The organism is Mesorhizobium sp. CA13, from assembly GCF_020165235.1.
Classification (GTDB): Bacteria; Pseudomonadota; Alphaproteobacteria; order Rhizobiales; family Rhizobiaceae; genus Mesorhizobium.
The window spans coordinates 55,489-279,445 of sequence record NZ_JAIUHS010000002.1 but is presented as its reverse complement, the minus strand read 5'-3'; the positions used below and the strand labels follow the sequence as shown (position 1 = coordinate 279,445).

General features: G+C 63.1%; 224 protein-coding genes, 1 tRNA gene and 4 pseudogenes (1 of these 229 cut by a window edge). 103 read left to right on the top strand and 126 right to left on the bottom strand.

Annotated features, from left to right (window positions below; all coding sequences use genetic code 11):
• Both LB566_RS06920 and LB566_RS06915 read left to right on the top strand, forming a co-directional pair.
• Positions 1–688: pseudogene (locus LB566_RS06920) on the top strand (branched-chain amino acid ABC transporter permease); its annotated part reaches 167 nt to the left of the window's first position; the annotation flags it as partial.
• A complete protein-coding gene (locus LB566_RS06915; RefSeq protein WP_318012830.1) occupies positions 689–1,711 on the top strand; it encodes a branched-chain amino acid ABC transporter permease in 1,023 nt (340 codons plus the stop codon). It abuts the pseudogene before it with no gap.
• Positions 1,712–1,850: 139 nt separating this feature from the next.
• On the opposite strand, the gene LB566_RS06910 is transcribed toward LB566_RS06915, so the two are convergent.
• From LB566_RS06910 to LB566_RS06870, 9 genes are all read right to left on the bottom strand, one after another.
• Positions 1,851–2,669, bottom strand: a complete 819-nt coding sequence (locus LB566_RS06910) for a 3-keto-5-aminohexanoate cleavage protein (protein WP_224623841.1) — start codon at positions 2,667–2,669, stop codon at positions 1,851–1,853.
• Positions 2,670–2,734: 65 nt separating this feature from the next.
• Positions 2,735–4,255 carry a tripartite tricarboxylate transporter permease gene (locus LB566_RS06905; protein ID WP_224623840.1) on the bottom strand — a complete coding sequence of 507 codons (1,521 nt, stop codon included), beginning with the start codon at positions 4,253–4,255 and terminating at the stop codon, positions 2,735–2,737.
• Between the two features lie 4 nt (positions 4,256–4,259).
• Positions 4,260–4,697 (bottom strand): tripartite tricarboxylate transporter TctB family protein, encoded by a 438-nt coding sequence (locus tag LB566_RS06900; protein WP_140666745.1) that lies wholly within the window; start codon positions 4,695–4,697, stop codon positions 4,260–4,262.
• Between the two features lie 48 nt (positions 4,698–4,745).
• Positions 4,746–5,732: a Bug family tripartite tricarboxylate transporter substrate binding protein gene (locus LB566_RS06895; protein WP_224623839.1), complete on the bottom strand. Its 987-nt coding sequence runs from the start codon at positions 5,730–5,732 to the stop codon at positions 4,746–4,748.
• A gap of 161 nt (positions 5,733–5,893) precedes the next feature.
• On the bottom strand, positions 5,894–7,537 hold the full coding sequence (locus LB566_RS06890) for a thiamine pyrophosphate-binding protein (RefSeq protein WP_224623838.1): 1,644 nt from the start codon (positions 7,535–7,537) through the stop codon (positions 5,894–5,896).
• 46 nt (positions 7,538–7,583) lie between these two features.
• On the bottom strand, positions 7,584–8,783 hold the full coding sequence (locus LB566_RS06885; RefSeq protein ID WP_224623837.1) for a CoA transferase: 1,200 nt from the start codon (positions 8,781–8,783) through the stop codon (positions 7,584–7,586).
• 357 nt (positions 8,784–9,140) lie between these two features.
• On the bottom strand, positions 9,141–10,394 hold the full coding sequence (locus LB566_RS06880; RefSeq protein ID WP_224623836.1) for a sialidase family protein: 1,254 nt from the start codon (positions 10,392–10,394) through the stop codon (positions 9,141–9,143).
• A gap of 229 nt (positions 10,395–10,623) precedes the next feature.
• The gene (locus tag LB566_RS06875; protein ID WP_224623835.1) at positions 10,624–11,481 is read right to left on the bottom strand and encodes a helix-turn-helix domain-containing protein; all 858 of its coding nucleotides are present in this window, start codon (positions 11,479–11,481) and stop codon (positions 10,624–10,626) included.
• Positions 11,466–12,554 (bottom strand): mandelate racemase/muconate lactonizing enzyme family protein, encoded by a 1,089-nt coding sequence (locus LB566_RS06870; RefSeq protein WP_224623834.1) that lies wholly within the window; start codon positions 12,552–12,554, stop codon positions 11,466–11,468. Before LB566_RS06870 ends, LB566_RS06875 begins: the two co-directional genes overlap by 16 nt.
• On the opposite strand from LB566_RS06870, the gene LB566_RS06865 reads away from it, so the two are divergent.
• The 12 genes from LB566_RS06865 to LB566_RS06810 all read left to right on the top strand — a co-directional run bounded on the left by LB566_RS06865 (position 12,526) and on the right by LB566_RS06810 (position 24,776).
• Positions 12,526–13,779, top strand: coding sequence for a fumarylacetoacetate hydrolase family protein (locus tag LB566_RS06865; protein WP_224623833.1), 1,254 nt, complete (start codon positions 12,526–12,528; stop codon positions 13,777–13,779). The two genes, LB566_RS06870 and LB566_RS06865, sit on opposite strands and share 29 nt — an antisense overlap.
• 10 nt (positions 13,780–13,789) lie before the next feature.
• Complete coding sequence (locus LB566_RS06860; protein WP_224623832.1) at positions 13,790–14,260, top strand: nuclear transport factor 2 family protein; 471 nt, start codon at positions 13,790–13,792, stop codon at positions 14,258–14,260.
• Positions 14,260–16,032: a GMC family oxidoreductase gene (locus LB566_RS06855; protein WP_224623831.1), complete on the top strand. Its 1,773-nt coding sequence runs from the start codon at positions 14,260–14,262 to the stop codon at positions 16,030–16,032. The genes LB566_RS06860 and LB566_RS06855 overlap by 1 nt, the downstream gene beginning before the upstream one ends.
• Positions 16,033–16,047: 15 nt before the next feature.
• On the top strand, positions 16,048–16,590 hold the full coding sequence (locus tag LB566_RS06850; RefSeq protein ID WP_224623830.1) for an isochorismatase family protein: 543 nt from the start codon (positions 16,048–16,050) through the stop codon (positions 16,588–16,590).
• A 42-nt stretch (positions 16,591–16,632) separates the two neighbouring features.
• Entirely contained in the window at positions 16,633–18,069 is a 1,437-nt protein-coding gene (locus LB566_RS06845) for an NAD-dependent succinate-semialdehyde dehydrogenase (RefSeq protein ID WP_140549783.1), read from the top strand.
• Positions 18,070–18,076: 7 nt separating this feature from the next.
• Positions 18,077–19,168: a mandelate racemase/muconate lactonizing enzyme family protein gene (locus tag LB566_RS06840; RefSeq protein WP_224623829.1), complete on the top strand. Its 1,092-nt coding sequence runs from the start codon at positions 18,077–18,079 to the stop codon at positions 19,166–19,168.
• A gap of 63 nt (positions 19,169–19,231) precedes the next feature.
• Positions 19,232–20,116 (top strand): SDR family NAD(P)-dependent oxidoreductase, encoded by an 885-nt coding sequence (locus LB566_RS06835; RefSeq protein WP_224623828.1) that lies wholly within the window; start codon positions 19,232–19,234, stop codon positions 20,114–20,116.
• Entirely contained in the window at positions 20,103–20,537 is a 435-nt protein-coding gene (locus tag LB566_RS06830; protein ID WP_140518043.1) for a nuclear transport factor 2 family protein, read from the top strand. Before LB566_RS06835 ends, LB566_RS06830 begins: the two co-directional genes overlap by 14 nt.
• 471 nt (positions 20,538–21,008) lie before the next feature.
• Positions 21,009–22,049: an ABC transporter substrate-binding protein gene (locus LB566_RS06825; RefSeq protein ID WP_224623827.1), complete on the top strand. Its 1,041-nt coding sequence runs from the start codon at positions 21,009–21,011 to the stop codon at positions 22,047–22,049.
• A gap of 48 nt (positions 22,050–22,097) precedes the next feature.
• The gene (locus LB566_RS06820; protein ID WP_224623826.1) at positions 22,098–22,907 is read left to right on the top strand and encodes an ABC transporter permease; all 810 of its coding nucleotides are present in this window, start codon (positions 22,098–22,100) and stop codon (positions 22,905–22,907) included.
• Positions 22,900–23,712, top strand: coding sequence for an ABC transporter permease (locus LB566_RS06815; RefSeq protein WP_224623825.1), 813 nt, complete (start codon positions 22,900–22,902; stop codon positions 23,710–23,712). The genes LB566_RS06820 and LB566_RS06815 overlap by 8 nt, the downstream gene beginning before the upstream one ends.
• The gene (locus tag LB566_RS06810) at positions 23,709–24,776 is read left to right on the top strand and encodes an ABC transporter ATP-binding protein (RefSeq protein ID WP_224623824.1); all 1,068 of its coding nucleotides are present in this window, start codon (positions 23,709–23,711) and stop codon (positions 24,774–24,776) included. Before LB566_RS06815 ends, LB566_RS06810 begins: the two co-directional genes overlap by 4 nt.
• Positions 24,777–24,922: 146 nt before the next feature.
• On the opposite strand, the gene LB566_RS06805 is transcribed toward LB566_RS06810, so the two are convergent.
• The 4 genes from LB566_RS06805 to LB566_RS06790 are packed head-to-tail and all read right to left on the bottom strand — an operon-like array spanning position 24,923 to position 28,385.
• Positions 24,923–25,549 carry an EthD family reductase gene (locus LB566_RS06805; protein WP_224623823.1) on the bottom strand — a complete coding sequence of 209 codons (627 nt, stop codon included), beginning with the start codon at positions 25,547–25,549 and terminating at the stop codon, positions 24,923–24,925.
• Between the two features lie 22 nt (positions 25,550–25,571).
• A complete protein-coding gene (locus LB566_RS06800) occupies positions 25,572–26,231 on the bottom strand; it encodes a glutathione S-transferase family protein (protein WP_224623822.1) in 660 nt (219 codons plus the stop codon).
• Positions 26,232–26,251: 20 nt separating this feature from the next.
• Positions 26,252–27,055, bottom strand: a complete 804-nt coding sequence (locus LB566_RS06795) for an alpha/beta fold hydrolase (protein WP_224623821.1) — start codon at positions 27,053–27,055, stop codon at positions 26,252–26,254.
• A gap of 34 nt (positions 27,056–27,089) precedes the next feature.
• Positions 27,090–28,385 carry an MFS transporter gene (locus LB566_RS06790; protein WP_224623820.1) on the bottom strand — a complete coding sequence of 432 codons (1,296 nt, stop codon included), beginning with the start codon at positions 28,383–28,385 and terminating at the stop codon, positions 27,090–27,092.
• Positions 28,386–28,739: 354 nt separating this feature from the next.
• Between LB566_RS06790 and LB566_RS06785 the strand changes: the two are divergent.
• A pseudogene (locus LB566_RS06785) lies at positions 28,740–28,926 on the top strand (IS6 family transposase); the annotation flags it as partial.
• A 253-nt stretch (positions 28,927–29,179) separates the two neighbouring features.
• On the opposite strand, the gene LB566_RS06780 reads toward LB566_RS06785, so the two are convergent.
• A tRNA-Met gene (locus LB566_RS06780) sits at positions 29,180–29,256 on the bottom strand.
• A 240-nt stretch (positions 29,257–29,496) separates the two neighbouring features.
• Here LB566_RS06780 and LB566_RS06775 point away from each other — a divergent pair.
• Positions 29,497–30,462, top strand: coding sequence for a Gfo/Idh/MocA family protein (locus tag LB566_RS06775; RefSeq protein WP_224623819.1), 966 nt, complete (start codon positions 29,497–29,499; stop codon positions 30,460–30,462).
• A gap of 37 nt (positions 30,463–30,499) precedes the next feature.
• Here the strand turns inward: LB566_RS06775 and mnmA are convergent, their stop codons facing one another.
• Positions 30,500–31,690 carry a tRNA 2-thiouridine(34) synthase MnmA gene (gene mnmA, locus LB566_RS06770; protein ID WP_140549795.1) on the bottom strand — a complete coding sequence of 397 codons (1,191 nt, stop codon included), beginning with the start codon at positions 31,688–31,690 and terminating at the stop codon, positions 30,500–30,502.
• Positions 31,691–31,978: 288 nt separating this feature from the next.
• Here mnmA and LB566_RS06765 point away from each other — a divergent pair, with 288 nt between their 5' ends.
• Positions 31,979–32,254, top strand: a complete 276-nt coding sequence (locus LB566_RS06765; RefSeq protein ID WP_006203587.1) for a DUF1153 domain-containing protein — start codon at positions 31,979–31,981, stop codon at positions 32,252–32,254.
• 69 nt (positions 32,255–32,323) lie between these two features.
• Here the strand turns inward: LB566_RS06765 and LB566_RS06760 are convergent, their stop codons facing one another.
• Positions 32,324–33,250, bottom strand: a complete 927-nt coding sequence (locus LB566_RS06760; protein WP_224623818.1) for an NADP-dependent oxidoreductase — start codon at positions 33,248–33,250, stop codon at positions 32,324–32,326.
• 89 nt (positions 33,251–33,339) lie between these two features.
• Between LB566_RS06760 and LB566_RS06755 the strand changes: the two genes are divergently transcribed.
• Positions 33,340–33,738, top strand: coding sequence for a winged helix-turn-helix transcriptional regulator (locus LB566_RS06755; protein WP_224623817.1), 399 nt, complete (start codon positions 33,340–33,342; stop codon positions 33,736–33,738).
• Positions 33,739–33,799: 61 nt separating this feature from the next.
• Here LB566_RS06755 and LB566_RS06750 read toward each other — a convergent pair whose 3' ends face one another.
• On the bottom strand, positions 33,800–34,177 hold the full coding sequence (locus tag LB566_RS06750) for a flagellar export protein FliJ (RefSeq protein ID WP_140496101.1): 378 nt from the start codon (positions 34,175–34,177) through the stop codon (positions 33,800–33,802).
• Between the two features lie 451 nt (positions 34,178–34,628).
• Here LB566_RS06750 and ctrA point away from each other — a divergent pair, with 451 nt between their 5' ends.
• Positions 34,629–35,324, top strand: a complete 696-nt coding sequence (gene ctrA / locus LB566_RS06745; protein WP_006203583.1) for a response regulator transcription factor CtrA — start codon at positions 34,629–34,631, stop codon at positions 35,322–35,324.
• 86 nt (positions 35,325–35,410) lie between these two features.
• On the opposite strand, the gene LB566_RS06740 is transcribed toward ctrA, so the two are convergent.
• Entirely contained in the window at positions 35,411–35,779 is a 369-nt protein-coding gene (locus LB566_RS06740; RefSeq protein ID WP_140496100.1) for a PleD family two-component system response regulator, read from the bottom strand.
• A gap of 240 nt (positions 35,780–36,019) precedes the next feature.
• Positions 36,020–36,649 (bottom strand): histidine phosphotransferase ChpT, encoded by a 630-nt coding sequence (gene chpT, locus LB566_RS06735; protein WP_140549798.1) that lies wholly within the window; start codon positions 36,647–36,649, stop codon positions 36,020–36,022.
• A gap of 383 nt (positions 36,650–37,032) precedes the next feature.
• Between chpT and LB566_RS06730 the strand changes: the two genes are divergently transcribed.
• On the top strand, positions 37,033–37,569 hold the full coding sequence (locus LB566_RS06730) for a DUF1134 domain-containing protein (protein ID WP_224518884.1): 537 nt from the start codon (positions 37,033–37,035) through the stop codon (positions 37,567–37,569).
• A gap of 188 nt (positions 37,570–37,757) precedes the next feature.
• Positions 37,758–38,906, top strand: a complete 1,149-nt coding sequence (locus LB566_RS06725) for a hypothetical protein (protein ID WP_224623816.1) — start codon at positions 37,758–37,760, stop codon at positions 38,904–38,906.
• Between the two features lie 2 nt (positions 38,907–38,908).
• On the opposite strand, the gene LB566_RS06720 is transcribed toward LB566_RS06725, so the two are convergent.
• From LB566_RS06720 to LB566_RS06700, 5 genes are all read right to left on the bottom strand, one after another.
• Positions 38,909–39,712, bottom strand: a complete 804-nt coding sequence (locus tag LB566_RS06720; RefSeq protein ID WP_224623815.1) for a TrmH family RNA methyltransferase — start codon at positions 39,710–39,712, stop codon at positions 38,909–38,911.
• 139 nt (positions 39,713–39,851) lie between these two features.
• Complete coding sequence (locus LB566_RS06715) at positions 39,852–40,196, bottom strand: ArsR/SmtB family transcription factor (protein WP_140496438.1); 345 nt, start codon at positions 40,194–40,196, stop codon at positions 39,852–39,854.
• Between the two features lie 155 nt (positions 40,197–40,351).
• Positions 40,352–41,131 (bottom strand): HugZ family protein, encoded by a 780-nt coding sequence (locus LB566_RS06710; RefSeq protein ID WP_224623814.1) that lies wholly within the window; start codon positions 41,129–41,131, stop codon positions 40,352–40,354.
• Between the two features lie 65 nt (positions 41,132–41,196).
• Positions 41,197–41,958, bottom strand: coding sequence for a 3-hydroxyacyl-CoA dehydrogenase (locus LB566_RS06705; protein ID WP_224623813.1), 762 nt, complete (start codon positions 41,956–41,958; stop codon positions 41,197–41,199).
• A gap of 59 nt (positions 41,959–42,017) precedes the next feature.
• On the bottom strand, positions 42,018–42,554 hold the full coding sequence (locus tag LB566_RS06700) for a GNAT family N-acetyltransferase (RefSeq protein WP_140549804.1): 537 nt from the start codon (positions 42,552–42,554) through the stop codon (positions 42,018–42,020).
• A 285-nt stretch (positions 42,555–42,839) separates the two neighbouring features.
• Here LB566_RS06700 and LB566_RS06695 point away from each other — a divergent pair, with 285 nt between their 5' ends.
• Complete coding sequence (locus LB566_RS06695; protein WP_224623812.1) at positions 42,840–43,832, top strand: glutathione S-transferase family protein; 993 nt, start codon at positions 42,840–42,842, stop codon at positions 43,830–43,832.
• Position 43,833: 1 nt separating this feature from the next.
• On the opposite strand, the gene LB566_RS06690 is transcribed toward LB566_RS06695, so the two are convergent.
• On the bottom strand, positions 43,834–44,331 hold the full coding sequence (locus LB566_RS06690) for an NUDIX domain-containing protein (RefSeq protein WP_224623811.1): 498 nt from the start codon (positions 44,329–44,331) through the stop codon (positions 43,834–43,836).
• Positions 44,332–44,384: 53 nt separating this feature from the next.
• On the opposite strand from LB566_RS06690, the gene LB566_RS06685 reads away from it, so the two are divergent.
• A complete protein-coding gene (locus tag LB566_RS06685; RefSeq protein ID WP_224624113.1) occupies positions 44,385–45,308 on the top strand; it encodes a metallophosphoesterase family protein in 924 nt (307 codons plus the stop codon).
• On the opposite strand, the gene LB566_RS06680 is transcribed toward LB566_RS06685, so the two are convergent.
• The 4 genes from LB566_RS06680 to leuA form a co-directional block, all read right to left on the bottom strand.
• Complete coding sequence (locus tag LB566_RS06680) at positions 45,292–45,909, bottom strand: hypothetical protein (RefSeq protein ID WP_224623810.1); 618 nt, start codon at positions 45,907–45,909, stop codon at positions 45,292–45,294. The genes LB566_RS06685 and LB566_RS06680 overlap by 17 nt on opposite strands.
• Before the next feature lie 113 nt (positions 45,910–46,022).
• Complete coding sequence (locus LB566_RS06675; RefSeq protein WP_224623809.1) at positions 46,023–46,826, bottom strand: alpha/beta fold hydrolase; 804 nt, start codon at positions 46,824–46,826, stop codon at positions 46,023–46,025.
• A gap of 326 nt (positions 46,827–47,152) precedes the next feature.
• Positions 47,153–48,928, bottom strand: a complete 1,776-nt coding sequence (locus LB566_RS06670; protein ID WP_224623808.1) for a tetratricopeptide repeat protein — start codon at positions 48,926–48,928, stop codon at positions 47,153–47,155.
• Between the two features lie 182 nt (positions 48,929–49,110).
• Positions 49,111–50,847 (bottom strand): 2-isopropylmalate synthase, encoded by a 1,737-nt coding sequence (gene leuA / locus LB566_RS06665; RefSeq protein ID WP_140549810.1) that lies wholly within the window; start codon positions 50,845–50,847, stop codon positions 49,111–49,113.
• 541 nt (positions 50,848–51,388) lie between these two features.
• Here leuA and LB566_RS06660 point away from each other — a divergent pair.
• Positions 51,389–52,465: a siderophore-interacting protein gene (locus tag LB566_RS06660; RefSeq protein ID WP_224623807.1), complete on the top strand. Its 1,077-nt coding sequence runs from the start codon at positions 51,389–51,391 to the stop codon at positions 52,463–52,465.
• 40 nt (positions 52,466–52,505) lie between these two features.
• Here the strand turns inward: LB566_RS06660 and LB566_RS06655 are convergent, their stop codons facing one another.
• From LB566_RS06655 to LB566_RS06640, 4 genes are all read right to left on the bottom strand, one after another.
• The gene (locus tag LB566_RS06655; protein ID WP_224623806.1) at positions 52,506–53,609 is read right to left on the bottom strand and encodes an AbrB family transcriptional regulator; all 1,104 of its coding nucleotides are present in this window, start codon (positions 53,607–53,609) and stop codon (positions 52,506–52,508) included.
• Positions 53,610–53,848: 239 nt separating this feature from the next.
• Positions 53,849–54,157, bottom strand: a complete 309-nt coding sequence (locus LB566_RS06650; RefSeq protein ID WP_140549813.1) for a putative quinol monooxygenase — start codon at positions 54,155–54,157, stop codon at positions 53,849–53,851.
• Between the two features lie 63 nt (positions 54,158–54,220).
• Positions 54,221–55,012 (bottom strand): SDR family NAD(P)-dependent oxidoreductase, encoded by a 792-nt coding sequence (locus LB566_RS06645; RefSeq protein ID WP_224623805.1) that lies wholly within the window; start codon positions 55,010–55,012, stop codon positions 54,221–54,223.
• Between the two features lie 58 nt (positions 55,013–55,070).
• Positions 55,071–55,508, bottom strand: a complete 438-nt coding sequence (locus tag LB566_RS06640; RefSeq protein ID WP_224623804.1) for a DsrE family protein — start codon at positions 55,506–55,508, stop codon at positions 55,071–55,073.
• Between the two features lie 99 nt (positions 55,509–55,607).
• Between LB566_RS06640 and LB566_RS06635 the strand changes: the two genes are divergently transcribed.
• Both LB566_RS06635 and LB566_RS06630 read left to right on the top strand, forming a co-directional pair.
• Positions 55,608–56,237, top strand: a complete 630-nt coding sequence (locus tag LB566_RS06635) for a hypothetical protein (protein ID WP_224623803.1) — start codon at positions 55,608–55,610, stop codon at positions 56,235–56,237.
• A 68-nt stretch (positions 56,238–56,305) separates the two neighbouring features.
• A complete protein-coding gene (locus tag LB566_RS06630) occupies positions 56,306–56,698 on the top strand; it encodes a hypothetical protein (RefSeq protein WP_224623802.1) in 393 nt (130 codons plus the stop codon).
• A gap of 58 nt (positions 56,699–56,756) precedes the next feature.
• On the opposite strand, the gene LB566_RS06625 is transcribed toward LB566_RS06630, so the two are convergent.
• The 6 genes from LB566_RS06625 to LB566_RS06600 all read right to left on the bottom strand — a co-directional run bounded on the left by LB566_RS06625 (position 56,757) and on the right by LB566_RS06600 (position 64,477).
• Positions 56,757–57,683: a cation diffusion facilitator family transporter gene (locus tag LB566_RS06625; protein WP_411910461.1), complete on the bottom strand. Its 927-nt coding sequence runs from the start codon at positions 57,681–57,683 to the stop codon at positions 56,757–56,759.
• Between the two features lie 26 nt (positions 57,684–57,709).
• A complete protein-coding gene (locus LB566_RS06620) occupies positions 57,710–59,899 on the bottom strand; it encodes an anthranilate synthase (RefSeq protein ID WP_224623800.1) in 2,190 nt (729 codons plus the stop codon).
• Positions 59,900–60,122: 223 nt separating this feature from the next.
• Entirely contained in the window at positions 60,123–61,178 is a 1,056-nt protein-coding gene (locus LB566_RS06615; protein ID WP_224623799.1) for a succinylglutamate desuccinylase/aspartoacylase family protein, read from the bottom strand.
• A 92-nt stretch (positions 61,179–61,270) separates the two neighbouring features.
• Positions 61,271–62,449 (bottom strand): MFS transporter, encoded by a 1,179-nt coding sequence (locus tag LB566_RS06610; protein WP_224623798.1) that lies wholly within the window; start codon positions 62,447–62,449, stop codon positions 61,271–61,273.
• Positions 62,450–62,642: 193 nt separating this feature from the next.
• Positions 62,643–64,019 carry an FAD-containing oxidoreductase gene (locus LB566_RS06605; protein ID WP_224623797.1) on the bottom strand — a complete coding sequence of 459 codons (1,377 nt, stop codon included), beginning with the start codon at positions 64,017–64,019 and terminating at the stop codon, positions 62,643–62,645.
• On the bottom strand, positions 64,016–64,477 hold the full coding sequence (locus LB566_RS06600; protein WP_224624112.1) for a DUF4126 domain-containing protein: 462 nt from the start codon (positions 64,475–64,477) through the stop codon (positions 64,016–64,018). Before LB566_RS06600 ends, LB566_RS06605 begins: the two co-directional genes overlap by 4 nt.
• A gap of 133 nt (positions 64,478–64,610) precedes the next feature.
• Here LB566_RS06600 and LB566_RS06595 point away from each other — a divergent pair, with 133 nt between their 5' ends.
• The gene (locus LB566_RS06595; protein WP_224623796.1) at positions 64,611–65,168 is read left to right on the top strand and encodes a sugar O-acetyltransferase; all 558 of its coding nucleotides are present in this window, start codon (positions 64,611–64,613) and stop codon (positions 65,166–65,168) included.
• Between the two features lie 14 nt (positions 65,169–65,182).
• Here the strand turns inward: LB566_RS06595 and LB566_RS06590 are convergent, their stop codons facing one another.
• The gene (locus LB566_RS06590) at positions 65,183–66,178 is read right to left on the bottom strand and encodes a helix-turn-helix domain-containing protein (RefSeq protein ID WP_224623795.1); all 996 of its coding nucleotides are present in this window, start codon (positions 66,176–66,178) and stop codon (positions 65,183–65,185) included.
• A 136-nt stretch (positions 66,179–66,314) separates the two neighbouring features.
• Between LB566_RS06590 and LB566_RS06585 the strand changes: the two genes are divergently transcribed.
• Positions 66,315–66,959, top strand: a complete 645-nt coding sequence (locus LB566_RS06585) for a cysteine hydrolase family protein (protein WP_224623794.1) — start codon at positions 66,315–66,317, stop codon at positions 66,957–66,959.
• A gap of 68 nt (positions 66,960–67,027) precedes the next feature.
• On the opposite strand, the gene LB566_RS06580 is transcribed toward LB566_RS06585, so the two are convergent.
• The 8 genes from LB566_RS06580 to LB566_RS06545 all read right to left on the bottom strand — a co-directional run bounded on the left by LB566_RS06580 (position 67,028) and on the right by LB566_RS06545 (position 77,443).
• Positions 67,028–68,707, bottom strand: a complete 1,680-nt coding sequence (locus tag LB566_RS06580; protein ID WP_140549826.1) for a formate--tetrahydrofolate ligase — start codon at positions 68,705–68,707, stop codon at positions 67,028–67,030.
• 392 nt (positions 68,708–69,099) lie between these two features.
• Positions 69,100–70,224, bottom strand: coding sequence for a DUF2333 family protein (locus tag LB566_RS06575; protein WP_140516950.1), 1,125 nt, complete (start codon positions 70,222–70,224; stop codon positions 69,100–69,102).
• Between the two features lie 104 nt (positions 70,225–70,328).
• Positions 70,329–71,627, bottom strand: a complete 1,299-nt coding sequence (locus LB566_RS06570) for a DUF6638 family protein (RefSeq protein ID WP_140549827.1) — start codon at positions 71,625–71,627, stop codon at positions 70,329–70,331.
• 222 nt (positions 71,628–71,849) lie between these two features.
• On the bottom strand, positions 71,850–73,760 hold the full coding sequence (locus tag LB566_RS06565) for an AAA family ATPase (protein ID WP_140549828.1): 1,911 nt from the start codon (positions 73,758–73,760) through the stop codon (positions 71,850–71,852).
• A 24-nt stretch (positions 73,761–73,784) separates the two neighbouring features.
• Positions 73,785–74,930: a hypothetical protein gene (locus LB566_RS06560; protein WP_224623793.1), complete on the bottom strand. Its 1,146-nt coding sequence runs from the start codon at positions 74,928–74,930 to the stop codon at positions 73,785–73,787.
• Between the two features lie 41 nt (positions 74,931–74,971).
• A complete protein-coding gene (locus LB566_RS06555) occupies positions 74,972–76,060 on the bottom strand; it encodes a hypothetical protein (protein ID WP_224623792.1) in 1,089 nt (362 codons plus the stop codon).
• A 241-nt stretch (positions 76,061–76,301) separates the two neighbouring features.
• Entirely contained in the window at positions 76,302–76,691 is a 390-nt protein-coding gene (locus tag LB566_RS06550; RefSeq protein ID WP_224623791.1) for a c-type cytochrome, read from the bottom strand.
• A gap of 140 nt (positions 76,692–76,831) precedes the next feature.
• Entirely contained in the window at positions 76,832–77,443 is a 612-nt protein-coding gene (locus LB566_RS06545; protein WP_224623790.1) for a thymidine kinase, read from the bottom strand.
• A gap of 42 nt (positions 77,444–77,485) precedes the next feature.
• On the opposite strand from LB566_RS06545, the gene LB566_RS06540 reads away from it, so the two are divergent.
• The 4 genes from LB566_RS06540 to choV all read left to right on the top strand — a co-directional run bounded on the left by LB566_RS06540 (position 77,486) and on the right by choV (position 80,788).
• The gene (locus tag LB566_RS06540) at positions 77,486–77,644 is read left to right on the top strand and encodes a hypothetical protein (protein WP_224623789.1); all 159 of its coding nucleotides are present in this window, start codon (positions 77,486–77,488) and stop codon (positions 77,642–77,644) included.
• A gap of 37 nt (positions 77,645–77,681) precedes the next feature.
• Entirely contained in the window at positions 77,682–78,617 is a 936-nt protein-coding gene (locus tag LB566_RS06535; RefSeq protein WP_224623788.1) for a choline ABC transporter substrate-binding protein, read from the top strand.
• Between the two features lie 138 nt (positions 78,618–78,755).
• Entirely contained in the window at positions 78,756–79,610 is an 855-nt protein-coding gene (choW, locus tag LB566_RS06530) for a choline ABC transporter permease subunit (protein WP_224623787.1), read from the top strand.
• The gene (choV, locus tag LB566_RS06525; RefSeq protein WP_224623786.1) at positions 79,607–80,788 is read left to right on the top strand and encodes a choline ABC transporter ATP-binding protein; all 1,182 of its coding nucleotides are present in this window, start codon (positions 79,607–79,609) and stop codon (positions 80,786–80,788) included. The genes choW and choV overlap by 4 nt, the downstream gene beginning before the upstream one ends.
• Before the next feature lie 15 nt (positions 80,789–80,803).
• Here the strand turns inward: choV and LB566_RS06520 are convergent, their stop codons facing one another.
• Together LB566_RS06520 and LB566_RS06515 are read right to left on the bottom strand one after the other, a co-directional pair.
• Complete coding sequence (locus tag LB566_RS06520; protein WP_224623785.1) at positions 80,804–82,213, bottom strand: ATP-binding protein; 1,410 nt, start codon at positions 82,211–82,213, stop codon at positions 80,804–80,806.
• Positions 82,210–82,926 carry a response regulator gene (locus LB566_RS06515; RefSeq protein WP_140556209.1) on the bottom strand — a complete coding sequence of 239 codons (717 nt, stop codon included), beginning with the start codon at positions 82,924–82,926 and terminating at the stop codon, positions 82,210–82,212. The genes LB566_RS06520 and LB566_RS06515 overlap by 4 nt, the downstream gene beginning before the upstream one ends.
• 278 nt (positions 82,927–83,204) lie before the next feature.
• On the opposite strand from LB566_RS06515, the gene LB566_RS06510 reads away from it, so the two are divergent.
• The 4 genes from LB566_RS06510 to clpS all read left to right on the top strand — a co-directional run bounded on the left by LB566_RS06510 (position 83,205) and on the right by clpS (position 84,721).
• The gene (locus LB566_RS06510; protein ID WP_140549836.1) at positions 83,205–83,507 is read left to right on the top strand and encodes a hypothetical protein; all 303 of its coding nucleotides are present in this window, start codon (positions 83,205–83,207) and stop codon (positions 83,505–83,507) included.
• Positions 83,508–83,546: 39 nt separating this feature from the next.
• Entirely contained in the window at positions 83,547–83,777 is a 231-nt protein-coding gene (locus LB566_RS06505; RefSeq protein ID WP_140549837.1) for a hypothetical protein, read from the top strand.
• Between the two features lie 214 nt (positions 83,778–83,991).
• A complete protein-coding gene (locus LB566_RS06500; protein WP_140549838.1) occupies positions 83,992–84,315 on the top strand; it encodes a hypothetical protein in 324 nt (107 codons plus the stop codon).
• 100 nt (positions 84,316–84,415) lie between these two features.
• Positions 84,416–84,721, top strand: a complete 306-nt coding sequence (gene clpS, locus LB566_RS06495; protein WP_140496053.1) for an ATP-dependent Clp protease adapter ClpS — start codon at positions 84,416–84,418, stop codon at positions 84,719–84,721.
• A 44-nt stretch (positions 84,722–84,765) separates the two neighbouring features.
• Here the strand turns inward: clpS and LB566_RS06490 are convergent, their stop codons facing one another.
• From LB566_RS06490 to LB566_RS06475, 4 genes are all read right to left on the bottom strand, one after another.
• Complete coding sequence (locus LB566_RS06490) at positions 84,766–86,844, bottom strand: hypothetical protein (RefSeq protein ID WP_224623784.1); 2,079 nt, start codon at positions 86,842–86,844, stop codon at positions 84,766–84,768.
• Positions 86,845–86,907: 63 nt separating this feature from the next.
• Positions 86,908–89,730, bottom strand: coding sequence for a DUF4159 domain-containing protein (locus LB566_RS06485; RefSeq protein WP_224623783.1), 2,823 nt, complete (start codon positions 89,728–89,730; stop codon positions 86,908–86,910).
• A complete protein-coding gene (locus LB566_RS06480; protein ID WP_224623782.1) occupies positions 89,727–90,662 on the bottom strand; it encodes a DUF58 domain-containing protein in 936 nt (311 codons plus the stop codon). The genes LB566_RS06485 and LB566_RS06480 overlap by 4 nt, the downstream gene beginning before the upstream one ends.
• Positions 90,662–91,666 carry an AAA family ATPase gene (locus tag LB566_RS06475; protein ID WP_224623781.1) on the bottom strand — a complete coding sequence of 335 codons (1,005 nt, stop codon included), beginning with the start codon at positions 91,664–91,666 and terminating at the stop codon, positions 90,662–90,664. The genes LB566_RS06480 and LB566_RS06475 overlap by 1 nt, the downstream gene beginning before the upstream one ends.
• Before the next feature lie 135 nt (positions 91,667–91,801).
• Between LB566_RS06475 and LB566_RS06470 the strand changes: the two genes are divergently transcribed.
• From LB566_RS06470 to LB566_RS06460, 3 genes are read left to right on the top strand one after another with little or no spacing between them, the layout of a single operon-like run.
• Positions 91,802–92,431, top strand: coding sequence for a DUF1285 domain-containing protein (locus LB566_RS06470; RefSeq protein ID WP_140550008.1), 630 nt, complete (start codon positions 91,802–91,804; stop codon positions 92,429–92,431).
• A gap of 13 nt (positions 92,432–92,444) precedes the next feature.
• Positions 92,445–93,077: a CoA pyrophosphatase gene (locus LB566_RS06465; RefSeq protein ID WP_140896680.1), complete on the top strand. Its 633-nt coding sequence runs from the start codon at positions 92,445–92,447 to the stop codon at positions 93,075–93,077.
• The gene (locus LB566_RS06460; RefSeq protein WP_224623780.1) at positions 93,074–94,339 is read left to right on the top strand and encodes a CCA tRNA nucleotidyltransferase; all 1,266 of its coding nucleotides are present in this window, start codon (positions 93,074–93,076) and stop codon (positions 94,337–94,339) included. Before LB566_RS06465 ends, LB566_RS06460 begins: the two co-directional genes overlap by 4 nt.
• Positions 94,340–94,398: 59 nt before the next feature.
• Here LB566_RS06460 and LB566_RS06455 read toward each other — a convergent pair whose 3' ends face one another.
• From LB566_RS06455 to hemF, 3 genes are all read right to left on the bottom strand, one after another.
• Positions 94,399–94,584 (bottom strand): DUF1059 domain-containing protein, encoded by a 186-nt coding sequence (locus LB566_RS06455; protein ID WP_140496047.1) that lies wholly within the window; start codon positions 94,582–94,584, stop codon positions 94,399–94,401.
• A gap of 215 nt (positions 94,585–94,799) precedes the next feature.
• Positions 94,800–95,060 carry a DUF1344 domain-containing protein gene (locus tag LB566_RS06450; RefSeq protein ID WP_140516926.1) on the bottom strand — a complete coding sequence of 87 codons (261 nt, stop codon included), beginning with the start codon at positions 95,058–95,060 and terminating at the stop codon, positions 94,800–94,802.
• A 311-nt stretch (positions 95,061–95,371) separates the two neighbouring features.
• Positions 95,372–96,286 carry an oxygen-dependent coproporphyrinogen oxidase gene (gene hemF, locus LB566_RS06445; protein WP_224623779.1) on the bottom strand — a complete coding sequence of 305 codons (915 nt, stop codon included), beginning with the start codon at positions 96,284–96,286 and terminating at the stop codon, positions 95,372–95,374.
• A 119-nt stretch (positions 96,287–96,405) separates the two neighbouring features.
• Between hemF and LB566_RS06440 the strand changes: the two genes are divergently transcribed.
• A complete protein-coding gene (locus LB566_RS06440) occupies positions 96,406–96,663 on the top strand; it encodes a hypothetical protein (RefSeq protein ID WP_023770299.1) in 258 nt (85 codons plus the stop codon).
• A gap of 67 nt (positions 96,664–96,730) precedes the next feature.
• Here LB566_RS06440 and soxR read toward each other — a convergent pair whose 3' ends face one another.
• Both soxR and LB566_RS06430 read right to left on the bottom strand, forming a co-directional pair.
• The gene (soxR, locus tag LB566_RS06435) at positions 96,731–97,201 is read right to left on the bottom strand and encodes a redox-sensitive transcriptional activator SoxR (protein ID WP_140549845.1); all 471 of its coding nucleotides are present in this window, start codon (positions 97,199–97,201) and stop codon (positions 96,731–96,733) included.
• Positions 97,202–97,351: 150 nt separating this feature from the next.
• Complete coding sequence (locus LB566_RS06430) at positions 97,352–97,825, bottom strand: tRNA (cytidine(34)-2'-O)-methyltransferase (RefSeq protein WP_224623778.1); 474 nt, start codon at positions 97,823–97,825, stop codon at positions 97,352–97,354.
• Between the two features lie 283 nt (positions 97,826–98,108).
• On the opposite strand from LB566_RS06430, the gene LB566_RS06425 reads away from it, so the two are divergent.
• The 5 genes from LB566_RS06425 to LB566_RS06405 are packed head-to-tail and all read left to right on the top strand — an operon-like array spanning position 98,109 to position 103,242.
• Positions 98,109–98,630, top strand: coding sequence for a hypothetical protein (locus LB566_RS06425; protein ID WP_181172394.1), 522 nt, complete (start codon positions 98,109–98,111; stop codon positions 98,628–98,630).
• Positions 98,631–98,658: 28 nt separating this feature from the next.
• The gene (locus LB566_RS06420; protein WP_224623777.1) at positions 98,659–100,560 is read left to right on the top strand and encodes an ABC transporter ATP-binding protein; all 1,902 of its coding nucleotides are present in this window, start codon (positions 98,659–98,661) and stop codon (positions 100,558–100,560) included.
• 13 nt (positions 100,561–100,573) lie between these two features.
• On the top strand, positions 100,574–102,457 hold the full coding sequence (locus LB566_RS06415) for an ABC transporter ATP-binding protein (RefSeq protein ID WP_224623776.1): 1,884 nt from the start codon (positions 100,574–100,576) through the stop codon (positions 102,455–102,457).
• Between the two features lie 4 nt (positions 102,458–102,461).
• The gene (locus LB566_RS06410; protein WP_140549848.1) at positions 102,462–102,929 is read left to right on the top strand and encodes a GNAT family N-acetyltransferase; all 468 of its coding nucleotides are present in this window, start codon (positions 102,462–102,464) and stop codon (positions 102,927–102,929) included.
• 1 nt (position 102,930) lies between these two features.
• Positions 102,931–103,242, top strand: coding sequence for a DUF6665 family protein (locus tag LB566_RS06405; RefSeq protein WP_224623775.1), 312 nt, complete (start codon positions 102,931–102,933; stop codon positions 103,240–103,242).
• Here the strand turns inward: LB566_RS06405 and LB566_RS06400 are convergent.
• Both LB566_RS06400 and LB566_RS06395 read right to left on the bottom strand, forming a co-directional pair.
• Positions 103,223–104,107, bottom strand: a complete 885-nt coding sequence (locus tag LB566_RS06400; protein ID WP_224623774.1) for an alpha/beta fold hydrolase — start codon at positions 104,105–104,107, stop codon at positions 103,223–103,225. The genes LB566_RS06405 and LB566_RS06400 overlap by 20 nt on opposite strands.
• A gap of 146 nt (positions 104,108–104,253) precedes the next feature.
• Positions 104,254–104,598, bottom strand: a complete 345-nt coding sequence (locus LB566_RS06395) for a cupin domain-containing protein (RefSeq protein ID WP_224623773.1) — start codon at positions 104,596–104,598, stop codon at positions 104,254–104,256.
• A 312-nt stretch (positions 104,599–104,910) separates the two neighbouring features.
• On the opposite strand from LB566_RS06395, the gene petA reads away from it, so the two are divergent.
• The 5 genes from petA to LB566_RS06370 all read left to right on the top strand — a co-directional run bounded on the left by petA (position 104,911) and on the right by LB566_RS06370 (position 109,757).
• A complete protein-coding gene (gene petA, locus LB566_RS06390) occupies positions 104,911–105,471 on the top strand; it encodes a ubiquinol-cytochrome c reductase iron-sulfur subunit (protein WP_140496036.1) in 561 nt (186 codons plus the stop codon).
• 16 nt (positions 105,472–105,487) lie between these two features.
• On the top strand, positions 105,488–106,789 hold the full coding sequence (locus LB566_RS06385; RefSeq protein ID WP_140496035.1) for a cytochrome b: 1,302 nt from the start codon (positions 105,488–105,490) through the stop codon (positions 106,787–106,789).
• A gap of 27 nt (positions 106,790–106,816) precedes the next feature.
• Positions 106,817–107,689 (top strand): cytochrome c1, encoded by an 873-nt coding sequence (locus LB566_RS06380; protein WP_224623772.1) that lies wholly within the window; start codon positions 106,817–106,819, stop codon positions 107,687–107,689.
• A gap of 186 nt (positions 107,690–107,875) precedes the next feature.
• Entirely contained in the window at positions 107,876–109,021 is a 1,146-nt protein-coding gene (locus LB566_RS06375; RefSeq protein WP_224624111.1) for an alpha-hydroxy acid oxidase, read from the top strand.
• A gap of 190 nt (positions 109,022–109,211) precedes the next feature.
• Positions 109,212–109,757, top strand: coding sequence for an adenine phosphoribosyltransferase (locus LB566_RS06370; RefSeq protein WP_140496033.1), 546 nt, complete (start codon positions 109,212–109,214; stop codon positions 109,755–109,757).
• 100 nt (positions 109,758–109,857) lie between these two features.
• Here the strand turns inward: LB566_RS06370 and LB566_RS06365 are convergent, their stop codons facing one another.
• The 4 genes from LB566_RS06365 to LB566_RS06350 form a co-directional block, all read right to left on the bottom strand.
• Positions 109,858–110,319, bottom strand: coding sequence for a MaoC family dehydratase (locus LB566_RS06365; protein WP_224623771.1), 462 nt, complete (start codon positions 110,317–110,319; stop codon positions 109,858–109,860).
• Positions 110,316–110,786 carry a MaoC family dehydratase gene (locus LB566_RS06360; RefSeq protein ID WP_224623770.1) on the bottom strand — a complete coding sequence of 157 codons (471 nt, stop codon included), beginning with the start codon at positions 110,784–110,786 and terminating at the stop codon, positions 110,316–110,318. The genes LB566_RS06365 and LB566_RS06360 overlap by 4 nt, the downstream gene beginning before the upstream one ends.
• A 124-nt stretch (positions 110,787–110,910) precedes the next feature.
• The gene (corA, locus tag LB566_RS06355; RefSeq protein WP_224623769.1) at positions 110,911–111,885 is read right to left on the bottom strand and encodes a magnesium/cobalt transporter CorA; all 975 of its coding nucleotides are present in this window, start codon (positions 111,883–111,885) and stop codon (positions 110,911–110,913) included.
• Positions 111,886–112,154: 269 nt separating this feature from the next.
• Positions 112,155–113,489, bottom strand: coding sequence for a uracil-xanthine permease family protein (locus LB566_RS06350; RefSeq protein ID WP_224623768.1), 1,335 nt, complete (start codon positions 113,487–113,489; stop codon positions 112,155–112,157).
• Positions 113,490–113,624: 135 nt separating this feature from the next.
• Between LB566_RS06350 and guaD the strand changes: the two genes are divergently transcribed.
• Positions 113,625–114,989 carry a guanine deaminase gene (gene guaD / locus LB566_RS06345; protein ID WP_224623767.1) on the top strand — a complete coding sequence of 455 codons (1,365 nt, stop codon included), beginning with the start codon at positions 113,625–113,627 and terminating at the stop codon, positions 114,987–114,989.
• A gap of 20 nt (positions 114,990–115,009) precedes the next feature.
• Here the strand turns inward: guaD and LB566_RS06340 are convergent, their stop codons facing one another.
• From LB566_RS06340 to LB566_RS06320, 5 genes are all read right to left on the bottom strand, one after another.
• Positions 115,010–115,915, bottom strand: a complete 906-nt coding sequence (locus LB566_RS06340) for a DMT family transporter (protein ID WP_224623766.1) — start codon at positions 115,913–115,915, stop codon at positions 115,010–115,012.
• A gap of 100 nt (positions 115,916–116,015) precedes the next feature.
• The gene (gene ychF, locus LB566_RS06335) at positions 116,016–117,119 is read right to left on the bottom strand and encodes a redox-regulated ATPase YchF (protein WP_140524909.1); all 1,104 of its coding nucleotides are present in this window, start codon (positions 117,117–117,119) and stop codon (positions 116,016–116,018) included.
• A gap of 96 nt (positions 117,120–117,215) precedes the next feature.
• Positions 117,216–117,944, bottom strand: a complete 729-nt coding sequence (gene pth / locus LB566_RS06330) for an aminoacyl-tRNA hydrolase (protein WP_224623765.1) — start codon at positions 117,942–117,944, stop codon at positions 117,216–117,218.
• A 23-nt stretch (positions 117,945–117,967) separates the two neighbouring features.
• Entirely contained in the window at positions 117,968–118,606 is a 639-nt protein-coding gene (locus tag LB566_RS06325; RefSeq protein WP_140496025.1) for a 50S ribosomal protein L25/general stress protein Ctc, read from the bottom strand.
• Positions 118,607–118,991: 385 nt separating this feature from the next.
• A complete protein-coding gene (locus tag LB566_RS06320) occupies positions 118,992–120,026 on the bottom strand; it encodes a class I SAM-dependent methyltransferase (RefSeq protein ID WP_224623764.1) in 1,035 nt (344 codons plus the stop codon).
• Between the two features lie 321 nt (positions 120,027–120,347).
• On the opposite strand from LB566_RS06320, the gene LB566_RS06315 reads away from it, so the two are divergent.
• From LB566_RS06315 to LB566_RS06290, 6 genes are all read left to right on the top strand, one after another.
• On the top strand, positions 120,348–122,318 hold the full coding sequence (locus LB566_RS06315) for a putative bifunctional diguanylate cyclase/phosphodiesterase (RefSeq protein WP_224624110.1): 1,971 nt from the start codon (positions 120,348–120,350) through the stop codon (positions 122,316–122,318).
• Positions 122,319–122,616: 298 nt separating this feature from the next.
• Complete coding sequence (gene msuE / locus LB566_RS06310; RefSeq protein WP_224623763.1) at positions 122,617–123,174, top strand: FMN reductase; 558 nt, start codon at positions 122,617–122,619, stop codon at positions 123,172–123,174.
• A gap of 33 nt (positions 123,175–123,207) precedes the next feature.
• Complete coding sequence (locus LB566_RS06305) at positions 123,208–124,566, top strand: LLM class flavin-dependent oxidoreductase (RefSeq protein WP_224623762.1); 1,359 nt, start codon at positions 123,208–123,210, stop codon at positions 124,564–124,566.
• A gap of 24 nt (positions 124,567–124,590) precedes the next feature.
• Positions 124,591–125,439 (top strand): ABC transporter permease, encoded by an 849-nt coding sequence (locus LB566_RS06300; protein ID WP_224624109.1) that lies wholly within the window; start codon positions 124,591–124,593, stop codon positions 125,437–125,439.
• A 47-nt stretch (positions 125,440–125,486) separates the two neighbouring features.
• On the top strand, positions 125,487–126,488 hold the full coding sequence (locus LB566_RS06295; RefSeq protein WP_224623761.1) for an ABC transporter substrate-binding protein: 1,002 nt from the start codon (positions 125,487–125,489) through the stop codon (positions 126,486–126,488).
• 17 nt (positions 126,489–126,505) lie between these two features.
• Positions 126,506–127,264, top strand: a complete 759-nt coding sequence (locus LB566_RS06290; RefSeq protein WP_224623760.1) for an ABC transporter ATP-binding protein — start codon at positions 126,506–126,508, stop codon at positions 127,262–127,264.
• 40 nt (positions 127,265–127,304) lie between these two features.
• Here the strand turns inward: LB566_RS06290 and LB566_RS06285 are convergent, their stop codons facing one another.
• Positions 127,305–128,528 (bottom strand): MFS transporter, encoded by a 1,224-nt coding sequence (locus LB566_RS06285; protein ID WP_140666080.1) that lies wholly within the window; start codon positions 128,526–128,528, stop codon positions 127,305–127,307.
• A 150-nt stretch (positions 128,529–128,678) separates the two neighbouring features.
• Here LB566_RS06285 and LB566_RS06280 point away from each other — a divergent pair, with 150 nt between their 5' ends.
• Positions 128,679–129,548 carry an AraC family transcriptional regulator gene (locus LB566_RS06280; RefSeq protein ID WP_224623759.1) on the top strand — a complete coding sequence of 290 codons (870 nt, stop codon included), beginning with the start codon at positions 128,679–128,681 and terminating at the stop codon, positions 129,546–129,548.
• A 118-nt stretch (positions 129,549–129,666) separates the two neighbouring features.
• Here LB566_RS06280 and LB566_RS06275 read toward each other — a convergent pair whose 3' ends face one another.
• From LB566_RS06275 to LB566_RS06245, 7 genes are all read right to left on the bottom strand, one after another.
• Positions 129,667–130,602: a ribose-phosphate pyrophosphokinase gene (locus LB566_RS06275; protein ID WP_019860650.1), complete on the bottom strand. Its 936-nt coding sequence runs from the start codon at positions 130,600–130,602 to the stop codon at positions 129,667–129,669.
• 209 nt (positions 130,603–130,811) lie between these two features.
• Positions 130,812–131,435, bottom strand: a complete 624-nt coding sequence (locus LB566_RS06270) for a hypothetical protein (RefSeq protein WP_224623758.1) — start codon at positions 131,433–131,435, stop codon at positions 130,812–130,814.
• Positions 131,436–131,479: 44 nt separating this feature from the next.
• Positions 131,480–132,631, bottom strand: a complete 1,152-nt coding sequence (locus tag LB566_RS06265; protein WP_140549867.1) for a M24 family metallopeptidase — start codon at positions 132,629–132,631, stop codon at positions 131,480–131,482.
• A complete protein-coding gene (gene pgeF / locus LB566_RS06260; RefSeq protein ID WP_224623757.1) occupies positions 132,631–133,425 on the bottom strand; it encodes a peptidoglycan editing factor PgeF in 795 nt (264 codons plus the stop codon). Before pgeF ends, LB566_RS06265 begins: the two co-directional genes overlap by 1 nt.
• A 357-nt stretch (positions 133,426–133,782) precedes the next feature.
• A complete protein-coding gene (locus tag LB566_RS06255) occupies positions 133,783–134,880 on the bottom strand; it encodes a class I SAM-dependent methyltransferase (RefSeq protein ID WP_224623756.1) in 1,098 nt (365 codons plus the stop codon).
• Positions 134,877–135,737: a prolipoprotein diacylglyceryl transferase gene (lgt, locus tag LB566_RS06250; RefSeq protein WP_224623755.1), complete on the bottom strand. Its 861-nt coding sequence runs from the start codon at positions 135,735–135,737 to the stop codon at positions 134,877–134,879. The genes LB566_RS06255 and lgt overlap by 4 nt, the downstream gene beginning before the upstream one ends.
• Before the next feature lie 131 nt (positions 135,738–135,868).
• The gene (locus LB566_RS06245) at positions 135,869–136,108 is read right to left on the bottom strand and encodes a BrnA antitoxin family protein (RefSeq protein ID WP_140549871.1); all 240 of its coding nucleotides are present in this window, start codon (positions 136,106–136,108) and stop codon (positions 135,869–135,871) included.
• A 215-nt stretch (positions 136,109–136,323) separates the two neighbouring features.
• Between LB566_RS06245 and LB566_RS06240 the strand changes: the two genes are divergently transcribed.
• The 3 genes from LB566_RS06240 (at position 136,324) to LB566_RS06230 (ending at position 137,819) form a co-directional block, all read left to right on the top strand.
• Complete coding sequence (locus tag LB566_RS06240) at positions 136,324–136,626, top strand: accessory factor UbiK family protein (protein WP_140516880.1); 303 nt, start codon at positions 136,324–136,326, stop codon at positions 136,624–136,626.
• Positions 136,627–136,942: 316 nt separating this feature from the next.
• Positions 136,943–137,443 (top strand): YbjN domain-containing protein, encoded by a 501-nt coding sequence (locus tag LB566_RS06235; protein ID WP_127855850.1) that lies wholly within the window; start codon positions 136,943–136,945, stop codon positions 137,441–137,443.
• A 16-nt stretch (positions 137,444–137,459) separates the two neighbouring features.
• Entirely contained in the window at positions 137,460–137,819 is a 360-nt protein-coding gene (locus LB566_RS06230) for a tRNA-binding protein (protein WP_140549872.1), read from the top strand.
• 13 nt (positions 137,820–137,832) lie between these two features.
• Here LB566_RS06230 and LB566_RS06225 read toward each other — a convergent pair whose 3' ends face one another.
• The 4 genes from LB566_RS06225 to LB566_RS06210 all read right to left on the bottom strand — a co-directional run bounded on the left by LB566_RS06225 (position 137,833) and on the right by LB566_RS06210 (position 141,805).
• Positions 137,833–138,855 (bottom strand): glycosyltransferase family 4 protein, encoded by a 1,023-nt coding sequence (locus LB566_RS06225; protein WP_224623754.1) that lies wholly within the window; start codon positions 138,853–138,855, stop codon positions 137,833–137,835.
• Between the two features lie 250 nt (positions 138,856–139,105).
• Positions 139,106–140,521, bottom strand: coding sequence for an ATP-binding protein (locus LB566_RS06220; RefSeq protein WP_140549874.1), 1,416 nt, complete (start codon positions 140,519–140,521; stop codon positions 139,106–139,108).
• 44 nt (positions 140,522–140,565) lie between these two features.
• Positions 140,566–141,285, bottom strand: coding sequence for a response regulator (locus LB566_RS06215; protein ID WP_140549875.1), 720 nt, complete (start codon positions 141,283–141,285; stop codon positions 140,566–140,568).
• Positions 141,272–141,805, bottom strand: coding sequence for a MarR family winged helix-turn-helix transcriptional regulator (locus tag LB566_RS06210; protein WP_181172411.1), 534 nt, complete (start codon positions 141,803–141,805; stop codon positions 141,272–141,274). The genes LB566_RS06215 and LB566_RS06210 overlap by 14 nt, the downstream gene beginning before the upstream one ends.
• A 259-nt stretch (positions 141,806–142,064) precedes the next feature.
• Here LB566_RS06210 and LB566_RS06205 point away from each other — a divergent pair, with 259 nt between their 5' ends.
• The 3 genes from LB566_RS06205 (at position 142,065) to LB566_RS06195 (ending at position 144,239) form a co-directional block, all read left to right on the top strand.
• The gene (locus tag LB566_RS06205) at positions 142,065–142,958 is read left to right on the top strand and encodes a branched-chain amino acid aminotransferase (RefSeq protein ID WP_224623753.1); all 894 of its coding nucleotides are present in this window, start codon (positions 142,065–142,067) and stop codon (positions 142,956–142,958) included.
• A 146-nt stretch (positions 142,959–143,104) separates the two neighbouring features.
• Positions 143,105–143,419 carry a hypothetical protein gene (locus LB566_RS06200; protein WP_140549877.1) on the top strand — a complete coding sequence of 105 codons (315 nt, stop codon included), beginning with the start codon at positions 143,105–143,107 and terminating at the stop codon, positions 143,417–143,419.
• Between the two features lie 181 nt (positions 143,420–143,600).
• A complete protein-coding gene (locus LB566_RS06195) occupies positions 143,601–144,239 on the top strand; it encodes an MBL fold metallo-hydrolase (RefSeq protein ID WP_140549878.1) in 639 nt (212 codons plus the stop codon).
• Between the two features lie 88 nt (positions 144,240–144,327).
• On the opposite strand, the gene LB566_RS06190 is transcribed toward LB566_RS06195, so the two are convergent.
• The 3 genes from LB566_RS06190 to LB566_RS06180 form a co-directional block, all read right to left on the bottom strand.
• Positions 144,328–144,750 carry a BA14K family protein gene (locus LB566_RS06190; RefSeq protein WP_140549879.1) on the bottom strand — a complete coding sequence of 141 codons (423 nt, stop codon included), beginning with the start codon at positions 144,748–144,750 and terminating at the stop codon, positions 144,328–144,330.
• 191 nt (positions 144,751–144,941) lie between these two features.
• Positions 144,942–145,154 (bottom strand): cold-shock protein, encoded by a 213-nt coding sequence (locus LB566_RS06185; protein ID WP_006202521.1) that lies wholly within the window; start codon positions 145,152–145,154, stop codon positions 144,942–144,944.
• Between the two features lie 323 nt (positions 145,155–145,477).
• Positions 145,478–145,690 carry a cold-shock protein gene (locus tag LB566_RS06180; protein ID WP_006202520.1) on the bottom strand — a complete coding sequence of 71 codons (213 nt, stop codon included), beginning with the start codon at positions 145,688–145,690 and terminating at the stop codon, positions 145,478–145,480.
• Positions 145,691–146,270: 580 nt separating this feature from the next.
• Between LB566_RS06180 and LB566_RS06175 the strand changes: the two genes are divergently transcribed.
• Positions 146,271–146,678, top strand: a complete 408-nt coding sequence (locus tag LB566_RS06175) for a Kazal-type serine protease inhibitor family protein (RefSeq protein ID WP_224623752.1) — start codon at positions 146,271–146,273, stop codon at positions 146,676–146,678.
• Between the two features lie 320 nt (positions 146,679–146,998).
• Here the strand turns inward: LB566_RS06175 and LB566_RS06170 are convergent, their stop codons facing one another.
• Positions 146,999–147,256 (bottom strand): hypothetical protein, encoded by a 258-nt coding sequence (locus tag LB566_RS06170; protein ID WP_224623751.1) that lies wholly within the window; start codon positions 147,254–147,256, stop codon positions 146,999–147,001.
• A gap of 200 nt (positions 147,257–147,456) precedes the next feature.
• Between LB566_RS06170 and LB566_RS06165 the strand changes: the two genes are divergently transcribed.
• Positions 147,457–149,091, top strand: coding sequence for a tetratricopeptide repeat-containing sulfotransferase family protein (locus tag LB566_RS06165; protein WP_224623750.1), 1,635 nt, complete (start codon positions 147,457–147,459; stop codon positions 149,089–149,091).
• Positions 149,092–149,144: 53 nt separating this feature from the next.
• On the opposite strand, the gene LB566_RS06160 is transcribed toward LB566_RS06165, so the two are convergent.
• From LB566_RS06160 to LB566_RS06125, 8 genes are all read right to left on the bottom strand, one after another.
• Positions 149,145–149,498 carry a DUF1428 domain-containing protein gene (locus tag LB566_RS06160; protein ID WP_224623749.1) on the bottom strand — a complete coding sequence of 118 codons (354 nt, stop codon included), beginning with the start codon at positions 149,496–149,498 and terminating at the stop codon, positions 149,145–149,147.
• A 268-nt stretch (positions 149,499–149,766) separates the two neighbouring features.
• Positions 149,767–150,189 (bottom strand): VOC family protein, encoded by a 423-nt coding sequence (locus LB566_RS06155; RefSeq protein ID WP_140549884.1) that lies wholly within the window; start codon positions 150,187–150,189, stop codon positions 149,767–149,769.
• Between the two features lie 154 nt (positions 150,190–150,343).
• Positions 150,344–150,526, bottom strand: a complete 183-nt coding sequence (locus LB566_RS06150) for a hypothetical protein (RefSeq protein ID WP_224623748.1) — start codon at positions 150,524–150,526, stop codon at positions 150,344–150,346.
• A gap of 139 nt (positions 150,527–150,665) precedes the next feature.
• Positions 150,666–150,965 carry a HigA family addiction module antitoxin gene (locus tag LB566_RS06145; protein WP_224623747.1) on the bottom strand — a complete coding sequence of 100 codons (300 nt, stop codon included), beginning with the start codon at positions 150,963–150,965 and terminating at the stop codon, positions 150,666–150,668.
• Positions 150,966–150,979: 14 nt separating this feature from the next.
• Positions 150,980–151,261, bottom strand: a complete 282-nt coding sequence (locus tag LB566_RS06140) for a type II toxin-antitoxin system RelE/ParE family toxin (RefSeq protein ID WP_224623746.1) — start codon at positions 151,259–151,261, stop codon at positions 150,980–150,982.
• Between the two features lie 131 nt (positions 151,262–151,392).
• Complete coding sequence (locus LB566_RS06135) at positions 151,393–152,916, bottom strand: ABC-F family ATP-binding cassette domain-containing protein (RefSeq protein ID WP_224623745.1); 1,524 nt, start codon at positions 152,914–152,916, stop codon at positions 151,393–151,395.
• 400 nt (positions 152,917–153,316) lie between these two features.
• Positions 153,317–156,478 (bottom strand): excinuclease ABC subunit UvrB, encoded by a 3,162-nt coding sequence (gene uvrB, locus LB566_RS06130; RefSeq protein ID WP_224623744.1) that lies wholly within the window; start codon positions 156,476–156,478, stop codon positions 153,317–153,319.
• 127 nt (positions 156,479–156,605) lie between these two features.
• Positions 156,606–158,078 (bottom strand): DUF2778 domain-containing protein, encoded by a 1,473-nt coding sequence (locus LB566_RS06125; protein WP_224623743.1) that lies wholly within the window; start codon positions 158,076–158,078, stop codon positions 156,606–156,608.
• Between the two features lie 730 nt (positions 158,079–158,808).
• Here LB566_RS06125 and LB566_RS06120 point away from each other — a divergent pair.
• The gene (locus LB566_RS06120) at positions 158,809–159,135 is read left to right on the top strand and encodes a TauD/TfdA family dioxygenase (RefSeq protein WP_224624108.1); all 327 of its coding nucleotides are present in this window, start codon (positions 158,809–158,811) and stop codon (positions 159,133–159,135) included.
• Between the two features lie 4 nt (positions 159,136–159,139).
• On the opposite strand, the gene LB566_RS06115 is transcribed toward LB566_RS06120, so the two are convergent.
• Positions 159,140–160,396 (bottom strand): hypothetical protein, encoded by a 1,257-nt coding sequence (locus tag LB566_RS06115; RefSeq protein ID WP_224623742.1) that lies wholly within the window; start codon positions 160,394–160,396, stop codon positions 159,140–159,142.
• Positions 160,397–160,538: 142 nt separating this feature from the next.
• Between LB566_RS06115 and LB566_RS06110 the strand changes: the two genes are divergently transcribed.
• The gene (locus LB566_RS06110; RefSeq protein ID WP_224623741.1) at positions 160,539–161,567 is read left to right on the top strand and encodes a CapA family protein; all 1,029 of its coding nucleotides are present in this window, start codon (positions 160,539–160,541) and stop codon (positions 161,565–161,567) included.
• Between the two features lie 181 nt (positions 161,568–161,748).
• A complete protein-coding gene (locus LB566_RS06105; protein WP_224623740.1) occupies positions 161,749–162,699 on the top strand; it encodes a hypothetical protein in 951 nt (316 codons plus the stop codon).
• Positions 162,700–162,715: 16 nt separating this feature from the next.
• Here the strand turns inward: LB566_RS06105 and LB566_RS06100 are convergent, their stop codons facing one another.
• The 3 genes from LB566_RS06100 to LB566_RS06090 form a co-directional block, all read right to left on the bottom strand.
• Positions 162,716–163,210 (bottom strand): YegJ family protein, encoded by a 495-nt coding sequence (locus LB566_RS06100; RefSeq protein WP_224623739.1) that lies wholly within the window; start codon positions 163,208–163,210, stop codon positions 162,716–162,718.
• 149 nt (positions 163,211–163,359) lie between these two features.
• Positions 163,360–163,881: a hypothetical protein gene (locus LB566_RS06095; RefSeq protein WP_224623738.1), complete on the bottom strand. Its 522-nt coding sequence runs from the start codon at positions 163,879–163,881 to the stop codon at positions 163,360–163,362.
• Between the two features lie 198 nt (positions 163,882–164,079).
• Positions 164,080–165,210, bottom strand: coding sequence for a hypothetical protein (locus tag LB566_RS06090; protein WP_224623737.1), 1,131 nt, complete (start codon positions 165,208–165,210; stop codon positions 164,080–164,082).
• 793 nt (positions 165,211–166,003) lie between these two features.
• Between LB566_RS06090 and LB566_RS06085 the strand changes: the two genes are divergently transcribed.
• Positions 166,004–166,942: a diacylglycerol/lipid kinase family protein gene (locus tag LB566_RS06085; protein ID WP_224623736.1), complete on the top strand. Its 939-nt coding sequence runs from the start codon at positions 166,004–166,006 to the stop codon at positions 166,940–166,942.
• Between the two features lie 127 nt (positions 166,943–167,069).
• Positions 167,070–167,492, top strand: a complete 423-nt coding sequence (locus LB566_RS06080) for a GNAT family acetyltransferase (protein ID WP_224623735.1) — start codon at positions 167,070–167,072, stop codon at positions 167,490–167,492.
• A 101-nt stretch (positions 167,493–167,593) separates the two neighbouring features.
• On the opposite strand, the gene LB566_RS06075 is transcribed toward LB566_RS06080, so the two are convergent.
• Complete coding sequence (locus LB566_RS06075) at positions 167,594–168,808, bottom strand: mandelate racemase/muconate lactonizing enzyme family protein (protein WP_224623734.1); 1,215 nt, start codon at positions 168,806–168,808, stop codon at positions 167,594–167,596.
• Positions 168,805–170,421: a GMC family oxidoreductase gene (locus LB566_RS06070; protein ID WP_224623733.1), complete on the bottom strand. Its 1,617-nt coding sequence runs from the start codon at positions 170,419–170,421 to the stop codon at positions 168,805–168,807. Before LB566_RS06070 ends, LB566_RS06075 begins: the two co-directional genes overlap by 4 nt.
• Before the next feature lie 206 nt (positions 170,422–170,627).
• On the opposite strand from LB566_RS06070, the gene LB566_RS06065 reads away from it, so the two are divergent.
• A complete protein-coding gene (locus LB566_RS06065) occupies positions 170,628–171,569 on the top strand; it encodes a phosphoribosylaminoimidazolesuccinocarboxamide synthase (RefSeq protein WP_224623732.1) in 942 nt (313 codons plus the stop codon).
• Between the two features lie 139 nt (positions 171,570–171,708).
• Positions 171,709–172,104 carry an acyl-CoA thioesterase gene (locus LB566_RS06060; RefSeq protein ID WP_140549903.1) on the top strand — a complete coding sequence of 132 codons (396 nt, stop codon included), beginning with the start codon at positions 171,709–171,711 and terminating at the stop codon, positions 172,102–172,104.
• 94 nt (positions 172,105–172,198) lie between these two features.
• Here the strand turns inward: LB566_RS06060 and LB566_RS06055 are convergent, their stop codons facing one another.
• Positions 172,199–172,567, bottom strand: a complete 369-nt coding sequence (locus LB566_RS06055; protein ID WP_181165214.1) for a winged helix-turn-helix transcriptional regulator — start codon at positions 172,565–172,567, stop codon at positions 172,199–172,201.
• A gap of 103 nt (positions 172,568–172,670) precedes the next feature.
• On the opposite strand from LB566_RS06055, the gene LB566_RS06050 reads away from it, so the two are divergent.
• A complete protein-coding gene (locus tag LB566_RS06050; RefSeq protein ID WP_140549905.1) occupies positions 172,671–173,276 on the top strand; it encodes an NADPH-dependent FMN reductase in 606 nt (201 codons plus the stop codon).
• A gap of 176 nt (positions 173,277–173,452) precedes the next feature.
• On the opposite strand, the gene LB566_RS06045 is transcribed toward LB566_RS06050, so the two are convergent.
• Both LB566_RS06045 and LB566_RS06040 read right to left on the bottom strand, forming a co-directional pair.
• Positions 173,453–173,974: a hypothetical protein gene (locus LB566_RS06045; protein ID WP_181172398.1), complete on the bottom strand. Its 522-nt coding sequence runs from the start codon at positions 173,972–173,974 to the stop codon at positions 173,453–173,455.
• Between the two features lie 157 nt (positions 173,975–174,131).
• Positions 174,132–174,524 (bottom strand): gamma-glutamylcyclotransferase family protein, encoded by a 393-nt coding sequence (locus LB566_RS06040; RefSeq protein ID WP_318012827.1) that lies wholly within the window; start codon positions 174,522–174,524, stop codon positions 174,132–174,134.
• Positions 174,525–174,819: 295 nt separating this feature from the next.
• Between LB566_RS06040 and LB566_RS06035 the strand changes: the two genes are divergently transcribed.
• Positions 174,820–175,698, top strand: a complete 879-nt coding sequence (locus tag LB566_RS06035; protein ID WP_224624106.1) for a DMT family transporter — start codon at positions 174,820–174,822, stop codon at positions 175,696–175,698.
• 108 nt (positions 175,699–175,806) lie between these two features.
• On the opposite strand, the gene LB566_RS06030 is transcribed toward LB566_RS06035, so the two are convergent.
• Positions 175,807–176,037 (bottom strand): hypothetical protein, encoded by a 231-nt coding sequence (locus tag LB566_RS06030; protein ID WP_224623731.1) that lies wholly within the window; start codon positions 176,035–176,037, stop codon positions 175,807–175,809.
• A 68-nt stretch (positions 176,038–176,105) separates the two neighbouring features.
• Here LB566_RS06030 and LB566_RS06025 point away from each other — a divergent pair, with 68 nt between their 5' ends.
• Genes LB566_RS06025 through LB566_RS06015 form a run of 3 tightly spaced genes read left to right on the top strand, consistent with a single transcriptional unit; the run spans position 176,106 to position 180,609 of the window.
• Positions 176,106–177,530 carry a family 16 glycosylhydrolase gene (locus LB566_RS06025; protein ID WP_318012826.1) on the top strand — a complete coding sequence of 475 codons (1,425 nt, stop codon included), beginning with the start codon at positions 176,106–176,108 and terminating at the stop codon, positions 177,528–177,530.
• A 13-nt stretch (positions 177,531–177,543) separates the two neighbouring features.
• A complete protein-coding gene (locus tag LB566_RS06020) occupies positions 177,544–179,289 on the top strand; it encodes a type I secretion system permease/ATPase (RefSeq protein ID WP_224623730.1) in 1,746 nt (581 codons plus the stop codon).
• A 3-nt stretch (positions 179,290–179,292) separates the two neighbouring features.
• A complete protein-coding gene (locus LB566_RS06015) occupies positions 179,293–180,609 on the top strand; it encodes an HlyD family type I secretion periplasmic adaptor subunit (RefSeq protein ID WP_224623729.1) in 1,317 nt (438 codons plus the stop codon).
• Positions 180,610–180,659: 50 nt separating this feature from the next.
• Here the strand turns inward: LB566_RS06015 and LB566_RS06010 are convergent, their stop codons facing one another.
• Positions 180,660–181,970, bottom strand: coding sequence for a hemolysin family protein (locus LB566_RS06010; RefSeq protein ID WP_224623728.1), 1,311 nt, complete (start codon positions 181,968–181,970; stop codon positions 180,660–180,662).
• Between the two features lie 111 nt (positions 181,971–182,081).
• Between LB566_RS06010 and LB566_RS06005 the strand changes: the two genes are divergently transcribed.
• On the top strand, positions 182,082–182,282 hold the full coding sequence (locus LB566_RS06005; RefSeq protein ID WP_224623727.1) for a zinc-binding dehydrogenase: 201 nt from the start codon (positions 182,082–182,084) through the stop codon (positions 182,280–182,282).
• A gap of 9 nt (positions 182,283–182,291) precedes the next feature.
• Here LB566_RS06005 and LB566_RS06000 read toward each other — a convergent pair whose 3' ends face one another.
• The 4 genes from LB566_RS06000 to LB566_RS05985 form a co-directional block, all read right to left on the bottom strand.
• A complete protein-coding gene (locus LB566_RS06000; RefSeq protein ID WP_224623726.1) occupies positions 182,292–182,999 on the bottom strand; it encodes an LssY C-terminal domain-containing protein in 708 nt (235 codons plus the stop codon).
• A gap of 61 nt (positions 183,000–183,060) precedes the next feature.
• Positions 183,061–183,873: an extensin family protein gene (locus LB566_RS05995; protein ID WP_224623725.1), complete on the bottom strand. Its 813-nt coding sequence runs from the start codon at positions 183,871–183,873 to the stop codon at positions 183,061–183,063.
• Between the two features lie 110 nt (positions 183,874–183,983).
• Positions 183,984–185,147, bottom strand: a complete 1,164-nt coding sequence (locus LB566_RS05990; RefSeq protein ID WP_411910460.1) for an extensin family protein — start codon at positions 185,145–185,147, stop codon at positions 183,984–183,986.
• Positions 185,148–185,164: 17 nt separating this feature from the next.
• Positions 185,165–185,590 (bottom strand): DUF3775 domain-containing protein, encoded by a 426-nt coding sequence (locus tag LB566_RS05985; protein ID WP_224623724.1) that lies wholly within the window; start codon positions 185,588–185,590, stop codon positions 185,165–185,167.
• A 149-nt stretch (positions 185,591–185,739) separates the two neighbouring features.
• On the opposite strand from LB566_RS05985, the gene LB566_RS05980 reads away from it, so the two are divergent.
• Positions 185,740–186,273, top strand: coding sequence for a tetratricopeptide repeat protein (locus LB566_RS05980; RefSeq protein WP_224623723.1), 534 nt, complete (start codon positions 185,740–185,742; stop codon positions 186,271–186,273).
• Positions 186,274–186,538: 265 nt separating this feature from the next.
• Positions 186,539–187,012: a transcription elongation factor GreA gene (gene greA, locus LB566_RS05975; protein ID WP_008877613.1), complete on the top strand. Its 474-nt coding sequence runs from the start codon at positions 186,539–186,541 to the stop codon at positions 187,010–187,012.
• 70 nt (positions 187,013–187,082) lie between these two features.
• Here greA and waaC read toward each other — a convergent pair whose 3' ends face one another.
• From waaC to rfaD, 3 genes are read right to left on the bottom strand one after another with little or no spacing between them, the layout of a single operon-like run.
• Positions 187,083–188,066: a lipopolysaccharide heptosyltransferase I gene (gene waaC, locus LB566_RS05970; protein ID WP_224623722.1), complete on the bottom strand. Its 984-nt coding sequence runs from the start codon at positions 188,064–188,066 to the stop codon at positions 187,083–187,085.
• Entirely contained in the window at positions 188,063–189,070 is a 1,008-nt protein-coding gene (gene waaF, locus LB566_RS05965) for a lipopolysaccharide heptosyltransferase II (protein WP_224623721.1), read from the bottom strand. The genes waaC and waaF overlap by 4 nt, the downstream gene beginning before the upstream one ends.
• Positions 189,043–189,993: an ADP-glyceromanno-heptose 6-epimerase gene (gene rfaD, locus LB566_RS05960; RefSeq protein WP_224623720.1), complete on the bottom strand. Its 951-nt coding sequence runs from the start codon at positions 189,991–189,993 to the stop codon at positions 189,043–189,045. Before rfaD ends, waaF begins: the two co-directional genes overlap by 28 nt.
• A gap of 214 nt (positions 189,994–190,207) precedes the next feature.
• On the opposite strand from rfaD, the gene LB566_RS05955 reads away from it, so the two are divergent.
• The 4 genes from LB566_RS05955 (at position 190,208) to LB566_RS05940 (ending at position 193,682) form a co-directional block, all read left to right on the top strand.
• Positions 190,208–190,840: a LysE family translocator gene (locus LB566_RS05955; protein WP_224623719.1), complete on the top strand. Its 633-nt coding sequence runs from the start codon at positions 190,208–190,210 to the stop codon at positions 190,838–190,840.
• A 125-nt stretch (positions 190,841–190,965) separates the two neighbouring features.
• A complete protein-coding gene (rfaE1, locus tag LB566_RS05950; RefSeq protein WP_224623718.1) occupies positions 190,966–192,459 on the top strand; it encodes a D-glycero-beta-D-manno-heptose-7-phosphate kinase in 1,494 nt (497 codons plus the stop codon).
• A gap of 7 nt (positions 192,460–192,466) precedes the next feature.
• On the top strand, positions 192,467–193,039 hold the full coding sequence (locus LB566_RS05945) for an SIS domain-containing protein (RefSeq protein ID WP_224623717.1): 573 nt from the start codon (positions 192,467–192,469) through the stop codon (positions 193,037–193,039).
• On the top strand, positions 193,032–193,682 hold the full coding sequence (locus LB566_RS05940; RefSeq protein WP_224623716.1) for an HAD-IIIA family hydrolase: 651 nt from the start codon (positions 193,032–193,034) through the stop codon (positions 193,680–193,682). Before LB566_RS05945 ends, LB566_RS05940 begins: the two co-directional genes overlap by 8 nt.
• Before the next feature lie 15 nt (positions 193,683–193,697).
• On the opposite strand, the gene LB566_RS05935 is transcribed toward LB566_RS05940, so the two are convergent.
• Both LB566_RS05935 and LB566_RS05930 read right to left on the bottom strand, forming a co-directional pair.
• Positions 193,698–194,492, bottom strand: coding sequence for a glycosyltransferase family 2 protein (locus tag LB566_RS05935; RefSeq protein WP_140549922.1), 795 nt, complete (start codon positions 194,490–194,492; stop codon positions 193,698–193,700).
• Between the two features lie 163 nt (positions 194,493–194,655).
• The gene (locus tag LB566_RS05930) at positions 194,656–195,135 is read right to left on the bottom strand and encodes an Lrp/AsnC family transcriptional regulator (RefSeq protein WP_224623715.1); all 480 of its coding nucleotides are present in this window, start codon (positions 195,133–195,135) and stop codon (positions 194,656–194,658) included.
• Between the two features lie 252 nt (positions 195,136–195,387).
• Between LB566_RS05930 and trxB the strand changes: the two genes are divergently transcribed.
• Positions 195,388–196,362: a thioredoxin-disulfide reductase gene (trxB, locus tag LB566_RS05925; RefSeq protein WP_140495955.1), complete on the top strand. Its 975-nt coding sequence runs from the start codon at positions 195,388–195,390 to the stop codon at positions 196,360–196,362.
• 89 nt (positions 196,363–196,451) lie between these two features.
• Complete coding sequence (locus LB566_RS05920; RefSeq protein WP_140495954.1) at positions 196,452–197,348, top strand: LysR family transcriptional regulator; 897 nt, start codon at positions 196,452–196,454, stop codon at positions 197,346–197,348.
• A gap of 13 nt (positions 197,349–197,361) precedes the next feature.
• Here the strand turns inward: LB566_RS05920 and LB566_RS05915 are convergent, their stop codons facing one another.
• Together LB566_RS05915 and LB566_RS05910 are read right to left on the bottom strand one after the other, a co-directional pair.
• Positions 197,362–197,859, bottom strand: a complete 498-nt coding sequence (locus LB566_RS05915) for a methyltransferase family protein (protein ID WP_224623714.1) — start codon at positions 197,857–197,859, stop codon at positions 197,362–197,364.
• Positions 197,860–198,718: 859 nt separating this feature from the next.
• Positions 198,719–200,770 carry an elongation factor G gene (locus LB566_RS05910; RefSeq protein ID WP_140549927.1) on the bottom strand — a complete coding sequence of 684 codons (2,052 nt, stop codon included), beginning with the start codon at positions 200,768–200,770 and terminating at the stop codon, positions 198,719–198,721.
• 327 nt (positions 200,771–201,097) lie between these two features.
• Here LB566_RS05910 and LB566_RS05905 point away from each other — a divergent pair, with 327 nt between their 5' ends.
• The gene (locus tag LB566_RS05905; RefSeq protein WP_140495951.1) at positions 201,098–201,493 is read left to right on the top strand and encodes a cupin domain-containing protein; all 396 of its coding nucleotides are present in this window, start codon (positions 201,098–201,100) and stop codon (positions 201,491–201,493) included.
• Between the two features lie 56 nt (positions 201,494–201,549).
• Here LB566_RS05905 and LB566_RS05900 read toward each other — a convergent pair whose 3' ends face one another.
• Positions 201,550–202,752, bottom strand: coding sequence for a pyridoxal phosphate-dependent aminotransferase (locus tag LB566_RS05900; protein WP_224623713.1), 1,203 nt, complete (start codon positions 202,750–202,752; stop codon positions 201,550–201,552).
• A 215-nt stretch (positions 202,753–202,967) separates the two neighbouring features.
• Here LB566_RS05900 and LB566_RS05895 point away from each other — a divergent pair, with 215 nt between their 5' ends.
• The 3 genes from LB566_RS05895 (at position 202,968) to LB566_RS05885 (ending at position 205,425) form a co-directional block, all read left to right on the top strand.
• Complete coding sequence (locus LB566_RS05895) at positions 202,968–203,858, top strand: EAL domain-containing protein (RefSeq protein WP_224623712.1); 891 nt, start codon at positions 202,968–202,970, stop codon at positions 203,856–203,858.
• On the top strand, positions 203,855–204,703 hold the full coding sequence (locus LB566_RS05890; RefSeq protein ID WP_224623711.1) for an EAL domain-containing protein: 849 nt from the start codon (positions 203,855–203,857) through the stop codon (positions 204,701–204,703). Before LB566_RS05895 ends, LB566_RS05890 begins: the two co-directional genes overlap by 4 nt.
• Before the next feature lie 113 nt (positions 204,704–204,816).
• Complete coding sequence (locus LB566_RS05885) at positions 204,817–205,425, top strand: glutathione S-transferase family protein (RefSeq protein ID WP_224623710.1); 609 nt, start codon at positions 204,817–204,819, stop codon at positions 205,423–205,425.
• Positions 205,426–205,527: 102 nt separating this feature from the next.
• On the opposite strand, the pseudogene LB566_RS05880 reads toward LB566_RS05885, so the two are convergent.
• From LB566_RS05880 to LB566_RS05870, 3 genes and pseudogenes are all read right to left on the bottom strand, one after another.
• Positions 205,528–205,783, bottom strand: a pseudogene (locus LB566_RS05880) (hypothetical protein).
• Positions 205,780–205,980, bottom strand: coding sequence for a hypothetical protein (locus tag LB566_RS05875; RefSeq protein ID WP_224623709.1), 201 nt, complete (start codon positions 205,978–205,980; stop codon positions 205,780–205,782). Before LB566_RS05875 ends, LB566_RS05880 begins: the two are co-directional and overlap by 4 nt.
• Before the next feature lie 274 nt (positions 205,981–206,254).
• A complete protein-coding gene (locus LB566_RS05870; RefSeq protein WP_010910991.1) occupies positions 206,255–206,467 on the bottom strand; it encodes a cold-shock protein in 213 nt (70 codons plus the stop codon).
• A 275-nt stretch (positions 206,468–206,742) separates the two neighbouring features.
• Here LB566_RS05870 and LB566_RS05865 point away from each other — a divergent pair, with 275 nt between their 5' ends.
• A complete protein-coding gene (locus LB566_RS05865; RefSeq protein ID WP_224623708.1) occupies positions 206,743–207,072 on the top strand; it encodes a hypothetical protein in 330 nt (109 codons plus the stop codon).
• 28 nt (positions 207,073–207,100) lie between these two features.
• Here the strand turns inward: LB566_RS05865 and LB566_RS05860 are convergent, their stop codons facing one another.
• On the bottom strand, positions 207,101–207,670 hold the full coding sequence (locus LB566_RS05860; protein WP_224623707.1) for a methylated-DNA--[protein]-cysteine S-methyltransferase: 570 nt from the start codon (positions 207,668–207,670) through the stop codon (positions 207,101–207,103).
• A 180-nt stretch (positions 207,671–207,850) separates the two neighbouring features.
• On the opposite strand from LB566_RS05860, the gene LB566_RS05855 reads away from it, so the two are divergent.
• The 11 genes from LB566_RS05855 (at position 207,851) to LB566_RS05805 (ending at position 216,279) form a co-directional block, all read left to right on the top strand.
• A complete protein-coding gene (locus LB566_RS05855; protein WP_224623706.1) occupies positions 207,851–208,762 on the top strand; it encodes a lytic transglycosylase domain-containing protein in 912 nt (303 codons plus the stop codon).
• 5 nt (positions 208,763–208,767) lie between these two features.
• Positions 208,768–209,256 (top strand): GNAT family N-acetyltransferase, encoded by a 489-nt coding sequence (locus LB566_RS05850; RefSeq protein WP_224623705.1) that lies wholly within the window; start codon positions 208,768–208,770, stop codon positions 209,254–209,256.
• Between the two features lie 150 nt (positions 209,257–209,406).
• Positions 209,407–210,675 carry an ABC transporter substrate-binding protein gene (locus LB566_RS05845; protein WP_224623704.1) on the top strand — a complete coding sequence of 423 codons (1,269 nt, stop codon included), beginning with the start codon at positions 209,407–209,409 and terminating at the stop codon, positions 210,673–210,675.
• 56 nt (positions 210,676–210,731) lie between these two features.
• Positions 210,732–211,688, top strand: coding sequence for a carbohydrate ABC transporter permease (locus LB566_RS05840; RefSeq protein ID WP_224623703.1), 957 nt, complete (start codon positions 210,732–210,734; stop codon positions 211,686–211,688).
• A 1-nt stretch (position 211,689) separates the two neighbouring features.
• Positions 211,690–212,514: a carbohydrate ABC transporter permease gene (locus LB566_RS05835; protein WP_224623702.1), complete on the top strand. Its 825-nt coding sequence runs from the start codon at positions 211,690–211,692 to the stop codon at positions 212,512–212,514.
• A gap of 92 nt (positions 212,515–212,606) precedes the next feature.
• The gene (locus tag LB566_RS05830) at positions 212,607–213,350 is read left to right on the top strand and encodes a DUF899 family protein (protein ID WP_224623701.1); all 744 of its coding nucleotides are present in this window, start codon (positions 212,607–212,609) and stop codon (positions 213,348–213,350) included.
• A gap of 78 nt (positions 213,351–213,428) precedes the next feature.
• Entirely contained in the window at positions 213,429–213,980 is a 552-nt protein-coding gene (locus tag LB566_RS05825; RefSeq protein ID WP_224623700.1) for a DUF4142 domain-containing protein, read from the top strand.
• Between the two features lie 255 nt (positions 213,981–214,235).
• Positions 214,236–214,700 carry a cupin domain-containing protein gene (locus LB566_RS05820; protein ID WP_224623699.1) on the top strand — a complete coding sequence of 155 codons (465 nt, stop codon included), beginning with the start codon at positions 214,236–214,238 and terminating at the stop codon, positions 214,698–214,700.
• A gap of 263 nt (positions 214,701–214,963) precedes the next feature.
• Positions 214,964–215,353, top strand: a complete 390-nt coding sequence (locus LB566_RS05815; RefSeq protein ID WP_224623698.1) for a DUF6152 family protein — start codon at positions 214,964–214,966, stop codon at positions 215,351–215,353.
• Complete coding sequence (locus tag LB566_RS05810; protein ID WP_224623697.1) at positions 215,354–215,821, top strand: DUF6644 family protein; 468 nt, start codon at positions 215,354–215,356, stop codon at positions 215,819–215,821.
• Between the two features lie 65 nt (positions 215,822–215,886).
• Complete coding sequence (locus LB566_RS05805) at positions 215,887–216,279, top strand: Rid family hydrolase (RefSeq protein ID WP_224623696.1); 393 nt, start codon at positions 215,887–215,889, stop codon at positions 216,277–216,279.
• A 231-nt stretch (positions 216,280–216,510) separates the two neighbouring features.
• On the opposite strand, the gene LB566_RS05800 is transcribed toward LB566_RS05805, so the two are convergent.
• The 5 genes and pseudogenes from LB566_RS05800 to LB566_RS05780 form a co-directional block, all read right to left on the bottom strand.
• Positions 216,511–217,986, bottom strand: coding sequence for a TIR domain-containing protein (locus LB566_RS05800; RefSeq protein ID WP_224623695.1), 1,476 nt, complete (start codon positions 217,984–217,986; stop codon positions 216,511–216,513).
• Between the two features lie 165 nt (positions 217,987–218,151).
• The gene (carB, locus tag LB566_RS05795) at positions 218,152–221,643 is read right to left on the bottom strand and encodes a carbamoyl-phosphate synthase large subunit (RefSeq protein ID WP_224623694.1); all 3,492 of its coding nucleotides are present in this window, start codon (positions 221,641–221,643) and stop codon (positions 218,152–218,154) included.
• Positions 221,644–221,887: 244 nt separating this feature from the next.
• Positions 221,888–222,727, bottom strand: coding sequence for an SH3 domain-containing protein (locus LB566_RS05790; protein ID WP_224623693.1), 840 nt, complete (start codon positions 222,725–222,727; stop codon positions 221,888–221,890).
• A gap of 278 nt (positions 222,728–223,005) precedes the next feature.
• Positions 223,006–223,368 (bottom strand): annotated as a pseudogene (locus LB566_RS05785) (metallophosphoesterase); the annotation flags it as partial.
• Between the two features lie 161 nt (positions 223,369–223,529).
• Complete coding sequence (locus tag LB566_RS05780; RefSeq protein ID WP_140549950.1) at positions 223,530–223,886, bottom strand: ArsR/SmtB family transcription factor; 357 nt, start codon at positions 223,884–223,886, stop codon at positions 223,530–223,532.
• Between the last annotated feature and the right edge of the window lie 71 nt (positions 223,887–223,957).

Genomic DNA, 223,957 nt, shown 5'->3' with positions numbered 1-223,957 from the left:
TCTTGGGCTCGGTTACTGGTGGTCGCTGCTTCTTGCGCCGCTGCTGGCCGGTGCCTTCGGCATCGCGCTTGAAAGGATGCTTATCCGACACCTCTACGACAAGGCCCATCTCTACGGGCTTTTGCTGACCTTCGGCCTGGCGTTCATCATTCAGGGCCTGGCCCGCGTTTATTTTGGCAGCGCCGGCCTTCGGTACGAAATCCCCGCGGAATTTTCCGGTATCTGGGATTTCGGTTTCATGATTCTGCCCATCTATCGCGGCTGGGTCATCGCGTTTTCTCTGGCGGTCTGCTTTCTGGTGTGGCTTGCGATCGAGAAAACCAAGCTCGGTTCCTATTTGCGAGCGGCGACAGAAAATCCGGTTCTTGTTGGCACGTTCGGTGTGAATGTGCCGCTGCTGATCACACTGACATATGGCGGAGGAGTGGCGCTTGCGGCACTTGCAGGCGTTTTGGCAGCGCCCATTTTCTCGGTTAGCCCGAATATGGGCGTTGAGATCATCTTGGTCGTGTTTGCCGTCGTAGTCATCGGCGGCATGGGCTCGATCGGCGGCGCGGCGATAACCGGCCTGTCGCTTGGTCTCATCGAGGGACTTACCAAGTACCTCTACCCGCAGGCGGCATATGTCGTCATTTTCGTCGTGATGATTGTGGTGCTGGTGGCGCGTCCGGAAGGACTGTTCGGCAAGATGGGGGGCATGAAGATCGATGCGCATCTGGAGCGCCCAGATGGCGAGCGCTGGTGGCGCGAACTTTCAGCCTCGACCAAGAGATTGTTCTGGTATGGTCTTGCCATAATCGCCGTGATTGCTCCATTCTTTGTCTATCCCATATTCGCGATGAAGATTCTTTGCTTCGCGCTATTTGCGTGCGCCTATAACCTGCTGCTCGGTTATGGAGGACTTCTTTCATTTGGTCATGCGGCCTATTTCGGGGCTGCGGCCTATGTTGCCGGTTACCTTCTGAAAGAATGGGGGCTTACGCCCGAACTGGCAGTTCTGGCGGCGACTGCATCCGCGGCGCTGCTTGGGCTTGCGTTCGGAGCCTTGGCAGTCCGGCGTCTCGGCGTCTATTTTGCAATGATCACGCTGGCATTGTCCGAGCTTGTGTATTTCATCTGCAACCAGCTTAAAGCTACAGGTGGCGAAGACGGCTTGCAGGGCCTGCCGCGCAACAAGCTATTCGGTTTGGTCCCGCTTGAGAACGACCTTCTTCTCTACTTTATCGTCCTGGCCGTTGTCACGACGGCCATTTTCGCCACCTACCGGATCGTGCATTCGCCGTTCGGTCAAGTAGTCAAGGCAATACGAGAGAACGAGGATCGCGCGGTGTCGCTCGGCTATCGCGTCAATCATTACAAGATCCTTCTCTTTACCCTGTCGGCCGCGCTTTCGGGCTTGGCGGGCAGTCTCAAATCGGTGGTCTTTCAGGTGGTGTCCCTGGTCGATGTTGTGGGCACCACCTCGGCCGAAGTTGTCATGATGACGCTGGTCGGCGGCATCGGAACAATGTTCGGTCCGATCATCGGTGCGACGGTCGTGACGACCATGGAATACTACCTCGCCCCGTTCGGCGCCTGGGTGACGATCATCCAAGGGATGATCTTCGTGGTCTGTGTCATGAGCTTCCGCGAAGGCATCATCGGTATTATCGGTTCATTGACGACTGCGTTTCGCCGGTCCCGGCCGCTGTGGCGCGATCGTGAATCATGAGGCAAGGCTTATTCCCTTTTTCGCCGGGTTATCGGTCTCGGACGGTCGACACGTTGTTACGACAACTCTAGGGTGCGCCTGATGACGCCGTCGAATATGCAAGACGGTCATACGGCCGGTGCAACGCTATATGCGGTCTTTATCCGAGAACCGACGGCGCCAGGTGTTCATCGGCCAAAGGCCGGCCGGCGGTTGCGGCCATTTCCGCTACTTTCGCGACACGCTCCGCATTGCTGACAGCCAGCTTGCCATGGGCGTCGATTATCGCATTCTCGAATCCCACACGGACATGCCCTCCCAGTTCGATCACGGCTTCCAGGCAAGCCATTTCCCCGCGACCGAAAGCACAAGCCATCCATTTGCCCTGGCCTGCGAGACCTTCCGCGCTCAAAACGCGGTAGAGGTCGTCGACCATATCCACGGTGGCGTCGTCGATGACACCGTACCGACCGGCGACAAGCAAGGTACTGGGCTGCCGATCGTCATCGAAGAGCCGCCCGCGCAGGCCGGAGAGGGTGCGAATGTCTTCGGCCGAATAGAGAATGTACTGGATGGAGATTTCGGAAGCGATGGCGCGCTGGACGATTTCGATCGCCCTTTCTTCACCGTCACGCAAGATCTCCGCTATCGAAACCGATGCATAATGCGGTTTGAGCTCCGAAAGGACCCGCTCTTGATCGCACACCGTGCAAATGGACGCCGCTTCTGTCGTGACCTGTACCGTAAGGCGGGGGACCGCCGTCGAAACCACGCGCACGGCCTCGGCGTATCCGGAGACGTCGAGACTATGCCTGCCGAACGGGTCTCGTATATGAAGGTGCATGGCTGCGGCGCCTGCCGCACGGCATTCGACGGCAGTGCTTGCCAGTTCATTGGCTGAAATCGGGAGCGCGGGGTGGTCGGCCTTGGTCCGGCGCGCACCGTTCGGCGCCACCATTACGAACAACGGCTTTACCAATATCTGACTCCCGACAATCGCTCGTCTTCTGCCTTTCGATCCAGTAGGCGTCGCAAAAGGTGCGACTACTCATCGATGATCCGGGCATTGCGCCTCTTCAGGATCAGCGCCGATGCGCCGCCGCGCAGCGACAGGGCAACGATCATAAGGCCCAGAACGATGAACGTGCCGCTGATCGGCTCCTGCAGGAAGACGAAATAATCTCCATCCGAAATCAGCAGGGCGCGTCGGAAATGCTCCTCCAGGATGGGGGACAATATGACCCCCAGTATGAGAAGCGCCGGCGAATACCCGAAGGAAGAGCATATGTAGCCCAGGATTCCGAATATCATCATCGTGTAGATGTCGAAGACGTTGTTGTTGACGCTGTAGACACCGATACACATCACCAGCAGAACGATTGGGCTCAGGATGTGCGAAGGCACCGAAAGCAGTCTGACCCATATGCCGATGAGCGGAATGTTCAGAACCAGCAGCATCACGTTTCCAACCCACATGCTCGCGACCACCCCCCAGAAAATATCCGCATGCTGCACCATCATCAGCGGTCCGGGCTGGATTCCATGAATCATCATCGCGCCCATCAGCACCGCCATGACCGCGCCGCTGGGGATTCCGATGCCGAGCATGGGGATGAACGAGGCCTGGACCGTCGCATTGTTGCAGGCCTCGGGCGAAGCGATCCCTTCGATCGCGCCGGTGCCGAATTTAGACGGATCGCGGGAAATGCGCTTCTCGATCGAGTAGGCGATGAAGGTTCCCAAAGTGGCGCCCATGCCAGGCAGCAGTCCGATCACGGAACCCAGAACCGAACCCCGCAGGGTCGGCATCGTCGCCTCCCGTACCTCCTGGCGTGTCGGGATGAGTGAGCGGAGCGTTACCCGCTCGGGCTTTGAAGCGCCGTCCTCGTGCAGGTAGGTAGAAATGATCTCCGACACCCCGAACAGCCCCATCATCATTGCTACGAGATCGACACCGTCGATCAAGGATGGGACGCCCAGCGTGAAGCGTGCCTGCCCTGTGGTGACATCCGTCCCGATCATGCCGAGCAGCAGTCCCACAGCTACCATGGAGAAGCCTTTCACCGGCGACCCAAGCCCGAGCATCGAGGCCCCAATCAGGCAGAAGAGAATGAGCGCAAAGTAGTCGGCCGAGGAAAAGCGCAGCGCGATGCTCGCCAGAAACGGCGTGAAGCAAACCAGCAGGACGAGCGCAAGCGTCCCACCCACGAAAGAAGCGCCAGCCGTAATGAACAGGGCGGCTCCCGCTCGACCTTTCTTGGCCATCGGATGCGCATCAAGGCAAGTGATCGCGGTTGACGGCTCACCGGGGAGGTTGAGCAGGATCGCCGTGATCGATCCGCCATACTGGGTTCCATAGAAAATGCCGGACAACATGATCAGCGCAAGCAGCGGATCGACATAATACGTCAACGGCAGACTCAGCGAAATTGCGGCTAGCGCGCCGATGCCGGGCAGAACGCCCACAAGCGTGCCGATCGTTACACCGATCAGGCAGAATAGAAGAGCCTCAGGCGTCAGGGCGTGCCCGAAGCCATGCATGAGATTTACAAGGGAATTCGTCATCGCGTCACCAGGCAATAGCGCGCAGGGGAAGCTCGAACCCCTCGATGAAAATCACCACGGAGGCAGCCGAGGCGATGAGCGCGGTGAGGATCATGGCTCGCATCCTGACCTTGTTGCGCCCTAGCGACCCGAGAATCACGAGCAGCATTGAACTTGGAAACAGCCCGATGTGCTCGACCAGGAGAGCCCAGATCAGGAGCGCCGAGAAAACACAGATGAAGGCCCGCCAGGGAATTTCGGGCGCTGGAGTGTCCGAGTGCCGGACCTCAAGCAAGACCGCGATGCCGGCAGCCGCAGTGGTAATGCCAAGGAGGACCGGGAAATACCCGGCCCCCATATTTTCAAGAGAGCCAACGCCATAGAAACTCCCGAAACAAGCCATGGCGATACCAAAAATAACAATGGAGGCAGCTACGGCGCATTCCGGTTTATTTAGTTTCATTTTCGAAACTCTCTGGAATCATCGACGATGTAATGCGATCTTTGGATGTCAGAATATCTTCTTGTAAACTTCTTCCTGCTTCGCGAGATACGCTGTCAGATCGGGGGAGTTCATATATTCGACGTTGGCACCGATCTTTTTCATTGAATCAAGGAAGTTTTCGCTTTTCACGGCGCTTGCAACCGCGTCGGAGACCTTGGAAACAATTTCGGCAGGCGTGTCCTTCGGCATTCCCACACCTCGCCAGGTGGCGATATCGAGCGGATAGCCCAGTTCGGCCGACGTCGCCACTTCGGGCAGCTCAGGGTATCGCTTCGTTCCCGCCACGGCGAGCATGCGTAGCTGTCCCGACTGGATATAGGGCAACGTCTCGGTGACACCGTTGACGGTGCTGTCGATATGTCCGCCAAGCAACTGAACGATGGCCGCCGGTCCTCCATCGAACGGCACGTGCTTGAACTTCACGCCCGCGGCTTCCTCCAGATTGCGGGCAAGCATATGGAAGCTGCCGCCCTGGCTGCCGTTGCCAACCGTTATCGAACCTGGATCGGCCTTTGCGGCGTCCAGAAACTCGGGCAGCGTCTTCCACTTGGAATTGGCCTGGACGCTCAGGCCGGCATAGTCAATCGTCAGCATCGCCACGGGCGCGAAGTCCTTGTAGGACGTTTTCATCACGCCACGCAGGTTCGCCGTGATCAACTGCGCCGTGAGAATGCCGAGCGTATAGCCATCGGGTTTTGCCGCCTTGATGTCCTCGAAGCCGACAACGCCGCCACCGCCCGCGCGATTGACGACTTGCACGGGCACGTCAAACTGCTTTGAAAGTTCATCCGCCAGCGCCCGCGCCAGAAGATCGGTGCCGCCTCCCGGCGCAAACGGAACGATCAGTTCGATCGGCCGGGACGGCCATTGCTCGGCAAGCGCGCCTGCCGAGGAAAAGAGCGCCAGTGCCGCCGCCGATCCAAGTATCACGCTACGCCGGGTTGGCCGGCTGCGGTTGATCGCGTCGATTTCAGTCTTGTCGTTCGTGCCCATAGTCTCCTCCACTTTTGAACGTTTTCTGCTTCCGAGCTGGACAGCCCCTCCCACGTTTCTGCACTTTACTTCCGTGGTCGATGTGTCGGTGATGGCGACGGCGCGCCATTTCGCTGTGGTCCGACGAGCAGCGCGGGCGCGCCTGGTCCACCTGAACCCCCTCAGGTTCGATAAGCGGTGAAACTCGCGGTGGTGGACTGCGCACGCCAGTCAGTCACGACGTTGATGACGGCGGTTTGCCCCTTCGAGACTGCCGCGGCGCCACGTTCGAGAGCCGGCCTGATGTCTTCTGGGCGCTCCACATATTCGCCATAGCAACCAAGGGATTCGGCCATCTTGTCGAAACGCGTGTAACCGAGATCCCGGCCAGGCTTGACCTTTGTAGGATCGGCTGTCCACCCTCCGTTCAGGCTGATGACGACGAGGAGCGGCAGGCCATGCCGGGCCGCTGTGTCGAGTTCCATCGCATTGAGGCCAAACGAGCCGTCGCCATGCAGCACCACGACTTGAGCGTCGGGTCGAGCGGCCTTGGCGCCCACGCCGAAGGGCATGCCCACGCCCATGGTGCCGAACGGCCCCGAGTTCAGCCTGTGGCCTGGCCGGTAGGTTGGAATTGTCTGACGGCCGAAATTGAGAATCTCCTGGCCGTCCACAACCAGTATGGCGTCCCGGTCGATGAAATCGCGAACCTCCTTGCAAAGCCGGAGGGGATGAACAGGCATCTGGTCGGTAGCGATGGCGTCCTCGTGCTTTGGCGCCCGCTTGCGCTCCACCGTGGCAAGTTGCTCCCGCCATTCTGCGAACCCGTCCGGCGTGAGCGATGACTTCACGGCGTCGCGGAGTTGTTCCAGCACCGCGGCGGCATCCGCCACGATGCCGATATCGACCCGGTCGCTTGCTCCGACGGCATCGGCGTCCGTGTCGATCTGAACGATCGTCGCGGTTTCCGAGAAACGTGGCGGGCGGGCGTGAGAAATGACGTAGTTGAGGCGAGTACCGACAATCAGCACGAGGTCGGCTTCTTTGAAGGCCGTGGAACGCGCATGAGCGTAGAAATAAGGATGGTCTTCAGGAATCACGCCGCGGCCCTGAGGCGTGGTGTAGAATGGAATGCCGGTCGCATCGACGAAGGCGCCAAGCTGCTCGGAAGCCTGCGACCACAGGATGCCGCTGCCTGTCACGATGACAGGGCGTTTTGCCTTTGCAAGCGCGTCGGCGACCTTGGACAACGTAGCCGCGTCGGCAGCCGGTCTGCTGCGTGCCGCACTTGCCGGCGTCTTGGGCCATACGACTTCGGCCTCGTCCACTTCGGCATAAAGCACGTCTCCGGGTAGATCGATATAAACCGGGCCTGGCTTGCCGGCCATGGCCCGCCGGAGGGCAATGTTGACGTACTCCGGAATACGTCGAGCGTCATAGACACGTTCGGCCCATTTCGTGACCGGCCGCATGATTGCCAACTGATCTACCTCCTGAAACGAGCCCTGCAGATACTGCCCAACTGGGCTTGCTCCTCCGAAGGCGACGACGGGCGCACAGTCGACCAGTGCATTGGCGAGGCCCAGGGTAAGATTGATCGTCCCCGGCCCGGATGCGCCCATGCATAAGCCAGGCTTGCATTTTACTCGCGCGTAGGCCTGCGCGGCCATTGCAGCCGCCTGCTCGTGCCGGGTATCCACCATGCGCACACCGCCGCTGATGGCAGCCTTGACCGCATCGTTTATCGGTCCTCCCATGATGTAGAAGCCAGTTTCCACACCCTCTCTCGCGAGAGCTTCGCCAAACAACGTATATCCACGGACCATTTTCGTCTTCTTCTGTTCAGGGGCAGGGAGTGGCTAGATCAAGCTGCTAGATCGCGCCAGCTTCCTGCAGGCGCGCGATTTCATCTTCGGGAACCCCAAGCAGATCCCGGTAGATCTCGATATTGTCGGCGCCGAGCAAAGGTGCGGGTTTCACCGGCACGTGGCTGGCCGATAGCTTGATCATGGCTCCGGGGAGAACAAATTCGCCACGCACTGGATGATCGACAGTAACGAACGTGCCTCGCTCGCGCAGGTCTGGATCCTGCGAAAGCTCGACGGTGTCGAAGGTGGCGCTGACCGGGATTCCGGCGTCGCCGATAAGCTGCATGACGGTGTGTTTGTCATGCTGGACGGTCCAGGCCGATATGACCTCGTCCACGCTGCGGAAATTGGCCGCACGGGATTTGGCGTCGATGAAACGCGGATCGTCCAGGAGATCATTGCGGTCCACGACTTCCAGCAGGCGATGCCAATGGGCATTGCTGGCGCGAGTCGTGTAGACATAGCAGTAATCGTTGGGCCCGCCGCCCTTGCAGGGATAAACCTCGCTCGGCGACGTACCGGCGATGATGCTCTGGTTGCCGCAGCGTGGCGCGGGGGCGCCGAACATATATTGCGCCGCATAGGCGATGCGGCCGAAATTGATGACGGCGTCCTGCATCGTGACTTCGATGCGCTGGCCCTTATTGGTTGTATGACGTTGATGCAGCGCGGCCAGAATGCCGATCGCGCAGTGAAGCCCCGCTCCGGTATCACCGATGTTCGGCCCTGGCTTCAAAGGGCGGCCGCCGTCTTCACCCGTGATCGACAATGCCCCACCGGCGGCCTGGGCTATCGGATCGAATGCGAGGAAGTTCCTGAACCGACCCGTCGGTGCAAACCCCTTGATCTGCGCATAGATGATACGCGGGTTTATCGAGCGCACGTGTCCATAGTCGAAGCCAAGCCGCTCGATCGCGCCGGGCGCGAAATTCTCGATGAAGATGTCGGCCTGCGCGATCAGCTTCTCAATCAGCTTACGGCCTTCTTCCGTCTTCAAATTGCATGTCACGCTGCGCTTGTTTGCATTGAGCAGAAGGAAATAGGGGGAGTCGGAGCCGAGCTTGTCGGTGGTCGCGCCGCGACCCTGTTCTCCGCGCTTCGGCGGCTCCACCTTGATGACGTCCGCGCCAAGCCAGGCCAGGGTTTCGGTGCAAGACGTTCCCGCCTCAAATTGCGTCAGATCCACGATCCTGATGCCGGCCAACGCCGGTTTGCCGGTGCCTGCTTCTTCCGGGTTGGACGCATTGTTGCTCGAACTCATTACCCCTCCCAAGGCATTAGAATATTAAGGAATGACGAGTCTCAGCCGAACGAACTCGAGGCAGATCAGCCGCTTGAGGCTGGGTTCCAGTAGCCCGCCTGTCCGCGTACCCGGCCGCTGCTTGCAGGGTCGAATACTTCCTCGCAGGGCCGGATAGCAATGCGGACTGTCTATAATTTCATCAAGTGAAATTATACCGGCGATCGGTGGCGACGATTTTGGCGGCCAAGCCGCAGTGGCCTCGTCATGGTTGTTGATCGTCAATGGCTGCCGAAAGTGCGGCGGGCCGACCTTTCACGATCAATCCACCGAGAAGATGCTGCGGGCTATGTAGCGCACGCCGCCCGCACCCCAAAGAGTGTCGGCCGGCTTTACCTGGATGGGATCGTTAATATCGTTGTAGTGGTAAACCGTTCCAACCCTGCCCGGCTCAACCTCCCAAGCGCGCGGATAGCCGATATCCCAACTGCCGCCATCGCCACGGATGATGATTTCCGGACCCCATGTCTCTCCCTCGTCCTCGCTGACAATGGCGCGCATGCCATAGGGCGGCAGCCGATAGGTGTAGACGACCACCAGGCGCCCGTCGTTCAGCAGCACAGGGGAGCCTGGCGCCCCGAAATCGTTGACTCGCGAAAGGAACTGCCAGGTCTGCCCGCCATCGTCGCTCTTGAAAGCTTCGGTCCACATGTCGCCTGACCAGTTCCGATCGACACGCAACGTGCAGAAGATTCTGCCGCTCGGCAACATGATGCCGCGCGGATACATTCGCTGCATTCCGCTGAAATCGGGATCGTCTCGCGGGGTTATGAAGGAGAGAAAGTGGAATTCGGTGCCATCTTCAGTGCTGCGGTAGACAAGTGGCCGGTTGGGCGCGCCGTGTTCGGGCCCGGCAGGGAACCGGTTGTGCTGTCCTTCGCTGGTCTCGCCGCCCGTCAGGAAGAGCAGACATCGTCCATCGGGTCGGACCAATGAGGATTCCACGGCGCTTAGCGAATAGAGGCCGTCGAGCGGCAGCATCGCCGAGCGCGACCAGGTCTGGCCAGCGTCTTTTGAAATGCGGAAAAAGACTTGGTTGTCCGGGGGGCCGAAAGCGGTGGTCAGGGTCGGCACGAAATCCCCGATTTGTGGATCTTCCTGTGTGTACTGGTAATAAAAATTCGAGACGAGGACATCCCTGTCGGTGAAGTCGATCGGCCCGATTTCCGCCAAGCCGCCGGGCTTTCCGTCTATCCCCGGCTGCGGGCCTCTAACGTCCATCCCGGGGCGGTTCCTGTCCTCGTTCCAAATATGCCATGTCCGGCCCCGATCCTTCGATCGAATCGTGACGCCACGCCTGCCGCCCGGATTCTTGATCAGATTGTGGTGGGCGAGGCCGCGGGGGTCTCCGGAATAATCGGCGGCGGCAACCGAAAAATTGCAGATGAGATGGCCCGCCGCGGTTTCCCAGAAGCCGCGGGAAAAGGGGTGGCTCGCGAACTCGTTTTCACGCCGGTATACGACGGCGTGCTCGGTATCCGTGGCGAAGCGTGGAGGAAGCAATTTCTTGATCATCGGTGTTTCCGGAAGACGCGTGGCTCGGCGCTTGAATCGAACAAGGCGTTCGAGCCAGACGGAAAATATCGATGGAGGCAATAAGCACTATCGTCACTTTCAGCGAATGAAACTGGAGCATCCGAGGCTCCGGACATCCACCGGAGCACCGGCCGCGTTGAGCATTCGGCGGTTCGGCCCCAGCGTGCAGGTAAGACACGCGATGCGTTCGATCGGTCTTTCGGAAAGGCTACATTCTGCGCCTTATCGCGTCGGCGGCGGATGAAGCTTCCGCACGAAGCGCATCAGCGATGACCGTGATCTGCGAACGTTTAACGACCCTTCGAAAGTAGGTTACACCGATAGTGGCAACGACGTGCCCGGGCTCGACCACGATTGGCACCGCCAATGAATTCGTGAAAGGATCGGCCCTCGAAAGTCGACTTGCATATCCTGCCTTGCGCGTCATTCGCAGCGCTTTGCGCCACTGATAGTTGGTGCTGACGATCTTGTCTTCGTCGAAGTCGCGCTCCAGTGCGAGCCTCAGGAGCAGGGTTCTTTCGCGGCTGCTGCAGAATGCCATGTAAGCGAGCCCGTGAGCCCGACTGATCAGGGAGGCGCGCTTGTGCAGTGTGCTTCGCACATGTGCCAGGGGGCTAAGCGGAATCGAGGAGTATTGGACAACCATCGCATTGTGCTCGAGCGTCGCCGCGGCAAAGGGCCAGAGATATTCCTTCGTCAGGGCGTCCACGGCAGGCTTCACGATCTCGACGATCAGTGATTTGCTGTGATAGCCCGCGCTGAGCGCCTTGACCTTGGAGGTGAGCGAATATCCGCCCCGCCGCGAAACATGTTCAAAATAACCTTCCGCGCAAAGCGTTTCGAGGATGCGTACGACGCTGCTGGGCGGGATCGCGCATTCGTCGCTGATCCGTTGCACCGTGATCAATTCAAGGCGGTTGGCGCATTCCAGCACCGCAAGCGTTCGCTGCACCAGGCTCACATCCGCGTAGCTGCGCCGCTTCGAAGAGCTCGGAGACTCTTCGTCGGTTTCCTGTGGCTGAGGGGTTACCAGTGGCATGGGAAAACAGCTTATGTGGCCTGCCATTTTTCAACAATCCTCATATCCGGGTCACAACCCAGTCCTGGGCCGGCGGGAACAACCGTATGTCCGTTAGCGACCATGGGCATCGTGGGGAAGGGAGATTCTTCCAGCTCGATATAGAGGCGTTCCACCGGAATTTCCGGCTGTAGCGATGCGACGATGTGCAGGTTGGCGAGATAACCGGAACCCATGTATCCGCAATGGGGGATCGCTTCGACGCCATACTTATCCGCCCTCGTCAGTATTTTGAGCATTTCGGTGATGCCGCCAACCTTGCAGACGCTGGGTTGCAGGACATCCACCGCCTTGGCGGCGAGGAGCCGTTCAAAATCGTCGACGGATGCCGTGTTCTCTCCGGCGGAAATCGGCGTCCCGGCCCCGCGCAGGCGCGCAAGCCCGGCATAGTCGTCCGGCGGCCATACGGGTTCCTCTATCCATCGCAGGTTCAGGTCGCGGACCGCCGCAAGCACTTCCTTCGACTGTTCGACGCTCCACGGGCAGTTCGTATCGACCGCCAACGCGGTCGGTTCGCCGAGGCTGCGCCGAGCCAGCCGTATCCGTTCAAGGGTGATCTCATGCAGCTTGACGGTTCCATAGCCTTCGCCCAGCGCGCTGGAACAGGTTTTCTCCAAGGCCTCGTCCGACGAACACCGCAGGAAACTTGCATAGACCGGCAATTCGTGCCGCCTCTTCCCGAGAAGGTCGGACACTGATTTGCCCTCTCGTTTACCGCGGAGGTCCCACAGGGCGATGTCGATGCCGGAAATCGCGTAGACTACCGGTCCGCTGAGCCCAAACAAATGGATCTTGCGGCGGACGCTCTCCATCAGTGTGCCGATGTCGCGCGCGTCTTCGCCCACCAGCAGCGGCGCCACCAAACTGTCGATCATGGATTTTGTCGCGACCGCGCCGGCGTGGCCAAAGGCTTCGCCCCATCCCGTCAACCCATCCGTGGTCCTGATTCGGACCAGCAGCATCGCAAGCGCATTCGACGGCCGGCCGGCAATATAATGAAAACCTCCGCTCGTCCGATACGGCAGGGAAAGCATGAAACTGTCGACGGTTTCGATCTTCAAGTCGTCCTCCTCATGGTTCCGCTTCCTTCTATCACGGGCGTGCGCGGCGGATCGGATTGCCGATTTGAGTTTCAGTGGTCGAAATTGGAGCGCAAGTCGTTTGCGTCTGGAGGGTCTCTTTGCTGAATTCGGGCATCAACAAGCTCCAAGCGGGCGTTTGCCTGGCAAATCATTGGCGGCATCAGGCAGATTCAACGCGGCCAATATTCGTGCCGCGCCGTTAATAGCGAGAAAGGTGCGGGATTTGAAAATCGCAAGTGTGAAAGCAGCCGGAGCCGATATCCTGGTTACCGAGGGCCCTGACGGTCGGATTGCAAGTCTCGGGGACGCCCTGAAGGCTTTCACGGGCGCTTCGCCGGCTTGGGGCGGCGACATGATTTCGTTGATCGAGGCAGGCCCGGCTGCTCTGCAAGACCTGGCACAGGTCCACGACGCCTTCTCGGCCAATCCCGATGCGATACCGGCGATAGCTCCGGAGGCCATTCAGTGGCACCCGCCAGTCCGCAGGCCGTCAAAAATCTGTTGCCTCGCGCTCAACAACAGCGCCAATTCGGATCGGATCCTCTCGGGGCCGAACCATCCGGCGATCTTCGTGAAAGGCGCGAACGCTTTGGTAGGGCACGGCGAATCGATTCTGGTCAAGGAGCATTACGGACGTGTCCACCCCGAGCCGGAACTGGCGCTGGTTATCGGCAAGACGGCAAAGGACATTCGCGCCGCCGAGGCAATGGATTACGTCTTCGGCTATACAATCCACAACGACATCACATCTCCCACCATGCGGGCCGAGGATACTTTTCACTATCGTGCGATCCATCCGCGCAAGGACGACGATACGGTGATCGAATTTGTCGACACCTTCGTATCCTATTCGGGACGTTACAAATGCAGCGACACGTTCTCCCCCATGGGGCCTTGGATCGTCTTGCGAACCCAGGTGCCTGATCCGCACGCGCTTTCGGTTAGATGCGACCATAAGGGCGAGCTCGTCACGGAAGACAGCACCCGCAACCTTACCCACAAAATCCCCGAAGTCCTGGAGTTCATCTCCGGCTACATGACGATGGTGCCGGGTGACATCGTCTCAATGGGAACCGCGCTCCAGCGCGCGAACGGAACCGGTAGGGCTGTGCAGAATGTCAATCTGCGCACACTGGGGGGGCCGGTTTCCGTCTCCATCGAAAAAATCGGGACTCTCTCTAACACCGTAATAGCGATCGGCTAGAATGACTGCCATGGACTTTCGCAACCTGCTCTTGCTGCGGCTCGAAATCGAAGCCCTGAACTCGGAGTTCGCCTACCTGATCGACCACGATCAGTCCGAAAGGGTCGCGGACCTGTTTACCGTCGATGGCGTCTATGGCCGTTCGACGGGAGGCCGCAGCGTCGGCAGAGAGGCAATCCGCAACAGCTACAGTCTCCGCAAGGACAATGGCCCGCGCACGGCGAGACACATCTTTAGCAATCTGCGCTTGACGCCTCTCGATGATGGCCGCGTGGGTGGATCATGCGTCCTGACACTCTTTGCCAAAGACGGCCTGCCGCCGCATCCCGCCGACCCGATGGTCGTGGCCGACTACGACGACATTTACGAGTGCGGGGAGGACGGGCGCTGGCGTTTCAAGGAGCGCATCATAACCTGGATTTTCGTGCGCGAGGGCGCGTCGTCTCCACTCGCCTTGGGTGCCGGGCAGGAGAAGCGCTGATGTCCCCTCGCAGCCATCCCGCCGCGCCCGGCGAAACTTGTGACTACCTGATCATCGGTGGCGGTTCTGCCGGTTGTACCTTGGCTTCCCGGCTCTCCGAGGATCCGAACGTCTCGGTCGTGCTGGTGGAGGCCGGCAAGAATGTGACCCGTGAGACCGCGTCCGACGACGTGCTTTCCAACTATCCGGGCAAAGCATATTTCAATCCGGACTACACATGGCCCGGATTGAAGGCGCGCCTGGGCGGCGGCCGGCGAAACGATCCCGAAGCCGGGCGCATCGCCCGCTACGAGCAGTCGCGGCTTTTGGGTGGCGGCTCGACGATCAACGGTCTCTGCGCCAACAGGGGCGCGCCATCCGACTATGATGAATGGGAGCGCCTCGGGGCGGGCGGATGGGATTGGGAGTCCGTTCTGCCCTATTTCCGCAAGCTCGAACGCGACCTGAATTTCCACGACGACCTGCACGGTGCCGATGGACCGGTGGCGATCAGCCGCTTTCCCACGGATGACTGGACAGGCTTCGTCCGGGCGGTGACGGGCGAACTCGACCGGCAAGGCTACGGGCTGGTCGACGACCAGAACGGCGCCTGGCGCGACGGCTACATGCCGGTGGCGACTTCAGTCGATGAAAACGGGCAGCGCGTTTCCTGCGCCTATGCGTATCTGACGCCGAGCGTGCGTGCGCGATCCAATTTGTCGGTGCTGACGGAGACGATGGTCGAACGGATCATGTTCGACGGCAAGGAAGCCACGGGCGCCGTCCTGCGGGACGGCCAAGGCCGGCATCACACCGTTGCCGCGCGCGAAACCGTGTTGAGTTGCGGAACCATACACAGTCCCGCAATGCTTTTGCGTAGCGGCATCGGGCCGGCGAGCGAAGTTGCCGCGCTGGGTTTGAAGGGCATCGCCGATCGTCGTGGCGTCGGGCGCAACCTGATTGAGCACCCGGTCATCTCGGTGTCGTGCCTGCTCGACCGCTCCGCCCGCATGCACAATCCCTTTCGCCATCATACCCAAGCCCATCTCAGATATTCGTCCGGGCTGGAGGATTGTCCCGACGGCGATATGAGCCTCGCGATAATTGCGCGCTCCGGCTGGCACGCGATGGGATATCGGATCGGCACGCTCTATGTGTGGGTCAACAAATCCTATTCCCAGGGAAGCGTGCGATTGGCCAGCGGCAGCGTCGAGGCTGAGCCGATCGTTGATTTCAGGATGCTTTCTGACGATCGCGACATGCAAAGGTTGAGAGAGGCATTCCGCTTCGTGGCGGCGCTGGCACAATCCGAAACCGTCTCGGGCATTTCCAGCATAGCCTTCCCCGCCAATTATTCCGACCGGGTCCGGCATTTCTCCGTGCCGGGTATGCGCAACCAGGCGGTGATGCAGATCTTTGCCTCGATGCTTGACGCCCTTCCGGCCATGCGGCCGTGGCTTGTCAGGAAATTCGTGACCGAGGGGGCAACGCTTGCGGAAATCCTTTCCGACGACACGGTCCTCGACAACTATCTGACCGAGTGCGTGACGGGGGTCTGGCATCCAGTGGGTACCTGCCGGATGGGCAGGCAGGACGATCCGCTGGCGGTGACGGACAACAGTGGCCGTGTCTACGGCGTTGGAAGGCTCCGCGTATGCGATGCATCTGTGATGCCGTCCATTCCCCGCGCCAACACGAATATACCGACGATCATGGTCGCCGAACGCATGGCGGATCTGATCAAGAAGGAACGCGCGTCCAATACGGTTCCTAGCGAAGCTTCGGCCGCGTGATATGGGAAAATGATGATGCTTGTGGAAGCCACGACCGCATTCCTGCTGGTCATCGACGTCCAGGAGCGGCTGCTTCCGGCGGTCGCAAACAATGTCGCGGTGGAACGCAACTGCGCCGTGCTCTTGAAGGCGGCAAGCGAAATGGAGGTTCCCGCGGTCGTTTCGGAGCAGTATCCCAGAGGGCTTGGAAAGACGGTTCCGGCTCTCGCGGAGCTTGTTGGCGACGATGCCATCTTTGCCAAGGTGGAATTCTCCTGTGCCCGCGACCTGGGCCTCATGGCGCATATCGAGGGTTTGGGGCGGAAGCAGGCGATCCTGTGCGGCCTGGAAGCTCACATCTGCGTTCTCCAGACCGCGCTGGAACTCAAACATCGAGGCTTCGAGGTGTTCGTTGCGGTGGACGCCATCGGCTCGCGGGCCGATTCCAGCAAGGAGATCGCCAGCGACAGGATGAATGCTGCAGGTATAGCGATTGTCACGGCCGAAATGGTCGTGTTCGAGATGATGAAGACGGCCGCCGCGCCGCAATTCAAGCTCCTCAGCAAACTGATCCAGTAATGCTGGGGAAGCGCTGCGCCGCAAACCAAGGACTGACAGATTATGGGTGAAACGGTTCAACTTTATATCGACGGCATGTGGCGCGACGGCGCGACGCGCGAGACTACCGATTTCTGGGATCCGGCAACCGGCGCCACGGCGGGAGCGGTGGCCGTGGCGACCTCCAAGGATCTCGAAGAAGCTTGCAGCGCCGCCGACAAAGGCTTCCGGCTGTGGCGGGCGAAATCGGCCGTCGAACGCAGCGCCCTTCTTCGAAAGGCATCGGCGCTGATCCGTGAGCGAAGCGCCGTCATAGCGCCTCTTCTGACCCGAGAGCAGGGCAAGCCCCTCGCACAGGCAAGGCAGGAGGTGGAATCTTCCGCCGACATCTTCGAATGGTTCGCAGAGGAGGGGCGCAGGGTCTATGGCAGGATCATTCCGTCTCGGGCTCCGGATGTAAGGCTGTCCGTCACGCGCGAGCCGGTCGGTCCGGTGGCATCGTTCAGCCCGTGGAACTTTCCTCTCGCACAGGCTGCCCGCAAGATCGGCGCAGCGCTTGCCAGCGGCTGTTCCGTGATCCTGAAGGGACCGGAAGAAGCCCCCGAAGCGCTTGCCCGGATCGTCGGCGCCCTGCATGACGCGGGTATTCCCGCCGGCGTCCTCAATCTGGTCTATGGCGTGCCGAGCGAAATATCGTCGTTTCTCATCCCCCATCCAGCCATCCGTAAGATTTCCTTCACGGGATCGACCGTCGTCGGCAAGCAACTCGCCGCCATGGCCGGTGCGCACATGAAACGCGCCACGATGGAACTGGGCGGACATTCGCCCACGCTCGTGTTCGAGGACGCCAATCTCGAGCGTGCCGCCGACCTGCTCACGGCGTTCAAGTTCCGGAATGCCGGCCAGGTCTGCACCTCGCCCGCGCGCATCCTGATCCAGGACAAGGTTTACGGTGAGTTCAAGTCCAAGCTCGTCGAGCGCGCGGCCCGGCTGAAGACCGGCAATGGCTCCGACCCCGGCACGGACATGGGGCCTTTGGCCAACCCCCGGCGCGTGCAGGCGATGGAGGCTTTCGTGCAGGACGCTACGGACCGTAATGCTTCCGTCGCTACAGGCGGCCGCCGAATCGGCAACCAGGGAAATTTCTTCGAGCCGACGATCCTGGAAGACGTTCCGCAGCCGGCAAGGATCATGAACGAGGAGCCCTTTGGTCCGATTATGACGCTGCAGCGCTTCGCCGATTTCGACAGCATGGTCGAAGAGGCGAACAGGCTTCCCTATGGGCTGGCCGCCTATGCCTACACGCGTTCCGCACGCACGGCAGCCATGGTGAGCGATGCGATGGAGAGCGGGATGGTTTCGATCAACCATCATGGCCTCGGTCTCCCGGAGACGCCGTTCGGCGGCGTGAAGGACAGCGGCTACGGCTCCGAGGGCGGCTCGGAAGCGATGGAGCCGTATCTGGTTTCCAAATTCGTTACCCACTCCTTGGCGGACTGACCACCCGATGGTGATCACAGGCTTCGAGGTTCTGCTGCTCGGCCTGCCGGTCAATGAGCCTCTCGCGGGCGGACCATCCAGGCCGAACGCGAGCAGGCCCACGGTATTGCTTCTGCTGCGTACCGACGAAGGCGTGGAGGGTATCGGTTTCACCTTCCTTGGCGCGGGCCTTTCTCGCGCATTGAAAGTGGCCGTGGAGGACATGGCGGAAATGTGCCTCGGGCATGACCCGCTTGATCCTGCGCCACTATTCGAAAAGATCAGCGCACTCGCGGGTGGCTCTGGCCCAGCGGGTATTTTCACGCTTGCTCAGGCGGCTCTCGATATCGCTTTGTGGGATATCAAGGGCAAGGTGGCGGGACAGCCGCTATGGCGATTGCTTGGGGCGAAGGGCACACCGGTGCCGGCCTATGCCAGCGGAGCCATGATGCGGGATTTCGATCTCGACATAGTCCTGCGGGCATGCCGTCGCCTGACCGACGACGGCTACCGGCAGGTCAAGATGCAGCTTGCCCTGCCTGGCGCTTACGATCGGCACAGGGAGGTGGATCGAATTCGTCGGGTTCGAGAGGCGCTCGGCGAGGATGTCGAACTGATGTGCGACGTCAACCAGCGCTGGACTGTCCAGCAGGCGATCGAAATGGGCCATGCGATGGCTGAATTCAACCTTTGCTGGCTCGAGGATCCGATCGCCCATGACGACCTGCGCGGGCAGGCGGCGGTGAACGGCGGGCAGCCCGTCCCGGTCGCGACCGGCGAATTCATCTATCGGCTCAACGGCTTCGACCAACTCTTGAATGCCGCGCCGCCGGACTACGTGATGATCGATCCGTTTCGCGCAGGGGGAATAACGCCGTGGCTCGCCATCGCGGAACTGGCGCAGGTTCACGGCAAGCCGGTCGTGAGCCACCTCGCGCCCGAGGTGCAACTTCATCTCGTCGCCGCGATTCCAAACGGCCGGACGGTGGAATACATGCCATGGTCCATCGCCATGTTCCGGGAAGTCCCCTGGCCGCGAGATGGATATCTGCACCTGGGAGAAGCGCCCGGGCTCGGTCTGGACATCGATGTCACCGCTGTCAAACGATATCGTTTGTAAGGTCGCGACGGATATGTGCGTGAGCTTGTTCTTTCCCCTCGGGTTCGAATATGCGGAGGAAACATGCGTATTTGGCTCGTAACGGGGGCCAGCAAGGGGCTTGGCTCAGCCATTGCCCGTGCCGCGCTCGCTCGTGGAGACCGGGTGGCGCTGACGGGACGCAAAATGTCCCCGGCAGACCCGGTATTTGCTGAATTTCCAGACACGGCATTGGCTGTGGCGCTTGATGTCAGCAACTCCGAAAGCATTCGTGCAGCCGTTCGCAAGGTGGAACAATGGGCGGGCCGCATCGACATATTGGTGAACAATGCGGGGCAGGGAATTCACGGCGCGATCGAGGAGACGTCCGACACGAGCCTGCGCGCCCTGTTCGACGTCAATTTCTTCGGAGTCGCTACGCTGATACGCGAAGTGCTGCCTTCGATGCGCGAGCGCGGCAGTGGGTTCATCATCAACATTGGCTCTGTGGCCGGATTTGTCTCAAATCCCGGAACTGGCGCGTACTGCGCCACCAAGTTTGCGCTGGAAGGCTTAACCGAAGCACTCCGCAAGGAGGTCGCCGGCATGGGCATCAGGGTGTCTATGGTCGCGCCGGGCGGAATGCGCACCGGTTTCAACGGTCCTTCGATCTGGCAGGCGGATGTCCGGATGGAGGCCTATCAGGCGACCGCCGGCGCACGCACGGACGAACTTGGGCGCAATGCCGCCCGCAGGGGCAGCGACGTACGCGCCGTGGCAGCGGCCGTATGGCACCTGGCGAGCAAGACGGATCCACCCTTGCACCTTATCCTCGGCGCGGATGCCATCGAGCGGATCGACGAGAAGCTGTCGCTCCTGCGATCGCAACTGGCGAAGGCCAACCCCCTGACGGAAGATTTCAGTGACAACAGCAGCGACGCGTCCTCTTGTGGCACGGTCGATCCCGGAGTTGAAAATGAGCACACTTGACGTCCTGTTGGCAAAGGATGCCATCCGCGAAGCGATGGCGAAATACTGCCATAACCTCGATGCCTGCAATTTTGCTGGAGTCGCCTCCCTGTTCGCCGAGGATGGCTTATGGGAAACCGATTATGGCGCCGCGACGGGGCGAGGCGAGATCGAAGCCTTCCTGGCGACGGTCGTTCCAACGAAGGGAAACGGCCCCCAGCGCAAGCACTACATCTGCAACACCGCGATCGAGGTGGCGGGCAAGGAGGCATCCGCCGTTTCCGATTACCTCATCGTCAGGGAATCGGAAGCCGGACTGATCCCGGTGATGGGCGGCACCTACAAAGACAGCTTCAAGGAAGTCGGCGGCCAATGGCTGTTCAGCAGGAAATTCCTCATCCACGACATTGCAGGCGACATGGGGCTGCTGAACAAGCGCTGACCTCAATTGGGTCGGTCGCCCGGGCGCAGAAGTCGCGAGGCCATTTGAGCCGTGCCTGTCTTGCGCCTGCCGTCGGCGCGTAGGCATGGAGCAATGGCGAGCACGTTTGTGCCCGAAGATGCGCTGGAGCGCATCGGCGCCGTGCAAATCGCGCCAGATCCGAAACTCCCTCACTCGGTCCTAGACATCTGGCCGGCCCCAGGCGATGGCCGAATTCATATCCGAGCAAAGTGAGCGGCGCGGTCTTTTCAGAACCGGGACAAGGAACGCCGCGCCGGTGCCGGTGGGCTATTTCCAAATCTGGTTGAATGCAGGCCAATTTCATTGTCCGGAATTCGGCGAATTCAAGCGCGCGGGCAAAGGCCGCTGCTTGATATGATTTTCACATCAGACTGAAGAGCGCCTTGGCGCACTTTCACCATCGGGAGGGGTGGAATGTCGATAATATCCAAGAATTCGATCCACAAAACCGTGACGCGCCGACAGTTTTTGAGAAACTCGGCAGCGGTGGGCATCGGTTTGGCCGCGCCAAGTCTACTGACGACCCGCTCTCGGGCCGCTGAATCTCTTGTCTATATCGGATATGGCGGTTCGACACAGGACGTAATCAACAAGGTATTCATCGAATCGTTCACCAAGGAAACCGGCATCGAGATCATCTCCAATCCCGGCGCAGACCTGGCCAAGTTGAAGGCGCAGGTGCAGACCGGAAATATCGAATGGGACCTAGTCAATCTTATCGGGCCGCAGGCGTCGGCAGCCGGCAATGACGGGCTGCTGGAGGAGATCGATTATGCGGTTGTCCACAAGAACGGGCCGCTTGAGCGGGGTCAGTCCAAATTCTTCAACACCTATTATTTTTCCCGGGGCGGCATAGGCTTCAATCCCGAGAAATTCCCCGCCGGCAAGCATCCGACCGGTTGGGCGGAATTCTGGGACATTGAACGTTTTCCCGGCAGGCGGGGACTGCGCTCGCGGCCCGAAGACAATTTGGAGATGGCCTTGATAGCGGATGGCGTCGCTCCGCGTGATGTCTATCCCATCGATGTCGATCGCGCGTTCGCGTCGCTCGACAAGATCAAGCAGAGCGTTGCGCATTGGATCGCGGAAACGCCCCAGACCGTGTCACTCCTGCAGAACAACGAGGTGGATTTCGTATTCACCTACAGTTCACGCATCGAGGCCGCGCAGAAGCAGGGGTCTTCGGTCGATTTTGCGTACGGGCCGAACTTCCTGACGCCGGGAACGCACGTAATCCCCAAGGGAACAAAGAAGCGCGACATCGCCATGCAGCTTATGGGGCATTTCCTGCGGCCCGACCTGCAAGCCGAATTCTGCAATCAGACCGGCTCCACTCCTATAAATCCGGGCGCGGTTCCGCTCATGAAGGCGGAGGTTCAAGCCAATCAGCCGAAATTCGACGATCCAGAAGTCATGTTCGTGGATGTCGACTGGTGGGCCCAGAATTACGTCGAGACAAGCCGTCGCTTTCTCGAGTGGCGCTTGACGTGACGTTCACATCCACCCGGTCGGTGACGGCGTTCGCGTGAGTGCGGCCGAATGATCATATTTGTCCTTCCCATCGCGGCATTCTTTGTCGTTTTCTTCCTGCTGCCGCTCGGGATGGTCGTTCTGGCCAGTCTGTTCGATCCGGTCCTGACCGGGTCGAACTACCAGGAACTGTTCACATCGCTGCTCTATGTGCGAGTTCTGCGTTCGACCCTTGAGATCAGCGGCCTGTCGACGATCATGACGCTTCTGATCGCCTACCCGGTGGCCTATCATCTCTACAAGCAGCCGCCGCGGCGACGTACAATGCTGATGACGTTGGTTCTGCTGCCGTTCTGGACCAGCATTCTCGTCAAGAGCTTCGCCTTCACCGTGCTGCTAGGGCAGGACGGCGTCATAAATACCATTGCCCGCGCCCTGTTCGGCCCCGAGACTGGATTGAAGCTGCTCTTCAACCGACCGGGGGTCATCATAGGTATGGCGCACTACCTGCTGCCCTTCATGATCTTCGCCATACTGACCAGCCTGATGGCCCAGAATCCGGACTTACGAAGAGCGGCCGAAGTGATGGGAGCGGGCCGGCTGAAGATATTTCGCAGCATCACGCTGCCGCTCAGCCTGCCGGGCGTCGGCGCCGGCTGTCTCATCTGTGTCGTCCTGTCGCTGGGGATGTTCGTGACGCCGGCGCTGCTTGGCGGGCCAAAAGACATGATGCTGGCCAATCTGGTGGAGATGCATATCCGGCAGACGCTGGACTGGGGCCTGGCTGCCGCCCTTACCGTGATGCTGATCGTCATGACGGCGGCATTGAGCGCTCTCATTTCGCGTATCAGGGGCGGGGGGCTGGGAACTCATGGCTGATCGACCTCCCGGCGCCGCATCACTCGCGGAACGCCTCCTTCCATGTATTGGAATCGCGGCGGCCATTTTCGGCTACGTGTTTCTCGTCCTGCCGAGCCTGATCGTCATTCCGATGTCGTTCGGCACAGGAAGCGAACTCGTATTCCCGCCCCGTTCGTATTCGCTCGAACTCTTCCGGCAGTATTTCCAGGAATCGACCTGGATGGCTGTCACCGCGCAAAGCGTGAAGGTCGGCCTGGCGACCATGGCAGCGTCGCTAGTATTGGGATTTTCCGCCGCGTACGGGATCACCAGGGCCGATTTCACAGGCAAGGGGCCGCTGACGATCCTACTGCTCAGCCCGATGTTCATGCCGCACATCGCCGTTGCGCTCGCGATGTATCTCTACCTGTCACAGCTCGGCTTGGTCGGCACCACTTTCGGACTTGTCGCGGCCCATACCGTGGTTACGGTTCCCTTCGTCATAGTCACCGCCTTCACCGGCCTTCGCTACGTGGACCGCAACCTTGAACTGGCCGCGCAAACGATGGGAGCGGGCAGACTGCGCATCATCTGGAAAGTCGTGCTGCCGCTGGTCGTGCCCTCGCTTGTCGTGGCAGGCCTGTTCGCCTTCCTTCTATCGTTCGATGAGGTCGTTATTTCCTACTTCATCTCGAGCGTTCAATCGGAAACGCTGCCGGTGAAGATGTACAGCAGCATCCATTGGGAGATTTCTCCGGTTCTCGCAGCGATTTCGAGTCTGCTGACTGTCCTGTCGTTCGGCGCGTGCGTCGCGATGTCCTTGCTGCAAAGGAATGACCGATGACGGAAGCGATGGTCCGGCTGGACGCCGTCGGGAAAGACTATGGAGCCGTGCGGGCGCTGTCTCCCACGTCCCTGGAGATTGCCAAGGGTGAATTCCTGACGCTGCTCGGACCGAGCGGTTCCGGCAAGACCACAATCCTCAACCTGATATCGGGATCGATCGCCGCTTCAGCGGGGACGATCTGGATAGGAGGGCGCAACGTCACCGGATTGCGGCCCAACCAGCGCGAACTTGGCATGGTGTTCCAGAACTATGCGCTGATGCCGCATATGACCGTGTTCGAGAATATCGCCTTTCCTCTCCGGGTGAGGAAATGCTCCGAGACGGAAATAAGGAAAAAGGTGGACGAAGTTCTCGATGTGATTGGGTTGGGCGGCTACGGGGCGCGCAAGCCGAAGGAACTGTCCGGCGGTCAGCAGCAGCGCATCGCCATTGCCAGGTGCCTCGTCTACAATCCGGATCTGATCCTGATGGACGAGCCGCTCGGCGCGCTCGACAAGAAGCTTCGCGATCAGTTGCAGCTCGAAATCAAGCGCATCCACCGGACACTGGGCGTCACTCTGCTCTATGTCACGCATGACCAGAGCGAGGCGTTGGTCCTGTCCGACCGCATCTGTCTGATGAACGGGGGCGAGGTGGAGCAGATCGGGACCCCTGAGGATCTGTATTTCAGGCCGCGGACCGTCTTCGCCGCCGATTTCCTCGGAGAATCCAACATTCTCGACGTATCTGTCGTCTCCAGTGGAACAGAGGCGAAGCTGTTTACCCGGAGCGGCTTCCAGATAGCGGGCGTTGCGACGTCCTTGTCCGCGCCCACGGCCAAGATCATGATCCGCCCGGAATCCTTCGCCGTCGCAACGGATGGCGAACAGGGGCCGAATACCGTTACCGGCGCGGTGGAAGATGTTACCCTTACGGGTGGTGTCGTCGATATCCAGGTTCGCCTGGGCGGTGCCGAGACGGTCAATGTGCGGCGACTGACGACCAGGGATTTCCGAGCGATGGAGCGTGGCCAGCCCATCACGCTCAGCGTCAAGTCAAGCGACGTGATGGTGCTGGAGTGATCGACCGGGATCTCCGGCACGTATTGTGCGACGAGCAATGCCCGTCGCACAATTTTTCGGCAAGGTAAGACTAGCTATGGACAGTTCGCGACGAGCGCGGCTGCTACCCGCCCTGATGTTTCCGCCCCACGAAACCGGTACCGTATTCAGAAGAACCTGTGCACCTGAACGGCGAAGGTCGCGACTTCGGGAGCTTCCCGTTCGAGCCGGGCCGCATTCGCGACGACTGACCTATCGTCGCGAACCCATAGCTCCGCCAGGGCGCTCACCCCGAAACCGATGAATGGGACGGCACTGCTGGGGGCTGCTCCCTGCTCGAGGATAGTATGCGAGATCGAGCCAAGGACGCCATCGAGCTCGGCAATGACGTCCGGCAGGGCGAAGACTCCCCTGTCCCCAGGGACCAAAAGAAGCTGCTTGATCGCGGTTTCGGATCCAGCCGGCGCCTGCGCCCCACCATCGTCGCTGATCACCCGCGCGACGGCACCGATGAAAAAAAGGGAATCCTTATTGCAAGCCGCCATTTCGGGCGAGCCATGCGACAAGCGACGGCTTTCCGGGCTGTCGAAGGCAAGCACGGGAAATCCATCGACGCGGAGCCGGCGCGCCGCTTCATTCGTTCCCGGCGTGTCGGCAACTACATGGTTCTGGTCGTATTTGCGCGCGCCGGGCAATTTCGCCGTCAATGGCCCATGAGGATCGAGCCAATGGCTTTTAAATGCGGCGGGCGAAATGTCCTCCCGGCGGCGGATTAAGCTGGTGGATACAATCATTTCCAGGCTTTCGGAAGATTTCTCAACGGCTTGCGGTGGATTTCAGTTCCCTGGCAGCCGCCGCCGCCAGATCGTCGAAGAACGGGTCCGCAGCCACCGCCGGTATTTTCAGGAAGTCATCATGCCATTCGGCCAGCGCCTGACGCCCCGTGCGCCAGTCGAGCGTGCCAAAACGAAAATCCGAGTAGGACAGGGCCGTGCCGATGGCTGCGTGGCCGATCGAAAACGGCGTCGCAATCAGGTCGGGCACCTCTTCGTTCATCCGGTCCAGGACGTTTTGATGTTTGGTCTCCAGCGCGGCGACGAATTCAGGTGATTTCAAGGCGCCCGGCCGGTTCCTCTCCGTGAACCAGGCCAGAAGCAGGTCGATCGTGCCGTGGCCCAGCGCCAAGCGGCGCAAGGCCTCCACGCGCGCCTTTCCTCGCTCGGGAAAGAGACGCGGCCCTTGATGGCAGCCGTCCAGATATTCGCAGATGACACGTGAATCATAGATCGCGCTGGCATCGTCGAGAACCAGTGTCGGAATCTTTACCAGTGGGTTGTCCCGCATCAGATCCGGCAACGGTCGGTAGATGTCGACGACCGTGTTCATCAACTCGATGCGCTTAGCCAGACCAGCCCAATGGATCGCAACCATGACAAGACGTACATATGGAGAGCGGTGGGAATAATAGAGTTTCATCGGTCGCATCCTTGATCGGGCTAGGCTTGGCTCAACACGCGACGCTTTAAGAAGCCGTCGATCGCTTCGGCGATTTCCTCAGGGGTCTCGACCGTCTGGTGATGGCTCGTCTCGATGGTGACGAACTCGACGTCCGGGATGGAACGCATGACGTTGCGCACATATTCGGGGGAGCGGAACACATCTAGCGTGCCGCCGATACCAAGTGCCGGGCATCGCACGGCCTCGACGTAGTGCGCGATGTCCATGTCGATCAACAATTCGTAGTGAGCGACGAAGCTGTGAGGGTCGTTGCCGAGCCAGCGCGCCCGGAAGGCGCGGAATCGTTCGGGATCGCGCTCGCGCAACACTGGCGGATATCCGCTTGCCATCGCACCGTCGACGATAGATTGCATCCCGTCACGCAATACGTTCTGGAGCATGGCACGCCGGCTGGGCCGATCTTCCGGCTTCATGTCGATCGCCGGACTCATCACGACGACTGCCGACGTCCGTTCCGGAAAACGCGCGGCGAACGCGAAGGCCGTCGCCGCGCCCAGGGCGCATGCCGCGAGCGCCACCGGCTCCCTCAAGCCGAGCGCATCGAGGAGCGCCAGGAGGTCGTCGCTCAGCAATTCGACCGACAGTTCGCCGCCTACCTTCGCCGACAGGCCGCAGCCACGCGCATCGTAGCGGAGAACCCTGAACCTCTGCGCAAACCGTGGCGCGACCAGATCCCAGTTTTCGATCATGCCTCCCATCTCATGGATCATCACCAGGATGGGGCCGCTCGCGCCATGCAGGTCGTAGCGCAGCGATGTGCCGTTGACCTCGATATAGTCCATTTCCGTCCTCCCAGGCTGTGAAGCCCCATAATCACTATTCCGCGGGATGCGGCTTTGTCCGTGCGAGCGGCGCGGTACGCTCGATCGGAAGGCAGAGCAGGATGACGATCGCGACGCAGCCGAGCCCGGCCAAAGCCAGCAGCCCGCCTTCGAAACTCCCGGTCAGCGTCTTGACGTAGCCGACGATGTAAGGCCCGGTGAACCCGGCCACGTTTGCGATGGAATTGATGGCCGCTATGCCCGCGGCCAGGGCCGGTCCGCGCAGGAAGGTGTTCGGTATGGCCCAGAACGGGCCGAGATAGGCAAACATGCCGAAGCCGGCGATCGATATGGCGATGATCTTTAGAACGGGGTCCGACAGCATAGTGGAAACGATCAGGCTGATGACGGCCACCGCGATGGCGATCGCAGTGTGTATCTTACGCTCGCCGCGAGTATCCGAACGCCGTCCCCACCAGATCATACCAACGGCGCCCACGACATAGGGCAGGGCTGCGACGAAGCCGGTCGCAAGGGCGGACAGGCCGAAGCCGGATATGATCTGCGGCAGAAAAAAGCTGACGCCGTAATTCGTGACGACTGCTCCGAAGCACACGAGACCGAGGGCCAGGACCCTGGGGCTTTTGAGAGCCGCGGCGATGCTGTGGTGGCCGCCGGCGTCCTCCTTGTTCTCGGCGTCCATGCGAGCCTCCAGCCAGTTGCGCTGGTCCGGCTCAAGCCATGCCGCTTCCGCGGGCCTGTCGGTCAGATACCGGAAGACAATCACCGACAGCACGATCGCGGGCACCGCTTCGATGATGAACAGCCATTGCCAGCCGCTAAATCCGAGCATGCCGTCCATTCCAAGAATTATCCCAGAGAGAGGAGCTCCAATCACTGTCGAGAGCGGAATGGCCACCATGAAATAGCTGGAGATGCGCCCACGATACCCGGCAGGGAACCAGAGAGACAGATAGAAGACGACCCCCGGGAAAAAGCCGGCTTCGGCAATGCCGAGCAAAGCCCGCAGGATGTAGAAACTGGTCTCGCCGGTCACGAATGCCATGGCGCCCGAGACCAGGCCCCAGGTCAGCATGATCCGCGCGATCCAGCGCCTCGCGCCCACCTTTTCCAGTATGATGTTAGAAGGCACCTCGAACAGGGTGTAGGTGATGAAGAATATCCCGGCGCCGAAACCATAGGCGGCTGCCGAGAGGCCGAGGTCAGCGTTCATTCTTATCGCGGCGAAACTGACATTGACGCGATCGAGATATGCGATGAGATACGCTGCGATCAGCAGCGGAACCAGGCGCCACGTCACACGCGCCATCGTGGCTTGTTCCTGTTCCATGCTTTCCTCCCGGTGTCGCACCGTTCATCCCGCCGGCTACGTGATCTTCGCGGAGTCAAGCCATGCCACCGCCAAGATCGCAGCGTTGGGCTTCTGCCCTGAAGCACGGCCAGCTTGTTTGAAGTGCTAGGGCGAATGCTTGCACGGCTATCTTGAGCGGACAATAAATCTTGCCGGTAATTTCAATGGATGAAAGGGCGCGAGCACAAGCGATCCCTGTCGCCACAAACGGCAAGCGCGGTTTGCTTTAATCCACATCCCTCAATCGCCGAACAGTTCGAAATCTGGTTCTGTTGCAACGTTTTGAATACCGGCACTGTGGCAAGGAGAGCCTCTGACATTTTCGGGGATTGAATGTTCAAGAGCCGCCAGTTTGACCAATCGGTGATCCCGCTTTGCGTGCGCTGATACCTAGCCTACAGTCTGAGCCCTGCGTGATTTGGAAGAGATGACGGCCGAGCGGGGTATTGCTATCAATCACACGACCATTCACCGCTGGACCGTCCGTTACGCACAGCTATTGTTGGAGCGTTTCAACCGCGTTATCAACTTAACTCGGGTTCAGGGATTTGCGGCTTAGACCGATGGCATGAACACCGCGCCATCAGCTACAAGCGCCATCGTGTCCCGCCGCAGATCATGATTCCGAAGCTGCAGAGGCGATGCGAGACTTGATCGACACCGTTACCGTTTCTCGAGGCTCGGTGGAATTCAGGTGGAAATCGCAGGACGCCTCACCAAACTCCTCGGTGAGGCCGCTTTTCCCAACGGCGTCAAAGGAGTGTGGTGAAAGGTGGTAGCGGGAGAGGGACTTGAACCCCCGACCCCAGGATTATGATTCCCGTGCTCTAACCAACTGAGCTACCCCGCCAGGGCGGCGAAAGGCCCGAAATCCGCCTTAAATCGCAAGGCATTTCGAGGCGTTCGCCAAGGTCGCGCGGATATAAGGTTGGGAGGGTGAGCCTGTCAAGCTTCGAACCGCTCGGCCAGGGCGCTTATTCTCTCGGCTGAAAAGCTTTGCCGCGCCGACAATTGGTTGCAGCCGCCGGGGTTGAGTTCGAAGAGGCACGTCGCTATGTCTCGGCCACGAGTTTTTAGAGTTTGAGAACAGATGAAGCCGCGCATTGCAGTCCTCGGTTGCGGATACTGGGGCTCCAACCACATCCGCACCCTCAAGGCGCTCGGCGCGCTGCACGCGGTCTCCGATGCCAACCGTGCCCGCGCCGAAGGCTTTGCCAGCGAACAGGACTGCCTCGCGATCGAACCGGACCAGTTGTTCGTCCGCAATGATATCGATGCCATTGTCATGGCGCTGCCGCCGCAATTTCATGCCGAGATGGCGGTGCGCGCCACCGAAAGCGGCAAGGACGTGCTGGTGGAGAAGCCGATCGCGTTGACGGTTGCCGATGCCGAGCGCTCGGTGCAGGCGGCGAAGGACAAGGGCCGCGTCTTCATGGTTGGCCACGTCTTGCGCTTCCATCCCGCGTTCGAGACGCTGAAGGGGCTGATCGACAAGGGCGAGCTCGGCGAGGTCCGCTACATCCATTCGCATCGGCTCGGCCTCGGCAAATTCCACACCGAGAACGATGCGCTATGGGATCTGGCGCCGCATGACCTGTCGATGATCCTGGCCATCACCGGCACCGAGCCGATCGAGGTACGCGGCGAAGGAGCGGCGCTGCTCGACAATCTCAGCGACTTCGCCCATCTGCACATGCGCTTTCCCAACGGCTTGCGCAGCCATCTCTTCGCCTCGCGGCTAAACCCTTACCGCGAGCGGCGGCTGACCGTGGTCGGCACCAAGGCGATGGCTGTCTTCGACGATGTCGAACCATGGGAGCGCAAGCTCGCCGTCTATCGCCACGCGGTCTGGCAGGACAGCGGCCAATGGGCATTCACCACCAATGAGCCCACCTATGTCGCGGTTGGCCAAGGCATGCCGCTGACACGCGAACTCGAGCACTTCATCCATTGCATCGAAACGCGGGCCGAACCGCGCACCAGCGGCGAGGAGGCAATCCGGGTGCTGCGCATCCTGACCGCGGGTACGATCACGCACACCAAATCCAATCCCTGAAGAAGGCCGGGCCGTGTCGCGGCGGAGAGATCGTTGCCTACTCGGCGGGAACCTGCGCCGGTGACGCGGCAAGCCGGCTCAACATCGCCTCGGCCTCGGCGCCGCGCTCGGAGCGTTCGATGAAGCCGCCGCCGAACACGCGGGCCTCGTTGCCGTCGTCGGAATAGAGTACGCAAGCCTGTCCAGGCGCGATACCGGACTCGCCATCGGCCAATTCGACCGATGTGACGCCCGCCTCGTGACGCAGCATCGCTGGGCGTGGCGGCCTTGTCGAGCGGACCTTGGCGAACAGTTCCAGCCCGCCGGCGGGCATGTCGGCCAGCGCGCCGTCACCAAGCCAGTTCATGTTGCGCAGGTAGATTTTGTGCGTCTCCAGCGCCTCGCGCGGCCCGACCACGACACGGGCGCGCTCGGCATCGAGATGGACGACATAGAGCGGCTCGCCGGAGGCCACGCCGATGCCGCGGCGCTGGCCGATCGTGTAGCGCAGAATGCCTTCATGGCGGCCGAGCACCCGGCCGTCGATATGAACGATGTCACCCGGATTCGCGGCCGTCGGCTTCAGCTTGGCAATGATATCGGAATATTTGCCCTGCGGCACGAAGCAGATGTCCTGGCTGTCCTGCTTGGCGGCAACCGTCAGGCCCATCTCCTCGGCAATGGCGCGAACCTGCGGCTTCGACAGGCCGCCGAGCGGAAAGCGCAGATAGTCGATCTGCGCCTGCGTGGTGGCGAAGAGGAAATAGCTCTGGTCGCGATCGGCGTCGACCGGCCTGTAGAGCGCGCGATGGGCGCCATTGGCGCCGGAGCGGATGTAGTGGCCTGTGGCCAGCGCATCGGCGCCGAGATCCTTGGCGGTCGCCAGCAGGTCGGCGAACTTCACCGTCTGGTTGCAGGAAACGCAAGGGATCGGCGTCTCGCCGGCGACATAGCTCTCGGCGAAGGGATCGATGACCGCCTTGCGGAAGCGCTCTTCGTAGTCGAGCACATAATGCGGAATGCCGAGCGTCTCGGAAACGCGGCGGGCGTCGTCGATATCCTGTCCGGCACAGCAGGAGCCGGCCCGGTGCGTCGCGGCGCCATGATCGTAAAGCTGCAAGGTGACGCCGACGACATCATAGCCTTCGCGCTTCAAGAGACCCGCCACGACGGACGAATCGACGCCGCCCGACATGGCGACGACGATACGGGTGTTTTCGGGACGTCCGGGGAGATCGAGGCTGTTCATGGTTCTTTCGTTCTGCGCGGCGCTTGCATGCCAATGACGCGAATATAGGTCAAGCTTGGCGGCTGCGCCAGCTTGGGGCACCGATCGGCGGGCGGCTGCCGGCCCGGTGCACATGCAGATTTTTCGACCGAATCCGGGGCTTCCCGGCAGATATTTCAAATGCTTGCGAAAAGGCTAACGCGGCGTTCATGATCATTACCTAGCTGTTAGGGTCTGCTTAGGCAATTTTTAAAGCTGTGGCGGTAACGTGGCGGGGATTGGGTCTTTGAGTTTTTTGTAGAGAGTACGATGACCGATCTGGTTAGACCGCGAGTCAAATATGTTATCGGGCCTGACGGCAGCCCTCTCACAATTGCCGATCTGCCGCCGACGAATACACGTCGCTGGGTTATCCGGCGCAAGGCGGAAGTGGTTGCGGCGGTGCGCGGCGGGCTCTTGAGCCTCGAGGAGGCATGCCAGCGCTACAAGCTGACCACCGAGGAGTTCCTGTCCTGGCAGGCCTCGATCGACGAATACGGCCTCGCCGGGCTGCGCACGACGCGCATCCAGCAATACCGGCACTGACGGTCGAGGATCTGCAAAAAGGCGCGAAGTTCGCGCCCTTTTGGTTTTTTAACAGCATCTGCATCCGTTTCAGACCGTCAGCACCACCTTGCCGACCGGCTTGCTGGCGAGGAAAGCGTGAGCGGCGCCGGCCTGTTCGAGCGGGAAGGTCTTTGCCACGTGCACGGTAAGCTTTCCCGCATCGACGAGCCTGCCAAGTTCCAGAAGGCCTTCGCGGTCGGGAACAACGGACATGCGTTCGACGCGGATGCTTCGCGCCTTGGCGTCCGCCCTAGTCTTGTCGCTGACGTCGAGCAGTGACACCAGCACGCCGCCGTCCCTGAGCACCTTCAACGATTGATGGGCGTGCTCGCCGCCCACCGTCTCGAGCACCAGGTCGATGCCCTTCGCCTTGTCGGTAAAATCATCCTTGGTGTAGTCGATGACTTCGTCGGCGCCGAGCTTGCGGACGAAATCCAACTTTTCCGTGCTGGCGGTGGCGGCAACCCAGGCGCCGCCCGCCTTGGCGACCTGCACCGCCAGATGGCCGACGCCGCCGGCCCCGGCATGGACCAGCACGCGTTGGCCGGCTTTCAGCGCGCCGTGACGCACGAGGCCTTGCCAGGCGGTGAGGCCAGCCAGCGGCAATGCGCCTGCCTGGATGTAATCGGCGTGCGCGGGCTTGCGCGCGATTTCATCGGCGGGCACGGCGGCCAGTTCAGCATAAGCTGCCGCCTGCTTTGGGAAACGCGGCATGCCGAACACCGCGTCACCTGGATTGAGGCCGCTGACACCAGGCCCCAGCGCCTCGACGGTTCCCGAAAGGTCCCAGCCGAGGATGAAGGGTGGTTCGCCGAGCAGCGGGTAATAGCCGGCGCGCACGGCGCCATCGACCGGATTGATGCCGGCCGCCTTGATGCGGACCAGCACTTCGCCGGCGTTGGGCGAGGGCGCCGGGCGCTCGGCGATGACGAGGACATCGGGTCCGCCGACGGAATTCTGGATAATGGCACGCATAAGATTTCTCCTGATTGACCGGTCCCACTATCATTTGGAGAGTAATAATCCCTTGTCCAGTATGTACCTTTTTGATATATACTCTCTGTATGGATAGCGATCTCGACTCCCCCTTCGGCTATGATGCGTTCCGGCGGACCTGTCCCTCGCACACGGTGCTGGAGACGCTGGCCAGCAAGTGGGTCTACCTAGTTGTCTGTGCGCTGCGCAAAGGCCGGCAGCGCAATGGCGAGCTTGCCCGCAAGCTCGAAGGCATCACGCCGAAGATGCTGACGCAGACGTTGCGCGTGCTCGAGCGCGACGGCCTGGTGCGGCGCGAGGTGTTTGCGGTCGTCCCGCCTCGGGTGGAATATGAGTTGACCGAACTTGGCCAGAGTCTGGCGGGATTGCTCAACCAGATCAGATCCTGGTCGGAACAACACGTTCCCGACATCAAGGAGGCCCGGGCGCGGGCTGCGGCCATGAATGAAGGGGAGTGGGTCGCTTAGCGCTCGTTCAATGCGTTGCGCGCCCGCTTGGACGTGCTCAAAGACGCGTATATCGGGCGATTCAGCCGATCATCGCGCTGCGACCGCCTGTTTCGGCCTCGCGAATCTTGGTGTCGCGCGATTCGAGCATCTCCGCCTTGGAAAGCTCCGCTTCAGCTTCGCCGAGTAATGATTCGGCGGCGCTTCGCTGCTGGGCGAGGTCGCCTTGCGAATTTCTGAGGTTGTCGCGGCGCAAACGGGCCGCCTTGGCGAAGGTCGGATAGGCGAAATGATTGATGTCGGTGATACCGGCCTTCTTTTCCTCGGCGCTGATCTGAAGCTCCAACTCGGCGGCCATGCGTTCGAATTCGGCGATCATCATGTCGAGCTGCAGCAGTTGCCGCCGCTTCTCATTCACCTGAAACTGTTTCAGCCGAACGAGGTTTTCACGTGACTTCATGATTCGGTACTCCCGGAAACGCACACCTGCACATATCGTCCAAACCACTTGGAAAGGCCCAAGCGCTGCCCGTGTCCACCGGCTTTCCCCGCCCTATGGGAAACAAAACCCTAAAGTTTTTTGCCGGCGGTAACCATTCGTTTACGGGCATTGTTAATCATACGGGTCAGGACTTAAGGCCGGGTAAAAATCCGGCGGGCGACATGGAAGCGATGTCGATGAGTCCCTGGAGTCACTTAGTCCAGGTTTTTAATGTGTTGCATTAGCCGTTTGGTCCTGTGATTCATTATTAAATTCAAGAGGGTGTAGAAAGTGGTTAAAAAATCTGGTACCGTCATCGACGCGGAATTAGGTTTTGTTAACCATTCCATGGCAGCCTCTGCACCAGGCAATCACTGCTCCGGTCCCGGACGGGTCGCAAGATGGTCCGGCAGCAGAAAAGGGGAATGAAATGCGTGTTCTGCTGATAGAAGATGACAGTGCAACCGCACAAAGCATCGAGCTGATGCTGAAATCGGAAAGCTTCAATGTCTATACGACCGACCTCGGCGAAGAGGGTGTCGATCTGGGCAAGCTCTACGACTACGACATCATCCTTCTCGACCTCAACCTGCCCGATATGTCCGGCTACGAGGTCTTGAGAACGCTTCGTCTTTCCAAGGTCAAGACGCCGATCCTCATCCTTTCCGGCATGGCCGGCATCGAGGACAAGGTGCGCGGCCTCGGCTTCGGCGCAGACGATTACATGACCAAGCCCTTCCACAAGGACGAGCTGGTGGCGCGCATCCATGCCATCGTGCGCCGTTCGAAGGGACATGCCCAATCGGTCATCACCACCGGCGACCTGGTGGTCAATCTCGATGCCAAGACCGTCGAAGTCGGCGGCCAGCGCGTGCACCTTACCGGCAAGGAATACCAGATGCTGGAGCTGCTCTCGCTGCGCAAGGGCACCACGCTCACCAAGGAAATGTTCCTTAACCACCTCTATGGCGGCATGGACGAGCCGGAACTGAAGATCATCGACGTCTTCATCTGCAAGCTGCGCAAGAAGCTCGATGCTGCGTCCGGCGGCCAGAATTATATCGAGACGGTCTGGGGCCGCGGCTATGTGCTGCGCGAACCGGAAGACATCCGCGTCAGCGCCTGAGCGACGGCCGATCGAAATTCCAGACAAAAACCCGGCGACAGCCGGGTTTTTGCGTCATAGGCCGGTGGTAACCGTAATCCAATGGATCAGGCAGCGATCTTCAGGGTGCGAAAGCGCTCGAGTAGCTGCGGGCGGTTGAACGGCTTCAACAGATACCCTTGGGCGCCGGCGCGCTTGGCTCGCATGATCGAGGCGATGTCCAGTTCGACCAGCGAGATCAGGATCTGCGGCTTGGTCGGGCTTTCCATGGCGCGCACGCGCCGGATCAGGTCGACCGCCTGTACATCCGGCAGTGCACCGTCGACGACGATGATATCAGGCATATCGGCGGCGCACATTTCCAGTGCGTCAAGCCCGCTGGCGGCTTCGATGACCATCATGTCGGAGCCGCCCAGGATGCGCTTCGCAACTTTCCTGATGACGCTGGAATCGTCGACGAACATGCAGCGTTTCATTTCCGGGTCCTCTTTGCCTTGTGGCAATCCGGTCGCGTCGGGTATCTGCGGCACAGCATAGGCCGATCTGGTAAAGAAGCTGAAAAGCCATTAGGTAAAATTTTTGCAAAGATGCCGGTTTGCAAGCTTTTTCTTGCAGATGCTTTGGCCCGCGCCGTCAGGCGAAGTTCATCTTTCGCCGCTGGTCCATTCAATCAATATTACAGCGCTGAAATACTTTGCTGCTGGTTTGCGTGAATCTCAGGCCGCCGAAAGCACAATCTCTTCCGCGGTCGCATGGATCGATATGGTCATATTGGCCTCCCGCGCCAGAAGCAGCGTATAGTAAGGCTGCACCGAATGCGCGTCGATCGGTTCGTCCGGCTTGTGGCCGGAATGCAGTTCGAGGAATTTCGGTGGCACCCGCAACATGGGGCCGCTCGCCGAAAGCGCGAAGCGAGGCTCGGTCTCGAGATTCTCCAGCGTCACCGAAAGCTTGCCGCCGCGTGGAATGGCGGCGTTGGCGACCAGGATCAGGTTAAGCAGCAGCTTGACCTTGTTCTTGGGCAACAGTGCACGGGTTCCATTCCAGGTGAGTTCCGGCTTCTCGTTCTTGAGGAAGGCGATAGCGACGGCTTCGGCATCGCCGGTGTCGATCAGCATGCCGGCGGAACCAGCCGCGCCGAAGGCGATGCGGGCGAACTGCAGGCGCGCCGAGGCGTTGCGGGCGCTCTGGCGGATCAGCTTCATGGCGTCCTCGTCGGCTCCGCCTTCATCGAGCAGTTCAAGCCCGTTGTTGATCGCGCCGACAGGCGAGATGATGTCGTGGCAGACCCGGCTGCACAAAAGTGCCGCCAGATCGGGTGCGGAAAGGGTGAAAAGATCGGACATCGGCGAAAATCCCTGCAAAATCCCATAATCATGGCCGCGATCGATCGTCGCCTGCCCACACGAATCACGCTCTCTTCCCAGGCTTTCTGAATACACAGCGCCCGTGCGTGCAGCAACAAACCCAAAATCGCCGTTGGGGCCTATGGCGCGTTCACGCAGGCTGCTTGCCTGTATGAGCGACCCCAACAGCCTTCGAACCGCCATCTTCATGTGCGAGTTTAATGGTTGAAAAAGGATTACGGCATAGTTTGCCCCTAACAGCCATCCTTAACGGCCGCCTAAAGAGCCGTACGGGTGCGAGGCGTCGGCGAAAGTGCTCCCTGACGGAGATTGGAAGCATGTTTTCCCGATTCTACGGCCGGAGTTTTCTCCGTGTCCTCTCAATGGCGATCACGCTCATGGGCGTTCTCGTCTTCTCGACATCGGCCCTGCGGGCCCAGGAGTACACCGCTCAGGAGATTGTCGATTCCGGTCACAAGTTCTTCGGCGCGACATCGGGCGGCCTTGCCACAGTCGTGGAGAAGATTTTTGCTTCCTATGGTTTGCCCAATGGCTATCTGCTTGGCGAGGAGGGATCCGGCGCGCTCATCGGCGGCCTGACCTATGGCGAAGGCACGCTCTACACCAAGAATGCCGGCGACCATAAAGTGTTCTGGCAAGGCCCGTCGCTCGGCTGGGATTTCGGCGGCGAGGGGTCGCGGGTGATGATGCTCGTCTATAATCTCGATGACGTCGGCAATCTCTACAACCGTTATGGCGGCGTCGCCGGCTCGGCCTATGTGGTGGCGGGCGTCGGATTCAACGTGCTGAAGAACAACAATGTGCTGCTGGTGCCGATCCGCACCGGCGTCGGCGCCCGGCTTGGCGTCAATCTCGGCTACCTGAAGCTTACCGAACGGGCGACGTGGAATCCGTTCTGACCCGCGGTCACGACCCGAATGTGTATACGCTTTCGATGAGAATCCAGATCCGATGACCCACATGCGCCGCGGCGAGCCCTTGCCGCAGCGCCGGATTTCCGTCATGCCAACAGAGTAAGGGTCAAAGGTCGCGACCGGCTTTTGATCCTCGCATTGTTGCATGTCGGCGCGCGATAACGGATAGTCACTTGGTTCAGTCGGTCCTGTTCTTTGCTCTCGGCTTTCTCTGCGCCGGCTTTCTGGCGCTGATGGTGGTTCCGGCCATCTGGCGGCGGGCGGTCGCCCTGACGCGCAAACGCATCGAAGCCTCGATCCCGCTGACGCAAGCCGAAATCGGGGCCGACAAGGACCGCATCCGGGCGGAGTTCGCCATGGCGACGCGCCGCCTCGAGATGAACGTCAAGGCGTTGCGCGAGAAGTCGACCGAGCAGCTCATCGAGATCAATCGCGGCCGCGAGGCCCTGAAGGGGCTGGCAGTGGAGCGCATGGACAAGAACCAGGTGCTCGATGAACTGGCCGCCAAGAACGCGGCGCTGCACCAGCGCGAGGATGAACTGCACCGGCTGTCCGAGCGGCTCAAGGAGACCGAACGCCAACTGGAGAAACGCGCGCTTGAGCTTGAGAAGCTGGAACGCATGTATGACGACGCCAGCTTCTCCTCCAGCAGCCGCCAGATCGAACTCGTGGCGCGCGAATCCGAGTTGCAGAAGCTCGCCAGCGATATCGCGCTGCTGCGCGGCCAGCGCAAGGAGGCGGACAGGCGCAACCAGGAGATCGCGGCCGAAAGCAAGGCCGCGCGTGAGGCGCTGAAGGCCGAGAGGAAAAAAACCGCCGAACTGGACAAGAAAGTCGAGCGGCTGCTCGCCACGCTTGCAGACCGAGAGGAGAAGCTCGAACGCCGCGAGAAAGATCTGGCGCGGCAGCGCGAAAAAGCGAAGGCCGAGGACGGCGCGTCGGCCTTGCGGTTGATCGGCGGGCAGGTACAGGCGGACAGGCGCGACGACGTCGAAAAGGCGATCGCCAGGCTCGACGCCGACCGTGAGCGGCTGGAGGCCAGACTTACGGCACTGGCACGCGAGAACAAGCGGCTGAAGGCGGATCTGTCCGCCGCCGAGGCCGCCAGCCCGCAGGGCGATACACGCCACGCAAGTTCCATGTTGCGCGAACAGATGAATGACCTGGCGGCGGAGGTCGTCAACTTGACAGCCAAGCTCGAAGGGCCGGGGTCGCCGATCGCCAAGGCGCTAGAGGCGCCGCAGGATGCGCGTCCGAACAGCGGCGGCCGCAGCCTTGCCGATCGCGTGCGGGCGTTACAGAAGGCGGCTGCGGCAGATTGAATTCAGGCACCGCCGGCGCAGAAATGATGCAGGGCGATGGCGGACGCCGCCGCTACGTTCAGGCTGTCGAAGCCTTCCGACATCTTGATCCGAACAGTATTGAGACGGGCGAGCAGGCTTTCGGGCAGACCTTGGCCCTCAGTCCCGAGGTAGAGTGCCAGGCGTTCGGCCGGCTTTGCATCGCGTATGTCTGATGTCCCGCGTGGCGACAGCGCAAATTGGGTAAAGCCACGCCGGTCGAGCGTCGCGGCGAACCGCGCGGTGTCGCTGAACGAGGCGAACGGAACCTTCAAGGCCGCGCCGACCGAAACGCGGATCGCCTTGCGATAGAGCGGATCGCAGCAGGTCGCATCCAAAAGAATCGCGTTGGCGCCGAACGCGGCGGCGTTGCGGAAAATCGAGCCCATGTTGTCATGGTTGGCGATGCCCACGAGCACCACGATCAATGCTTGGGCAGGCAAGCCGTCCAGCAGGGCCTCGGCCGGCTGGGGCGCCTCCTTGCGACCAATGGCAAGAATGCCGCGATGCATGTGAAACCCGGCAATGGCATCCATCACAGCTCCGGCGGCGACATAGACCGGCAGGTCAGGAGATGCCTTGTGCAGGATTTCTTCGAGGCCGGCCAACCGGTTCTCCAGAACCAGCACCGATTCGGCGCGGAAGCGCGCGGCCGACAGCAGCATGTCGAGCACGACCTTGCCCTCGGCAATGAAGCGGCCCTGTCGACCGGCGAGGTCACGCTCGCGGATGTCGAGATAGGCGGCGACGCGCGGGTCCCGCGGATCGTCGATGTGGACAAGGATCATCTGAGCCTCGGCTGACAATCGGAATCGGTTGCCAAGAACACGATGCGCGGATGCAGTGTCAAAGTGTATTTTGCGCGCCCAGGATGGACGCACATTGCCGAAGGCAGCTGGTGGCGTAAACGTTTACGCGACCAGCCGTTCAAGTTCCGGCGCGGCGCAGCCTTTGTGCCATCTGGGACAGATCATCCTTGCCGCTGCCGAAAATGCCGTCGAGCGTGGCAAGCAGTTCGCGCACAGCGTCGGATTTGCAGGAGTAGTAGATCATCTGGCGGTCGCGTCGGGTGTCCACGAGGTCCAGCGCCCGCAACTTTGCCAAATGCTGCGACAGGGCGGACTGGCTGAGCATCACCTTCTCGGCGATGGCTCCGACCGACATTTCACCGTCGATCAGATAACTCATGATCAAAAGCCGTTTTTCGTTGCCCATCAGCATCAGAAATTCGGCCGCCGATCCGGCGTTGGCGATTAGCTTTGTCGAGATCATCGATCCCCCATGCTCTTTGCTCATCGAGGCACCATGGGGGCAATGGTGCCTGAATCCATAAATTCAGTTGTGAATGGTCGCCACGAGTCAGCGCCACGGCCAAAGGGTAGAACATTTCGTTCAAATCTCAAGCGTTGCTTTTGATCAAACGTAATTTAAGTGCGGCTATTTGCCGACGTTGCCGCCCGGCCGCTCTTGGCCATGTCGACCAAGACGTGCCTCAACTCGTGCGCCGTCACCAAGGGCTGCGGAAAGAAGACCCTGCTGGCATCGTCGCCGGACGCCAGATCCATGCCGTCGGCGTCGAATCCGGCGATGATCCAGCCGTCACCGGATGCCCTGGCAAAATGACGCGCGTAGAGGGCGACGGCATCGAGATGGTCCGCATTCATGTGGTCGATCGCGGATTGCTCGCTGGATGCCAGTTCCTCGACGATTGGCCCGTCGGTGATGAGATCGGTGCGATCGAGCAGGTAGGCCTTGCCGAAGCCGCCGTTCAGGCTGGCGCGCTGCGGTTCGAGACGAAAGATCGAGAAGTCGCCGAGGCCGGCATAGAGGCTGGCCTTCGGGTTGTGGTTGAGATAGCGGCGTTCGGCGCGTGCATGCGCGTCCGATCCGCGCTCGATCCGCGCTGCCCGGCAGATCAGCGTCAACCGGGGATGCGCGAGCGGGTCGCCCTTGCCCGGCTCGCCGAGCAGCAGCGAACAGCGCGGGTCCGCAAGGATGGCGGGCGTATGGGCCGAAAGCTCCGACACCAGGATCAGCGGCGTGCCGTCGATGTCGGTGGCGACCCCGACCCGGCTGGCCAGCGGCGAACCCGTTTGCGGCTCCAGCACCGCTAGGGCGCCGAAGCGGGCACAGCGCATAAGCGTCTTGGCCAGCCGGATCGCCTCGGCGTCGGTCTCGCGGATCACGTCCTTCGTTCGATCGGCCAAATGCTCGCCCTGCTAAGTTGATTTATCCATCCACTTATCAGACGATGGCGTCAGGCTGGCAAGTGCTACCTCGGAGCCATGCGAATGGCGCCATCGAGACGAATGGTCTCGCCGTTGAGCATCTGGTTCTCGATGATGTGCAAGGCAAGGGCCGCATATTCCGACGGCTCGCCGAGGCGCGAGGGGAAGGGCACCGCGGCACCCAGCGAATCCTGCACCTCCTGCGGCATGCCGGCCATCATCGGCGTCCTGAATATGCCGGGTGCGATGGTGCAGACCCGGATGCCGGAACGGGCAAGATCGCGCGCCACCGGCAGCGTCATGCCGACGACCCCGCCCTTGGATGCCGAATAGGCGGCCTGGCCGATCTGGCCGTCATAGGCGGCGACGGATGCGGTGTTGACGACTACGCCGCGCTCGCCGCCCTGCAGCGGCTCGAGCTTTGCGGCGCGGTCGGCGACGAGGCGGATCATATTGAAAGTGCCGATCAGATTGACTTCGATCACCTTGCGGTACTGATCGAGCGGATGGGGACCATCCTTGCCGATCGTCTTCACCCCGATGGCAATGCCGGCGCAATTGACCAGGATGCGCGGTTCGCCAAGCCTGGCCGTGACCTCGGCAAGCGCGGCAACACCGCTGTCGGCGCTGCCGACATCGCATTGGACAGCGATGCCGCCGATCTCCGCCGCCACCTTGGCCGCCCGATCGAAACCGACATCCAAGATGGCGACGCGGGCGCCCCTGGCGGCCAGCGCGCGCGCCGTCGCCTCGCCAAGGCCGGAGCCGCCGCCGGTAACAACCGCGACCTCGCCGTTCGGATTCATGGCGTCATCCTTTCACATGAGAGTCAGGCGTGGATCAGGCGCGCAATCGGCGCGAATGGTCAAGCCATCGCGGCGAAGTGCTCGGCGACCCTGGCCTGGTCGGCATGGCAGACCTCGCCCGTGAGCCTTGCAACCGCGCCCGGCATGATCTCGTGCGACAGCAGCCTGTCAAGATCGACGGGACGTGGCATCGATATCTGGCCGCGCGGGATCCGCTTGAAGCCGAGCGGTCCATAATAAGGCTCGTCGCCGACCAGCATGACGGCGGGCGCCCGGGCCTTGGCGGCAGCTTCCAGCGCGATCGCCACCAGCCGGCGGCCGATGCCGAGATTCTTGAAGGCCGGCCGCACCGCGAGCGGCCCGAGCATCAGCGCGCGTCCGGCGCCTGCGGCGATGCGGGTCATGCGAACCGATGCTACCACGAGATCGCCATCCACGGCCACGAAGGACAGCGCGCGTTCATGCCCGCCGGCCTCGCGGATCTTGTAGGCGGCCAGCACAAAACGGCCGGGCCCGAAGGCTTCGTCGTTGATGGCTTCGATCTGAGGGTCATGCGCCGGAGTTTCCGGCAGGTATTCTACGTCGGCAAGGCTCATGGTCTTTGCATCCGGTACAGGAGGAAAGGTTTGCTGCAAACGGCAGCATTCGCCAATCAGCGCTTTATCAAGCGTGGGCGCCCTTTCGTCGTCGGTCGAACCGGATCAAAGCAAAATCGAACATGCGGAGTGTCCGCTAGCATCAATTTCCCGCCGCTGCAATCGGCGGTTTGCAAGTAGAGAGCAACGGGCGCCGCGACGTGCTTGACGATCTGTTCAGCGCCCGGTGATTCCACGCAACGGCCTGAAGCCCTACATCATGTCTCAGACAGGAAAGGACAAGCGATGGGATTGCTGGTCGAAGGTAAATGGCAGGACCGCTGGTACGACACCAAAGGCAGCGGCGGCAAATTCGTGCGGGCGCAGTCGCAATGGCGCGACTGGATCACTCGTGACGGGGCGCCTGCCGAAGGCCGCGGCCGCGGCTTCAAGGCGGAGCCCGGTCGCTATCACCTCTATGTCTCGCTTGCCTGCCCCTGGGCGCACCGAACGCTGATCTTCCGAGCGCTGAAGAAGCTTGAAGGCATCATCTCCGTGTCAGTCGTCCATCATTTCATGGGCGCCGATGGCTGGACGTTCCTGGCGCAGGACGGAGCCACAGGTGACACGCTCTACAGCCTGGATTTCCTGCACCAGATCTACACCAGAGCCGACCCCAACTATTCCGGCCGGGTTACAGTACCGGTGCTGTGGGATAAAAAGGAGGAGACCATCGTCTCCAACGAATCCTCTGAAATCATCCGGATGCTGAATTCAGCTTTCGACGCTTGGGGTGACCCCAATCTCGACTTCTATCCGCAGGCGCTACGCGGCGAGATCGACGCGGTCAATGCGCTGGTTTATCCCGCCATCAACAACGGTGTCTATCGCGCTGGCTTCGCCACCACGCAGGCCGCCTACGAGCAAGCGTTCGGGGAGTTGTTCGCCGCGCTCGACACGCTGGAGCATCGGCTGTCGAACCAGCGCTATCTAGTCGGCGGGCGGATCACCGAAGCCGACTGGCGGCTGTTCACCACGCTGGTGCGCTTCGACCCGGTCTATGTCGGCCATTTCAAATGCAATCGGCGCCGCATCGCCGACTATCCGAACCTATCGAACTATCTGCGCGATCTTTACCAGGTGCCGGGCGTAGCCGGCACGGTGAACCTCAATCATATCAAGTCGCACTATTACGGCAGCCACGAAATGATCAACCCGACGCGTATCGTGCCTGTGGGACCGGAACTTGATTACGGCGCGCGGCACGACAGGGCACGGTTCGCCAAGGCGGCTGCCTGAACTACCAGTAGGGTGACGGCGGCTTCCCGCCAAAAACCTCGGCGATGCGCCGGAGCGTTGCCGGCGTCGTGCCCTGGGGCAAACGGTCGAGGGGAAAGAAACCGGCCTCGGCGATCTCGCGGTCCGGCAGTTTCGGGGCCGTCTGGCTGAATTTTTCGATCAGGTAGAGGCCGACATGGTCGCGGCGGCTGGCGCGGCGATTGAAATGCATCGAGCGCAGCACCGGCGGAGCGGTCAGCGTTATATTGCCCTCTTCCGCCAGTTCGCGCGTCAGCGCTTCGGCCATCGTCTCGCCGATCTCGACTCCGCCACCGGGAAGCTGCCAGCCCGGCACATAGGTGTGGCGGATGAGGAAGAGGGAGTTGGATGCCGTTTCGTGGATGAGGCCGCGCACGCCAAGCGTCATTGGCCGCCGCAGCACGAAATAGAGATGGAACAGCCTGGCTCGCAGCCCCGGCCAGCCGGTCTGGCGCAAAGTGCTCTCGGGATCGGTCGTCATCAGTCGCGAAACCGTGGGTGGAAAGCCGCGTGCGCGTCGCCTATGAAGGAGAGATGTTCAGGCTCGCGCATATTTCCGATATCCATTTGGGGCCACTCCCTGAAGTAACCTATCGCGATCTCGCCTCCAAGCGGGTGCTGGGCTACGTCAACTGGCAGCGCAACCGCCGCCGGCACATGCACGATGCCGTCATCGACACCATCGTGGCCGATATCAAGGCCAGCGCGCCCGATCACCTCGCGGTCACCGGGGACCTCGTCAACCTGGCACTCGACGGCGAGATCGAGATGGCCAAGCACTGGCTGGAGACGCTCGGCTCGCCGCATGACGTGTCGGTGGTCCCGGGAAATCATGACGCCTATGTGCCTGGCGCCTTCGACAAGGTGTGCCGGTCTTGGGCGGCATGGATGACGGGCGACGGCGTCAACAGTCCGGTCGATCGCAATTCGTTTCCCTATCTGCGCGTGCGCGGCAATGTCGCGTTGATCGGCATCACCACGGCGCGTGCCACGGCACCCTTTATGGCCAACGGCTTCTTCATGGAAGGCCAGGCCGAGCGGCTGCGCAAAATGCTTGATGCGACGGCGAAGCAAGGATTGTTCCGTGCGATCATGATCCATCATCCGCCGGTGCGGGGCGCCGTCCCGCAGCACAAGCGGCTGTTCGGCATCGCCCGCTTCCATAAAATCATTCGCCGGCACGGTGCCGAGCTCGTCCTGCATGGCCATTCACATCTGCCGTCGCTGTTTCAGATCGGCCCGCGCGACGCCAAGGTCCCGGTGGTCGGCGTCGCCGCGGCCGGCCAGGCCCCCGGCGGCAAGGCTCCGGCGGCGCAGTACAATCTGTTCGACATAGACGGTGAAAAAGGCGATTGGCGCATCCGCCTGACGCGGCGCGGCTTGACCGGGCCGGCGATACCGCCTTCGGATCTGCAGACGCTGGAGCTCGGGGCGCAACCGGCTATGGCCGCAACCTGAGCCCCAGCGCCACGATACGGTCCCAGAACAGCACGGTCGAAACCGCCAGTCCCACCAGCGCGCCTGCGGCGATCAGGCCAAGACCGGACAGGACGGCCGACCAGCCCTTGTTGCGCGGCGGCGATCGCAAAGGAGGCTCGGCTTCCGGCACCACGTGCCGCTTCATGCCGGGAACGGCAGCCTCGACGCCACCTTCCATCATTCTCTGGCGTTCGACGATCCGCTCGGCGACATAGCGCGTCACGGAATCGGCAACCGGCTTCATGTCGCTCGATTCAGCCAGCACCACGCGACCGATGCGGGTGTCCTTCAGAAACCTGTAGGTGCGGCGGTCGCGCCCCATGGCGACATGGCTGACGGCGTCGATCCACAGGCGCGGCTGCAGGCCGGACGAGACGACGAAGTCGAAACTGTCCATGTCGGCGGGAACGTCGGCAAAAACGGGCGCGAGTTCTGCGGCAAGAAGGTCGAGCCGCATGCGATGTGCCTCGCGCATGTCGACGACGACGTCGTCGCGATCGGCAAAGGCATTCTTTACATCGCGAATGGCATCGGACAATTTTCTCGATGGGTCGATGATCTTTTCGCCTGCATCCTTCATGGGCGTGGCCTCGCGGGTTTGGTTAACATGGAGTTAACACAGCCGCCGGCAAAATGCACTGGCGAGATCAAGGCATCCGGGCACCGGCGCAGGCGGCGCATACCGCGAAGAAGTCAGCTGGCCGCGGCGGACAGTTTCACCCGATGCGGCCCCATGCGGCGATCGCTGTTGCGGCGAATGATTTCGGCGATCAGGTCGGGCGCTTCCTCGGCCAGCATATGGCCGGCCTCCAGCACATGGTGCACATGGAAGCGCTCCGGCGGGTCATCCACCTGGGTAAAGGGTAGAACGGCGTCATCCGATCCCCACGCCACCATCACCGGCATGTTCAGCGCATCGAGCCGCTCGCGTGGGATGGCGCCCTGTCGATCGCCCCTGGTCATGGCGGCCGCGATCTCGACGAGCTTTTCCGTTTGTCCGGGGCGGTCGCGCATTTCGCACAGCAATTCGGCCATCAGACGCGAGGGCGCGGCTCGAGGGCCCGACATTGCGGCGAGGCAGGCCTGGACTTCGGCCAGGTCCTGTGCGCGGGCAAAGCGGCGCAACAAGGGCCCATTGATTTCGGGGCCAAAACCGCCCGGCGCCAGAAGCGTCAGCGAGGCGACTTTTGCCGGCTCCGCCAACGCCATCAGCGCTGCAACCGCGCCGCCCATCGAATGGCCGACGAGATGGACGCGCTTGATCGCGCGTGCGGAGAGGTTGGCAAGGATGGCGTTTGCCGCGACCTTGGCCGGTCCGGCCGACGGAAAGTCGAGCGACAGGCCGTGTCCCGGCAGATCATAGGCCAATGTGCGTACGGAAGGCGGCAGCAAGGAGATCACCTCGCGCCAGACATCGTGGCTGCCGCCAAAACCATGCAGCAGGACGATGGTCTTCGAACCCACACCCCGTTCGTCGGCATAAAGTGATGAAGTCATGAAAGGTTGAGGCTTTATTCAAGAAGGCGCGATGGAAATGTGGTTGAATTGCTCCTAGTCCAGAGCATTCGCCAGTAAAATTTTCGCGATTAGGCGATTGGCCGAACAGCGAGCCGGCTGCTGGTGGATGCCGCTCCCCAAAAGCGACCTCGATTGGGGCGAACGACACGCGAGACAAAAGACCTAAGGCGTGTCGCATGGATCCGTTTCGACGCGAAACGCTTTTAGGGGTCTTTCAGGATTCCATGGAATCGCCGTCTGCTTGAAGTCTTTGCCTTTTACGCGACCCCGGAAGGGAAACCGGCACTAGCTGCCCTGGAATGGCTCTAGCTCGCGTTGAAGAGCCCGGCGGCACGCAAGGCGTCGACGAGCCGCTCGGTCAGATCGGCGGGATATTTTCTGTCGATGAAGGTTGCGCGCGGATTGGCGGCGAATTTCGGAAACTCGGTTATCAGCTCATCAAGCAGCCTGCGTGCCTGTTTGTCCCGACCGCTGATCTTGGCGCCGATCAGACGGGCGGCGAGATAGTGCGATTTCGCCGCAGTGGTTCTCAGAGCGCTGCTGGCTATCGCTGCCTTGCTGGTATCGCCCAGCATTAATTCTCCGGCGAAAAGCCCAAAGTCCCACCAGGTCGGGTGGCCGCTCGAGGCATCCACGGCATGCGCCAGAAGAGGTGTTCCTTCGGCGTACCGGCCAGCGAAAACCAGCCCGTAGCCATAGGCCGCGGCCATGGCGAGATCGTAGGGGTTGAGATCATGGGCCTTGCGCATCCATCGCAGGGCCTCGTCGGCGTTGCCGAGGCGCGAATTGATGTAGCCGTAGGAGCGATGTGCGTACGGGCTGGTCGGCCCCATCTGCACGGCGCGATGGGCAAACGTCATCGCCTTCTCGATCGTTGCGTCCGGTGGGTAGGCATAGTGGTCGGTCACGGCCTCCAAATGCAATGAGGCGAGTTCCGAATAAACCAGCGACGATTTCGCGCCACTGTTGGCAAGGGCTTCGAGGCAACGATAGGCCGTCTCGTGAGTCCTGGCGTTCTGGTCGAGATAGTATTTGTCGTTAAGCAGCAGGCACTGCGTCAGGCCGGTCTCCGCGCCGGACTGCTCAATGTAATTGTAGATGGTGCCAGAAGCGGGAAGTGCCGCGCTGAGAATGCCGGATATGCGATCCTCGACCACGGTTGGCGCGCTGTCGGCGGCGGTCAGGTTGCGCGACAACAGCACCCGTCCGGACGCCAAGCTTTGCAGTTCGATTGTAACGTCGCCCGCGTCTGGTCCAGGCAGGATATCGAAAATGAAACTCGTCGCATCGGCGACCGGATCGGCCTTGTTGACGGTGTTGCGACCGATGAAGTCGATCGTATCAAAGCCGCTCAGGCCGGCACGCAGCGATGCGGCGACGCGACTGGCGTTGGGAGTATTGGACTTGAGGGCGATGTAGACGAGCGGCAGCGCTTCGACCACGGGCGACGGCGTGATGCTGCCGGTTTCGCCGGCGGTCTCCAACGTTGCTGGGATGTCGCCTCCCGCCAGCAAGGCACCGCCGCCCTGGCGCAGGATCAGAACGCCCAACATGGCGATAACCACGGCGATCGCCATCCAGAAGAACCTGAGATGGCGTGTCACAGAGAGGCTTGCCGCAGGAACCTGGCCGAGCAAGGCCGCCATGGGTGCGGCGTCACCGGCGGCACCGGACTGTTCGGGCAGGGTGGCTGTCGGCTCTGCCTGACTGACGGTTTCCGCTGCTTGCGGCAAGCGGATCGCATTGAGTTCGTAGGCCGGGACGTAGCCGCCGCGCGGAATGGCTATGCGGACCGGCTCGGCAATGCCTTCATTGGCGAAATAATGTTGCAGCAACTCACGCAGCCGGCCCGCCTGCACCCGCACGACGGCATCGGTGGACGGATCGAAATCGCCGTCCTTGCCGAAAACATCCATGGCGATGGAAAAGCCCTTGAGTCTGTCGGCTTCCCCGGCCTGCTCGCGCTCGACGAGATAGCGAAGCAGTTTGCGCGCGCGCTCGGATCTTCCGAACGTTTCGCTGGCAAGCAGTCGCTCCAGTGTATCGCGCACTGCGGGGGCGGCAGGCGTGGCATGCTGCAAGTGTCGATCCTCTCGAAGTCGGCACAGGTTGAGGCGCGATCATATCGTTACCGCACCACCGTACAAGCATACACATATTATGCGATCGCGTACCACACCGGATAATTTCCCGGTGGTTAATGACACAGAGGTCGGGACCAATCGCCAAATGACGATGGTCCCGATGTCGTTCCGGGCCTGTATCAACCGGCTCTTTTGCCGATAATCCGGTTGGCGGCGGACACCACGGCCTCCAGCGAGGCAGCGACGATATTGGTGTTGATGCCGGCGCCGAAGAGCTTGCCGTCGGGATATTCCATCTCGACGTAGGAAATTGCCGAGGCGTTCGAACCGCGCTGCATCGAGTGCTCGGAATAGTCGAGCACCGACATATCGACGCCGACATGGCGCGACAGCGCATCGACGAAGCCGTCGATCGGGCCTGTGCCTGTGCCTGATATCGTCATCTCCTTGCCGTTGTCGAGAATGACCGCCTCGACAACGCGTCGGCCCTTTACCTCGGTGTCCGGATAGGTGTGGTGATCGAGGAATTTCAGCCTGGCGCCCGGCTGGTCGACATAGGTATCGAGGAAGCGCTCATAGATGCGCCTGGCCGGCACTTCCTTGCCTTCGGCATCGGTGATCGCCTGGATTGCCTGGCTGAACTCGATCTGCAGGTTGCGCGGCAGGTTGAGCCCGTAATCCGCCTGCAGCACATAGGCGATGCCGCCTTTGCCGGACTGCGAGTTGATGCGGATGATGGCTTCGTAGCTGCGGCCGACATCGGCCGGGTCGATCGGCAGATAGGGAACCTCCCACACTGGCGTGTTGGCCTTCTTCAGCGCCTTCATACCCTTGTTGATGGCATCCTGGTGCGAGCCGGAAAAGGCGGTGTAGACGAGTTCGCCCACATAGGGATGGCGCTCGGGAATCTTCAGCTGGTTCGAATATTCGTAGACATCCTTCATCCGGTTGATATCGGAGCAGTCCAGCTCCGGATCGACGCCTTGCGTGTACATGTTGAGCGCCAGCGTGACGATGTCGACATTGCCGGTGCGCTCGCCATTGCCGAACAGCGTGCCTTCGACGCGATCGGCTCCGGCCATCAGGCCGAGCTCGGTGGTGGCGATGCCGGTGCCACGGTCATTATGCGGGTGCAGCGAAATGATCAGGTTCTCGCGTCTGTCGAGATTGCGGCACATCCACTCGATGCGGTCCGCATAGATATTGGGCGTCGACATCTCGACGGTCGACGGCAGGTTGATGATGAGCTTGTTGTCAGGCGTCGGCTTCACGATCTCGGTGACCGCGTTGCAGATCTCCAGCGCCACTTCGAGCTCGGTGCCGGTGAAGCTTTCGGGCGAGTATTCGAAACGGTAGCCGCCGCCGGCATTGGCTGCCATGTCGGTGATCATCTTGGCGGCATCGGTGGCGATCCGCTTGATGCCGGCGACGTCCTTCTCGAAGACGACGCGGCGCTGCAGCTCGCTGGTCGAATTGTAGAAATGCACGATCGGGTTGGTGGCGCCTCTGAGCGCTTCGAAGGTGCGGGTGATCAGTTCGGGCCGGCACTGCACCAGAACCTGAAGCGAAACGTCGGCCGGTACGCTGCCCTCTTCGATACACCAGCGGGCGAAGTCGAAATCGGTCTGCGAGGCCGAAGGGAAGCCGATCTCGATCTCCTTGAAACCCATGTCGAGCAGCAGCGCGAACATGCGCGCCTTACGTTCGTGGCCCATCGGGTCGATCAGCGCCTGGTTGCCGTCACGCAGGTCGACCGAGCACCAGATGGGCGCCTTGTCGATCACTTTCGAGGGCCAGGTCCGGTCGGTGAGGCCGACGATTGGGTAGGGTTGGTACTTGCGGGCGGCATCCGGCATGCCGCCGTTCTGCTGGCCCGCCGGGGCCTCGCTTACGCGGATTTCTTCTCGTGCGTTCATCGTCGTTTCTCCCAGCGACCCTCGAATCCGCCTTCAGGCGGATGGGTGGCGAGTGGCGCCTTTTACCAGTTTTTCGTTCGCTTGATGTGACTGCCAAGGAGCATGCGCTTGCGCGGCGGCTCGACCGCCGGGCGCTCCTTCAGCGAACCCGGCGATCGCCGATAAGGCCGAGAAGAAGCAGCGTCGAGGCAAGCGCGCGCACGGTCTCGCCGGCAAAGCCGGTCTGACGGGAAGCGGTGGTGGCGCGCGTGTTCATGGCGGTTTCATACAGGAGCGGCCAGCCGGAGGCAAGCAGTACCGAGAGCCATGCCGACAGCCGGGAGCGTGCCGGACCATGTCCCGCCTGACGTCGTCGCCGACGTGCGTGACCCTCCAACAGCCGAAGGCCGGACCTGGCCGCCAACGAGGTGTAGCGGTTCAGTATATAATATGACTTAAGTATTCAAGTTTCTGTGGAAACTTCGGAACGTCTATGGCATGCCGCTGCCGGCGCGGCCGTCTTGCGGCCTATTGCTTCAAACCGTTTCGAAGGACGCGAACGATGGACCAACTGCGAGCGCAAACCCGGATCAATGATGCGGCGATCAGGTCGGTGATGGACCGGCTGCGCACCGAGCACAGCGAATTCGAGGTCGAGACCGGTGTTGCCGATCGATGGGAACTTCGCCTGTACTACGGTTCGCTGAGCGCGGCACTCGAGGGCGACTCCATGCTGATCCGCGTCTCGGCTATAGACGAAACCTGCCTCTCCTACATGAAGATGACGGTCGCCGGCCACGTCGCGCAGCATCTCGGAACGACGAGCGGACTGCGCTGGCAAGGCGATGGCCGCGACACCGGCACGCCGATCTTCTTCCGCGAAATCACGGTGGTCTCCTCAACGCGGATTTCTCCGCACATGCAGCGCCTGCGCTTTGCAGGCGATGATCTTGGCCGGTTTACCCATGGCGGCCTGCACATCCGGCTGCTGCTGCCGCCGCGGGGCAGGCCGCCCGTTTGGCCCTCGATGGGCGCCGACGGCCTGCTTGTGTGGCCTGCCGGTGAGGATGCGCTCACCGTGCGCATCTACACGATCCGGGCGGTGGATCCGACAAGCGGTTGGCTCGATGTCGACTTCGTGCTGCACCCCGGCCATGACACGCCCGCCGCCACATTCGCGCAGAACGCGGTGGCGGGAGACGTCATCGGCATGGTCGGGCCAAGCGGCGGCGAGACGCCGACGGCGCAAACCCTGCTGCTGGTCGGCGACGACACCGCGCTGCCGGCAATTGGCCGGATTCTGGAGGAACTGCGGCCGTCAACCCGCGTCGAGGCGCTCATCGAGGTCGACGGCCCGGACGACCGCATCGCGCTGGCGCAAGGCGACAACATCGACATCACCTGGCTTTACCGGCACGACCGCCCGGCCGGCACCGCCGGCCTGCTGACGGCCGCCCTGCGCGAGCGCAGCCACATGACGCTTGCCGATAGCCTCTACGTCTGGGCCGGATGCGAGTTCACCGACTTCCGGGAGATCCGCAAGATCGTGCGCAAGGAGTGGGGCCTGGGCCGCGATCGGCACCTGGTAACGGCCTATTGGCGTCGCGACGCGCGGGCCGAGGGCGACGACGAAGATTAGGAACAATCCATAAGTGTGCCGGCAGCCGGAGCGGAGCAGCCTATTCCTTCACCGTGCGCGCCACCAGCCGCGCGATGCTCGGGCCGACAAGCAGCACGATCAGGAAACGCGCCGACTGGAGCGCCATGATGAAGGAGATGTCGACGTTCTGGGCGGCGGCGGCGATGATGGCGACGCTGTCCATGCCGCCGGGGCTGGTGGCGAGATAGGCGGTCAGCGGATCGATGCCGAGCAGATAGCTGATCATGAAGCCGAGGCCGCCGCAAAAGGCGATCAGAGCCACGATCGAAGCGACGATCTGCGGCAGGGCCCGTGTCGCATGGCGCAGGATCGGCCTGGTGAAGTTCAGCCCGATCGACCATCCGACCATGGCGTAACTGACAGCCAGCAGCCATGGCGGCAATTGCATCGGTACGCCGAGGCCAAGGTGGATGACAGCGCCGAAGATGAAGGTGCCCAGAAAGAAGGGCGAAGGCAGCCGGCAAAGCTTTCCCGCCAGCCCGCCGACCAGCGCGATGCCGATGGTTGCGGCGAAGGCCTGGGCGTCGAGCGGCGGAAACCAGACGATGGGCGGCACCTCGATGCCCGACGTGTCAACCCACATCTTGGCCACGAGCGCCGCCGTCATCGAGACGAAGATGACGCGCAGATACTGCATGAAGGCGACGAGCCGCTGGTCGGCGCCGAAAGCGCCGGCCATCAGCACCATTGCGGTGGCCGCGCCTGGGGAGGATCCCCAGACGGCGGTCGTGCCGGGCAGGATGCGCCAGCGGCTGATCAGCCAGCCGAGCAGGCTGGACGCCGCGACAGTGGCTGTCACGGCACCGAGGAACAGCGGCCATTCGGCGTAGAAGACGCGAAAAATGTCGGCCGAGATCGAAGCGGCGATGAGGCAGCCGACGATTGCCTGGGCGGAGCCGAACAGAAGCCGCGGCACGCGCACCGTGGCGCCGTTGGTGCCGGCGACGATGGCCGCCAGCATCGGCCCGATCAGCAGCGCCGCCGGCAAGGCGGCCAGTTCGAGCGCACCGACAAACAGCACGGAAATGACGAGGAGGGCCAGCCATTGCCAAGGCTTGGGCATGCGCGCCATGCGCTCGACGGCGGCTTGGCCCGGAGATGGCTGCTTGGGCGAGGAATCCATGTTCTGGTCTTAGACTCGAAGCGGCACGATGCAACCCTGCGACGCCAAAAGCTGTGACACTCGTGGCTGGTTTTACTGGGGGGTCCCAGTCAAAGCCTTCGAACAGGACCTGGACAGCTGGCGACAAGATCGTCCATCGTCAGAGGTAATGCCGTCCACCATTGCCTGGGCGATCAGGATTCGATCAAAGGAATCTTTGGGCCATGGCTCCGATTGTCGTTATCGGGTCGCCCATCCGGTCAGCCGGTTGTGGTGTCGGCCAATCCGAAGCCGCCGACGGGATTGGTTTCCACCTGGAACTCGAAGCCGGCGATGAAAGGCCGCGCCTTGGCGATGGCCGCCTGGACTTCGGGAAGCTGCAGTGAGGCTTTGTGGCTTGCCTGGTCAGTCCACACTTCTGTGACCCAGATGGCATCGGCATCGGCCGGGTCGGTGGCAACGATATAGCTCAGGCAGCCGGGCAGGGCGCCGGTGCTGGCGCGCAGGACGTCCATGACAGCGTCGCGCTGGCCGCGGGCCGCTCGCATCTTGCCGATCAGACCGTACATCCCTTCGTCTCCCTTCAGCGTTTTCGACAAGAGTATGCCGTTCGCCAGTATGCAGGTCGCGGCTCAAGGCATCAACTGGCCACCATTCACCTCGATCACCTGGCCGGTAATGTAGCCGCTCAACAAATCGGAAGAGAGGAACAGATAAGCACCGACGCAATCTTCAGCCGTGCCGGCGCGTCCTTGCGGAATGGTGGCAACCATACCCCTGATCTGCTCTTCGGTCGAATAGCGGTCGTGGAACGGGGTGAGGATGGTGCCGGGCGCCACCGCGTTGACGCGAATGCCGAAGCCGATCAGTTCCTTGGCCATGCCGCGCGTGACGTTGGAGACGAAGGCCTTGGCCGAGCCGTAGAGCCCGGCGCCGCCGCCGGCGCCGTTGCGCGCTGCGATCGAGGAGGTGTTGACGATGAAGCCGCCCTGTCTCTTCAGCCACGGCATCGCCTTGCGTGAGGCGGTCAGCACCGAACGCGCGTTGAGATCCATCACCGCGTCGTAATGCGCCTCTGTCTGTTCGGCGTAGGGCACGCGGCCGAGCATGCCGCCGGCATTGTTGACCAAGCCGTCGAGACGGCCGAAATGCTGCGCGCTCTCCTCGACGACACGCTCGACGTCGGCGGCCAGTGAAAAATCGCCCTGCACGAGAAACACCTCGCCGCCATTGTCGCGGATGGCCTTGCCGAGTTTCTCGGCGGCGTCACGGCTGGAATTGTAGTGCAGTGCGACGAGACATTTCTGCGCCGCATAGGCCAAGGCGAGTGCCGCACCGATGCCGGTCGAGGCACCGGTGACCAGCACCGCCTTGTCGGCGAGATCGGGAATGACAAGCCCAAGGGGAATGGTCGTCGCTGGCACTGTCGTTCCTCCGGGTTTTCGTGGGTCTTGCCACCCTTGCATTCAAGTCCATGCAGCTTCAAGGCCTGAGATAGGCATAGCCCCGGCTTTGCAGTTCGGCGAGCTTGACGACACCGCCACTGTCAGCCGCATGAAACCCGTCGAGCAGGTCGGCGAGGGAAATATCCATGCCCTGCATGGTGTTGGCGCAGGCATGCGGATCGAGCCCTTGCTGGACGAGACCGGTGAAACGACCGGAGATCGCCGCCGATACCCCCGTCGACTTGAAACCGGCAAGAGCCGGGCCATGGACGACCAGCGCGATATCGACATTGCCGCCAGTGCCTTCGTAGTGGTTCTTGATGTTGCCGAGGACAAAATTGACCTTGTCGAGGTCGCTGAGATGGTAGGCGACCTTCAATCTCGTAGGCCCGGTGGTCGCGGCTTGCGCGGTCCGGAGCCCAATCAGCGTACCGGCTCCGGCGAGAATCGCGCGGAACATGTCGCGTCGGCGCATGACAATGGTCCCCCGTTGACTGATGGCCGCGAATTGCGTGGCCGCGGCGCCGAGTGTAGCATAAATTGATGTCGCGTCCTGCCGATGCGGAGGGGTCACATGGCGTTCGAACAGAGACTGGCAAGCGTCCTGTCCGGAGCGGCTTTGTTGACTCTGCTGGGCGCGACGGCTTTCGCTGACGAGGCCGCCAAGCTCACCGAACTCAGTCCCAACGGTCAGGACGCCTGTTTCGGCCGCATTTACGATGCCAAGCACCTCAAGGCGCATCCGGAGCAGAAGGTGGCCCGGATCTTCTTCTACTATGGCCATGATCCGGTCAGCAGGCCGAACGAGGAACCGGCCGCGAATGCCGACACGTCCTACAATGGCTTCGTCACCACCACGGTGCGTGGCGCCCAGGCTCCGGAATGGGCAGGCGGCTGGTGCAATCACCAATCCGAGGAGGGCACGCCAGGCCCGATCCACTGCGGCATGGAATGCGACCGCACGTTGGCGTCGCTGAAGGTCGACGACGAAGGCCGGCTGATCCTGTCGGACCTGCAGCCCGATATCTATCTCGATGCCGGTTCGGAAGAGGAACTCGGCACCACTGAATACAACAGGCAGGCGCTGGGCTCGCAGGACGACAAGTTCCGCCTCGACCCCATGCCGGCCGCGACCTGCAAGGCGGAATTCGCCCGCATCGACCCGATCGATCCGGCGCTCGGGCCCCGCTGCGCGAGCGGCTGAAGCCGGACCAGGCTTTCTGCTACGGCCGCGACTACGATGCCGCGCATTTCGGCTCGCATCCCGACCAGGTGACGCAGTCGATCCGCGTGTTCCGTGGGCCGGTCGAACTGGCTTCCTTCGCGGCGGGCGGCGACCTTCCCAATTGGCCTGACGGCGCCGACATCGCCGTTTCGGTCACGACGCGACAAAAGTTGGGCAAGGTCACGCAGGCCTATTCCTGCCAGGGCGAGGCCGACCAGTGGCGCTGCGCGGCGAGCTCGAAGGTGAGCGATTTTGCCTGCGACATCGCGCAGAAGGAAATCTTCCTCAAGCGCGGCGCCAACGGCACGATGATGCTGGCCAATCCCAACAACAGCCTGCCCATCCTTGACCTGTGTTCGACCGCGGCCAACGGCAAGACGACGTCCGACGACAAGGTCTACCGGCTGCAGCCGATGCCGCAATCAGCCTGCGCGCCGTAAGCGCCCGCGAAGTCGAGAAGCTTCGGCTAATTTTCCAAGGTCGTGGCGGGAAACCACCTCACGCGAACGGCACCGCCGTCGTGCCCTTGGGCAGCTTGGCTTCATCATCGGGCTCGACATGGATGGTGACGCGCACGGAAGGGATTTCCGCCTGCAGCGCATCCTCGATGCGGTCGCAGATGACATGGCTGGCGCCGACCGACATGTCGGCATCGACGACCAGATGGAATTCGATGAAGGTGGCGCGGCCGGCGATGCGTGTCTTGAGGTCGTGCACTTCGAGCGCGCCTTTGCAATTGGCCGAAATGATGTCGCGGATGCGCATGTGCTCCTGGGTATCGACAGCGCGGTCCATCAGCCCGTTCATCGACGAGCCGATAACATGCCAGCCCTGCCAAAGAATGTTCAGCGCGACGATCACGGCCAGCGCCGGATCGAGGATCTGCCATCCGGTCAGCACCGCGCCGACCAGGCCGGCGAAGACGCCGACCGAGGTCACGACGTCGGTCATGATGTGCTGGCCGTCGGCGACCAGTGCCGGCGATCTTGCGTTGCGCCCTGTATGAATCAGCGCCCAGGCCCAGAAGGCGTTTATGACCGTCGCCACACCGTTGACGGCAAGGCCTTTCCACGGCTGCTCGAGCGGGACGGGATTGAGCCAGGATTGCCAGACCTCGTTCAGGATCAGGAGTGCCGCCACCACGATCAGCACACCCTCCAGAACGGCCGAGAAATACTCGGCCTTGTGGTGGCCGAACGGATGGTCCTGGTCGGCTGGCTTGTAGCTCACCTGGATCGCCCAGAACGCGGCGGCCGAGGCGATGACGTTGACGATCGATTCCAGCGCGTCCGAATAGAGTGCGACGGAACCGGTGATGTACCAGGCGGCAAGCTTGAGTGCGAGCACCACACAAGCGACGACGATCGACCAGAAGGCAAGTTTTGCGACCTTGCGCTTGGTCGCGGCCTTCGCCGCGACCGCCATCGTGTCCCGCGTTTCGACCATCGTCTCTAGGCGGCCTTGTCCTTGGCCTTGCGCGGCAGGTGGGCGACGATGTTCTCGATGATGCGCATGCCGGCATTGTGGCCGAGCGTCATGATCGATTCCGGATGAAATTGCACCGCGGCGATCGGCTCCTTGCGGTGCTCGAAGGCCATGATGACGCCGTCTTCGGTCTCGGCGGTGACCACGAAATCGTCGGGTAGCCGCACCGGATCGGCGAAGATCGAATGGTAACGGCCGACGGTGACTTCCTTGGGCAGGCCGGAGAAGATGATGCCGGGCTTGGAGACGCGAATGCGCGACGGCTTGCCGTGCATGGGAATGTGCAATTGGCGCAATTCGCCGCCATAAGCCTCGGCCAGCGCCTGCAGGCCGAGGCAGACGCCGAAGATCGGCAGCTCGTGGGCGCGCGCTCGTGCGATGGTGGCGGCGCAGTCGAAATCCTTCGGCGTGCCGGGACCGGGCGACAGCACGACGAGATCCGGCTTCAGCCGGTCGAAAACTTCTTCCGGCACCGGGGTGCGCACGGTCGAGACATTGGCGCCGGTCTGGCGGAAGTAATTGGCCAGCGTGTGGACGAAGCTGTCTTCATGGTCGACGAGCAGGATGTTGACGCCGTCGCCGACGCGCGCGGTGGTGCGCTCGGTGCTGGCGGCATTGCCCGTCTTGGCGTCGCGGATGGCGGAGAGCATGGCGGATGCCTTCAGTTCGGTTTCGGCTTCTTCTTCCTCGGGAATGCTGTCGAACAATAATGTGGCGCCGGCACGCACCTCGGCAATGCCGTCCTTGATGCGGATGGTGCGCAGTGTCAGGCCGGTGTTCATGTCGCCGTTGAAGTTGACCATGCCGATGGCGCCGCCATACCAGGCGCGCGGGCTCTTCTCGTTCTGCTCGATGAAGCGCATGGCCCATAGTTTCGGCGCGCCGGTAACGGTCACCGCCCAGGCGTGCGAGAGAAACGCGTCGAAGGCGTCCATGCCTTCGCGCAGCCTGCCCTCGATATGGTCAACCGTGTGGATAAGCCGCGAATACATCTCGATCTGGCGGCGGCCAATGACGCGCACCGAACCCGGTTCGCAGACGCGCGACTTGTCGTTGCGATCGACATCCGAGCACATGGTCAGCTCGGATTCGTCCTTCTTGGAATTGAGCAGTTTCAGGATCTGCTCGCTATCCGAAATGGCGTCGTCGCCACGCTTGATCGTGCCCGAGATCGGGCAGGTCTCGACACGACGGCCGTTGACGCGCACGAACATTTCGGGCGAAGCGCCGATCAGGTATTCGCCTTCGCCCAGATTGATGAAGAAGGAATAGGGCGAGGGGTTGATCGACTTCAGCTTGCGCGAAATTTCGGAGGGTTGGGTCTCGCAGCGTTCGTAGAACATCTGCCCGGGTACGACCTCGAACAGGTCACCGCGCTTGAAGCTGTCCATCGCGCGGCGCACAAGATTGGCGTATTCGCCGGGTTCATGGTCGCCGCGCGGCGGGATGCGGTCGGCGGTCTTGAACGGCTCGGCGATCTCGTCGCGCGGCAGGCCTTCGGTCGAAAAACCCTTGCCGGCGTAGTCATATCGATCGGTCCAGGCCTTGGCCGAATAATGATCGACGACCAGGATCTCGTCGGGCAGGAACAGCACGAGATCGCGCTGGCTTTGCTTGCGTTCGAGCTTGTAGTCGACTGGGTCGAACTGGAAGGCGAGATCGTAGCCGAAGGCGCCGTAAAGGCCGAGATTGGCGTCTTCGGCGGTCTTGAACAAGGCGGTGATGGCGCGCAGCACCGTGAAAACGGAAGGAACGCGGCTGCGCTCTTCCTCGGTGAAGACACGGCCCGGCTTGGCGACGTCGAGGCGGATCAGCTTTTTCGACGCCTCGGCGATCGCGATCTCGGCGATATCGCCGAGCGTCTTGACGATGACCGGCAGAAGCACCTCGCCTCGCCGGTTCAGCGCCTCGATGCGCATGGACCGTCCACGCGCCGAGATCACCAGGGGCGGGTCGATGATAGCGGTGTCCCAACGCGTATAGCGGCCGGGATATTCATAGTTCGAAGAGAACACCGCGCCCCGGCGCGCATTCAGCCCGTCGACATAGGCGTCGATGGCGCCTTCATAAGGCCGGTCGTGGCGCTCGCGGGTGATGGTGATGCCACCCCCGGTCACAAAACTCTCTGCGCCGTTGTCCAGAACCTTCATCGTCATTGCCGTCTCCATCAGCTTCTTGGGCAACGGACCCGGGAATGGCTTTGGAAAAAACAAATGGCCGCCCGGACATTCCGCTGCGGCCACCCTCTCTTTTCACGCGCACGCGTTCGAACAGGCCGCTGTCAGCAGGCCCACCACCAAACGGTCTTGATCGAACGCATGTTCATGGCGATTCCCATAGCGGCGATTGAGCGACCACGCAACTGGATTCGATGGAGGCTCAATCTTCCAGGGTGCCGGACCTTGCGTCGGCGCTCTTCCTGTCGCCCACCAGTTTCAACAGATCCTCGCCGGCGCGGATGATGCGGCGCGAGCGCCGGGTCAGGACGATGCCGGCCTGCGGCGCGAACACCTCGGTGCGGCCATCAGCTTCGCCCGGTGCGTGGACGATGACGGCAAGCCGCGTGTCCTTGGCCACGCGGTCGCCGGGCTCCACGTCGTAAAGCACGGCACCCGCCCGGGGCGCCGGCATCATGTCGATGTTTTCGAGCGGTGCGACAACCCCGGTGAAGGCACCGGGTGAGGGCAGGGCCGGGTCGGCGACCACGCCGCGCGTCGCCAGCAGCCGGTAGAGCCCCGCGGCGTCGGACGCCGCGAACGCGCCATCGACATCGAGGATGCCGCGATATTCGACCGTGGTGACGACGCGCCGGTCGAGCTTCGCCACATCGGCGGGAACGTTCTGGTAGGGCATGATCGAGGCGCCCTCGAAAGTGCCGTCCGTGTCTTCACTCCACAGCACCACCGCCTCGACGCCCATGGCGGCGGCGCAATCGGCCATTGCCGGCCACAGGCTGGTGTGGATGTAGAGATAGGCAAGGCCTTCGTCGTCGCAGTGCAGGTCGAGCACGATGTCGTGGCCGAGCGAAAGCTGCACCAGTCTCGTCTTCAGCCTTTGGTCGGGCGTGCCATGCGCGGTGTCGGGCAAGAGTGCCGCGTCGGGCGCGGCGAGCAGCGGAAAACCGCGGTTGAAGTTGGTGCGCGTGCCCAGATGAAAACGGCCTTGATGTTCGCCGAAATGATACTGGGCGCGTCCGATAGGGTTGGCCCAAGGCACGATGGTGATGTCGCCCTTGATGCGCCCCTCCGCCTCGGCCCTGGCCAGCATCGGCATCAGCGCGTCAATGGCGACGACTCCAGGCAGTTCGCCGGCATGGAGTGCCGCCTGCAGATAGGCCGAGGGTGCGGATTCGTCCGTTCCAGCGAAACGAAACAGCGGGAATTCGTAGGAAACGCCTTCGCTGTCGCCGGCTATGCGTTCGATCGATTTCTGCATGGGTCTTTCTCCGTCGAGAGGCGAGAAGGACATGCCTCTTCGACGGTGCGCTTGTCGATTGGTCCAGACTGTCGCGCTATGGGCGCAAGCAGCTACTGCGCAGCAGGCTGAAAAGCGACGGTCGGAGCACGCCGGTCCAGTGCCCGCGAGGCTATGGCCACGGCAACCGCCAGCAGAGCGAGTGCCGCGCCCACCAGCGGCAGGTTGGCATAGGAAACGCCCCAGGAGAGCGCCACGCCGCCGATCCAGGCGCCGCTGGCGTTGCCGACGTTGAAGGCGCCCTGGTTCAACGTGGCGGCAAGGTTCGGTCCCTCGGAAGCGGCTTCCACGACGCGGATCTGCAGCGGCGGCACGACGACGAAGACGAGCATGCCCCAGAGGAAGACGATGCCGACGGCGACACTGGCGATGGCGCCGAACTGCATGAAGCCGACAAACAGGACCGCCAGCAGCAGCATCGTGCCGATGACCGTCGGCATCAGCTTCCAGTCGGCCAGCCGGCCGCCGATGATGTTGCCGATGGTCATGCCGGCGCCGAACAGCAAGAGCACCCAGGTCACCGCTGAAGTCGAGAGGCCGGACACGTCGGTGAGATAGGGCTTGATGTAGGTGAAGACGGCAAACAGGCTGGCTGAGGCGAGCGCCGCGATCAGCATGGCCAGCCACACCTGCAGCTTGCCCAGCACGCGCAATTCGCCGCGCAGGCCGCCGCCGCTTGGCTCGGTGACATCCGACGGCACCAGCCACGCGATGGAAGCAACCGAGATCAGCCCGATGCCGACCACCGCCAGGAAGGTGGCGCGCCAGCCGAAGGCTTCGCCAAGCGCCGTTCCGGCGGGAACGCCGAGGATGTTGGCCAGCGTCAGGCCGGCAAACATCAGCGCGATTGCGCTGGCGCGCTTGTTGCGGGGTACCAGGCTGGCGGCGACGACCGAGCCGATGCCGAAAAAGGCGCCGTGGCCAAAGGCGGTGAAGACGCGCGCGCCCATCAGCATCCAGTAGTTGGGCGCGATGGCGCAGAGCAGGTTGCCGACGACGAACAGCGCGGCCAGTCCGACCAGCACCGGCTTGCGCGGCAGATGCGCGGTGGCAATCGCCACGATTGGCGCGCCGAAGACCACGCCCAGCGCATAGCCCGTGACCAGCAGCCCGGCAGCGGGAATGGTCACGCCGAGGTCGGCGGCGACCTCAGGCAGCAGGCCCATGATGACGAATTCGGTGGTGCCGATGCAGAAGGACGCAATGGCAAGCGCAAGGATCGGCAAAGGCATGGGAGGTCCAGGCTGAATCGGTTCAAATGGAAACTGCGCGAGCGCTCCATGGCGCACAAGCGCCATTGCCGCAATGCAGCAATGCAGAAAGCGGAGAGCAAAGAGGCACTGGCAGCGGTGCTTGTGCCGTGCCGCCTAAACGACCCTGACCGAACCCAGCCAAGCGGCCGAACCGACCGGCTGAAGCCGAAGTTCAGACCAGCGGCGTCAACTCCTGGGCGATGGTGGGCAGCAGTTCCGAGACATTGGGGTGGATGTGCATGGCGCGCGCCAGCGTGTCCACAGGCGCCTTGGCGTACATCAGGTCAAGCACGCAATGCACGGCTTCATCGCCGCCGGGGCCAAGCACGCAGCAGCCGAGGATTTCCTTTGTGTCGGCGTCTACGAGGATCTTCATGAAGCCTTGCGTTTCGCCTTTCTCGACGGCGCGGCCGACACGGGTCATCGGCCGCTGGCCGACCAGCGCGCGGCGTCCCGATCTCTTCACCGCCGCCTCGGTCATGCCGCAGCGACCGAGCGGCGGATCGATGTAGAGCGCATAGGCCTCGATGCGGTCGCTGACCTTGCGCGGATCATTGTCGAGCAAATTGGCCGCGACGATCTCGTAATCGTTGTAGGACGTGTGGGTGAAGGCGCCCTTGCCATTGCAGTCGCCCATCGCCCAGATGCCGGGCACGCTGGTGCGCAACTGGTCGTCGACGGTGATGAAGCCGCGTTTGTCGACCTCGATGCCGGCCTTGTCGAGACCGAGATCGTCGGTATTGGGCGTTCGCCCCAGCGCCAAGAGCACATGTGAGCCGACGGCCGGCGGCTTGCCGGCGGAGAAGGCCACGGCAATATCCTCGCCCTGCCTGGCGAAGCTTATGGCGTCGGCGCCGAGATGGACCATGATGCCTTCGTTTTCCAGGATCGACAGGATGGCGTCGGACACATCCTCGTCCTCGCGGCCGATCAGGCGCGAGCCCTTTTCGACAATCGTGACCTCCGCGCCGAAGCGCCGGAACATCTGCGCGAATTCGAGCGAGATGTAGCTGCCGCCGACCACCACGAGGTGGCGCGGCAGCACGTCGAGCTCCATCATCGAGGAGTTGGTGAGATAGTCGATGTCGTGGATGCCGGGCAGGTCCGGCACCGAGGCGCGGCCGCCGGTGTTGAGGAAGATCTTGCCGGCGGTCAGGAGCTCATCGCCGACGCGCACCGTGTTGGCAGATTCGAAACGCGCATGGCCGCGATAGAGCGTGCATTTGTCCATGCCGGCGATCCAGGTCTCCAGATTGCCGCGGGCGTCGTTCGACACCTTGTCCTTGCGCGCCTTGACCCTGGCATAGTCGACGCCGACCGGGCCGGAAAGGGTCACGCCATAGTCTGTGGCGCGCCGCGCCAGATGCGCGGCATAGGCACTGGCGACCATGGCCTTGGTCGGCATGCAGCCGGTGTTGACGCAGGTGCCGCCGACCAGCTTGCGCTCGATCAGCGCCACGCTCATGCCGGCCGAGGTCAGCCGGCCGGCCAGCGAAGGGCCGGCCTGGCCACCGCCGATGACGATGGCGTCGAAGGTCTTCGCCGTCATGCCACAGCCGCCACGATCAAGAGGCCGCCGACGATCGCGACCGCGTCCTCGATGAAGGCCGCTGGCTGGTCCTTGCCGAAAGCGGCCGCCAGCCGGCCCCGTGCTTCAGCGCCACCTAGCGTGCCGAGAACGGCACCAATGGCGCCGGCGATCAAGCAGACGACCGTGGCGCCGCTGGTCGCACCGATGACCGCGCCGCTGAAGGCGCCGAGCAGGATGCGGGCGCCGAATTGCTGCGGCACCTTGCGGCTCGGCGTCGACGGCAACTGGTCGGTGACCAGCTCGACGATGGCCAGGATCGTGAAAATGCCGACAGCGGCCCAATGGCTCATGAAGCTGGCCCAGGTGCCGGCAACCGGCAGCCACCCGAGCCAGGCGCCCCAGGCGACGGCGGCCGGCGCCGTCATGGCGCGCAGGCCGGCAATGATGCCGATCAGAAGTGCGAGAATGTAAAGCATGTCGATCCCCCTCGATCCCGGGCCGGGACAGCCCTGAAACGGCAGGCTACCATAGGTCCGGTATTTGGCCAGCACTTGCATCGGCGTTTTCATGCGCCGCAACCGTGCGTGGCAATGATGACGGAGGCACCGCATGGCTGAGAGCGAACGCGCAAAAATGGCGGCGGGCGAGTGGTATACGTGCATGGATGACGAACTGGAGGCGCTGCGCGGCGTGGCAGCGGGCGCCGTATTCGAGCACAATTCGCTTGCGCCCCGTCAGCGCGGCAACATCGGGCCGGCCTTGCGGGATCTGCTCGGTGGCGCGGGCGAGGGCGCCCGCATCGAGGCGCCGTTCCACTGTGCCTATGGCTTCAACATCTTTCTGGGCGGCGGCGTCTTTCTCAATGCCGGCTGCATCATTCTCGACACGGCAAGCGTGCGCATCGGCGAGGGAACGCTGCTCGGCCCCAATGTGCAGATCTATTGCGCCGAGCATCACAGGGAGGTCGCCGGGCGGCAAGCCGGACTGGAAGTCGCGCGGCCGGTCGAGATCGGTGCCAATGCCTGGATCGGCGGCAGTGCGGTCATCCTCGGTGGCGTCAGCATCGGCGAGGGCGCCATCGTCGGCGCCGGCGCGGTGGTGACGCGCGACGTGGCCGCGAACATGACGGTGGTCGGCAATCCGGCGCGGGCGGTCAAGCGCGATTGAATGCCCGCCGACGCTCAGTGCGAAAGGGCCTGCGCCATCCTTTCACCCTGGTCGGCTCGCCCGGAAAATTCACGCCGGTATTGCGCCGGTGAGGTCCTGAGACGGGCCGAAAAATGCTGGCGTAGCGAGGCGGCGCTGCCGAAGCCGGCCTCGAAGGCCACGACATCCATCGATTTTTCCGTCGCCTCGAGCAGGCGCTGCGCCAGTTCGAGCCGTTGCTCGATCAGCCAGTCGCCGAAACTGGTGCCGATCGATTTCTGGAAGCGGCGGGTGAAGGTGCGCCGTGTCATGCCGGCGGCTTCGGCGACGCGGTCCAGGCTGTGCGCTTCGCAGAGCGTCGCACGCACGGCATCCAGTGCTAGTGTGAACCTGTCGGTATCGGCGCTCCTCGCCAGCGGACGCTCGATGAACTGCGCCTGTCCGCCTTGCCGGTGCGGGGAGAGCACGATCTGCCGCGCGAGCCGCAGTGCTGCCTCGGCGCCGTAGCGGGCGCGGATGATGTGGAGACAGCAGTCGAGCCCGGCCGCGACGCCGGCCGACGTCACCACGTCGCCATTGTCGACATAGAGCACCTCGGCATCCACGACGATGTCGGGATGAAGCTTCTGAAGCCGCTCGGCATAGGCCCAATGCGTGGCCGCACGCCGACCGCCAAGCAGTCCGGCAGCAGCGACTGCGAATGTTCCCAGGCAAAGGCCGACGATCAGGGCACCATTGCGGTGGGCCCGCCGCAGTGCCTGCGTCAGCGGTTCCGGCAGCGGGTCTTCGAGATCCCGCCAGCTCGGCACGGTGACGATGTCGGCGCCATCGAGGCCCTCAAGCCCATGCGGCGCGGCGACGCTCAGCCCGGCCTCGGTGTGGACCGGACCGGCCTCGATCGCGCAGATGCGGAAGTCGAAGCGCGGCAGGCCGAACGATGTGCGATCTTCGCCGAACACCAGGCAAGGCACGGAGAGATGGAACGGGCTGATGCCGTCGAAGGCGAGGACGGCGACGATCGGGTGGGTCATGTCTGTGCCAGGGATTTCTGCGCGAGGTTATGCCGGATTGTCCCAATTCTTTCGAATGATGTCAATCGGGCCACTTTCGTCCGATGGTGGCGGACCTATGCTCGGGGCATCACATCAAGCCTGAAAGGAATGCATCATGTCCGAACCAGCCAGCAAGACGCCGCGCCGCGCGCTCGTCGTCGTGGACGTCCAGAATGACTATGACGGCGGCAATCTCGCCATCCAGCATCCGCCGTTCCGCGACAGCGTCGTCAACGTGGCGCGCGCCATGGACGCGGCAGCCGCGGTCGGCATCAAGGTGGTGGTCGTAAAGCAGATGGCGCCGGAGACGTCACCAATCTTCGCCAAGGGCAGCCAAGGCGCGGAGTTGCATCCCGAGATATCGAGGCGGCCACGCGACTACTATGTCGAGAAGACGCTGCCTTCCGCCTTCACCGGCACCGATCTCGAAGAGTGGCTGCGCGCCAACGCTGTCGATACGATCGTGGTGGTCGGCTACATGACGCATAATTGCGACCTGTCGACCATCATCCACGCCGTGCATATGGGCTTTGCCGTCGAGTTCCTGTCCGACGCGACCGGGTCGGTGCCTTACGCCAACAGCGCCGGCTATGCCTCGGCCGAGGAGATTCACCGCGTGGTGACAATCATCCTGCAGTCGCGCTTCGCCGCCGTGCTCAAGACCGCCGAATGGATCGAGTGCCTGAAGACCGGCACCTTGCCGGAACGCGACACGATCTTCGGCTCCAACCAGCGGGCGCTGTCGCGCAACGCTGCGTAGGATTTCCGGAAACAGAAAGGGCGCCGCCTCGCTGCGGCGCCCTTCGCACTTTTTGGAATTGAGGATTTCTAGAACAGGCCTTCGATCTGGCCGGCTTCGTTGAGGAAAATCTTTTCCGACGACGGCGCCCTGGGCAGGCCGGGCATGGTCATGACCTCGCCGCAGATAATGACGACGAAGCCGGCACCCGCCGAAAGCCTGACCTCGCGCACTGGTACGGTGTGGCCGGTCGGCGCGCCGCGCAGGTTCGGGTCGGTCGAGAAGGAATACTGCGTCTTGGCCATGCAGACCGGCAAGTGGCCGTAGCCGGCCTGCTCCCAGGCGTGCAACTGGTCGCGCACCGACTTGTCGGCGATCGCTTCCGAGCCGCGATAGATGCGCTGGACGATGGTGTTGACCTTCTCGAACAGCGGCATGGCGTCGGGATAGAGCGGCGCGAACTGCGAGGCACCGGATTCGGCCAGCGCCACCACTTTCTTGGCGAGATCCTCGATGCCGGCCGAGCCGTTGGCCCAGTGCTTGCACAGGATCGCCTCTTCGCCCATCGAGGCGACATAATCCTTCATCGCCTGGATTTCGCCATCTGTGTCGGAGTAGAAGTGGTTGATGGCAACTACCGCCGGCACGCCGAACTGCCTGATGTTCTCGATGTGGCGGCCGAGGTTGGCGCAGCCCTTCTTCACCGCCTCGATGTTTTCCTTCCCGAGGTCTTCCTTCTTGACGCCACCATTCATTTTCATGGCGCGTACGGTGGCGACGATGACCGCCGCCGCCGGTTTCAGCCCGGCCTTGCGGCACTTGATGTCGAAGAATTTTTCCGCGCCGAGGTCGGCGCCGAAGCCGGCTTCCGTGACGACGTAGTCAGCAAGCTTGAGCGCCGTCGTGGTGGCGACCACCGAGTTGCAGCCATGCGCGATGTTGGCGAACGGGCCGCCATGCACGAAGGCCGGATTGTTCTCCAGCGTCTGCACCAGGTTCGGCTGCATGGCGTCCTTGAGCAGCACGGCCATGGCGCCGTCGGCCTTGAGGTCGCGGGCATAGACCGGCGACTTGTCGCGGCGATAGGCGACGATGATGTCGCCCAGACGCTTCTCCAGGTCCTTCAGGTCGGTGGCGAGGCACAGGATGGCCATGACCTCCGACGCGACGGTGATGTCGAACCCGGCCTCGCGCGGATAGCCGTTGGCGACGCCGCCGAGCGAGCAGATGATCTCGCGCAGCGCCCGGTCGTTCATGTCCATGACGCGGCGCCAGGCAACGCGGCGGGTGTCGATGCCGAGCTCATTGCCCCAGTAGATGTGATTGTCGATCAACGCCGACAGGAGGTTGTGCGCCGTCGTGATGGCATGGAAGTCACCGGTGAAATGGAGGTTCATGTCCTCCATCGGCACCACCTGCGCATAACCGCCGCCGGCGGCCCCGCCCTTGACGCCGAAATTCGGACCGAGCGAGGCTTCGCGGATGCAGATGATCGCTTTCTTGCCGATGCGGTTCAGGCCGTCGCCGAGGCCGACGGTGGTGGTCGTCTTGCCTTCGCCTGCCGGGGTCGGGTTGATGGCGGTGACGAGGATCAACTTGCCGTCCTTGTTGCCCTTCACCGATTTGATGAATTCGGCGGAGACCTTCGCCTTGTCATGGCCATAGGGCAAAAGGTGTTCGGTCGGGATGCCGATCTTGGCGCCGATCTCCTGGATCTGTTTTTTCTTCGCACCGCGGGCGATCTCGATGTCGGACTTCACTTCTGCCATGACGGCTTTCCTCTGGATTGGACGGTGGAGGGGACGGGTTGATCACTGGTGCATGTTCGATACGCCGCGCGGGCAAGGGCATGTTCTAGCCCTCTCGCTGCCGTGGCGTCAACTTTCATGCAACTATGTTTCCTATGAAGAAAATTCCTCTGCGGCGGACCGACCTGCCTCCGGTTCTTTCTGGCTCCGCTTGCCGCGCCGTATAGAAGCCAGAGCGGGGACGCGTCCGCCGTCTCAAAACAGCCGCGCAATGCACGGAATGCGACAGACAAGGCGGCGCGAATCCGCCATCGTCGGCCTAAAGCGCATCGCGCTTCAGGCATTTGTTTCCATACATGCCGTTCTCCCCAGGCCGGGCCACTTTTGGGCCACATGCATTGGGCCGACCAGCCTTACTGCGTCAGCACGTTGCTGATTTCGACCATGTTGGAACGCACCCTGAGCACATAGAAACCCATGGTCGTCAGATGCGTGGGCAGGAGCCAGCCGTCCTCGCGGCCATTGGCGATGATGAAGGGCTGGATGCGCAGCGCCGAGACGAACTGCGCGTCCATCGTATCCCACAGGCTCTGCAGGTGTTTTTCCTTGATGACGTCCTCGAAGTCGGCCTGCGCGCCCTTCATCAGTCCGTAATAGGCGTAGAGCTGGCCATAGGCGAACCAGTAGCGGTCGTCGGCGCGGAAATCGAACCAGCCATTGTTATGGTTTTCGGCACGTTCCTTGAGGATGGCCGAGGTCGAGCCGATATCGCTGGCGATACGGTCGATATATTGCTTCAGATTGTCGGCGCGGGCATCGAAGGTGGCCTGGCAGGTGGCGAGGCGGGCGTTGAAGGAGCGCAGCTTGCGCACGGCGTCTCGATAATAGCTCGGGGTCGGCGTCTTCGGGCCGAACGGGCTTACACCGAAATACCAGGTGTACTCGTCGAATTGCAGATTGCCGCGCGCATCCTGCAGGTCGGCATCGATCTGCGATGTCGTGCGCACACGGCCGAGATTGTCGGCGAGCTCGGTCGCGGTGCGGCGCACCGCCTGGTTGATGCCGCGCTGGAATGAGGCCTTGTTGTCCATCCACGGCGTGTTGTCCCAGCTGATGCCGAACAGGCCGAGCTTGTAGAGGATCATCGACGAGATCCAGGCATTCTGGTTGACGTTGAAGTCGGTCAGGTCGGCGGCAATCTGGGCGATGCCGGAGTTGCCACAGGTCCTGGCAGTGTCGGCACCGGCACCAGCGGCTACCTGTTCGCCCGCCGAGATGTTGCGCTTCTCGAACGTGTAGGTGTCGGGATAGCTCGGGTTGAAATTGTTCCACCACTGGGTGGCGTAGAAGAAATTGGCGTAGAGGCCGAGCAGCACCAACAGGGCGAGGCCGAGCACGGCCTTGAGGATCCAACCGCGCTGCGCATACCAGCGGCCGGCCCACATGAACGGCCACAAGATGACGCCGATCAGGAGGCCGATGCCGCGGCCGATCCATTGGAAAATCCTGACGAAGAAGTTCACGATCGGATCGAGCATGGCTGTGTCACCCCTCAAAGCATAATGTCAAAAAGTTGCGGACTTTTTGGATAACATCATGCGCCAAAACAACAAGTTAGAACGAAATGACGGCCGGTTTCGTTCTAGTCAGTCAGGCCGTAGAGGCGCGTGCGGAACGCCACCTTGTCCTTCAGATATGTGGTTTTCAGAACGTCCACAACATGCGATCGCCAGGCGTCGCTGAAGCCCTCATAATCCTTGTAGAAGCCCTGCTTGTTGAAGACGTAGCGCGAGACGAAGTCCGACGGCACGAAATCCGAGATCAGCCGATTGGTCAGCCAGGCGTCGGGATGGTCGGGCTTGGCGCGGACCACCAGGAAGCGTTGCTGCGGGAACACATCCTCGATCTTGAGATGACCGAGCTGGGCAATCTCGCGCTTGGCGGCGTTGAGGAAGGGAAAATTGCCCTCCTTGGCGATCAGGTCGGCATGGCCCTGGATCCAGGTCTGCAGCCAGACCTTGTCGACGTCGGTCAGATTGCGATCCGGCTCGGCGTCGCGGATCAGCGCGCGCACCACCATCTCGGCGCGGTGCTCGAGATAGCCCGAGGCCTCGACCCAGGAGGCGCGCGGCAGTTCGATGCGGCCGGTGGCGGCGAGGAACTTGAACACCTTGTCGGCGTCCTTGATCGAAAGATAGCTTACCTGCCACGGCCGCGAGCGGCGGAAACCGGGGGCCGCTGGATCGCTGATGACGGTCGTCATGTCGGGGTCGACGAACACGTAGAGCCCGCCGAAATGACTGGTCCAGTAGGCGTTGTGGCGGAAGATCACCTGGTCGGGCACCAGCGCGTTCTCGCGGATGTCGCCGCAGATCTTGGCCAGTTCCACCATGCGGCTGAGCATGGCGTTGTCGCGCCAGGCGTCGGGCTCCTGTTTCAGGCGGTCGACGAGCTTGCCGAGCTCGGCGGCCTTGCCCAGCACATCCTCGGCCGACAGCACCTTGAATTCGACCTGATTGATCGACAGCAGATCCTCGATGTCGTTGACCTTGGGGATGGAATCCTCGATCTCGCCGTAGATGACGTCCTTGATGGTCAGCGCGTCGATGGCGCGCTGGTTCCTGGACATGAACTCGAACATCAGCTGCGAGGTGTTGGAGAAGGCGGTGTGCACCACCGGCAGATCGATCTGCGACGGTGTCAGGATGATGAAGCGGCGATTGACCTCATTGGGATCGAGATAGCCGTAGTCGCCGCATTCCTCCGCCACTTCGGGCGAAAAGCCGGTGCGGTCGATCTGGAAGCTGTTCAGCTTGGTGGGCTTGAGGCCGAAGGCGGCAAGCGCCTTGTTGTAACGCTGGATGAGGTGCGGCTCGTCGACGATGAGCAGCCGGCCGTAGATGAGTTCGTTGTCGCGCAGAAGGTCGGGTTTGCGGGCCATTATTCCTTCTCCCCGTTTATGGGGAGAAGGTGCCCGAAGGGCCGATGAGGGGCACGACCTTTCCTTCTCCCCTTGCGGGAGAAGGTGGATCGGCGCGCTAGCGCCGAGACGGATGAGGGGTGTTCCAGCGGAGTGAGACCTTGGCGTTCCCTGGAACGCCCCTCATCCGTCGCCTTCGGCGACACCTTCTCCCACAAGGGGAGAAGGAAAGGCCGGAGCGCATCACGCATTCCACAGCCCCTTCTTCTTCATCTCCTCCATCTCACGCGCCGCCCGTTCGCGCAGCCGCGCGTCACGCAGCAGCTTTTCCACGGCGGAGTCGTCGGACTTGTCGGCGTAGCGGAATTCGGAATCGGCGTAGCGGTTGATCTCCTGCATGACCATGTCCATCGAGAACGGGCCGCGCAGTTCCTCGATCATCGCTTTCTTCTCGTCATAGCTCTTGTGCATGAAGGCTTCCGGCTTCTCGAACCAGTCGTCGGGAAGCTCGATGTCCATGGCGCGCATCTTGATGGCGTCGGTGACGTTCTTGATGGCGCGGCCGGTGAAGCGCGGCTCGGCCTGCTTGATCAGGTGCAGATAGGTGCCGATGTCGGCCATGGTCTTGGGCGCGCCATTTTCCTTCATGTAGCGCTCATGGACCCGCATCAGCCCGTCCTCCTGCGGCTTCTCGTGCTCCTCATAGGCTTCGGCCACGGCGCGCTGGATCTCCTGCGCCGCATAGAGCTTGTGGTCCCCGAGCGGGATCTTGTGGTTCTTGCCGGCGAGCAGCACGAAGATGTCGATGTAATCGTCACGGGTCTGCGGCCCGTCGACCAGCCAGCGGGCGCCGGCGCGCTGGCGCAGCGCGTCGTCGACATTCTCGGGATAGTTGGAGAACATGCCGAACGAGCAGTTGCCGCGCACCACGGTGGCGGCACCGGCGAAGGCATCCATCAGGACGCCGGTGATCTCCTGCTGGCCGGCCGAGGCGCGGTCGTCGGAGCGCCGCGCCGCAACCTGGTCGATGTCGTCGATGGTGCCGAAGCCGATGACGCGCGGGTTCAACACATTGTTGATGAACTGGCGGCAGTTCTGGCCGGACTTGCCCTGATAGGACGAGATCTGGTCGACGCCGAAATTCTCATAGGCGAAGGGATAGCCGGCGACCTGGCAGTAGCCGTTGACGAGACCGGCGATCATCTGGATCAGCGTCGTCTTGCCGGTGCCGGGCGCGCCGTCGCCGATGAAGGTGAACAGGAAGCCGCCGAGCTCGACGAACGGGTTCAGCTCGCGTTCGAAATCATAGGCCATCAGCATCTTGGCAAGCTTGACCGACTGATATTTGGCGATGTGGTTGCCGACGACCTCTTCCGGTTTCTTGAAGGTCATCACCAGCGGCTTGGAACGTTTGCCCGGCGCGACGTCGAAGCCGTCGAGCGTGAAATCGTCGGCATCGATGCGGATATGGGCGTTCTCGAACGGGCCGATGCCGTCGAAGCGGCCTTTTCGTGCCAGGAGGCCGTCGATGGCGACGCGGGCGAAGGCGCGCGCCCTGGTCATCAGGTCGGCATCGTCGGATGCGCCCGAAATCGCCTTGTCGAGCCCGGCCAGGATCGACTTCACCGCGTCCTGCGGCGTGTCGAAGAGGAAATCCGGCTCGGGAATGTCGTTGGGCGCCTCGCCGTCGCTGTCGATGAGCTGGAACAGATAGGAGGACAGGCTGAAGGCGGCAATGTAAGCCGAGGCCGACAGAAGCTTCTTGAACGTGGCGGCCTCCTCGCCTTCGAGAGGAGCGCGGGTGTTCCTGGCCTGCAGGCTTTCAAGATCCGACCCTTCGGCGAAAACATCCGATATGGCGAGCGCGAGCGCCGTGCCGCGCCGGGCGCGAAACAAAAGTGTGTGCTGCGGGATGGTCAGCAACTGGTCGTCGGGGTGAACGGCGCCGACGGTCTTCGCCAGCTCGACCTCGCGTGTGCGGCGCACCGAACCGACCGAGACGGTGGAGACGAAGCGGCGGTTGGTGCCGGCAAGCGCGGTGCCTGAGGAACTGGACGGGTCTTCCAGCACGACGATGCGGGTGATGAAGCTCTGCGCGATGGCGCGGTGCTTCTCGATCGCCGCTTCCGGGATGGTGGTCAGGCCGGTATCCATGAAGGTTGCTCCGTGGTGTGACGGTCAGACGTCCGAGATGACCTGTCCGTTGGACAGGATGTGGACCTTGTATCGGGAAAAGATCTTCTGCGCTTCGCCCGCGGCATAGAGCGCCTGGTATGCCTCGTGCGGGATCAACGCGTGGTTCTCGTAGCTCGACACGCCCTGGCGCGCGGCCTCGAGGTCGTCGGTGTTGATGAAGAACTCCTGCGTCGTCTTCTCGCTCGAAAACAGCCCCCTGCGGCCGGGTTTTTCGCCCTTGGAGTAGACCTCCTGGATGGTCCAGGTCAGCAGCCAGGCGTTCTCCGGCTTGCGCACCTTGGCCAGAACCTCGGTCACCGTAGAATTGTTGTCGGTGATCCCGGCCGAATAGAAGGGGCCGAGCACGACGCGCCGAAGCTGCTTGGGGTGCAGCGGCTCGAAGTCCTTGTCGAGATTGACGGCGATCGTTGCCGGCGACAGCGTATAGGCCGAGTTCTTTTCGGTGAAATCGTCGAAGCGATGGGCAAGCTCGGGATTGAGCAGGCCATCGACCGGCAATGGAATGTCGATCTGGTCGTTAAGCTTGCCATTGCGGTCGACGAGCTGGCCGATCATGTCTTCGGAGGAATCTTCCACCGTCACCATATAGACCAGCGGCAGGTTGGCGCTGCCGTCGAAGGTCGCCCAATGGACGAGGTAGTAGGGCCGCGCCGTCTTCGGATTGACGGAAACCTTGGCCGTCTGCGCCAGGGTGAAGGGGCCGAAGGTCTGCTCGCTCTTGACGTCCTCGAGATAAAGCCTCTCGGCCATCGACTTCTGCAGCGCTTGGGGGAATTCCTTGTGGCGCAGGATGAAGTCAGCCATCTCCTCGCGCAATTCGTCGGCCAGCGGGATGTTGGCGAGCCGCGTGTCAGCCTGGCGGCGGTCGTTTTCGAGCTCGAGCAGGTTCTGGAACACCGGGAATCCGCTTTCGGCGCGCGAAATGCGGAACGTGTCCATGAAGCCCAGCCGGTTGCGCCAGCAGGAGAACGACTTTTCGAGCCGGGCGATGTATTCGGCGACGATCTTAGCGACGATGCCGTGCCGGTAGAGCGGCGAGCGATCGTCGCGCATGAACACTTCCAGCCCGCCGAGTGCTGCCGTGATTGCCGAGAAATACCGCGCCGCCGCGTCGTTTTCGGAGGTCATGCTATTGGGCCTTGGCATTGTCGCACCGGTGCGGGCGGCAATTACGACTGCACGTAATTGGCCGAATTGTGCTTCTTCAGCACCTCGTCGAAACGGCGGGCGAAGGCGTCGTCGGCCAGCTTCTTGCGGCGCTGGATGTCGGCGGTGGCAACCATGTTCTTCTCGTGCATCTCGAGCAGGTCGCCAATGTGCTTCTGCGAGGCGGCGCCGATGCCGGCCATGGTCTCCTCGGCGGTGTTGTCGACCTGGCTGCCCAGCGTGTTGATCTTGTGGGCCACATCCTGCTGGGCGGCGGTCTTCAGCGAATCCTCCAGTGCCTTGTAGAGGACGATGCGCTGCTCGGTGTCGATGGTCAGCTTGTTGATCAGGGTCGACTGCGCGGCGATCTGGTTGTTGAGCGAATCGACGAAGGTCTGGAACATCGAGGTGTAGCGCTCCAGCGTCTGGCTCTCGGCCAGCAATTCCTGTTCCTTGGCCTGCTTCTCATTGTATTCCGTGGCGAGCTTGGAACGTTCGCCCTCGAGTTGCGTGCGTTCCTTCTGGCTGGTGGAGGCGGCGATCTTGTTTTCGATGTCGAGCAGCATCGGATTGAGCTCCTCGATGCGCTTCTGCACGGTTTCCAGGTTGGACATGGTGGCCTTGCGGCGCTCGATGACCTGCGACTGGCTGGTCTCGGAGGTCTTGTAGCGCTGGTCGAGGACTTCTTTCTGCGCCTTCAATATGCCGACGATGGTGTCGGACTTGACCAGCAGTTCCTGCAGGTTGCCGGCCAGTGACATGTTGCGAACGCGGTCGGTGCGCAGACGCTGCTTGCGTTGGCTGGAGAAGATGCCGATGAAGTTTTCCCAGCCGGTGTAGTTCTTCATGCTCTCGAACTCGGCGCCGAAAACGTTGGTGGCGTCCTCCAGCCCGATGATCAGGTCGGCGATGTTGCCTTCCATCACCTTCTGCTGCTTCAGCACGTCTTCGATGCGGGCGTTCTCGATATCGAAATTGGCATCGCCGATCTTCTTGTCGGCGGTGGCAAGTTTTTCGAGCACGGTGCCGGACTGGTCTATCTTGGTGCGCATGTCCTGGACGACCTGCTTGGTCCTGGCAATTTCGGCATCGAAATTCTGCAATGTCGCCATAAGGGCCTCCCGCTCCGGCATCAGGTCGCTGATTGCGAACAGCGGCGAATATATGTGGGGCTTCAGGGGATTGAAAGACGTGAAGACAGGCGCGCTTCGAAAACAAAAACCTTGCCCACGCCCTTGAAACGCAATCGATCCGCGATCATGGCGAAAGGATCGTTTGGAATACGCGTGGTTCAACTGTCATTGAACTTCAACGTCGGCAAGGTAACGGCCGGCATTCAATCCCCGCTTCCACTCAGGGCTTGGGTTCGGCCTTCAGATAGGCGATGACATTGGCGATATCGTCGTCGTTGCTCAGGCCGGCAAAGGCCATCTTGTTGCCGGGCACTTTTTGGCGCGGCGCCTTCAGATACTCGGCGAGGTTGGCCTCGTCCCAGACGAGACCGGCGGCGCCTGCACTCTTCATCGCTTCGGAGTAATGGCCGAGGAAGCTCTCGGCACTGCCGGCGGCGCGGCCGACGACACCCATCAGATGCGGGCCGACCTTGTCGCGGTCGCTCGCTGCTTCATGGCAGGCCATGCATCGGTTGAAGACCCTCTTGCCCAGTGCCGGATCGCCGCCGGCATGGGCGGCAAGGACGCCGGCAAGCAGAAAGGCTGCGGCAGACGAAGCGGCTCGAAACATGGCTGACCCCGACGAGTTCTGGCTGGACCGAGAGGACGCAAGATAGGGCCGAGGCCTTAACAAACGCTGCATCGCGGCGGATCGCGGAAGACTGCACCGCCCATGGCAGCAAGAGCAGCGGCCGTGATGCCACAGCCCGGTCAAGGCGCGACAAAGCCGATGAAATCCTCGGGGGCGGCGCGACCCATTTCTTCTTCCCAATGGCGACGGCAGAGAGAGACATAGACGTCCTTGCCGATCGCCACCTGTTCGCCCTGCCGGGCGACCTTGCCGTCGGGGCCGAGGCGCACCACCATCGTCGCCTTGCGGCCACAGCGGCAGATGGTGCGCACTTCGCGCAGCTCATCGGCTATGGCCAGCAACGCGCGCGAGCCGGAAAACAGCTTGCCCTGGAAATCCGTGCGCAGGCCATAGCACATGACCGGGATGTCGAGCCGGTCGGCGATCCGGGCGAGCTGCCAGACCTGCTCCTCCTCGAGAAACTGCGCCTCGTCGACGAAGACGCAATGCACGGCACCGTGCTGATGATGTTCGGCGACGCGGGCGAACAGGTCGTCGCCGTCACGAAACATCTCGGCTTCCGTTTCCAGCCCGATGCGTGACGAAATCAGGCCGGTGTCGCCCTTGCGGTAGTGGCCGGCGACGAACAGCATCGTCGTCATGCCGCGCTCGCGGTAATTGTACGATGCCTGCAACAGCATCGTCGTCTTGCCCGCATTCATCGTCGCGTAGTGGAAATACAGTTTGGCCATGGCGCCCTTTTAAGCTCACTTGGCCGGGCGCGGGGAGGGGCCATGGCAGGCCTTCCACCAAAAAAGCCGGCTTGCATGGAAAAAGCGGCAGACGTGTCGCTGATCGGCCAGCCGGCGCCGTTGATCGTGATTGCCTTAGTGCTTGAAACCGCACGAGAATGGTGTTTGGCTGACGAAACAAGGCGGGCACAAGAGCCGTAACTTCGCTTCGCCACAGAATCGAAATGGGAGAAAGTTCATGTCGCGTATGAATTCCTTCGTCGCAGGCCTCGGCCTTGCGGCTTTCTTGTCGACGGGCGCCGCCTTCGCCGGGGATCCGGCAAGCTGCAAGACGGTACGCCTTTCCGATGTCGGCTGGACCGATATCCAGGCGACGACCGGCATCGCCTCGGTGCTGCTCACGGCGCTCGGCTACGAGCCGCAGGTAATCCAGCTGTCCGTGCCGGTGACGATGGCGTCGCTGAAGAATAAGGACCTCGATGTCTTTCTGGGCAACTGGATGCCGTCGATGACCAACGACATCAAGGACTACACGGCCGACGGTTCGGTGGAGACCATCAGCACGAACCTGACCGGCGCCGGCTACGGCATCGTCGTGCCGACCTATGTGGCGGATGCCGGCGTCAAGACACTCACCGACCTCGGCAAGTTCAAGGACAAGTTCGACGGCAAGATCTACGGCATCGAGGCCGGCAATGACGGCAACCGCATCATCCTCGACATGATCAAGAACCCGAAGGACAATCTCGAAGGCTTCGAACTGGTCGAATCCTCGGAGGCCGGCATGCTGACGCAGGCCGAGCAGTCGATGAAGAACAATGAGTGGATCGCCTTCCTCGGCTGGACGCCGCACCCGGTGATGGGCGCCATGAAGATCACCTATCTCGACGGCATGGGCGACAGCGGCTTCGGTGCCGCCACCGTCCACACCAATGTGCGCAAGGGCTACACCACCGAGTGCCCGAACGCTGGCAAGCTCATTGCCAACCTCAAGTTCAACCTGGACATGGAAGGCCAGTTGATGGACGCCATCCTCAAGGGCGGCGACGCCCAGACCGTCGCCACCGACTGGCTTAAGAAAAATCCGGATGCCGTGACACCCTGGATCGCCGGCGTGACAACCTTCGACGGCGGCGATGCGGCAGCGGCCATCAAGACCGCACTGGGAAGCTGAGCCGACCGACTTCGGCATGCGCGCGTGAGAACAAAGGGCAGCCACTGGAAAAGGCTGCCCTTTTTCATATGCTGTGAGAAGATGATTTGACGACAGCGGACACCGTGGCAGGGCGATGCCGGTAGGAGAGGGGGCAAGATGGATCCGATTTCCAAATTCCTGGTCAGCTACAAGATTCCCATCGGCCCATGGGGCAAGGCGTTCTTCGGGTTCCTCACCGACAATTTCGACACCGTCTTCAGGGCCTTTTCCAACGGCCTGAACTTCATCCTCGACGGCCTGGTCGACCTCCTGCTGGTGGTGCCGCCGGTGCTGCTGGCGCTCATCATCGCCATCATCGCCTGGCTGCTGCAGCGTTCGCGCCCGCTCGCCATCGGCGTCTTCCTCGGCCTCATCTTCATCATCAACCAGAACCTGTGGAAGCAGACGGTGCAGACGCTGGTGCTGGTCGTGGCCGCCGCCGCCATGGCGATGGCCATCGGGGTGCCGCTCGGCATCTGGGCGGCGCACAAGCCGAAGATCTACCGCTTCATGCTGCCAGTACTCGACCTGATGCAGACGCTGCCGACCTTCGTCTACCTGATCCCGGTGCTGACCCTGTTCGGCCTCGGCAATGCGCCCGGCCTCATCGTCACCATCATCTTCGTCATTCCGACCGCGGTCCGGCTCACGCATCTCGGCGTCGTCTCGGTGCCCAAGTCGATCATCGAGGCCGGCGAGGCCTTCGGCGCCACTAGGAGACAGCTGTTGTGGAAGGTCGAACTGCCCTCGGCGCTGCCCACCATCATGGCGGGCCTGACCCAGTCGATCATGCTGTCGCTGTCGATGGTGGTGTTCGCGGCGCTGATCGGCGCCGGCGGGCTCGGCACCGAGATCAACCGCGCGCTCGGTTCGCGCCGCATCGATCTCGGCCTCGAGGCCGGGCTCGCCATCGTCGTGCTCGCCATCGTGCTCGACCGCATGACCCGCATTGGCGTTGGAGGCAAGAAATGACCGTCGCCGTCGATTTCAGGAATGTCGATATCGTCTTCGGCGCCGACCAGGCGGGTTCGCTGGCGCTCATCGACAAGGGCGCGACGCGTGCCGAGATCCTCGAGCAGACTGGCAATGTGCTCGGCTGCGCCGGCGCCAGCCTCACCGTGCATGAGGGCGAGATTTCCGTCCTCATGGGTCTGTCCGGCTCGGGCAAGTCGACACTGCTGAGAGCGGTCAATCGCCTGAACGTCGTCTCGCGCGGCCAGGTTCTGGTCAAGGATGGCGACCGCACCGTCGATGTCGTGACCTGCGACGAGTCGACCTTGCGGCGCCTGCGGCAGAAGCAGGTTGCCATGGTGTTCCAGCAGTTCGGACTGCTGCCGTGGCGGACGGTGGAAGAAAATGTCGGCCTTGGCCTCGAACTTGCCGGCGTCCCGGACGCCGAGCGCAAGGAGCGCGTGCACAGGCAACTCAAGCTGGTCAATCTCGAGCAGTGGTCGAAGAAATACGCGCATGAGCTTTCGGGTGGCATGCAGCAGCGCGTCGGGCTGGCGCGCGCCTTCGCCACCGAGGCGCCGATCCTTTTGATGGACGAGCCGTTCTCCGCGCTCGATCCGCTGATCCGCACCAAGCTGCAAGACGAATTGCTTCAGCTGCAGGCCGAACTGAAGAAGACCATCATCTTCGTTAGCCACGACCTCGAGGAAGCGCTGAAGATCGGCAGCCACATCACAATCATGGAGGGCGGACGCATCGTGCAGACTGGCGCGGCGGAGGACATCGTGCTCAAGCCCGCCAACGATTATGTCCGCGACTTTATCGCCAATGTGAATCCGCTGTCGGTGCTCACCGCCTGGAACGTAATGCGCGACCGCCGCGACCTCGAACAAGGCAAGGACGGCTGGGTGTGGCTCGACCGGCGCAAGACGACGCGCTTCAAGATAGACGATCATGGCCTCGTGGCGGCGGCCGAGCGTGACGGCAAGCCGGCGGTATGGGTGTCGTGCGCCGATGTCGAAGGCCAGTCCGAGGAAGCGGCACAGGTGTTCTGGGCCAACCCGGGCACGTCGCTGAAGACGGTGATGCTGGCCATGCACCGGTCGCAGACCGCACCCGTGGCGCTGTTCGACGACCAGTCGCGCTTCGTCGGCGCGATCGGCATCAGGGACGTGCTGAGCGCGGTGCTGCGACGGTAATCCCTCAGTCGCGTCTCAAGCCGCCAGCGGCAGGCGCAGCTCCGTCAGCAGGCCGCCGTCCGGATGGTTGGACAGGCGGATCTCGCCGCCGGCGGCACGCGCGATGTTGCGGGCGATGGTGAGGCCGAGGCCGAGGCCGCCGGTCTGGCGGTTGCGGGACTGCTCCAGGCGCACGAAAGATCCGAACACGGCATCGATCTGGGCTTGGGGAATGCCCGGCCCTTCGTCACGTATAGCCAGCGTGATCGTGTCGCCCGACCGGTACAGGCTGAGATGCGCCTTCTTGCCGTAGGTGACGGCGTTCTGCACCAGATTGGTGACGCAGCGCTTGAGCGCCACCGGTCGTGCCATGCAAATCAATCCCCGCGAGCGTGTGTCGTCATTGTCGAACGACACGTCCGGATAGGCGTCGGCGATCGATTCCACCAGCGACCAGAAATCGATGCGTTCGCTCTTTTCCTCGGTCACCTCGAAGGTGGCGAAGTCGATCACCGAGCTGGCGATGCTCTCGACATCGGCGAGATCGTGCGCCAGCGCCTCGCGAACCGCGGATTTGCGCAACAGCTCCAGGCGCAGCCGCATTCTGGTCATCGGCGTGCGCAGGTCGTGCGCCAGCGCCGCGGCCAGGTGCTCACGGTCCTCGACATATTCGCGCAGCCTTGCCTGCATGGCGTTGATCGCCTTGGCGGCGGCGCGCACCTCGCGGCTGCCGCTTTCGGCGATCGGCGGGCTCTTGAGGTCATTGCCGATCCGGTTCACGGCGGTTTCCATCATCCGGTAGGGCGCGGTCAGCCGGCGCAGCGACCAGATCGACATGATCACCACCAGCCCCGCGATCAGCGAATAAAGCGGCAGGCTGTCGAAGCTCAGGATCGGGCCGACAGGCGTGATCGGCTCGGTGAAGTTCAGCCACTGGCCGTCGGCGAAGCGCAGCGACGCTGTCAGTTTGTCGCTCTGGGCGAAGTTCGCCGCCAGCATCAGAAGGTCGCGCTCCACCTGGCCGACGTCCCTGTTCATGACCTCGCCGCCGGGGGTGTCGGATTCCTGCGTCGCCGGATCGCGCCGGACGCGCGCGTCGGTGACGCCGAACTTCGACAGCCGTCCGACGAGAATGTCTTCCAATTCGGCGAGTTCATCGTCGCCGGCGATCGACGAGGTGACCGCGGGGGTATCTGAAACGGTGAGAGCATAGGTGGCGTTGAAAAGGCCGGATGCGGTCGCCTTGCGTTCCTCGGGTGTGGCGGCATGCATCAACTGCACCAGCGAATAGGCCCGGTCGTTGAGGCGGTAGAGATCGACCACGTCATTGGCGGCGGCGCGGTCGCGCGACACGATGTAGAGCGTCGCGACCTGGCTGATCAGCAGGCCGGCAATGACGATCAGCAGTACCCACACAGGCAGGGTCTGCGGCAGGAAACGTCTCATTCGGAGGTCGTTTCGGGAAGGAACTGATAGCCGCCGCTGCGCACCGTCAGGATCAGCTTGGGCGTCTTGGGGTCGTCTTCCATCTTGCGCCGCAGCCGGCTGACCAGGATGTCGATGCTGCGGTCGAAGGAATAATCGCTATCGCCGCCGGAGAGTTCGATGAGCTGATCGCGGGTCAGCACGCGCTGGGCGCTCTTGACGAAGGTCTGCAACAGGTTGAACTCCGCCATGGTCAGTTCGACCCTGACATCGTCGGGCGCGGTCAGCCGGCGCCGCGAACAATCCATCGTCCAGCCGGCGAAGCGGTAGATCTGCTTCGATGTGGCGCGCTTGGGCTCGGGGGCGCCGTTGCGCCGCAGCACGGCGCGTATGCGGGCTAGCAATTCGCGCGGATCGAAAGGTTTGGGCACATAATCGTCGGCGCCCATTTCGAGGCCAACCACGCGGTCCGTCGTCTCGGTGACGGCGGTCAGCATGATGATAGGCGTCGAATACTGGGCCCGGATGTCACGGCACAGTTCCAGCCCGCTCCTGCCAGGCAGCATGACGTCGAGCACGATGAGATCGACCTGCGCGCGGCGCAGGATCGTCTCCATCTCGGTGCCGTCCGCGGCAACCGAGGTATGCAGGCCGCGCTTCTGGAAGAACTCCTGCAGCAGGTCGCGAATGCCCTTGTCGTCGTCGACGATCAGTATGTGTGCGTCGGATTTCACGGGAATCCTGTCTTTGTTGACTTGCCAAGCCGGCAGGCGGCCACCCACACGATAGAATTCGGGCCATATGTTGGCCAGTGCCTTGGATTTCAAGGCAAGGCAAATCCAGCATTCTCAACACCGAATGCTGGCGGCCTTGCGCCGGGGTGGCCAGACACAATCCAGAAACAAAATTCTATAATCGGGAAAAACTCCTGAAAAACTAGGCCGGCATAACGGTGCCGTGGCGGTCAGGTCATTTGGCCGCGACGCAAGTCTCCGGGTTCACGGATTAACCGATGCCGAGGTTGTCGATCAGTTTGTTGGGTGCGTTGATGGGCATTTCGCTCGTCACAGCCGCTGCTGGACAATCGGATGCAAAAGTGACGCTCACCACCCGGACCGAGCGGTGTGCCAATCTCAGCCACCAATTCGACGAAGCCCTCGAAACCCATGCCACGGCAACGCAGGTCACCGCGGCAAAGGCACTTCAGAGAAAGGGCAACCGGTACTGCGCCGCCAAGAAACAGGCACAGGGCATCCGGATGCTCGCCAACGCTTTGAAGTTGCTGGGGGTGACACCGAACGACCCGGTTCAGTGACACTCGAAACCCGACCCGCATGAAAAGGGAAATGAAGTCATGAAAAAGTCCATCCTCTCCGCCACCGGTCTCGCCGTTGCTCTCGCCTTCGCCATGCCAGCTCTCGGCAACGCCGCTGCCACCACGACGGCTCCGGCTGCTTCCTCGACGACCACCGCTCCGGCGACCACGACCGCCAAGCCTCCGGTGAAGAAGGTCGTTGCCAAGAAGCACAAGAAGGCGAAGAAGATCGTCAAGAAGACCGACAAGAAGGTCGCTCCGAAGGCTTGATCCAGGTCGGGCACAACTGCCTGCCTTATGACAAGGCCGCTCCAGTCGCGTTTTGCTGGAGCGGCCTTCTTCCTGTCCGAAAAAGCCGAAGGCCGTGTATCGGCAATGAAGCGAACGGACAGGTCCGAAAGATGTGGCCGAAGCCGGTGCCGGCGGCTTCCGCCCCGATCGGCCCTTAACCCGATTGCAAGGCCGGCGCCGTAGGACAATCCGCATGAAGAGGCGGCTTTCGTCCATTCTGCGCTCGATCGTGTTCGGTGGCCTGGTCGCCACCGGCGCCGCCCGGCTGCTGATCCTGTTTACCGCCAGTCCCGTGCCGGATCCGGCCAGCGGCCGCACCGAGCCGTCACTGTTCGCGCCTGTGATTTCCACCGACTGGGATTACATCACGCCCGCGCAGGCCTGGCTGCTCATCGCACTTGCCAGCGTGACGCTGATCTGCGTCGCCGCCTGGCCGGTCGCGTCCTGGATGGAACGCCGGTCGGATGCGGCCGGAAATTTGCCCTCCCGGCGCGGCTTCGGCCGCCAGGGCCGTTGAACCGCGGGCCACACTTCCCACATAGCTCTGTGATTGGACGCTCGCTTTCGCCCGTGCGAAAATAGGGGCGTAGCCGAGGCTCGCGCAATTGCCGGTTCCCATGCCTGAAATCACGACAAAGCCCCGTACGCAGACCCTACCCAAGACCGAGCGGCCGAAGCTCTACAAGGTCATCCTGCTCAATGACGATTTCACGCCGCGTGAATTCGTGGTGACGGTGCTGAAGGGCGAGTTCAAGCTCAGCGAAGACCAGGCGCATCGGGTGATGATCACGGCGCATCGGCGCGGCGTCTGCGTCGTCGCGGTCTTCACCAAAGACGTCGCCGAGACAAAGGCGACACGGGCCACCGACGCCGGCAAGGCCAAGGGCTATCCGCTGATGTTCACGACGGAGCCGGAGGAGTAGAGCAGAGCTTTCCCTTCTCCCAGAGGGGAGGAGGGAAAATGCCCCTATCGTCCCTCGCGGTACCACATCGAACCCATCGCCAGCAGCAGCAGGCCGAGACCGAGGAAGCCGCCGAACAGCGGCACGCGCGAGACCGCCTTGAGTACGCTGTCGTCGGTGGTGCGCAGGCCGATCCAGTCGGCGCCGGATGCTTCGCCCGAGGATCGTACGGGCACGATCGAGGGCAAGGTCACGTCGCCGCCTCCAAGGGTCGATCCCGCAAGCCTGCGAACGCTGCCGCCGGTAGCTTCGGCGGGAGCCTTCAGCCGGTCCTGCGTGGAAACGACCTCGGCGAATTCGGGTGCGTTGACCGGCCCGACATGGGCGAGCGCGGTAAGGTCGCCATTGCCGACCTGATAAAGGCCGATCTCGGAAGTCTGGGCGCTGCCCAGGAAGACCCCGGGTTCGGATTTCTCGAGCTTGACGGTGATGGTCTTGCCGGAGGGCGTGATGATCTGGGCCGGGCCGGGGTCGTCAGCCATGGTCTGGCGGCGGATTTCCAGCATCATGCCGCGCCCGTCGGCGGTCAGCCGCTCCTCCTCGAGCTCTGGTTCCTTCATCAGCCAGTGGGCGATGCGGCGGTAGAGCTGGACATGCGGGCCGCCGCCTTCGAAGCCGCGCGCCCACAGCCAGCCCTGATCGGACAGAAGCATGCCGACGCGGCCTTCTCCTTTGCGGTCGAGCAGGAGCAGCGGCCGGTTGTCGGCTCCCTTCATCACCACCTCGCCTTCGGGATTCTGCACGCCGATGGTGCGGAACCAGCGGCTCCAGTGCGGCGGCTCGCTGGCAGAACCGTCGAGACCGCGCGTCACCGGATGGCGCTGGCCGATGTCGGTGAGGCGTGGGTAGAACGCCTTGTCGACGACCTCGCCGGTCGGCATCGCCGGCAGCGCCGACATCAGCGGCGTACGCGCGATCGAGCTTTCGCCGGCATACTCGGGTCCGGCCGCGATCAGCAGCGCGCCGCCCTTTTCGACATATTCGGAGATGTAGTCGTAGTAGAGGATCGGCAGCACGTCGCGGTGCTGGTAGCGGTCGAAGATGATCAGGTCGAAATCCTTGATCTTCTCGACGAACAGTTCCCGCGTCGGGAAGGCGATCAGCGACAATTCGTTGATCGGCGTTCCGTCCTGCTTTTCCGGGGGCCGCAGGATGGTGAAATGGACGAGATCGACCGAGGCGTCGGATTTCAACAGATTGCGCCAGGTACGCTCGCCCGCGTGCGGCTCGCCGGAAACGAGCAGCACGCGCAGGTTCTCGCGAATGCCGTCTACCAGCGCGATGGCGCGGTTGTTGGTGTCGGTGAGCTCGCCCGGCTCACGATCGATGGCGAGTTCGATGATGTTGCGTCCGGCGCTGGGGATGGTCACCTGCAGCGGCATGGCCTGGCCGACGGTGGCATGCTCGACCGCGACCTGCTCGCCATTGACCGAAACGCGCACATCGACCGGCCCGGTCTCGTTGCTGGTTGAAATGACGCGATAGGTCATGTCGAGCGGCTTGCCGACGAGGGCGAAACGCGGCGCGTTCTCGAAACGTATGCGGCGATCCTTCTCGTGGTCGTTGCCGGTGACCAAGGCGTGCAGCGGGGCATTGAAATCGGGCGCGCCGGCGGGCGCGTCATGCACTTCGCCATCGGTGATCATGACGGCGCCGCCGATACGCGAGGGCGGCACATCGCGAAAGGCGTTTTCGAGCGCGCCGAACAGCCGCGTTTCCGTGCGTTCCTCGGCGGCCTCGGACTTGCCGGCCTCGACAACGCGGACATCGAACTGCTTGAAGCGGCTCAGACGCTGCTGCAGCCCGGCCAGCGCCTCGTCAGTCTGTTTGGTCCGCTCACCGATGTCCTGGCTCTGGCTGCGGTCGACGATCAGGGCGACCACGCTTTGCTGCGGCTCGCGCTCCTCGTTGAGGAACACCGGATTGAAGAGAGCGGCGGCGAGCGCCAGCAAGGCGACGAGGCGCAGGACCGCGCCGCGCTGGCGAAACCAAAGGCCGACGGCCGCTAGCAGGGCCAGCGGCACCAGCACCAGGGCCAAAAGCGGCCAGGAGATCAGCGGTTCGAAGGAGATCGACCAGTTCATGTCTTACCCTCCCCCTTGCAGGGAGGGCCTATCCGGGGGGCGGGCGCAAGGACGAGCGTCATCTTACTGCCCCAACCGTTCAAGCAATATGGGCACGTGCACCTGGTCGGATTTGTAGTTGCCGGTCAGCATGTACATCATGATGTTGACCCCGGCGCGCAGCGCATAGATGCGCTGCATCGGATCGTTGGGCACGGTCGGCAGCAGCGGGTCGCCATTCTCGTCGACGGCCCAGGCGCCGGCGAAATCATTGGCGGTGATCATGATCGGCGAGACGCCGTCACCAGTACGCACCGGCCGGTTTTCGGCATTGCTGGCGTCGAGCGATGCCTCGACCCAGAGCGGGCTGCCGGCGAAGCGGCCAGGGAATTCGGGCAGGATGAAGAAGGATTTGGTCAGCACATGATCCGACGGCACCGGCTCCAGCGGCGGCACGTTGAGGTTGCCGAGGATGTCGCGCAGCCGCTCGGTGGCTGGGCTGGTCGAGTCGGCGCCGATGCCGTTGGCGAACTGGTCGCGCGTGTCGAACAGCACCGTGCCACCTTGCTGCATATAGGCATCGATACGGGCAATCGCGGCCTGGCTGGGCATGGCTGCGGCCGGATCGATCGGCCAATAGATGAGGGGGAAGAACGACAGCTCGTCCTTGGAGATGTCGACGCCGGCCGGCGCGCCCGGCTCGAGCGCGGTCTTTTCGATCAGGAAGCGGGTCAGGCCCTCGAGCCCGGCGCGGCTGATCGAATCGTCGCCGGGCACGCCGGTCAGCACATAGGCGATGCGGGTCTTGGAGATGTCCTCTATGGCGGCGGTGTCGCCAGGCTTGGCATCGTCGGCGCGCGCGGGGCCGACATGGCCGAACAACGCGCCGAGCGCGATCAGAATGGCCGCCATGGCGGTTACGGCGGCGGCGCGGCGAGGCCTGCGCGACAACAGGCCGCCCATCCAGAACACCGCCAGCGTGTCGAGCAGCATCAGCGCCAGCGCGGCGGCCACCAGCGCACCCTTCAGATTGCGCGATTCGTCAAAGGCGTACTGGATCGTGGTGACCGGGACAGTGATTTGCGGGCGCGCCAGCGGCGCAAGCGTGCTTGTCGCATCGAGCAGATTGTGAGCGAAGACGCCGGCCTCCGAGCCATAGAGGCCGGGCGGGTTCTCGAACGTCACCGGCAGAGCGCCGGCGCCCGGCACCAGCGGGCGCGCATCCGGCGTCGGCGGCACCAGCATTCCGTCGGCCGCTATCATGCGGTAGGGCGCCAGCGAGGTGGCGGCGGCTTCGGCATTGGCAACCGCGGCGCCCTGGTTGCGCGACAGCTGCACGATGCGGCGCAGCATCTCGACGAAGCTTCCCGAGATCGGCAGGTTCGACCAGGTTGCTTCGGGCGTGACATGGAACAGCACGAGCGTGCCCTTGCCCTTCTTCAGCCCGGTGACCAGCGGCGTACCGTCGGCAAGCGCTGCCCAGGTGCGCTCGACGATATCGGGCGTCGGTTCGGCCAGCACCTGCCTGGAAACTGTCACCTCGGTCGGCGGCGCCAGGTCGGCGAAGGGGCCAGCCTTGGGGAATTCGGTGACCGGCTGCGGCGTGGTCCATGACAGTGCGCCGCCGAGCGAGCGTTCGCCGGTGCGCAGACGCACCGGCAGAAGGTCGTCGTCATTGCCGGCGGCGGCCAGCCGCGACCCGGCGAAACGCACCAGCGTGCCGCCCTTTTCAACCCAGTCGACCAGCCTTGGCCTGATCTGTGCGGGAATGGTGCCGATATCGGCCATGACGATCATCGCCGGCTTCTGGTCGAGGATCTGCGGAATGGCGTCGGCCAGGTCGGCGCTGGAAGGTTCGACCAGGTCGGCGAAGGGCTGCAGCGCGCGCCTGATGTAGTAGAGCGGCGACAGCAGCGGCTGCGCCTGGTCGGCCTCGGCCTGCGACAGGAGTCCGACGCGGCGGCGCTTGGAGCTTTCGTCCAGCACGCGCACGGCGCCCGCCTGACGCTCGCCATCGAGCGCGATCGAAGCGAAATCGTTGCGCAGTTCGAACGGCACCGCCATGGTGCCGGTGGCGGTGGATTGGCCGGGTGCGAAAGTCAGCGTCGCATCGGCGATGCGGCGGCCCTTGTCGTCGAAGGCGCCAGCGGTGACTTGCGCCGGGGCCGCATCGCCGGGCGGCCGGATGGCGGTGAGGGCAAAACCGTCGACCTCGTTCTCGGCGCCCGTCAGGCCGGTCAGCGACATCCGGTCGGCAACGGCCCACACGACGCGGGCGGCGTTTTTGGATAGAAGCGTGTTGAAGGCGGCCTCGTCGCCCTTCGCCGCCAGGCCGTCGGCGAGCACGGCGACGCTGGCGCCCGGCAGGCGCTCCAGGGCGGCGGCGACGCGGGCGTAGAGCGCCGGCCGGTCGGTCGGGATCGGCCGCGGCTTTGCCGCGCGCAGGCGGTCGAGCGCCGCGGCCGCATCGAACGGGCCGATCTCGGCATTGGGTTTTTCGGCGGTGAAGGCGATGATGATCGGCACGCCGTTCGAACCGGCGTCGGCGATCAGCCGCTCGGCGGTTGCGATGCGCTTGTTCCAGTCGGCGGCGCTTGCCCAGCCATTGTCGACGACCAGCGCCAGGGCCGCGCCCTCGGCCGGCAATTTCTCGCGCGGATTGAAGACCGGTTCGGCAAGGGCGGCGACGATGAGCGCCGCCATCAGCAGCCTGAGCAGTGTCAGCCACCAGGGGCTCTGCTGCGGGGTTTCCTCGCGCTTCAGAACACGCGCCAGAATCTTCAGCGGCGGAAACACCTCGGTCTGCGGCCTGGGCGGGGTCAGCCTGAGCAGCCACCAGATCACCGGCAGTGCCAAAAGACCCCACAGCAGCATGGGCGCGCCAAAGGAAAGCGGCAGCCAGCTCATGCGGAGGCCTTTCCGGCGCGGCCAACAGCGGTCAGCCCGGGCTGACCGCCATCGGTCATCGCCATGTGCAGGCGTACCAGGGCGTCGGAAGCCAGCCGATCGGTGTGGTTGACGGTGAAGCTCCAGCCGAGCCGCTTGCACCAACTGGCCAGTTCCTGGCGTCGGGCGCCATAGAGCAGGCGATATTCATCGGCCAGCACCTCGGCGCGTCCGGCGGTCAGCTTGTCGCCGCTCTCCGGGTCGGTGAATTCGGTGCGGCCGGCATAGGGGAATGTCTCCTCGGCCGGATCGGCGACCTCGATCAGATGCGCGCGCACGCCGTGGCGGGCGAGCACGTCGAGCCAGGCCATGGTCTCCTCCACCGGGTCGAGGAAATCACTGGCGATGACGATGTCGCAGAAGCGGCGGATGCCGGAGAGATCGGGCTTGGCCGGCAACTCGCCGGCATGCATGAGCTGGGCGGCGATGCGCTCCGCGCCATTGCGGGCGGTGAACGGATCGGTAAGGCCGGGCCAGGCGATGCGCTCGCCGCTGCGCGACAACAGCTCGGCCATGGCCAGCGCCAGCACCAGGCCGCGCGATTGCTTGGAAACGGCGGCACCGGACGACTTATAGAGCATGGACGGGGAGGGGTCGGCCCACAGCCACACCGTATGGGCCGCTTCCCATTCGCGGTCGCGCACATAGGTGTGGTCGTCGCGGGCCGAGCGGCGCCAGTCGATGCGCGAGGAATCGCCTTCGACATAGGGCCGGAACTGCCAGAAATTCTCGCCGATGCCGCGCTTGCGGCGGCCATGCCAGCCGGCGATCACGGTGTTGACGATGCGGCGCGCCTCGACCAGCAGGTCGGGCACGAGCGAAGCCCGCAACCGGCCGCGGGCGAGCGCGTCGCGCGTCGCTGCCGGAGCCTGGAGCTCGCCGATGCGCGCCATCAAATCCCTTTCACGAGCTTGGCCACCACGTCGCGCACGCTGGTGCCTTCGGCGCGGGCGGCGAAGGTCAGCGCCATGCGGTGCTGCAGCACCGGCTCGGCCAGAGCACGCACATCGTCGACCGACGGCGCCAGCCGCCCATCATAGAGCGCGCGCGCCCTCGTGCACAGCATCAGTGCCTGGCTGGCGCGGGGACCCGGGCCCCAGGCGACATGCCTGTCGGTTTCGGCGTTTCCCTGGCCGGGGCGCGCCGAGCGCACCAGGGCCAGGATCGCCTCGACCACGCTTTCAGGCACCGGCATGCGGCGGATCAGCGTCTGGATATCCCTCAGCCGCGCCGGCTGCAGCACATTCTGCGCCTTCGCGTCCTCGACGCCGGTGGTTTCCAAAAGGATGCGGCGCTCGGCCTCGAGTTCGGGATAGAGGATGTCGACCTGCATCAGGAAACGGTCGAGCTGTGCCTCGGGCAGCGGATAAGTGCCTTCCTGCTCCAGCGGGTTCTGCGTCGCGAGCACATGGAAAGGCGAGGGCAGGTCGTGGCGGGCACCGGCGATGGTGACGTGATACTCCTGCATGGCCTGCAGCAGCGCCGACTGGGTGCGCGGCGAGGCGCGGTTGATCTCGTCGGCCATCAGCAACTGCGCGAAGATCGGCCCCGGAATGAAGCGGAAGGAGCGCTTGCCGAATTCGTCCTGCTCCATCACCTCGGAGCCGAGAATGTCCGAGGGCATCAGGTCGGGGGTGAACTGGATGCGACGCGAATCGAGGCCGAGCACGATGCCCAGCGTCTCGACCAGCTTGGTCTTGGCGAGGCCGGGCACGCCGACCAGCAGCGCGTGGCCGCCGGCCAGAAGCGCCACCAAAGCGCGTTCGACGACACTTTCCTGGCCGAAGATGATGCGACCGACCCCGTCGCGGACCCTGGAAATGTCGGCCAGCGCCTTCTCGGCCTCGGCGACCATGTCTTTTTCGCTGATCGGGCTTTCCTTGACCATCACGCTCATGCAGCATCGATCCTTGTGGTTGGAAATACCAGCTTGACGCAGAATGCCGCGATTCGGCTCCGTCTGGCGCCTGCCGTCAAATTTAAATCACAGAGTTAGGCTGACAAGCGCAACAACAGTGACTATTTCGTGACGATGGCAGAGGGCTCCGAACAAAGACAGCAAAGCCTGGCGGCCGCGACCGAGGCGCGCGGCCTCGAGGCGCTGATCTCGCGCGCGGCCCGCGCCGGCAAGGGGCCCGCCCCGGTGGAGCGCTGGAATCCCGATTTCTGCGGCGATTTGGATATGGAAATCAAAGCCGACGGCACCTGGTTCTATCTCGGCACGCCGATCGGCCGCATGCCGCTGGTGCAGCTTTTTTCCTCGGTGCTGCGCAAGGACGCGGATGGCAGGACCTATCTGGTGACGCCGGTGGAAAAGGTGGGCATCCGCGTCGTCGACGCACCCTTCATCGCCGTCGAGTTGGATGTCTCGGGCAGTGGCGAGAGCCAGATCATCACGTTTCGCACCAATGTCGGCGACGTCGTCGAGGCCGGGCCGGAGCGGCCGCTGCGCTTCGTCGACGAGCACGAGACCGGCGGGCTGAAGCCTTATGTGCTGGTGCGCGGGCGGCTGGAGGCGCTGGTGGCGCGGCCGGTGATGTACGAACTGGTCGAGCATGGCGAGGAAATCGAGATCGACGGCAGGTTGATGTTTGCCGTTCGCTCCAAAGGCCAGGCCTATCCGATCATGCCGGCCGACAGGCTGAGGCAGCTGAGCGCGTGACGGACAGTTCATGATGGACCAGGTGACGCCGACGCCGTTTTCCATTGCCGATCTGCGCGCCCGCTTTGCCGCGCAGCCGCAGGCGCATGCCGGCGACGACTATGGCGATCATCGCTTCAATCCAGGCCATCCGCGCCTCCACCGGGCAAAACCGCTGCGCGATGCCGCGGTGCTGATCCCGATCGTCGATCACCAGGGCGATGCCACGGTTCTTTTGACCAAGCGGGCCGAGACGCTGCGCAACCACTCCGGGCAGGTGGCCTTTCCCGGCGGAACGATCGATGCGACCGACGCCAGTCCGGAAGCAGCGGCGCTGCGCGAGACCTTCGAGGAGATCGGCCTTGGCCGGGACCATATCGAGGTCATCGGCCGCATGCCCGATTACGTCGCGGGCAGCGGTTACAGGATCGCGCCGGTGCTGGGCATCGTGCGGCCGCCTTTCCAGCTGACGCTCAATGCCGAGGAGGTAGACCTGGCCTTCGAAGTGCCGCTGCGCTTCCTCATGGATCCGGCCAACCACATCAGGGACAGCCGCATTTGGAACGATCTCGAATGGTTCTTCTACGACATGCCCTATGGCGACCGGCGCATCTGGGGCGTCACCGCCGGCATCATCCGCACGCTCTATGAAAGGCTCTATGCGTGAAGGTCTCGATCGCTGACAGGGCCGACTGGCTCGGCGACAAGCATCTGCAGCGCCTGCTTGCCATTCTGGCGAGCGGCGGCGAGACAGCGCGGGTCGCCGGCGGCGCAGTGCGCAACACGCTGATCGGCCAGCCTGTCGCCGACATCGACATCGCCACCACCTGCCTGCCGCAGGAGACAATCCGCCGCGCCGAGGCGGCGAGGTTCAAGACCGTTCCCACCGGCATCGAGCACGGCACGATCACCGTGATTGCCGGCGGCAAGCCTTATGAAATCACCACGCTGCGCGCGGATATCGAGACCGACGGCCGCCGCGCCAAAGTGTCCTTCGGGCGGGATTGGAAGCTTGATGCCGAGCGGCGCGACTTCACCATCAACGCGCTCTACGCGGAAGCCGACGGCACGGTCGTCGATCTGGTCGGCGGCGTCGCCGACATCGAGGCGCGCCGGCTGCGCTTCATCGGCGATCCGGAAGCGCGTATCCGCGAGGACTATCTGCGTATCCTGCGCTTTTTCCGCTTCTTCGCCTGGTATGGCGAAGGTCGGCCGGACGCCGAGGGGCTGAAGGCTTGCGCCCGGCTGAAGGGAGGGCTCGTGCAGCTCTCGGCCGAGCGTGTCTGGTCCGAACTCAAAAAGCTGTTGTCGGCGGCCGATCCGTCCCGCGCGCTGTTGTGGATGCGGCAGGCGAGCGTTTTGACCAGTGTGCTGCCGGAAAGCGAGAAATGGGGCATCGATGCGATCCACGGCCTGGCCAGAGCCGAGAAGGATCTGGGCTGGACCGCGGAGCCGATGCTCAGGCTGGAGGCGATCGTGCCGCCGGACGCGGCGCGCATGAAGACGCTGGCCGAGCGGCTGAGACTGTCGACGGCGGAAGCAAACCGTTTGCGCCACTGGGCGCTTACGCCGGGAATCGAGCCGAAAACGACCGAAGGCGAACTGGCCAAGACGCTCTACCGCGGCGACCGGCAGGGGGTCGTCGACCGGCTTCGCCTGTCACTCGCAGCGGCACGGGTGCGCGCGGTGGACCAGACCGATGCGCTCATCGAGGCCGGCGGCTTTTCCCGACTTCTCGCCTTCGCGCTGAGATGGGAAAGGCCCGTGTTTCCACTCAAGGGCGCCGATCTGACGGCGATCGGGGGGATACCCGGGCCAAAACTCGGCGCGATCCTCAGGAATCTCGAAGTGGAATGGGTCGATGCCGGGTTTGGGCCCGATCGCGACGCGCTGCTCAAGCGCGCCGCGCAGGCCCTGAAGGCCGGATAAAGCATCCGTCAACGCAATCCGGGCGGAAATCGCTGCGATTTCCCGGAACTTGCTCCAAATCAGGCGGCGTCGCGGACCTTCTCGATGCGCGAGCGGATCGCTTCGATCATCGTTTCGCGGATGATCGTCTCGCCATGCGTCTCACGCATATGTTCGACGGCACGGCGCATGACCTCGGCTTCCTCCTCGGCGCGCGTGTGCCATTCACAACCCGGAACGAGCGAGCCGCAGTGGAATTCCTTCATGGGATTTCTCCTTTTCCTCCATGGAGTCCGGTCGACCGTCCTGCAAAAGGCGGCAGGGACTCCACATCTTCTTGGCGCGTTGTCCGACCTTGAAACCGGTTGGACCGCGAGCGGGTGAAACCATAACACAGATGGGGTGGCATTGATTACCGTCAACGGCAAAAAGGCGGAGCAGCGCTGCTCCGCCCTCTTACGCCAGCCCTGTGGGCAGGTCATCACTTCATGATCTTGACTGCCTCGGCAACCTTATCCTTGCCGCTCATGTCCCATGAAACTCTGACCTTCTCGCCGACCTTCAGGCCAGGATCCTTGAAGGTCCGGGGAAGCGTAAAAGACGATCCATTGTCGAGAACCAGGCTCTTGGCCGCCGTATCAAAGGTCTTGATCGTGCCGGTGGTGTGCTTGACGGCGGCGAATGCCACCGAACCGGAAGCGAGAAGGGCAGCCGCTGCGGCCGAAACAATGATCTTGCGCATTGCGAAGTACTCCTGGAAAGCGCGGGCACCCCTTTTTGGCGAAGGTGTCCCGCATCGTCCTGGGCCGTCCGGTTGCGTCGAGTCGCGATCCGCTTCGTTCTGACGCAATTCCGGACGGAGAACCGCTCTGCGCTCCTGGAATTGCGCAGGCGAACCGCCGGCGCTTCCCGACCCGTCCTGACAAATAGCCCAGTCTTTTCCGAAGCCTATTAGACGAAAAAGAAACTTTGCGAGGGCTCCCGCGCCACATTCGATGCCCATTTCGAGGCGAATGGGACATCAATGCGGCTCACGGCGCGCTCACCATCTTTTTACGGCCAGCGCGCCTCCGGCGGCAGGCTGGAGAGGATCGAGGCGACGTTGCCGCCGGTTTTCAGGCCGAAAATGGTGCCGCGATCATGAAGCAGATTGAACTCGACATAACGGCCGCGGCGGATGAGCTGTTCGTCACGGTCGCCATCGGTCCAGTTCTCGTTGAAATTGCCCCGCACGAGATGGCCATAGACGACGAGAAAAGCGCGCCCGACATCCTGGACGAAGTTGAAATCGGCATTCCAGCCGCCTTTGTCCTGCCCCGAATGCAGCCAGTCGAAAAAGATGCCGCCGGTGCCGCGCGGCTCGTTGCGATGCGGAAGGAAGAAGTACTCGTCGCACCAGGCCTTGAATTTCGCATGGTCGGCGACACCGGCATTCTTCTCGCAGGCGAACTGCATGGCGCGGTGGAAGGCCATTGTGTCGGGGTCGTCCTGCGCGCGGCGCCGGTCGAGCACCGGGGTAAGGTCGGCGCCGCCGCCGAACCAATGGCGCGAGGTGACGACCATGCGCGTATTCATGTGCACGGCCGGAACGTTGGGGTTCCAAGGGTGCGCGATCAGCGAAATGCCGGATGCCCAGAAGCGCGGGTCCTCCTCGGCGCCGGGCATCTGCTTCCTGAATTCGGGCGAGAACTCGCCATAAACCGTCGAGGTGTGGACGCCAACCTTCTCGAAGACTCGGCCGTGCATCATCGACATGGTTCCGCCACCGCCCTTGCCGGAGTCACGCTCCCACGGCGTCCTTTCGAACCGACCCGGCGACCATGAAGCGAGCGGGCCCTGGAGATCCTGCTCGATCAGCTCGAAAGCACCGCAGATGCGTTCGCGCAATGCCTCGAACCACAGGCGTGCCTTCATCTTCTTTTCTTCGATGTCGGCGGGCAGGCCAGCCGGTATTTCAGGTCGTTCCAAGTGCTGTCTCCGGTTTCGGGGCGGCCGGCCCCTACAAATGACTCGTCTTTTGCCGGCGCGATCCCTAATCTCTTAGGGGAAAGGGTCAAGTCTGATCTGATCGGAGCAAGGAGACCTTCGTGCGCACCCCGGCAAGACCGCCGCTGGATGGCCTGAAGAAAAGGCTCGATCAAAGCCGGGCTGAACGCGCGCGCATGCCGCGCGACGGATTTTTGCGCGAAACCTTCGTCCTGCCGCGTTCGGACGCTCGCTTGAAGGCAAAGGAATGGTTCGAGCGCTTCCCCAAGCAGGCTTACTGGACCGAGATCGAAAGCTGGTTCGAACGGCCGGGCGATTTGATCGAGTTCACCATAAGGCGCCTGCCGGCGGCGGATTAGGATTTCCTCGCCCTGTTTACGGGGACAACCAATACAGGCGCCGCCCTTGTATCCGCCTTCACTACGCTCAGGTACCTTCTCTCCGTGAACCAAGAGAAGGAAGAACCAGCCTTCTCGCCCCTGTTCCTTGCCTGGCCAGCCGGTCATCCTTGTTGCGGAGCGGACATTTGTCGATCGACATGCAGCCGCAGCCGATGCAGTCGGTCAGCCCGTCGCGCAATTTCTTCAATTGACCGATCTTGCGGTCGAGCCCGTCGCGCCAGGCGGTCGACAGCAGGCTCCAGTCGTCGCGCGTCGGGGTGCGGCCCTCAGGCAGGGATTGAAGCGCCGTCGCTATCTCGGCCAGCGAAATGCCGACCTCCTGCGCGATCTTGATGATGGCCACGCGCCTCAGCACGTCGCGGCCGTAGCGGCGCTGGTTGCCTGACGTGCGGTGGCTGCGGATCAGGCCGCGAGCTTCGTAGAAATGCAGCGCCGACACCGCGACACCGCTGCGCGCGGCCACTTGGCCAACCGTTAATTCCGCTGCTGGCGCCATCTCGCACTTTTCCGCTTGACCTCAAGTTAAGTTGAGCTTGTAGCGAAGAAGCCATCGACATGCAAATGACAGGAGATGGCGATGTGCGCCTGGGTGAGAATGACGGGCGAGGGCCGTGTCGCCGCCGCCGGCGGTACCGTGGCCGCCGCTTCAGCAGATGGCATTCTGGCCCAATTGCCGTATGGCTTCGCCGGCCACCATGGCGACGGAGAGCGCGACATTGATGCTGCGCGCGCCGGCCTGCATCGGAATCGTCAGCCGCGCGTCCGCCGCCTGATGGACCGGATCCGGCACGCCTGCGGATTCGCGGCCGAACAAAAGGATGTCGCCAGTGGCGAAGTTGAAGCTGGTGTATGGAGTCGCGGCCTTGGTCGACAGCAGGACCAGCCGGTGCGCGCGGGCCTTGCGCCACTCCTCGAAGGCGTGCCAGTCGACATGCCGGGTCAGGGCAGCCATTTCGAGGTAATCCATGCCGGCGCGCCTGAGCGTTTTATCGGAAAGCGGAAAGCCGGCCGGTTCGATGATGTCGACGCCGATCCCGAGGCAGGCAGCGAAGCGCAGGATTGTGCCGGTATTGCCGGCGATGTCAGGCTGGTAGAGGGCGATGCGGAGACGGTCGTTCATTTCCGCATCCTTCTGTTAAGTGGCAAATCGGCCACAGCGGCTTCGCGGTTTTGGAAATTGCTGGACCTGCGGGTGGCCATTTTCTGCGAAGTCGGGTATACAGCGTACATTGTCAACCCGAACCGAAGGAGGGGTAATTCATGATGACCATGCACATCCAGCACCCTCTCCGTGGGCTTACATGCCCCCTGGCGGTTTCGGTACGACGGTTCTCCTGATCTCTTAGACGCTTCCGCACCGATTTCCGCCGAAACCATTCACTGGTCTTCGAAGGAATCCTGCGATGTTTTTCAAGCTGCCGAAGGGGCCGATGGCCCCACCCCAACGCGTCTCGACTGATCAGCCGCCGATCCCGCGGCAGGACGTCGAACACCCTTTTTATCTCTATTTCCACACGGAGGACGGACCGATGTTCGATCCCTACAGAATCCCTGGCTCGAGGAGCCTGCATATCCACCGGCTGCCGACCTGGGCGCTGTTGATCGGCGAAACCTATTCGTCGGCGGTCCACGCCGAGGTTCGCCGGCGTCCGCATCGCGGCATGTTGCCCGATGTCGATTTCTCGCGAGCGGTTCCCGACCCGAGCCGGCCCTCGTTGGTGCGCCGCATCATCCGGGCGATCCGGCCGGGCGCGAAGATCCGACTTGTCGACACCGCACCGTCAGGATCGGCAAAAGAGCCTGTCGGCGAAAAGCCCGCGAGCCCCTATATAGCGCGAAGCAGGGCCGACGGTCCGGATGATTCCGGACCGTCGGCCCTCGGCGCCATGCGGTCCGAGGACTTCGTACGTTCACGCGCCGCGTGAGCGGAAACAGATTTCATGAGCATGACCTATGTTGTTGTTTAGCTGGTTTGAAAAAAGGCTCGATCCGTTCCCGGCCGCGGAGCCGGTCGAGCCGCCCAAGACCCTGGTTGCCTTCTGCCTGCATTACACGCGCGGCGCATGGCCCTATATCCTTGTCGATGCGGTGCTGGTGGCGGCAATCGCCATCGCGGAAGTATGGATGTTCGGCTTCCTCGGCCGCATCGTCGACTGGCTTTCGGGGCAGAACCGAGAAACCTTCCTGCAGACGGAGGGCTGGAAGCTCGCCAGCATGGCCTTCATCGTGCTGTTCGCGCTGCCTGGCACGGTATGGCTGCATTCGCTGCTCAACCAGCAGACGCTGATGGGCAACTATCCCATGCGTATCCGCTGGCAGGTGCATCGCTATCTGCTCAAGCAGTCGATGAGCTTCTACCAGGACGAATTCGCCGGTCGCATCGCCACCAAGCTAATGCAGACGGCACTCGCCGTGCGCGAATGCGTGATCAAGGTGATCGACGTCCTGAATTACGTCATCGTCTACTTCCTCGGCATGCTGCTCATCGTCGGCTCGGCCGACTGGCGGCTGGCCGCGCCGCTCGGCGTCTGGGTGGTCGGCTACATCCTTCTGCTGCGCTATTTCATTCCTCGGCTGGGCAAGGTCGGCGAGGAACAGGCCAATGCGCGCTCGGTCATGACCGGCCGCGTTGTCGACAGCTACTCCAACATCCAGACGGTCAAGCTGTTCAGCCATGCCCGCCGCGAGGCCTCCTTCGCCAAGGAGGGCATGATGGGCTTCCTCGACACGGTCTACCGGTCGATGCGGCTGGTGACGGTGCTGTTCGGCTCGCTCTACATCCTGAATGCGCTTCTCCTGTTCTCGGTTACCGCCATCTCGCTGTGGCTGTGGCTGGGCCAGGCGGTGACGATCGGCGCGGTCGCCGTGGTCATCGGCCTGGTTCTGAGGATGTGGGGCATGTCGCAGTGGATCATGTGGGAGATGTCGGGCCTGTTCGAGAATATCGGCACGGTGCAGGACGGCATCGCCTCGATCTCGCTGCCGCGCCTTGTCGAGGACAGGCCCGGTGCGAAGGAGATCACGGTCGCCAAAGGCGAGATCCGCTTCGAAGACATCCGCTTCCATTATGGCAAGCAGAAGGGCATCATCGAGAACCTGTCGCTGGCGGTGAAGCCGGGCGAGAAGGTCGGCATTGTCGGCCGCTCCGGCGCCGGCAAGTCGACGCTGGTCAATCTTCTGCTGCGGTTCTACGACCTCGAAGCCGGCCGTATCCTGATCGACGGCCAGGAGATCGCAGCGGTGAAACAGGATTCGCTGCGCGCCCAGATCGGGATGGTCACGCAGGACACCTCGTTGCTGCATCGTTCGGTGCGCGAAAACATCCTCTATGGCCGGCCCGACGCCAGCGACGACATGCTTGTCGAGGCTGCGCGGCGCGCCGAGGCGCTGGACTTCATCGGCGGCCTTTCGGACCATAGCGGCCGCAAGGGATTCGACGCCTATGTCGGCGACCGCGGCGTCAAACTGTCCGGCGGCCAGCGGCAACGCATCGCCATTGCTCGCGTTATGTTGAAGGACGCGCCCATACTTATCCTTGACGAGGCGACGTCGGCGCTGGATTCCGAGGCGGAAGCGGCCATCCAGGAGAACCTCTATAAGCTCATGCAAGGCAAGACCGTCATCGCCATCGCCCACCGGCTGTCGACCATCGCGGCGATGGACAGGCTTGTGGTGATGGACCAGGGCCGCGTCATCGAGGAAGGTTCGCACGAGGAACTGGTGGCCAAGGGCGGGCTCTACGCGCAGCTCTGGCAGCGCCAGTCGGGCGGTTTCCTGCTCGATGACGGCCCGATCGGTGCCGCAAACGACGTTGTTGCCAATGACGTTGGCGCAAAGGGACAAGCCGCAGAATGATGGCCGCCGCCGCATGATGACAGCCGTCTATCGCTGGTTCGAGAACTGGGTCTATCCGTTCAGGGAGCCCGCGAATCTTCGGCCGCCGTCCGGCGTCGCCGGTTTTCTCTGGCACTATGTCGGCCAGGCCAAGTTCGCCTTCTTCGCCATGCTGGTCATCGGCGGCATCGCGCCGCTGGTCGAGGCCGGGCTGTTCTACTTTGTCGGGCGGCTGGTCGACATCCTCGACCAGCTTCCCGGCGAACGCAGCTGGCATGCGCTTTGGACGGCCGCCGGGCCGGAGCTTGTGTTCATGGTCGTCGTCGTGCTGGTCGTCCGTACCATCGTCGTCGGCCTGTCGGCGCTGGTCGACGAGCAGACAATCACGCCCGGCTTCTACAATCTGGTGCGCTGGCAGGCGCACCGGCACGTGTCGCGCCAGTCCTATTCCTTCTTCCAGAACGATTTCGCCGGCCGCATCGCGACAAAAGTCTGGCAGGCCGGGCAAGCGACCGGCGACCTGATGGAAAGCTTCATCGAGGTCGTCTGGTTCATGATCGTCTATACGGTGACGACGCTGGCGCTGGTCGCGGGACTGGATCTGAGGCTCGCTGTGCTGGTGGTGATCTGGATCACAGCCTTCGGCTTTCTGGCCAGGCTCTATCTGCCGGCGATCCGCAAACATGCCGAGGCCACCGCGGAGGCGGGGTCGATGATCACCGGCCGCATCGTCGATTCCTACTCCAACGTGCAGACGCTGAAACTGTTCTCCGCCGATGGCGACGACCGCTACATCAGAAGCGGCTTCGACATCTATCTCGACGCGTTGCGCCCGTTCACGCGCCGGCTGACCGGCGTGCGCATGGCGCTGACGACGCTGTCGGGCATCATGATCACGGCGATCGGCTGCTTTGCCGTCTATCTCTGGGTCGAGGGCTCGATCACCGTCGGCGCGGTCGCCTTCACGCTGTCGCTGGTGCTGCGGCTCAACATGCTGCTTGGCCGGCTTATGATGCAGCTCAACAGCATCCTGCGCAATCTCGGCGTGCTGGAGAATTCCAAGGCGCTGATCTCGCAGCCGCTCGGCCTAGTCGATGCACCCAACGCCGGGGAACTGGTCGTGGCCGGCGGGCGCATCGAGGTGAAGAATGTCGAGTTCCACTACGGCAAGGGGTTCGGCGTGCTCAACGGCATCGATCTCGTGGTGCGGCCGGGCGAGAAGGTCGGCCTGGTCGGGCCGTCCGGCGCCGGCAAGACCACGCTCGCCAACCTTATCCTGCGGTTGTACGAACTCGAAGGCGGAAAGATCGCCATCGACGGCCAGGACGTCTCCCGGGTGACGCAAAATTCGCTGCGCGCCAATATCGGCGTCGTCAGTCAGGACACGGCGCTTTTCCACCGTTCGCTGCGCGACAATATCAAACTCGGCATGCCCGACGCCACCGACGCGCAGGTGATCGCGGCGGCCAGGAAAGCCGAGGCGCATGATTTCATCCTGACCTTGCGCGACAATCGCGACCGCCAGGGCTACGAAGCCTATGTCGGCGAGCGCGGCGTCAAACTATCGGGCGGCCAGCGCCAGCGCGTGGCGATCGCCCGTGTCTTCCTCAAGGATGCACCGATCCTGATCCTGGACGAGGCGACCTCGGCACTCGATTCCGACATCGAGGCGGCGATCCAGGAAAACCTGACGCGGCTGATGGAAGGCAAGACGGTCATAGCCATCGCTCACCGGCTGTCGACCATCGCCGCGCTTGACCGTCTGGTCGTGCTCGACGGCGGCCGCATTGTTGAACAAGGCACGCATGACGAGCTGGTGGCGCTCGACGGGCTCTACGCGCGGCTGTGGAAGCGTCAGTCCGGCGGCTTCCTCTATCACGAGGAAGCCGTGCTGGAAGAGACGCGGCCGGCGGAGTAGCGGCATGGGCGCGACGCAGGAGACCGGCTATCTGCTGAAACGGCTGCGGCCGACGACGCCGGCCTTCGATGCGCTGATGGAAGAGAGCCGACGGGAAGGCTACTGGATGCTGGTGCGGCTTCGCGACGGCTGGACAAGCGGCCGCAACAAGTTCCTGAAACAGGGCGAGGCGCTGTTCGGAGCATGGCACGGCGCCGAACTCGCCGGCGTGTGCGGGCTGAACATCGATCCCTATTTCGAGGGAAGGGACCACGGCCGGGTCCGGCATCTGTTCGTCGGCGCGCGCCATCGGCGCACGGGCCTTGGCCGCATGCTGGTCGAGACCGTTGTCGACAGGGCGCGCCACTATTTCGCCGTGCTCAACACCCGTGCGCCTCAGGAAGCCTTCGGCTTTTATGAGCGGCTTGGCTTCGCGCCGGTGGCGGGCGAAGAATTCGTCACGCACCGGATGATTTTCGAGAAAGGAGGTTGAAATGTCCTTGCGCCCGCCGTCCCGTCTGACCGGCGCCTCGGCCGCTGAGGCCGCCTTCGACGCGCTCGGCCATGAAGTCCTTGCCGAGAAGGCGGCGGCGCTCGGCCGCGCCGGACAGCGCGTCGAAGAAACGCTGGCCCGGCTGCGCAACAATGACGACGAGCAGTTGCGTCCCCGGCTGCTCAAGGAGGCGGCGGTGGCGGTGCACGGCTACTTCATCCAGCGCGAGCTCTGCGGCCTTCGAAAGCACGATGCCGTCATCCGCGAATACGACATCCCGAAGGCGGTGCTGGTCAGGCTCGGCGCCATGTAGGGTCGGCGTTTGCCGCGCCGATCTCCCTGTGGAATCTCGCAAGGCGGATGGCGAGCGCTTCGGGATTCTCGTCGGCGACGAAGTGCCCGCTGTCGGCGATAATGTCGCCTTCGACATTGGAAAGCCCGGCGGCCCTAAGGCCTTCGACATAGTCGCCGATGTCGCCGGACTCGGCCGAACCCCTGAGATACAACACCGGAATCGCGATCGGCGTCGCGGGCTGCGCGGCATTGGCTTTGGCATCTTCGGGGAAGGCGCGATACCAATCGAAACCGGCCTGGAGGCTTTCAGGCCGGGAATAGGCTCTCGCATAGATTTCCCTGGCCTGCGCGGGGATCGACGCCCGATCCTTCGAAAGCACATTGAAGAAGAAGTCGAAATAGGTGCTTTGGTGGCCGCTCACCAGCGTTTCCGGCAGCGCCGGGACGGCATGGAAGGCAAAGTGCCAGATCCGCGGATTGCGAATGACCTCTTCCCATGGCGCGACACCTGGAACGGCGACATCCATGATCGCCGCGCCGGAAAGGATCTCAGGATGGTCGCGCAGCAGGGCGAACACGATCTGGCCGCCGACATCATGACCGGCCGCCACGAGGTGCCGCAGCCCGCAAGCCTCGGCAACGCCTCTCATCAGCCTCGCCAGGGTTCTCTTGTCGCCGGCCTCAGGCATGCCTTGCGAGCCGCCGATGCAGGGCAAGTCAGGTGCGACGACCCGGTAGTCGGCAGCCAGCCGGCCGATTACCCCTTCGAACGCATAGGAGCTTTGCGGCCAGCCATGCAGCAGCAGGAATGCAGGCGCTTCAGCCGGGCCTGCCTCGCGGATCGCTATGCTCAGCCCTTCGATTTCGATTTCAGAGGTTTGCATGTCCTGGCCCTGCCGGCTGCCTATGCCATAGATCTAGGCGGCGATCGGAAAACCGACAGGGCTGGATTATTTTGATGCCGTTGCGGACGGAAAGCGTTTCACACTTTTCCAGGAATTGCGCTTTCCAGGAATCACTTGGGCCGGGATCACTCCAGCCACTGGGTGATGAAAGTGCCGTTCTCGTGGATGTCGGTCGTTTCCAGCGGGCCGGGGCCGAGATTGGTGAATTTGTGCGGCGTGCCGGGCGGCACGATGACGATCTGGCCGGCGGAGGCCTCGATCTCCTCATCGCCGACCGTGAACAGGCCGGTGCCCTGGCGGATGATGAAGATCTCGGCGTAGGGATGGGAATGCAGGCGCGGTCCGCCGCCGGTCTCCGGCAGATAGTTGAAGATCAGGCAGGAATTGGAGCCGTAGGGGGCGCATTGCAACTCGCCCTTCCAGCGGTCGGGGCGAACAGCCCATTCCTCGCGGTCTATGACATGCGCCATGGTGCAGGATAGACCATCCCGGGGCCAGGTGTCGAGGCGAAGCTGGACGCCGGATTAGCCGTTGTTTCCCGGTTGTTTGGCGGTGTTTCACAGCCATTCGTCGTCTTGTCGGGCGGTGGCGGATTCTGCCCCCGCGACAATCTGCCCTTGTGCCTTCACCCGTCTGGACAAAAACGGACTTCACGCATAAACCGAAGCCCAAATGCCGGAGGAATTCGCTAGCCTGTTTGCCATGCGCTGTCGGGTTGGCGTGAATGGGCGGGGAACAAGGCTCGGCCACCGGCACGGAAGAGGCGAAAGGATCAGGCACCCGTGAGCGCAACCGACACCCAGGATCCCAACCGTCGAGATTTTCTCTACGTCGCCACCGGCATGGCCGCCGTGGTCGGCGCGGGCGCCGTCGCCTGGCCGTTCATCGACCAGATGCGCCCCGATGCCTCGACGCTGGCGCTCGCGTCGGTCGAGGTCGACGTCTCCTCGCTGACGCCGGGCATGTCGCTGATCGTCAAGTGGCGCGGCAAGCCGGTCGTGGTGCGCAACCGCACCGAGAAGGAGATGAAGGACGGCGAGGCCGTCAATCTCGCCGATCTCAAGGATCCGATCGCCCGCAACGCCAACCTGCCGGCCGACGCGCCGGCGACCGACGCCAACCGCACCACGCCCGGCAAGGAAGCCTGGATGGTGATGGTTCAGGTCTGCACGCATCTGGGCTGCATTCCGCTCGGCCAGGAAGGCGATTTCGGCGGCTGGTTCTGCCCGTGCCACGGTTCGCAATACGACACCGCCGGCCGCATCCGCAAAGGCCCGGCGCCCGAGAACATGGCTGTGCCGGTATTCAAGTTCATTTCCGATACCAAGATCCTTATCGGTTGAGGCAGGGGATAATTCGATGAGCGAGGGACACTCGACCTATACGCCCAAGACCGGTATCGAGCGCTGGTTTGATGCGCGCATGCCTCTGCCGCGGCTGATCTATGACAGCTTCGTGGCCTATCCGGTGCCGCGCAACCTCAACTATGCCTGGACCTTCGGTGGCATCCTGTCGATCATGCTGGTGGCGCAGATCCTGACCGGCATCGTGCTCGCCATGCACTACACGTCCGACACCAATCTGGCCTTCGATTCGGTCGAAAAGATCATGCGCGACGTGAATTCCGGCTGGCTGCTGCGCTACATGCATGCCAACGGCGCGTCGTTCTTCTTCGTCGCGGTCTACATCCATATCTTCCGCGGCCTCTATTACGGTTCCTACAAGGCGCCGCGCGAGCTGCTGTGGATCCTCGGCTGCATCATCTATCTCCTGATGATGGCGACCGGCTTCATGGGCTACGTGCTGCCGTGGGGCCAGATGAGCTTCTGGGGCGCCACCGTCATCACCGGCTTCTTCAGCGCCATTCCACTGGTCGGCGATTGGATCCAGCAGCTTTTGCTGGGTGGTTTCGCGGTCGACAATCCGACCCTCAATCGCTTCTTCGCGCTGCATTACCTGCTGCCGTTCATGATCGCCGGCGTCGTCGTGCTGCATATCTGGGCGCTGCATGTCGTGGGCCAGTCGAACCCGACCGGCATCGAGGTCAAGTCGAAGACCGACACCGTCGCCTTCACTCCTTACGCGACCATCAAGGACGCGTTCGGCATGATCGTGTTCCTGTTCTTCTTCGCCTATTTCGTCTTCTATCTGCCGAACTATCTCGGCCACCCCGACAACTACACGGTCGCCAACCCGCTGAAGACACCAGCCCATATCGTTCCGGAATGGTACTTCCTGCCGTTCTACGCGATCCTGCGCGCCATCACCTTCAACATAGGGCCGATCAACTCCAAGCTCGGCGGCGTGCTGTGCATGTTCGGTGCCATCGCCATGCTGTTCCTGGTGCCGTGGCTCGACACCTCCAAGGTGCGCTCGGCGGTCTACCGGCCCTGGTACAAGCTGTTCTTCTGGCTGTTCGTGGCCGATGCCATCCTGCTTGGCTGGCTGGGCTCGCAGCCGGCGGAAGGCAGCTATGTGTTCATGGCGCAGATGGCGACGCTGTTCTACTTCGCCTTCTTCCTGATCATCATGCCGGTGCTCGGCCTGATCGAGACGCCACGCAGACTGCCGAACTCGATCACCGAGGCGGTGCTCGAAAAGAACAAGGGCGGCAGCGGGCATCCGGCGGGCGCCACGGCGGCACCTGAGACCAAGGGCTGAGCGGTAGAGAATCTAAGGGGATTTGGCATGAAAAAGATTCTCACCTCGCTTGCGCTGGTCGGCCTTGTGGCCGCCGGCATTGGGGCCGCGGGCACTTGGGCGATCGCGGCCGAAGAGGCGCATAACGCGGCGGCGCCGACGCATTTCCCGATCAACGAACCGAAGGAAATGGACTGGAGCTTCACCGGCCCGTTCGGCACCTATGACAAGGCGCAGCTGCAGCGCGGCCTCAAAGTCTACAAGGAAGTCTGCTCCGCCTGCCATTCGATGAATTTGGTGGCGTTCCGCACGCTTTCGGACCTCGGCTATTCCGACGCGCAGATCAAGACGCTGGCGGCCGAATACACCATCCATGACGGCCCCAACGATGCCGGCGACATGTTCGACCGTCCCGGCAAGCCGTCCGACCATTTCCCGGCGCCGTTCGCCAACCAGGAAGCCGCTGCCGCCTCCAACGGTGGCGCGGCTCCCCCCGACATGTCGCTGCTGGCCAAGGCGCGCGGCGTCGAGCGCGGCTTTCCGCAGTTCGTCTTCGACATCTTCACCCAGTATGATGCAGGCGGCCCGGACTACATCCACTCGCTGCTGACCGGCTACGACCAGACGCCCCCGGCTGGAATGGTCATCCCGGAGGGCACGCACTACAATCCGTACTTCATGTCCGGTGTGTCGCTGAAGATGCCCAAGCCGCTTTCCGACGGCCAGGTGACCTATGACGACGGCGCGCCGCAGACCGTCGACCAGTACTCCCGCGACGTGTCGGCGTTCCTGGCGTGGGCGGCCGAGCCGCACATGGAAGCCCGCAAGAAGACCGGCTTCCGGGTCTTGGTGTTCCTGCTCCTGTTCGGCGCACTGGTGTACATGACCAAGCGCAAGGTTTGGGAAGGCGTCGCGCACTAAGCCGCGCGGCCGCAGATCGAGAAAAGGGCGCCCGCGAGGCGCCCTTTTTGCTTGCCGAAGGGGCTGGCGCATGAGGTGGTCGCTTTCTTGTCCAACAAGCCGGTTGGCAGCGCGGCAGGCGATTGCTATTCGACGCCCCGACGGCAGCGAAAGGTTTGCCGCCTATAGGGCGTTTGGGGTTCCATGATGCGGCTCAACGACTGTCACAATTTTTCGGATTTCCGCCGCATGGCGCAGCGGCGGCTGCCGGGGCCGATCTTCAACTATATCGACGGCGCGGCGGACGACGAGGTCACCTACCGCCGCAACACCGAGAGCTTCGAGACCTGCGACCTCGTTCCCAACGTGCTGCGCGGGGTGAGCGAGGTCGACATGTCGGTGACCGTCATGGGCCAGAAGCTGGCGATGCCGTTCTACTGTTCGCCGACCGCTCTCCAGCGGCTGTTCCACCATCAGGGCGAACGGGCGGTCGCCAGGGCCGCTGCAAAGTACGGCACCATGTTCGGCGTCTCCTCGCTCGGCACCGTCAGCCTCGAGGAAGTGCGAAAAATCAGCAGTGGACCCCAGGTCTATCAGTTTTACTTCCATCGTGATCGGGGCCTCAACCGGGCGATGATGCAGCGGGCACGGGAGATCGGCGTCGAAGTGATGATGCTGACCGTCGACAGCATCACCGGGGGAAACCGCGAGCGCGACAAGCACACCGGTTTTGCGATCCCCTTCAAGCTCAACCTGGCGGGAATGACCCAGTTCGCGCTGAAGCCTGCCTGGGCGATCAACTATTTCACGCATGAGGCGTTCAAGCTGCCGCAGCTGGACGAGCATGTCGACATGGGCGGCGGCACGATGTCGATCAGCCGCTACTTCACCGAAATGCTCGATCCGTCGATGACGTGGGACGACGTCGCCGAGATGGTGAGGCTCTGGCCGGGACCATTCTGCCTCAAGGGCGTCATGTCGGTGGAGGATGCCAGGCGCGCCGTCGAGATCGGCTGCAAGGGCATCGTGCTGTCGAACCATGGCGGCCGGCAGCTGGACGGTTCGCGGGCGGCTTTCGACCAGCTCGCCGAAATCGTCGACGCGGTCGGCGACAAGATCGACGTCATCATGGATGGCGGCGTGCAGCGCGGCACACATGTGCTCAAGGCGCTGTCGCTCGGCGCCAAGGCCGTCGGCGTCGGACGCTACTATCTGTTTCCGCTGGCGGCGGCGGGCCAGCCTGGCGTCGAACGGGCACTCGAGCAGATGCGCATCGAGATCGAACGCGGCATGAAGCTGATGGGGTGCAGCTCGATCGAACAGTTGACCCGCGAGAATTTGCGTTATCGGTGATGGCCATCGCTTCGATGCGAAAGATCGCGGCGCCGGCAGAGGCAAGCCTTTGGACGTATGTGATCCTTTCGCCGGATGCGCTTGTCTCGGCCGCCACATAGCGCTAGCCGTCGTGGGTCGCGCCGGGTTAGATTTGGCGCAGCGCCATTTCACGCCTTTCCGCCGAAACTGGACCATCCGGAGCCGCCTCATGAAACCTTCGCTGGAAGACACGCTGCTGGCGGCGATCCGCACCATCCCGGACTATCCCAAGCCCGGCATATTGTTCCGCGACATCACCACGCTGCTCGGCAATGCGCGCGCCTTCCGCCGCGCAATCGATGAGTTGGTGCATCCCTACGCCGGCGAGAAGATCGACAAGATCGCCGGCATCGAAGCGCGCGGCTTCATCCTCGGCGGCGCCGTTGCCCATCAGCTCTCCGCCGGCTTCGTGCCGATCCGCAAGAAGGGCAAGCTGCCTTACGAGACGGTGCGAGTCGCCTACAGCCTGGAATACGGGCTGGACGAGATGGAGATGCACAAGGACGGCGTGTCGCCGGGCGAGAAAGTGATCCTGGTCGACGACCTGATCGCCACCGGCGGCACGGCGGAGGCGGCGGTGAATCTCCTGCGCCAGATCGGCGCCGATATCCTTGCCGCCTGCTTCGTCATCGACCTGCCGGATCTCGGCGGCCGCGCCAAGCTGGAAGCGCTCGGCGTGCCGGTGCGGACGCTGATCGGGTTCGAGGGACACTAGGGGCACTAGTGAGTAGTGAGTAGTGAGTAGTGAGTAGTGAAAAGAGAAATGATGCTCGGAAATGTTTCCGCGCTATTTCCTACTCACTACTCACTACTCACTACTCCACCTTAACCAGCACGGCGCTCTCGAATTCCAGTACCTTGTCGCCGGTCGAGTCGAAGGCTTCCGAGCGCAAGGTCAGTATCCGCCAGCCCGGACGTGAGGCGATCGGGCGGTGGGAAAGGACGGTACGGGTGAAGGTCACGGTCTGCCCGGCGTAGACCGGCTTCAGCCATTTCAGGTTCTTGAAGCCGGGCGAGGGGCCGAATTCGGGCGTCGGGCCAGGGCCGGTCCACTCGGCGTCCATGCGGGTTTCGAGGTTGAGCTTCATCCAGGTGGCGGCGGTATGCCAGCCGGATGCACACAGCCCGCCCAGCACGCTCTTCTTCGCGGCGTCCTCATCGACGTGGAAGACCTGGGGGTCGTATTTGCGGGCGAAGGCCTTGATCGCCTCGGCTTCGAACGTATGCGAGCCCAGCGTGACGGTGGTGCCGACGCGGAAGAATTCGTCCAGCGTCATGCGAGGCTCCCCGCGGCATTGCGCGTGAGGAACATGACGGAATTCTCGAGCTCGAAGACGCTTTCGCCGCGCTGGTTGACCAGCTCGCTGCGCATGGTCACGAAGCCGAGCTGGGGCTTCGATTTCGAAGGACGCTTGGCGATGACGACGAGGCTGCCCTTGAGCGTGTCGCCGGCCAGCACCGGCTTCTTCCATTTGACCTGATCGACGCCGGGCGCGCCCTGGCAGGTCGAGTCCAGCAGGAAGGCGTCGCACAGCATGCGCATGAACATGGCGCAGGTATGCCAGCCCGAGGCCGAGAGGCCGCCCAGGATGCTTGCCTTGCCGGCCTCCTCGTCGAGATGCATCGGCTGGGCATCGAATTCGCTGGCGAACTCGATGATCTCGGCCGCGCTCACCTGTTTGGTGCCGAGGTCGAACGAGGCTCCTTCGACGAAGTCCTCATAGGCCCATGTCTTTCCAGTCATGGCGTGGAATCCGGTTGCAGAACGCGCGATCCACATGGATCGGCAAACCCGGATGCAGGCCGGACGGCGTTTGGTCAAGCCCTTTCTGGTGAGCCAGCCGCGGGCGATCGGCCGGCCGTTGTGATCATAACCAGCCGCGGCGGCGGAAATACCAGAAGGGCAGGATCGCCGACAGAACCATCATGGCGATCGCGAACGGATAACCGAGCTCCCATTTGAGCTCGGGGATGATGTCGAAATTCATGCCGTAGATCGAGGCGACCAGCGTCGGCGGCAGGAAGATGACGGCGGCGACCGAGAAGATCTTGATGATGGCGTTCTGCTCGATCGAGATCATGCCGAGCGTGGCGTCGAGCAGGAAGGAGATCTTCTGCGACAGGAAGGTGGCGTGGTCGGCAAGAGAAAGCACGTCGCGCGACAAGGTCTTGATGCGGGCGCGGATGTCCTTGCTCATCTTGGCCTGGGTCGCGACATGGGCGAGGAAGCCGGCTAGCCGCTGCAAGGAGATCAGGCTGTCGCGCACGGAGGAGGCGAGGTCCTCCTTGCGGCCGATGCCCTTCAAGAGTTCCTGGAAGTCACGATTGCGCTTCGACACCTTGGTCGACCGCGCCTCGAAAATGTCGCGAGAGATCGCTTCGACGTCACGGCCGGCGCGCTCGAGGATGTCGGCGAGCCGGTCGACGATCGCTTCCAGCAGGCCGATCAGGATGGTGTCGCCGCTGGTGCAGCCGGTCGCCACCTTCTCGGCGCGCAAGGGGAAGGTCTTGAAGGCCTTCGGTTCGTGATAGCGCACGGTGACCAGCCTGTTGCCGGCGAGCGCGAAGGTGACCGGCGAGATCAGGGGATCGTCGACCTCGGTCTGTGCGGGCAAGGTGGCGGTCATGAAGTAGGCGCCGTCCTCGATATAGAGGCGGCTGGAAATCTCGATCTCCTCCATCTCCTCGCGGGTCGGGATGGCGATGCCGAGCCAGCTTTCGATGGTGGCTTCTTCGTCCTTGGTCGGATTGGCGAGATCGACCCAGACGACCTTGTCGCCATTGGCCAGGAGATCGTCGGTGAGACGCAGGCGATCATTGTCCACGACGAAAGCCTTGATCATCGCCAGATCTCCCTGCCGGAAAGCGCGTTCGGATTGCTGCGTCGTATCGGATCGCACTATCCTTCGTGCGCCGAGCCTGTGCCCGCCGCTTAGACTTGCGGCATGACAAAATCAAGACAAGCCGGACTTGGGGCCGACACCAGGGGCGCTCAGAAAAATTCGTCGAGCAGCCGGCAGTATGAGAGCTTCGACAGGTCGGTCATCGACCGCGCTTCGGGCTTATCGTGGAGAGCAGGCCGGACCCGCCGGGGGGCGGCCTGCGAATGTCCCTATCGGGCGCTCGGCAGGATCTGGTGCAGCACGATAGCCCAGACGGCGCCGAAGGCGATGGACGAGCCCAGAATGTACTGCACGATATCGGGAAGCGTCTTGACGAAATCCGGCGGCGCAAGCGTCGCAAACAGGGCCATCAGGATCGGCAGGCCGACGACCAGCATGTTCCTTTCCGTCAGCGGCGTGCCGCGCACGACGCGGAACCCGTTCATGGCGATGATGACGCAGAGCACGCCGAACACGCCGCCGATGACCGGGCCCGGGATCGAGGCGATGACCGCCGACAGTTTGCCGATCAGTCCGAACAGGACCAGGAAGATGCCTGCCGCGGCGAAGGCGGCGCGGCTGGCGATGCCGGTGATGGCGATGATGCCGGCATTCGACGAATAGCCGGTGACCGGGGTGCTGCAAAGCAGTGCGCTGACCAGGCAGCCGAGGCCTTCGCCGGTGGCGCCCCTGTCGAGCTGTTCGTTCGACAGGGGCTTGTCGATGACGGCGCCGACGGCGAACCAGGTGCCGGTGGTTTCGGCGAGGACCACGATATAGACGATGAGCATCGTGAGCGTCGCCGAGAGCGAGAACGTCACGTCGAGGTTGAGGAATGCGACGCGCGGCATCGAAAACCAGGTCGCCTCGGAGACCGCTCCCATGTTGAGTTGGCTCATGGAGGCGGCGGCCACGCAGCCGGCCACAAGTGCGATGATCACGGAGAGCAGGCGCAGCCAGGCGCCCTTTGCGCCGAGCGCCATGCCGGTCAGCATGCAGCCGACGAGCACCGCCGCCGCAACAAAGGCAAGGATGATATTGCCGCCGACGGTGGCAGTGCCGTGGACCGCGAACACGCTTTCGCGGAGTGCGACCGGCATCAGCGCGATGCCGACGACGATGATGATGGCGCCGCCGACGATGGGCGGGACAAAGCGGTCCACCAGGCGATGGAAGAGCCCCGTCGGCGAACCGAGCAGCATGACCAGTATGGCGCCGGGAATGAGCGCTCCGATCACGGCGGAAAGACCGGCAATGCCGCCGCCGGCGCCGAAGGCTATGGCCAGCACCGCGCCGATCGGCACAAAGGACGGTCCCTGCACCACCGGCAGGCGCATGAGGAGCTGCGACTGGATCAGGGTCGCGATGCCCGCCGCGACGAAGGCCGACTGGATGAAGGCCCCGGCATCGCCCGCGCTGAAGGCCAGGACCGATGCGATGATGAACGGCACGATGTAAACATCCATCGCCAGCACGTGCTGGAGGCCGAGCAGGGCGGCCTTGCCCAGTGGCAGCGGATCGTCCGGCTGAGCGATCAAGGTGATTTCCGGTGCAGTGCGTTCCATGATGTCCCCTCTGGAATTTCCCGGCCGATCATGGGATCAGTCGGCGCCAAAGGACAGCGGCGCAAAGGTTTGCCAACTGTTTTCTTGCGCGCCATGCAATAACGGCCACACGCGCCAGCGCAACCGGAGCGATCCATGACAAGAGAGGCCTTCACGCTGCTTGGCACCGCCTTCCACACGCCCGAGCGCGGCCAGCTGGAGGTGCTGAAGGACCATCTGTTCAGCATCGATGCACGGGGACGGATCGCGGAGATTCTCGCACCCGGCCATCCCGAATATGCGGCGAGGAAGAGCGATGCCCGCCGGGCGGGCAGGCTGGTGGAGCTCGGCGAGGGCCAGTTCCTGCTGCCCGGCCTGATCGACCTGCACATCCATGCGCCGCAATGGCCGCAAATGGGCAAGGCGCTGGACGTGCCGCTCGAGGTCTGGCTGCAAAAATACACGTTTCCGCTCGAGGCGCGCTATGCCGACGTCGGCTACGCCCGCGAAGTCTATGCCGACCTGGTCGATAACCTTCTCGCCAACGGCACCACCACGGCGCTCTATTTCGCCACCGTCCATGTCGAGGCCAGCCTGGCGCTTGCCGAGATATGCCTCGAAAAGGGCCAGCGCGCTTTGGTCGGCAAGGTGGCGATGGACGATCCCGAGCAGTGCCCGCCTTTCTATCGCGATGCCGACGCGGCAAGCGCGGTGTCGGACACCAGGCGGTTCATCGAGGCGGTGAGGGCGATGGCTTCGGGCGAAAGGCCACTGGTCCAGCCGGTGATAACCCCGCGTTTCATCCCAAGCTGCACGGATGCGGCGCTGCAAGGCCTGGGCGAACTCGCTTCCGAGTTCGGCTGCCACGTGCAGACACATTGCTCGGAGAGCGATTGGGCGAAAGAATTCGTCGAGACGCGCCTCGGCCGCACCGACGCGGCAAGCCTGGACGATTTCGGCCTGCTGACGCGCCGCACCATCCTGGCGCATTCGAATTTCATCGACGGGCGGGATATGGACCTCATCAAGGAGAAGAGGGCTGGCGTCGCGCATTGCCCGCTGTCCAACTTCTATTTCGCCAATGCGGTGTTTCCGCTGCGCGACGCGCTGGACCGGCACATGCATGTCGGGCTCGGGACGGACATTTCCGGCGGCTACAGCCCGTCGCTCTTCGACGGCTGCCGGCATGCGCTGTCAGCCTCGAGGACGCTGCAGAGCGGTGTCCATGCCGGCATGGACGCAGCGCAGCGCGGCGCGCCCGGCGCGCCGATCACGCATCAGGAGGCGCTCTGGCTGGCCACCGCCGGGGGTGCCGAAGCGCTCGACCTGCCGACGGGCAGCTTTCGCGTCGGCCATGAATTCGACGCGCTGCTGATCGACACGATGGCGAAGGCCTCGAACATCCATATCAGCATGGCGGACGATACGCTCGATGATGTCTTCCAGAAGATCGTGCTCAACGCGGCACGCGCCAACATTGCCAAGGTGTGGGTGAGCGGAAGGACGGTGGCCGGGGAATAGCCACGTCCAGTCGCAGGGCCCTATGCGCGCGCTGTTTCCTCCGCGGAGGGCTCTTTTCGCGGCTTGAACACCATGTCCTTGGCGGCGATCAGCGCACCGACCGTGATCAGCACGCAAGCGAGCGCCACGGACCAGTGGAACACGCCAAATCCGGCCAGCAGCAGAACGATCACCGAGAACAGCGGCGCGGCATAGGAAAGCGCGCCCAGGATCATGATGTCCCCGTGCTTGCATCCATAGTCCCACGCGTAGAAGCCGGCGCCGAGCGGTATCACGCCCAGAATGACGATAGCGTTCCATTGCGTCATGGTCTGGGGCCAGACCGTGGTCTCGAGCGTGAGATGGAGGGTGAGGGCGACGACCGCGGTAATGAGGCAGTACACCGCCACCACGTCGGTCGGCACCTGGCCGAAACGGCGCGACAGGACGGAATAGCCGGACCAGACGAACGCGCAGAACAGGGCAATGACGTGGCCCGGCTTCACGCCGTCGGCAAGGCCCACGCTGCCGCCCTTGGTGATGACGACGATCGCACCCGCCAGGCCGAGGATCACACCCGTTATGTGGTGAGGCCTCAGCCGCTCTCCCGGCAGGAAGGCGGCGAAGAAGACGATCAGCAATGGCCAGAGATAAGCGATCAGGCTCACCTCGACCGGCGGGGCCGACTGGATCGCGAAAAAGTAGGCGCAGTGATAGATGCACAGCCCTGCCGTGCCGATCGCCCAGACCTGCCATGGCTGCCGCAGCGATCTGACTGCCGAAGGCCGGACGATCCAGCTGGCTGCTCCGACGGAGCCTCCGAGCAGAAACGTCATTGCCGCCAGCTGAAAGGGCGGGATCGGCCCCGCGGCGGTCGAAAGCAGCGCGAGGAACGACCACGTCAGGATGGCCGAGAAGCCGACCAGGGTCGGGATTGTCCTTTTCATGCGCGCCCTTCCGCTTTCACTGGGGAATGGCAAAAAAGCCGGACCGGCGGCGGCTGCATACGGCCTCACCCTGTCGGGAATGCGACGCCGCTTGGCCTGTTCAAGTGTTGAACTTGAACAGCATGATGTCGCCGTCCTGCACGACATACTCCTTGCCTTCGTCGCGCGCCTTGCCGGCTTCCTTGGCCGCTACTTCGCCGCCCAGCGTGACGAAATCATTGTAGGCGATGGTCTGGGCGCGGATGAAGCCGCGCTCGAAATCGGTGTGGATGACGCCGGCCGCCTGCGGCGCCTTGGCGCCCTTGTGCACGGTCCAGGCGCGCGTCTCCTTCGGCCCGACGGTGAAATAGGTGATGAGCTGCAACAATTCGTAGCCGGCGCGGATCACCTTGTTCAGGCCGGGCTCGTCAAGGCCGAGCGAGGACAGGAATTCCATCTCTTCCTCGTCCGAGAGCTGCGCAACCTCGGCTTCGATCGCGGCCGAAATGACGACGGTGCGGGCGCCCTGCGCCGCGGCCATCTGCTCCACGGCCCTGGTGTGCTCGTTGCCGGTGGCCGCGTCCGCCTCGGCGACGTTGCAGACGTAGAGCACGGGATGCGAGGTCAGAAGGTTCAAGCCCTGCAAAATGCGCAGGTCTTCCGCCGAGATGCCGTCGAGCAGGATGCGGGTCGGCTTGCCTGCCTGCAGAAGCTCAAGCGCTGCCTCCATCATCGGCAGCACGGTCAAGGCTTCCTTGTCCTTGCCGGACGCGCGCTTGCGGAATTGCGCGATACGACGTTCGAGGCTCTCGAGGTCGGCGAGCATCAGCTCGGTCTCGACCGTCTCGGCGTCGGCGACCGGGTCGATGCGGCCCTCGACATGGGTGATGTCGTCATCCTCGAAGCAACGCAGCACATGCACGATGGCATCGACCTCGCGGATGTTGGCGAGGAATTGGTTGCCCAGGCCTTCGCCCTTCGAGGCGCCGCGCACCAGGCCGGCGATGTCGACAAAGGAGATGCGGGTCGGGATGATCTCCTTCGACTTGCCGATCGCCGCGATCTTCTGCAGCCGCGGATCGGGCACCGCCACCTCGCCGGTGTTCGGTTCGATGGTGCAGAACGGGTAGTTGGCGGCCTGCGCGGCGGCCGTCCTCGTCAGCGCGTTGAAAAGCGTCGACTTGCCGACATTGGGCAAGCCAACGATGCCGCATTTGAAACCCATTTTTGTCCGGTCCTATCGGGAATTCGAGATTTGGTGTGGGCTATGGGCGATAGGGGTGATCAACGTCAAGCCCTGTAACGCCCCATGGACCCAAGCTCAGTCCTTGTTGCCGAACAGTTTCTTCAGCATGGCGGCCATCGGCCCGCTCTCCGGCAGCTTGGCGGGCGCCTGTTGCGGCCGTGCCTGGCGGACGTGGCTTTGCTGTTTCGGCGCCTTGGGCGGCGGGCGATCGTCGTCGCCCGTCGGCACGAGCTTGTCGCGCAGCGCCAGCGTGATGCGGTTCATGAAGGAATTGTCGTCGCCCTTGGCGAGCAAGCCGGCGTCGTCGGCGATCGCGTCGAGCAACACGTCCAGCCATTCACGGTCGGCCTTGGCGAAATCGCCGAGCACATGGCCGTGCACCATCTCCTTGACGCCGGGATGGCCGACCCCGATCCGTACCCGGCGATAGGCATTGCCGACATGCTGGTCGAGCGAGCGGATTCCGTTATGGCCGCCGGAGCCGCCACCCACCTTGACCCGAACTTTGCCCGCCGCAAGGTCGATCTCGTCGTAGAAGACGGTCAGTGCCTCGGGACCAAGCTTGTAAAAGCGCAGCGCTTCGCCGACCGACTGGCCGGACAGGTTCATGAAGGTCTGCGGCTTGATCAGGATGATCTTTTCGCCGCCGAGCGTGCCCTCGGCGATCAAGCCCTGGAATTTCTTAGACCAGGGCGAAAAGGGGTGGCGGCGGGCGATCGCGTCCACCGCCATGAAGCCGACATTGTGCCGGTTGGCGGCATATTTCGCGCCCGGATTGCCGAGGCCTGCAAAGACAAGCGGCATCGTCAGCTCCGGGCGTGAAAAAGTTACTTCTCTTCGGCGGCGGGAGCCGCCTCAGGTGCAGCCTCGACCGTCTCTTCCGTCTCCGGCTTCATCGCCGACGAACCGGCGACGGTCGCGATGGTGAAGTCGCGGTCGGAGATGACGGGCTTGACGCCAGCCGGCAGCTTAACCGACGAGATGTGGATCGAATCGCCAATGTCGGCGCCGGTGAGATCGACGGTGATGAATTCCGGGATCGCATTGGCCGGGCAGTGGAACTCGACCTCGTGACGCACGATGTTGAGCACGCCGCCGCGCTTGATGCCGGGCGACTTGTCCTCATTGATGAAGTGGACAGGCACGTCGACATTGACCTCGGTGTCCTTGCCGATGCGCAGGAAGTCGACATGGACAGGGAAATCCTTGACCGGGTCGAGCTGGAAGTCCTTCGGCAGGACCTGGATCTTCTTGCCGTCGACATCGATCGTGGCGATCGTGGTCAGGAACCCGCCGCCGTGGATCTTGTAGTAGATGTCCTTGTAGGTGAGAGCGATCGCCAGGGGAGGCTGCTTGTCACCGTAAATTACTGCAGGCACTTTACCGTTGCGGCGAACTGCACGGGCGGACCCCTTACCGACCTGTTCGCGCGCTTCGGCCTTGAGCTCGTAAGTATCGTGGCTCATGGCACTTCCTTTCGCGTTGTTCTGGAGCGTTTGCGGTTGGCAATGGGCCTGGACCGTAAACGTCGAAAGCCGCCGGGTGAGGCGGCCTTCCGCCGCGTTGCCTCCAAGGGTGTCTACGCGGGTGGCGGCTCTATAGCGGAAGGCGGCCGGAGGTGCAAGCCAAAGGCAACCATCCAAAGGCAATGGCTCCCCGGGGCGGGACGACTCGCCCGGCCGAAAGCGCTCGAGGCTTCACGCCGGCGCCCAGTCCACGATTGTCGCCGGAGCGGGTCAGTGTTCGATAAAACCGCCGACCCGCTCCAGTTCTTTGTCGTTACGCAATTGCCGGGGGAAAGCGCTACGTGTTTTTCCCGGGGAAGCCGTTGCGCACTTTTCCTGGAATTGCCTATCCGCGCTTTTCGACGACGCCATACAGCACGTTGCGGTTCTCGCCAAAGAACACCTGCGCCTCGACGGTGTTGCGGTCGACGCTGGCATTGATGATGTTCCACATGTCGGCCTCGGAGCGCAGCAGCAGCACCCAGTCCATGAACGTTTCCCGATAGCCGGCGTCGGGATTGCCCTCGGCGTAGTTGGCAAACAGGAACCTGCCGTTCGGTTTCAGCATCTGCAGGCAAGTCTTCGTGAGTTTCACGGCGACGTTGTGCTGGAGGTAGTCGTAAAGGCCGGAGGCGTAGATGAGGTCGAACTTGCCCAGCTTGTGGCTCCTGGTGAGCACGGTCCGCACCGAACCGTCGACGGCCTCGACCGCGGTGCCCTGGAAGTCGCGCGCGATCAATCCAACGCTCTGAGGATCCTGATCGAGCGCAACCCAACGCTTGAGGCGGCCCTCGGCCAAGGCGGTCGAACGATTGGCCTCGCGCAAATGACCGGCGGCGATCGCCAGCACCTCGGCTTGCGGTCCGCTCTTGTTCGCCGTCTCGTCGACATATCGGGTCAAGAGATCGCGCCGCTCCCGCGCCGCCACGCAGGACGGTACGTCCTTGGTATGGCTGTAGAGTGCTTTCCCGGTGTCCGAGGCGCCCGCCACGCTTTCGGCCACGTGCGGATCACAATAGATGTAGTCGAGCAACTGCGCGTCGCCGGAATAGCCCCTGGGCTTGGTGAATGACCACCGGGTGAGCGGGTCCTGGAGAAAGTAGTCCAGGATCGGATGGTTCTGCGCCACCGGGATCAACGCTTGCCAAACGTCGGGATGAACCTTGGACCGCAGGGCGTTGAGGTATGACAGCAGGCGACGAACGATCTCGGCAGGGTCTTTGCCTTCCTCGACCTGCTGGTGTGTGGCGTGGAGAATGAGCGCTAGCTCGGCACGGGCGGTTTCGAACGCCTCGCCGTGATTCTCGGGCTTTTTTCGAGGAAAACTGCCGGCGATCATCTCGGCAGTAATTAGGCTTTGGCCATCAAAGACACCTTGCACACCCGCACTCCATAGTTAACAGTCAGTTAACTTATTGCGTAGAATGCTGGATTTGCCAATGTCGTCCCGAACGCATTTTAACGGTATGCTTAATTTCCCGCCAACCATGTTCGCGCGTTAAAACCTGCCGCATTGGATTCCCGGCCCGAATTAACTGAAATTTGTTTCGCGCCGTTGCATTGTCGTGCGAGGTGCGCAGTCGCCGTCGCGTCCAAGGAGTTGGCCCGCGTGGGGGCAGAAGCCAAAAAAGAACTTGGAACGCAAAATCCCCTTCAACCAGGATTTGTCGAGAGCGAACGCGTGTCATCCAGACTGGCCGACATGGCGCATGTAGAGCCGTACGAAGTCCGCTACGAACCGGGCTCCGACGAGCTCCGCGTCCTTTACCGAAGGGAAGCCCAGGCGAAGCGAAGACTGGAAGCCCGGCCTGGGCTTTGGATCGCCGTGGCCATCTATCTCCTGTTTTCGGCAACGGATCTGCTGCTGATCCCGGACGTGGCGGCCTATACGATCATGGCGCGCTTCGCCGTCGGCGTGACCGCGCTGTCGATCCTGGAGGCGCAACTTCGCCGGGGAGTGGCCACGGAATGGCTCGACGTGACTTGCGCCGGGGCCATCATTTTCGGCTATATCGGCTGGTTGTTCCCGGCCTTTATGAGCGCGGACAAGGAAAGCGTCGCCTACTATATGGTATTCGGCACCATCTTCATGATGAGTGCAAATCTATTCTTTACATTCAGTTTCAACTTGTCGATCGTGACATCAACCATCATCATGTGTGTCTTGTATGTCGTGAACTATTTTGTGCCTGCCACGGCAACATACAAAATGGTATTCGGCGCCTTCTATGTTTCGTGCTTCACTTTCACGTCCTATGTGAACTGGAAGCTGAACGAGGAACGCTACAACGTCTTCCTGAACGCGCTGGAAGCCAAAATCCAGCACAAGGAAGCCACCGAACGCGGCAAGGCCCTGCTGCGGCTGTCGCGGACCGATCCGCTTACGGGTCTGGAGAATCGACGGGCGATCGACGAAAAGCTGCGGGATTACTGGGGGGAGTGGCAAAGGGTCGGCACCAGTTTCGTGGCGATGCTCATCGACGTGGACTTCTTCAAGAAGTTCAATGACTGCTACGGCCACCAGGAGGGCGACCGTTGCCTTATCCACGTCGCCAATGCCCTGCGGGATATGATCAGGGAATACGATGGCTCGATCGGTCGCTACGGCGGCGAAGAGTTCATCGTCCTGGCCCGCATGGAGAACAAGGATCAGATCATAGATATCGCGGAAGCCATTTGCCGCACCGTCGAGAACCTGGCGCTTACCCACGAACTGCGGCGCGACGGCATCTCGGTCGTGACGGTGAGCGTTGGCGCTGCATTCACCAGGACGCAGACCGGTGCCAAGCTGGAGAAGATCATCCACGAGGCCGATCGCGCACTCTATCTGGCAAAGGCAGGCGGTCGAAACTGTGCCCGGCTGTTCGACCCAACCGATCCCCAGAGCAGCGACGAGAGCGAGAACATTGCGGCTTTGCTGAAGATCGCGATCGGCCAGGATCTCGTTTCACTGGTCTATCAACCGATCCAGGATGTCGCGACGGACCGGGTGGAAGCGGTGGAGGCCTTGATGCGCCTCAAAATGCTGGACGGCACATCGGTTCCGCCGAGCCTGTTCATCCCCGTAGCGGAGCGAACCGGCGCCATCCTGGAACTCGGGCGCTGGGCTATCAGGACTGTGTGCGCCGAGCTCCTGGCGCACGATCATGTGCGCGTCGTCAGCGTCAACGTCTCTCCGATCCAGCTCAAGACGCCCGGCTTCGCGGCGTCGGTCGCGACCATCCTGGGCGAGACCGGCGTAACCGGCAACAGGCTGGCCTTCGAGATCACCGAGGGGCTGGAGATGGAGATGCACTCGGACATTCTTCGCTGCATCAGCGACCTGAAGCTGCTGGGGATCAAGATCTGGCTCGATGATTTCGGCACCGGCTTCGCGGGCCTCTCGTGGCTTCGTCTGATCGATTTCGATACGGTGAAGATCGACCGCTCCTTCCTTCACGACTGCGCCACCCCGAACGGCAAGGCAATGCTCCAGGACATTGTCACCCTGGTCCGAAACCGCGGCCACAAGATCCTGGTCGAAGGGGTGGAAACGGACGAGCAGATGGCTCTCATGCGCGAATTCGGCATTGACAAGGTCCAGGGCTTTCACGTCGGCCGTCCCGCTCCGGCCGGGAGTTTCCAGGCAAAGCGGACCGTCAAGCGCCCATTCACCGTGCTGAAATCCGCCTGATCCGGGCTGGGGCAGGTCCCGCCGACCAGGTGGCGGGTCCTGACGATCGCTGGTCAACGCGTGGCGCAGTGCCATGTTGGGCAAGAACACCGTCAACCGTTCCGAGGAAGGCCCAACGGGGACCGTCGGTGTCCGAGAGCGGCGAGACCCCATCGGCGAAAGTCCGCATCTGCCGAACCACTGAAAGGCGCTGCGGCGCAAACTCAATCTCCCTATCCCGCCAGTTTTAAAATCTTCTCGCTCATTTAATTCTACCAAATCGGTAGTCTTAATGAATAAGGACCGCGAGGAGAGCCCGATGACGAACAAGCTGGTGGTGGGAATATCCGGCAACCTGACCCGCCCATCGAAGACCAAGGCCTTTATCAGCCATATCGCCGGCGAGACGGCGAACCGCATCGGGGCGACCTCGGCTATATACGATATTGAAAATCTCGGTCCGTCGCTGCCGGCGGCACGGCGCCTCGGCGATCTCGATCCCGCGGCCCGCGCCATCGTCGAACAACTGGTCGGCGCCGATGTGCTGGTCGCGGGGTCGCCGACCTTCAAGGGCAGCTATACCGGGCTCTTCAAGCATTTGTTCGATCTGCTCGATCCGTCGTCGTTGCGCGGGAAACCGGTCATCCTTGCCGCGACGGGCGGCGGCGAACGCCACTCGCTGATCGTCGAACATCAGCTGCGGCCGCTGTTCGGTTTTTTCGAGGCGCTGACCGTGCCGACCGCGATTTACGCATCGGACAGGGATTTCGCCGACGGCGTCCTGGTGTCGGAGGCCATCCATGCCCGCGCCCGGCAGGCGGTTGCCGAGGTTTCCCGCGTCGTCGGGACGGCACACAGCGTCGGCCTCGCCGCCTGAACTCCAATGGTTTTCGAACAGAGGGACCCAGCCATGACCATCAAATCGAGACAGATCAAGCTCGGCGCCTTTCTACCCGGTGGCGGCCAGCATGTCGCCGCCTGGCGCCATCCCGACGCTCCGGCCGACGGCGCGACCAATTTCGAGTTTCACAAGCAGCTCGCGCTGACCGCCGAACGGGGCCTGTTCGATGCCTATTTCCTCGCCGACAACCTGACGGTCGGGCTTGGCGCCCGCGAAGGCGGCAACGCCAAGATCGCGGGCTTCGAACCGGTGACGTTGTTTGCGGCGCTGGCGCCGCTGACGACGCATCTCGGATTCATCGCCACGGCCTCGACCACCTATGAGGAACCCTACACGCTTGCCCGTAAATTCGCCTCGCTCGACCTCTTGTCGAATGGCCGGGCCGGCTGGAACGTCGTCACCTCGGCCGGCGACGACACGGCGCGCAACTTCAACCGCGACATCCAGCCCAACCATGCCGAGCGCTACGCGCGAGCGCATGAGCATGTCGAGACGGTCAAGGCGCTGTGGGACAGCTGGGAGGACGACGCCTTTATCCGCGACAAGAAAACGGGCCGCTTCTACGACAAGGACAAGCTCCACGACATCGACCACAAGGGCGAGCATTTCAGCGTCAAAGGGCCGCTCAACGTGCCGCGCCCGGTGCAGGGCCACCCCGTGGTCGTGCAGGCGGGCCAGTCCGAGGATGGGCGCAAGCTTGCCGCGGTCTCGGCTGAAGTCATTTTCACCGCGCATCAGAACCTTGCCTCCGCGCAGGAATTCTATCGCGACATCAAGGCCCGCGTGGCGGCGGCCGGCCGCGATCCCGAACAGGTGCTGATCATGCCGGGCGTGGCGCCCTTTGTCGGCCGCACCGAAGAAGAGGCACAAGCCAAGTATCAGCAATTGAACGACCTGATCCTGCCCGAGGACGGCGTCGCGCTGCTCAACGGGCTTGCCGGTCAAACGCTCGATCTCAGGGGCTATCCGCTCGACGGACCGCTGCCCCCGAGCCGCGAAACCGAAGGCATGAAAAGCCGCCAGGCGCTGATCCGCCAGATCGCCGATGAGCACAACTTCTCCATCCGCCAGCTCTATCAATGGGTCGCGACCGCACGAGGCCACTACACCGTTATCGGCAGCGCCACCCAGGTCGCCGATCAGTTGGAGGAATGGTTCAGCAACGAAGCCGCCGACGGGTTCAACATCCTGCCGCCATGGCTGCCCGGCGCGCTAGACGATTTCGTCGACCTGGTGGTCCCCGAATTACAGCGGCGCGGCCTGTTTCGTACCGCTTACGAGGGCAGGACGCTGCGCGAGAATCTTGGCCTCAAGCGGCCGCAGAACCCCTGGACGGTCGCCCGTTCGACCGTGCTTGCCGCCGAATGATGCGTTGAAGCGAAAGGCATGACGATGACTTTGCAGCACATTGAACGGCCGACCGGCATCGGCGCGCATGAAAACGGCAACGGGCTCGGTGCCGATATTCAGAGCCTGGCTGGCCGAACCCTGGCGCGTCTGTTGTCGCACTATGGCGTGCTTCTGGGTTTCCTGGCGCTCTGGCAGGCGGCGGCGAGTGGCGGCTGGGTCAATGCCGCGGTGTTGCCGCCGATCGACATGATCGTCGTAGCGCTCTGGAAGGGCCTCGCCGGGGGCAGTCTGCTCGGCGACATCGCCATCAGCCTGCAGCGCGCCGGCCTTGCCTTCGCCGCGGCGGCTACGGTCGCCATCCCGCTCGGCCTCGTCATGGGTCAGGTCCGCAGCGTCGAGACGGCGCTCGATCCGATCCTGCAACTGTTCCGGCAGACCTCGGCGCTGGCGCTCTATCCCGTCTTCATCCTGCTTCTGGGTCTGGGTGAGGCCTCCAAAGTGTTCGTCATCTTCTGGGCGACGCTATTTCCGCTGCTGCTCAACACGATCAGCGGCGTCAAGGAGGTCGATCCGAAGCTGCTCGAAATGGCGCGCGTCTACGGCGCCCGGCGGCTGACCATATTCCGGCGCGTCGTGCTGCCGGGTGCCGTGCCTTCGATCTTCGTCGGGTTGAGGCTCGGCGCGACCACCGCGCTGCTGCTGCTGATCGCCTCGGAAATGATCGGCGCCAACAAAGGCATCGGCTTCCAGGTGATGAACGCGCAGTACAATTTCCAGATCCCGCTGATGTTCGCGTCGATCGTGATCCTGGCCGCGCTCGGCCTGATCGCGAACCAGGTGCTGGTCAGCCTGCAGCGGCGGCTTTGCCGCTGGAGCAGTTCCGCCGGTTGAATAGCCGCCCCCATCATCGTCATTTCTTGAAAGTGAAAGGCCGGATCATGACTATCATCACACGCCGCTCGCTGCTTCTGCGCGCGCCCCTTGCCGCCGGCATCATCGCCGTCGGGTTACCGTCGATCGCGCGGTCGCAGGCCGCTTCCGTCAAGATACGCTATCTCGCCAGCCGCGGGAGCATCTCTCCGCATGAACTCGCCGACCAACTCGGCTATTTCAAAGGCCTCGGCATCGAGCTCGAGAATGTCGGCTATGCCGGCGGCGGCCCGGAATCGTTGTTCGCGCTCGCCTCCGGCAGCGTCGACCTGGGTTCGGCCGCCACGCCGGCGGTGATCAACTCGATCGCCGGCGGCAACGACTTCGTCGCTGCCTATCCGAGCAACGGCATCAACAGCCAGGTCAAAAGCGTCTTCTATGTGCTGGAGGACAGCCCGATCAGGTCGATCGCGGACATCGCCGGCAAGACGATCTCGGTCAACACGCTTGGCGCCCATCTCGACTACGCGGTGCGTGAGGCGCTGCACAGCGTCGGTCTGCCGCCGGATGCCGCCAAGCTCGTCGTCGTGCCCGGGCCGCAACTCGAGCAGACCTTGCGCTCGCATCAGGTCGATGTCGCCGGACTCGGCTACTGGCAGGCGACTTTCGCCGGCGCCCTGGTGGCCAATGGCGGTGTGCGCGGCGTGTTCAACGACGCCGACGTGCTGGGCGAGATCGCGGGCGGCTTCGTCGTGCTGCGGCGGGATTTCATCGTCGCCAATCGCGACGCCGCCAAGAACTTCGTAGAGCAGTCCGCGCGTGCGGCCGACTGGTCGCGGCAGAACCCCGACGAGGCACGCAAGGTGCTGGCCGAAATCCTCGACAAACGCGGCGAGAACGGCGAACTGGCGCGCTACTGGACGGGCTTCGGCCTGCGCGAGAAGGCCGTGGCCACCGACCGCGACATCGACTTCTGGGTGGCTGTGCTCGAGCGCGACGGCCGCTTGCCGAAAGGCAAGCTCAAGGCTGCCGACATCCTCTACCGGCCAGGCGAAAGCAAGACCAATTGAGCAAGGAGGCACCCAGCATGGCCACAGCACGCGGCGAGGTCACGATCCGCGACCTGTCGAAGTCCTTTGCGCTCGGCGGGCGCTCGCTCGCCGTGCTGCGTTCGCTCAATCTCGACATCCGCCCCGGCGAGTGCCTGGTCATTGTCGGCGCCAGCGGATCGGGCAAGACGACATTGCTGCGCATCCTTGCCGGGTTGGAGACCCCCGACGAAGGCGCCGTTGCGATCGACGGCAAGCAAATCCAGGGCGTCGGCGCGGAGCGGGCGGTGATCTTCCAGGAACCGCGCCTGCTGCCCTGGCTGAGCGTGCTCGGCAATGTCGCCTTCGGCCTCGAAGTTCGCGGCGTGCCCAAGGCGCAGGCCGAGCAGCGGGCGCGCTTCTACATAGCGCTGGTCGGTCTTGCCGAGTTCAGCGATGCCTACCCGCGGCAGCTTTCGGGCGGCATGGCGCAACGCGTCGGCATCGCCCGGGCGCTGACGGTGCAGCCCGAGATCCTGCTGCTCGACGAGCCGCTCGGCGCCCTCGACGCCATGACCAAGATCTCCATGCAGGAGGAACTGTCACGCATCTGGAGCGAGGAGAACGTCACCATGGTCATGGTCACCCACGATCTGGAGGAGGCGATCTATCTCGCCGACAGGGTGCTGATCCTGCCCAAGGAGAAAGGCGGCGCAGCGCGGCTGATCAGCGTCGACCTGCCGCGCCCGCGCGACCGCAGCGAAAGCCGCTTCGTGCGCCACCGTGAAGAGTTGCTGCGCGAATTCGGCCTGCACTGAGGCTTCGACGCATTCGCGCATGCCGAGGCGTCTTTCCCGGCTAAGCCTTCCGCGCTTCCTTCATGTTGGGTAGGAACACCGTCAACAGGCCCAGGAACGGCAAATACGAGCAGATCTGGAAGACGAAGTCGATGCCCTTCATGTCGGCGACGATGCCGAGCACGGCTGCCGCTATACCGCCGACGCCGAAGGCGAAGCCGAAGAAGATGCCGGCGATCATGCCGACGCGGCCCGGCACCAGTTCCTGCGCGAAAACGACGATGTTGGAGAAGGCCGACGACAGGATCAGGCCGATCAGCACCGTCAGCACCATCGTCCATTCCATGTTGGCGTAGGGCAGCGCCAGCGTGAAGGGCAGCACGCCGACGATGGAGAACCAGATCATCGCCTTCTGTCCGTAGCGGTCGCCGAACGGACCGCCGAGCAGGATGCCCAGCGCCGAGGCGCCGAGGAACAGGAACAGCATGACCTGCGACATCTGCACCGAGACGCCGAACTTATGGATGGCGTAGAAGGTGTAGTAGCTGGAGAGGCTGGCGATATAGGCGTTTTTGGTCAGCACCAGCAGCGTCAGCACCGCCAGCGCGCCCATCACCTTGCGGCGAGGGAAGGGCGAGACGAAACTGGACGTCTTGCGGTTCGCCTGCGTGGCGCGCAAGCGGCTGTACCAGCCGCCGACCTGCCACAACACGACGATGCCGATCAGCGAGCCGACGGCGAACCATGAAATGCTGGTCTGGCCGAAAGGCACGACGATGAACGCCGCCAGCAGCGGTCCCATGGACTGGCCGAAATTGCCGCCGACCTGGAACAGCGACTGCGCCAGGCCGAAACGGCCGCCGGAGGCGAAGCGGGCGATGCGCGAGGATTCCGGATGGAAGATCGCCGAGCCGATGCCGATCAGCGAAGCGCCGATCAGGAGCAGCGTGTAGTGGCCGGCATAGGCAAGCACGATCAGGCCGATCAGCGAAGAGGCCATGCCGTAGGGCAGGGAATAGGGCATCGGCCGCTTGTCGGTGATCATGCCGATCACCGGCTGCAGCAGCGACGCGGTCACCTGGAAGGTAAAGGTCAGGAGGCCGATCTGCCAGAAATCGAGGCCGTAATTCTCCTTCAACAGGGGATAGATGGCCGATAGCAGCGACTGCATGATGTCGTTGATGCAATGGCAAAAACTCACCGCCAGGATGACGGTGAAGGCCGTCGCCTGGGCTGAAGCATGGCTGGCGGTCGCGGGAGGGGCGACGGCTGTCGTATCGGTCAAGGCAGGCTCCGTAGTCTTTTTGGCGGGTATGCCACAGGCAAGCTGGCGGACGCTCCTGCGGCCGCCTCGGGAACGGATGGCTTATAGGCTGCTTGCGGGACGACTTCTTTCGTGGTTTGGTCCAATAGTTTCGCAAGTGGGCCATAGCTTATGCCGCATAGCAGGGAAATTTTTCACGCTGGTAGTACCGACCTCGAGCAGTTGCACGAGCGTCGCTGGCTATGGCTGGAGCAAGTGGCCGGGCCGGCGGTGGCGTTGCCGACCGAATATCCCGACGGCTACCATGTGCCGCGGCACCGCCACAGCCGCAGCCAGTTGCTGCATGCGCTGGTCGGTGTCGTGCTGGTGACGACGCGGCACGGGCGCTGGATGGTGCCGCCCGATCACGCCATGTGGATTCCGGCGGGAACCGAGCATTCCGTCGAGATGCTGGGCGATGTCTCGATGCGCTCGGTCTATGTCATGCCGGGAGCGATCCCCGGACTGCCGGAAGGCTTGCGCGTCGTCGGCGTCACCGACCTGATGCACAGCCTGATCGTGGAATCGGAGAAACTGCCGCAAGGCGGCGTGCTGGAAGGGCGCGGCGGGCTGATCATGAATCTCCTGCTGCACGAAATTCCGACTTTGCCGGAGCGCCCGCTTGGCTTGCCCTTCCCGTCCGATCCCCGGCTGGCGGCGCTGTGCCGGCGTTTCGTGGCGGCACCGTCGCCGCGCGCGACAATCGACGAGTGGGCGGACGCCGCCGGCATGAGCCGACGCTCCTTCACCCGCGCCTTTCATCGCCAGACCGGACTGTCGCTATCGACATGGCGCCAGCAAGCATGCCTGTTCGCGGCGCTGCCGAGGCTCGCCGATGGCGAGCCGATAACCCGGGTGGCGCTCGATCTCGGCTATGACAGCGTGCCGGCCTTCATCACCATGTTCAAGCGCATGCTGGGTGCCTCGCCGCGCGGCTATATGCGCGGCGCGCGAGATGCCGGCGAAAACCCGCGGCGCATAGGCGGTCCGATCGCCGCTTGAGGCAGCGCCGATAGCATCAAGCTGATGCGCCAACCCTCGGTATAAGGTCTATTTGCAGGAGCACTGATTGCACGTTGTAATCGGTTTTGCTGCGCTACGCGCCCGCCGGGATCGACAATCAGTCGAACAGGCTCGACACCGATTCCTCGGTTGCCGTGCGCGAGATGGCCTCGCCCATCAGGTCGGCGATCGAGATGACGCGGATATTGGGAGCGTCGAGCACGCCCTGGGTCGGCTGGATGGAGTCGGTGATCACCAGTTCCTGCAGCTTGGAGCCGCTGATGCGGGCGACCGCGCCACCCGACAGCACGCCATGAGTGATATAGGCGGTGACGCTGGTGGCGCCGTTGGCCAGCAGCGCATCGGCGGCGTTGCACAGCGTGCCGCCGGAATCGACGATGTCGTCGATCAGCAGGCAGTCCTTGCCGGCGACCGCGCCGATGATGTTCATGACCTCCGATTCGCCGGGACGCTCGCGGCGTTTGTCGACGATGGCGAGCTGTGCGTCGAAGCGCTTGGCCAGCGCGCGTGCACGCACCACGCCACCGATGTCGGGCGACACGACGACGACGTTGCCAAGCTGCTTGTATTTCGCCTTCACGTCGCGGGCCATGACCGGCACCGAGAAGAGATTGTCGGTCGGAATATCGAAGAAGCCCTGGATCTGGCCGGCGTGGAGGTCGAGCGTGAGCACGCGGTCGACGCCGGCGCGGGTGATCATGTTGGCGACCAGCTTGGCCGAGATCGGCGTGCGGCCGGAGGCGCGGCGGTCCTGCCTGGCATAGCCGAAATAGGGGATCACCGCCGTAATGCGCTTGGCCGAGGAGCGCATGAAGGCGTCGATCATGATGAGCAGTTCCATCAGGTGATCGTTGGTCGGAAAGGAAGTCGACTGCAGGATGAAGACATCCTCGCCGCGCACGTTCTCCTGGATCTCGACGAAGATTTCCTGGTCGGCGAAGCGCCTGACACTGGCTTTGCCCAGCGGGATGTTGAGATAGCGGGCGACCGCTTCGGCCAGCACCCTGTTGGAATTGCCCGCGAAGAGTTTCATGCACCGTTCCTGGTGGAGGCTTTCACCGGGCTTTTAGCGGCCCGCGCGGCTATTGCAAGCACCGTGATTGGAAATCCGCCGGCTAATCCTGGGAAATGTTCGCGCCATCGCGTATGGGCAACACCGGGCAGCGGACCCGGCGCCGCTGCTCCTCCCTCTTGTTCGAGCATCGGATTTCCCCGCGGCCGTTTCCATTCGGGTCCGATGGTCTAGCCCGCCTTGCCGCCGAGCCATGCCGCGAACTGGTCGATGGTCTGGTCGGCGATCGCCTGCATGGTGGCTGGCGCCACCGCTTTCCAGCTGTCGCCGCCGCCGTTGGCGCCGGAATTGGCCGAAGCCGCCTTCTGCTGGCCGTTGATGCGGTGCAGGCGGTTGCCCGAGGGGTCGTAGACGTCCCACACATAGATGACGGTGGTGTCCTTGCCTTCGGAGATCACCGAGAAATAACCTTTGAGCACATGGGTCGCGGTCTGGTCGGCGCTGCCGGCCAGCGTAATGCCGCGCTGCCTGGCGCGCGTCTGCAACTCCGCCGTCAGCGGCGTGGCCGCTTCCACCGAAGCGCCGACGATCGGCGCGATCTGCAGGCGCGTCCTGGCAAGGATTGCCGCGGTCTGGGCCGGCGTGGCTGACGCCGTGGTCGTTGCAGGAGCGCCCGCCGTGGTCGTGGCAGGGCCAGCCGGGGCCGGGGTGGCGGTGCCGCCGCCCTGGGTTGTCGGCGCCGTGGCCGTGGGCGGGGTGATGGCGGAGGGTTCGAGGACGTCTTTTGCGTTGGTGCAGGCGGCGAGCGCCAGGACCACGAGCAATGACACGGTCGTCACCTGCGATCGTCTCATTTGCCTTCTAACTCCTTGGCGAAGAACGCCTCCCACCCGTGGATTCACTGTACGATCAAGTCGAGATCATGGCGGGAAAGCGGCTTCGGCTGTGATTCGGTGGTGAGATAGGTGCGGCCAAGCGTCATCGCCGTCTCGGTTTCGGAATCCATGATGATCATGTGGGCGAACAGCGTCATGTTCGGCGCGATCGGCTCGGGATTGCCCTGGTAGAACATCGGCATGTCCATCCAGGACGGGGTGAAGCGGGCGCCGACCGAATAGCCGCAGGCATTCAGCCGATGCTTGGTCAGTCCACGTGCCTCCATGACGCGGGCATGCGCGTCGAACACGTCGCCGAAACTGTTGCCCGGGGTCATTGCCTTCTCGACCGCCAGCAGCGCGGCACGGGCCGCGTCGAACAAGTCCTGATGGCGCTTCGAGGCCTTGCCGGTCAGCACCGTGCGCATCATCGGCGCATGATAGTGATGAAACACTCCCGCCCATTCGAGCGTCAACTGATCGTTCTTGGTGAGCTTGCGGCGGCCGGCCTTGTAGCGGCACAGCAGTGCGTCGACGCCGGAGCCGATGATGAATTCGTTGGCCGGATAGTCGCCGCCGCCGGCAAAGATCGCGCCTTGCATGGCGGCAAGGATCAGCGCCTCGTCACCGCCCTGCTTGATCAGCGGCAAGGCCGCATCCAGCGCGTCGTCGGCCAGGTTCGCCGCCTTCTCGGCCTTGGCGATCTCGGCCGGGCTCTTGAACAGGCGCAGCCGGCTGACGATGCCGGACGCATCGGCGATCTGGCCGAAGGTCTGCAGCTGCTCGTCGAGGCGGCGGCCATTATAGGCGGTCAGCCCATGGGTGTCGTATTCGACGCCGATGCGGGCGCCGAGCAGGTCGAGCTCGTTCAGCAGATTGCGCAGGTCGACCGCCGGATTGGCGCCATCGCGATCGGTCCACAGCACGATGTTGTCGATGATCGAGGTGTGGCGCGCCTGGCGCAAGTCGGCCGAGCGGGTCAGCAACACCATGGACCCGTCGGCTTTCACCACCAGGCACTGGAAGAAGCAGAAACCGAAAGTGTCGTAGCCGGTCAGCCAATACATGCTTTCCTGCGCGAAGAGCAGGATGGCGTCGAGCTTCTTCTCGGCCATCTCGATCACCAGCCGGTCGCGGCGCGCGTCGAATTCGGATCGTTCAAAATGCAGCGCCATCATTCACTCTCCAAGACGATTGCCGACACCTGCCGGCCGTAATCGGGCTCCTTGCGGTGCGTCGTGCGCCGGTAGGAGTAAAACAGATCTTCCTCGGCATAGGTGCAGCGGCCGAGACCTTGCGCGGTCACACCCGCCCTGTCGAGCCGGTCCACCGTGTAGCGGTTGAGGTCGAACATCGAATGACCGGGATTCGCCGAAGGTGCGAAATACCTGTCATTTTCGCCATCGGCCTCGACGAAGCGGGCGACGAATTCAGGTCCGACCTCATAGTTTTCGGGGCCGATCGAGGGGCCGAGCACCGCGACGATGTTTTCACGGCTGGCGCCGAGACTTTCCATGGCGGCAATGGTGTTCTCGAGCACCCCCGTGAACGCGCCTTTCCAGCCGGCATGCGCCGCGCCGATGATGCGCGCCCCCGCATCCGCGAACAGCACAGGGCCGCAATCGGCGGTCGAGGCGCCGATGGCGATGCCCGGCCGGTCGGTGACGATGGCGTCGGCCTTGGGGCGTTCACCGGCAAAGGGTTCCCTGGCGATGACGACATCAGGCGAATGGATTTGCCAGACGGTCAGGAGATGGTCCGCCGGCACGCCCATCCAGGCGGCGACACGGCGGCGGTTCTCGGCGACCAGCGCCTGCTCGTCATCCGAGCCGGTGCCGATGTTGAGGCCCTGATAGATGCCGGTCGAGACCCCGCCGACGCGGGTGAAATAACCGTGGCGGATGCCTTGTGCCTGCGCCTGGTCCAGCAGCGGCGACCGCACGGGATCCAGTTTGGTCTGATTCAGCATGTGGGCGTTGTTGTCCGTGTGGGCGGTTTCGTCAAGAAAAAGTCGGAAAGCGAGACGGCCGGCGTTCAGCCGCTCTTTCGCCGGACGGGAGATTGGGAGGGGTGACGGTGAAAAGTCAATCCGCCGTGGCGAAGGGGCAATGCAACGAATCCGTGGAAACGGTTCCTTCGCCGCTGCGCTGTTGAGAGAGCCTTGAACGGAAAAACCCGCCTGTGCGGCGGGTCCCTGGCGCAACTCAGCACCATAACCAAATATCTACCATAGTTGCCTTCACCCTGTCAAGAAAAAATTCCTATCGTGAGTTGCCGGCCATGAAAATGTACCGGCACAACCGGACGGACCGCCGTCAGGCGCTCGTCAATCGGAGCCCGGAGCCTGGGCAAGGGGGCGAACGGCAACGCCGCGCGGCACTATGGCAAGCACCTTGAACAGGTCGCCCATGGCCTGCGGCCCGGCGAGGCGTTCGACATCGCCAGCGATCTTGTCGCGTGCCGCCTGGCTGGCATCGGCGCCAAGCCGGCCGGCGCGCTCGAGAATGCCCAGGCCGAGCAGGAAATCGCCCTGCGTCGACAGATGGGCGTCGAGACCATGCGCGCCCGCCACCGCGGCAAGGGCGGCGAAATCGACATGGGAGGTGAGGTCGGCTTGCCCGGGATTGGCCAGCACATCTTCGTGATCATGACGGCGCAAAGCCTGCAATGTGTCGCCGACACCCGGCCGCAGATGGCCATAGTCGACAAACAGGCCGGAGCCGCCATGAGCGGCTATGCGCTCGGCTATGGCCGCCATCAGGGCGGTGCGGGCAGGAGCTATCTCGACGATCGCGCCTTGCGGCGCTTCGCCGGCATCGGCGGGCAGCAGCGTCGGGTCGATGGAGCCGGCGCCGGCGAAGAAGGAAAGATTGTTCGTGGCGTCGAGGCCGACCACGCGCTCGCGCCAGCCGGTGCCGGCGCGGACGAACTGGCGGATGGGGATGGCGTCGAACAATTCGTTGCCGACGATGAAGAGCGGCTGCGGCGGCAGCGTATCGATGGTCTCGTGCCAGCGAATGGAGAAGGGTGTGGCGCCGAGCGTCTGTTTCTGCACCTCTCTCAGGCGCGGGCTGGTCTCGATCATGGCGAAGACAGCGTCGTTGGCCAGTGCCGGTTCGAGCCGCGACAGGGTGCGAAGCATGTCCTTCATCAGCGTGCCGCGGCCGGGGCCGATCTCGCCGATGGTGACCGGCGTCGGCCGGCCGACCGCCAGCCAGGCCTGGTAGAGCCAGACGGCGACGAGCTCGCCGAACATCTGGCTGATCTCCGGCGCGGTGATGAAATCGCCGGCGGCGCCGAACGGTTCGCGCGTGGTGTAGTAGCCCGCCTCGGGATCGAAGAGGCACAATGCCATGTATTCGTTGACGGGGATCGGCCCCGTCGCCTCGATCAGATCGACGATGCGTGTCTTCAGCCGCGTCATGTCGCCTGCGGCCGTGACTGCGGCACCGGCTTGGCTGTCGTCATCGCCCAAATGCCGGCCAGCACCATCGGCGAGGACAGGATCATGCCCATGGTGAGCCAGTTGGTGCCAAGGAGATAGCCGAGCTGCTGGTCGGGTTCGCGGAAGAATTCGACTGCTATGCGCGACAGGCCATAGCCGCAGATGAAGGCACCGCCGACGAAGCGCGGCGTCTTCAGCTTGAGGCGCGAATGGGTGAGGAAGCGCAGCACGAGAAAGAGCACCAGGCCTTCAAGCAGGGCCTCGTAAAGCTGGCTCGGATGGCGGGTAAACGGGCCGCCATTGGGAAACTCGATCGCCCACGGCACGTCGGTTGGCCGGCCCCAGAGCTCGGAGTTGATGAAGTTGGCGACGCGCACGAGGCCAAGACCGACCGGCACGCCGGCGGCCACGACGTCGAACAGTGACCAGGTGCGGATGCCGCGCTTGATCGAAAACAGCGTCATGGCGAGGATGACGCCGAGCAGGCCGCCATGGAACGACATGCCGCCCTGCCAGACGGCGAAGATGTCGAGCGGATGCGCGATATAGCGCGGCAGGTCGTAGAACAGCACGTAGCCGGTGCGCCCGCCCAGCACGACGCCGATGGCCGCCCAGATGATGAAATCATCCAGGTCCTCCGGCTTCATCGGCAGGATGCCGTCGGGCCAGAGTTTCGGATTGGCGGCGAGCCGCTTGGCGTACCACCAGGCGAACAGGATGCCGACGATGTAGCCGACGCCGTACCAGTGCACCGCCAGCGGTCCGATCCGAATCAGCACCGGGTCGATGTTGGGAAAGGGCAACGAGGCCAGCGGCAGCAGGAAATATTCGTTCAACGGGGAGCTCTCGGTTGCGTTTGGCGCGGACCATGCGGCAGGGTTTTGGCGGGGTCAAGGCAAGGCGGTCGGCGTCAAGGATCGGATCGGATCACCGCTTGCAGGCCCATCGCGCCGTGCGGGCGGTGAGCTCAATCCTTTGGCTTGGCGGCCACCAACTGCCGCAACGCGTCGTTGATCCTGTCCTGCCAGCCGGGGCCATCTTCCTGGAAATGATCGAGCACGGCCCGGTCGATCCGGATCGAAACAAGCTCGCGGACGTTCGGCGCGGCCGAAGCTTCGCGAATTGGCGGTGCCGGCTTCTTCACCGGTTTGAAGGCAGCTTCGGCGGCTGCCATCGGATTTGTCGGTCGGCGCGGAGGGGTTGCCATTGGTGACCCTGACTGAAGTGTGCTTGAGGAAATACGAGACGAGAACACAATAGGCGAGCTGGCGCCCTCTAGTACAGCTCTGGCGCCGTCCGAGAGCTTCTTACAGGAATGCCACCGCCATGCGCCACAGCAACGCAGATCGCGCGGCAACCCTCAACGTTCTTGCATTCGGCGCGCCACACCACTAACTCAACTTCAGCAACCGAGGATTTGCCATGTCGACCGGACCGAACCGCATTCTCGACGAATTCGCCAAGCTGATGACCGATGCCGCGGGTGCCGCGCAGGGCGTGCGGCGTGAGGTGGAGACCGCCTTCAAGGGACAGGCCGAACGCATCCTGAATTCGATGGACGTGGTGCAGCGCGAGGAGTTCGAGGCCGCGCGCGAAATGGCCGCCAAGGCCAGGGAAGAGAATGCTCGCCTTGTCGACCGCATCGAGGCGCTCGAGGCCAGGCTTGCCGAACTGACCGGGCAGGCCACACCTGCGGCTTCCGCAAAGCCCAGACCTAAAAAATAATTCGTTAAACTTTTCCACAAAGCACCAGCCTGAAAAGCGCTTTGCCGTGAATCGCTTACCGGCATTGCGTGACTCTGTGTGACAGCGCCTTTCCACATGCGAATGACGCAGCGCGAAAAATTGGGCTGTTCACGCGACTCCCGATCAATAGACTGAATTTGTTGCATGATTCGGAGCAGGGTCATGCGCCGGGCGGTGGGGTCCGGTCTGGGGTCTTTGCGTCGAGAAGTCCTGGCCGTCCGAGTTCTAGATCAGATTGTTCGTCGTGTGTGCCCCGCGGAGCGTGTGGCGCTCCCCTGAACACAGGAAGCATTCCATGGAACTTCTCGAACTCGAATTCTCCCGCGAAATCCATCCGGTGGATGTCATTGAGCAGGTGGCCCACAACAATGACTGGTCCTTCGAACGGGCCGGCGACGACGAAATCTCGATCTCGGTCGCCGGAAGCTGGACCGACTATCACGTCTCCTTCTCGTGGATGGAGGATTTCGAGGCGCTGCATCTGGCCTGCGCCTTTGACATCAAGGTGCCGGAGGCGCGCGCGCTGGAAGTGATGCGGCTCTTGTCGCTGATCAACGAACAGATGCTGTTCGGCCATTTCGACCTGTGGGAGCAGGAAGGCGCGATCATGTTCCGCCAGTCGCTGCTTCTGGCCGGCGGGGTCGAGCCGTCGAGCCAGCAGGTCGAGGTGCTGCTGTCGTCGGCGCTGGAGGCCTGCGAATGTTACTTCCAGGCGTTCCAGTTCGTCGTCTGGTCCGGCACATCGGCCAAGGACGCTCTGGCCGGGGTGCTGTTCGAGACGTTCGGCAACGCCTGACCAAGATGCCTTCGACATGAGTTCAAGTAGCGAGCGCAAGCCCGAGATCAGTTTCGCCGATTTCGATCGTGTCGACATCCGCGCCGGCACGATCGTCGAGGCCGAACCGTTTCCGCAGGCGCGCAAGCCGGCGTTCAAGCTCAAGATCGATTTTGGCCCCGAGATCGGGGTGAAGAAATCGTCGGCGCAGATCACCAAATATTATACGCCCGAGACGCTGATCGGCCGGCAGGTGTTCGCGGTGGTCAATTTTCCGCCGCGCCAGATCGGGCCATTCATGTCGGAAGTGCTGACGCTCGGCTTTCCCGACGAGGAGGGCGCCGTGGTGCTCGGCGCCATCGAGCGCAAGGTGCCGGACGGCGGGCGGCTGTTTTAGCCGAGAGGGAGCGTCAGGCCGCCAGTTTCCGCGTCGTGCCCAGCGCTTCCTGGACCGTATCGAGAAACATTTCCGCACAGACTTTCCAGCTGTAGCGCATGGCGCGTTCTCGCGCCTGGGCGCGGTCGACATCGAGGGCGGCGAGCGAGGCTTCGCGCAGGTCGCTGGAGACCGCGCCGCCGAAGCCGTCGCCGACGATGTCGATCGGTCCCGTGACCGGAAAGGCGGCGACCGGCGTGCCGCTGGCCAGCGCCTCGATGATGACGTTGCCGAAAGTGTCGGTGCGGCTCGGAAAGACGAAGACGTCGGCCGAGGCGTAGATCTCGGCCAGTTCGTCGTTGGGGCGGTGGCCAAGGAAATGGGCGGCGGGGTAGCGCGCCTTGAGCTTCGCCAGTTCCGGGCCCTCGCCGACAACCACCTTGCTGCCGGGCAGGTCGAGATCGAGGAAGGCGGAGAGGTTCTTCTCGATGGCGACGCGGCCGACACAGAGGAACAACGGGCCGGGGAAGCCGAGATCCTTCCTCTTGTCGGGCCGGAAATGATCGGTATCGACGCCGCGCGTCCATGGTCTCAGCTTGTTGAAGCCGCGCGCTGCAAGATCATCCGCCAGCGACTGCGTCGCGACCAGCGTGCCCTGGCCGGAATTGTGGAAATCGCGCAGCCAGCGATAGGCCCAGCTTTCCGGAACCGGCAGCCGGGCGCTGAGATATTCGGGAAAGCGTGTGTGGTAGCTGGTGGTAAACGGCCGGCCGGCATTGCGGCAGTAGCGCCGCGCCATGATGCCGAGCGGACCTTCGGTGACGATGTGGATGTGGTCTGCCTTGTAGGCCCCGATCAGGCGCGCGACGTGGCCTGGCGTGGTCAGCGCCAGGCGAATATCGGGATAGGTCGGCAAGGGCAAGGTGTGGAAGATATTGGGTGTCAGGAAATCCACCGCGACGTCGAACGCTTTCAGCGTTTCGGTGAGCCGCTCCAGCGTGTGGACGACGCCGTTGACCTGTGGGCGCCAGGCGTCGGTGACCATCAATATGCGCATGGCGGGCCTTTGCTCGAAAGGTCGGCGGTTGCCTCGGTACGATGCCGGGACGGCGACCAGCCGGCGGCCCTCGCTTCGCTCCAGCGCACCCTGGCGGGCACGGGATCGAAGTGAGACGGCGGGTTCGAATCAAGTGAGGTCGCGCGCTTCATGCGCGCTCTTCAGCATGATTTCATGACGGGCCAATGAAATCGGCCGAGCATGGCCTCGTCCGAAAGCGGTTAGCGCTTTCCCGCGATCAAAACCCCCGTCAGGCCGGAACCTTGATCACGGCGCGCAAGCCGCCGAGCGGGCTGACGTCGAGCGTGATGTCGCCGCCATGGCTGCGGGCGATGTCGCGCGCGATCGACAGGCCGAGGCCAGTGCCGCTGGCATCGAGATTGCGGGCTTCGTCGAGCCGCATGAAGGGTTTGAACACCTCTTCGCGCTTTTCGGCCGGAATGCCCGGACCGTCATCGTCGATGGTGACCACAAGCGAGCCGCGGCCATGATTGGCAGCCACCTCCACCGTCTTGGCGTAGCGGAAGGCGTTGCCGATGACATTCGACATCAGCCTGGCGAAGGCGTTCGGCCGCACATGCACGGTCGGATCGCCGGAAAGCGTCGTCGACAATTTGCATTTGCGCAACCGGGCTTCCTCGCTCAGCTTCTGGAAATAAGCTTCGAGATCGAAGCGCCCGGTGTCTTCCGAGGCCTCGCCACGGGCGAAGGCGAGATAGCCTTCGAGCATCGACTGCATGTCGTCGATGTCCTGGTTGAGCGCGGCCTTGGTCTCGGCCTTGCCGCCCGCCAGCGCCAGCTGCAGCTTGAAGCGGGTGAGGATGGTTCTGAGGTCATGGCTGACGCCGGTGAGCATGGCGGTGCGCTGTTCGATCTGGCGCTCGATGCGCTCGCGCATCTGGATGAAGGCAAAGCCGGCGCGGCGGACCTCCTCCGCGCCGCGCGGGCGGAAATCACGCGGCATCGGCCGGCCCTTGCCGAAGCTTTCGGCGGCTTCGGCCAGCGTCAGGATCGGCCGGATCTGGTTGCGCAGGAAGGGAATGGCGATCATCAGCAGCACCAGCGAGGTACCGACCATCCAGATCAGGAAGATGTGCGTGTTCGAAGCATAGGCCTGGCTGCGGCGCACGAAGACGCGCAACACCTTGCCTTCGAGCTGGACGCGCACCTCGATGATGTTGGAATTGCCGACCGTGTCGATCCAGAACGGCCGGTTGATCTGGCGGGTGATCTCGGCGGAGAGAACGTCGTCGAGGATGGAGAAGAACGGCTTTGGCCCGGGCGGCGGCAGCGGGTCGGGCGGCAGGAGGTCGACCTTCAACTGCATGCGGTCCTGGGCGATGCGGATGATGTTGGCGTAGTCGGCGTCGTGCGGATAGGTCTCGATCAGGTCGATGATGGCGGCGATGTCGCGCACGGTCGCCTGCGACAGGCGCTGTGTCACGGTCGCCCAATGCCGCTCCATGAAGACGAAAGCGACCACCGATTGCAGCAGGATCATCGGCGCGATGACGATGATCAGCGAGCGCGCGTAGAGGCGCTTGGGCATGTAGAGCGAAACGAGGCGCCAGAACCGGTTCCAGACGCGCGGAACCCTCTTGAGCAGCCGTGTGGGGCGCGTGCTCAAGCCGTCAGATTCCGGCTGTTCCAGTTCCGTGGTCGCCATTCACCTTTCGCTCGCTCCGTGGCCGCCAGGCCGAAGGCGGTAGTCTATTCGACGCTGAGCCGATACCCAATACCGCGGACCGTCTGCAGCCAGACCGGATTGGAGGGATCGCGCTCGATCTTGCGGCGCAGCCGGTTGATCTGGACGTCGATGGTGCGCTCGCCGACATCCGATTCGTCGCCGACCAGTTCGTGGCGCGGGATGGTTTCGCCGGCGCGCGCGGCGAATATCGCCAGGATCTCCTGCTCGCGATCGGTCAGCTTCAGCGCCTCGCCGCCACGCTTCAATTCGCGCCTGGCGATCTGGAATGTGTAGGGACCGAAGACGAGTTGCTCCACCTTGGGCGTGGTCGCAGGGCCGCCGCGGCGCAGGATGTTGTTGATGCGCAGGATCAATTCGCGCGGATCGAAGGGCTTTGGCAGGTAATCGTCGGCGCCGGCCTCCAGGCCGGTGATGCGGCTGTCGGTCTCCGATAGCGCCGTCAGCATCAGGATCGGCACGTTCTTCTCGGCCCGCAGCGCCTTTGTCAGATCGACGCCGTTTTCGCCGGGCATCATCACGTCCAGCACAAGAAGATCGAAGTCGAGGCCGGCGAGTTTGCGTCGGGCTTCGCCCGAAGTGCCGGCGACGGTGACGCGAAAACCGTTCTCGGTCAGATATTGCTTGAGCAGGTTGCGGATGCGGGTGTCGTCATCGACCACAAGCAGATGCGGCGCATCGTCGTCCGGTGCGGCCGCGTGATCAGCGCGTTCAGTGCTCTCCATGGCTTTTCCCTGACATTTTTGCGGACCCAACGTCGATCTGGGCTCTCAGTTCCGGATTGACCATTGCTTCGAGGAAGCGTTCCACCTGGGTCCGTTCGGCGGCTCCGGAATCTTCCAATGCAGCATGGATGCGGCGCGACTGTGGCCGCGCCAGCGCCAGCGCCAGCGCGCGGCCCTTGGCGGTTGGATACAGTTCGCGCTGGCGACGGTCGCGCGGCCCTTGCAACTGCACGACATGGTCGGTGTCGATCAGCTGCTTCAGCACGCGCGCCAGGCTCTGCTTGGTGATCTTCAAGACATCGAGCAGTTCGGCGACCGTCAGGCCCGGCCTGCGGTTGACGAAATGCAGCACCCTGTGGTGGGCGCGGCCGAAGCCATAGTCGGCCAGGATCTGATCGGGATCCGAGGTGAAATCGCGATAGGCGAAGAAAAACAGCTCGATGAGGGCGAAATCGATGCCATCCTCGATTGACATCGCGGTCCTGATCGGTGTCCCGGCTGTTCGGCTTCGATCCGTCATCTCTACTCCATGGGCAGGGAAGATTATGTCAGTACTATTGACGTAATTTCCCTGCAATGGTAATTTTTGACAAGGTTTTGGGCGGATTGCGAACGAAAAGGCAAGACAGGCCGGGTTTTCCGGAACTTCCTGAGTTTGCCAGAGCACGATTATCCGCCTACCTTTCCAGACAGCGGCAGGCGCCCCAACCAGATGGCGCGGCCGACAAGAGCACGCAACGAACAACGATATGCGGGCTGCCGCCCGCGGGAGGTTTACCATGGCATCCGTTCCCTTTGATCAACTGGACGGCTTCATCTGGATGAATGGCGAGTTCGTGCAATGGGGCGAGGCCAAGATCCATGTGCTGACCCACGGCCTGCACTATGCCAGCGCGGTATTCGAGGGCGAGCGCGCCTATGGCGGCGAGATCTTCAAGCTCAACGAGCATACCGAGCGCCTGCATGAATCGGCGCGGCTGCTCGGCTTCAAGATCCCCTATTCGGTGGCCGAGCTCAACGACGCCTCCAGTACCCTGCTGAAGAAGCAGGGCTTCAAGGATGCCTATGTCAGGCCGATCGCCTGGCGCGGCAGCGAGCAGATGGGTGTTTCGGCGCAGAACAACCGCATCAATTGCGCCATCGCCATCTGGCAGTGGCCCAGCTACTTCGATCCGGCGCAGAAGCTGAAAGGCATACGTCTCGACATGGCCGAGTGGCGCCGGCCCGACCCGCGCACGGCGCCGTCCAAATCGAAGGCCGCAGGCCTCTATATGATCTGCACCATGTCCAAGCATGCCGCCGAGGCCAAGGGCTATGCCGACGCCATGATGCTCGACTGGCGCGGCCAGGTCGCGGAAGCCACCGGCGCCAACATCTTCTTCGTCAAGGACGGCAAGATCCACACGCCAAAGCCGGATTGCTTCCTCGACGGCATCACCCGCCGCACGGTCATCGGCCTCGCCAAGGACCGCGGCCTGGTGGTGGTGGAGCGCGCCATCATGCCGGAAGAACTCGAGGGCTTCGAGCAGTGCTTCCTGACTGGAACGGCAGCGGAAGTGACCCCGGTTTCGGAGATCGGGCCGTACCGATTCGAGGTCGGCGAGATCGCCAAGACGCTGATGAATGACTATTCTGCGGCCGTTCAGCCGAAGCACGCGATCGCCGCAGAATAACGAAAGTCACAGCTTTTCGCGCAAGCAGGGGCGGTTTTCGGACCGCCCCTTTTATTTCAGCGTTTCTGCATTTGACTTTCGCCGAATTCAGCGTCTCCATGATGGTGTCGGCCCGGGAGGCTGGCAGCTATGGAGGGACTGGTAAGATGGACATGAATACGCTTCTTCCGATCATCGTTCAGATCATTACAGGCATCATCGGCGGTCAGGCGGTCGGCGCGGCGATCAAGACGGCGGCGATGGGGCAGCTTCCCAAGATCCTGGGCGGCGCCATTGGCGGCGTCGGCGGCGCGGCGATCCTCGGCAGCCTGCTCGGCGGCACAGTCGATCCGGCAGCGGCTGCGGCAGCGACGAGTGGTCTGGGCAGCGCGCTCAACTTGCAGAACATCGTCGGCGGCGCCGGCGGCGGTGCGATCCTGACCGGCATTATCGGCGCGGTCATGGGCGCCATGAAGAAGTAAGCCTGCGATCTCGGGCTGGCCAAATGGGCGGCTTCGGCCGCCCATTTCTGTTTCCAGAGCGCGCCGCATGAAATGCGTTTAGGCGCGGCGCGCCTTGGAACGACCGATTGTTGGTGTTCCCAAGGGTGGACGCCCTTCGTTCGCGCCTCTACATCACGGCGTGAACATCGAAAGGACGATCATGGGTCAGCTCAATGCCGGCATCGTGCCGGTCACGCCCTTCCAGCAGAATTGCACGATCCTGTTCGACATGGACGACAAGCACGGTGTCGTCGTCGATCCGGGCGGCGATATCGACAAGGTGCTGGCGGCGCTGAAGGATAATGCGATATCGGCCGGCGCGATTTGGATCACGCATGGTCATATCGACCATGCCGGCGGCGCGATGGAGTTGAAGGAAGCGCTCGGCGTCGAGATCATCGGCCCGCACGAAGCCGACAGGATGTTGCTCGACAATCTCGAGAGCCAGGGCAGGCGCTATGGCATTGCCGGCGTGCGCAACTGCGTGCCCGACCGGTTCCTCACCGAAGGCGAGACGGTCTCGTTCGGCTCGCATCTCTTCGAGGTGCTGCATTGCCCCGGCCACGCGCCCGGCCATGTCGTCTATTACAACCGCGCGGCCAAATTCGCCCATGTCGGCGACGTGCTGTTTCGCGGCTCGGTCGGGCGCACCGACCTGCCAGGCGGCGATCATGCGGCACTCATCGCCTCGATTAAGGACAAGCTTTTGCCGCTCGGCGACGACATCGGCTTCATCTGCGGCCACGGTCCGGGCGGGCGTTTCGGCGAGGAGCGGCGGAGCAATCCGTTTTTGACGTGAAGCGCGTCGCGCCGAAGCCGGTGCCGGCTTGACAAAAAAGCGCCGGCCTTGCGGTCAGCGCTTTTTGTTGGGGCAGGGAAGCCCTTGGTCAGTTGGCGGTGCAGAAATGCTGCTCGCCATCATTGCCGGTGAAAGTGCCGGTGCGGGGGTTGAAGGTGCGGTACCGGTCGGAGCAATAGTCGTACCAGCCACGCGTCCACGGTTCGGCATAACGGTCGGCGTAGACCACTTGCGGTTCGGCATAGTAGCGGCGGACCGGCGCCGGGCGTATCCGCACATCGCGATCGTAATAGTCGTCATCGTAGTAGTCGCGGGGCGGCGGCTGCTGGTTGGCCAACGCGCCGCCGATCAGTGCGCCTGCGGCGAGGCCGAGCACACCGGCGGCAACAGCGTCGCCATGGCCGTGGTGGCGGTGATGACGCCAATCATCGGCGTTGGCCGCGGGTAAGGCCACGAGCATTGTGGCGGCCACTGCGGCGGACAGCACGGCTGTCTTGAAAATTCGATTCATGTCGATCTCCTTCGTGCCGGCCCGTAAGAATTCCGGGGATGTGGTCCGGCTTTACGAAAGATTAATATGAGACCATGGCTGAACGGGGGCTGAACGAATTTTTGCCTGACCGGAGGGCCACGGGCATCAAATATCGAACGCTCCAGCGAGCGAAGCTGTCCTGCCAGAACCGCCGCCGGTCTGGAGCCGGCTCAGCCGATCGACAGGTTGACGGCCTTGGGACCCTTGCCGCGCTTGTCGGGCTCGGTGTCGAATGTCACTTTCTGCCCATCCTCAAGACCGGGAAGACCCGACGCCTGCACGGCCGAAATATGAACGAAGACATCCTTCGCGCCATCATCCGGTGTGATGAAGCCGAACCCTTTGGCATGGTTGAAGAATTTGACGGTGCCGGTCTGCGGCATGGGAAGCTCCTTTGATCCCATAAACTCCAGTCTCGGGCCGGCAAATGCCCGAATGGAAATTTGTCCTTTATTTTAGCGTCATCGGCAAGAGAAAGTTTTGCGGGCACTTAAAGCGCGTAGCGCTTTAAGTTTTTGTTATGATGCATGTCGTTGACCCGACACCGGATCCACTTTGGGGCGACAGCATTTTTGCTGCGCTGCGACATGAAAAAGGCGCGACGAAAATCGCCGCGCCTTCAAAATTCGTTTGCCTCTTCCGAAGTCATTCAAGCTTCGGAGCCTCAGGCGCACGGCCAGGAAGGGCGTGCGGCTTGGCCGATCGCTCAGGCGGCGCGGAGGTTTACGGCCTTGGGGCCTTTGCCCATGCGATCCGGCTCGACGTCGAAGGTGACCTTCTGGCCGTCGACGAGCGTGCGCAGGCCCGAGGCCTCGATCGCGGAAATGTGGACGAATACGTCCTTGGCGCCACCGTCGGGCGTGATGAAACCGAAGCCTTTGGTCGCGTTGAAGAATTTAACGGTGCCGGTCTGGGCCATTGGGGAAACTCCTTCACCCGTTCAGTCTTGATGGTCCTGCCCGCCACCTTGCGTCGAGGGCAGTTCCCGGTGGTAGCTTTCGGCAGTCATGCATTGGCGCATGGTCAAACCCCCCGCCGAAAAACGGGGCCGTCAGAGATTCACAGTATCGGGGAAAGGTCGTCCAAAACGTTCCGCTCTCCGGGTCGCAAATGCCCGAACACGGAATTTATCGCACGGAAAAGTGAAGGTTGCAAGATAGCGCCGCGGGCCGCCCCCGATGGGCGCGTCCCGACGCATGAATCGATCAATCCGAGCATCGACGCGCCGCAAATAGGCCTCGTTGCCCGAGGGGTCATCGGCCACAGCCCCGTCACGCATGGGCCAGCGGCGGCGACGGCTGGCGGTGCGAGGCTCCGGGATGATCCAGGCGCCGTTTTTTAAGCAGCCGGCTGCAACGAGGGTTGCAATCGGCGATGGAATGAGGAGGATCGCCACAGCGCGACTGGTTTGAGCCTTTGCTTTCGTGAATATCATTGTCCGGGATCGCTGCGGATTTGGAGCGACACGCAGCGGGACGGGGATCGAGGGAGAGACGATCATGAGGTTTCTTGCGGCAATCTTCTCGCGACAGGGTTTTGTCATCCTGTTCCTGTCGGCTGTTCTTGCCGCCTGTACCGTGGTCGTCGACGACGGTCCTGGACCGCGGCCACGGCCGCCGCGGCCGGGACCGCAATTCTGCACCAAGCAGTACGAGCCGGTCTGCGCCCGGCGCGGTGGCGACCGCCAGACCTTCGCCAATGCCTGTCTTGCCGACCGGGCCGGTTATCGCATCGTGCGCGACGGTCCCTGCCGTGACGGTGGCAGCGGGGGTGGCGGCGAGCAGACCTTCTGCACCCGCGAATACGCGCCGGTCTGCGCCCGGCGGGGCGGCGAGTTTCGAACCTTCCCCAACGCCTGCGAGGCACGCGCCGCCGACTACCGCATCGTTGGCGGGGGCCGCTGCTGAAAGGCCGGGTGTTCGTCTTTTCCGCACTTCGGGAAAAGCGGATGCCGTCTAAAACAAATTTCGGGGACGTGTGACGGTCACAACGGGGATGGATAGGCCCCGTCGGCCGGCCCGGCGTAAAGCTCGCTGCCGTGCTCATCGCAGATGCGCACGCGGTCAGGGATTTGCGGCATTGCGAGCGTATGGAAGAGCGCGGTGGCGTTTTTCAAGAAGATTTTGAAAAATAAGTAAGCCAAAGGAAAATATTGCTGCGTTCATTCGAAAAACTCTGCTATGGTTTGATGATAGTTTCCAAAAATTCTCAAAAATTATTTTGGGGTTCATTCCCGAAATTTACGTTTATTTTCTCCAAATAAGGACAAAACCATGGTTTCTGCGAGAAGTTCGAGAGGCAATACCACCGCGATCAACCCGCCCATCAGGCCGGCCACCGCATATGCCGTCGCCATCGGACGTACCGGCAAACCTATGATCGTCAGGTCGGCGCGGCTGACCATCAGAAGCGACGAGGCGGAAAGGCGGACGATCGCCGATACTGACGGAACGGTTCGGCGCGCCAGGCAGACGGCCGAGACCAACCGGCTGATTTGATCTCGTCCGCGCCGATGGCAAGCGCAAGAAACCAAGCAAAGCCTTGAACCCGCCGCGCCAATGGCCTAGATCGCGGCAGGCGGACAAACACGGCAGGTTTCCCATTAACAGAGATCAGAGACGAGCGGCGGGTGCTGGCGCCAATTCCGGCTCGGGCGGACAGCCGCCGTCGAGTCTCGACCAGCATGTGCAGAGGGCGCTGCAACTGCATCAGGCGGGGCGGCGGCAAGAGGCCGAGGCGCTTTATCGGCAGGTGCTGACCCACAAGGTCAACCATGCGGCGGCTGCGCATTTCCTCGGTCTTTTGCTGCACCAGACCGGGCGCAGCGCCGAGGGGCTCGGTCTCCTCGAGCAATCGGTGCGCTTGCAGCCGAAGAATCCGGATTTCCTCAACAACCTCGGCACGGTGATGCGCGATCTCGGCCGTGTCGCGGCGGCCGCCGACTTCTTCCGTGGCGCGGTGGCGCTGCGGCCGGACCAACTCGCGGCGCGCGACAATCTCGGCTCGTCGCTGAAGCAGCTTGGCCAGTTCGAGGGCGCCGAGGAGATCTATCGCGGCACGGTCGCGCGCAATCCCTTCCATTTCCGCGCCCGCATCGGGCTTGCCGAAACCCTGCAGGAAGCGGGCCGCCTGGACGAGGCGCTGGCCGTCTTCCGCGAGGCGCTGTCGATCCGTCCGAAGGACGCCGAACTGCTGCACGGGCTGGGCGTCGGGTTGATGGAAAAGGGCGAGCTCGACGAGGCGGCCGACCTGTTCCGGCAGGCGCTGGCGGCCGATCCCGGCATGGCGCGCGCCTGGCTGATGCTGACGCAGGTCAAGCGCCAGAAGGAGCGCGATGCCGAACTGACCGGGATGGAGGCCCAGCACGCCAAGGCGCTGCCGGACAGCCTGGCGCGCATGCAGCTTGCCTTCGGCCTCGGCAAGGTCAATGACGATCTGAAGGATTATAACAGAGCCTTCGATTATTTCGCCGAAGGCAATGCCATCCGCCGCAAGGGCATCGACTACGACGCCGAAAGGACGCGCGCCGAATTCGAGGCTATGAAAACGGTGTTCGACAGGGATTTCTTCCAGAAGCACAGGCACAGCGCGATCTCCGACGATACGCCGATCTTCGTCGTCGGCATGCCTCGTTCGGGCACGACCCTGGTCGAGCAGATCATCGCCAGCCATCCGCAGGTCTACGGCGCCGGCGAGCTCGGCATCCTGAAGACGGCGGTCGGCAGGCAGTTCCCGGCGACCATGCCCGGCGGTTTCCCCTGGGGCGTTTCGGATGCGCCCGATATGGATTTTGCCGAGGCGGGACGCGCCTATCTCGACATGCTGCATGCCCGCTATCCGCACATGCGCCACGTCACTGACAAGATGCCGGGCAACTTCCTGCTTGTCGGCTTCATCCACATGATGATGCCGAAGGCCAGGATCATCCATTGCGCACGCGATGCGGCGGCAACCTGCCTTTCGATCTACAAGGTGCATTTCCGCGGCGACAGCCACCGGTACGGCTATGATCTGGGCGAACTCGCCGATTTCCACAATCTCTACACGGAGATCATGGCGCATTGGCACAAGGTGCTGCCCGGCGTCGTGCACGATGTGCGCTACGAGGATTTCGTCGCCGACCAGGAAGGCCAGAGCCGGGCGCTGATCGACTATCTCGGGCTGCCATGGGACGATGCCGTGCTGTCGTTCCACCAGACCGACCGGCCGGTGCGCACGGCTTCCGCCGCGCAGGTGCGCCAGCCGATGTATCAAGGCTCGGTCGACCTGTGGAAGCGCTACGGCGACAGGCTGAAGCCGCTGCTGGACAGACTGGCCTAAAGCGGCTCGGCATCCCGGGCAGGGCGCTGAACCGCTCTGCCCGGACGCGTTGCCTACAACTCCATGAACGTCTGGAAGCCGCCGAAGATCATGCGCTTGCCGTCGAACGGCATTGTCGACATGTCCAGCTGCAGACGCGGATCGGCCATCACCTTGGCCATGACCGCGTCACGGTTCTGCCTGGATTCGTAGGTTACCCAGGCAAAGACGACGACCTCGTCATCCTTGGCCTGTACGGCACGTGGAAACGAGGTGATCTCGCCATAGGGCACGTCGTCGCCGACGCACTCGACATAAGCGAGTGCGCCGTGTTCCTTCCAGATGGCGCCGGCGTCGCTGGCGAACTTCTTGTAATCGTCGAGTTTTGCCTTTGGCACGGCAAGCACGAAACCATCGACATAGGACATTAAGGGTCTCCTTGATTGGCGGCGGTTCTTTCTTATCCGCCTGTGGGGTAAAGGCGGTGGCGATAGCGGACGAAAAGCCAATTGCCTGGCTTTTCGAGCTTCGAACGCCCTGAGCCCGCGAAGGGCCGGGCGGTGGCCGATCCACTTGCCGGGTCCCCGCTGCTTCGCAACGACCCGGCGTTCGCCGGTCTTTCATCGTGCCACTTGCACGATGAATTCGCCTTCGGCGAACCGGCTGCTCACCCCACAAGAAGCGAGGTGAAAGAGCTTACTTGACCGGTGCGTTCATCGCCCAGTCGATGCCGAAGGGATCGCGCACCTGGCCCCATCGGTCGCCCCAGAACATCACCTGCAGCGGCGTCACGATCTCGCAGCCGGCGTCGACCGCGCGCTGCCACCAGCCGTCGATCTCGTCGCTGCCGAGATGAAGCTGGAGCGTGTAGCCCTGCGGCGCCTGGTGCGGGTGGCCGTGCTCGGGATAGGCGTCAGAGAGCATCAGGGTCGAACCGTTGATGTGGAGATGGATGTGCATGGTGCGGCCTTTTTCGTCCGCAGGGTAGAAAAAGACCTGCTTGGCGCCGAACGCCTTCTGGTAGAATTCGGCAGCCTTGAAGGCGCCGTCCACCTGCAGATAGGGGGTCAATCCGCCGAGCACTTTCGCCTTGGGCTGAACAGGGGTCTGGTCGGTCATTGCGTGTTCCTCTTCACGTTTGTTTTGGCCTCGCGGACCATAGGACGCGCGAGGGGACGGCGGTCCTACATGGGCGTGAAATTTTTCTCGTGGGCCCGGCCCGGACTGGCCGGGCGACCGGCGAACTCAAGCGATAGGCGCATGGCTCGGCCGGTCATATGACCTTGGCCGGGACGGCGGCTGAGCGGCGGCTGTTCTGCGCATCGAAGAGTTCCGGAAAACCGACATCCTTGCGCAGTTCGGCGGGCAGCGAAAGCAGGATGCGCTCGCTGCGGTGGCGGGCACGCGCCGCGGCATATTGGGTTGCGATGCGGCTGATGGAGGAAAGGACGGACATGATGCATTCTCCCTGGGTTGGCGCCGGCATCATCGTGTCGGCATCCCAAGGACGAGGCAGGTTCTGGCGATCCGACAGGTCGTCGAGAATTTTTTGTCGGACGGCGGTAGATTCGTGGCGGGTGGTTTGCGCGGTTAACTCAAGCGGCAACTTCCAAGCGCTCGATCTTGTCGAGATCGGCTTTCTTCGCCTCTCCCTCGACTGCGAGGTCGTAGCTGGCCTGCATGTTCATCCAGAACTGTGGTGTGGTTCCGAAGAATTTCGCCAGACGCAGCGCAGTATCGGGCGTCACCGGTGTTGCCTCGTTGGCCAGGCGCTCGATGCGCGTGCGCGGCACATGCAGCTTTTTGGCGAGCGTATAAGGCTTCAGGCCAAGCGGCGCGAGATACTCTTTGCGGAGAATTTCGCCGGGATGGATAGGCGGCTTGATGTTCAGCATTTGAAACCTGTCTTTCAATGGTAGGCTGTTATCTCGACGTCCTCGGCTTGTCCGTCCACCCAACGAAAGCAGATGCGAAACTGATCGTTGATGCGGATCGAATGCTGACCGGCGCGCTTGCCTTTCAGCGGCTCAAGCCTGTTGCCGGAAGGCGTCCTTAGATCCGAAAGTTCAGCGGCATTGTCGATCATGAACAGCTTCCGCTGGGCCGATCGGACAAGATCCGACGGGAAACCCTTTGGAGCCTTGCCGCTCGACACAGCTTCGCTGGTCTTGTCCCTGAACGAGCGTATCACCTGCCGGGTCCAATCGACGTACCATCGCACGATACGTTTCGAAAGTCAAGAAAACGTCTCATGAGATGAGACGAAACTCCGACCTGTCAATGACAGGCCAGAGTTTCGCATGGCATGGCTTGTCCTGTCGCTTAGCGGTTTTCATCAGCCACCGACCGAAAAAACGCCTCCGGATCGTCGACTTCGGTCAGCCGCCGCTTGTCGATCAGCCAGAAGCGGTTGCCGATGGCGCGGATGAAGGAGCGATCGTGCGAGGCGAGCACGCAGCTTGCCTGGTGCTTGAGCAATTCCTCCTCCAGCGCTTCCTGGCCGTCGATGTCGAGATGGTTGGTCGGCTCGTCGAGCAGGTAGAAATTCGGATTGGCGAGCCTCAGCGCCAGCATCATCAGCCGCGCCTTCTGGCCGCCGGACAGCACACCGATCCTGCGCTTCTGCATCTCGATGCCGACGCCGGCGCCGGCAAGCAGCGAGCGGGCGCGCTGTTCGCCGACGTCGTAGCGGCGCGAGACCATCGCCAGCGGCGTGTCGCCGCCGATGCCGGACAGCGCCTGGTCGCTGTAGCCGAGCACCGTCGACGGCGTCACCTTCACGTTCTGAACCGTGTCGGGGTCGACGATGGCGTTGCGGATCAGGGTGACGAAGCGCGATTTGCCGACGCCGTTGCGGCCGAGCAGCACGATGCGGTCGCCCTGGCAGATGTGGCGCTTGCCGGTCCTGAACAAAAGCGTGCCGTCGGGCGTTGCCACCGCCGCGTCGTCGAGCTTGATCAGCACCTTGGCGTGCGTGCCGCGATTGGCCAGCCGGATCGCACCGGCCGATTTCTCGCGATGCCCCGGGGCCGCCGCATCCTCCAGTCGCTCCGCGCGTTCCCTGAGCTGCTTGGTCTTGACCGTGAGCAGGTCGCTGCCCGAATTGATCCCGATATTGTTGAGCTTGGCGGCCTGGCGGCGCAATTGCTGCGCTACTTTCATGTCGCGCTGAAACTTGCGCTCGGTCGAGGCGTCGAGCTCGTCCATTGCGTCCCTGGCGCGGGAGTAGGGAAGGGAAAACACCGGCGACTGGTCCGGGCGCAGGAACAACGTGCGGTTGGTGGCGGCGTCGAGGAAGGCGCGGTCGTGGCTGGCGATCACCACCGGCACCTCTCGCGGTAGCGCGTTCAGCCAAGTTTCGAGCTGGCCGATGCGGGCAAGGTCGAGATGGTTGGTCGGTTCGTCGAGCAGCAGCATGTCGGGATCGGTGACCCAGACACGCGCGATCAGTGCCAGCCTCTGCCAGCCGCCGCTCAGCGCCTGCATCTCGCGCTCGCGCATCGCCTCAGGCACGTCGAGCGAATCCAGCGCCACATCGACACGCCATAGTTCGCTTTCGGCCTGCTCTGACGGCAGCGCATCGGCCACCACCTGATGAAAGCTGCGGCCAAGCAGGGCAGGGGGAACGGACTGCTCGACATGGCCGACGCGCAAGCCGCGCGTGCGGCTAATGTCGCCGGAGGTCGGCTCCATCTCGCCGGCCAGGCATTTGAGCAAGGTCGACTTGCCGCGACCGTTGGCGGCAACGATGCCGAGCCGGTCGCCGCTGCCGATGGTGAGGTCGAGATTGGAAAAGAGCGGCGCACTCATGGTGACGCCGAGGGCTTTGAGGCTGATCAGGGCCATGTCGATTTCTCTGGTCTGTCCGGAAAGTCCGGCTCAATGCACTTTGTCAGTGCGCGAGCGGCCATCAGGCTCGGCAATGCGCACCACGAAGGGCAGACCAAAAATCGAAGCGGGAAAAGCCCGGACCGTCCCTGGTCAGCCCTGCAAGCAAGCTCGCAGGGCGGAAATCGGGCCACGCTGACGATGGTGATCGATAAACACGCAGCCCTCCTTTCAAGACGTTCGAGTGTGGGGACTGAGTACACCAAAGGTCATGCGCTGGGCAAGAGGAGGGTAGTGTCGAGCGGGCCTGAAGCTGCCAATCTTCCCACTGGGGGAGATGTCCGGTCGACCCTCCGCAGCTGCTGCGGAGGACGGGCAGGACAGAGGGGGGCGCTGTCCCGCCGGCATTTCGAATGAACTACTTTCCGGGCCTTCCTGTCTTCGCGGGCCGGCGCTTTTCGCGGCGGGCGTCGCCGGGGTCTTCGTAAGAACCAATGCCGGCGCGTTGGCGCACGATTGGTTTGTCGTCGCGTTCCTTCGCGCCCCCCTCTGTCCTGCCGGCCCCCACAAGGGAGGAGATCGGCTGTGGCTTCGCCGGCACTTTTCCCTCGACCGGTTTCTCGGTGCGACGCACGGTCATCTCGTCAAGAGAGTTTTTCTTGAACAGCGGTTTGACCGGCTCGCCCGGAATGCCGAAATCGGAACCGTGCGCTTCGGACGCCGACTGTTTCTTGAACAGCGAGCGCGACACGGCACCGGCCGGCGTCGGCATGTCGGTGCCCGGACCCATATCGTCGATCGAAGGTTTGGCGAACAGCGGCTTCTTCACGGGCACCGCGCCGTCGGCGCCCATCTCGTCGAGATCAGGCTTGCGGAAGAGGTTGGGCCGGGCAGCCTTGGCGGCCTCTTCGGCGGCACGTGCTTCGTCGAGCTTGCGGAAGCGCTCCTGTTCCTCCGCTGTACGATGCTTGGCCACGCCCTTGTTGTGCTTGCCTTTTTCGCGGCCCGAGACCGGGCTTTCCATATCGGCATATTTGGCCAGCGGATCGTCGGAGATCGACATCTCCATCTCACGCAGGCGCTTGATCTCGTCGCGAATGCGGGCCGCCTTCTCGAAATCGAGATTGGCGGCGGCGTCGCGCATCTGCTTCTCCAGCGCGTCGAGATGGGCCTTGAGGTTGTTGCCCATCATGGCGCCGGCGCTGTCGGTGAACTGCGAGATGTCGGCCCGGACATGATCCTTCTCGTAGACCGAGTCCAGGATATCCGAGATGCGCGACTTGACCGATTCCGGCGTGATGCCGTTGGCGGCGTTCCACTCCATCTGCTTTTCGCGACGGCGGTTGGTTTCGGCCATGGCGCGTTCCATCGAGCCGGTGACCTGGTCCGCGTAGAGAATGACCTTGCCGTCGACATTGCGGGCGGCGCGGCCGATGGTCTGGATCAGCGATGTCTCGGAGCGCAAAAAACCTTCCTTGTCGGCGTCGAGGATTGCGACGAAGCCGCATTCTGGAATGTCGAGCCCCTCGCGCAAAAGGTTGATGCCGACCAGCACGTCGAAGGCGCCGAGGCGCAAGTCGCGCAGGATCTCGATGCGCTCCAGCGTGTCGATGTCGGAGTGCATGTAGCGCACGCGCACGCCTTGCTCGTGCAGATATTCGGTGAGGTCCTCAGCCATGCGCTTGGTCAGCACGGTGACCAGCGTGCGGTAGCCGGCCTTCGTCGTCTCGCGGATCTCGCCGACGACATCGTCGACCTGGGTCTTGGCCGGGCGCACCTCGACCGGCGGGTCGATGAGGCCGGTCGGTCGGATGACCTGCTCGGCGAACACGCCGCCGGACTGCTCCATCTCCCAGCCGCCGGGCGTTGCCGAGACAGCGACCGAGAGCGGGCGCATGGCGTCCCATTCCTCGAAACGCAGCGGCCGGTTGTCCATGCAGGAAGGCAGGCGGAAGCCGTATTCGGCAAGCGTCGCCTTGCGCCTGAAGTCGCCGCGATACATGCCGCCGATCTGCGGCACGGTGACGTGGCTTTCGTCGATGAAGACCAGCGCATTGTCGGGGATATATTCGAACAGGGTCGGCGGCGGATCGCCCGGCTGGCGGCCGGTGAGATAGCGCGAATAGTTCTCGATGCCGGCGCAGGAGCCGGTGGCTTCCAGCATTTCCAGGTCGAAGCGGGTGCGCTGTTCCAGACGCTGCGCCTCGAGCAGGCGGCCGGCGCGCTCGAGTTCGACCAGACGGTGCTTGAGCTCTTCCCTGATCGACTTGATGGCCTGGTTCAGCGTCGGGCGCGGCGTCACATAGTGCGAATTGGCGTAGATCTTGACGCTTTTCAGCTCGCCCGTTTTCTGGCCGGTCAGCGGGTCGAATTCGGTGATCGCCTCGATCTCGTCGCCGAACATGGAGATGCGCCAGGCGCGATCCTCAAGGTGGGCCGGGAAGATCTCGATCGTGTCGCCGCGCACGCGGAACGAGCCGCGCACGAAATTGACGTCCTGGCGTTTGTATTGCTGGGCGACGAGATCGGCGAGCAGAGCGCGCTGGTCGAGCCGGTCGCCGATCTGCATCTGGAAGGTCATCGCGGTATAGGTCTCGACCGAGCCGATACCGTAGATGCAGGAGACCGAAGCGACGATGATGACGTCGTCGCGTTCGAGCAGCGAGCGCGTCGCCGAGTGGCGCATGCGATCGATCTGCTCGTTGATGGAGGATTCCTTCTCGATGAAGGTGTCGGTGCGCGGGACGTAGGCTTCCGGCTGGTAGTAGTCGTAGTAGGAGACGAAATACTCCACCGCATTGTCGGGGAAGAATTTCTTGAACTCGGAATAAAGCTGCGCCGCCAGCGTCTTGTTCGGCGCCAGGATCAAGGCGGGACGCTGCGTCTCCTCGATCACCTTGGCCATGGTGAAGGTCTTGCCCGAGCCGGTGACGCCAAGCAGCACCTGGGTGCGGTCGTTGTTCTGGACGCCCTCGACCAGGTCCTTGATGGCGGTCGGCTGGTCGCCGGCCGGCTCGAAATCCGACACCATCTTGATGGTGATGCCGCCTTCGGATTTCTCCGGGCGGGCAGGCCGGTGCGGCGTCCACAGCACGCCGTCCTTGTGCAGCGGATTGCCGGATTCGATCAATGCCGAGAGAGCCGCCACCGTCGCGGTGACGCCGCTCGACGTCATCGTCTCGGCTTCCTCGAGCGAGACGTCGAGGCCTGCGACGGGATTGAGGCCGGCCGCCGCGCGCTCGCGGGCTGTCGCCGCGCCGCCCATCGACGTGCCGCGCGCCGTGCGCCCGGGCGCTGCGGAGCGCTCGGGGATCTTCTTCGACGGCTTCGGCGACTTGCCGCCGTCCTTGCCGGCCTGGCGCCCTTCGCGTTCGGCTTCCTGCTCGATCTGCTCGGCCCAGTCCGCGACCGAACCGGTGAGCGGCGTGCCGGACAGTTCGGGCTGCGGCATCTCGGCGAAGCCGCCTTTGTGCAGCGGTTCCGAGGCGTCGAGGAAATCGGTCAGCGGGCTGCGCCGCTTCGGCGCGGCGCGGTCGTCATTCGCCGTCGGCGGCGTTCTCTTTTCGGTGGATTTGGCCATGTCCGGAATATGGGAGGTCTTGGCGAAAATGGAAAGAGCGCGATCAGCCGAGGCGCATCACCAGATACAGCTCCTGACAGAAGGCTGTCAGGAGGAGGCAAGTACCGGTGATGCCTGCCGATTGCGGTCAGGCGCCGCGTGCGTTGTCCGCCACGCGTGTCGGCGATCCGTTCAGGCGCGGCACCACGACGAGGCGCTTGATTTTGCCCTTCTTGAAGGCGGCGAGGAAGCGCGCATAGTCCTTGAAGGCGACGCAGCCACTGGACTGTGCGTAGCGGCCCCGAAGCAGGTAGGTGTGGGCCAGCAGGCCGTCACGATTGTATTTGTTGCGGCCATCGACGGGCGTCAGACGCAAAGCCTCGACACCATGAAAGCGCGACTCGCGCAGCGACAGATTGTAGGTGTTGGGCGGTGTCGGTCCGCGGTTCTTTTGATCGGCATAGCGCGGCTGGTCCGCCATGGCGCCGATGCCTGAATGCGCTTCGAGCCTCGAACCGTCGGGCATGTAGACGGTCTTGGCGCTGATGTCATAGACGGCGACGCCGCTGCCGGCTCCGCTCCTGGAACTGCCCGGCGCGTTAAACAGGTTCCTGAACGCCTGGCCGAGGCCGCCCGAAGGCGTGTCTGGCTTCGCATAGGCCAAGGCGTCGCCGCCATCTGCCGGCCGGCCCTGCCGGGCCGGCTTTGCCGGCTGGGCTTGCTGGACCGGCTTTGTCTGAGATGCCGGCTTCTGCTGCACGACCTTGGGCTGTTGAGCCGGTTTTTCCTGCTCCACGGACTTCAACGGCGCCGGCGCGTCGAATTGCGGGCGACGGGTCGGCAGCGGCACGTCATCGGTGAGCGCGTCGGGCAAGGCCGCGGCATCGCCCGGCTGCTCCTGCCGGGTTTCGACAGGCGAAACCGCGACATCGGCCGAAGACTCGGTCATCGGCAATGGCGAGGCGAATGCCTCGTCCTCGACAGGCAGCGACCGTGCGAGCGCGAGGGCCAGTTGCGAATTGTCCGGCGTGCCGGCATCCGGCCGGGCAAAATGCATCGGCTGCGGCGCTGTCTGGACAACCACCGAGCCGGTGTCGATCCGGGCGAAGCGCTCCGCCGCGGGTGCCGGCAAGTCTTCCGACAGGCTGGCGACGAGCTTGGCGCCCGGCACCAGCGATGCCTCGGCGACCTGTGGAGCGGAGGTCGAGATGATGGGACGGGCGGGTGCGCCGGCCGCGGCCGCGGGCTTGGCCGCGTTGGCGAAGGCGGCGGCGAGCTTGCTTGGCGAGAGAGATGCTTCCATGCGCTCGAAGCGCTCCTGCGAGGTCGTCTTGGCGACCGGGACAGGGTGTGCCGTGGACGCGGCCACGAGGCGCGCCGACTTTTCCGTCCGGGGAGCGAGCGCGGCCAGCCTGAAGCATCCGGAGCCGCATTGCACGGCATGGTTCTGCAGCGCCTGCGTGCCGCCATCGGCGTTGGCCAGTGCGAATGGCGCAGCGGGCATCAGGAAATGCTGTTTCAGCGGATCGGCAAGAGCGAGCGAGCCCGGCATGGCCAGCCTCTGCGGCAGGACGCTCGATGTCGACGACAGCGAAGCGCCGACGGAGCTCAGACCAGCCATTGTCCCGACCAGCCACAGGCCAACGGCAGCGCTGACGCCGGGCACGGCGACCCAACGGACCATCCGCTTAGAGTTGAGGGATGAGGCACGTGACGTGTTGTCGGCAGTTTCGCCGTCCCACCGCCTGTCCCCGACGATTTTCTTACTCAAGAACGCCATTCAACCAATCTTGCTCCAATCGGCTCCCACGTCCGCGGCTGTGATAGCCGCGACGACCATTCTGTGAGTGATCCCAGGTGGTCCCCGACGCGTTTGCCGCGCCTGTCTTTGGTTGCCGATTGCTTCAAAATATGGACAAAGTTGGTTAACCAATCCCTCTCAAAACCAACCGAGAGACGTGGACTTTGTGCCAAAAAAGGCTCGTCCACGATCATGAACGCGGTATTGCAGCCCTTCCAAGACTATTTTGCTGCCTGCTTTTAACGGCCGAGTCAAGCAAAACAGCTCTTGCTAATTGAAGCGAATGGCCGTTTCAGCGGGTCCGCGACGGTAGCCCGTGTCATTCCGCCCTGCCGAGCAGGCTCATGGCGTCGCCCAGAACTGCTACCGCCCGCCGCAGAGTCCCGGCCCTTATGGCGGTCTCGCGGCGGCCCTTGATCGGCCACCGGGTTCTCCGGCAGGCCGCGCCGTCCGGCCTCGTGCTCTCGGCGCTGTTGGTTCGCCTTCAACGATAGACCTGCTTGGCTTTACACTGGCAGGGCGCTGGCTGAACTGAGGTGATTGATCTGCGATCCGCAAAGCCAGTTCCAGCACCAAGCTTCAGCCCGGCGAGGTGCTGGTCTTCGACAACCAGCGCGTCCTGCATGGCCGCACGGCGTTCGATCCGACCTTGGCCGTGCGCCATCTCAGAAGCTGCAACGTCGATCGCGACGGCGTGCACAGCGCCTTTCGCACGCTGGCGCGGCGGTTCGCGCCGGAGGAGGCGGAAGCGGTGTTGTACCAGGGCGCGATCTTCCGAGGCGTTGCGACGGAGCTTCTACCTCCCCCTTGTGGGGAGGTCGGACCGCAGGTCCGGGTGGGGGCTGGCGCTGACCACCCAGGGACGCAGTCCTGTTAGGCCGTCAATTGAACCACAGCGCAAATGTCAGAAAACCACCGCCGCCGAATTCGCTCTGGATCTGGTCGAAATCGTCGCTGGTCAGGATTGTGCCGCTTTCGAGATACGGCGCGATGGCCGGGCCGGTGATCGACAGCACCAGGTCGAAAGGTTTCGGCTCGTCGAAGAAGCGCTTCATGTTGATGCCCTTGCCGGTGATGCGGAAATGCGGCAGCAGCACGCGGCCTTCGAGCAGGTCCTCGGCCATGGTCAAGGTGGCGAGCCAGGCCGCGACCTGCTGCTCGCCGACTTCGAGGCCGGTGAGCGGGTTCTCGCCCTTCTGATGCGGCCCCGGCAGCCATTCGCGGTCATTGTCGGTCTCGGCGCGGATTGCCTTCCAGTCCTCGCGCGACAGCCGGATCATCTCCAGCAGGTGACGGCGCGCCGCCTGCCGCCGTTCGGGCTCGACCACCGGCCAGTTCACGAGATGCACCAGAGAGATGAAATCGGCGATGCGCCATTCCGAGGAGAAGATGCTGCTGCCCATGTCGCCAGCCGGTGGAACAAGGATGTCCTGCAACGGCAGTTTTGCGCGCGGGAAGAGCATGTGGAAGGAACCGTCGAACGTGCTCCTGAAATCATGCGCAAGCCAGAAATCGGCCTGCGCCATCAGGAATTCGGCATAGCCCTGCAGCCAATAACCGTCGGCGCGGTCGAAGCGGAAGGTGAGCGCAGGCCCGGCATCGTCGGGCGTTACGCCGCCGCGCGACAGCGAGGCCATTATGGCGGCCATGCTTTCGTCGGGCGCGATCGTGCCGTCCTCGTCGAGGTCGATGCCGACGTGGGTGAGGTCGATGACAATGCCGATATCGGCGCCGGCCGGTACCGAGCCAAGCGTGGCTGCGGATTTCTCGAGCCGGTCGCGGAAGGCAACCAGAATGGCGCGGAACTGCTCGTAGCTCAGCGGCTCGGGGTTCGGGTTTTCCGGCACCGGCAGCCGCATCAGCGGCAGCATGAAGGATCGCGGGCTCTCGAAGCCGTGGCGGTGCAGGCCGCTGGCCAGCAATTCAAGCGCGCTGAAGAATTCGCCGGCGCCGGCGGCATAGGCGGATGCCGGGTCGGTGGATGCGGCTGCCTCCAGCGCCGATAACGCCGTGTCGCGCGCGACCACGGTTTTGGCCTCGAACAGAGCGGCCGCGCTTTCGGGCATGGCGGCCTGGGCCGAAGACATCGGCAGAACCAGAGCAAGTGCCAATGCCAGCAGGCTTGCCAGTGGTGTCATTTTCCCCCTCCCATGGCGTCGTGCCGGCAATCATACACGTATTTGCAATGCCGCGTCTGCCGGCCCGGACGCATGATTGTCATTGGGCTGGCTTCAACGCGCCCGGCGGACGGTCTACACAGGGCAAACGATTGGGCATCGCGTGTCGAACTATCCGCTCTCCTACAAACTGTCGTGGCTGCCGCGGTTCCTGAAGCCGTCGCTGGCCGGTGATGTGCAGGGCTTCGCGCCGATGGCCGGCACGATGATGGATCGGGCGCCGGGGCGGACGGTGCGGCTCGCCTTCGTCGGCGACATTTCGGCGGTGGCCAACCGCCGCGCGCCGGACTGCGATCCGGCGATCAAGACGCTGCTTGGCGCGTCCGATCTGGTGATCGGCAATTGCGAAAGCCCTGTCGTGGACAAGCCAAACGCCGTGCTCGGCACCTGGCTCGGCACCCATCACGCGATGAGCGAGCGCTTTCTCGGCGACGCGTTGGCGGCAGTCGGCATCGCGCGCGAAAGACTGGTGCTGTCGCTGGCCAACAACCATGTGCTCGACCAGGGCGTCGCCGGTTTCGACGAGACCGTGGCTGCGCTCGCGCGGCTCGGTATCCGCACTATTGGCCTCGCCGACAAAGGCCCGGTGCAGCCTGTCGAAGTCGGACCGCTGACTGTCGGGTTCGCCGCCTTCACGTTGTGGCGCAATGCGGGCGAGGACCTGTTCGCCGGCCGCGTATCGATGACCGGCGATATTGCCCGCCGGCGAGGTGACGGGTTCGATCTCCTCTGCGCCGTGCCGCATTGGGATTGGGAGTTCCGCCACTTTCCGCGCGTCGAAACGCGGACACTGGCGAGGCGCCTGGCAGGGCAGGGCGTCGGGCTGATCGCCGGCCACCACGCCCATGTCGTGCAGCCGGTGGAGCGGATCGGCGATACGATCGTCGCCTATGGACTTGGCGATTTCCTCGGCACCGCCCTTGTCCGCCAGCCTTGGCCGGGACGCATTGGCGGGATCCTTGTCGCCGACATCAGCGCCGATGCGGAAACGCGGGGGTCTGTCGTTTCCTACCGAATGCATCCGTTTGTGCGGCTGCGCGCCGGGGATCATGAGCGGCTGGCGCCGGTGGAGGGATTGGAGGGCCGCATGCGTGACAAGGTGGAGAGGCGGTTGAGCGCGGTTTTTCCGTAACTACAGGTGTGGACATCGGCCAAGATCGCCATGTCGGCGCTTTTCCAAGCGCTGATGATTGGCGAAATGAGGGGTGGCGCAAGCATCTGTTGAAAAGGCGCCACAGTCGATACTTCAGACAAAACCGGCTATCATGAACCGGTCCGGGCAAGCGGGGGTGGCGGTGGAAACAGCGGATTTCATGCCTGGCGACGCCGTGATTGCCGGCATCCGGAAAAACATCGAGGCCTGTGAAGCTGCGCGGGCTTCGGCAGTGCGGCAGGTGCGCTGGCGGGTGCCGCTGTTCGTCGGCCTGGTGCTGGCGACGGTGGTGCTGGTCGCTTGGCTGTTCAACAAGGTCGCCGATCCCAACGAGCAATGGTTCTCGACCCCGCATGTGTTTCTCTATGTCGCCGGCTTCGCGGTTTCGATCCTGCTTTATTTCCAGGCGATGAAGCCGGCGACGCGGCTGCAGCAATCATTTCGGCAAACATTGCTGCCCATCATATTCAGCTTCATCCGCGACGTGCGCTATTCGCATGGGGGCAGGCCAAATTCCTTCGACCGGCTGCCGCGCGAGGCGGTCGGGCCGTTCAACCGGCAGTCGTTCGACGATGTCGTCTCCGGCCGTTACGAAGAGTTTTTGTTCGAGCTCTACGAAGCGGAACTGCGGGAACGGGCAGGCCAGGGCTCATCGACGGCCTTCAAAGGCGTGATCGTCGCCTTCGAAGCCATCGAACCGTTCCCGGGAATACTGGTGGCGACGCGGCGGACCAATGCGGTCGTCGGCTTCTTCCGCGGCATGTTCGCAGCCAAGATGCAGGAACTGTCGTCCGGCGTGCCGGAACTCGATGCCGCCTATGAGTTCCGCACCGACAATGCCGAGGCGGCGCGGCCGTTGGTGAGCGGCCGATTGGCGCAAGCGCTGAAATGGCTGGGCGAAACTTGGCCGGAGGAACCGGCGCGCGTGGCCCTCAACGGCAGCGAGGGTTTTCTGCTCCTGCCGCAGGCGAAGAATTTCTTCGAGCTGCCCGCCATTTCGGTGCCACTGAGCTACCAGGCCCATGTCGCGCCGATGATATCGGACATGGGCGCCATGCTGGCGACGGCGGCGCTGGTGCGCAAGATCGGCGCCGGGGACGAAGCGGCTTGATCAGCCGGCGTTCCCGTCAGCAGTCGAAGCCGTACTTTTCGCGCATATCGTCCGCCTCTTCTTTCGACATTCGCTTCAACATCACGCAGATCGTGAAGCTGCCGACCTGATGGCCGTCGCGCGTATATCCCCAGTCGGAAATGTCGTCCCTGGTGAATTCTATGTTCTGGCCGAGCACGACGTTGTGCACTGCCTCCGGCTCATTGGCCAATATGCCGACAAACCCTGTCCCGGCGCGGCGGAACGGTATGACCCAGAAGTGCTCGGTGACATGCCCCTCCCGCACCTTGACCTTCAATTTGAACCTGTTCGTGCCGGAGGGAGGCATTTCGGACAGTGCCAGGAATTCATCCAGGCCGGCGAGCGCCTGCTTGGTCGCCGCAGCCATGTCGGGATCGCCCGGAGCGAAGATGATCCCCTTGTCGTCACCTGGATCCACGCCTTGCGCGCCGACCGATCCCGGAGCAAGCGCCAGCATCAAGGCAGCCGCAGTTCGGACCGCTGGTTTCATGGAAGGCCCCCCTTCATCATTGCGGTCGACACAATGCTGCATTCCTATCCAGCTTGCAACCCTGGCGCGAGTTTGCCCCTTCAGATCCAAGGTGGCGGCGACCGATGACAAGACCGGCATTGGTGACGCCGGTGAAGAAGGCTTCGTCCCTACAGCTTGCTCGGCACCAGGCCAGCCAGCCAGTTGGCCGACCGCTTGGCCATGTCGGCGGTTGCCGATACGGCGCGGCCAAGATCGGTCTTGACGACGGCATAGCCGTTTTTCGTGCGATAGAGCACGCCGGTGCCGCCATCGACCACCTGTTCATAGGCGACCGGCCGCGCGGCGGCCGCTTCCATCGCCGTCGTGGGCGAGCCGACCGGGACGGTCGGCCTGTGGCTCAGTTCGGGCGGCAGCGGGCTCGTCGGTTCAACGGCGCGGCTGGCGGGCGTCAGCTCCGGGCGCGAAGCGGTCGTGGCCAGTTGCGAGGAGGACGCGGAACCTTTCGCGCGGCAGATGCCAGAGACGAGCGGATAGTTGAAATTGCGCTCGTGCAGCATCTGGCTCTTCATAGCCGCCTCGCACTCGGCGATGGTCGACCACTTGGCCGGCGTCTCGCCGATATATTCGCAAAGCTTGGCGTCGCAGTCGCAGCCGACGATGGTCATGGCGACAAGGGCGGTCTTGATCACGGTCTCGTCCCCTCGATGTGCCCCTCGGCAGCCATTCAGATGCATGTCGCGACCCATTGGGTGCGGCCCGCGGGCACGCTTTGGGCGACATGCGACAGTCCATCGCGCGCGAACAAGGCGGGATTTGGCCGCGATTGTGGAATGAGCATGGCGGGGCGCTCGACACAGCCGTTCTCCGCGCACCGTGGCCGAAAGGCCTCAGTAGTCGTAGACGTGCTCCAGCCTGGCGCCTGATTTGATCAGCGCCGGCAATACCAGATGCAGCTTGGGTACGGCTACGACCATGCCGGTGCGGCGTGTCGATGGATCGGCCGGCAGCGGATAGCTGAACAGGATGCGCATGCCTTCGGGGACGGCGATCGAATCCGTGGAGAGCACGGTGACCATGATCTCGTCATTGCCGCCGATTTCGACGAATGAGACGCCCTTGTCGATCAGGCGCGGGATCATGTCGGTGAACACCTGATAGCGCTTGGTGACGAAAACGGTGCCGTCGGGGCCGTAGTCGCGTTCGAGCAAGGTGTCGGCTTCGTTGCGCGTCGCTTCGCCGACCGGCCCCTTGGCCCAGACATGGATGTCGAGGAAGGCCGGATCGGGCGTTGCCGCGAGTGCCTGCCTGATCAGGTCGGCATAGAACTGCTTGATAGTGTCGGCGAGGCCGAAGGCAAGCTTTCGTTCGCTGGAGCGCACGGCGCTGTCGCCCGGCGCCGGCTGGACGGCGAAAAGCCCGGCGCGCTTCTCGGCATAGGGAAACTGGTACCACGGCCCTTGGTCGAGGAAGGCGGCGTATTCGGCCGCCACCTTGCCCTGGTAGATGTCAGTCGCCGTGCGTCTGCCCGCAATCGCCTCGGTGATGCGGCCGACCGTGTTTTCATAAGCCCATTGCAGGGCATGCTCAATCGTGTGGCTGGTGCCGATGACGACCGGCATCTGGTGGTTGGCGTAGTTGAATTTATAGGCGGAGCTGGCGCGGATCACCATGGCGTAGTCCTGCCAGAAGCGGCCGACATAGGCGAAGCAAGGAAAGCCGCTCGGCTGGTCCTTGGCGACGAAACCGGCATATTCGCGCGCGGCATAGACGATGGCCCATTCCGGGTAGGTGAGAAAGGTCGATTCCTGCGGCCGCTGGTAGCCGGGGATTTCGGCGCGCACCCTGGCGGCGAGCGCCGACGGCGGCGCGCCTTCGGCGATGCCCGGCAACGGTGCCTTGTCCAGCGACGGCGTCGTCAGGAAACCGTAGGCCAGCCCGGCGATCGGGATCAGGACAATGATGACGATCAGCCAGAGGATCGTCCTGATGATACGCTTCATGAAGCGGAACAGGACCATGGCCGATCAGGCCGTGGCGGCGGCAAGCTTCTGGATCAATGTCATGAAGTGTCCCCCTTCAGCGAGCCCGCCTGCAAACGCAGGCGGGCTCTGACAAGGCGATACTAACCGATTTTGGCGCGCGGTGAAGCGGCGCCCGCAACTTCGCCGGGAAGGCGCCTGAGCGGGAGGAAAAAGACAGTCGGCGCCGGGATTTCTCCCAGCGCCTCCCTGTCAGACCAGGACACGGTCACGGCAGCAACTTCCCTAAAGTCGTCGCACCATGCCGGCCTTGATGTTGACGGTCCTGCCAGTCGCCGCCCGAAGGCCGCGCCCGTTCTAGACCACGCCGGTCTCCACCCTTGCGGGCTTTGCCCTGCGGCCATCGAAGGTTTTTGCCGTCCTTCATGGCAGCATCGGTCCGCCGTCGGCGTTGGCACGCTTTCCGCGGCCCCGTAGGTCTCGGCTTCCGTCCCTCGAAGCAGGCGAGCCTGCTCTCGCTTCGGGCCGTACGGGCCTCAGGAAATCCGCCTTTCACTTTCGCCTTTCGGCTGGGTGATCGGTAGCCGCCTGAGATGGGTTGAATTTACGCCGGGGAAGGGCCTTGGGGAATGGCCCTGAGGCTGTGGATAGCGGGATTATCGGGGACCATTGCCAGAAGCCCCGGAATTTTCAAGCTCCAAGGCCTTAGACAGCCTGCCCTGCTTTTTCAGTACGCGAACCGAGAGCGCCTATTGCTCCGCCAACGGGCGCGGGCTTCAATGCCGGCAAAGGATCGGGCCGCGTGCTCGGCGCCTTGCGGGGAGGATGCGCATTGAAGGTCGGGGTGGTGCTCAATCCGATTGCCGGCGGCGGCTGGCTGAAACGGCATTGGTCCGAGGTCGCCGTTTCGCTGAAAGACCACTTCGGCGAGTTCGAACTGCGCGAAACGCAGGCCGAAGGCGACGCCGAGCGGCTCGCGCTCGACCTCGCGGCAAACGGGTTCGACCTGGTGATCGCGGCCGGTGGCGACGGCACGGCGAGCGAGGTGGCCGACGGGCTGCTGCAGGCCTCGATGGAAAACGGCCGCGCGCCCGAACTCGGCCTGCTGCCGTGCGGCACGGGTATCGACTTGGCGCGCGGGCTCGGCCTGCCGAAGGAGGTGGATGCGACGCTGAAGCGGATCGCCGGGGCCAAGGGCAGGGCGGTCGATGCAGGACGCATCTGCTATATCGACGACCATGGCGCGCTGGCCAGCCGGCACTTCGTCAACATTGCGAGCCTGGGGCTCTCTGGCGCGACCGATCGGGCCGTCAATGCGGACAAGCGCAAGGGCAAGGTTGCGGCCAAGACGTTGTTCCTGTGGCGCACCGTGGTCGAATTCGCCCGCTACCGGTTCCAGGATGTGACGATTTCGGTCGACGATGGCGCCCCGGTCGAGGCGCGAATGGCGCTGGTGGCGGTGGCCAACGGCAAATTCTTCGGCGGCGGAATGATGATCGCGCCGGACGCCGACCTGACCGACGGCCAATTCGACATCGTCATCCTGCGCGCGGCCAGCAAGCTGAAGCTGATCTGGGATATCCGCCTGCTCTATGGCGGCAGGCATCGCAACCATCCGGCCATTACCATATTGCGCGGCAGGAAAGTGGTGGTCGAACCGCTGGGCGACGTGGAAAAGAACGGCGCGCTGGTCGACATCGACGGCGAGTCGCCTGGGCGCATACCGGCGACCTTCGAGATCCTGCCCGGCGCGCTGACCCTCAGATATTGAATCAAGACGTTGAGGGACTGATTCAGGTCGTTGCGGCCGTGATTCCAACGATCCATTTAAGGTTCTGAAATCGCCCGATAATCTACCCTGTTTCAGGCTTCAATCAGATCAGCTGGAATGGACGCGAATGTTCTCGATCATTGAATACACCGACAGTCATTTTGACGGAGTTGATGCGCTTTGGCAGGACGCATTCCCCAATGACACCCCTTGGAACGCCGCTCGTAGTTCGATCCCCGAGAAGCTGAGGCATCAGCCGACCCTCCTTTTGGTCGTACTCGAATCTGGTCGGGTCGTTGGTTCGATCATGGCCGGATATGATGGCCACCGGGGCTGGATTTCCCGCATCGCCGTCCTGCAATCCCATCGCCGCAAAGGGATCGGCGAGGCTCTCATCCAGGAAGCCGAACGGCGGCTCGCCGCCCTTGGCTGCGTAAAGATCAACCTCCAAGTTGTCGCTTCCAATTCAGAGGTTCTGGGGTTCTACCACAAATGCGGGTATGAGGTTGAGGAGCGCGTGAGCATGAGCAAACTGCTCCCCAAAGCCTGATCTGGTCGCAGAGCGCCGATCCTATCCGATCCTTGGTGCCTTGCCGCTGAACATGCTGTAGGTGACCGGCCGCATGGTGAAGCCCGCCGTCCGGCGCTCGTTCACGGCATCAGCGGCGTTTGCATCATCTGCAAATGCAGGTCCTTGCCGGTGTAGGGATGGGCGTCGCAGACAGCCTCGTTGAGCTCGACGCCGAGGCCGGGTTCCTTCGACGGGATGACGTTGCCGTCCTGCCACTCGATCTTCTTCTTGAGCAGCGTGGCGTGAAAACCGTCCCATTGCTTCAGTGATTCCAGGATCAGGAAGTTGGGCAATGTCACCGCCAGCTGGATGTTGGCGGCGCCGACGATCGGTCCGCAATAGCAATGCGGTGCGATCTGGATGTGGTAGGCCTCGGCCATGGCGGCGATCTTCTTGGTTTCGAGAATGCCGCCGGAGCGGCCGAGGTCCGGCTGCAATATGGTCGCGGCCCGGTTCTCGATGACGCGGGCGAACTCGAACTTGGTCGTCAGCCGCTCGCCGGTGGCGATCGGGATGGAGGTCGCGCGTGCGACTTGCGCCATCACCTCGGGCATGTCGGGCGGCACCGGCTCCTCGAACCACAAGGGGTCATAGGGCTCGATGGCGCGCGCCAGGCGGAGGGCGCCGGAGGCGGTGAACTGGCCATGCGTGCCGAACAATATGTCGGCGCGGGTGCCCACCGCCTCGCGGATCGCCTTGATCATGCGGGTCGAGACGTCGATGTCGAGCAGGCGCGGCTGGTGGCCGTCAAAGGCGGTGTAGGGACCGGCCGGGTCGAGCTTGACGGCATTGAAACCCTGCTCGACATATTCGAGCGCGCAGGCCGCCGCCATTTCGGGATCGTTGTAGACGTTCCTGCCGTCCGGGGCATCCTCGGAATGGACGCTGCCGGTATGCGGATAGAGATAGGTGTAGGAGCGCAGCGTCTCATGCACCTGGCCGCCGAGCAGCTTGTAGACGGGTTTGCCGGCTTCCTTGCCGATGATGTCCCAACAGGCCATTTCCAGCGCCGAGAAGCAGCCCATGCCGGACACATCGGGGCGCTGGGTGAATCCAGAGGAATAGGCGCGACGAAAGAAGTTCTCGATGTCATGCGGATCGCCGCCGACGAGATAGCGCTCGGCCATGTCCTCGATCATCCTGGCCGTGACATGGGCGGAGAAGGTGGCGTTATAAGCCTCGCCGTATCCCACCACACCGCCATCGGTGGTGAGCTTGACGAAGATGAAATACTTGCCGCCGATGCCGGGCGGGGGATTGCCGACAACCCAGGTCTTGACGTCGGTGATCTTCATTCTTGGTCCTCCAGAACCAGTTCGGCGCCTTTCCATCCGGTCAGGATCGAGGCGGCGTTGGTGTTGCCGGTGATGTTGTCGGGGAAGATCGAGGCGTCGATGACGCGCAAGCCTTCCAGCCCATGTACCTTGAGCCGCGGATCGACCACGGCGCGCGAGGGATCGGGTCCCATGCGGCAGGTCGAGACCGGATGATAGACGGTGCCGGAGCGTTTCCTGAAATCCGTGATCAGGTCGGCGTCCGAAGTGATTGACGGGCCTGGCAAAACCTCCTCGGCGATGATCTCCGCCAGGGCCGGCATCGAGGCGATCTTGCGCACGAATTTCACCGCCGCCAGCATCTCCTCGACATCGGCATTGGTCGAATAGGCGTTGGCGACGATCCTGGGATAGTCCAACGGATTGCTGGAGCGGATCATGATCTCGCCGCGGCTCGATGGGCGGCAATTGGACAGGCCGATGGAGAAGCCCGGCCAAGGGTCGGGAGTCAGGATCGGACGCTCGCCGCTCTTCGGGATCACGGTCGAAAACGCCTGGAAATAGAGCTGCATGTTGGGGCGCGAAAAGGCCGGGTCGGTGCGGAAGAAGCCGCCGCCATGATTCATCGACAGCGACAGCGGGCCGGAGCGCGTCAGGATGTATTGCATGCCGACCATGAGCTTGCCCCACCAGGGACGCAGGATCTGGTTGAGCGTCGGCAATTTGCCCTTGAAGGTGTAGTTGATGCCGACATGATCCTGCAGATTGGCGCCGACATTCTCGTTGGCGTGAATGATCGGGATGCCCAATCCCTTCAGCAGGGCTGACGGACCGACGCCTGAGAGTTGCAGAAGCTGCGGCGAGTTGATCGAGCCGGCCGACAGGATAATTTCGCGGCCGGCGCGGGCCGTCTTCGTCTGGCCGTTCTGCAGATATTCGATGCCGACCGCGCGCTTGCCTTCGAACAGGAGGCGGCTCGCCAGCGCGTTGGTCTCGACACGGACGTTTGCGCGCTTCATCGCCGGGCGCAGGAAGGCGCGCGCGGCCGACATGCGGCGGCCGTTGCGGGTCGAGATCTGGTAGATGCCGACGCCTTCCTGGGCAGCGCCATTGAAATCGGGATTGAACGGCAGTCCGGCCTGCTGGGCGGCGGCGAGGTAGCGCTTTGTCAGCGGGTGGACGGCATCAGACGTATCACTGATGTGCAGCGGGCCGCCAGTGCCGCGCCATCTGTCGGCCCCGGCCTGGTTGTCTTCCAGCGCCTTGAAGGCCGGCAGCAGGTCGTCGTAACCCCAACCACGATTGCCGGCATCGCGCCAGTCGTCGAAATCCTCACGCGCGCCCCTGATCCACACCATGGCGTTGATCGAGCTCGACCCGCCAAGCAGCTTGCCGCGCGGCCAGTGGTCGACATTGCCGCCAAGACCGGGATCAGCTTCCGTCTTGTAGTTCCAGTTGACCGTGGGGTCGAAGAAGGTCTTGCCATAGCCGAGCGGCATCTGCACGTAGAAGCGGCGGTCGCTGCCGCCGGCTTCGAGCACTAGCACGGAGAAACGGCCCGAGGCCGAGAGCTTGTTCGCCAACACCGAACCGGCCGAACCGGAGCCGACGATAATGAAGTCATAGGTCTGCATGATGGGTACGGCCGGCTCCGGAAATCTGGCCGCAGCCTAGACGGGGTGGGCTTGCCGCGTCGCTGGACCTTCCGGCATGCGTTGTGAAAAAAGCGACCGCGATGCCGGGTCCATTTGCGGGGGAACCCTTAACATCCCGCTTGATACGCATGGGGTCGACAGCTTATGCGAGGACATCGGCCACTCTGCGCAAGACAGGAGATCCCATGCGTGTCCTGTCGGATGCTTTCATTCCCGAACTGCCGGGTCACTACAAGGGCAAGGTCCGCGAGAATTACGACTTGCCGGACAACAGACGCATCATTATCGCCACAGACCGCCTCAGCGCCTTCGACACCATCCTGACCTCGATCCCGTTCAAGGGCGAAATCCTGACGCAGACGGCGCGGTACTGGTTCGAGGAAACCGCCGATATCTGCCCGAACCATGTTCTGGAATATCCCGACCCGAACGTCGTCGTCGGCACTAGGCTCGACATCCTTCCGGTCGAGATCGTCGTGCGCGGCTATCTGGCGGGAACCACCAGCACCTCGATCCTGACGCGCTACCGGCGTGGCGAACGGGACATGTACGGCATGCGCCTGCCGGACGGGCTACGCGACAATGAGAGGCTGGCCGAGCCCGTCATCACGCCGACCAGCAAGGCCACGCATGGCGGCCATGACGAGCCGCTGTCCAGGGCCGAGATCATCGAACAGGGCCTGCTCACGCAGGCGCAGTGGGACACCGTCTCGGATTACGCCTTGAACCTGTTCGCCCGCGGCCAGGCGCGCGCCGCCGAACGCGGCCTGATCCTCGCCGATACGAAGTACGAATTCGGCACCGACAAAAACAGGACGATCATCCTGGCCGACGAAATCCACACGCCCGACAGCAGCCGGTACTGGATCGCCGGGAGTTACGAACAGGCCCTGGCGAACGGCACGCGGCCGGAGAGTTTCGACAAGGATTTCATTCGCTCGTGGGTGACGGCGCGCTGCGACCCTTACAGGGAGCCTATTCCGGAAATCCCGGATGAGATCGTCGAACAGGCCTCCAAAGTCTATGCGCAGGCTTACGAGGCCATCACCGGCAAGGCGTTCGTCCCCGACGTTTCCGGGCATACCGTTCTGGATCGCATTCGAGCGAACCTCGAGCGCTATTTCTAGAACGCCGCGAGTCCTTGCGTGGGACGCGAAATGAAGGTCACAGCCGGCACGAGCCCGCGGATCGCGATCATCCCGCGTTGACGCGTTGGCGCCTTGACGATACGGGATCAGCAGCAGTCGATCTCTGGGGATATCTTGCATGGTGCACTACGCGGACGGACGGCCGGTCGGCGATCTGACGCTGCGCACGCTGGCCATGCCTTCGGACGCCAATGCCGCCGGCGACATTTTCGGCGGCTGGGTGATGGCGCAGATGGACCTTGCCTGCGGCATCCGCGCCGCCGAGCGCGCCAAGGGCCGGGTGGTGACGGCGGCGGTCAAGGAGATGTCGTTCGCCAAGCCGATGAAGATCGGTGACACGTTGTGCATCTACACCCATGTCGAGCGCGTCGGCCGCACCTCGATGACGCTCAAGGTCGAGGCTTGGGCGCAGCGCTATCTGTCCGACCTGATGGAAAAGGTCACGCATGCCGATTTCGTCATGGTGGCGCTGGACGGCGAGGGCAAGCCGAAGGCCGTTCCAGCCGAAAGCTAAAGCCTAGGACCGCTGTCAAACTGTCTTTCAGCCCTGCGGCGGCGGTGCAGGCACGAAGACAATCAGTCAACGATTGCTGAACGACTGTAGAATTTCAGCCATGCAGACCATCGAATTTCGCACGCGCGGCCCGCACGCGCGTGGTGTTCCTGCGCGCCCATTCGCCGAGCGCGCTGACGGGGACCAGCAGTTCATGGCCGAGTTCGGTCAGCTCGTAATCGACCCGCGGCGGAATGGTCGGGAACACGGTGCGGGTGACGAAACCGTCGCGTTCCAGCCCGCGCAAGGTGGTGGTCAGCATCTTCTGCGAGATGCCGCCGACAGCCGCGCGCAGCTCATTGAAGCGCAGCGGTCCGTCGCCGAGCTTGCCGACGACGAGCACGGTCCACTTGTCGCCGACGCGCTGCAGGATTTCCGAAACGGCACGGCAGTCTTCGGTGTTGTGCGGGTTCCTCAGTAACAAAAAGGTGCCTCCTTGCGCACGAAGTTGACAGGAACTCATATAGCCCCGGTATCCAAACGATACCAGTCTTACCTGCCCCGGAATTGCTTACCAGGAGAGCCCTATGTCCAAACCCAAGATCGCCATCATCGTCGGTTCGACACGCGCCGCGCGCTTCGCTGACGTGCCTACCCAGTGGATCGCCAAGATCGCCAAGTCGCATGCCGACATCGAGGTCGATGTCGTCGACCTGCGCGATTTCCCGATGCCTTTCTTCGACGAGGTCGCATCCTCCGCCTGGGTGCCGTCGACCAACGAGGTGGCGCAGCGCTGGCAGAAGAAGGTCGCCGAATATGACGGCTTCATCTTCACCGCCGCCGAGTACAATCACGGCCCCACGGCCGTGCTGAAGAACGCCATCGACTACGCCGCCAATGAATGGAACAAGAAGCCGGCCGGCTTCGTCGGCTATGGCAGCGTCGGCGGCGCCCGGGCCGTCGAACAGCTCCGCCTCCATGCGGTCGAATTGCAGATGGCGCCGGTCAAGTCGGCCGTCCATATCGCCTGGGGCGACTTCCTCGCCGTGCGTCAGGGCGAGAAGAAGCTCGAGGAGATCGAGCACCTGAACCAGGCCGCGACCGCGCTGGTCAACGACGTAGCCTGGTGGGCCAAGGCGCTGAAGAGCGCGCGCCAGGCCGACGCCATCGACGAGGAAATCAAGGCAGCCTGACCGTCTCGAAATCATCCTCCCAAGGATGTGGGGCGGCGCTTGCGCCGCCCTTTTTTGGTGTTGAGGGTTCCTACGCAGAAAGCCGAAGAGTTGCAGTTTCGATCGATTAATTCGCTTGCGACGGCGCCTGCGCAGGATAACAGCGCCGCCCAGCCATCGGCCCAAAATCGTGCGTGTCAAATGCCGGCGACCGCGAAAAGCCAGGCGAGGATATCGAACAACAAAAGAACGAGCGCGATCTGCAATGCTACCCGAAGCCGCTGGATGATGCGCCAGTTGCTGGCCATGTCCGCCTTGATGCGAAGGGCAAGCGCGCGCTGCATGGCCGATATCTTCAGCGGCCTGTCGCCATCGACATAGTGATGGAGCAGCTCTTCCGGATCGAAGCGGAACGTGTATTTGTGATAGGGCCAAAGCAGGAAGACGATCAGCCCGCCAATGCCGAACAGCAGGGCCACTGCGATCCAATCCCAGAGCCCGAGCCCGTCGGAAAGCGCCCTTGCGCCAAGCAACGAGTTTACAAACGCGGTGGCGAAGATGAGGCTGCCGGCGCGCGTGTTCATGTTCTCGACGAGGTTCTGCTGATGATTGAGGCCTCGCACTGCCTCCTGATAGATGAATGCCAGGCGAGGATCGTCGTCGGCGGGATCGCTTGCGACTGCCGTGTTGCTGTCTCTTGTGCCGGTACGTTCAGTCATCTGGATGCTCTCTGCCGCATCGGTGTGCGTCACCTTAGCTCAAAATCCCTCGCCGAAAAAAACCGCCGGAGCATCCGTGGCGAGGTGGATCACTTGGCGTCGCAGAAATGAGGGCCGAACCAGGCGGGAAACGCCATGCACTTTTCCTGGAAGGGTTCTAGCTGCCCGATGAACGCGTGAAGCGCCGATCATCGTAGTCCTCGAGATATCCGGAGTGGATCGGGGCGGCGAGATGCCGGGTCTTCATGTAGACATATGCCGAGACAGGCGCCCCGCCACCGACAGGCTCTGCTTCGATCAGCACGCGCAAATTTCCGGGCTTGCCGACGGATTCCATCCTGTCGAGGTTTGCCAAGGCGCGATCGTCCACAGCGTAGAGTTCGCCGCCGACCTGGAAGCCGACGCCTGGCTCATTGAACATCATCGGAGCGAAGCGAGGTCCTGCGATCAGCATCGGGAAGCGCTCTCGCGTCCTGTAGGCGCCCAGAAAGGCGGCGCCGGACAAACCCTCGCCGTGAAGGGGAAAGCCTTTCTTCAAGGTGCCAAACACGAAGAGTTTCCGCATCATGCGCAGGGAACGCCGGCCAAGCCTGGATGTTCATCTGTTTTCATCAACATTCGGGGCAGCGGAAGTGAGCAACACAGCGGAGTTCAGCATCGTATCTGGGCTGAGCCATGGAGCTGTGGAGATTGCTTTCGCGCGATCACGGACGGACACGGTTGGCCCTCCATATGGGCGGAGCTGCCATCTGGCTCGGCCATTCTGCCCTGATATATCCGGCTGCGTTCCATCACATGAGCAAAGCCCCGTGAAGTCGTCCAGCCTGGCAGGCGTCGTTTCCCCCATGATCCCGGTGCTGGTGTGCGCGCTCGGCATCTTCCTTCTGTCGGGAATGGATGCTGCGATGAAGATTCTGGTCATTGCCGTCGGCGTCTACAACACGGTGCTATGGCGCAGCATGCTGGCGACCGTAGTCGCGGGCGCCGGCTGGTCGGCAGGGTCGCGCGAATTTCCCGCCCTTTCCGTGCTGAGGCTGCATGCGCTGCGTGCCGTTGTTGTCGGCATTGTCCTGCTGTCGTTTTTCTGGGGCCTTGCCAGGCTGCCGCTGGCGGAGGCGATCGGTCTCAGCTTCGTGGCGCCGCTGTTTGCGCTCCTGCTGGCCGCGCTGTTGCTGGGCGAACGGATACAACGACAGGCGATCTGGGCATCGCTGGCCGGCATTGCCGGCGTCGCGATCATAATAGCCGGACAGTTCGGGCATGCGACCTATGCCGAGGATGCCCTGCTCGGCACGGCCGCCGTGTTGGTATCGACGGTGTTCTACGCTTACAATCTGATCCTCGCGCGGCAACAGGCGCTGCTGGCCAAGCCAATCGAGATCATGCTGTTCCAGAACCTTTGCGTTGCCGTCATCCTCGGTCTTGCGGCACCCTGGCTGGCCGTTGCGCTGCCGAGCGAGCTCTGGCTTCCTCTCGCCGGGGTGACGGCGTTGTCGCTCGCCGGCCAATTCCTGATGAGCTGGGCGTACGCGCGCGCCGAAGCGCAATATCTGATCCCGACCGAATACTCCGCCTTCATCTGGGCGATCGCGCTTGGCTGGTTCTTCTTCGACGAGGCGGTGACCTGGACCACGCTGGCGGGAGCGGGCCTCATCGTGGCCAGTTGCCTGATCGCCTCGCACTCGAACCCGAAGCTTTCCGAACCGATCGAAGCCGCGGTTTGACGGTCTTCCCCTGAGACAAATAGCGGGCACTGCGCCGCCGGCCCGAGGCCTGTTCCCTCGCTCGATGCGCCAGCCCTGGAATTCGCCCATTGCTCCAGAGCGGCAATGTTACGGCCCGCCAGAAAGCCGGAATCGCCTTTTTTGACCTACGCCAGGCGTGGCGGCAAATATATTGCCGTTTTTCTCGGTATAAGTGAGAATTTTATTAAAAGTTTTACTGATTTCATTACGATCCATAGACCATTTTCTGGCCTGTAGTGCTTTCGTGTCAAAAAATTTCATCCTACAGCCGATGTAATGCTGAACTGTGTGGCAAGCTCCTGGAACGACATCGTGCATGGCAACGTTGCTCCGTGAGCGGTTGCCGTTTCGAATGACCTGAACAGGCGCGAGGAAAGGATTTCCTGATGAGCACCGTCGTGAACGCCAAAGGCATTCCTCTCCCCTATACGGGCACGTCCGCCCATTGGTTCTCGGCGACCGGATCCGGGCCGGAACTGCACGGCACATCCGGCAACGATTCCTTCTGGGGGGACGCCAGCGTCAACGTCACCATCTATGGCGGTGCGGGCGACGATTATTACCACCTCTATTCCACGAACAACAAGGTGGTGGAGGATCCCGGGGCTGGCATCGACACGATCGACACATGGATGAGCTACAAGCTCCCCGAAAATTTCGAGAACCTCGTCGTCACCGGCGCTAATCGCTATGCGTTCGGAAATGCGTTGGACAACATCGTCAAGGGCGGCTCCGGCCATCAGACACTGGATGGCGGCCAGGGCAACGACGTGCTGATTGGCGGCGGCGGCGCCGACACTTTCATCATCACCAAGGGCAACGGAAGCGACCTGATCACCGATTTCGGCGCCGACGACACAGTCCGCCTCAATGGCTACGATTTCATGTCGTTTGATGACGTCAAGGCCCATATGACCCAGGCAGGAGCGAACCTCTTGCTGAACCTCGGATCCGACGAGGTGCTGGTGTTCAACAACACGACGGTGGACAAGCTGGCGCCCAGCCAGTTCGAACTGCCGATCGACAAGTCAGGAATGACGCTGTCCTTTTCGGACGACTTCAACACGCTCAGTCTTTGGAACGGCCATGACGGCACCTGGAATTCCAACTTCTGGTGGGGTGCGCCGAACGGAAGCACGTTGAGCAGCAATGGGGAACTGCAATGGTACATCGACGCCAATTACGGCCCGACCAGTTCAGTGCATCCGTTCAACGTGGAAAACGGGGTCCTCACCATCACCGCGGCGCAGGCGCCGGCAGACATCAAGCCCCTGATCAACAATTACGAATACACCTCGGGCATCCTGACGACCCACGAAAGCTTCTCGCAAACCTACGGCTATTTCGAAATGCGGGCGGACCTGCCCGAAACGGCCGGAGCCTGGCCGGCCTTCTGGCTGCTGCCGCAAGACGGCTCGTGGCCGCCGGAGCTGGACGTCGTGGAAGCGCGCGGGCAGGATCCGAACACGCTCATCATGACGGCGCACTCCAACGAGACGGGACAGCACACCAAGGTCTCCTCCTCGGTGAATGTTTCGGACGCCGACGGCTTCCATACCTATGGCCTGCTGTGGACGCCGGATACGCTCGTCTGGACCTATGACGGCGTAAAGGTCGCCGAAGCCGCGACGCCATCCGACATGCACACGCCCATGTACATGCTGGCCAATCTCGCCGTGGGCGGTTTTGCCGGCGCGCCTCCCGATCATCTCGCCACGCCGGCGGAGATGAAGATCAACTATATCCGCGCCTACACGCTGGATGACCCGCAGCACCACCCGTTGGACGTCGCGGGCGACCACTCGGCCTAGGGAAATGCGGGAAATGATTGGACAATCAGGTCTACGGGCGGTCTTGTGGCGCGCCATCGCCGATGTCGGCGTTTTCTCGTTGCTGATCAACGTCCTGCTGCTCGTGATCCCGTTGTATCTGTTGCAGGTGTATGATCGGGTCCTGCCTTCTTCCAATGTCGAGACGCTTGTCTACCTGTCGATCATCGCGGTTCTCGCGCTAGCCTTTCTTGGTTTTCTGGACGCAGTGCGTTCCATTTACACGCAGCGCGTCGCGGCCAGCATCGACAGCAAGCTCGGTGCGCAGACGTTCGCCGCCTCGCTCGCGCCCAACCATGCCTCCGCAGGCCTGTCGCCATTGCGCGATCTCGCCTCGGTATGCGCCTTCATCAGATCGCGCGGCGTGGCGGTCCTGTTCGACCTGCCGTTTGCTCCCGTGTTCCTCGGCCTGCTCTACCTGATCCATCCCGTCCTGTTCTGGCTCACGCTGGCTGGCGTGGCGATGCTGCTTGCACTGGTCCTGGCAACCCAGCTTGCCGTCGGCAGGAACGACGCCTTGTTTTCACGACGTTCGGCGGTCGCCAGCCAGTCGGAGCAGGCCTTTGCCCGCAACGCGGAGACGCTGCGCGCCATGGGCATGGTCCAGAACGCCGCGCGGGCGTGGGGAAAGCACGTCGCCGAAGCGCTGATCGTTCACGACCGCGCGTCGACGGCCAATGCGATCTTCAGCGGAACGTCGCGTGCCGTGCGGATGATGCTGCAACTGGCGATACTGGGCGTGGGAGCATGGCTGGTCCTGCAAGGAAAGATGACGGCCGGGATGATCTTTGCATCCTCCCTGGTCTCGTCGCGCGCGCTGCAGCCGCTCGACCAGCTGATCGGCTCGTGGCGGCAGATCGTCGACGCCAGGCGATCGTGGAAACGGCTGGAGGCGACCCTTTCGGCGCATCCGACCGGGGCGCAAAAACTGGCCTTGCCTGATCCGTCAGGCGCGATTTCGGCGCAGGATCTGATCTACATCGCGCCAAATACGCCCGCCAGTCAGCCCATCGTCAAGAGGCTGAATTTCCATATCGGGGCCGGCGAGGCGGTGGCGATCGTGGGCCCGAGCGGAGCCGGTAAATCGACGCTCGCCAGATTGCTTGTCGGCGCGCTCCAACCGGTCAGCGGCTCGGTCAGGATCGACGGCGCGGACCTCAGGACCTGGGACGAAAAGCAGCTTGGAAGGCATATCGGCTATCTCGCGCAGGAGGTGGAACTTTTCCCGGGATCGATCGCGGAGAATGTCGGCCGCTTCGACCCCGACGCGGATGATGCCTCGATCGTCGAGGCGGCAAAGCGTGCCCAGGCCCATGACCTGATTTTGGCGCAGCGCGACGGCTACCAGACGATGATTGGCCCGTCTGACAGGGCGCTGTCGGGCGGCGAGCGCCAAAGGATCGGGCTGGCGCGCGCCCTCTACGGCAATCCCAGAATTCTCGTTCTGGACGAGCCCAACGCCCATCTCGACGGCGCCGGCGAGGCGGCGCTCGAAGCGGTGCTCTCTGCCGCGCGCGAGGCAGGGACTACCTTGATCGTTATCACACACCGCCCTTCGATGGCAGCGGCCTGCGACCGCGTGATGCTGCTGCGCGACGGTGCGATCGAAGCCTTCGGTCCGAGCAGTGATTTGCTGCGGCAGCCGCTCGCCGGCAATTCTCCCCAGCAGAATACGGTGGTGACGGGGTCGTTCGCCACGACGATCCGCAGCGCCCCGCAAAAAACCCGCTTTGGATCGTAGACGATGGCAGTGCAGGGCCTCGCCGGGGAACGCAGTCCGCGCACCGACACGGGACGCGTGGCATTGGCCGGCTATGCCGCGATAGCGGTATTTGCAGGTTGCTTCGGCTATTGGGCGGTCAGCGCCCCGTTGGCCGGCGCGGTGATCACGCAAGGCACGATCTCGGCGATGGGCGGGAACATCCTCATCCAGCACCCCGAGGGCGGCATCGTCCAGGAGTTGCTGGTCCATGAAGGCGATCGCGTGCGGCAGGCGCAGGATCTGATCGTGCTGGATCCAACCGCCGCGCAGGCCGAGCTCAACCGGCTGACGAGGCAGTCGATCGCGCTCAGGGCAAGTGCGGCGCGGCTGGAGGCGGAGCGGGACGGGCTGGACAGGCTGGCGCCGATCACGACAGCGGCGCCGGTGCCGCTTCAGCACGATTTCGAAATGCTGGTTCGGGAACAGCAGAAGGAGTTCGACGCCAGGCTCGCCCGGTTCCGGTCGGAACGATCCATCCTCGCGCAGCGGGTCGCCATGCATCGGCAGTCCGTCGTGGGATTGAACGCCCAGAAACAAGCCATCCAGCAGCAGGTCGAGGTGGTGAAGAAGGAGCTCGGCATCAAGACCAGCCTTTTGGACAAGGGCCTGACCAACCGCACCGAATACTCCCAGCTCCTGCGCAGCGAAGCCGACCTCGTCGGCCAGGCGGGGGCACTGGAGGCCAATCTTGCATCGGCCAGCACCCAGATCGTCGAAGCGCAGGAGCAGACCGAGCGCTTGACCACGCAACGGGTGGAGGAGGCGCTGACGAAGCTGGACGAGGTTCGCTCAAACCTGGCCGACATCGAGGAACAGATCAGGGCGGCCGCGGCGGTGCTGCGGCGCACGACAATCAAGGCGCCGGCAGCGGGCATCGTGGTGTCGTCGACCTACAATTCCAAGGGCAGCGTAATTGCCCCCGGCGAAAAGATCATGGAGATCCTGCCGACAGCATCGGGATTGGTCGTAGACGCGAAGCTGCGGCCGAAGGACATCGATCAGGTGCGCGTCGGCCAGACGGCGAAACTGCGATTGTCCGCCTTGAACACGCGGCTCACGCCCGAGGTTCCAGCCACCGTGACACAGGTTTCCGCGGATCGGCTGATCGACGAGGCTACGCGTGAACCCTATTTCCGGGCGAAGCTGAAGATCGACGCCCTGCCATCCCGCGTGAAGCCCGAACAGCTCTATCCCGGGACGCCGGTCGAGGCGTTCATCAGCACTGGCGACCGGACTTTCCTGGAATATCTCGCGCGGCCGATGCTCGATTCCTTCGCCCGCGCCTTCACGGAGCAGTAGGCGCGGACCGACGGCCAATGACCGCTTGGCTCGAGACGACGTTCGAACAGTCAGCGCACCACTTCGCGGTGGCCGCTGGGCAGGCGCGTGGCGATCAGCTTGTCGATGCGACGGCCGTCGAGATCGACCACCTCGAAGCGCCAGCCTTGCGCGTCGACGCATTCGCCGGCCGCCGGCAGATGGTGCATGTGCGACAGCACATAGCCGGCGACGGTCTCGTAGTCGCGGTTTTCCGGCAAGTCGATGCCCAGCACCTCGGCCATCTCGTCGGCCTGCATATAGCCGGCAAGCAGCCATGAGCCGTCGTCGCGCTTGACGGCATTCTCCTCCTCGCCGGCTTCGAGGTCCGAACGGAAAACGCCGGTGATGGCCTCCAGGATGTCGGCGGGGGTGACGATGCCTTCGAAATGGCCGTACTCGTCATGCACCAGCGCCATCGGCACGTCGGATTCCTTCAGCGTCTGCAGCACGTCGAGCGCGTCGGCCTGGTCGTGCACGATGGGCGCGGCGCGCACGTGGCGGCGCGGGTCGAGCGCGCGGCCGCCCAGCAGCGCCGCGAGCACGTCGCGCGTCTGGACGACGCCGATCATGGCGTCGACGCCGCCGTCGCCGGCGGGCAGGCGCGAATGCTGTGTGTCCATCAATAGCTTGCGGATGGTGGCATCGTCGGACTGGAGATTGATCCAGTCGACCTCGGTGCGCGGCGTCATGACGGCGCGCACGGCGCGGTCGCCAAGCCGCATGACGCCAGCGATCATGCGGCGCTCGTCGGATTCGATGGTGCCGTGATGCTCGGCCTCGGCGACCAGCATCTTGATCTCCTCGTCGGTGACCTTCTCCTCGCTCTCGCCGCGCTGGCCGAGCAGCCAAAGCACGGCCCGGCCGGAAATGTCGAGCAGGAAGACCAGCGGCGCCGAGACGGTGGCGAGGACGGTCATGGCCGGAGCGGCGCGCACGGCGACCCGCTCGGGATCGCGCAGCGCGATCTGCTTGGGCACGAGTTCGCCGATGATCAGCGAGGCGTAGGTGATGATGGCGACGACGATGCCGACGCCGAGCGGATCGGCGATGTTTTCGCGGATGCCGTTCGAGGCCAGAAACTGCGCCAGCCTTTCGCCGAGCGTGGCGCCGGAAAAGGCGCCGGACAGCACGCCCACCAGGGTGATGCCGATCTGCACCGAGGACAGGAACTTGCCGGGGTTGGAGCCAAGCGCAAGCGCCCGGCCGGCGCCCTTGACCTCGCGGTCGATCATTGCCTTGAGGCGGGCCGGCCGCGACGAGACGATGGCAAGCTCGGACATTGCCAGAAGGCCGTTCACGCAGATGAGGACGACCACGGTGGCGATTTCAACATACAGCATCAGGGGTCAATAGCATTGCCGTGCTGGATTGGAAAATAGTCAGCAGCCGTTTTCAAGAAGATGACAGCGCATGCGGCCCGGTCAGACGGCATCCCAGGGCGGCGCCGAAAAATGCTCGACCAGCGCAACCGCATCGTCGTGCAAGGCATATCGATAGGCCACCGCCGCGCCTTCGAGCGGATGAACCAGACGATCGAGGTGCTCGGCATCCGGCCGGTGGTCGACAAGGTCTTCGGCTTCGAGGAGGTGGCGCAGGCCTTCCAGCATCTGGAGAAGGGACCGTTCGGCAAGGTCGTGATCGTCACGAGTTGACTTCAGCCATCACGGCAGTTGCTTCAGCACGCCGAGCACGGCCTTGCCGTCGGTGAAATAGGGGTCGCCGCCGCCGTTGCGCCCGTGCGTGGTGGCGCCGATGCCTTCCAGGTCGCTGGTTGAAACCAGCATCCCGGCGGTGGTCAAATCCCGGATAAGAAAGTCGCGTTCGGCGTCGATATCGGGGCCGATATGATGGGTGATGGCGCCGGTGTCGTGGCTCAGGCCCACGCCACGGTCGAAACTGGCCGAGCCAAGCCATAGCGGACGGCCGTCGTCGCCCGTGGCATCGGTCTGCCAGAAGCGCACATGATGACGGCGGTCGGCGCTCACGCCGACGGGCTTTTCGAAAGCGAGATCCTGGGCGCGGCCTTCGAACAGCAGCCGGCTCACCGGCGCGTCCGGATAGGGGCGCGAAAACAAGACGCTTTCGCCGATATCGATCGCGGTTCTCAGCGTCACGGCGTCGGCCGTGTCCCAGCCAGCGACGGCGAAGGCATGGACAACCTCCTTTTGCGTGCCGATCAGGCCGACATTGATCGGGTCGCCCGGAATGCCTTGCGGGGTGTGCGTCACCATCTCGAAGCTTTGGCTGCGAAAGCCGCGATCGCGAAACGTCCAGAATTCCGGCGCGGCGACATAGGCCAGCGCCAGATAGGCCGCCAGGAGCAACACCAGCCAGGTCGCAGCGCGTCGTCGGAAGCTTCGTTGGCTCATCGATGCCGCTCGAGTTCTACGACATCACTGTAAGCGGCGAAGCCGCCGCCAGGCAAAGGGATCAGCGGCAGGCGCGATAGCCGCTCTTGCGGTTCTTGATGTCGAAGTGGAAATGGTTGCGGTGGTCGTAATTGTAGCCGGGGCCGAGCACGGTGGTGAAATACTGGCAGCCGTCGGCGCGCACATTGTTGAGGAAGCCGCGGGTGCGGAAGGCGAACAGGCCGGGCTTGCGCACGTCGATGTCGTCGCCATTGTTGAGTTCGATGCTCATGACGTCGAGCGCGTTGCCCTTGCCGTGTTCCGACAGCACGCCTTCGCCGGCGATGTTGCGGCAGGAATAGCTGGACCCCTGGTGGATGGTCCTGACGCCGGAGAAGTAGCGCCAGCGGGCGGAAGGAACGAGCTCGTTCTTCGTCCACGCGGCGAAGCTGGCGGCCATGTCGCAGGTCAGCGTCGCGGCGGGCTTCATCTCGACGCTGCCGATGGCAGTGACCTTGACCGGATAGTCGATGCCGCACTGGCCTTCATGGATCGGCGCCAGATCGGTGAAGGTGACGCCGAGGCGCCTCAGCTGCTGACGGCAGTCGGTCTCGCCGGCCGGCATCTGCTCGACCGACGACATCGGCTCGTCCATGCGTGGATAGGCGGCCTGCGTCATGTAAGGATTGGAAGGAACCAGCCGCTGCATGCCTGAATATTGCGGCACGGCCGCGGTCTGCGCGCCGACATCGACGGCCGGCTCCAGTGCCAGCACGTTGCCGGTGTTGCAGGCCGACACCGCTGCCAGCGCAAGCAGGGCGGCCAGCCCGCCGGCCGCGCGCGCGCGTTTCGATTGCCGCGCAAGCGCCAGCGCGGCACGAAATATCCCGTCCATCGGCAGTCCCTTTTCCCGATAGGCGGGATTTTAACGATCAACGGTAAAGGAAAAATCAGCGCCGGCGTTCATGCCTGCGGCCGAATTGCGGCATCGCTTCTGAGCCGGCCCTACTGACAGAAGGTACCGCCGTGGCGGCGCGGCTCGAGGTCGAGGTGCAAATGCAGCGAATGATCGGCATCGCTGCCCGGGCCCAGTACGGTCTTGAACGGCCCGCAGGCGGCCTTGCGCACCGCGTCGAGGAATTTGGCGTCCTTGTCCGGTGGCGCCGGGCCGACCTCGATCGTCCTGCCGTCCGCAAGTGTGAAGCTGGCGATATCGAGCGCATTGCCGAAGGCATGTTCGGACAGTTTGCGCGTGCCGTTGCGCGGCCGGCACACAAAGGCCGATGCCTGGCCGATCGATTTCAGGTCGGCGCCGAATTCGGCTTTCGCCGCCGGCTGGATGACATCGCCGGCAAAGCGTGCCGCCGCCTCGGCCATTGCGCAATTGAGCTCGGCGCCTGGGGCAATGGCGATCGACTTGCCAAGGCTGTTCAGCACCAGGGGATAGGGGATCGAGCAGCCGATACCGCGATCGCTTTCTGCCTTGTGCTCCTCGAATTCGACGCCGAGACCCCTCAGCCGCTCGCGGCAGGCGACTTCCTCGGCAGGCATTTTCGCGTCGGGCAGGTCAGCCGAACGCGGGTCGGGAAGCATCTCCTTTTTGTCCGCGTCCGCCGGTTTTGGCGGGGGTGGCGGAGCGAGGGCCGGCGGCTCAACCTCCGGTTCCCCAGTCTCAGGCCTTTGTGTCGGCGTCGGCGCCACGGCTGGTGGCTCCGGTTCGCTTTTCGCATCGGCTGGCGGCTCGGGCCGGGCTTGTTGCTTCTGAGGCGATCCCTCGTCCTGGAACCGGTCGGATGTTGCGGCTGGATTTTGCGTGTTCGGTTCTGTCGCCTCTGGCGTGTCAGCGGGGCGCGGTTCAGGCACTGGGACATCCGCACGTACCGGGATAGGATTTTGCGTCCTCTGCCGTGCCGGCTTCGGCTTGCGATGCCTTTCGCCGCGCGGTTTCAGCGGCCGGTCGACCCGCGGCGTCAGCGGTTGTTCCACCCGTGGTGAAAGTGGCTCGCGATGTCTGTGACGATGTTTGGCATCGGCCGGCGTCACCAGCAGAGCTGTCACGACCACGAACAATGCAATCCTGTATTTTCGGGAAAAGCTCAGTGTTGCCATCGCTTCGAAACGGCGCCGGGATGCCCGAAGTTGCCTGGAAGAGCGCTTAGGCCCGATCACAATCGGTTACCGGCGCGTTACGCGCCGATCGCTTCCAGCCCTTCCTCCAGCCAATCGGCGAGCAACGGCAAGCCGAGCAGGTATTTGGCCGTGTGCCTGTTGGCGCGCTCGCGCGCGGCGGCGACGGCGTCGGCCCATTCCGAGGCGTCGTAGTCGCCGCGGCCGACCCAGGCGAGCGCGACGAGTTCGGCTGCCTCGTCGACATTGAGGTCGTTGATCAGCTCGCGCAGTTCCTCTTCGGTGAGGTTTTCCGAGCTTTCCTCGGCGAGTCCGTCATGGTGGTGATTGTCACGGGTGTCGCCGTCGAACTCGATTTCGTGTTCGGCGCCGTCGGCATAGTCTTCATTGATGGCGGCACTCAGCGCCTTGCATTTGAGGATGAGCAGCCGCACGGTGTCGGGTCCGATCGTCAGATCCCAGTTCTTTTCAAGCCGTCGCTGCACTGGCGGTCTCCGCTGGCTCAGCTTTCATTGCCGCCGATGATAGCGGATTTCGGGCATCCGTCACCTCATGTTAGCCCCTTGCTTTTTTCCGGGATGAAACCGCCGACACGCTGCGTTAGTGTTGCATTCTCACCCTCCAGGAGGCTCCGATGCATAAAAGAGTGCTGATCCAGGCGGCGAGCGCGCTTCTCGCCCTGCAGTTCCTTGCCGTTCCGGTGTTTGCCGCGGGCAGCGGTAACGACACCAGTACGACTACCAAATGCAAAAAAGGCATGGTCTGGGACAAGAAGAAGAACAAGTGCGTCGCACCCCAGGAAGGCATGCTGGACGACGACAGCATCTATGATGCCGGGCATGACCTGGCGATGGCCGGCCGCTATGACGAAGCGATCGCCGTGCTCAGCCTCGCCGCCAACAAGCAGGACCCGCGCATCCTCAACTATCTCGGCTATTCGCACCGCCATTCCGGCCGCGTCGCCGTTGGCCTCGGCTATTACGAGGAAGCGCTGCGCATCGACCCCAACTACACGCTGGTGCGCGAATATCTTGGCGAGGCCCATCTCCAGATCGGAGACCTGGCCGGCGCCCAGCAACAGCTGATGGAGATCGAAAAGCGGGCCGGCAAAGGGTCGCGCGAATACGGCATGCTGGCCGAACAGATCGATCATTTCATGAGGAGCTGATCCTTCATTGCCTTTCGAACCGGCCGCGAGCAATCACGGCCGGTTTTTTGTTGCCATGCCGGCTCCTGCGACGGTGCGCGCGAAAACGGTGATGATTTCTTCAGAAACCGATTTTTGGACGTGAAAACCCCGCAAAGATTGCTATATTCAGGGAAATTGCGGTGAACGGTTCCGTTAGCCCAAGGCTGCCGGACCGTTTTCTTTTTGCACCATCGACAAGGCTTTCCCCGAAAGACGGGGGTGGCGGCAGGAAAGGTCAGGTATCATGAACAAGGTCCCGATGACAGGCGAGGGGTTCGCGTCATTGAAGGAAGAACTGCGCTGGCGCCAGCAGGAGGAGCGGCCGCGCATCATCGAGGCGATCTCCGAAGCGCGCTCGCATGGCGACCTGTCCGAAAATGCCGAATACCATGCCGCCAAAGAGGCGCAGAGCCTCAATGAGGGCCGTGTCAACGAGCTCGAGGATCTCATCGCCCGGGCCGAAGTCATCGACGTCACCAAGCTCAGCGGCGACAAGGTCAAGTTCGGCGCCACCGTGGTGCTGGTCGACGAGGACACCGAGGAGAAGAAGACCTACCAGATCGTCGGCGATCAGGAGGCGGACGTGAAGTCCGGCCGCATCTCGATTTCCTCGCCGATCGCGCGGGCGCTCATCGGCAAGGAAGTCGGCGACGCCATCGAGGTCAATGCGCCGGGTGGTGCAAGGGGCTACGAGATCGTCCAGGTGCAGTTTATTTAAGGAGCTCGAGGGGCGCTGATCTGCGCGTTTTTAGCCAAGATTGGCAGCGCCAGCTTTCCGATTGGATAGATCAATTCTTGCCAGCGGCGGCGTCACCCTGGTGCTCCATCAGCCTCTCAGCCTCAGCCACCACCTCCGCCGGCGTCACCCGCCCACCCGGCGCGGCCAGCAGCGTCGATGCATACGGCCCGCGTGGACCGGTTAAACCCGGCTCCGTCGCTAAAAACACCGCGACCGTCGGCAGCCCGAAGGCGCTGGCGAGATGGGTCAGCCCCGTGTCGGCGCCGATCACCAGTGTCGAGCGGCCGAGCATCGCCGCGATGTCGGCCAATGGGGATTTACGCACGATGTTCGTGGCCGGCACGGCCCCGGCGATCGCTTCGGCCATCGCCTGTTCGCGCTCGTTCGACCAGGTCGTGACCGGCGTCATGCCCCGCTCAACCAGCAGGCGGCCGGTTTCGATCCAGTCTTCAACCGGCCACTTCTTGTCCTCACGGCTGGTGCCGTGCAGCAGGAAGGCCGTTTTGCCGGCTATGCCGGTCAGATTGCCGGGCGGCGGCACGATGCCCGAATCCAGCATCGAAAGATCGGGCTGGTAGCCCAACGCCAGCCCGAAAAGCCGCCGCGTCCGTTCGATGGCGTGGAGGTTGCGGGGTACGGCGTGGCCGACATCGTAAAGCAGCGTTGCCGAAGGCTCGCGCGCGCTCGAACGGTCGAAGCCGGCGATCGGCGCCTTCGCCTGCCTGGCCAGCAGCGCCGACTTCAACAGGCCTTGCGCATCGATGACCAGATCGTAGCGGCACGCGCGCAAGGCGCGTCGCAAGACGGTCGCCTCGCGCCAGGTGCCCCTATCGAAGAGATGTTTTCGCCAACGCCGGATGGCGACCGTGTGAATGGTGCCGACTGCGGGATGCAGCGCGACGATGCCGGCGAAAGCCTCCTCGACGCACCAGTCGAACGCAATATCGGGCCGTGCGCGGCGCGCATCCTGGAGCGCCGGAAAAGTGTGGATGACGTCGCCCATCGACGATGTCTTGACGATCAGCACCTTCATGCGGCGGCCGGGATGTCCAGCAGCCGGTCCGCTGCCGCCATGACCCGTGCGACCTCGAGCGTCTTCAGGCAATTGAGGTGGCCGAGCGGACAGATCTTGCGGTGGCAGGGCGAGCAGGACAGGCCGAGCCAGACCAGTTCGCGCCGTTCGGCCAGCGGCGGGGTGTTCTGTGGCGAGGTCGAACCATAGACGGCGACAACCGGCGTGCCGACCGCCGCCGCAACATGCATCAGCCCGCTGTCGTTGGAGACCGCCAGTCCGGCGGCCGCGATCAGGTCGATGGCGTCCTCCAGCCGTGTCCGGCCGGCCAGGTCGACCACGCCAGGAGCGAGGGCGGCGATCTCCGCGGTCACGTCGCGGTCGTTCTTCGACCCGAACAGCGCGACCTTGAACCTTCTGGCCATGAACTCCCGGGCAAGGCCGGCATAGTGTTCGCTCGGCCAGCGTTTGGCCGGGCCGAACTCGGCACCCGGCATCAGCGCCACGAATTTCTGCTGCTCCAGGCCGAAACGGTCGAGCAGGGCGGCCTGGTTGTTGGCGTCCACCGTCAGATGAGGCGCCTGGAAACCGCCACCCCGTGCAAGGCCGAAATAGGCCTGCGCCGTGCGCCGTTTCACGGCCTCCGGCAGCGGAACGATATCGGTCAACAGGCCGTAGCGCATTTCCCTGAGATGGCCGAAACGGCGTGGAATACGGGCAAAGAACGGGATCAGCGCCGACTTCCAACTGCCCGGCAGGATATAGGCGCTGTCGTATCGGCCGCGCAGCAGGCGGCCGAAGCGGCGGCGATGTGCAAATTCGAGCGCGCCGGGTTTCAGCGGGAAATCGATCTGCTGGCGGACCTCAGGCATACGCTTGACCAAAGGGGCCGCCCACGCCGGCGCCAGCACGTCGATCGCTAAATTTGGATGAAGCTCCCTCAGCGCCGAGAACAGGCACTGCGCCATCACCATATCGCCCACCCAGCGTGGGCCGATCACGAGGATCGCTGGGCTTTCAGCCATTCGACATAGTCTCTGACGCCGGTTTCGACGCTGCGGAATTGCCCATTGTAACCGGCCGCGCGCAGACGCGACATATCAGCTTGCGTGAAGCTCTGGTAGCTGCCCTTGAGGTGGTCGGGAAAGGGGATGTACTCGATCTCGCCCTTGCCCATCGCGTCGATGACGGTTTCGGCAATGGCGCGGAAGGGTTGCGCCCGGCCGGTGCCGCAATTGAAGATGCCGCTCGCGCCGCGCTTCCACAGCCACAGATTGACATCGGCGACGTCGCCGACATGGATGAAGTCGCGGCTTTGCTCGCCGGGACCGAAGCCGTCATGGGCGCCGAACAGCTTTGGATTCTCGCCACGCCCGACCTGGTTGAACAGATGGAAGGCGACCGAGGCCATGGCGCCCTTGTGCGCCTCGCGCGGCCCATAGACGTTGAAGTAGCGCAGGCCCGCGACCTGCGAATGATCGGTATCGAAGACATTGCGCCTGACATAGTCATCGAACAGCTTTTTTGAATAGGCGTAGACGTTGAGCGGCCGCTCAAGCTCCGGCTCCTCGCGGAACTCGGAGCCGCCGCCATAGACCGACGCCGAGGAGGCGTAGAGGAAGGGCACGCGCAGCGCCAGGCAGGCATGCAGCAGCCGCTTCGAATAGGCGTAGTTCACCTCCATCATGAACTTGCCGTTCCATTCGGTGGTGGTCGAGCAGGCGCCCTGATGGAAGACGGCCTCGATGCGGCCGAGCCCGCCATCCTCGATGCGGGCCAGGAAATCGCCCTTGTCGAGATAGTCGGCGATCCGCAAGTCAGCAAGGTTGGCGATCTTGTGGCCATCGGTAAGGTCGTCGACGACCAAAATGTCGTCATGACCCTCGGCATTGAGCGCGGCGACGATGTTGGCGCCGATCATGCCGGCGCCGCCCGTGACGATGATCATGAACGCCCTCTGGTTGCTTGCGATTCCGGTCCTTATAAGGGAGGCTTGCGAGGCTGTCGACAAAGCAGGGTGGCGGGGCGGCCCCCGATGTCGGCACGAAGGATGGGCGAAACCCCGCCGCGATTGCCTTGCGCGGCGCAGCGCGCCACAGTGGCGCCGCAAAGCTGCCGCTTCAGTCGGCTCGCGCCGCCGGGCGCTATCATAGGGGCCATGAATGCCGTCGACCGAACTGCTCATCGCATTTTTCGCCACCACGGCGATCTTCGCCTATATTCCGGGCCCGGCAATGCTCTATGCCGCCGCGCAAACGATGGCGCGCGGCCGCTGGTCCGGCCTGACGGCAGCGCTCGGCATTCATCTGGGCGGCTATGTTCACGTCTTTGCCGCCGCCGCCGGACTGTCGGTGCTTTTCCACGCCGTGCCGCCGCTCTACATGGCGGTCAAGCTCGTCGGCGCGCTTTACCTGATCTGGCTCGGTGTGACGCTGTTCCGCAAGCGCGCGGAAGGTGACATGGCACTGCCGGCGATCGAGCGGAAATCGGCTCGCCGTGCCTTTTTCGAGAGCATCACCGTCGAGGTGCTCAATCCGAAGACCGCGATCTTCTTCATGGCCTTCCTGCCCCAGTTCATCGATGCCTCTGCCGCATTCCCGGTCTGGCTGCAATTCGTCGTGCTGGGCACGACAGTCAATCTGATGTTCTCCTCGGCCGATATCGTCTGCGTGTTCCTGGCTGGTGCCGTGATCGGCAGGCTGCGACGCTCCGGCAGCGCGCAGCGCATGATGCAGCGAGTGGGCGGCGCCGTGCTGGTCGGGCTCGGCGTCCATGTCGCCTTGCAGAAGAGCTGACGAGGCCAACCGGCGTTGCGCTGGCACGAATTGCGGTATATCGGCATCGCCATGAACGACCGGTCCCGGCCAATTTGTCCCCGATGCATCTTTAAAACCGGTTTTTTGCGCGCGTTGCCAGTGACATGATCAAGCACGACCCACTTTCCCCCGAACCCCTGCATCGCGCCATCGCGCATTTCGGCCAGGCCACCGTGCTGGTGGTCGGCGATCTCATTCTCGACCGTTTCGTCAACGGCATCATCGAGCGGATTTCGCCGGAAGCGCCGATCCCGGTGCTCCATGGGCGCGGCGAGAGCCTGGCCATGGGCGGCGCCGGCAATGTCGTGGCCAACATCATCTCGCTCGGCGCCGCCGCCATTCCGGTCTCGGTGATCGGCTCCGATACGGCAGGCGACAGCCTGGTGCGCATGCTCGGCGAACTTGGCGCCGACACGACGGGCCTGGCGCGGGAGCGCGGCCGCATGACCTCGTCCAAGAGCCGCTTCAGCGCGCTCAACCAGCAGGTGCTGCGCTTCGACGAGGAGGAGATCAGGCCGCTCGGTGCGGCGGAACGCGCGGCGTTGGTCCAGCATTTCCGCACCGCGCTGGCGCGCGCCGATATCGTCATCCTGTCCGATTACGGCAAGGGCATCCTGCTCGAAGGCGTCGCCGGCGAATTGATCGCGATCTGCCGCGAGGCGGGGAAGCCGGTGCTGGTCGATCCGAAGGGCCGGGATTATGCTCGCTATGCCGGGGCGACCGCCATCACGCCTAACCGCAAGGAACTCGGCGAAGCGGTCGAACGGCCGGTGTTCAGCGATGACGAGATCGTGGCCGCGGCGCGCGAACTGCTTGACGCGCATGGCTTCGACTTCGTCGTCGCCACGCGCAGCGAGAAAGGCATGAGCGTCGTCAGTCCGGCGGAAGCGCGCCACATCGCCACCCAGGCGCGCGAAGTGTTCGATGTGTCGGGCGCCGGCGATACGGTGATCGCGACCTTCGCGCTGGCGCTTGCCGCCGGCGCCGATCCGGCCGCGGCCGCCTCCATCGCCAATGCCGCCGGCGGCGTTGTGGTGGGAAAGCGCGGCACCGCACGGCTGACGGTCGAGGAACTCACCGGCGCACTGTTCCGCTCGCACGGACCGACCGCCCACAAGGATGCCATTCTCGACGCCGCATCGGCCGCGCGCATGGTCGCGGCCTGGAAGGAAGAGGGCCTGAGCGTAGGCTTCACCAATGGCTGTTTCGACATCCTGCATGCCGGTCACGTCAGTCTGCTGCACGCGGCGCGCAGCCAGTGCGACCGGCTGGTGCTCGGCCTCAACAGCGATGCCTCGGTGCGCCGGCTGAAAGGGCCGGAACGGCCCGTCAACGACCAGCACGACCGCGCCTGCGTTCTGGCGGCCCTGGCCTCGGTCGATGCCGTCGTGGTGTTCGACGAGGACACGCCGCTGGCGTTGATCGAGGCGCTTCTGCCCGACATACTGGTCAAGGGCGCCGACTACACGGTCGACACCGTGGTCGGCGCGGACGTGGTGCAGAAAGCCGGCGGGCGCGTGGTCCTGGTCGATCTCGTCGCCGGCAAGAGCACGACCGGCACCATCGGCAGGCTGCGCTCGGCCGGCAACAAGAATTGAGGGTTTCATGTCCGAACTGAACGATTATCTGGTCCGCTCGGCGGCCGCGATCACGGCGTTGGTCGAGCGCGATCTCACAGGCGCGATGGAACGTGCGGCGAGCGCGATCGTTGCCGCCCTTTCGTCGGGCAAGGCGCTGCTGATCTGCGGCAATGGCGGTTCGGCCAGCGACGCCATTCACATCGCCGGCGAACTGGTCGGCCGCTTTCTCAAGGAGCGCAAGGGCTACAATGTCATCGCGCTGCCGGCCAATGCCGCGGTGCTGACCGCCTGGGGCAATGATTACGGCTTCGACACCGTTTTTTCGCGCCAGGTCGAGGCGCATGGAGCGGCCGGCGGCGTGCTTCTGGCGATCTCGACCAGTGGCAATTCGCCGAGCATACTGGCCGCCGCCGAACAGGCGCGGACCATGGACATGACGGTGATCAGCCTGACGGGCGACACAGGCGGCAAGCTCGCGCCGCTCACCGACATCCTGCTCAACGTGCCCTCGACCTCGACGCCGATCATCCAGCAGGGGCATCTGTGCCTCTACCATCATCTGTGCGAGGTGGTGGAAGCGCGCCTCAGCAATGGCTGACAAGGCGCCGCACCCGCTGGCCGAGCCGGGCCTGTGGGTGGAGCGGATCGGCTGCAGGGTTTTTCCCACCGGCCAGCCGGCGCTGTTTCTCGATCGCGACGGCACCATCAATGTCGATACCGACTATCCCAGCGATCCGGCCGAGATCGAGCTCCGGCCGCAGATGCTGCCGGCGATCGCCGCCGCCAACAATGCCGGCATCCCGGTCGTGGTGGTGACCAACCAGTCCGGCATCGCGCGCGGCTTTTTCGGCTGGAGTGCCTTCGCCGATGTGAACCGCCGCGTGCTCGACCTGTTGCGCGATCAGGGCGTTGTCGTGGACATGGTGCTGGCCTGCGCCTACCACGAGGCCGGCGTGGGGCCGCTGGGCATATCGGACCACCCGATGCGCAAACCCAATCCCGGCATGCTCTTCGAGGCGGCGAAACGCCTCGATCTCGACCTCCGGCGATCCGTGATCGTCGGCGACAAGCTGGCCGACATGGAGGCAGGCCTGGGCGCCGGCCTGCCGCAGGGCTGGCTCGTCGACGGCAAGGCGCAGCTTCGCTCCGGTTTCATCATCAAGCCCTTGCGGGACAGCAGCGACCTCGACGGTCTTGTCGCCGCCATAGGGCGGCTCGATGGGCGAGCCAAGCCGTCCTGACCCGGATCCGACCGCTCACGCCGGTTCGCTGCCTTGCGAGGCCTCGTACAGTTTGGCCTCGGTGGCGAAGGAATAGATCATTACCGACATCGAGTAGACGAAGCCGTGCCGGCCGCACAGGAAGTAGCGCTTGGCCAGATAGAATTTCAGGAAGTTGCCGAGCGGCGAAAGCACCAGCCGCACCAGGCCCGGCTTCTTGCCTTTCTCGACCAGCGTGGCCGCCTTGAGGCTGGAATAGGCATTTGCGCGGGCGATATCCTCCTCGACCGATATTTCGCGACGATGCAGCAGCACGCCGCTTTCGATCGTGCTGGTCTCGCCGGAAACGCCGAAGGACTCGTGCACCCGTGCGGTCACGTCCATGGTTGCGCCTTCCCGGCGGAAAAGCCGCAACAGCCTGTTATGCAGCACCCAGCGATGGGCATAGCCGTAGCCCTTCAGCCAGTCGCGGCGGCGGATGTACCATCCGCTGATACCGGCGTCCGCCATCTCGACGGCCGCCACGATCGACTGCCGCAGCCGGTCGTCGACGCGTTCGTCCGGGTCGATCGAAAGGCACCAGGGCTGCGTGGCGTGTTCGAGCGCGAATTGCCGCTGATGCGGAAAACCCGGCCACCCATTGTGCAGCAGCTTTATCGGATAGCCCTCGGCGACAAACTGTCGAACGATGTCCAGCGTGGCGTCGGTGGAGCCTGAATCGACGATGACGATCTCGGCGCAAAAGTCGATGCTTTCGAGGCAAGGGCCGATCATATCGGCCTCGTTCATGCAGATGATGAGCGCCGAAATCGGGCTTGCAAACCTGGTCATGGTCCCCTTCCACGGCGGATTGTCGTTGGAACTTACGCTGCTTGGGCAAGGAAACCAATCAGGCGCCAAATCGTACAGGACTGCGGCTGCCTGTGTCTGTCCGTTATCAACGCGGCGGCGATGTGGCGAAATTCCCGAATTCGCATCGGGCGCCGTCATCGCGTCACGGCCGCTCGAACGAGACCAGCCCTTCATCCTTGACCCGGCGGATGGTGAGGGCTGTGCGCACCGTGTCGACGTTCGGCGTGGAGGTCAGCTCCTCGATGACAAAGGTCTGGAAGGCGCCGAGGTCGCTTGCCACGCAGTGCAGGAGGAAATCGGATTCGCCCGACACCATCCAGGCATCGCGTACGACCGGCCAGCCGCGCGTGCGCTCGGCGAAGGTGCGAAGCTCGGCATCGGCCTGATGGTGCAGGCCGACCAGGCAGAAGGCGACTACGTCGAGACCGAGCGCCGGCGCGTTGAGCAGCGCCCGATAGCCGCGAATAATGCCGGCTTCCTCCAGCCGCTTGACGCGGCGCAGGCAAGGCGGTGCCGAAATGCCGACGCGGTTCGACAGTTCGACATTGGTCATGCGTCCATCTGCCTGCAATTCGCGCAGGATCTTCCAGTCGATTGCGTCGAGATCGGCCTTGAGCGGCATTTTTCGGGGCTTTCGATGATTATGGGTGGCGAAAGAATCTTGCGGGATTTTGTAATTAAACGACTTTGCTGTCCACGCCATCCCCCACGGGGAAATCCCGCGCCGTACCGGAGCGGTTCGCCCGGTGCGACAAAGCTTTCCGGGGACGAACGCCAACTTGCCTTGCTGGCGTCGTGGGCAACACTTACATTACGCGCGATATCGACGAGTTTTCCATGCCGCAAACGCCGGCAGTCCTCCGCAGAGGCTTTCATGACCACCAAGCACGCGCCTGTCCTCATCATCGGTTCCGGCCCGGCCGGTTATACCGCGGCGATCTATGCCGCCCGCGCCATGCTGAAGCCGATGCTGGTCGCCGGCCTGCAGCAGGGGGGGCAGCTGATGATCACCACCGACGTCGAGAACTATCCCGGTTTCGGCGAACCCATCCAGGGTCCGTGGCTGATGAGCGAGATGCTCAGGCAGGCCGAGCATGTCGGCACCGACATCATCGCCGACATCATCACCGAGGTCGATCTCAACGTGAGGCCGTTCCGCGCAACGGGCGATTCCGGCACCGTCTACACGGCCGATGCCCTGATCATCGCCACCGGCGCGCAGGCCAAATGGCTTGGCATTCCAACCGAACAGACCTTCATGGGCTTCGGCGTATCGGCTTGCGCCACCTGCGACGGCTTCTTCTATCGCGGCAAGGATGTCGCGGTGGTCGGCGGCGGCAATTCGGCGGTGGAAGAAGCACTCTATCTGTCGAACCTCGCCAAGAGCGTGACGGTCATCCACAGGCGCTCGGACTTCCGCGCCGAACGCATCCTGCGCGAACGGCTCTTGAAGAAGGATAATGTCCGCGTCATCTGGGACACGGTTGTCGACGAGATCACCGGCCGTCCGGGCAAGACGCCACTGCCGCCGTCGGTCGAAGGGTTGAAGCTGCGCAACGTGGTGACGGGTGTCGAGACGCAGCTCGAGGTCGACGGCGTGTTCGTCGCGATCGGCCATGCGCCGGCGGTCGAGCTGTTCGTCGGCAAGCTGAAGCAGAAGCCGAACGGCTATCTGTGGACGGCGCCGGATTCGACGCGCACCGACGTGCCCGGCGTGTTCGCCGCCGGCGACGTGACCGACGATATCTACCGCCAGGCGGTGACCGCGGCGGGGCTGGGCTGCATGGCGGCGCTCGAGGCGGAGAAGTACCTGGCAGGCATCGAGGTGCATCGCGAGGCGGCCGAATAGCCGTTCGCAAACTGTTGAAAGAGCGGCTTAGAAACGCCGTGTAAAAGCCTGATTTTTCATTCAGACGCCAAACAGGAACGAGGGGAATCATGGCGTTGGACTGGGATAAGCTACGCGTGTTTCACGCTGCGGCGGAAGCGGGGTCGTTTACGCATGCGGCCGAGACGCTGCACCTGTCGCAATCGGCGATTTCGCGCCAGGTCAGCGCGCTCGAGCACGATGTCGGCGTGCCGCTGTTCAACCGCCACGCCCGCGGCCTGGTGCTGACCGAACAGGGCGAGATGCTGTTCCGCACGGCGCATGACGTGCTGATGAAGCTCGAGACCATCAAGTCGCGGCTGACCGAAACCAAGGACCGCCCGTCCGGCGTACTCCGGGTCACGACCACGGTCGGGCTCGGCGCCGGCTGGCTGACCGAGCGCGTGCAGGAATTCATCGAGCTCTATCCTGAAATCAGCCTGCAGCTGATCCTCGCCAACGAGGAGCTCGACCTCACCATGCGCCAGGCCGATTGCGCCATCCGGCTGCGCCAGCCGCAGCAGCCGGACCTCATCCAGCGCCGCCTGTTCACGGTGCATTTCCACCTCTATGCGTCACCCGGCTATATCGCCAAGCATGGCAGGCCGGCTTCGGTGGCCGAGCTCAAGGCGCATCGCATCGTCACCTTCGGCGTGCCGGTGCCCGCGCATCTGTCGGAGTTGAACTGGCTGGAAACGGTTGGCGATTTCGAGGGCGGCCAGCGCGTGCCAACGCTGCAGATCAACGATATTTTGTCCATCAAGCGCGCGGTGCAGGGCGGCGCCGGCATCGCCATGCTGCCCGACTATGTCATCTCCAAGGATTCCGGCCTGGTGCAGCTTCTGCCGGAAACGGAGGTGCCTTCCTTCGACACCTATTTCGCCTATCCGGACGCGATGAAGAACCAGGCGAAGCTGCACGTGTTTCGCGACTTCATCATCGCCAAGGCGCGGAGCTGGTCATATTGACCGCAGATGGCCCTCATCCCCGCCAAGGCGTTAGCCGGGGCAGCCAGCCCGGCACGTTGCGGCGGTAAGTCTCGTATTCGTCGCCGTAGCGGCGGGCGAGCGTCGGCTCCTCGTAGAGCTTGACGAAGGCGGCCATGGCCGCGGCTGCCATTGCGGCGTAGGCGACAAGCGTCCAGCTTGAAAACAGCAGCGCTTGGCCGAGGATGATCGACAGCACCGCCACATACATCGGATTGCGGACATGGCGGTAGAGCCCGCCGACCACCAGTCTCTCGGTCGGAGCGATCGGAGCAGGCGTGCCGAGGCCTTCAAACGCAAAGCGGGCGAATGCATGCAGCAGCGCCGCCACGGCGACCGCGATGAGAATCCAGCCGAGAGGGGCGAAACCCGGCAGGTTCGACCATGGCCGGTCCCAGCGATCCGTCAGCAGCCACGGCACGAGGCCGGCGACGACACAAGGTGCCGCGATGAAGAAGGCAGCGCTGCCGGCGATCGCTGGAAAGGTTCGCATTGCTTGTCTCTCGTCTACAGCCTGTCGCGCCGAAACCGATTCCTGCGACGCGCTTTTGTGCACGTCGTTGCCCGAACCGGAGGCACTTTTGCGAGACATGCATTAGTTGCCTCGGAAATAAACGCCTGCTGCCTCATTCCACGCCATTGCGCATTTTGACATTCCGGGATGAAAACCGAACATGGTTCGCGGTTCCGCCGTGGCAATTACGTTATCGCGCGTTGCGTTTCGGCGATTCTGCTGGTCCTATCGGCTTCAGGAATGGCTTAGACCACAGCCTGGGTCTTTTTGCATGCGTGTGTTGCAAAATAGATGCTTGTTTCTTGAGCATGATGAGCACATATATAGTTCATCTCCTGGGCGCGTTCTCCTCCCATTAGCGCCCTTGAGTGTTCCCCTCTGGAGGTTAGCCTTAACAGGCACTTCCAATCAAACTCAGCCGGATCTTCATTGATCCGGCTTTTTTGTTGCCCGGGCGCTGCCGGAAGGGCGGGAAAATCCACCGAAATAGCCACGTAACAGTGACATGTAACCTCTGGTAACATGTCAAAGGCGCTCGGTATCTGCTAAGCAGATGATAGGACGCGGTGTGGTCGGACGGGAGATGGGGGCATCACTCGGACGGCCCGGGCTCAGGCGGCTACCGCGTCCGAACCTTCTTTCGCCGAAGCGGCGACTTCAAGATGCGGCGGACCTGCCGTTTTTCCTCCCAAGAAAACGGTCCGCAAACAAAACGGCGTCCGGTCCCCGGGCGTCGTTTTTTTCGCCCCCTCGAACAAGGTTCGAGAGGGCGTCACCCGAATCTCTCTGCATGTCGATGTCCCAAAGCCAAGATCACTTTAGGCGACGGGCATCAGGATCAGGCTGCCTTGCCGTTGGCATTCATCGCTTCGTCGGCGAGCCGGCCGGTGAGTTCGGCCATGTGGTCGAAGACGGCGCGGTAGCTGGCGACGCCTGAGGTGGCCGAGCGCAGCTCAATGATCAGATCGCCGATCTCGGATTGCGGCATGGTCGCCTCGACGACGTCCCATCCTGGCCAGCCGGGCCGCGCGTCGTAGCCGAGGATCTGGCCGCGCCGCTGCGGGATCAGCGCGATGATCTTCGAGGTCGCATCGGATGGCGTCACGATCTCGACCTTCATCACCGGCTCCAGGAGCACGGGCGAACAGCCCGCCATGCCTTCCTTCATGGCAAGCTTGGCCGCCATCTGGAAGGCCATGTCGGAGGAATCGACCGCGTGGTAGGAGCCGTCCGACAGATTGACGGCGACGTCGACGACGGGAAAGCCGAGCGGGCCCGACTTCAGGTAATCGCGTATGCCGCTTTCGACCGACTGGATGTAGGTCTTGGGCACCACGCCGCCGGTGATAGTATCGGTGAACTGGAAACCTGCGCCGCGCGGCAGCGGCTTTATCTCGATCACCACATCGCCGAACTGGCCGTGGCCGCCGGACTGCTTCTTGTGGCGGCCGCGCTGCTGCGCCGATTTGCGGATCGTCTCGCGGTAGGGCACCGCCGGCGGATGGCCTTCGACCGGAATCTGGTTCTTGCCCTCGAGCCGTTCGCGCACGACGCGCAGGTGCATTTCTCCATGGCCCGACAGCACGGTCTCGGCCGAGTCCTGATTATGATGCAGGCTGAGCGAGGGATCTTCTTCGGCCAGCCGCTGGATGGCGGCAGACATCTTCACCTCGTCCTTGCGCTCCTTCGGCCGCAAGGCGAAAGCGAAGACAGGCTGCGGCGGCTCGAACTGGAGCAGCGGCTTCATGCCGCCCTTGGCCGAGGTCAGCGTCTGGCCGGTCTTGACCGCGTCCAGCTTGCCGAGCGCGACCGTGTCGCCGGTCTTCGCCGCGGTGAGCTTCGACTGGTCCTTGCCAAGCATCCTGTAGATGCCGGACACCTTTGCCATCTCGCCGCCGGGCAGCCAGAGCTCGGAGCCATCGGCGACCTGTCCCGAAAGGATGCGCGACACCGACAATTTGCCTCCATGCGGCGTATGGATTGTCTTCATTACCTGAACCACGGTCGCGTTGCCTTCGGGTGCGCCGAGCCGCTTGCGGGTCGCCTCGATGTCGGGCGCATCATGGCGGATCGCCTTCAGGAGGCGCAGCACGCCATTGCCTTTCTCGGCGGTGCCGATCAGCACCGGCGTGACGGCGCCGTCGCGCAGGTCCGCGGCGAGATCGTCGAAGACCGCGTCCTTGGGCGGCTCGATCTCCTCGAGCAGCTGTTCCATCAACTGGTCGTCATGGTCGGCTAGCCTTTCCAGCATCGAAAAACGGGCTTCCAGCTCGCGCGCCTTTTCGTCGCCAGGGATCTGCGCCACCTCGCTCTCGGCATATTCGCGGTAGATGTAGGCGCGTTCGAGCGCCAGATCGATCGAGCCAATGACGACGCCATCCTTGCGCAGCGGGATCTGGCGCAGGAGCAACGGCACCGCACTTGCCGGCTGCAGCATCTTCAGCGTGTCGCGCACGCCCGCGATCGCCTTGTCGACCTTGTTGAGAAACAGGATGCGCGGCACGCCGAGATCGTCGAGCTTGCGCATGATGAGCTGGAGGGCGGGGATCTTCTTCTCATCGGCCTCGGCGACGACCACCGCGAGGTCGCAGGCGGCCAGCACCGGTTCGGCCTCGAAGGAGAATTCGATCGATCCGGGACAGTCGACGAAGGTGAACTGCTCGCCCATGAATTCCGTGGTGGCGAAGGTCGCCTCGACGCTCATGGCGTGGGCGCGCGCCTCGGGCGAATGGTCTGAAACGGTGTTGCCCGAGGAAACCGGGTTCTGGCGGGGAATGGCGCCCGTGCGGGCCAATATGGCTTCGAGAAGTGTCGTCTTACCGCTTGCGAAGGGACCGACTATGGCAATGCATTTCGGTCCCGTGCGTCGTCCTCCGGCGCGATTACCCATGACTGGCCTCCACTCAGGCGTTTCCCTGGGGACCGACTGGCATTCATGGTTCAGGCCAAGGTCAGTCGGTCCTGAGCGGCGGCCGGCCTGTTCGACCGTCGCGGGCGGGCTTGTCTTCAACCGGCCCAAAGGCATCGTCCCACTTGTTTGCCGGCAGGGCAAGGAAAATAGGTGGCCTCAGGGGCTGAGCGCGCGGGGGCGGTCACCGCTGCCTTGCAAGCCGAACAGACCCGGTTGCGTCGCCGGCCATATCGGCCGAAACTAGTGTCTCGAAAGAGGAGCGGCGGCGCCGCCGCCCGCATCGCCACCAGTTCCAGGGATCGAACGATGAAGATCATTGCCTGCGGCAGCACGCCGACCGTCATCGCACCGGAAAAGTACTTCACCGGCCGGGTGCTGCAAACGCCGATCATCGAGAAGGAGGCTCCGGCACGGCTGCGGGCGACATTGGTCAGCTTCGAGCCGGGCGCGCGGACCCACTGGCACACGCATCCGCTTGGCCAGACGCTGTACGTCACGTCGGGCGCCGGCCTCGCCCAGACCTGGGGCGGTCTCATCCAGGAGATCAGGGCAGGGGACGTCATCTCGTTCGCGCCAGGCGAAAAGCACTGGCATGGCGCCGGGCCGAAAACGGCGATGACGCATATAGCCATGCAGGAAGCGCTCGAGGGCGTGCATGCCGACTGGCTGGAAGCGGTGACGCCGGCCCAATATGGCGGCTGAATACCGTGTCGAGCCGATCTAAAAACCCGGCGTTTGGCCGGGTTTTGTTTTCACGATCAGGTCAGTGATGCCGTAAAGCGCTGGATGCGCGTGCACGCTTCCTCCAGCAGCGTCTCCGACGTGGCGTAGGAGATGCGGAAGTTCGGACCGAGGCCGAAGGCCGAACCGAACACCACCGCCACGCCCTCGGCCTCGAGCAGCTCCGAGCAGAAGGCCTCGTCGGTGTCGATCACCTTGCCGGCCTTGGTCTTCTTGCCGATCAACTGGGCGCAGGACGGATAGACATAGAACGCGCCTTCCGGCGAAGGGCAGGAAATGCCGCGCGCCTGGTTGAGCATCGAGACGACGAGGTCGCGGCGCCCCTGGAAGATCGCCTTGTTCTTGGCGATAAAGTCCTGCGGCCCGTTCAGCGCTTCGACCGACGCCCATTGCGCGATGGTGCAGGCGCCCGATGTCTGCTGGCCCTGGATCATGTCCATCGCCTTGATCAGCTGGATGGGCCCCGCGGCGTAGCCAATGCGCCAGCCGGTCATGGCATAGGCTTTCGACACGCCGTTCATGGTCAGCGTGCGCTCATAGAGCTTCGGCTCGACCTCGGCGATGGTCTTGAAGACGAAGTCGCCATAGGTTAGATGCTCGTACATGTCGTCGGTCAGCGTCCAGACATGCGGATGCCTGAGCAGCACGTCGGCGAGCGACCGAAGCTCGGCCTCGGTGTAGGCGGCGCCCGACGGGTTCGACGGCGAGTTCATCAGCAGCCACTTTGTGCGCGGCGTGATCGCCTTTTCCAGCACTTCTGCTGTCAGCTTGAAGCCGTTGTCGATCGAAGTGTCGGCGAACACCGAGGTGCCGCCGCAGATCGCCACCATCTCGGGATAGCTGACCCAATAGGGGCGGGGGATGATGACCTCGTCGCCGGGATTCAGCGTCGCCATGAAGGCGTTGAACAGGATCTGCTTGCCGCCGGTACCGACGATGGTCTGCTCCGGCTTGTAGTCGAGATTGTTCTCGCGCTTGAATTTCTTCGCGATCGCTTCCCGCAGCGGCGCGATGCCCGACACCGGCGGATACTTGGTCTCACCACGGCGGATGGCCTCGATCGCCGCATTCTTGATATTGTCGGGGGTATCGAAGTCCGGTTCGCCTGCACCCAGGCCGATGACGTCGCGGCCGGCATTTTTCAGCTCGCGGGCTTTCTGCGTCACCGCGATGGTGGCGGAAGGCTTCACGCGTGAAAGGGTGTCGGCAAGGAAGGCCATGACCTTTTTCTCTCCAGAAAGGATCGGCGCGGCCAGGAGCGGCCGCGGCGCTTCTCATGTCGCATCATTCCCGTGAGTGCAAGCATTGTCGGCTGGGCCAGTGCCGCAAGGAGGTCAATGAGCCGTGATCTGCAACAGAAAGTTCATTAACGGGCGGTAGAGGCTTGCGTGGCAGGATCGCAACCCAATTGCGCCAGTTCGCGGAGCCAGGAACCTTGTCGCGCAGCATCGGGCTTGCCCATATCATCCGTCATGATGACGGCACCTCGTCAGGTGTCTGGGGCATCTACACGCTGCAAAGCGCCTTCCAGCCGATCTTCGCCTTCAGGGAAGGCAAGCTGTCGGTTGCCGCCTTCGAGGGCTTGATCCGGCCGTTCCGCGACGGCGAGCCGCAATCGCCGATGAGCTTCTTCTCGACCTGTCCGGCCGCCGACCGGCTCCATATCGAGGCGCTGACCAGGACGCTGCATCTGCTGAATGCCGGCGCCTGCCTGCCGCAGGAAGCATCGATCTTCGTCAATTTCGATCCGTCGGTGTTCACCGAGCGCGCCGTTGCCGACAATGCCTTGCGCGAAATGCGCCTGGTGCTCCACGAGGCCGGCATCGATGCGGGCCGTGTCGTGTGCGAGGTGACCGAGCAGCGCTCAGCCTCGCAGGAGACCCTGCATGGCTTCGTCGCGGCATTGAAGGGCAACGGCTTTCGCATTGCCGTCGATGATTATGGCGCCGACGATTCCGACATCAATCGCATCAAGGAGTTGAAACCCGACATCGTCAAGTTCGACGCCCACTGGATCACGCAGCTGATGGAGTCCGGCGCCGGCTTCGCGCTGCTGACGTCCATGGTGAAAAGCTTCGAGGCACAAGGCATCCGCACCGTGTTCGAGGGCATCGAGGAAGGCTGGCAGCTGGAGCTGGCCGAGAAATCCGGAGCTTCGATGGTCCAGGGTTTCGTGCTGGCGCGGCCGGAGCTGGCGCCCACCAGCTTCCGCGTCTTCGGTAGGGATGGGCCGTCGCCCACCGCCGCCGGTGCATCCTCTGTCACGACCGGCGCGCCGCATGCGGCGCGAGCGGCGAAGGTCTTCGGGCGCAGGGGCAAACGATGAGGCCCGAGCGGCGGCGCGATGTCGGCGATGCGATCTTCATGGACGAGGTCGGTATCGAATATGGCGTTTATGGCGATTTCCGCCTGCGCAGCGCCTACCAGCCGATCTTCGCGCCGCGCGGCCGTTTCCTACACGCAACGGCGGTCGAGGGTCTGATCGAGCCGCATCGCGCCGGCCAGCCGGTCGCGGCGCGGGCGTTCTTCGAAGGCGTCGCGGCCCAGGACCGGCTGTTCGTCGAAACCATGTGCCGGGTGCTGCATCTCAGGAATTTCCGCAACATAGGCGTCGATGGGCTCGATCTGTTCTTCAACTACAATCCATTGGTTAACGACCATCGGGGGAGGGCCTTGGCAGAAATCCGGTTGATGAGCAGGCATCTCGGCGAGCTCGGGCTGGCCCCCGGCATGCTGGTCTGCGAAATCACCGAACAGGCGGCCGACGACACGCTGCTGGCCAGGCTGGTGCGCGAGATGCGCCGCAACGGCATCCGCATCGCCATCGACGATTTCGGCACCGGCCACTCGACCGAGGAGCGGGTCAGCCTGCTCCAGCCCGACATCGTCAAGATCGACGGTGGCTGGTTCGCGCAATTCTGCCGGCACGCCGCCGCCGAGCGGTTCTTCCGCCCGCTGGTCTCCAGCCTGCACGACCGCGGCGCCAAGGTCCTGGTCGAGGGCATCGAACAGCCCACCCATCTGCGCGTCGCGCTCGATGGCGGCGTCGACCTGCTGCAAGGTTTTCTGCTTGCCCGGCCGGCGCTGGCCGGGATGATCTTCGACGAGCGGCCGCTCGCCATCGACGCGCTGCTGGGCAGGGACAGCAAGGTGGTGCCGCTGTTCGGGTAGCGCCGCGTGCTACACATCAGCGGCGCTGATCGTCGCGCCAAAACTAATCATTGGCGAGGACGGCGCGGCTGCGATAATCGCGTCTGCACATGGCAGCGCTCGGGGGACCCGCGATGATACTTTACAGCATGATCGACAGCGGCAATTGCTACAAGCCGCGCCTTCTGATGGCCAAGCTCGGCCTCCCTTTCACCACTGTCGAGGTGAGTTCGCACACGGGCGATACGCGAAAAGCGGAGTTCGTCGCCAAGAACCCGAACGCCATGGTGCCCCTGCTGGAACTCGACGACGGAAGGCGGATCGCTGAATCCAACGCCATCCTGCTCTACCTCGCCGAGGGCACGCGCTTCCTGCCCGCGGACAAATATGAGCGCGGGCTCGCCTATCAATGGCTGTTCTTCGAACAGTACAGCCACGAGCCCTATATCGCCGTGCGCAAGGCGCTGCTGACTTTTCCCGAAAGGGCCAAGGACGCCACGCCCGAGCGGCTGGCAGTGACGCTGGAGCGCGGCAACAAGGCGCTGGGCGTCATGGATAAATACCTGGAGAGCAACGCTTTCTTCGCCGGAAACGCCTATAGCATCGCCGATATCGCGCTCTATGCCTATACGCATACGGCGGAGCAGGGCGGCTTCCAGCTCGACGCCTATCCGGCGGTGGCCGCGTGGCTTGACCGTGTGGTGGCGGATCCAGGGCACGTCTCGATGGAGTGGGTAGGGTAGTTTTATCCTCAACCTCGCCGCCGCCTCGCGGCTCTTTTGGGGGCGAGGCGCGCCAACAGGCGCGAGGCCCGGCCACCCATCGTCCAAGAAGCTGCGCGGGAGCTATTTCAACAAATGGTCGTAGTCGGCATGGGTGCCGATCCAGAACCAGATCACATCTTCATTGTTGCGTATGGCAACAGCCCGGTAGTTTTCATCGACTCGCGCCGACCAATACCGACCGACCTGCTTGAAATATAAGGAGGGATGAAAAGCATCGGAACGCAGTCTGACAAAACGCCTGTCCCGCCTTTGCTCTGATCGATGGTGGCAATTTTTCATAGGCCTCCCAGAATGATGGGGAGGCGACGTGGTTCACAGAGGCCGAGTCCGGCCGGCGCGATGGTCAGCCAATGCCTGTTCGGCAAGCTTGCCCAATCGGCCTGCCTTCGCGTCGGCCTCGATCTGCCGATCCCACATGTCCGCCTGGAGCGCCTTGAACCAAGCGGCAAACGCTTTCAGTTCCTCGGGGCTCAGTTCAGTGATGGATTTCTCGATTTGGTCAAGCTTGCTCATGGCCGAATAGTACCACTATTTGGCTCGATGGTACCATAGGTGGGACCATGGGCTCGGCTTTAGATGCCTTGAATCCAGGCAAATAAAAAGGCGGGACAGTGCCCGCCTTCCCATTTCGGTAGCCTGATCGGGAGCATCCGGTCCGGGCTGGCAGCTATCTGCTGTTCCAGCTTGTCGGGTCTTTCCGCTCCGGCGCGCTTCTCGCGCGACCGTCAGTACATCCGTGACTTGCCGCGCGCCCCGGACTGTCGCCCGGCGCGCGCCATTTTCAAAATCAGGCTGCCTTGCTCAGAGATCCAGCGGACGACTTGCCAGTGCGGCGGTCCTGCTCGATCTCGAAGTTGATCTTCTGGCCTTCGACCAGGGTCGACAGTCCAGCGCGCTCGACAGCGGAGATGTGGACGAAAACGTCCGCGCCGCCCGCGTCAGGCTGGATGAAGCCGAAGCCCTTGGTGGCGTTGAACCACTTGACCGTTCCAGTTGCCATTAAAATAGTCCTTCACATTTGCTTTGGTTTGACCGAACCGAGGTCCAGCCGGTGTGCATCGAGATTTTGGAGATAGACGTCAGCAAACGCGAAGATCGCGAGGCCCGGATCGATCGGCCGAAATATCAATGGGGCTGATATAGGCTGCTTTCGCACGAAATACAAGACTGCGTGAGAAAGCCGTGATCGGAGGATCGCCCAACGGCCGCCCCAATCTGCTGAAACCGTTGCGTCAGATGGCGCCGTTCGTGGGCCGCGCATCAGGGGAGAGGACCATGAAGACCATTCTACTGGCGGCATGCCTGACGCTGCTCGCCGCCGAGGCGCAGGCGATCTCGCGCTACGATCCGACGCGGATGGACTGTGGCCGCGTGCAGGCGACGATCGCGCGGCAGGGCGCCGTCATCCTGCGCTATCAGTCGAGGCGGGTGCCCGGGCTGCCGCTCTACGACCGCTACGTGCAGAGCCAGCAATTCTGCACCATGGGGGAGGTGAGGACACGCGCCTACGTGCCGAGCGCCGATACGAAATCCTGCCCCGTCTACAATTGCAAGCGGCCGGACAACGGCCGGCATTTCCGCCGGCGATTTTTTCATAACAACTAGCTAATCGCTCGGCGCGGCTGTTATCGCGTCAAAATCCGAACGAGACCTGCGCGGGCGGCTGCGGGCCGACGCGCACGCCTTCCATGGCCAGCATCTTTTCCTTGGTGGTCGAGCCGCCGGGCGCCGAGAAGCCGCCGATCTTGCCGCCGGCGGCGACGATGCGGTGGCACGGAATGACCAGAGGCACCGGATTGGCGCCAAGTGCGGCACCCGTTTCGCGCGGCAGGCCGGCATGGCCGGCGCTCTTGGCCAGTTCGCCATAGGTGGTGGTTTCGCCATAGGCGAGCTTTCGCGCAGCGTCATAGATGGCGAGGCGGAAATCGTCGATGCCGTCGAGATCGACCGGCACGGAGGAGAAATCGACGTCCTCGCCGGCCGCATAGGCCTTGATCGAGGCGATCAGCTCGACCACCCACGGCGGCTGCACGGTAGAGGCCGAAACGCCGGCATGGCGCATCAGCCGCCGCTCCACCGCCTCGCGGCTGCGTTCGGGCAAGCAGAGCCGGATCAGGCCCTTTTCGCTCCAGGCAATGCCCATGAAGCCGATCACTGTTTCTAACACTGCGTGGCCCGCTGTGATCTGCGATGGCGTTTGCATGCCGTACTCCTTTCGCAAAATGGCCAGAAACCGGCATTCGTGCCGGTACATATCAGGAACAATATGGCATTTCGGCCTGAGTCTCGCCACCCGAAAACCACCTGAGCGCCCCGATTGCTCGCCAGGAATCGCTGGTGTAAGGGATTTCTTAACATCCGACGAACCGGACCCGAACGCGGCTTGCCAGCAAAACAAACCCTTATCCTGCTCGGCGTGATCGCGGCCATGGCCGGCGTCAGCGGTTGCACGTCGACCTCGCAGATGAAATCCGCGTCTTCCCTCACCGAAACGGCGACCGTCGCCGGCACCGATGCCGGCTTCACCATACCGTTGCCGGAGACGGTTTCGGTGCTTCCGGAATCGTCGGGGATTGCGCCCGTTCAAACCGCTGAGTTGCCCGCCGGCCCGGCCACGCAGGCGGCCGCGGCAACCGCGGCCTTTGCCGGAGCGACCCCAACCGCGCCGGCCGTGCCGGCGGTGATGACCGCCAATGCCTGGCAGGCGCCGCCGCCGGCTGGCGCCGGCGCACCAATCAAGGCGGCGGCCGCCTACGCCACCGCCGGGCTCATCGTGCCGGCGATCGCCAGGAACGATCAGAAAGCCATGCCCGGCGTGCAGCAGGCCGCCTACGTTGTGCCGCAAAATCCGGCTGCCCTCGTCCAGTTCCCTGCCGCTCCGGTGCAGGAAGAGCATGCGACCGGCGTGCGCGGCGATATCGACCGGCTGATCGTAAAATACGCCGCGCTTTATCAGGTGCCGGTCGACCTTGTGCGCCACGTCGTCAACCGCGAAAGTACCTTCAATCCCAAGGCCTACAACAACGGCCATTGGGGGCTGATGCAGATCAAGCACGCGACGGCGCGCGGCATGGGCTATGACGGACCGGCCAGGGGCCTGTTCGATGCCGAAACCAACCTGAAATACGCCGTCAAATACCTGCGTGGCGCCTGGCTGGTGTCGGACGGTAACGCCAAGCGCGCCGACTGGCTCTACCAGACCGGCTACTATTTCGACGCCAAGCGCAAAGGCCTGCTCGAGGCGACCGGCCTTGGCGTCGACCGCAAGCGGCGGCGCCTGCTGCCCGACGCCTGAGCGAAATGCCCGAACCGCGCCCGCCGGCTCCCAACGACATCCGGCTGCGCAAGATCCTCGACGAGACGCTGGTCGCGCCGCATTGGCCCGAAGGCTTCGTCATGCGCAGCCTCGGGCACGGCGACGCGCCGGCCTTGCATGCGCTTTTGACCGAAGTGTTCGACGACGGCGCCGACGGCCCGTTCGACGAATGGTGGTCGCGCGTCTCAGGCGACCCCGAATTCGACCCGGCGCTCTGTTTCCTCGTCATCGACGCCAAAGGCCTGCTGGCGGCGGCGGCGCTGTGCTGGACGAGCGCCTTCGTTAGGGATCTCGCCGTGCATCCGCAGGCGCGGGGCAGGGGCATCGGCGAGGCGCTGATGTGGCACGCCTTCGCCGTCTTTCGCGAACGCGGCGCCCCCCATATCGACCTCAAAACCAACACGGTGAAAAATGCCGCCGCAGTCCGGCTCTATCAACGGCTTGGGATGAGCCCTGTCGCCTGGGAAGGCTGAGGCCGCCGCGGCCTTGTCCACCGCCGCTCGCCGGCATGGTTCGGGAACCCAGAGCGCCGCTCCGCATTCAATGAGTGGTGGAGGGGTCCGACCAGCTTCCGGCGCTTGGAAGGCTTGCGTCGCGGTTCCAAAAGGAGACCCTCCGCCGCCATGAGGCTCTTTCACGCATTTGCCGCGGTGGCCGCTGTCGCGATGATTGCGGCCGCCCCTGCGCGGGCCGTCGAGCTGTCGATCGTGTCGGGCGACACAGGCATCGGCATCAAGGTGCTGCGTGAAATCCTCGACCGCTATGAGAAGGACAGCGGCAACAAGGTCAGCATCGTCGTCATGCCTGCATCCGGGACCGACCAGTTCGGCCAGTACCGGCTGTGGCTTGCCGCCGGCAACAGCGATATCGATGTCTACCAGACCGATGTGATCTGGGCGCCGCAGCTCGCCAGCCAGCTCGTCGACCTGACCGCGGCGACCAAGGATGTCGTCGGCGCCCATTTCCCCTCGATCATCCAGTCGCAGACCGTCAACGGGAGGCTGGTGGCGCTGCCGATCTTCACCGATGCGCCGGCGCTCTACTACCGCAAGGACCTGCTCGACAAATACGGTGCCAAGGTGCCTGCCAACTGGAAGGAGCTGACCGACACCGCCAGGCTGGTCATGGACAAGGAGCGGGCGGCCGGCAACAAGGACATCTGGGGCTTCGTCTTCCAGGGCAATGCCTATGAGGGGCTGACCTGCGACGCGCTCGAATGGGTAATGTCGAACGGCGGCGGCCAGATCATCGAGCCGGACGGAACCATCTCCATCAACAACCCAAAAGCGGCGGCGGCGCTCGACATGGCCAAAGGCTGGGTCGGGACCATCGCGCCGCCCGGCGTGCTGGCCTATCAGGAAGAAGAATCGCGCGGCGTGTGGCAGACCGGCAATGCGGTCTTCATGCGCAACTGGCCCTATGCCTATGCACTCGGCAATTCCGAAGGCTCGCCGATCAAGGGCAAATTCGACGTCGCGCCGCTGCCGGCCGGCACCGGCGAAGGCGCGCGGCCGGCGGCAGTGCTGGGTGGCTGGAATCTTGCCGTGTCCAAATATTCCAGGCACCCGGACGCGGCGATCGGGCTCGTCAAATTCATCGCCTCGCCCGCGATGCAGAAATACCGCGCGCTGAGGAACTCCAGCCTGCCGACCATCCAGGCGCTCTATGACGATGCCGACATCGCAAGGCAACAGCCGATCGTCCCGCGCTGGAAGCAGATTTTCCTCAATGCGGTGCCGCGTCCCTCGGCCGCAGCCAAGATCAAGTACAACGAGGCGTCGAGCCAGTTCTGGAACGCCGTCCACAAGACGCTGTCGGGCGATGGCGCCGCCGGCGACAATCTGGCCGACCTCGAAGCCATGCTGACCAGGCTGAAAGGTCGTGGCTGGTGACGCCACAACGCGCCTCCATATCCCGCCCGGCCGGAGGGATGACAGAAACGGAGCCGATGCCTGAAACAGCCGCGACCCGCCGCCCGCGCTCGCGGCTGATGCGCCAGCGCGTGCGCTCGGCCTGGCTGTTCCTGGCACCGATGCTCCTGGTGCTCGCCTCCGCCGCCGGCTGGCCGCTCGCCCGCACCATCTATTTCAGCTTCACCGACGCTTCGCTGGCCGACCTCGACGCCCGCCAATGGGCAGGCTTCGCCAATTACTTCTCGGTGCTGCATATGCCGAGCGGCCGAGTGCTCTATGACGGCGTGCTGGCCGACCCGGTCTGGTGGAGCGCCGTCTGGAACACGGTGCGTTTCGCGGTGATTTCGGTGACCTGCGAGACGATCCTCGGCATGATCGTCGCGCTGGTGCTCAATGCCGAATTTCCGGGCCGCGGCATCGTCAGGGCGGCGATCCTCATCCCCTGGGCGATCCCGACCATCGTCTCGGCCAAGATGTGGCAGTGGATGCTCAACGACCAGTTCGGTATCATCAATGTGGTTCTGCTCAATCTCGGCCTGATCGACAGCAAAATCGCCTGGACGGCCAACGCCGACACGGCGATGGCGGCCGTGCTGGTCGTCGACATCTGGAAGACGACGCCGTTCATGGCGCTGCTCATCCTCGCCGCGCTGCAGATGCTGCCGCGCGAGATCATCGAGGTCGCCAAGCTCGATGGCGCCAATCCGTGGCAGATCTTCTGGCGGGTGACCTTGCCGCTGATCCGCCCGGCGGTGATGGTGGCGGTGATCTTCCGCGCGCTCGATGCGCTGCGCATCTTCGACCTCATCTATGTGCTGACGCCCAACAATGTGCACACCAAGTCGATGTCGGTGTTCGCGCGCGAGAACCTGTTCGAGTTCGACAAGTTCGCCTACGGCTCGGCCGCTTCGACGCTGCTGTTCCTCATTCTTTCCCTTCTCACCATGGCCTATATCCGGATCGGCCGGGTCAGCCTGGACGGAGGACGCTGACATGGGGATCCTGAAGCGGACGGCTTTCTACCTGCTGGTCGCGGTCATCGTGCTGGTCGCGGTATTCCCGTTCTACTACGCCATCGTCACCAGCCTGAAATCGGGCACCGAGCTCTTCCAGGCGGACCTCTGGCCGCGGACGTTCAGCCTCGGCAACTACCGCAACGTGCTCACCGAAGGCGCCTTCGCGCGCAACCTCATGAACTCACTGGTGGTTTCGGGCGCGGTTGTCGCGCTCTCGCTGTTCCTTGGCGTCACCGCGGCCTATGCGCTGGCGCGCGTGCGCTTTCGCGGCCGCTCGGCGCTGCTCTTCGCCATCCTGTCGGTGTCGATGTTCCCGCAGGTGGCGGTGCTGGCCGGGCTGTTCGAGCTGGTGCGGATGTTCGGCCTCTACAATTCGCTTTTCGCGCTGATCTTCTCCTATATGATCTTCACCTTGCCGTTCACCGTCTGGGTGCTGACCGCCTTCGTGCGCGACCTGCCGGTCGAGGTCGAGGAGGCGGCGATCCTCGACGGCGCGACGCCGTGGATCATCGTCACGCGCATCTTCCTGCCGCTGATGTGGCCGGCGCTAGCGACCACCGGGCTGCTCGCCTTCATCGGCGCGTGGAACGAGTTCCTGTTTGCCCTGACCTTCACCTCCAACAACGCGCAGCGGACCGTGCCGGTGGCGATCGCGCTGCTGTCGGGCAATTCGCAGTTCGAGATCCCGTGGGGCAACATCATGGCCGCGTCGGTGATCGTCACCGTGCCGCTGGTGGTGCTGGTGCTGATCTTCCAGCGCAAGATCGTCTCGGGCCTGACCGCCGGCGGCGTGAAAGGGTGAAGGGAAATTGTCGGAATCGGCCTGAGCGGCCCGTCCTTAGGTCGTAGAGCAACCGCGCCGGGACGCCGGCGCTGTGACCCAAGGAGCCGATCATGATCACCTTTCCCAACGAATCCGCCAGATATCGCGCCGCCCGCGAAAAACTGCTGCAGAAGGAAATCGAGCTGCGCCGCGCCATGGAAGCGGTTGCCGTCGCGCGCCGCGCGCTGCCGCCGGGCGGGCTGGTGCCACAGGATTACGTGTTCGACGGGCTCGATGCCGAGGATAGGCCGGCTGAGATAGAGCTGTCGCAGCTGTTCGCGCCCGGCAAGGACACGCTGATCCTCTACCAGATGATGTTTCCGCGCCATCCGCAGGAGACGCGCGACGTGGCAATGACGGGCGGCACGGCGAAGCTGGCGCGGCAGGACCAGCCATGCCCTTCCTGCACGGCGCTGCTCGACCAGTTCGACGGCGCGGTCGGTCATCTCGAAGCCGCCGGCTTCAACTTCGCCGTGGTGGCGAAAACCGCGCTCGAAAACCTGCTCACGCTCGGCCGCGACCGTGGCTGGAAGAACATGCGGCTGGTGTCGTCGGCCTCCAACAGCTTCAAGCGCGACTACAATGCGGAGGCGGTCGACGGCGCGCAGATCCCGCTGCTGTCGGTGTTCCACCGCGATGCTGACGGCATCCGCCACTTCTGGTCGTCCGAGCTGGACTTCGCCGCGCCCGAACCCGGCCAGGACCCACGCGCCATCGGCACCTGCGAGATCCTCTGGAATCTGATGGATTTCACGCCGGAAGGCCGGCCGAACTGGGACGAGCAGCTGCAATATGGCGAGGCGTGCTGCCATTGAAGGCAGGGCGCCCGGCGCAACTTCCGCTCCTCTGCGGCGTTGGAATCCCGAGGGATCCATTCCGACCGGAGATTGCAGATGAAAACGCTTCTGACCATGACCGCCGCGGCCTTGCTCGCCGGCGCGCCCGCAGCACTTGCCCAATCCACCGCCCAAACGACCCCGTTGGCCGCCGACAGCAAGGTCGACACGCAGACCTTCATCAAAACGGTGCCCGGCGCCAACGAGTTCGAAATCCAGTCGAGCAAGCTCGCCGAGCAGAAATCGGCATCGGCCGACGTTAAAGCCTTCGCCAAACAGATGATCACCGACCACACCAAGGCCGGCGAGGACTTCAAGGCGGCACTCGCCCAAGGCCAGACCACCGCCTCGACCAAGCCGGCCGGCCCGGCGCTGCAGCCGAAAGAACAGGGCCAGCTCGACGAACTCAAGGCCGCCAGCGGCAAGGACTTCGACACCAAATACATCATGATGCAGGTCGACGCGCACAAACAGGCGGTGGCGCTGTTCAGCACCTATGCCAAATCGGGCGATGATCCGGCGATGAAGGAATTCGCCAAGAAGACGCTGCCGGTGCTGAAGATGCACGAAAAGCACGTGAAGGAACTGGGGGCGGCGCATCAGGGGTGAGGGGCAGGAGCTGAACGGCTGACGATAATGCTCTACGGCGCCCCCCTCTGTCCTGCCGGACATCTCCCCACAGGTGGGGAGATTGACTGTACTTTCGGCCTTCGCCAATCTCCAACGTGGCAAGAAGAGAGCCGGCGCCGAAGCCGCCAATCTCCCCCCAAGTGGGGGAGATGTCCGGCAGGACAGAGGGGGGCGCCGTAGAGCGCGACGCTCTGCGAATTTAGACTGCGGTCATCCATCCGAGAGAAGGGTCCCATGCCCAGAATAGACATATCAGCCCTGCCCATCCGCAAGGGCTCGGGCTACCCCGCGCCCTTCGACGCCCCTTGTGCGAACCGCACGCGCCGCCGCCTTGGCGATGCTGGCGGCCTCACAGATTTCGGCGTCAACCTGATGACATTGCCATCCGGCGGCTGGTCGAGCCAGCGGCACTGGCACAGCCACGAGGACGAGTTCGTCTATGTGCTGGAAGGCGAGTTGGCGTTGGTGGAGGATGGCGGCGAGACGCTGCTCAGGGCAGGCGACTGCGCGACCTTCGCCAAGAGCAGCGGCAACGGCCACCATCTCATCAACCGGTCATCCACGACAGCGCTCTACCTCGAGGTCGGCTCGCGCAACCCGGACGATGTCATCACCTGCTCCGACGTCGACATGATGAGCCCCAGCGCCGACGGGCGTTTTCTGCACAAGGACGGCACGCCCTACCCAGGGCAGGGGTGAAGCGCTTGGTCAGGCGACGACCCGGCGATGAAGGAATTCGCCAGGAAGACGCTGCCGACGCTGACGATGCGCGAAAAGCACTTGAAGGAACGGGGGGCCGCGCATCAGCGGTGAGGGCGGTCAGACAGGCGCGAACGGCTTAACATCGCGCTCTACGGCGCTACCGATGTCGACGGAACGCCCTATCGAGGCCCGATGTGATTTGACGTTGCCGCGCCGTGTCCTACTCTCGATGCCTGCTGGATGAACCGAGGAGACGAGCGATGCGGTCACCTTTCAACCAGACCTGGCGTGTACCGCTGACAGCGGCGGTAATCCTTGCCGCCGGCACCGCGGCCTATGCCCATCACGGCTGGTCGTGGACGCAGGACGGGTTCTTCGAACTCAAGGGCAAGATCACGGCCATCTACATCGGCAATCCGCACGCCACGCTCGATGTCGACGCGCAGGGCGAGGCGTGGCGGGTCGAGATGGCGCCGCCGTCACGCACGATCGCCGCCGGCTTCACCGAGGAGGTCGCCAAGGTCGGCGACGAGGTGACCGCGATCGGCAACCGCTCGCGCGACGAGACCGAACGGCGCATGAAGGCGGTCCGTATCATCGTCGGCGGCAAGACGTATGATGTCTATCCCGACCGCGTGCCGCCGGCATAGATGGCCGAGTTCCTCGCCGGCATCGAGCAGCTCGCCCTGGTGCGGGGGCTGAAGGCCTCCTTCGTCGCTTACCCCATCGTCAATGCGCTGCACATCATGTCGATCGGTGTGCTGCTGACCAGCCTCATGCTCATGGACCTCAGGATCATCGGCGCCTTCCGCACGCTGCCTTACGCCGCATTCGTCGCCCTGCTGCGCCGCACCGCGTTGGGCGGGTTCGCCGGCGCCTTGGTCACCGGCTCGCTGCTCTTTTCGGTCAGGGCCAGCACCTATGCGGCGATGCCGATTTTCCTCGCCAAGATGGCCCTCATCCTTCTCGCCGGCATCAACTTCATCGCCTTCATGCGCTTTCGCCGTGCAACAGGCGGCGATGAGCCGGCCGGCGGGATCGCCACCATCCTGGCCGTGCTCTCGATGCTCCTGTGGATTTCCGTGCTTTTCGCCGGACGGTTCATCGGCTTTCTCTGACCAAACCAGCGCTAGCCTTCCCAGACCAGGCGGTTAAGCTCCCTGCAACCAAAGGGAGCACCACCATGAAAAAGGAAGTCATCGAAGTGCCGGTCATGTCGGACAAGGTGCGGGCGCTCGGCCTGCCTTGCTCGACAGCGGTGAAGGCCAACGGCTTCGTGTTCATCTCGGCGACGCCGCCGGTGGACATGGTGACCGGCGAGATGGTGCGCGGCGACATCGAAACGCAGACGGAAGCGTCGCTGAAGGCGCTGAAACATTGCCTGGAAGCGGCCGGCAGCTCGCTGGACAACGTGGTGATGGTGCGCATCTACGCCGTCAATTCGGGATTCTACAGCGCAATCAATAGGGTTTATGCGAGGTACTTCAGCGTGAACCCGCCGGCGCGGAGCTTTGTGCCGGTGGCGTCGTGGCCGATGGAATTCGATATTGAGATTGAGTGCGTGGCGGTGGGGTGAGGGCCTTCGCTGGCGCAAAATCCTGGCCAATTGGCAATTGGCGCGCACCGGTGCGGCGACTACCTCTTCCCCGCGCGTTATCGAAAGCCGTTTGCCAAGGCTAAGTGTCGGAAATTGCAGGAGAAAGGATCATTCAGGTTGCGATAGGTTGAATGTTGGCCCGTAAGCGCGCTTTGCAGTTTGCACAAGAGCGCTGTATGCGTGCTTTGTCGGTCGTGTTTTTTCTAAAAACTATTCCGTCAATTTGTCGACCAGTTTCATTGTAATCTGCTCATCAGCAACTGACCGCCAATTTTCATCTGTCGGATCGAATTTAAATTTGAAGCCGATGATATCGGAGGGAATGCCCACAAATTTGGTGTCGTCCAAATAGATCGGAATAATGCTACCATCGGCAACGCGGGGCGCAAAATGCTCCCGTTCGAATGTTGGCCAAATTTTTTCTAAGTGGTGCACATCCAAAAGACATACAACAAAACGGCTTTTTTCTGCGAAAATATCTCGAAAAACCTTAGTCCAAGCCTTTCCCAGAAAATTTGCTTCAAACATCTCGTCATAAAAGACAGGAACGTCGAGGTCCTCCAATTGAGTGGCGATGTGATTTGCCAACTCTCGATTTTCACCTGCGAAGGAGAGGGCGATCTCGTAGTCGAAATTCTCAGCTACGATCCGAAATCCGCAGTCTTTACGAAGTTGATCCCAATCCAGATGCTGGATAAAATAGAAGAGAGCGGGGTCATCGATAGAGAAGCTTTTCGTCTCTTTGTTGTAATAAAAACTGCGTGCAACGAGAGGTTTGCTTTCAATTAAGGTTGGGAGCCTGTGCTCCTTAATATTGTTAATACTCCCTCTTACCTCTGGCTCCGAGTTTGCTAGTTCGTTTAGATCGACGTTAGAGCTTCCATTCTGGCCTATGGCGCGTAAGAGTTTGTAGTATGGCTGATTGCTTGGTCTGAAGCGGCGTCCTCTGCAGAACTCTTTTACGGCAGGATAGTGTGCCGACTGTAGCTGCTCTACAACCTCCTTGCGAACCTTATCTATCTCAAATTCTATTGATTTCTTTTCTTTTATTGTCTCCAGAACGCCCGCAGAGAGGCAGATGGACTGGCAAAGTTGTTGTGTTAGCCAATAGTCACCGCGTGTCTCTCTAAAAATCACATCAAGCTGGGGTATCTCGACGTTTAGTTTAGAAGCCCCTGTTCTAATAAGCTGCGTAATTTCTGGTTCTCCGCCCGGCTGGATCCGGTGGATGCCCATGCGCTTCGCAATGTCAGGCACCAATTGTATCAAGGCTGAGCCGATTTGATTGATGCCGACTATGATGAGTTTCGTTGCCTTGAACGGATCAGAGCTTTCGGCCGAGAGCTTTGCAAGATCTGCCAACGACGTTTGCAGGCCGGCCGAGAGCCGATGAAAGTCATCAATGACAAAGCGGCCGGCCGGCCGTTCTCGAGCAATAGCTTCTATCCGCGATACGTCGACGGCTTCACGAGCGGTAAGATATTCCGTCGCAGCTCTGTCCCCCAGATCAACCAGAATTTGTCTAATGCAAGTTGTCTTGCCCGTCCCGGACTGACCTTCGAGGATCACAGGCTTGCCGGCGCTCCGTACGTCGACAAAAATTCGGTTGTAGTTTGGGGGTCGAACGAAGGTGAACGCTGGCACGCCCTCGGTAACGAATACCTCCTCGACCAGCAGCGAAATCATGTTCGTCCCCTCCCTGACAATGAAACAGCCATCACAACATAAAGAATATTGTCAATTATGATGCATCCAATATGACGCATCCAACAGTTTGTTTTTTCGTCGTTGACGATCCTGACTTCCGTCCTCGACGGTCCGAAAAATATCATAAGACAGGGGAGCTAAACGCTAAGCAAAATACTCCTGCAGCGGCCTAACCTCCAAACTCCCCGCCTTCAACGCCGCGATCGCCTCGGCCACTGCCGCCGCACCCGACAGCGTCGTGTAATACGGCACCTTCTGCATCAGCGTAGCCCTGCGCAGCGACTTCGAGTCCGACACGGCTTTCTGGCCGTCCGTCGTGTTGAAGACGATCTGGACCTGACGGTTGCGGATGGCGTCTTCGATGTGGGGGCGGCCTTCGAGCACCTTGTTGATTTTTTCGGCGACGACGCCGTTTTCGGCGAGGAAGCGGGCGGTGCCTGAGGTGGCCAGCACCTTGAAGCCGAGGCCGGCGAGGCGCTTGACCGCGGGCAATATGCCTTTCTTGTCCTCGTCGCGCACCGAAACGAACAAAGTGCCGGAGCGGGGCAGGTCGACGCCGGCGCCGAGTTGGCTCTTGGCGAAGGCCAGCGCAAAATCGCGGTCGAGGCCCATGACCTCGCCGGTCGAGCGCATTTCCGGGCCGAGCAATATATCGACGCCGGGGAAGCGGGCGAAGGGGAAGACGGCTTCCTTGACCGCGATGTGGCCTGGATTTCTGGGGTCGGGCATGGCGCCGTAATGGGCGAAGGCGTCTTCCAGCGTTTCGCCGGCCATGATGCGGGCGGCGATCTTGGCGATGGGACGGCCGATGGTCTTGGCGACGAAGGGCACGGTGCGCGAGGCGCGCGGATTGACCTCCAGCACATAGACCGTGCCGTCCTTGATCGCGTATTGCACGTTCATCAGGCCGCCGACATTGAGCGCCCGGGCAAGTGCCGCCGTCTGGCGCTCCAGTTCGTCTACCAGCTCGGAAGGCAGCGAGTGAACGGGGAGCGAGCAGGCCGAGTCGCCCGAATGGATGCCGGCCTCCTCGATGTGTTCCAATATCCCCGACACGAAGGTCGCCTTGCCGTCGCAGAGGCAGTCGACATCGACCTCGATGGCGCCGGAGAGATAGGTGTCGAACAGCAGCGGGTTCTTGCCGAGAAGCGTGTTGATCTGGCCGGTCTTGTCGTTGGGGTATTTCTGCTTGATGTCTTCCGGCACCAGGCCGGGCACGGTATCGAGCAGGTAGGATTGCAGCATGCCCTCGTCATGGATGATCTGCATGGCGCGGCCGCCCAGCACATAGGAGGGGCGCACCACCAGGGGGAAACCGAGCTCGCCGGCGACGAGGCGGGCCTGCTCGACCGAATAGGCGATGCCGTTCTTGGGCTGGCTGAGGTTGAGCTTGTGCAGCAGCTTCTGGAAGCGATCGCGGTCCTCGGCCAGGTCGATCATGTCGGGCGAGGTGCCGAGGATCGGGATGCCGGCCTTCTCCAGCGCGTCGGCCAGCTTCAGCGGCGTCTGGCCGCCGAACTGGACGATGACGCCGACCAGCTCGCCCGAGGCCTGTTCGGCGCGCAGGATCTCCAGCACGTCCTCCGCCGTCAGCGGATCGAAATAGAGCCGGTCCGACGTGTCATAGTCGGTCGACACCGTCTCGGGGTTGCAGTTGATCATGATCGCTTCATAGCCGGCGTCGCGCAGGGCAAAGGCGGCGTGGCAGCAGCAATAGTCGAACTCGATGCCCTGGCCGATGCGGTTCGGCCCGCCGCCGAGGATGACGACCTTCTTGCGCGACGAAACCTGCGCCTCGCTGGCGAGCGCGCCGGCGAAGGGCACTTCATAAGTGGAGTACATGTAGGCGGTCGGCGAGGCGAACTCGGCCGCGCAGGTGTCGATGCGTTTATAAACCGGATGAACGTCGAGCTTTTCGCGAATCTTCTGAACGACTTCCACGTCGCTCTTCGTCAGCGACGCGAGGCGGGCATCCGAAAAACCCATGGCCTTCAGCATGCGCAGATTGGCGGCATCCTCAGGCAGGCCGTGTTCGCGGATACGGGCTTCCATGGCGAGGATGCCCGCGATCTGCTCGAGGAACCACGGGTCGATCTTGCACATTGCGTGCACGTCTTCGAGCGAGGTGCCCATGCGGATCGCCTGCGCCACCATGCGCAGCCGGTCGGGCGTCGGCGTGCCGAGTGCTGCACGGATGGCGTTGCGGTCGTCAGTGCTGTTGGCCGAGCCGAGGCCGGGGATCTCGATCTCGTCGAGACCGGTGAGGCCGGTCTCCAGCCCGCGCAGCGCCTTCTGCAAGGATTCCTGGAAGGTGCGGCCGATGGCCATGACTTCGCCGACCGACTTCATGGCGGTGGTCAGCACAGGCTCGGCGCCGGGGAATTTTTCGAAGGCAAAGCGCGGGATTTTCGTGACGACGTAATCGATCGACGGCTCGAACGAGGCGGGCGTGGCGCCGCCGGTGATGTCGTTCTCCAACTCGTCCAGCGTGTAGCCGACGGCGAGCTTTGCGGCGATCTTGGCGATCGGGAAGCCGGTCGCCTTCGAGGCCAGCGCTGAGGAGCGCGAGACGCGCGGATTCATCTCGATCACCACCAACCGGCCATCGGCCGGGTTGACGGCGAACTGCACGTTGGAGCCGCCGGTCTCGACGCCGATCTCGCGCAGCACCGCGATCGAGGCGTTGCGCATCATCTGGTATTCCTTGTCGGTCAAGGTCAGCGCCGGGGCGACGGTGATCGAATCGCCCGTGTGCACGCCCATCGGGTCGATGTTCTCGATCGAGCAGACGATGATGCAATTGTCCGCTCTGTCGCGGACGACCTCCATCTCATATTCCTTCCAGCCGAGCACGCTTTCCTCGATCAGCACTTCGGTGGTCGGCGAGGCGTCGAGGCCGGACTGGACGATGTCGAAGAATTCGGCCCTGTTGTAGGCGATGCCGCCGCCGGTGCCGCCCATGGTGAAGGAGGGGCGGATGATTGCCGGCAGGCCGACATGGTCGAGCGCCTGGGCGGCGATCGCCATGGCGTGGCTGATGTAGCGCTGCTTGCGGTCGCCTTCGCCGAGGTTCCAGCTTGTCTCCAGCGCATCGAGCGCGGCGTCGAGATTGTCGGGCTTTTCGGCCTTCAGTGCCGCGCGTTCGGCCTCATGCGTCTTGCGGTCGGCGTTCTTGACGTCGGTGGCGTTGGCCAGCATCGACTTCGGCGTTTCCAGGCCGATCTTCTTCATCGCCTCGCGGAACAGCGCCCGGTCCTCGGCCTTGTCGATGGCCGTGGCGTCGGCGCCGATCATCTCGACATTGTAGCGCTCCAGCACGCCCATGCGGCGCAGCGACAGCGCGGTGTTGAGCGCGGTCTGGCCGCCCATGGTCGGCAGCAGCGCATCCGGGCGCTCCTTGGCGATGATCTTGGCCACGACTTCGGGGGTGATTGGCTCGATGTAGGTGGCGTCGGCCAGTTCCGGGTCGGTCATGATGGTGGCCGGATTGGAATTGACCAGGATGACGCGGAAACCCTCCTCCTTCAGCGCCTTGCAGGCCTGGGTGCCGGAATAGTCGAACTCGCAGGCCTGGCCGATGACGATGGGGCCGGCCCCGATGATCAGGATCGACTTAATGTCGGTGCGTCTTGGCATCTTTATGAATTCCGTTCGGCGAGCGGCTTGCACGAAAAACCGGGACGGGAGACCCGGCCGGTTGTGCTTGCGATTCTGGTATCAGGCTAGGAGGGCCTTATAGGGAAGAGTTTTGCCTGATGTAACCCCGAAAATGAGGGCAGTAGGGCAGTATGGCAGTATGGCAGTAGGGCAGTAGGGCAGTAGGGCAAGGCCTTCCAGGCACTTCACATATTGCCTTGCTGCCCTACTGCCCCTTCCAAAACTAATTCCCAAACGCCACCGCGTCCGTGATCTCGAATCGTTCCGAGACGCCGACGCGGATCATGCTCAGGCTGCCTTCGCGGGTGAAGCGGAAATCGCTGTCGCCGTCGGACCCTGCGGGCAGTCCGCCGTAGAAGGAGATGACGCGGCTGCCGCCGTCGGGCCAGGTCACGGTGACGTCGGCCTTGTCGCTGCCCTTGCGCTCGACGCTTGCCGTGCAAAGGGTCATCGGCTGGCCAACATTGCGCGCGCAGGGAATTTCAATGGCGGCGCCTCCGCCGGTGGCCTCCGCCTGTGCCGGAGTCTCCCCACTGGGCGGCGGTTCATTCGCCACCAGCGCCAGGCCGTAGGCGTCCTGCATGGCGATTACTGCGGCGGATTTCGGCGTGGTTGCGGGGGCAGCCGCATTGTCGGCTCCGCCCAGCCGCGCCGTCAGGTCGGGCGGCAATGCGGACGGCGGAGCGGCCGCGGGGCCGGCCGTTGCGTCGAGCGCCTGGCCTGCATCCGCCTGATCCGGATTGGGTGGGGATGCCGGATTGACGGGGTTGAGGTAACGGGCGGGGGTCCAGCCGCTGATTTTCGGGTTCTCGGCCTCGACCTTGCACCATTGACGGCCGTCGACATCGGTGCAGCCGAGATTGTTCACGCTGGCGCCATTGGCCAGGCGCGCCTCGGTCTTGCCGATCGGCGATGGCTGGGCGCGGACGTTGAGGAGATCGTCGGGGGCGAGGCCGGTTACGATGGAGATGAACGGCCCATCTTCGGCATGGGCCACCGTCAGAAGCAAAGGAGCGGCGATCAGCGCGAAGAGTGTCGTTCGGAGCGTAGACCGGCGCTTCATCGCTTCGCCGTGGCCGATAGATTGCATTACCAAAGGCACCGCCAGATACAAAAACGCCGCCACACGCGAAGCCGATTTTATAGGCGACTACGCCGCGCCATGTCCAGAAGCGAGATTTCGTCCGTCATGGACCGACCTGTGAAGGCGGTCATCGGAGGAGCGAGCTCAGCCTGGCATGCGCTTGCTCGCGGCATGAATGCAAAAAGCATTCAGCCTGGCGGCATGAATGCAAGGGCATTCAGCCGGGCATGAGCTCGCTCAGCCCGGCATGAGCTCGCTCAGCCCGGCATGAAGCCGGTTCGCAGCGCATGGGCCCATTCGGGCCGTCCCGCCTGCTCGGCCTGGCGCGCCGCGGCCTCGTGATCGTAGTCGACGGCGATGGCCTCGAAGCGGTCGGGCCGGCCGGGCTCGCCTGAAGTGACGATGCCGTAGCGCGCATGCGGCCCACCCTGCTCGGAAACATGCGCCGGCGGCGTCGAGTCTTCATAGGCGGGACAGCCGACGCTGCCCGGGTTGAAGATCACCGGACCGCCGGGCATGCGGATCAGCTCGGCGCGGTGGCTGTGGCCGCACAGGGCCAGACGGCAGGCCGGATCGAGCGCCTTCAACCCCCGCCGGATCGCCGCCAGCGGCGCGCGAAGCGCCACGGTTGACGTTCTACGGGGTCAACCAGAAACGAACCGGTTTTCGCGCTTGCGAAGGAAGGGCGCGGCGACAAGGCTGCCAATCTCCCCCACAAGGGGGGAGATCGCCGTCACCGCGGCCTTCGCCAATCTCCAACGTTCGCGGTGGCCGAAATCTACTAGGCCGGCACTTCCATATCGTGGCCGCCGACCGCCGGCAGCGCGGCATCGTCCGCGGCGGCGGCAATGATGCTGTCGAGCAGGCCGGGGAAGCGGGCGTCGAGATCGGCGCGGCGCAGCGTGATCAGGCGGTTGGTGCCGGCCGCTTCGGCGCGGGTGACGCCGGCCTCGCGCAGCTTGGCCAGATGGTAGCTAAGATTGGTCTTCGAGGCGAGATCGAGGAACTTGCTGCAGTTCAGCGGCACGCCTTCCTTGCTGGCGAGGTAGCGCACGATCGCCAGCCGAGTCGGGTCGCCGAGCACGGCGAGCACGATCGGCAGGCTGATCTGGTCCGTATTGGGATGTGGGAGGCTCATGGCTGCAACCTAAGCACAGTTTCGGCCGATTTCAACGCATCCGCTCCGCGTCTGCCGTGCACACCGCTCTC

Bases quoted from the DNA above. Each gene is read 5' to 3' on its own strand.
- LB566_RS06915 (WP_318012830.1), top strand. From the start codon at position 689: ATGGGGGGCATGAAGATCGATGCGCATCTGGAGCGCCCAGATGGCGAG.
- LB566_RS06905 (WP_224623840.1), bottom strand. From the start codon at position 4,255: ATGACGAATTCCCTTGTAAATCTCATGCATGGCTTCGGGCACGCCCTG.
- LB566_RS06900 (WP_140666745.1), bottom strand. From the start codon at position 4,697: ATGAAACTAAATAAACCGGAATGCGCCGTAGCTGCCTCCATTGTTATT.
- LB566_RS06895 (WP_224623839.1), bottom strand. From the start codon at position 5,732: ATGGGCACGAACGACAAGACTGAAATCGACGCGATCAACCGCAGCCGG.
- LB566_RS06890 (WP_224623838.1), bottom strand. From the start codon at position 7,537: ATGGTCCGTGGATATACGTTGTTTGGCGAAGCTCTCGCGAGAGAGGGT.
- LB566_RS06880 (WP_224623836.1), bottom strand. From the start codon at position 10,394: ATGATCAAGAAATTGCTTCCTCCACGCTTCGCCACGGATACCGAGCAC.
- LB566_RS06875 (WP_224623835.1), bottom strand. From the start codon at position 11,481: ATGGCAGGCCACATAAGCTGTTTTCCCATGCCACTGGTAACCCCTCAG.
- LB566_RS06865 (WP_224623833.1), top strand. From the start codon at position 12,526: ATGAAACTGTCGACGGTTTCGATCTTCAAGTCGTCCTCCTCATGGTTC.
- LB566_RS06860 (WP_224623832.1), top strand. From the start codon at position 13,790: ATGGACTTTCGCAACCTGCTCTTGCTGCGGCTCGAAATCGAAGCCCTG.
- LB566_RS06855 (WP_224623831.1), top strand. From the start codon at position 14,260: ATGTCCCCTCGCAGCCATCCCGCCGCGCCCGGCGAAACTTGTGACTAC.
- LB566_RS06850 (WP_224623830.1), top strand. From the start codon at position 16,048: ATGCTTGTGGAAGCCACGACCGCATTCCTGCTGGTCATCGACGTCCAG.
- LB566_RS06845 (WP_140549783.1), top strand. From the start codon at position 16,633: ATGGGTGAAACGGTTCAACTTTATATCGACGGCATGTGGCGCGACGGC.
- LB566_RS06840 (WP_224623829.1), top strand. From the start codon at position 18,077: ATGGTGATCACAGGCTTCGAGGTTCTGCTGCTCGGCCTGCCGGTCAAT.
- LB566_RS06835 (WP_224623828.1), top strand. From the start codon at position 19,232: ATGCGTATTTGGCTCGTAACGGGGGCCAGCAAGGGGCTTGGCTCAGCC.
- LB566_RS06830 (WP_140518043.1), top strand. From the start codon at position 20,103: ATGAGCACACTTGACGTCCTGTTGGCAAAGGATGCCATCCGCGAAGCG.
- LB566_RS06820 (WP_224623826.1), top strand. From the start codon at position 22,098: ATGATCATATTTGTCCTTCCCATCGCGGCATTCTTTGTCGTTTTCTTC.
- LB566_RS06815 (WP_224623825.1), top strand. From the start codon at position 22,900: ATGGCTGATCGACCTCCCGGCGCCGCATCACTCGCGGAACGCCTCCTT.
- LB566_RS06810 (WP_224623824.1), top strand. From the start codon at position 23,709: ATGACGGAAGCGATGGTCCGGCTGGACGCCGTCGGGAAAGACTATGGA.
- LB566_RS06805 (WP_224623823.1), bottom strand. From the start codon at position 25,549: ATGATTGTATCCACCAGCTTAATCCGCCGCCGGGAGGACATTTCGCCC.
- LB566_RS06800 (WP_224623822.1), bottom strand. From the start codon at position 26,231: ATGAAACTCTATTATTCCCACCGCTCTCCATATGTACGTCTTGTCATG.
- LB566_RS06795 (WP_224623821.1), bottom strand. From the start codon at position 27,055: ATGGACTATATCGAGGTCAACGGCACATCGCTGCGCTACGACCTGCAT.
- LB566_RS06790 (WP_224623820.1), bottom strand. From the start codon at position 28,385: ATGGAACAGGAACAAGCCACGATGGCGCGTGTGACGTGGCGCCTGGTT.
- LB566_RS06775 (WP_224623819.1), top strand. From the start codon at position 29,497: ATGAAGCCGCGCATTGCAGTCCTCGGTTGCGGATACTGGGGCTCCAAC.
- mnmA (WP_140549795.1), bottom strand. From the start codon at position 31,690: ATGAACAGCCTCGATCTCCCCGGACGTCCCGAAAACACCCGTATCGTC.
- LB566_RS06765 (WP_006203587.1), top strand. From the start codon at position 31,979: ATGACCGATCTGGTTAGACCGCGAGTCAAATATGTTATCGGGCCTGAC.
- LB566_RS06760 (WP_224623818.1), bottom strand. From the start codon at position 33,250: ATGCGTGCCATTATCCAGAATTCCGTCGGCGGACCCGATGTCCTCGTC.
- LB566_RS06755 (WP_224623817.1), top strand. From the start codon at position 33,340: ATGGATAGCGATCTCGACTCCCCCTTCGGCTATGATGCGTTCCGGCGG.
- LB566_RS06750 (WP_140496101.1), bottom strand. From the start codon at position 34,177: ATGAAGTCACGTGAAAACCTCGTTCGGCTGAAACAGTTTCAGGTGAAT.
- ctrA (WP_006203583.1), top strand. From the start codon at position 34,629: ATGCGTGTTCTGCTGATAGAAGATGACAGTGCAACCGCACAAAGCATC.
- LB566_RS06740 (WP_140496100.1), bottom strand. From the start codon at position 35,779: ATGAAACGCTGCATGTTCGTCGACGATTCCAGCGTCATCAGGAAAGTT.
- chpT (WP_140549798.1), bottom strand. From the start codon at position 36,649: ATGTCCGATCTTTTCACCCTTTCCGCACCCGATCTGGCGGCACTTTTG.
- LB566_RS06730 (WP_224518884.1), top strand. From the start codon at position 37,033: ATGGCGATCACGCTCATGGGCGTTCTCGTCTTCTCGACATCGGCCCTG.
- LB566_RS06720 (WP_224623815.1), bottom strand. From the start codon at position 39,712: ATGATCCTTGTCCACATCGACGATCCGCGGGACCCGCGCGTCGCCGCC.
- LB566_RS06715 (WP_140496438.1), bottom strand. From the start codon at position 40,196: ATGATCTCGACAAAGCTAATCGCCAACGCCGGATCGGCGGCCGAATTT.
- LB566_RS06705 (WP_224623813.1), bottom strand. From the start codon at position 41,958: ATGAATCCGAACGGCGAGGTCGCGGTTGTTACCGGCGGCGGCTCCGGC.
- LB566_RS06700 (WP_140549804.1), bottom strand. From the start codon at position 42,554: ATGAGCCTTGCCGACGTAGAATACCTGCCGGAAACTCCGGCGCATGAC.
- LB566_RS06695 (WP_224623812.1), top strand. From the start codon at position 42,840: ATGGGATTGCTGGTCGAAGGTAAATGGCAGGACCGCTGGTACGACACC.
- LB566_RS06690 (WP_224623811.1), bottom strand. From the start codon at position 44,331: ATGACGACCGATCCCGAGAGCACTTTGCGCCAGACCGGCTGGCCGGGG.
- LB566_RS06685 (WP_224624113.1), top strand. From the start codon at position 44,385: ATGTTCAGGCTCGCGCATATTTCCGATATCCATTTGGGGCCACTCCCT.
- LB566_RS06680 (WP_224623810.1), bottom strand. From the start codon at position 45,909: ATGAAGGATGCAGGCGAAAAGATCATCGACCCATCGAGAAAATTGTCC.
- LB566_RS06675 (WP_224623809.1), bottom strand. From the start codon at position 46,826: ATGACTTCATCACTTTATGCCGACGAACGGGGTGTGGGTTCGAAGACC.
- leuA (WP_140549810.1), bottom strand. From the start codon at position 50,847: ATGAACGCACGAGAAGAAATCCGCGTAAGCGAGGCCCCGGCGGGCCAG.
- LB566_RS06660 (WP_224623807.1), top strand. From the start codon at position 51,389: ATGGACCAACTGCGAGCGCAAACCCGGATCAATGATGCGGCGATCAGG.
- LB566_RS06655 (WP_224623806.1), bottom strand. From the start codon at position 53,609: ATGGATTCCTCGCCCAAGCAGCCATCTCCGGGCCAAGCCGCCGTCGAG.
- LB566_RS06650 (WP_140549813.1), bottom strand. From the start codon at position 54,157: ATGTACGGTCTGATCGGCAAGATGCGAGCGGCCCGCGGCCAGCGCGAC.
- LB566_RS06640 (WP_224623804.1), bottom strand. From the start codon at position 55,508: ATGCGCCGACGCGACATGTTCCGCGCGATTCTCGCCGGAGCCGGTACG.
- LB566_RS06635 (WP_224623803.1), top strand. From the start codon at position 55,608: ATGGCGTTCGAACAGAGACTGGCAAGCGTCCTGTCCGGAGCGGCTTTG.
- LB566_RS06625 (WP_411910461.1), bottom strand. From the start codon at position 57,683: ATGGCGGTCGCGGCGAAGGCCGCGACCAAGCGCAAGGTCGCAAAACTT.
- LB566_RS06620 (WP_224623800.1), bottom strand. From the start codon at position 59,899: ATGACGATGAAGGTTCTGGACAACGGCGCAGAGAGTTTTGTGACCGGG.
- LB566_RS06615 (WP_224623799.1), bottom strand. From the start codon at position 61,178: ATGCAGAAATCGATCGAACGCATAGCCGGCGACAGCGAAGGCGTTTCC.
- LB566_RS06610 (WP_224623798.1), bottom strand. From the start codon at position 62,449: ATGCCTTTGCCGATCCTTGCGCTTGCCATTGCGTCCTTCTGCATCGGC.
- LB566_RS06605 (WP_224623797.1), bottom strand. From the start codon at position 64,019: ATGACGGCGAAGACCTTCGACGCCATCGTCATCGGCGGTGGCCAGGCC.
- LB566_RS06600 (WP_224624112.1), bottom strand. From the start codon at position 64,477: ATGCTTTACATTCTCGCACTTCTGATCGGCATCATTGCCGGCCTGCGC.
- LB566_RS06595 (WP_224623796.1), top strand. From the start codon at position 64,611: ATGGCTGAGAGCGAACGCGCAAAAATGGCGGCGGGCGAGTGGTATACG.
- LB566_RS06590 (WP_224623795.1), bottom strand. From the start codon at position 66,178: ATGACCCACCCGATCGTCGCCGTCCTCGCCTTCGACGGCATCAGCCCG.
- LB566_RS06585 (WP_224623794.1), top strand. From the start codon at position 66,315: ATGTCCGAACCAGCCAGCAAGACGCCGCGCCGCGCGCTCGTCGTCGTG.
- LB566_RS06580 (WP_140549826.1), bottom strand. From the start codon at position 68,707: ATGGCAGAAGTGAAGTCCGACATCGAGATCGCCCGCGGTGCGAAGAAA.
- LB566_RS06575 (WP_140516950.1), bottom strand. From the start codon at position 70,224: ATGCTCGATCCGATCGTGAACTTCTTCGTCAGGATTTTCCAATGGATC.
- LB566_RS06570 (WP_140549827.1), bottom strand. From the start codon at position 71,627: ATGGCCCGCAAACCCGACCTTCTGCGCGACAACGAACTCATCTACGGC.
- LB566_RS06565 (WP_140549828.1), bottom strand. From the start codon at position 73,760: ATGGATACCGGCCTGACCACCATCCCGGAAGCGGCGATCGAGAAGCAC.
- LB566_RS06560 (WP_224623793.1), bottom strand. From the start codon at position 74,930: ATGACCTCCGAAAACGACGCGGCGGCGCGGTATTTCTCGGCAATCACG.
- LB566_RS06555 (WP_224623792.1), bottom strand. From the start codon at position 76,060: ATGGCGACATTGCAGAATTTCGATGCCGAAATTGCCAGGACCAAGCAG.
- LB566_RS06550 (WP_224623791.1), bottom strand. From the start codon at position 76,691: ATGTTTCGAGCCGCTTCGTCTGCCGCAGCCTTTCTGCTTGCCGGCGTC.
- LB566_RS06545 (WP_224623790.1), bottom strand. From the start codon at position 77,443: ATGGCCAAACTGTATTTCCACTACGCGACGATGAATGCGGGCAAGACG.
- LB566_RS06540 (WP_224623789.1), top strand. From the start codon at position 77,486: ATGGCAGGCCTTCCACCAAAAAAGCCGGCTTGCATGGAAAAAGCGGCA.
- LB566_RS06535 (WP_224623788.1), top strand. From the start codon at position 77,682: ATGTCGCGTATGAATTCCTTCGTCGCAGGCCTCGGCCTTGCGGCTTTC.
- choW (WP_224623787.1), top strand. From the start codon at position 78,756: ATGGATCCGATTTCCAAATTCCTGGTCAGCTACAAGATTCCCATCGGC.
- choV (WP_224623786.1), top strand. From the start codon at position 79,607: ATGACCGTCGCCGTCGATTTCAGGAATGTCGATATCGTCTTCGGCGCC.
- LB566_RS06520 (WP_224623785.1), bottom strand. From the start codon at position 82,213: ATGAGACGTTTCCTGCCGCAGACCCTGCCTGTGTGGGTACTGCTGATC.
- LB566_RS06510 (WP_140549836.1), top strand. From the start codon at position 83,205: ATGCCGAGGTTGTCGATCAGTTTGTTGGGTGCGTTGATGGGCATTTCG.
- LB566_RS06505 (WP_140549837.1), top strand. From the start codon at position 83,547: ATGAAAAAGTCCATCCTCTCCGCCACCGGTCTCGCCGTTGCTCTCGCC.
- LB566_RS06500 (WP_140549838.1), top strand. From the start codon at position 83,992: ATGAAGAGGCGGCTTTCGTCCATTCTGCGCTCGATCGTGTTCGGTGGC.
- clpS (WP_140496053.1), top strand. From the start codon at position 84,416: ATGCCTGAAATCACGACAAAGCCCCGTACGCAGACCCTACCCAAGACC.
- LB566_RS06490 (WP_224623784.1), bottom strand. From the start codon at position 86,844: ATGAACTGGTCGATCTCCTTCGAACCGCTGATCTCCTGGCCGCTTTTG.
- LB566_RS06485 (WP_224623783.1), bottom strand. From the start codon at position 89,730: ATGAGCTGGCTGCCGCTTTCCTTTGGCGCGCCCATGCTGCTGTGGGGT.
- LB566_RS06480 (WP_224623782.1), bottom strand. From the start codon at position 90,662: ATGGCGCGCATCGGCGAGCTCCAGGCTCCGGCAGCGACGCGCGACGCG.
- LB566_RS06475 (WP_224623781.1), bottom strand. From the start codon at position 91,666: ATGAGCGTGATGGTCAAGGAAAGCCCGATCAGCGAAAAAGACATGGTC.
- LB566_RS06470 (WP_140550008.1), top strand. From the start codon at position 91,802: ATGGCAGAGGGCTCCGAACAAAGACAGCAAAGCCTGGCGGCCGCGACC.
- LB566_RS06465 (WP_140896680.1), top strand. From the start codon at position 92,445: ATGGACCAGGTGACGCCGACGCCGTTTTCCATTGCCGATCTGCGCGCC.
- LB566_RS06455 (WP_140496047.1), bottom strand. From the start codon at position 94,584: ATGAAGGAATTCCACTGCGGCTCGCTCGTTCCGGGTTGTGAATGGCAC.
- LB566_RS06450 (WP_140516926.1), bottom strand. From the start codon at position 95,060: ATGCGCAAGATCATTGTTTCGGCCGCAGCGGCTGCCCTTCTCGCTTCC.
- soxR (WP_140549845.1), bottom strand. From the start codon at position 97,201: ATGGCGCCAGCAGCGGAATTAACGGTTGGCCAAGTGGCCGCGCGCAGC.
- LB566_RS06430 (WP_224623778.1), bottom strand. From the start codon at position 97,825: ATGAACGACCGTCTCCGCATCGCCCTCTACCAGCCTGACATCGCCGGC.
- LB566_RS06425 (WP_181172394.1), top strand. From the start codon at position 98,109: ATGTTTTTCAAGCTGCCGAAGGGGCCGATGGCCCCACCCCAACGCGTC.
- LB566_RS06420 (WP_224623777.1), top strand. From the start codon at position 98,659: ATGTTGTTGTTTAGCTGGTTTGAAAAAAGGCTCGATCCGTTCCCGGCC.
- LB566_RS06415 (WP_224623776.1), top strand. From the start codon at position 100,574: ATGATGACAGCCGTCTATCGCTGGTTCGAGAACTGGGTCTATCCGTTC.
- LB566_RS06410 (WP_140549848.1), top strand. From the start codon at position 102,462: ATGGGCGCGACGCAGGAGACCGGCTATCTGCTGAAACGGCTGCGGCCG.
- LB566_RS06405 (WP_224623775.1), top strand. From the start codon at position 102,931: ATGTCCTTGCGCCCGCCGTCCCGTCTGACCGGCGCCTCGGCCGCTGAG.
- LB566_RS06400 (WP_224623774.1), bottom strand. From the start codon at position 104,107: ATGCAAACCTCTGAAATCGAAATCGAAGGGCTGAGCATAGCGATCCGC.
- LB566_RS06395 (WP_224623773.1), bottom strand. From the start codon at position 104,598: ATGGCGCATGTCATAGACCGCGAGGAATGGGCTGTTCGCCCCGACCGC.
- LB566_RS06385 (WP_140496035.1), top strand. From the start codon at position 105,488: ATGAGCGAGGGACACTCGACCTATACGCCCAAGACCGGTATCGAGCGC.
- LB566_RS06380 (WP_224623772.1), top strand. From the start codon at position 106,817: ATGAAAAAGATTCTCACCTCGCTTGCGCTGGTCGGCCTTGTGGCCGCC.
- LB566_RS06375 (WP_224624111.1), top strand. From the start codon at position 107,876: ATGCGGCTCAACGACTGTCACAATTTTTCGGATTTCCGCCGCATGGCG.
- LB566_RS06370 (WP_140496033.1), top strand. From the start codon at position 109,212: ATGAAACCTTCGCTGGAAGACACGCTGCTGGCGGCGATCCGCACCATC.
- LB566_RS06365 (WP_224623771.1), bottom strand. From the start codon at position 110,319: ATGACGCTGGACGAATTCTTCCGCGTCGGCACCACCGTCACGCTGGGC.
- LB566_RS06360 (WP_224623770.1), bottom strand. From the start codon at position 110,786: ATGACTGGAAAGACATGGGCCTATGAGGACTTCGTCGAAGGAGCCTCG.
- corA (WP_224623769.1), bottom strand. From the start codon at position 111,885: ATGATCAAGGCTTTCGTCGTGGACAATGATCGCCTGCGTCTCACCGAC.
- LB566_RS06350 (WP_224623768.1), bottom strand. From the start codon at position 113,489: ATGGAACGCACTGCACCGGAAATCACCTTGATCGCTCAGCCGGACGAT.
- guaD (WP_224623767.1), top strand. From the start codon at position 113,625: ATGACAAGAGAGGCCTTCACGCTGCTTGGCACCGCCTTCCACACGCCC.
- LB566_RS06340 (WP_224623766.1), bottom strand. From the start codon at position 115,915: ATGAAAAGGACAATCCCGACCCTGGTCGGCTTCTCGGCCATCCTGACG.
- ychF (WP_140524909.1), bottom strand. From the start codon at position 117,119: ATGGGTTTCAAATGCGGCATCGTTGGCTTGCCCAATGTCGGCAAGTCG.
- pth (WP_224623765.1), bottom strand. From the start codon at position 117,944: ATGCCGCTTGTCTTTGCAGGCCTCGGCAATCCGGGCGCGAAATATGCC.
- LB566_RS06325 (WP_140496025.1), bottom strand. From the start codon at position 118,606: ATGAGCCACGATACTTACGAGCTCAAGGCCGAAGCGCGCGAACAGGTC.
- LB566_RS06315 (WP_224624110.1), top strand. From the start codon at position 120,348: ATGGCGCATGTAGAGCCGTACGAAGTCCGCTACGAACCGGGCTCCGAC.
- msuE (WP_224623763.1), top strand. From the start codon at position 122,617: ATGACGAACAAGCTGGTGGTGGGAATATCCGGCAACCTGACCCGCCCA.
- LB566_RS06305 (WP_224623762.1), top strand. From the start codon at position 123,208: ATGACCATCAAATCGAGACAGATCAAGCTCGGCGCCTTTCTACCCGGT.
- LB566_RS06300 (WP_224624109.1), top strand. From the start codon at position 124,591: ATGACTTTGCAGCACATTGAACGGCCGACCGGCATCGGCGCGCATGAA.
- LB566_RS06295 (WP_224623761.1), top strand. From the start codon at position 125,487: ATGACTATCATCACACGCCGCTCGCTGCTTCTGCGCGCGCCCCTTGCC.
- LB566_RS06290 (WP_224623760.1), top strand. From the start codon at position 126,506: ATGGCCACAGCACGCGGCGAGGTCACGATCCGCGACCTGTCGAAGTCC.
- LB566_RS06280 (WP_224623759.1), top strand. From the start codon at position 128,679: ATGCCGCATAGCAGGGAAATTTTTCACGCTGGTAGTACCGACCTCGAG.
- LB566_RS06275 (WP_019860650.1), bottom strand. From the start codon at position 130,602: ATGAAACTCTTCGCGGGCAATTCCAACAGGGTGCTGGCCGAAGCGGTC.
- LB566_RS06270 (WP_224623758.1), bottom strand. From the start codon at position 131,435: ATGAGACGATCGCAGGTGACGACCGTGTCATTGCTCGTGGTCCTGGCG.
- LB566_RS06265 (WP_140549867.1), bottom strand. From the start codon at position 132,631: ATGGCGCTGCATTTTGAACGATCCGAATTCGACGCGCGCCGCGACCGG.
- pgeF (WP_224623757.1), bottom strand. From the start codon at position 133,425: ATGCTGAATCAGACCAAACTGGATCCCGTGCGGTCGCCGCTGCTGGAC.
- LB566_RS06255 (WP_224623756.1), bottom strand. From the start codon at position 134,880: ATGACGCGGCTGAAGACACGCATCGTCGATCTGATCGAGGCGACGGGG.
- LB566_RS06245 (WP_140549871.1), bottom strand. From the start codon at position 136,108: ATGGCAACCCCTCCGCGCCGACCGACAAATCCGATGGCAGCCGCCGAA.
- LB566_RS06240 (WP_140516880.1), top strand. From the start codon at position 136,324: ATGTCGACCGGACCGAACCGCATTCTCGACGAATTCGCCAAGCTGATG.
- LB566_RS06235 (WP_127855850.1), top strand. From the start codon at position 136,943: ATGGAACTTCTCGAACTCGAATTCTCCCGCGAAATCCATCCGGTGGAT.
- LB566_RS06230 (WP_140549872.1), top strand. From the start codon at position 137,460: ATGAGTTCAAGTAGCGAGCGCAAGCCCGAGATCAGTTTCGCCGATTTC.
- LB566_RS06225 (WP_224623754.1), bottom strand. From the start codon at position 138,855: ATGCGCATATTGATGGTCACCGACGCCTGGCGCCCACAGGTCAACGGC.
- LB566_RS06220 (WP_140549874.1), bottom strand. From the start codon at position 140,521: ATGGCGACCACGGAACTGGAACAGCCGGAATCTGACGGCTTGAGCACG.
- LB566_RS06215 (WP_140549875.1), bottom strand. From the start codon at position 141,285: ATGGAGAGCACTGAACGCGCTGATCACGCGGCCGCACCGGACGACGAT.
- LB566_RS06210 (WP_181172411.1), bottom strand. From the start codon at position 141,805: ATGACGGATCGAAGCCGAACAGCCGGGACACCGATCAGGACCGCGATG.
- LB566_RS06205 (WP_224623753.1), top strand. From the start codon at position 142,065: ATGGCATCCGTTCCCTTTGATCAACTGGACGGCTTCATCTGGATGAAT.
- LB566_RS06200 (WP_140549877.1), top strand. From the start codon at position 143,105: ATGGACATGAATACGCTTCTTCCGATCATCGTTCAGATCATTACAGGC.
- LB566_RS06195 (WP_140549878.1), top strand. From the start codon at position 143,601: ATGGGTCAGCTCAATGCCGGCATCGTGCCGGTCACGCCCTTCCAGCAG.
- LB566_RS06190 (WP_140549879.1), bottom strand. From the start codon at position 144,750: ATGAATCGAATTTTCAAGACAGCCGTGCTGTCCGCCGCAGTGGCCGCC.
- LB566_RS06185 (WP_006202521.1), bottom strand. From the start codon at position 145,154: ATGCCGCAGACCGGCACCGTCAAATTCTTCAACCATGCCAAAGGGTTC.
- LB566_RS06180 (WP_006202520.1), bottom strand. From the start codon at position 145,690: ATGGCCCAGACCGGCACCGTTAAATTCTTCAACGCGACCAAAGGCTTC.
- LB566_RS06175 (WP_224623752.1), top strand. From the start codon at position 146,271: ATGAGGTTTCTTGCGGCAATCTTCTCGCGACAGGGTTTTGTCATCCTG.
- LB566_RS06160 (WP_224623749.1), bottom strand. From the start codon at position 149,498: ATGTCCTATGTCGATGGTTTCGTGCTTGCCGTGCCAAAGGCAAAACTC.
- LB566_RS06155 (WP_140549884.1), bottom strand. From the start codon at position 150,189: ATGACCGACCAGACCCCTGTTCAGCCCAAGGCGAAAGTGCTCGGCGGA.
- LB566_RS06150 (WP_224623748.1), bottom strand. From the start codon at position 150,526: ATGTCCGTCCTTTCCTCCATCAGCCGCATCGCAACCCAATATGCCGCG.
- LB566_RS06145 (WP_224623747.1), bottom strand. From the start codon at position 150,965: ATGCTGAACATCAAGCCGCCTATCCATCCCGGCGAAATTCTCCGCAAA.
- LB566_RS06135 (WP_224623745.1), bottom strand. From the start codon at position 152,916: ATGGCCCTGATCAGCCTCAAAGCCCTCGGCGTCACCATGAGTGCGCCG.
- uvrB (WP_224623744.1), bottom strand. From the start codon at position 156,478: ATGGCCAAATCCACCGAAAAGAGAACGCCGCCGACGGCGAATGACGAC.
- LB566_RS06125 (WP_224623743.1), bottom strand. From the start codon at position 158,078: ATGGCTGGTCTGAGCTCCGTCGGCGCTTCGCTGTCGTCGACATCGAGC.
- LB566_RS06115 (WP_224623742.1), bottom strand. From the start codon at position 160,396: ATGACACCACTGGCAAGCCTGCTGGCATTGGCACTTGCTCTGGTTCTG.
- LB566_RS06105 (WP_224623740.1), top strand. From the start codon at position 161,749: ATGCCTGGCGACGCCGTGATTGCCGGCATCCGGAAAAACATCGAGGCC.
- LB566_RS06100 (WP_224623739.1), bottom strand. From the start codon at position 163,210: ATGAAACCAGCGGTCCGAACTGCGGCTGCCTTGATGCTGGCGCTTGCT.
- LB566_RS06090 (WP_224623737.1), bottom strand. From the start codon at position 165,210: ATGGTCCTGTTCCGCTTCATGAAGCGTATCATCAGGACGATCCTCTGG.
- LB566_RS06080 (WP_224623735.1), top strand. From the start codon at position 167,070: ATGTTCTCGATCATTGAATACACCGACAGTCATTTTGACGGAGTTGAT.
- LB566_RS06075 (WP_224623734.1), bottom strand. From the start codon at position 168,808: ATGAAGATCACCGACGTCAAGACCTGGGTTGTCGGCAATCCCCCGCCC.
- LB566_RS06070 (WP_224623733.1), bottom strand. From the start codon at position 170,421: ATGCAGACCTATGACTTCATTATCGTCGGCTCCGGTTCGGCCGGTTCG.
- LB566_RS06065 (WP_224623732.1), top strand. From the start codon at position 170,628: ATGCGTGTCCTGTCGGATGCTTTCATTCCCGAACTGCCGGGTCACTAC.
- LB566_RS06060 (WP_140549903.1), top strand. From the start codon at position 171,709: ATGGTGCACTACGCGGACGGACGGCCGGTCGGCGATCTGACGCTGCGC.
- LB566_RS06050 (WP_140549905.1), top strand. From the start codon at position 172,671: ATGTCCAAACCCAAGATCGCCATCATCGTCGGTTCGACACGCGCCGCG.
- LB566_RS06045 (WP_181172398.1), bottom strand. From the start codon at position 173,974: ATGACTGAACGTACCGGCACAAGAGACAGCAACACGGCAGTCGCAAGC.
- LB566_RS06035 (WP_224624106.1), top strand. From the start codon at position 174,820: ATGATCCCGGTGCTGGTGTGCGCGCTCGGCATCTTCCTTCTGTCGGGA.
- LB566_RS06030 (WP_224623731.1), bottom strand. From the start codon at position 176,037: ATGCACGATGTCGTTCCAGGAGCTTGCCACACAGTTCAGCATTACATC.
- LB566_RS06025 (WP_318012826.1), top strand. From the start codon at position 176,106: ATGAGCACCGTCGTGAACGCCAAAGGCATTCCTCTCCCCTATACGGGC.
- LB566_RS06020 (WP_224623730.1), top strand. From the start codon at position 177,544: ATGATTGGACAATCAGGTCTACGGGCGGTCTTGTGGCGCGCCATCGCC.
- LB566_RS06015 (WP_224623729.1), top strand. From the start codon at position 179,293: ATGGCAGTGCAGGGCCTCGCCGGGGAACGCAGTCCGCGCACCGACACG.
- LB566_RS06010 (WP_224623728.1), bottom strand. From the start codon at position 181,970: ATGCTGTATGTTGAAATCGCCACCGTGGTCGTCCTCATCTGCGTGAAC.
- LB566_RS06005 (WP_224623727.1), top strand. From the start codon at position 182,082: ATGCTCGACCAGCGCAACCGCATCGTCGTGCAAGGCATATCGATAGGC.
- LB566_RS06000 (WP_224623726.1), bottom strand. From the start codon at position 182,999: ATGAGCCAACGAAGCTTCCGACGACGCGCTGCGACCTGGCTGGTGTTG.
- LB566_RS05995 (WP_224623725.1), bottom strand. From the start codon at position 183,873: ATGGACGGGATATTTCGTGCCGCGCTGGCGCTTGCGCGGCAATCGAAA.
- LB566_RS05980 (WP_224623723.1), top strand. From the start codon at position 185,740: ATGCATAAAAGAGTGCTGATCCAGGCGGCGAGCGCGCTTCTCGCCCTG.
- greA (WP_008877613.1), top strand. From the start codon at position 186,539: ATGAACAAGGTCCCGATGACAGGCGAGGGGTTCGCGTCATTGAAGGAA.
- waaC (WP_224623722.1), bottom strand. From the start codon at position 188,066: ATGAAGGTGCTGATCGTCAAGACATCGTCGATGGGCGACGTCATCCAC.
- waaF (WP_224623721.1), bottom strand. From the start codon at position 189,070: ATGGCTGAAAGCCCAGCGATCCTCGTGATCGGCCCACGCTGGGTGGGC.
- rfaD (WP_224623720.1), bottom strand. From the start codon at position 189,993: ATGATCATCGTCACGGGCGGCGCCGGCATGATCGGCGCCAACATCGTC.
- LB566_RS05955 (WP_224623719.1), top strand. From the start codon at position 190,208: ATGCCGTCGACCGAACTGCTCATCGCATTTTTCGCCACCACGGCGATC.
- rfaE1 (WP_224623718.1), top strand. From the start codon at position 190,966: ATGATCAAGCACGACCCACTTTCCCCCGAACCCCTGCATCGCGCCATC.
- LB566_RS05945 (WP_224623717.1), top strand. From the start codon at position 192,467: ATGTCCGAACTGAACGATTATCTGGTCCGCTCGGCGGCCGCGATCACG.
- LB566_RS05940 (WP_224623716.1), top strand. From the start codon at position 193,032: ATGGCTGACAAGGCGCCGCACCCGCTGGCCGAGCCGGGCCTGTGGGTG.
- LB566_RS05935 (WP_140549922.1), bottom strand. From the start codon at position 194,492: ATGACCAGGTTTGCAAGCCCGATTTCGGCGCTCATCATCTGCATGAAC.
- LB566_RS05930 (WP_224623715.1), bottom strand. From the start codon at position 195,135: ATGCCGCTCAAGGCCGATCTCGACGCAATCGACTGGAAGATCCTGCGC.
- trxB (WP_140495955.1), top strand. From the start codon at position 195,388: ATGACCACCAAGCACGCGCCTGTCCTCATCATCGGTTCCGGCCCGGCC.
- LB566_RS05920 (WP_140495954.1), top strand. From the start codon at position 196,452: ATGGCGTTGGACTGGGATAAGCTACGCGTGTTTCACGCTGCGGCGGAA.
- LB566_RS05915 (WP_224623714.1), bottom strand. From the start codon at position 197,859: ATGCGAACCTTTCCAGCGATCGCCGGCAGCGCTGCCTTCTTCATCGCG.
- LB566_RS05910 (WP_140549927.1), bottom strand. From the start codon at position 200,770: ATGGGTAATCGCGCCGGAGGACGACGCACGGGACCGAAATGCATTGCC.
- LB566_RS05905 (WP_140495951.1), top strand. From the start codon at position 201,098: ATGAAGATCATTGCCTGCGGCAGCACGCCGACCGTCATCGCACCGGAA.
- LB566_RS05900 (WP_224623713.1), bottom strand. From the start codon at position 202,752: ATGGCCTTCCTTGCCGACACCCTTTCACGCGTGAAGCCTTCCGCCACC.
- LB566_RS05890 (WP_224623711.1), top strand. From the start codon at position 203,855: ATGAGGCCCGAGCGGCGGCGCGATGTCGGCGATGCGATCTTCATGGAC.
- LB566_RS05885 (WP_224623710.1), top strand. From the start codon at position 204,817: ATGATACTTTACAGCATGATCGACAGCGGCAATTGCTACAAGCCGCGC.
- LB566_RS05875 (WP_224623709.1), bottom strand. From the start codon at position 205,980: ATGAGCAAGCTTGACCAAATCGAGAAATCCATCACTGAACTGAGCCCC.
- LB566_RS05870 (WP_010910991.1), bottom strand. From the start codon at position 206,467: ATGGCAACTGGAACGGTCAAGTGGTTCAACGCCACCAAGGGCTTCGGC.
- LB566_RS05865 (WP_224623708.1), top strand. From the start codon at position 206,743: ATGAAGACCATTCTACTGGCGGCATGCCTGACGCTGCTCGCCGCCGAG.
- LB566_RS05860 (WP_224623707.1), bottom strand. From the start codon at position 207,670: ATGCAAACGCCATCGCAGATCACAGCGGGCCACGCAGTGTTAGAAACA.
- LB566_RS05850 (WP_224623705.1), top strand. From the start codon at position 208,768: ATGCCCGAACCGCGCCCGCCGGCTCCCAACGACATCCGGCTGCGCAAG.
- LB566_RS05845 (WP_224623704.1), top strand. From the start codon at position 209,407: ATGAGGCTCTTTCACGCATTTGCCGCGGTGGCCGCTGTCGCGATGATT.
- LB566_RS05840 (WP_224623703.1), top strand. From the start codon at position 210,732: ATGCCTGAAACAGCCGCGACCCGCCGCCCGCGCTCGCGGCTGATGCGC.
- LB566_RS05835 (WP_224623702.1), top strand. From the start codon at position 211,690: ATGGGGATCCTGAAGCGGACGGCTTTCTACCTGCTGGTCGCGGTCATC.
- LB566_RS05830 (WP_224623701.1), top strand. From the start codon at position 212,607: ATGATCACCTTTCCCAACGAATCCGCCAGATATCGCGCCGCCCGCGAA.
- LB566_RS05825 (WP_224623700.1), top strand. From the start codon at position 213,429: ATGAAAACGCTTCTGACCATGACCGCCGCGGCCTTGCTCGCCGGCGCG.
- LB566_RS05820 (WP_224623699.1), top strand. From the start codon at position 214,236: ATGCCCAGAATAGACATATCAGCCCTGCCCATCCGCAAGGGCTCGGGC.
- LB566_RS05815 (WP_224623698.1), top strand. From the start codon at position 214,964: ATGCGGTCACCTTTCAACCAGACCTGGCGTGTACCGCTGACAGCGGCG.
- LB566_RS05810 (WP_224623697.1), top strand. From the start codon at position 215,354: ATGGCCGAGTTCCTCGCCGGCATCGAGCAGCTCGCCCTGGTGCGGGGG.
- LB566_RS05805 (WP_224623696.1), top strand. From the start codon at position 215,887: ATGAAAAAGGAAGTCATCGAAGTGCCGGTCATGTCGGACAAGGTGCGG.
- LB566_RS05800 (WP_224623695.1), bottom strand. From the start codon at position 217,986: ATGATTTCGCTGCTGGTCGAGGAGGTATTCGTTACCGAGGGCGTGCCA.
- carB (WP_224623694.1), bottom strand. From the start codon at position 221,643: ATGCCAAGACGCACCGACATTAAGTCGATCCTGATCATCGGGGCCGGC.
- LB566_RS05790 (WP_224623693.1), bottom strand. From the start codon at position 222,727: ATGAAGCGCCGGTCTACGCTCCGAACGACACTCTTCGCGCTGATCGCC.
- LB566_RS05780 (WP_140549950.1), bottom strand. From the start codon at position 223,886: ATGAGCCTCCCACATCCCAATACGGACCAGATCAGCCTGCCGATCGTG.